Origin of the sequence: Siculibacillus lacustris (assembly GCF_004328075.1) — a bacterium.
GTDB classification, from domain to species: domain Bacteria; phylum Pseudomonadota; class Alphaproteobacteria; order Rhizobiales; family Ancalomicrobiaceae; genus Siculibacillus; species Siculibacillus lacustris.
In genome coordinates, this window is record NZ_SJFN01000004.1 from 1 (window position 1) to 213,760 (window position 213,760).

General features: G+C 69.7%; 205 protein-coding genes, 1 tRNA gene and 4 pseudogenes. 108 read left to right on the plus strand and 102 right to left on the minus strand.

Annotated features, from left to right (window positions below; genetic code table 11):
* A partial coding sequence (locus tag EYW49_RS03545) for an integrase core domain-containing protein (RefSeq protein WP_165498115.1) occupies positions 1 to 229 on the plus strand: 229 nt, incomplete at its 5' end.
* A 20-nt stretch (positions 230 to 249) separates the two neighbouring features.
* On the plus strand, positions 250 to 627 hold the full coding sequence (locus tag EYW49_RS03550; RefSeq protein ID WP_131306262.1) for an acyl-CoA thioesterase: 378 nt from the start codon (positions 250 to 252) through the stop codon (positions 625 to 627).
* 38 nt (positions 628 to 665) lie between these two features.
* Here the strand turns inward: EYW49_RS03550 and EYW49_RS03555 are convergent, their stop codons facing one another.
* The 9 genes from EYW49_RS03555 to EYW49_RS03595 form a co-directional block, all read right to left on the minus strand.
* Positions 666 to 1,673, minus strand: a complete 1,008-nt coding sequence (locus EYW49_RS03555; protein ID WP_131306265.1) for a 5-oxoprolinase subunit C family protein — start codon at positions 1,671 to 1,673, stop codon at positions 666 to 668.
* Positions 1,670 to 2,392, minus strand: a complete 723-nt coding sequence (locus EYW49_RS03560; protein WP_131306268.1) for a 5-oxoprolinase subunit B family protein — start codon at positions 2,390 to 2,392, stop codon at positions 1,670 to 1,672. Before EYW49_RS03560 ends, EYW49_RS03555 begins: the two co-directional genes overlap by 4 nt.
* A gap of 4 nt (positions 2,393 to 2,396) precedes the next feature.
* Complete coding sequence (locus tag EYW49_RS03565) at positions 2,397 to 3,161, minus strand: LamB/YcsF family protein (RefSeq protein ID WP_131306271.1); 765 nt, start codon at positions 3,159 to 3,161, stop codon at positions 2,397 to 2,399.
* A 38-nt stretch (positions 3,162 to 3,199) separates the two neighbouring features.
* Positions 3,200 to 3,907: an ABC transporter ATP-binding protein gene (locus EYW49_RS03570; protein ID WP_131306274.1), complete on the minus strand. Its 708-nt coding sequence runs from the start codon at positions 3,905 to 3,907 to the stop codon at positions 3,200 to 3,202.
* Positions 3,897 to 4,631 (minus strand): ABC transporter ATP-binding protein, encoded by a 735-nt coding sequence (locus tag EYW49_RS03575; protein ID WP_131306277.1) that lies wholly within the window; start codon positions 4,629 to 4,631, stop codon positions 3,897 to 3,899. Before EYW49_RS03575 ends, EYW49_RS03570 begins: the two co-directional genes overlap by 11 nt.
* A 10-nt stretch (positions 4,632 to 4,641) precedes the next feature.
* On the minus strand, positions 4,642 to 5,637 hold the full coding sequence (locus tag EYW49_RS03580; RefSeq protein WP_131306280.1) for a branched-chain amino acid ABC transporter permease: 996 nt from the start codon (positions 5,635 to 5,637) through the stop codon (positions 4,642 to 4,644).
* Positions 5,637 to 6,515 (minus strand): branched-chain amino acid ABC transporter permease, encoded by an 879-nt coding sequence (locus EYW49_RS03585; RefSeq protein WP_131306283.1) that lies wholly within the window; start codon positions 6,513 to 6,515, stop codon positions 5,637 to 5,639. The genes EYW49_RS03580 and EYW49_RS03585 overlap by 1 nt, the downstream gene beginning before the upstream one ends.
* 104 nt (positions 6,516 to 6,619) lie before the next feature.
* Positions 6,620 to 7,864 carry an ABC transporter substrate-binding protein gene (locus EYW49_RS03590; RefSeq protein ID WP_131306286.1) on the minus strand — a complete coding sequence of 415 codons (1,245 nt, stop codon included), beginning with the start codon at positions 7,862 to 7,864 and terminating at the stop codon, positions 6,620 to 6,622.
* A 79-nt stretch (positions 7,865 to 7,943) separates the two neighbouring features.
* Positions 7,944 to 8,759 (minus strand): putative hydro-lyase, encoded by an 816-nt coding sequence (locus tag EYW49_RS03595; RefSeq protein WP_131306288.1) that lies wholly within the window; start codon positions 8,757 to 8,759, stop codon positions 7,944 to 7,946.
* A gap of 134 nt (positions 8,760 to 8,893) precedes the next feature.
* Here EYW49_RS03595 and EYW49_RS03600 point away from each other — a divergent pair, with 134 nt between their 5' ends.
* The 8 genes from EYW49_RS03600 (at position 8,894) to EYW49_RS03635 (ending at position 19,461) form a co-directional block, all read left to right on the plus strand.
* On the plus strand, positions 8,894 to 9,832 hold the full coding sequence (locus tag EYW49_RS03600; RefSeq protein ID WP_131306290.1) for a LysR family transcriptional regulator: 939 nt from the start codon (positions 8,894 to 8,896) through the stop codon (positions 9,830 to 9,832).
* A gap of 258 nt (positions 9,833 to 10,090) precedes the next feature.
* Entirely contained in the window at positions 10,091 to 10,504 is a 414-nt protein-coding gene (locus tag EYW49_RS03605; RefSeq protein WP_131306292.1) for a DUF1236 domain-containing protein, read from the plus strand.
* A 194-nt stretch (positions 10,505 to 10,698) separates the two neighbouring features.
* Positions 10,699 to 11,292: a DUF4337 domain-containing protein gene (locus EYW49_RS03610; protein WP_131306294.1), complete on the plus strand. Its 594-nt coding sequence runs from the start codon at positions 10,699 to 10,701 to the stop codon at positions 11,290 to 11,292.
* A gap of 278 nt (positions 11,293 to 11,570) precedes the next feature.
* Entirely contained in the window at positions 11,571 to 12,779 is a 1,209-nt protein-coding gene (locus EYW49_RS03615) for an efflux RND transporter periplasmic adaptor subunit (protein WP_407695459.1), read from the plus strand.
* A gap of 9 nt (positions 12,780 to 12,788) precedes the next feature.
* Entirely contained in the window at positions 12,789 to 15,920 is a 3,132-nt protein-coding gene (locus EYW49_RS03620) for an efflux RND transporter permease subunit (RefSeq protein WP_131306298.1), read from the plus strand.
* Positions 15,921 to 15,924: 4 nt separating this feature from the next.
* A complete protein-coding gene (locus EYW49_RS03625) occupies positions 15,925 to 17,415 on the plus strand; it encodes an efflux transporter outer membrane subunit (RefSeq protein WP_131306300.1) in 1,491 nt (496 codons plus the stop codon).
* Positions 17,416 to 17,499: 84 nt separating this feature from the next.
* A complete protein-coding gene (locus EYW49_RS03630; RefSeq protein WP_131306302.1) occupies positions 17,500 to 18,723 on the plus strand; it encodes an anion transporter in 1,224 nt (407 codons plus the stop codon).
* A gap of 180 nt (positions 18,724 to 18,903) precedes the next feature.
* Positions 18,904 to 19,461 (plus strand): general stress protein, encoded by a 558-nt coding sequence (locus EYW49_RS03635; RefSeq protein ID WP_131306304.1) that lies wholly within the window; start codon positions 18,904 to 18,906, stop codon positions 19,459 to 19,461.
* A 148-nt stretch (positions 19,462 to 19,609) separates the two neighbouring features.
* Here the strand turns inward: EYW49_RS03635 and EYW49_RS03640 are convergent, their stop codons facing one another.
* The 3 genes from EYW49_RS03640 to EYW49_RS03650 form a co-directional block, all read right to left on the minus strand.
* A complete protein-coding gene (locus tag EYW49_RS03640; RefSeq protein ID WP_131306306.1) occupies positions 19,610 to 19,768 on the minus strand; it encodes a DUF3309 family protein in 159 nt (52 codons plus the stop codon).
* A gap of 78 nt (positions 19,769 to 19,846) precedes the next feature.
* Complete coding sequence (locus EYW49_RS03645; protein ID WP_131306308.1) at positions 19,847 to 20,236, minus strand: PRC-barrel domain-containing protein; 390 nt, start codon at positions 20,234 to 20,236, stop codon at positions 19,847 to 19,849.
* A gap of 247 nt (positions 20,237 to 20,483) precedes the next feature.
* Positions 20,484 to 24,812 carry a chemotaxis protein CheB gene (locus EYW49_RS03650; RefSeq protein WP_228259458.1) on the minus strand — a complete coding sequence of 1,443 codons (4,329 nt, stop codon included), beginning with the start codon at positions 24,810 to 24,812 and terminating at the stop codon, positions 20,484 to 20,486.
* A 571-nt stretch (positions 24,813 to 25,383) separates the two neighbouring features.
* Here EYW49_RS03650 and dps point away from each other — a divergent pair.
* The 5 genes from dps (at position 25,384) to mgtA (ending at position 29,432) form a co-directional block, all read left to right on the plus strand.
* Positions 25,384 to 25,863, plus strand: a complete 480-nt coding sequence (gene dps, locus EYW49_RS03655; RefSeq protein ID WP_131306312.1) for a DNA starvation/stationary phase protection protein Dps — start codon at positions 25,384 to 25,386, stop codon at positions 25,861 to 25,863.
* A gap of 77 nt (positions 25,864 to 25,940) precedes the next feature.
* Positions 25,941 to 26,216 carry a glycine zipper domain-containing protein gene (locus EYW49_RS03660; RefSeq protein ID WP_131306315.1) on the plus strand — a complete coding sequence of 92 codons (276 nt, stop codon included), beginning with the start codon at positions 25,941 to 25,943 and terminating at the stop codon, positions 26,214 to 26,216.
* 149 nt (positions 26,217 to 26,365) lie between these two features.
* Positions 26,366 to 26,512: a hypothetical protein gene (locus EYW49_RS22925; protein ID WP_165498116.1), complete on the plus strand. Its 147-nt coding sequence runs from the start codon at positions 26,366 to 26,368 to the stop codon at positions 26,510 to 26,512.
* A gap of 77 nt (positions 26,513 to 26,589) precedes the next feature.
* Positions 26,590 to 26,805 (plus strand): hypothetical protein, encoded by a 216-nt coding sequence (locus EYW49_RS03665; protein ID WP_131306317.1) that lies wholly within the window; start codon positions 26,590 to 26,592, stop codon positions 26,803 to 26,805.
* Between the two features lie 68 nt (positions 26,806 to 26,873).
* A complete protein-coding gene (gene mgtA, locus EYW49_RS03670) occupies positions 26,874 to 29,432 on the plus strand; it encodes a magnesium-translocating P-type ATPase (protein WP_228259460.1) in 2,559 nt (852 codons plus the stop codon).
* A gap of 37 nt (positions 29,433 to 29,469) precedes the next feature.
* Here the strand turns inward: mgtA and EYW49_RS03675 are convergent, their stop codons facing one another.
* The gene (locus EYW49_RS03675) at positions 29,470 to 30,156 is read right to left on the minus strand and encodes a hypothetical protein (RefSeq protein WP_131306319.1); all 687 of its coding nucleotides are present in this window, start codon (positions 30,154 to 30,156) and stop codon (positions 29,470 to 29,472) included.
* Positions 30,146 to 31,408 carry a hypothetical protein gene (locus EYW49_RS03680; RefSeq protein ID WP_131306321.1) on the minus strand — a complete coding sequence of 421 codons (1,263 nt, stop codon included), beginning with the start codon at positions 31,406 to 31,408 and terminating at the stop codon, positions 30,146 to 30,148. The genes EYW49_RS03675 and EYW49_RS03680 overlap by 11 nt, the downstream gene beginning before the upstream one ends.
* Before the next feature lie 455 nt (positions 31,409 to 31,863).
* On the opposite strand from EYW49_RS03680, the gene EYW49_RS03685 reads away from it, so the two are divergent.
* The gene (locus tag EYW49_RS03685; RefSeq protein ID WP_131306323.1) at positions 31,864 to 32,889 is read left to right on the plus strand and encodes an SDR family oxidoreductase; all 1,026 of its coding nucleotides are present in this window, start codon (positions 31,864 to 31,866) and stop codon (positions 32,887 to 32,889) included.
* Positions 32,890 to 32,945: 56 nt separating this feature from the next.
* Here the strand turns inward: EYW49_RS03685 and hcp are convergent, their stop codons facing one another.
* Positions 32,946 to 34,529 carry a hydroxylamine reductase gene (gene hcp, locus EYW49_RS03690; protein ID WP_131306325.1) on the minus strand — a complete coding sequence of 528 codons (1,584 nt, stop codon included), beginning with the start codon at positions 34,527 to 34,529 and terminating at the stop codon, positions 32,946 to 32,948.
* Positions 34,530 to 34,821: 292 nt separating this feature from the next.
* Between hcp and napF the strand changes: the two genes are divergently transcribed.
* From napF to EYW49_RS03735, 9 genes are all read left to right on the plus strand, one after another.
* On the plus strand, positions 34,822 to 35,337 hold the full coding sequence (napF, locus tag EYW49_RS03695) for a ferredoxin-type protein NapF (RefSeq protein WP_206365374.1): 516 nt from the start codon (positions 34,822 to 34,824) through the stop codon (positions 35,335 to 35,337).
* Positions 35,334 to 35,594: a chaperone NapD gene (locus tag EYW49_RS03700; protein WP_165498117.1), complete on the plus strand. Its 261-nt coding sequence runs from the start codon at positions 35,334 to 35,336 to the stop codon at positions 35,592 to 35,594. Before napF ends, EYW49_RS03700 begins: the two co-directional genes overlap by 4 nt.
* A gap of 46 nt (positions 35,595 to 35,640) precedes the next feature.
* On the plus strand, positions 35,641 to 38,139 hold the full coding sequence (gene napA, locus EYW49_RS03705; RefSeq protein ID WP_131306329.1) for a nitrate reductase catalytic subunit NapA: 2,499 nt from the start codon (positions 35,641 to 35,643) through the stop codon (positions 38,137 to 38,139).
* Between the two features lie 268 nt (positions 38,140 to 38,407).
* Complete coding sequence (gene napG, locus EYW49_RS03710) at positions 38,408 to 39,229, plus strand: ferredoxin-type protein NapG (protein WP_131306331.1); 822 nt, start codon at positions 38,408 to 38,410, stop codon at positions 39,227 to 39,229.
* Positions 39,226 to 40,167, plus strand: coding sequence for a quinol dehydrogenase ferredoxin subunit NapH (napH, locus tag EYW49_RS03715; protein ID WP_131306333.1), 942 nt, complete (start codon positions 39,226 to 39,228; stop codon positions 40,165 to 40,167). Before napG ends, napH begins: the two co-directional genes overlap by 4 nt.
* Positions 40,164 to 40,610 (plus strand): nitrate reductase cytochrome c-type subunit, encoded by a 447-nt coding sequence (locus EYW49_RS03720; protein ID WP_131306335.1) that lies wholly within the window; start codon positions 40,164 to 40,166, stop codon positions 40,608 to 40,610. The genes napH and EYW49_RS03720 overlap by 4 nt, the downstream gene beginning before the upstream one ends.
* 55 nt (positions 40,611 to 40,665) lie before the next feature.
* Positions 40,666 to 41,334 carry a NapC/NirT family cytochrome c gene (locus tag EYW49_RS03725; protein ID WP_131306337.1) on the plus strand — a complete coding sequence of 223 codons (669 nt, stop codon included), beginning with the start codon at positions 40,666 to 40,668 and terminating at the stop codon, positions 41,332 to 41,334.
* A 140-nt stretch (positions 41,335 to 41,474) separates the two neighbouring features.
* On the plus strand, positions 41,475 to 42,206 hold the full coding sequence (locus EYW49_RS03730) for a Crp/Fnr family transcriptional regulator (protein ID WP_131306339.1): 732 nt from the start codon (positions 41,475 to 41,477) through the stop codon (positions 42,204 to 42,206).
* A 23-nt stretch (positions 42,207 to 42,229) separates the two neighbouring features.
* A complete protein-coding gene (locus tag EYW49_RS03735; RefSeq protein ID WP_131306341.1) occupies positions 42,230 to 42,925 on the plus strand; it encodes a Crp/Fnr family transcriptional regulator in 696 nt (231 codons plus the stop codon).
* A gap of 34 nt (positions 42,926 to 42,959) precedes the next feature.
* Here EYW49_RS03735 and EYW49_RS03740 read toward each other — a convergent pair whose 3' ends face one another.
* Positions 42,960 to 43,778: a transporter substrate-binding domain-containing protein gene (locus EYW49_RS03740; RefSeq protein ID WP_131306343.1), complete on the minus strand. Its 819-nt coding sequence runs from the start codon at positions 43,776 to 43,778 to the stop codon at positions 42,960 to 42,962.
* A 442-nt stretch (positions 43,779 to 44,220) separates the two neighbouring features.
* On the opposite strand from EYW49_RS03740, the gene EYW49_RS03745 reads away from it, so the two are divergent.
* From EYW49_RS03745 to EYW49_RS03780, 8 genes are all read left to right on the plus strand, one after another.
* Positions 44,221 to 45,777, plus strand: coding sequence for a sugar ABC transporter ATP-binding protein (locus tag EYW49_RS03745; RefSeq protein ID WP_131306345.1), 1,557 nt, complete (start codon positions 44,221 to 44,223; stop codon positions 45,775 to 45,777).
* 1 nt (position 45,778) lies between these two features.
* Positions 45,779 to 46,765, plus strand: a complete 987-nt coding sequence (locus EYW49_RS03750) for an ABC transporter permease (protein ID WP_228259462.1) — start codon at positions 45,779 to 45,781, stop codon at positions 46,763 to 46,765.
* 101 nt (positions 46,766 to 46,866) lie between these two features.
* Complete coding sequence (locus EYW49_RS03755) at positions 46,867 to 47,808, plus strand: ABC transporter substrate-binding protein (protein WP_131306349.1); 942 nt, start codon at positions 46,867 to 46,869, stop codon at positions 47,806 to 47,808.
* A 168-nt stretch (positions 47,809 to 47,976) separates the two neighbouring features.
* The gene (locus EYW49_RS03760) at positions 47,977 to 48,759 is read left to right on the plus strand and encodes a TOBE domain-containing protein (protein ID WP_131306351.1); all 783 of its coding nucleotides are present in this window, start codon (positions 47,977 to 47,979) and stop codon (positions 48,757 to 48,759) included.
* 257 nt (positions 48,760 to 49,016) lie between these two features.
* Positions 49,017 to 50,009 carry an ABC transporter substrate-binding protein gene (locus tag EYW49_RS03765; protein WP_131306353.1) on the plus strand — a complete coding sequence of 331 codons (993 nt, stop codon included), beginning with the start codon at positions 49,017 to 49,019 and terminating at the stop codon, positions 50,007 to 50,009.
* Between the two features lies 1 nt (position 50,010).
* Positions 50,011 to 50,802 carry an ABC transporter permease gene (locus tag EYW49_RS03770; protein WP_131306355.1) on the plus strand — a complete coding sequence of 264 codons (792 nt, stop codon included), beginning with the start codon at positions 50,011 to 50,013 and terminating at the stop codon, positions 50,800 to 50,802.
* The gene (locus EYW49_RS03775) at positions 50,799 to 51,545 is read left to right on the plus strand and encodes an ABC transporter ATP-binding protein (protein ID WP_131306357.1); all 747 of its coding nucleotides are present in this window, start codon (positions 50,799 to 50,801) and stop codon (positions 51,543 to 51,545) included. Before EYW49_RS03770 ends, EYW49_RS03775 begins: the two co-directional genes overlap by 4 nt.
* An 11-nt stretch (positions 51,546 to 51,556) precedes the next feature.
* Positions 51,557 to 52,354, plus strand: a complete 798-nt coding sequence (locus tag EYW49_RS03780) for a molybdate ABC transporter substrate-binding protein (protein WP_131306359.1) — start codon at positions 51,557 to 51,559, stop codon at positions 52,352 to 52,354.
* A gap of 62 nt (positions 52,355 to 52,416) precedes the next feature.
* Here EYW49_RS03780 and modD read toward each other — a convergent pair whose 3' ends face one another.
* The 6 genes from modD to EYW49_RS03810 all read right to left on the minus strand — a co-directional run bounded on the left by modD (position 52,417) and on the right by EYW49_RS03810 (position 56,730).
* On the minus strand, positions 52,417 to 53,268 hold the full coding sequence (gene modD / locus EYW49_RS03785; RefSeq protein WP_131306361.1) for a ModD protein: 852 nt from the start codon (positions 53,266 to 53,268) through the stop codon (positions 52,417 to 52,419).
* Positions 53,269 to 53,278: 10 nt separating this feature from the next.
* On the minus strand, positions 53,279 to 54,382 hold the full coding sequence (gene modC / locus EYW49_RS03790; RefSeq protein WP_131306363.1) for a molybdenum ABC transporter ATP-binding protein: 1,104 nt from the start codon (positions 54,380 to 54,382) through the stop codon (positions 53,279 to 53,281).
* On the minus strand, positions 54,379 to 55,068 hold the full coding sequence (gene modB / locus EYW49_RS03795; RefSeq protein ID WP_131306365.1) for a molybdate ABC transporter permease subunit: 690 nt from the start codon (positions 55,066 to 55,068) through the stop codon (positions 54,379 to 54,381). The genes modC and modB overlap by 4 nt, the downstream gene beginning before the upstream one ends.
* An 18-nt stretch (positions 55,069 to 55,086) precedes the next feature.
* A complete protein-coding gene (gene modA, locus EYW49_RS03800; RefSeq protein WP_131306366.1) occupies positions 55,087 to 55,881 on the minus strand; it encodes a molybdate ABC transporter substrate-binding protein in 795 nt (264 codons plus the stop codon).
* Positions 55,882 to 55,940: 59 nt separating this feature from the next.
* Complete coding sequence (locus EYW49_RS03805) at positions 55,941 to 56,150, minus strand: TOBE domain-containing protein (RefSeq protein ID WP_131306368.1); 210 nt, start codon at positions 56,148 to 56,150, stop codon at positions 55,941 to 55,943.
* Between the two features lie 373 nt (positions 56,151 to 56,523).
* Positions 56,524 to 56,730, minus strand: coding sequence for a TOBE domain-containing protein (locus tag EYW49_RS03810; protein WP_131306370.1), 207 nt, complete (start codon positions 56,728 to 56,730; stop codon positions 56,524 to 56,526).
* 386 nt (positions 56,731 to 57,116) lie between these two features.
* Here EYW49_RS03810 and fdhD point away from each other — a divergent pair, with 386 nt between their 5' ends.
* Positions 57,117 to 57,968, plus strand: a complete 852-nt coding sequence (fdhD, locus tag EYW49_RS03815; RefSeq protein ID WP_131306373.1) for a formate dehydrogenase accessory sulfurtransferase FdhD — start codon at positions 57,117 to 57,119, stop codon at positions 57,966 to 57,968.
* Positions 57,969 to 58,065: 97 nt separating this feature from the next.
* Here fdhD and moaA read toward each other — a convergent pair whose 3' ends face one another.
* The 13 genes from moaA to EYW49_RS03880 form a co-directional block, all read right to left on the minus strand.
* The gene (gene moaA / locus EYW49_RS03820) at positions 58,066 to 59,085 is read right to left on the minus strand and encodes a GTP 3',8-cyclase MoaA (RefSeq protein WP_131306375.1); all 1,020 of its coding nucleotides are present in this window, start codon (positions 59,083 to 59,085) and stop codon (positions 58,066 to 58,068) included.
* Between the two features lie 116 nt (positions 59,086 to 59,201).
* The gene (locus EYW49_RS03825; RefSeq protein WP_131306377.1) at positions 59,202 to 60,107 is read right to left on the minus strand and encodes a formate/nitrite transporter family protein; all 906 of its coding nucleotides are present in this window, start codon (positions 60,105 to 60,107) and stop codon (positions 59,202 to 59,204) included.
* Between the two features lie 102 nt (positions 60,108 to 60,209).
* The gene (gene hycI / locus EYW49_RS03830; protein WP_131306379.1) at positions 60,210 to 60,668 is read right to left on the minus strand and encodes a hydrogenase maturation peptidase HycI; all 459 of its coding nucleotides are present in this window, start codon (positions 60,666 to 60,668) and stop codon (positions 60,210 to 60,212) included.
* Positions 60,665 to 61,066, minus strand: a complete 402-nt coding sequence (locus EYW49_RS03835; RefSeq protein WP_131306381.1) for a formate hydrogenlyase maturation HycH family protein — start codon at positions 61,064 to 61,066, stop codon at positions 60,665 to 60,667. The genes hycI and EYW49_RS03835 overlap by 4 nt, the downstream gene beginning before the upstream one ends.
* Positions 61,063 to 61,860, minus strand: coding sequence for an NADH-quinone oxidoreductase subunit B family protein (locus EYW49_RS03840; RefSeq protein WP_131306383.1), 798 nt, complete (start codon positions 61,858 to 61,860; stop codon positions 61,063 to 61,065). Before EYW49_RS03840 ends, EYW49_RS03835 begins: the two co-directional genes overlap by 4 nt.
* On the minus strand, positions 61,860 to 62,408 hold the full coding sequence (locus EYW49_RS03845; RefSeq protein WP_131306384.1) for a formate hydrogenlyase complex iron-sulfur subunit: 549 nt from the start codon (positions 62,406 to 62,408) through the stop codon (positions 61,860 to 61,862). Before EYW49_RS03845 ends, EYW49_RS03840 begins: the two co-directional genes overlap by 1 nt.
* Positions 62,409 to 62,418: 10 nt before the next feature.
* A complete protein-coding gene (locus tag EYW49_RS03850) occupies positions 62,419 to 64,134 on the minus strand; it encodes a hydrogenase large subunit (RefSeq protein ID WP_131306386.1) in 1,716 nt (571 codons plus the stop codon).
* Positions 64,135 to 64,162: 28 nt separating this feature from the next.
* Positions 64,163 to 65,740 (minus strand): hydrogenase 4 subunit F, encoded by a 1,578-nt coding sequence (locus tag EYW49_RS03855; RefSeq protein WP_131306388.1) that lies wholly within the window; start codon positions 65,738 to 65,740, stop codon positions 64,163 to 64,165.
* Between the two features lie 5 nt (positions 65,741 to 65,745).
* Complete coding sequence (gene hyfE / locus EYW49_RS03860; protein WP_131306390.1) at positions 65,746 to 66,399, minus strand: hydrogenase 4 membrane subunit; 654 nt, start codon at positions 66,397 to 66,399, stop codon at positions 65,746 to 65,748.
* Positions 66,400 to 66,410: 11 nt separating this feature from the next.
* Entirely contained in the window at positions 66,411 to 67,850 is a 1,440-nt protein-coding gene (locus EYW49_RS03865; RefSeq protein ID WP_131306392.1) for a hydrogenase 4 subunit D, read from the minus strand.
* A 19-nt stretch (positions 67,851 to 67,869) separates the two neighbouring features.
* The gene (locus tag EYW49_RS03870; RefSeq protein WP_131306394.1) at positions 67,870 to 68,808 is read right to left on the minus strand and encodes a respiratory chain complex I subunit 1 family protein; all 939 of its coding nucleotides are present in this window, start codon (positions 68,806 to 68,808) and stop codon (positions 67,870 to 67,872) included.
* Between the two features lie 11 nt (positions 68,809 to 68,819).
* Positions 68,820 to 70,835 carry a hydrogenase 4 subunit B gene (gene hyfB, locus EYW49_RS03875; protein ID WP_131306396.1) on the minus strand — a complete coding sequence of 672 codons (2,016 nt, stop codon included), beginning with the start codon at positions 70,833 to 70,835 and terminating at the stop codon, positions 68,820 to 68,822.
* Entirely contained in the window at positions 70,832 to 71,371 is a 540-nt protein-coding gene (locus tag EYW49_RS03880; RefSeq protein WP_323052977.1) for a 4Fe-4S dicluster domain-containing protein, read from the minus strand. Before EYW49_RS03880 ends, hyfB begins: the two co-directional genes overlap by 4 nt.
* Positions 71,372 to 72,050: 679 nt before the next feature.
* On the opposite strand from EYW49_RS03880, the gene EYW49_RS03885 reads away from it, so the two are divergent.
* From EYW49_RS03885 to EYW49_RS03920, 8 genes are all read left to right on the plus strand, one after another.
* Positions 72,051 to 72,635, plus strand: coding sequence for a 4Fe-4S dicluster domain-containing protein (locus EYW49_RS03885; RefSeq protein WP_131306400.1), 585 nt, complete (start codon positions 72,051 to 72,053; stop codon positions 72,633 to 72,635).
* A 37-nt stretch (positions 72,636 to 72,672) separates the two neighbouring features.
* On the plus strand, positions 72,673 to 74,844 hold the full coding sequence (gene fdhF, locus EYW49_RS03890; protein WP_131306402.1) for a formate dehydrogenase subunit alpha: 2,172 nt from the start codon (positions 72,673 to 72,675) through the stop codon (positions 74,842 to 74,844).
* Between the two features lie 268 nt (positions 74,845 to 75,112).
* A complete protein-coding gene (hypA, locus tag EYW49_RS03895) occupies positions 75,113 to 75,454 on the plus strand; it encodes a hydrogenase maturation nickel metallochaperone HypA (protein WP_131306404.1) in 342 nt (113 codons plus the stop codon).
* On the plus strand, positions 75,454 to 76,224 hold the full coding sequence (hypB, locus tag EYW49_RS03900; protein ID WP_131306406.1) for a hydrogenase nickel incorporation protein HypB: 771 nt from the start codon (positions 75,454 to 75,456) through the stop codon (positions 76,222 to 76,224). The genes hypA and hypB overlap by 1 nt, the downstream gene beginning before the upstream one ends.
* Before the next feature lie 11 nt (positions 76,225 to 76,235).
* Positions 76,236 to 76,562: a HypC/HybG/HupF family hydrogenase formation chaperone gene (locus tag EYW49_RS03905; protein WP_131306408.1), complete on the plus strand. Its 327-nt coding sequence runs from the start codon at positions 76,236 to 76,238 to the stop codon at positions 76,560 to 76,562.
* A 151-nt stretch (positions 76,563 to 76,713) separates the two neighbouring features.
* The gene (locus tag EYW49_RS03910) at positions 76,714 to 77,613 is read left to right on the plus strand and encodes a LysR family transcriptional regulator (RefSeq protein ID WP_131306410.1); all 900 of its coding nucleotides are present in this window, start codon (positions 76,714 to 76,716) and stop codon (positions 77,611 to 77,613) included.
* 607 nt (positions 77,614 to 78,220) lie between these two features.
* Positions 78,221 to 78,454: a hypothetical protein gene (locus EYW49_RS03915; RefSeq protein WP_131306412.1), complete on the plus strand. Its 234-nt coding sequence runs from the start codon at positions 78,221 to 78,223 to the stop codon at positions 78,452 to 78,454.
* A gap of 156 nt (positions 78,455 to 78,610) precedes the next feature.
* Positions 78,611 to 79,612, plus strand: a complete 1,002-nt coding sequence (locus EYW49_RS03920) for a GvpL/GvpF family gas vesicle protein (RefSeq protein ID WP_131306414.1) — start codon at positions 78,611 to 78,613, stop codon at positions 79,610 to 79,612.
* A 22-nt stretch (positions 79,613 to 79,634) separates the two neighbouring features.
* On the opposite strand, the gene EYW49_RS03925 is transcribed toward EYW49_RS03920, so the two are convergent.
* The 5 genes from EYW49_RS03925 to EYW49_RS03945 all read right to left on the minus strand — a co-directional run bounded on the left by EYW49_RS03925 (position 79,635) and on the right by EYW49_RS03945 (position 84,515).
* A complete protein-coding gene (locus tag EYW49_RS03925; protein ID WP_407695458.1) occupies positions 79,635 to 80,879 on the minus strand; it encodes a DUF1501 domain-containing protein in 1,245 nt (414 codons plus the stop codon).
* Positions 80,876 to 82,399: a DUF1800 domain-containing protein gene (locus EYW49_RS03930; protein WP_131306418.1), complete on the minus strand. Its 1,524-nt coding sequence runs from the start codon at positions 82,397 to 82,399 to the stop codon at positions 80,876 to 80,878. The genes EYW49_RS03925 and EYW49_RS03930 overlap by 4 nt, the downstream gene beginning before the upstream one ends.
* A gap of 151 nt (positions 82,400 to 82,550) precedes the next feature.
* Positions 82,551 to 83,387: an EamA family transporter gene (locus tag EYW49_RS03935; RefSeq protein ID WP_131306420.1), complete on the minus strand. Its 837-nt coding sequence runs from the start codon at positions 83,385 to 83,387 to the stop codon at positions 82,551 to 82,553.
* Positions 83,384 to 83,920, minus strand: a complete 537-nt coding sequence (locus tag EYW49_RS03940) for a GNAT family N-acetyltransferase (protein ID WP_131306422.1) — start codon at positions 83,918 to 83,920, stop codon at positions 83,384 to 83,386. The genes EYW49_RS03935 and EYW49_RS03940 overlap by 4 nt, the downstream gene beginning before the upstream one ends.
* Positions 83,907 to 84,515, minus strand: coding sequence for a helix-turn-helix domain-containing protein (locus EYW49_RS03945; RefSeq protein WP_206365375.1), 609 nt, complete (start codon positions 84,513 to 84,515; stop codon positions 83,907 to 83,909). The genes EYW49_RS03940 and EYW49_RS03945 overlap by 14 nt, the downstream gene beginning before the upstream one ends.
* A 116-nt stretch (positions 84,516 to 84,631) precedes the next feature.
* On the opposite strand from EYW49_RS03945, the gene EYW49_RS03950 reads away from it, so the two are divergent.
* Positions 84,632 to 85,222 carry a GNAT family N-acetyltransferase gene (locus EYW49_RS03950; protein WP_131306426.1) on the plus strand — a complete coding sequence of 197 codons (591 nt, stop codon included), beginning with the start codon at positions 84,632 to 84,634 and terminating at the stop codon, positions 85,220 to 85,222.
* Positions 85,223 to 85,347: 125 nt separating this feature from the next.
* Here the strand turns inward: EYW49_RS03950 and EYW49_RS03955 are convergent, their stop codons facing one another.
* The 5 genes from EYW49_RS03955 to EYW49_RS03975 all read right to left on the minus strand — a co-directional run bounded on the left by EYW49_RS03955 (position 85,348) and on the right by EYW49_RS03975 (position 89,258).
* The gene (locus tag EYW49_RS03955; protein ID WP_131306428.1) at positions 85,348 to 85,851 is read right to left on the minus strand and encodes a YciE/YciF ferroxidase family protein; all 504 of its coding nucleotides are present in this window, start codon (positions 85,849 to 85,851) and stop codon (positions 85,348 to 85,350) included.
* A gap of 171 nt (positions 85,852 to 86,022) precedes the next feature.
* Positions 86,023 to 86,352: a con-10 family general stress protein gene (locus EYW49_RS23700; protein WP_131306429.1), complete on the minus strand. Its 330-nt coding sequence runs from the start codon at positions 86,350 to 86,352 to the stop codon at positions 86,023 to 86,025.
* Between the two features lie 335 nt (positions 86,353 to 86,687).
* Positions 86,688 to 87,509, minus strand: a complete 822-nt coding sequence (locus tag EYW49_RS03965) for a MetQ/NlpA family ABC transporter substrate-binding protein (RefSeq protein ID WP_131306431.1) — start codon at positions 87,507 to 87,509, stop codon at positions 86,688 to 86,690.
* 53 nt (positions 87,510 to 87,562) lie between these two features.
* A complete protein-coding gene (locus EYW49_RS03970; protein WP_131306433.1) occupies positions 87,563 to 88,228 on the minus strand; it encodes a methionine ABC transporter permease in 666 nt (221 codons plus the stop codon).
* Positions 88,218 to 89,258, minus strand: a complete 1,041-nt coding sequence (locus EYW49_RS03975; RefSeq protein WP_131306435.1) for a methionine ABC transporter ATP-binding protein — start codon at positions 89,256 to 89,258, stop codon at positions 88,218 to 88,220. The genes EYW49_RS03970 and EYW49_RS03975 overlap by 11 nt, the downstream gene beginning before the upstream one ends.
* Positions 89,259 to 90,010: 752 nt before the next feature.
* Here EYW49_RS03975 and EYW49_RS03980 point away from each other — a divergent pair.
* A complete protein-coding gene (locus tag EYW49_RS03980) occupies positions 90,011 to 90,301 on the plus strand; it encodes a hypothetical protein (protein ID WP_131306437.1) in 291 nt (96 codons plus the stop codon).
* 182 nt (positions 90,302 to 90,483) lie between these two features.
* Here the strand turns inward: EYW49_RS03980 and EYW49_RS03985 are convergent, their stop codons facing one another.
* Both EYW49_RS03985 and EYW49_RS03990 read right to left on the minus strand, forming a co-directional pair.
* Positions 90,484 to 90,921: a CHRD domain-containing protein gene (locus tag EYW49_RS03985; RefSeq protein ID WP_323052978.1), complete on the minus strand. Its 438-nt coding sequence runs from the start codon at positions 90,919 to 90,921 to the stop codon at positions 90,484 to 90,486.
* Positions 90,922 to 91,013: 92 nt separating this feature from the next.
* A complete protein-coding gene (locus tag EYW49_RS03990) occupies positions 91,014 to 91,244 on the minus strand; it encodes a hypothetical protein (RefSeq protein ID WP_131306439.1) in 231 nt (76 codons plus the stop codon).
* A 204-nt stretch (positions 91,245 to 91,448) separates the two neighbouring features.
* Here EYW49_RS03990 and EYW49_RS03995 point away from each other — a divergent pair, with 204 nt between their 5' ends.
* The 5 genes from EYW49_RS03995 (at position 91,449) to EYW49_RS04015 (ending at position 93,480) form a co-directional block, all read left to right on the plus strand.
* Entirely contained in the window at positions 91,449 to 91,787 is a 339-nt protein-coding gene (locus tag EYW49_RS03995) for a hypothetical protein (RefSeq protein WP_131306441.1), read from the plus strand.
* Positions 91,788 to 91,828: 41 nt separating this feature from the next.
* Positions 91,829 to 92,407 (plus strand): hypothetical protein, encoded by a 579-nt coding sequence (locus EYW49_RS04000; RefSeq protein WP_131306443.1) that lies wholly within the window; start codon positions 91,829 to 91,831, stop codon positions 92,405 to 92,407.
* Between the two features lie 117 nt (positions 92,408 to 92,524).
* Positions 92,525 to 92,716 carry a CsbD family protein gene (locus EYW49_RS04005; protein ID WP_131306445.1) on the plus strand — a complete coding sequence of 64 codons (192 nt, stop codon included), beginning with the start codon at positions 92,525 to 92,527 and terminating at the stop codon, positions 92,714 to 92,716.
* Between the two features lie 243 nt (positions 92,717 to 92,959).
* Positions 92,960 to 93,190 (plus strand): hypothetical protein, encoded by a 231-nt coding sequence (locus EYW49_RS04010; protein WP_131306447.1) that lies wholly within the window; start codon positions 92,960 to 92,962, stop codon positions 93,188 to 93,190.
* Between the two features lie 35 nt (positions 93,191 to 93,225).
* Entirely contained in the window at positions 93,226 to 93,480 is a 255-nt protein-coding gene (locus tag EYW49_RS04015) for a hypothetical protein (RefSeq protein ID WP_131306448.1), read from the plus strand.
* A 79-nt stretch (positions 93,481 to 93,559) separates the two neighbouring features.
* Here EYW49_RS04015 and EYW49_RS04020 read toward each other — a convergent pair whose 3' ends face one another.
* The 6 genes from EYW49_RS04020 to EYW49_RS04045 all read right to left on the minus strand — a co-directional run bounded on the left by EYW49_RS04020 (position 93,560) and on the right by EYW49_RS04045 (position 100,518).
* Entirely contained in the window at positions 93,560 to 95,785 is a 2,226-nt protein-coding gene (locus tag EYW49_RS04020) for an amylo-alpha-1,6-glucosidase (RefSeq protein WP_131306450.1), read from the minus strand.
* Between the two features lie 15 nt (positions 95,786 to 95,800).
* Positions 95,801 to 96,889, minus strand: a complete 1,089-nt coding sequence (locus EYW49_RS04025; RefSeq protein ID WP_131306452.1) for a glycosyltransferase family 4 protein — start codon at positions 96,887 to 96,889, stop codon at positions 95,801 to 95,803.
* A 223-nt stretch (positions 96,890 to 97,112) separates the two neighbouring features.
* Positions 97,113 to 97,607 (minus strand): YciE/YciF ferroxidase family protein, encoded by a 495-nt coding sequence (locus EYW49_RS04030; protein ID WP_131306454.1) that lies wholly within the window; start codon positions 97,605 to 97,607, stop codon positions 97,113 to 97,115.
* A gap of 98 nt (positions 97,608 to 97,705) precedes the next feature.
* Positions 97,706 to 99,811 carry a catalase gene (locus EYW49_RS04035; protein WP_131306456.1) on the minus strand — a complete coding sequence of 702 codons (2,106 nt, stop codon included), beginning with the start codon at positions 99,809 to 99,811 and terminating at the stop codon, positions 97,706 to 97,708.
* 87 nt (positions 99,812 to 99,898) lie between these two features.
* Positions 99,899 to 100,132 (minus strand): hypothetical protein, encoded by a 234-nt coding sequence (locus EYW49_RS04040; RefSeq protein ID WP_131306458.1) that lies wholly within the window; start codon positions 100,130 to 100,132, stop codon positions 99,899 to 99,901.
* A gap of 92 nt (positions 100,133 to 100,224) precedes the next feature.
* Positions 100,225 to 100,518, minus strand: a complete 294-nt coding sequence (locus tag EYW49_RS04045) for a plasmid stabilization protein (protein ID WP_131306460.1) — start codon at positions 100,516 to 100,518, stop codon at positions 100,225 to 100,227.
* A 208-nt stretch (positions 100,519 to 100,726) separates the two neighbouring features.
* Here EYW49_RS04045 and EYW49_RS04050 point away from each other — a divergent pair, with 208 nt between their 5' ends.
* Both EYW49_RS04050 and EYW49_RS04055 read left to right on the plus strand, forming a co-directional pair.
* The gene (locus EYW49_RS04050) at positions 100,727 to 101,119 is read left to right on the plus strand and encodes a PRC-barrel domain-containing protein (RefSeq protein WP_131306462.1); all 393 of its coding nucleotides are present in this window, start codon (positions 100,727 to 100,729) and stop codon (positions 101,117 to 101,119) included.
* Between the two features lie 59 nt (positions 101,120 to 101,178).
* The gene (locus EYW49_RS04055; protein ID WP_131306464.1) at positions 101,179 to 101,337 is read left to right on the plus strand and encodes a DUF3309 family protein; all 159 of its coding nucleotides are present in this window, start codon (positions 101,179 to 101,181) and stop codon (positions 101,335 to 101,337) included.
* A 209-nt stretch (positions 101,338 to 101,546) separates the two neighbouring features.
* Here the strand turns inward: EYW49_RS04055 and EYW49_RS04060 are convergent, their stop codons facing one another.
* Entirely contained in the window at positions 101,547 to 102,533 is a 987-nt protein-coding gene (locus EYW49_RS04060) for an HWE histidine kinase domain-containing protein (protein WP_165498118.1), read from the minus strand.
* Positions 102,534 to 102,768: 235 nt separating this feature from the next.
* On the opposite strand from EYW49_RS04060, the gene EYW49_RS04065 reads away from it, so the two are divergent.
* Positions 102,769 to 105,252, plus strand: coding sequence for a membrane-bound PQQ-dependent dehydrogenase, glucose/quinate/shikimate family (locus EYW49_RS04065; RefSeq protein ID WP_131306468.1), 2,484 nt, complete (start codon positions 102,769 to 102,771; stop codon positions 105,250 to 105,252).
* A 43-nt stretch (positions 105,253 to 105,295) separates the two neighbouring features.
* Positions 105,296 to 106,282: a YihY/virulence factor BrkB family protein gene (locus EYW49_RS04070; protein WP_165498119.1), complete on the plus strand. Its 987-nt coding sequence runs from the start codon at positions 105,296 to 105,298 to the stop codon at positions 106,280 to 106,282.
* A 13-nt stretch (positions 106,283 to 106,295) separates the two neighbouring features.
* Here EYW49_RS04070 and EYW49_RS04075 read toward each other — a convergent pair whose 3' ends face one another.
* A complete protein-coding gene (locus tag EYW49_RS04075; protein WP_131306472.1) occupies positions 106,296 to 106,790 on the minus strand; it encodes a TspO/MBR family protein in 495 nt (164 codons plus the stop codon).
* A 172-nt stretch (positions 106,791 to 106,962) separates the two neighbouring features.
* On the opposite strand from EYW49_RS04075, the gene EYW49_RS04080 reads away from it, so the two are divergent.
* Positions 106,963 to 107,190, plus strand: coding sequence for a hypothetical protein (locus tag EYW49_RS04080; RefSeq protein ID WP_131306474.1), 228 nt, complete (start codon positions 106,963 to 106,965; stop codon positions 107,188 to 107,190).
* Positions 107,191 to 107,282: 92 nt separating this feature from the next.
* Here EYW49_RS04080 and EYW49_RS04085 read toward each other — a convergent pair.
* From EYW49_RS04085 to EYW49_RS04110, 6 genes and pseudogenes are all read right to left on the minus strand, one after another.
* A pseudogene (locus tag EYW49_RS04085) lies at positions 107,283 to 108,797 on the minus strand (alpha,alpha-trehalose-phosphate synthase (UDP-forming)); the annotation flags it as partial.
* 146 nt (positions 108,798 to 108,943) lie between these two features.
* A complete protein-coding gene (locus tag EYW49_RS04090; RefSeq protein WP_131306478.1) occupies positions 108,944 to 110,728 on the minus strand; it encodes a glycoside hydrolase family 15 protein in 1,785 nt (594 codons plus the stop codon).
* Positions 110,725 to 111,501, minus strand: coding sequence for a trehalose-phosphatase (otsB, locus tag EYW49_RS04095; protein WP_165498120.1), 777 nt, complete (start codon positions 111,499 to 111,501; stop codon positions 110,725 to 110,727). The genes EYW49_RS04090 and otsB overlap by 4 nt, the downstream gene beginning before the upstream one ends.
* A gap of 100 nt (positions 111,502 to 111,601) precedes the next feature.
* A complete protein-coding gene (locus EYW49_RS04100) occupies positions 111,602 to 111,877 on the minus strand; it encodes a bacteriocin (RefSeq protein WP_131306482.1) in 276 nt (91 codons plus the stop codon).
* Positions 111,878 to 111,915: 38 nt separating this feature from the next.
* Entirely contained in the window at positions 111,916 to 112,743 is an 828-nt protein-coding gene (locus EYW49_RS04105; RefSeq protein WP_131306484.1) for an SH3 domain-containing protein, read from the minus strand.
* A gap of 177 nt (positions 112,744 to 112,920) precedes the next feature.
* Positions 112,921 to 113,664 carry a Crp/Fnr family transcriptional regulator gene (locus EYW49_RS04110; protein ID WP_131306486.1) on the minus strand — a complete coding sequence of 248 codons (744 nt, stop codon included), beginning with the start codon at positions 113,662 to 113,664 and terminating at the stop codon, positions 112,921 to 112,923.
* A gap of 191 nt (positions 113,665 to 113,855) precedes the next feature.
* On the opposite strand from EYW49_RS04110, the gene EYW49_RS04115 reads away from it, so the two are divergent.
* The 7 genes from EYW49_RS04115 (at position 113,856) to EYW49_RS04145 (ending at position 118,846) form a co-directional block, all read left to right on the plus strand.
* Positions 113,856 to 114,275 (plus strand): response regulator, encoded by a 420-nt coding sequence (locus EYW49_RS04115; protein WP_131306488.1) that lies wholly within the window; start codon positions 113,856 to 113,858, stop codon positions 114,273 to 114,275.
* 306 nt (positions 114,276 to 114,581) lie between these two features.
* A complete protein-coding gene (locus EYW49_RS04120; protein ID WP_131306490.1) occupies positions 114,582 to 114,746 on the plus strand; it encodes a DUF1328 domain-containing protein in 165 nt (54 codons plus the stop codon).
* 118 nt (positions 114,747 to 114,864) lie between these two features.
* Positions 114,865 to 115,383, plus strand: coding sequence for a DUF1269 domain-containing protein (locus EYW49_RS04125; RefSeq protein WP_131306492.1), 519 nt, complete (start codon positions 114,865 to 114,867; stop codon positions 115,381 to 115,383).
* Positions 115,380 to 115,835 carry a low affinity iron permease family protein gene (locus tag EYW49_RS04130; protein ID WP_131306494.1) on the plus strand — a complete coding sequence of 152 codons (456 nt, stop codon included), beginning with the start codon at positions 115,380 to 115,382 and terminating at the stop codon, positions 115,833 to 115,835. Before EYW49_RS04125 ends, EYW49_RS04130 begins: the two co-directional genes overlap by 4 nt.
* A complete protein-coding gene (locus tag EYW49_RS04135) occupies positions 115,819 to 117,345 on the plus strand; it encodes a sensor histidine kinase (RefSeq protein ID WP_165498122.1) in 1,527 nt (508 codons plus the stop codon). Before EYW49_RS04130 ends, EYW49_RS04135 begins: the two co-directional genes overlap by 17 nt.
* Positions 117,345 to 117,788, plus strand: a complete 444-nt coding sequence (locus EYW49_RS04140) for a response regulator (protein WP_131306499.1) — start codon at positions 117,345 to 117,347, stop codon at positions 117,786 to 117,788. Before EYW49_RS04135 ends, EYW49_RS04140 begins: the two co-directional genes overlap by 1 nt.
* Positions 117,789 to 117,790: 2 nt before the next feature.
* Complete coding sequence (locus tag EYW49_RS04145; protein ID WP_228259463.1) at positions 117,791 to 118,846, plus strand: sensor histidine kinase; 1,056 nt, start codon at positions 117,791 to 117,793, stop codon at positions 118,844 to 118,846.
* 136 nt (positions 118,847 to 118,982) lie between these two features.
* Here the strand turns inward: EYW49_RS04145 and EYW49_RS04150 are convergent, their stop codons facing one another.
* From EYW49_RS04150 to EYW49_RS04160, 3 genes are all read right to left on the minus strand, one after another.
* The gene (locus EYW49_RS04150) at positions 118,983 to 119,210 is read right to left on the minus strand and encodes a hypothetical protein (RefSeq protein WP_131306501.1); all 228 of its coding nucleotides are present in this window, start codon (positions 119,208 to 119,210) and stop codon (positions 118,983 to 118,985) included.
* Positions 119,211 to 119,354: 144 nt separating this feature from the next.
* The gene (locus EYW49_RS04155; RefSeq protein WP_131306503.1) at positions 119,355 to 119,747 is read right to left on the minus strand and encodes a hypothetical protein; all 393 of its coding nucleotides are present in this window, start codon (positions 119,745 to 119,747) and stop codon (positions 119,355 to 119,357) included.
* Positions 119,744 to 120,268 (minus strand): hypothetical protein, encoded by a 525-nt coding sequence (locus tag EYW49_RS04160; protein WP_131306505.1) that lies wholly within the window; start codon positions 120,266 to 120,268, stop codon positions 119,744 to 119,746. Before EYW49_RS04160 ends, EYW49_RS04155 begins: the two co-directional genes overlap by 4 nt.
* 192 nt (positions 120,269 to 120,460) lie before the next feature.
* On the opposite strand from EYW49_RS04160, the gene EYW49_RS04165 reads away from it, so the two are divergent.
* A complete protein-coding gene (locus tag EYW49_RS04165) occupies positions 120,461 to 121,582 on the plus strand; it encodes an AI-2E family transporter (protein WP_131306507.1) in 1,122 nt (373 codons plus the stop codon).
* A 66-nt stretch (positions 121,583 to 121,648) separates the two neighbouring features.
* On the opposite strand, the gene EYW49_RS04170 is transcribed toward EYW49_RS04165, so the two are convergent.
* Positions 121,649 to 122,209 (minus strand): sigma-70 family RNA polymerase sigma factor, encoded by a 561-nt coding sequence (locus EYW49_RS04170; RefSeq protein WP_131306509.1) that lies wholly within the window; start codon positions 122,207 to 122,209, stop codon positions 121,649 to 121,651.
* Positions 122,206 to 122,439, minus strand: coding sequence for a NepR family anti-sigma factor (locus tag EYW49_RS04175; protein WP_131306511.1), 234 nt, complete (start codon positions 122,437 to 122,439; stop codon positions 122,206 to 122,208). Before EYW49_RS04175 ends, EYW49_RS04170 begins: the two co-directional genes overlap by 4 nt.
* A 226-nt stretch (positions 122,440 to 122,665) precedes the next feature.
* Here EYW49_RS04175 and EYW49_RS04180 point away from each other — a divergent pair, with 226 nt between their 5' ends.
* The 4 genes from EYW49_RS04180 (at position 122,666) to EYW49_RS04195 (ending at position 126,757) form a co-directional block, all read left to right on the plus strand.
* Positions 122,666 to 123,466 (plus strand): response regulator, encoded by an 801-nt coding sequence (locus EYW49_RS04180; RefSeq protein ID WP_131306513.1) that lies wholly within the window; start codon positions 122,666 to 122,668, stop codon positions 123,464 to 123,466.
* Between the two features lie 80 nt (positions 123,467 to 123,546).
* The gene (locus tag EYW49_RS04185; RefSeq protein WP_131306515.1) at positions 123,547 to 125,016 is read left to right on the plus strand and encodes a sensor histidine kinase; all 1,470 of its coding nucleotides are present in this window, start codon (positions 123,547 to 123,549) and stop codon (positions 125,014 to 125,016) included.
* Positions 125,017 to 125,194: 178 nt separating this feature from the next.
* A complete protein-coding gene (locus EYW49_RS04190; RefSeq protein WP_131306517.1) occupies positions 125,195 to 125,386 on the plus strand; it encodes a hypothetical protein in 192 nt (63 codons plus the stop codon).
* A 78-nt stretch (positions 125,387 to 125,464) separates the two neighbouring features.
* Positions 125,465 to 126,757: a mechanosensitive ion channel domain-containing protein gene (locus EYW49_RS04195; RefSeq protein ID WP_131306519.1), complete on the plus strand. Its 1,293-nt coding sequence runs from the start codon at positions 125,465 to 125,467 to the stop codon at positions 126,755 to 126,757.
* A gap of 12 nt (positions 126,758 to 126,769) precedes the next feature.
* Here the strand turns inward: EYW49_RS04195 and EYW49_RS04200 are convergent, their stop codons facing one another.
* From EYW49_RS04200 to EYW49_RS04215, 4 genes are all read right to left on the minus strand, one after another.
* Positions 126,770 to 127,843, minus strand: coding sequence for a zinc-binding metallopeptidase family protein (locus tag EYW49_RS04200; protein WP_131306521.1), 1,074 nt, complete (start codon positions 127,841 to 127,843; stop codon positions 126,770 to 126,772).
* A 150-nt stretch (positions 127,844 to 127,993) separates the two neighbouring features.
* Positions 127,994 to 128,566, minus strand: a complete 573-nt coding sequence (locus EYW49_RS04205) for a hypothetical protein (RefSeq protein WP_131306523.1) — start codon at positions 128,564 to 128,566, stop codon at positions 127,994 to 127,996.
* Entirely contained in the window at positions 128,563 to 129,603 is a 1,041-nt protein-coding gene (locus tag EYW49_RS04210; RefSeq protein WP_131306525.1) for an SAM-dependent methyltransferase, read from the minus strand. Before EYW49_RS04210 ends, EYW49_RS04205 begins: the two co-directional genes overlap by 4 nt.
* Before the next feature lie 224 nt (positions 129,604 to 129,827).
* Entirely contained in the window at positions 129,828 to 131,003 is a 1,176-nt protein-coding gene (locus tag EYW49_RS04215; protein WP_131306527.1) for a flagellin, read from the minus strand.
* 432 nt (positions 131,004 to 131,435) lie between these two features.
* Here EYW49_RS04215 and EYW49_RS04220 point away from each other — a divergent pair.
* Positions 131,436 to 131,804 (plus strand): annotated as a pseudogene (locus tag EYW49_RS04220) (IS3 family transposase); the annotation flags it as partial.
* A 433-nt stretch (positions 131,805 to 132,237) separates the two neighbouring features.
* Here EYW49_RS04220 and EYW49_RS04225 read toward each other — a convergent pair.
* Positions 132,238 to 134,220, minus strand: a complete 1,983-nt coding sequence (locus EYW49_RS04225) for a hypothetical protein (protein ID WP_131306529.1) — start codon at positions 134,218 to 134,220, stop codon at positions 132,238 to 132,240.
* Positions 134,221 to 134,687: 467 nt separating this feature from the next.
* Between EYW49_RS04225 and EYW49_RS04230 the strand changes: the two genes are divergently transcribed.
* The 3 genes from EYW49_RS04230 to EYW49_RS23380 all read left to right on the plus strand — a co-directional run bounded on the left by EYW49_RS04230 (position 134,688) and on the right by EYW49_RS23380 (position 140,211).
* Positions 134,688 to 136,217: an SUMF1/EgtB/PvdO family nonheme iron enzyme gene (locus EYW49_RS04230; protein WP_165498123.1), complete on the plus strand. Its 1,530-nt coding sequence runs from the start codon at positions 134,688 to 134,690 to the stop codon at positions 136,215 to 136,217.
* Between the two features lie 22 nt (positions 136,218 to 136,239).
* Positions 136,240 to 138,948 (plus strand): caspase family protein, encoded by a 2,709-nt coding sequence (locus tag EYW49_RS04235; RefSeq protein ID WP_131306533.1) that lies wholly within the window; start codon positions 136,240 to 136,242, stop codon positions 138,946 to 138,948.
* Positions 138,949 to 139,116: 168 nt separating this feature from the next.
* A complete protein-coding gene (locus tag EYW49_RS23380) occupies positions 139,117 to 140,211 on the plus strand; it encodes a hypothetical protein (protein ID WP_228259466.1) in 1,095 nt (364 codons plus the stop codon).
* 291 nt (positions 140,212 to 140,502) lie between these two features.
* On the opposite strand, the pseudogene EYW49_RS23705 reads toward EYW49_RS23380, so the two are convergent.
* The 3 genes and pseudogenes from EYW49_RS23705 to EYW49_RS04250 form a co-directional block, all read right to left on the minus strand.
* A pseudogene (locus EYW49_RS23705) lies at positions 140,503 to 140,793 on the minus strand (DEAD/DEAH box helicase family protein); the annotation flags it as partial.
* On the minus strand, positions 140,766 to 141,188 hold the full coding sequence (locus EYW49_RS04245) for a restriction endonuclease (protein ID WP_131306535.1): 423 nt from the start codon (positions 141,186 to 141,188) through the stop codon (positions 140,766 to 140,768). The pseudogene EYW49_RS23705 and the gene EYW49_RS04245, both read right to left, overlap by 28 nt.
* A gap of 563 nt (positions 141,189 to 141,751) precedes the next feature.
* A tRNA-Arg gene (locus tag EYW49_RS04250) sits at positions 141,752 to 141,828 on the minus strand.
* A gap of 310 nt (positions 141,829 to 142,138) precedes the next feature.
* Between EYW49_RS04250 and EYW49_RS04255 the strand changes: the two genes are divergently transcribed.
* A complete protein-coding gene (locus EYW49_RS04255) occupies positions 142,139 to 142,879 on the plus strand; it encodes a thermonuclease family protein (protein ID WP_131306537.1) in 741 nt (246 codons plus the stop codon).
* A gap of 59 nt (positions 142,880 to 142,938) precedes the next feature.
* Positions 142,939 to 144,369, plus strand: coding sequence for a M48 family metalloprotease (locus EYW49_RS04260; protein WP_131306539.1), 1,431 nt, complete (start codon positions 142,939 to 142,941; stop codon positions 144,367 to 144,369).
* Here the strand turns inward: EYW49_RS04260 and EYW49_RS04265 are convergent.
* Positions 144,347 to 144,760: a MerR family transcriptional regulator gene (locus EYW49_RS04265; RefSeq protein WP_131306541.1), complete on the minus strand. Its 414-nt coding sequence runs from the start codon at positions 144,758 to 144,760 to the stop codon at positions 144,347 to 144,349. The genes EYW49_RS04260 and EYW49_RS04265 overlap by 23 nt on opposite strands.
* Before the next feature lie 71 nt (positions 144,761 to 144,831).
* Here EYW49_RS04265 and EYW49_RS04270 point away from each other — a divergent pair, with 71 nt between their 5' ends.
* Positions 144,832 to 145,236, plus strand: a complete 405-nt coding sequence (locus EYW49_RS04270) for an EthD domain-containing protein (RefSeq protein ID WP_131306543.1) — start codon at positions 144,832 to 144,834, stop codon at positions 145,234 to 145,236.
* Here the strand turns inward: EYW49_RS04270 and EYW49_RS04275 are convergent.
* The 6 genes and pseudogenes from EYW49_RS04275 to EYW49_RS04300 form a co-directional block, all read right to left on the minus strand.
* Positions 145,227 to 146,087, minus strand: a complete 861-nt coding sequence (locus EYW49_RS04275; RefSeq protein WP_131306545.1) for an RNA polymerase factor sigma-32 — start codon at positions 146,085 to 146,087, stop codon at positions 145,227 to 145,229. The two genes, EYW49_RS04270 and EYW49_RS04275, sit on opposite strands and share 10 nt — an antisense overlap.
* A 288-nt stretch (positions 146,088 to 146,375) precedes the next feature.
* Entirely contained in the window at positions 146,376 to 146,993 is a 618-nt protein-coding gene (locus EYW49_RS04280; RefSeq protein WP_131306547.1) for a CarD family transcriptional regulator, read from the minus strand.
* A 507-nt stretch (positions 146,994 to 147,500) separates the two neighbouring features.
* Entirely contained in the window at positions 147,501 to 147,839 is a 339-nt protein-coding gene (gene fdxA / locus EYW49_RS04285) for a ferredoxin FdxA (RefSeq protein ID WP_131306549.1), read from the minus strand.
* A 194-nt stretch (positions 147,840 to 148,033) separates the two neighbouring features.
* Positions 148,034 to 148,330, minus strand: a pseudogene (locus tag EYW49_RS04290) (S4 domain-containing protein); the annotation flags it as partial.
* Between the two features lie 118 nt (positions 148,331 to 148,448).
* Positions 148,449 to 151,760, minus strand: coding sequence for a helicase-related protein (locus EYW49_RS04295; protein WP_228259468.1), 3,312 nt, complete (start codon positions 151,758 to 151,760; stop codon positions 148,449 to 148,451).
* Between the two features lie 912 nt (positions 151,761 to 152,672).
* Positions 152,673 to 153,512 (minus strand): DUF3108 domain-containing protein, encoded by an 840-nt coding sequence (locus tag EYW49_RS04300; protein WP_165498125.1) that lies wholly within the window; start codon positions 153,510 to 153,512, stop codon positions 152,673 to 152,675.
* A 256-nt stretch (positions 153,513 to 153,768) separates the two neighbouring features.
* Between EYW49_RS04300 and rpmB the strand changes: the two genes are divergently transcribed.
* Both rpmB and EYW49_RS04310 read left to right on the plus strand, forming a co-directional pair.
* The gene (rpmB, locus tag EYW49_RS04305; protein WP_131306555.1) at positions 153,769 to 154,068 is read left to right on the plus strand and encodes a 50S ribosomal protein L28; all 300 of its coding nucleotides are present in this window, start codon (positions 153,769 to 153,771) and stop codon (positions 154,066 to 154,068) included.
* A 98-nt stretch (positions 154,069 to 154,166) separates the two neighbouring features.
* A complete protein-coding gene (locus EYW49_RS04310; RefSeq protein ID WP_131306669.1) occupies positions 154,167 to 154,769 on the plus strand; it encodes a VUT family protein in 603 nt (200 codons plus the stop codon).
* A 62-nt stretch (positions 154,770 to 154,831) separates the two neighbouring features.
* Here the strand turns inward: EYW49_RS04310 and EYW49_RS04315 are convergent, their stop codons facing one another.
* From EYW49_RS04315 to EYW49_RS04330, 4 genes are all read right to left on the minus strand, one after another.
* Positions 154,832 to 155,719: a DUF3108 domain-containing protein gene (locus EYW49_RS04315; protein WP_131306557.1), complete on the minus strand. Its 888-nt coding sequence runs from the start codon at positions 155,717 to 155,719 to the stop codon at positions 154,832 to 154,834.
* A 161-nt stretch (positions 155,720 to 155,880) separates the two neighbouring features.
* A complete protein-coding gene (gene cobT / locus EYW49_RS04320) occupies positions 155,881 to 157,773 on the minus strand; it encodes a cobaltochelatase subunit CobT (protein WP_131306559.1) in 1,893 nt (630 codons plus the stop codon).
* Between the two features lie 133 nt (positions 157,774 to 157,906).
* Complete coding sequence (cobS, locus tag EYW49_RS04325; protein ID WP_131306561.1) at positions 157,907 to 158,923, minus strand: cobaltochelatase subunit CobS; 1,017 nt, start codon at positions 158,921 to 158,923, stop codon at positions 157,907 to 157,909.
* 191 nt (positions 158,924 to 159,114) lie between these two features.
* Positions 159,115 to 159,750 (minus strand): J domain-containing protein, encoded by a 636-nt coding sequence (locus EYW49_RS04330; protein WP_131306563.1) that lies wholly within the window; start codon positions 159,748 to 159,750, stop codon positions 159,115 to 159,117.
* Positions 159,751 to 159,916: 166 nt separating this feature from the next.
* Here EYW49_RS04330 and EYW49_RS04335 point away from each other — a divergent pair, with 166 nt between their 5' ends.
* The 4 genes from EYW49_RS04335 to cysN all read left to right on the plus strand — a co-directional run bounded on the left by EYW49_RS04335 (position 159,917) and on the right by cysN (position 164,162).
* Positions 159,917 to 160,177: a BolA family protein gene (locus tag EYW49_RS04335; RefSeq protein ID WP_131306565.1), complete on the plus strand. Its 261-nt coding sequence runs from the start codon at positions 159,917 to 159,919 to the stop codon at positions 160,175 to 160,177.
* A gap of 92 nt (positions 160,178 to 160,269) precedes the next feature.
* Positions 160,270 to 161,118, plus strand: a complete 849-nt coding sequence (cysQ, locus tag EYW49_RS04340) for a 3'(2'),5'-bisphosphate nucleotidase CysQ (protein WP_131306567.1) — start codon at positions 160,270 to 160,272, stop codon at positions 161,116 to 161,118.
* A gap of 225 nt (positions 161,119 to 161,343) precedes the next feature.
* The gene (cysD, locus tag EYW49_RS04345; protein WP_131306569.1) at positions 161,344 to 162,252 is read left to right on the plus strand and encodes a sulfate adenylyltransferase subunit CysD; all 909 of its coding nucleotides are present in this window, start codon (positions 161,344 to 161,346) and stop codon (positions 162,250 to 162,252) included.
* Positions 162,252 to 164,162 (plus strand): sulfate adenylyltransferase subunit CysN, encoded by a 1,911-nt coding sequence (gene cysN, locus EYW49_RS04350; protein ID WP_131306571.1) that lies wholly within the window; start codon positions 162,252 to 162,254, stop codon positions 164,160 to 164,162. The genes cysD and cysN overlap by 1 nt, the downstream gene beginning before the upstream one ends.
* Here the strand turns inward: cysN and EYW49_RS04355 are convergent.
* Positions 164,126 to 164,776, minus strand: coding sequence for a TetR/AcrR family transcriptional regulator (locus tag EYW49_RS04355; RefSeq protein ID WP_206365377.1), 651 nt, complete (start codon positions 164,774 to 164,776; stop codon positions 164,126 to 164,128). The two genes, cysN and EYW49_RS04355, sit on opposite strands and share 37 nt — an antisense overlap.
* A gap of 84 nt (positions 164,777 to 164,860) precedes the next feature.
* On the opposite strand from EYW49_RS04355, the gene EYW49_RS04360 reads away from it, so the two are divergent.
* Positions 164,861 to 165,625 (plus strand): SDR family oxidoreductase, encoded by a 765-nt coding sequence (locus tag EYW49_RS04360; protein WP_131306575.1) that lies wholly within the window; start codon positions 164,861 to 164,863, stop codon positions 165,623 to 165,625.
* 34 nt (positions 165,626 to 165,659) lie between these two features.
* Here EYW49_RS04360 and aroB read toward each other — a convergent pair whose 3' ends face one another.
* Both aroB and EYW49_RS04370 read right to left on the minus strand, forming a co-directional pair.
* Positions 165,660 to 166,784, minus strand: coding sequence for a 3-dehydroquinate synthase (gene aroB / locus EYW49_RS04365; RefSeq protein WP_131306577.1), 1,125 nt, complete (start codon positions 166,782 to 166,784; stop codon positions 165,660 to 165,662).
* On the minus strand, positions 166,781 to 167,413 hold the full coding sequence (locus tag EYW49_RS04370) for a shikimate kinase (protein ID WP_131306671.1): 633 nt from the start codon (positions 167,411 to 167,413) through the stop codon (positions 166,781 to 166,783). The genes aroB and EYW49_RS04370 overlap by 4 nt, the downstream gene beginning before the upstream one ends.
* A 179-nt stretch (positions 167,414 to 167,592) precedes the next feature.
* On the opposite strand from EYW49_RS04370, the gene EYW49_RS04375 reads away from it, so the two are divergent.
* The 4 genes from EYW49_RS04375 (at position 167,593) to EYW49_RS04390 (ending at position 171,507) form a co-directional block, all read left to right on the plus strand.
* The gene (locus EYW49_RS04375; RefSeq protein WP_131306579.1) at positions 167,593 to 167,739 is read left to right on the plus strand and encodes a histidine kinase; all 147 of its coding nucleotides are present in this window, start codon (positions 167,593 to 167,595) and stop codon (positions 167,737 to 167,739) included.
* A 1-nt stretch (position 167,740) separates the two neighbouring features.
* Complete coding sequence (locus EYW49_RS04380) at positions 167,741 to 168,685, plus strand: site-specific tyrosine recombinase XerD (protein ID WP_131306581.1); 945 nt, start codon at positions 167,741 to 167,743, stop codon at positions 168,683 to 168,685.
* Positions 168,686 to 168,940: 255 nt separating this feature from the next.
* Positions 168,941 to 169,894: an acetyl-CoA carboxylase carboxyltransferase subunit alpha gene (locus EYW49_RS04385; RefSeq protein WP_131306582.1), complete on the plus strand. Its 954-nt coding sequence runs from the start codon at positions 168,941 to 168,943 to the stop codon at positions 169,892 to 169,894.
* Between the two features lie 287 nt (positions 169,895 to 170,181).
* Positions 170,182 to 171,507 (plus strand): L,D-transpeptidase family protein, encoded by a 1,326-nt coding sequence (locus EYW49_RS04390; protein ID WP_131306584.1) that lies wholly within the window; start codon positions 170,182 to 170,184, stop codon positions 171,505 to 171,507.
* A 218-nt stretch (positions 171,508 to 171,725) separates the two neighbouring features.
* Here EYW49_RS04390 and secA read toward each other — a convergent pair whose 3' ends face one another.
* Positions 171,726 to 174,479, minus strand: coding sequence for a preprotein translocase subunit SecA (secA, locus tag EYW49_RS04395; protein WP_131306586.1), 2,754 nt, complete (start codon positions 174,477 to 174,479; stop codon positions 171,726 to 171,728).
* A gap of 466 nt (positions 174,480 to 174,945) precedes the next feature.
* Here secA and EYW49_RS04400 point away from each other — a divergent pair, with 466 nt between their 5' ends.
* Complete coding sequence (locus EYW49_RS04400; protein ID WP_165498126.1) at positions 174,946 to 175,773, plus strand: peptidylprolyl isomerase; 828 nt, start codon at positions 174,946 to 174,948, stop codon at positions 175,771 to 175,773.
* 76 nt (positions 175,774 to 175,849) lie between these two features.
* Here EYW49_RS04400 and EYW49_RS04405 read toward each other — a convergent pair whose 3' ends face one another.
* Complete coding sequence (locus tag EYW49_RS04405) at positions 175,850 to 176,461, minus strand: TetR/AcrR family transcriptional regulator (RefSeq protein ID WP_131306590.1); 612 nt, start codon at positions 176,459 to 176,461, stop codon at positions 175,850 to 175,852.
* A gap of 483 nt (positions 176,462 to 176,944) precedes the next feature.
* Between EYW49_RS04405 and EYW49_RS23385 the strand changes: the two genes are divergently transcribed.
* From EYW49_RS23385 to EYW49_RS04425, 4 genes are all read left to right on the plus strand, one after another.
* A complete protein-coding gene (locus EYW49_RS23385; protein WP_228259469.1) occupies positions 176,945 to 177,241 on the plus strand; it encodes a hypothetical protein in 297 nt (98 codons plus the stop codon).
* A gap of 98 nt (positions 177,242 to 177,339) precedes the next feature.
* Positions 177,340 to 178,581 (plus strand): bifunctional glutamate N-acetyltransferase/amino-acid acetyltransferase ArgJ, encoded by a 1,242-nt coding sequence (argJ, locus tag EYW49_RS04415; RefSeq protein WP_131306593.1) that lies wholly within the window; start codon positions 177,340 to 177,342, stop codon positions 178,579 to 178,581.
* 5 nt (positions 178,582 to 178,586) lie between these two features.
* Positions 178,587 to 178,985 carry an 8-oxo-dGTP diphosphatase MutT gene (gene mutT, locus EYW49_RS04420; protein WP_131306595.1) on the plus strand — a complete coding sequence of 133 codons (399 nt, stop codon included), beginning with the start codon at positions 178,587 to 178,589 and terminating at the stop codon, positions 178,983 to 178,985.
* 18 nt (positions 178,986 to 179,003) lie between these two features.
* The gene (locus EYW49_RS04425) at positions 179,004 to 179,213 is read left to right on the plus strand and encodes a Flp family type IVb pilin (protein ID WP_131306597.1); all 210 of its coding nucleotides are present in this window, start codon (positions 179,004 to 179,006) and stop codon (positions 179,211 to 179,213) included.
* 19 nt (positions 179,214 to 179,232) lie between these two features.
* On the opposite strand, the gene EYW49_RS04430 is transcribed toward EYW49_RS04425, so the two are convergent.
* On the minus strand, positions 179,233 to 180,135 hold the full coding sequence (locus EYW49_RS04430; protein ID WP_131306599.1) for a class I SAM-dependent methyltransferase: 903 nt from the start codon (positions 180,133 to 180,135) through the stop codon (positions 179,233 to 179,235).
* Between the two features lie 89 nt (positions 180,136 to 180,224).
* On the opposite strand from EYW49_RS04430, the gene EYW49_RS04435 reads away from it, so the two are divergent.
* The 5 genes from EYW49_RS04435 (at position 180,225) to queG (ending at position 183,976) form a co-directional block, all read left to right on the plus strand.
* The gene (locus EYW49_RS04435) at positions 180,225 to 181,070 is read left to right on the plus strand and encodes a ComF family protein (protein ID WP_228259470.1); all 846 of its coding nucleotides are present in this window, start codon (positions 180,225 to 180,227) and stop codon (positions 181,068 to 181,070) included.
* Positions 181,071 to 181,112: 42 nt separating this feature from the next.
* Positions 181,113 to 181,388: a glutaredoxin 3 gene (gene grxC / locus EYW49_RS04440; protein ID WP_131306601.1), complete on the plus strand. Its 276-nt coding sequence runs from the start codon at positions 181,113 to 181,115 to the stop codon at positions 181,386 to 181,388.
* 50 nt (positions 181,389 to 181,438) lie between these two features.
* The gene (locus EYW49_RS04445; protein WP_131306603.1) at positions 181,439 to 182,287 is read left to right on the plus strand and encodes a carbon-nitrogen hydrolase family protein; all 849 of its coding nucleotides are present in this window, start codon (positions 181,439 to 181,441) and stop codon (positions 182,285 to 182,287) included.
* Positions 182,284 to 182,733: a DUF1178 family protein gene (locus EYW49_RS04450; protein WP_131306605.1), complete on the plus strand. Its 450-nt coding sequence runs from the start codon at positions 182,284 to 182,286 to the stop codon at positions 182,731 to 182,733. Before EYW49_RS04445 ends, EYW49_RS04450 begins: the two co-directional genes overlap by 4 nt.
* Before the next feature lie 67 nt (positions 182,734 to 182,800).
* A complete protein-coding gene (gene queG / locus EYW49_RS04455; RefSeq protein ID WP_131306607.1) occupies positions 182,801 to 183,976 on the plus strand; it encodes a tRNA epoxyqueuosine(34) reductase QueG in 1,176 nt (391 codons plus the stop codon).
* Between the two features lie 71 nt (positions 183,977 to 184,047).
* Here the strand turns inward: queG and EYW49_RS04460 are convergent, their stop codons facing one another.
* From EYW49_RS04460 to EYW49_RS04480, 5 genes are all read right to left on the minus strand, one after another.
* Positions 184,048 to 185,529: a methyl-accepting chemotaxis protein gene (locus EYW49_RS04460; RefSeq protein WP_131306609.1), complete on the minus strand. Its 1,482-nt coding sequence runs from the start codon at positions 185,527 to 185,529 to the stop codon at positions 184,048 to 184,050.
* 311 nt (positions 185,530 to 185,840) lie between these two features.
* Positions 185,841 to 187,217: an MATE family efflux transporter gene (locus tag EYW49_RS04465; RefSeq protein WP_131306611.1), complete on the minus strand. Its 1,377-nt coding sequence runs from the start codon at positions 187,215 to 187,217 to the stop codon at positions 185,841 to 185,843.
* A 158-nt stretch (positions 187,218 to 187,375) separates the two neighbouring features.
* Entirely contained in the window at positions 187,376 to 187,936 is a 561-nt protein-coding gene (locus EYW49_RS04470; protein ID WP_131306613.1) for a hypothetical protein, read from the minus strand.
* 70 nt (positions 187,937 to 188,006) lie between these two features.
* Positions 188,007 to 190,445 carry a DNA topoisomerase (ATP-hydrolyzing) subunit B gene (gene gyrB, locus EYW49_RS04475; RefSeq protein WP_131306615.1) on the minus strand — a complete coding sequence of 813 codons (2,439 nt, stop codon included), beginning with the start codon at positions 190,443 to 190,445 and terminating at the stop codon, positions 188,007 to 188,009.
* A gap of 182 nt (positions 190,446 to 190,627) precedes the next feature.
* Positions 190,628 to 191,245, minus strand: coding sequence for a LysE family translocator (locus tag EYW49_RS04480; protein WP_131306617.1), 618 nt, complete (start codon positions 191,243 to 191,245; stop codon positions 190,628 to 190,630).
* A gap of 297 nt (positions 191,246 to 191,542) precedes the next feature.
* Between EYW49_RS04480 and EYW49_RS04485 the strand changes: the two genes are divergently transcribed.
* Together EYW49_RS04485 and EYW49_RS04490 are read left to right on the plus strand one after the other, a co-directional pair.
* Positions 191,543 to 191,998, plus strand: a complete 456-nt coding sequence (locus tag EYW49_RS04485) for a hypothetical protein (protein WP_131306619.1) — start codon at positions 191,543 to 191,545, stop codon at positions 191,996 to 191,998.
* 132 nt (positions 191,999 to 192,130) lie between these two features.
* Positions 192,131 to 192,562 (plus strand): DUF1036 domain-containing protein, encoded by a 432-nt coding sequence (locus tag EYW49_RS04490; RefSeq protein WP_131306621.1) that lies wholly within the window; start codon positions 192,131 to 192,133, stop codon positions 192,560 to 192,562.
* A 24-nt stretch (positions 192,563 to 192,586) separates the two neighbouring features.
* Here the strand turns inward: EYW49_RS04490 and recF are convergent, their stop codons facing one another.
* Both recF and EYW49_RS23390 read right to left on the minus strand, forming a co-directional pair.
* The gene (gene recF, locus EYW49_RS04495) at positions 192,587 to 193,780 is read right to left on the minus strand and encodes a DNA replication/repair protein RecF (protein ID WP_131306677.1); all 1,194 of its coding nucleotides are present in this window, start codon (positions 193,778 to 193,780) and stop codon (positions 192,587 to 192,589) included.
* 11 nt (positions 193,781 to 193,791) lie between these two features.
* Complete coding sequence (locus EYW49_RS23390; RefSeq protein ID WP_131306623.1) at positions 193,792 to 193,983, minus strand: DUF1192 domain-containing protein; 192 nt, start codon at positions 193,981 to 193,983, stop codon at positions 193,792 to 193,794.
* A gap of 118 nt (positions 193,984 to 194,101) precedes the next feature.
* Here EYW49_RS23390 and EYW49_RS04505 point away from each other — a divergent pair, with 118 nt between their 5' ends.
* The 5 genes from EYW49_RS04505 to EYW49_RS04525 all read left to right on the plus strand — a co-directional run bounded on the left by EYW49_RS04505 (position 194,102) and on the right by EYW49_RS04525 (position 197,658).
* Complete coding sequence (locus EYW49_RS04505) at positions 194,102 to 194,662, plus strand: dihydrofolate reductase family protein (RefSeq protein WP_165498128.1); 561 nt, start codon at positions 194,102 to 194,104, stop codon at positions 194,660 to 194,662.
* A 51-nt stretch (positions 194,663 to 194,713) separates the two neighbouring features.
* Positions 194,714 to 195,184, plus strand: coding sequence for a cupin domain-containing protein (locus EYW49_RS04510; RefSeq protein ID WP_131306627.1), 471 nt, complete (start codon positions 194,714 to 194,716; stop codon positions 195,182 to 195,184).
* 55 nt (positions 195,185 to 195,239) lie between these two features.
* Positions 195,240 to 196,238, plus strand: a complete 999-nt coding sequence (locus EYW49_RS04515; RefSeq protein WP_131306629.1) for an NAD(P)H-quinone oxidoreductase — start codon at positions 195,240 to 195,242, stop codon at positions 196,236 to 196,238.
* A gap of 152 nt (positions 196,239 to 196,390) precedes the next feature.
* Entirely contained in the window at positions 196,391 to 197,122 is a 732-nt protein-coding gene (locus EYW49_RS04520) for a DUF1013 domain-containing protein (protein WP_131306631.1), read from the plus strand.
* A gap of 233 nt (positions 197,123 to 197,355) precedes the next feature.
* On the plus strand, positions 197,356 to 197,658 hold the full coding sequence (locus EYW49_RS04525) for a hypothetical protein (protein WP_131306633.1): 303 nt from the start codon (positions 197,356 to 197,358) through the stop codon (positions 197,656 to 197,658).
* Positions 197,659 to 197,722: 64 nt separating this feature from the next.
* Here the strand turns inward: EYW49_RS04525 and ubiG are convergent, their stop codons facing one another.
* Positions 197,723 to 198,481 carry a bifunctional 2-polyprenyl-6-hydroxyphenol methylase/3-demethylubiquinol 3-O-methyltransferase UbiG gene (gene ubiG, locus EYW49_RS04530; RefSeq protein WP_131306635.1) on the minus strand — a complete coding sequence of 253 codons (759 nt, stop codon included), beginning with the start codon at positions 198,479 to 198,481 and terminating at the stop codon, positions 197,723 to 197,725.
* Positions 198,482 to 198,734: 253 nt separating this feature from the next.
* On the opposite strand from ubiG, the gene EYW49_RS04535 reads away from it, so the two are divergent.
* The 6 genes from EYW49_RS04535 (at position 198,735) to clpB (ending at position 208,903) form a co-directional block, all read left to right on the plus strand.
* Positions 198,735 to 200,009, plus strand: a complete 1,275-nt coding sequence (locus tag EYW49_RS04535) for an aspartate kinase (RefSeq protein ID WP_131306637.1) — start codon at positions 198,735 to 198,737, stop codon at positions 200,007 to 200,009.
* A 112-nt stretch (positions 200,010 to 200,121) separates the two neighbouring features.
* Positions 200,122 to 202,398 (plus strand): phosphoenolpyruvate--protein phosphotransferase, encoded by a 2,277-nt coding sequence (ptsP, locus tag EYW49_RS04540; protein ID WP_131306639.1) that lies wholly within the window; start codon positions 200,122 to 200,124, stop codon positions 202,396 to 202,398.
* Between the two features lie 72 nt (positions 202,399 to 202,470).
* On the plus strand, positions 202,471 to 203,547 hold the full coding sequence (gene prfA, locus EYW49_RS04545) for a peptide chain release factor 1 (RefSeq protein ID WP_131306641.1): 1,077 nt from the start codon (positions 202,471 to 202,473) through the stop codon (positions 203,545 to 203,547).
* Complete coding sequence (gene prmC / locus EYW49_RS04550) at positions 203,544 to 204,452, plus strand: peptide chain release factor N(5)-glutamine methyltransferase (protein WP_131306643.1); 909 nt, start codon at positions 203,544 to 203,546, stop codon at positions 204,450 to 204,452. Before prfA ends, prmC begins: the two co-directional genes overlap by 4 nt.
* 459 nt (positions 204,453 to 204,911) lie before the next feature.
* A complete protein-coding gene (locus tag EYW49_RS04555) occupies positions 204,912 to 206,018 on the plus strand; it encodes a DUF4167 domain-containing protein (RefSeq protein WP_131306645.1) in 1,107 nt (368 codons plus the stop codon).
* A gap of 287 nt (positions 206,019 to 206,305) precedes the next feature.
* A complete protein-coding gene (gene clpB / locus EYW49_RS04560) occupies positions 206,306 to 208,903 on the plus strand; it encodes an ATP-dependent chaperone ClpB (protein WP_131306647.1) in 2,598 nt (865 codons plus the stop codon).
* 79 nt (positions 208,904 to 208,982) lie between these two features.
* Here the strand turns inward: clpB and EYW49_RS04565 are convergent, their stop codons facing one another.
* A complete protein-coding gene (locus EYW49_RS04565; RefSeq protein WP_131306649.1) occupies positions 208,983 to 210,167 on the minus strand; it encodes an E22 family MetX-like putative esterase in 1,185 nt (394 codons plus the stop codon).
* A gap of 236 nt (positions 210,168 to 210,403) precedes the next feature.
* Between EYW49_RS04565 and EYW49_RS04570 the strand changes: the two genes are divergently transcribed.
* On the plus strand, positions 210,404 to 211,012 hold the full coding sequence (locus EYW49_RS04570) for a YitT family protein (RefSeq protein WP_131306651.1): 609 nt from the start codon (positions 210,404 to 210,406) through the stop codon (positions 211,010 to 211,012).
* 34 nt (positions 211,013 to 211,046) lie between these two features.
* Here the strand turns inward: EYW49_RS04570 and EYW49_RS04575 are convergent, their stop codons facing one another.
* Both EYW49_RS04575 and EYW49_RS23240 read right to left on the minus strand, forming a co-directional pair.
* Positions 211,047 to 213,053, minus strand: a complete 2,007-nt coding sequence (locus tag EYW49_RS04575) for a M23 family metallopeptidase (RefSeq protein WP_131306653.1) — start codon at positions 213,051 to 213,053, stop codon at positions 211,047 to 211,049.
* A gap of 441 nt (positions 213,054 to 213,494) precedes the next feature.
* Positions 213,495 to 213,760 (minus strand): hypothetical protein (locus EYW49_RS23240; protein WP_206365378.1); only part of this gene is annotated, 266 nt, incomplete at its 5' end.

Sequence of the window (213,760 nt, forward strand, 5' to 3'; positions counted from 1 at the left end):
GTTCACCACGCTCGCCCAGGTCCGTGCGCTGCTCGGTCGCTGGCGTGCCGACTACAACGAAGCCCGACCGCATTCTCGGCTCGGCTGGCAGACCCCGGTCGAGTTCGCCCGCACCTTCCCGCGTCGTGAGACGGCGCTGCGCAACCCGACCAGCTCCGCGCCGTCTCCCGCCGCTCACCCCGCCCCGAAGGACAATCCCAACCGTCAGAGCGAACTCCGAATTGGATAAAACTTGGGGGCAACGTCAGCATGACCCATCCCTGGATGTGCGACGCCATGGGGCACGTCAACACGCGCCACATCGTCGGGTTGTTCGACGACGCCAGCTATCGGCTGCTGATCGATCTGGCCGGGCCGACGCCGCCGGCCGACCTCGGCTGGGCCGACGTGCGCTGCCAGATCGACTATCGCGACGAGATCCGCGCCGGCACCGCCGTCGACGTGATCTCGACGATCACCGCGATCGGCACCAAGTCGCTGACCTATGCCCATGTGATGGTCGATGCGCTGACGCAAGGGGTCAAGGCCGAGGCGACGGTCGTCAGCGTCCGCTTCGATCTGGCGGCCCGCAAGGCGGTGCCGCTCGAAGCCGACTTGCGCCGGCGCGCCGAGACCTTCGGGGCCTGATCCCGGCCTCGGCGGCGGGAAGCCGCCCGGCGCGCCGATCACTCGCTCCAGGTCGAAATCAGATTACACGAGAGCAGGAATTCGGAGGTGAAGACCGTGCGGACGATCGCTTCGCGGGCGGGTCCGCCGGTGAGGCGTTCGGCGAGGGCGCGGCGGGCGGCGACCGCCTGCGTCAGGCTCACCGCCTGGAAGCGCAGGCTCGCGCCGGGGCGCAGCTGCGCCAGTCGTCCGAGATCGGCACCGATCACGTTGGCGATCTTGGGATAGCCGCCGGTCGGCTGGCGATCGGCCATCAGCACGAAGGGCAGACCGGCACCGGGCACCTGGATCGCGCCATGGGCGACGCCGTCGGAGACGATGTCGTGGCCGGCGGCATGACGCAGCGGCGTGCCGTCGAGTGCATAGGCCATGCGGTCCGAGCGCGGCGAGACGGTCCAGTCACGGGCGAGGAAGGCGGCGATCTGGTCGGCGGCGAAATGGTCGTCCTGCGGTCCGAGAAGCACGCGGATCGGCGCCGGCGACGGGTCGAGCCAGGGGGCGACGAGGCGGGCCGCGGCGGGCTCGCGCGGGCGGAGGTCGACGAGCGGCAGGACGTCGCCGGCCTCGAGGGCGCGACCGTCGAGGCCGCCGAGGCCGGAGCGAGTGTGGGTGGCCAGCGATCCGAGCACCGGAGGCAGGGCGATCCGCCCGGCGATCGCCACATAGGCCCAGGCGCCGACCGATCCCGGGCGCAGCGAGATATGGCCGCCGGCCTCGAGCCGCACGGTGGCGAGCGAGGGCAGCAACGTGCCGTCGTGACGGACGTCGAAGCCCGGGGCGATCACCGCGAGGTCGACCGCGCCGTCGCGGGCCGCGAGATCGAGACCGCCGAGCGAGACCTCGATCGCCGCCGCACCGGGCGGATTGCCGACTGCGGCATGGACGGTGGCGAAGGCGGCGGGGTCCATCGGTCCGGCGACGGTGACGCCGTGGCGCAGATGGCCGTGGCGGCCGCCGTCCTGGATCGTCACGCCGGGGCCGGCGCGTTCGACCACCAGCGCGGTCATGGCGTCGCCTCCGACCGCGCCACGACCTCGCCGGCGGCGACCCGGGCCTCGAGCGCCGCGAAGGTCGCCGCGTCGACCGCTTCGAAGCGCAGGGTGTCGCCGGCGGCGACCAGGAAGGCGGGCTCGCGGCCGAGCGCGAACATGCGTTCGGCCGAGCGGCCGATCACCCACCAACCGGTCGGCATCGGCACGCTGGCCACCGCCGCCATGCCGCCGGCGATCATGATCGCATTGGCAGGGTGGGGCGCGCGCGGCCGATCGCGGCGCGGCAGGCCGAGTTCGTCGGGCAGGCCGCCGAGATAGGCGAAGCCGGGGGCGAAGCCGTACATGTGGACACGGAAGCGCGCGGCGACGTGCAACGCGACCAGCCGCGCCGGGGTCAGTGCCAGACGGTCGGCGGCCTCGGCGAGATCCTCGGCGTGCGGCGCCTCGTAACAGGCGGGGAGGACCCAGGTCCGCAACGGCCGCGGGGTGACCTCGGCGCGGGTCTCGAGGTCGAGGATGCGGGCGACGAGGGTGTCGCGCGGGATCTCAAGCGGTTCGTAATGGACGGCGAGGGAACGGAAGGTCGGCACGCTCTCGATCACCCCGGGGACGGCCGCCGCCTGCAGGGCGACGTCGAGGGCCTGGACGCGTTCGTTGAGACCCGCGTCGATGGTGTCGCCGAATTCGACGACGAGCATCGCCTCGCCGCCGTCGAGAAACCGCAAGGGCACCATCGCCTCAGCCTCGCACGAAGGGGGCGATGGCGACCCCGGCGGCGGCGAGTTGGGCGCGGATCCGGCGGGCGGCATCGACCGCATGGGGGCCGTCGCCGTGGACGCAGATCGACTCGACCGGGGTCGGGAGGCGCCGGCCGCCGACGGTGACCACCGCCTGATCTTCGACCATGCGCAGGGCGCGCAGCGCCGCCGCGTCCGGGTCGTCGATCATCGCGCCGGGCAGGCCGCGGCGCACCAACTGGCCGTCTTCGGCATAGCCGCGGTCGGCGAAGACCTCGGCCACCACCCGCAGGCCGGCGCGCTCGCCGGCGGCCATCTGTTCGGTGAGCGCGATCGCCAGATGGACCAGGTCGCGATCGACGGCGCGGATGGCGCGGGCCACGGCGTCGGCGACGCCGCGCTCGGCAGAGGCGACGTTGGCCAGCGCCCCGTGGGCCTTGACATGGGTGATGCGATGGCCGGCGAGTGCGGCCACCGCCTGGGCGGCGCCGATCTGATAGGCGACGAGGCGCTCGATCTCGCGCTCGCTCATCGGGATGCGCCGCCGGCCGAAACCCTGGAGGTCGGCGTAGCCCGGGTGGGCGCCGACCGCGACGCCGCTGTCGCGGGCGAGCGCGAAAGTGTCGGCCATGACGTCGGGATCGCCGGCATGGAAGCCGCAGGCGACGTTGGCGGAGGTGACGATACCGAGCAGCGCGGAATCGTCGCCGCAGGTCCAGGCGCCGAAGGCCTCGCCGAGGTCGGAGTTGATGTCGACCGTGGTCATGGGGCTGTTCCTTCTCGTCTCGTCGGTGCTTCGGCCGATCACATGCCCAGATAGACGCGCCGCACCTCGGGGTCGTCCATGATCTGGCGCGCCGGCCCGTCGAGGACCACCCGCCCGGTCTGCAGGACATAGGCGCGATCGGCGATCTCCAGGCTCTCCATCAGCCGCTGCTCGACCAGGAGGACGGTCACGCCGGAATCGCGGATGACCTTGACCGCCGCGAAGATCTCGTCGACCAGTTTGGGCATGATGCCCTGGGACGGTTCGTCGAGCATCAGCAGGCGCGGCCGGCTCATCAGGGCACGGCCGATCGCCAACATCTGCTGTTCGCCGCCCGACAGGGTCGCGGCGCGCTGATCGAGCCGTTCGGCGAGCCGCGGGAACAGGCGGAACACCGTCTCGAGCGGGGCCTCGCGATCGGGCTCGCGGCGGTGCAGCCAACTGCCGAGGCGGAGGTTGTCGCGCACCGTCAGGCGCGGGAACAGGCGCTTGTTCTCCGGCACATAGGCGAGCCCGCGGCTGGTGATCAGGTGGCCGGCCAAGCGGTCGATGCGTTCGCCGGCGAAGGTGATCGTGCCCCCGCGCGGCCGCTCGAGGCCGGAGATCGACTTCAGCAGCGTCGACTTGCCGGCGCCGTTGGCCCCGGCGACGACGACGATCTCGCCTTCCGCGACGCCGATCGACACGTCGGCGACGGCGACGAGGCCGCCATAGGCGGTGGTCAGGTGGTCGACCTCAAGCAGCACGGTGGCGATCTCCCAGATAGGCGGCGATCACCCGCGGGTCGGCGACGATCTCCTTCGGTGTGCCCTCGGCCAGCACCCGGCCGAGTTCGAGCACCACGGCGCGGTCGATCAGCGGCATGACGATCTCCATCACGTGCTCGACCATGATCACGGTGATGCCCTGATCGCGCACCCGACGGATGAGTTCGACGCCCTCGCGGGCTTCCGATGGGGTCAGTCCGGTCATCACCTCGTCGAGCAGCATCAGTTTCGGCTCGGTGGCCAGCGCCCGGGCCATCTCCAGGCGGCGCTTCTCCGGCGGCGTCAACTCGCCGGCCGAGGCTTCGGCGCGCGAACCGAGACCGACGAAGTCGAGCACCTCGTGGGCGGCGTGGCGGGCGGCGCGGGTCTTGGGCCGCCGGGTCAGCGCTCCGACCAGGACGTTCTCGACCACGCTCATCGAATCGAAGCTGCGCGGCACCTGGAAGGTGCGGGCGATGCCCAGCGCGCAGCGCGCCGGGCAGGGGAGTGAGGTGATGTCGTGGCCGTCGAAGCGGATCGATCCGGCGTCGATCGGAAACGCCCCGGCGATGGCGTTGAACAGCGTCGACTTGCCGGCGCCGTTGGGGCCGATCAGTCCGAGGATCTCGCCGCGGGCGACGGTCAGGGACACGTCGGCATTGGCAGTGAGGCCGCCGAAGCGCTTGGTGACGTTGGAGACTTCGAGAAGGGGCGTTTCGGTCATGGGGTCACCTTCACCGCGAGCGTCGGGGCAGGAGGCTGAGCAGCCCCTCGGGTCGGGCCAGCGCCACCACCATGATCAGTCCGCCGTAGATGACCAGATCGAGGCCGGAGCCCGATCCGCCCATGTAGCTGCGGGTGATCTCGGTCAGCGGCACCAGCACCAGGGCGCCGACCAGCGGACCCCACAGGGTGCCGATGCCGCCGAGCACCGCCGGCAGGGCGAACAGCAGGGAGAAGCGGAAGGTCATCACGCTCTCCGGATCGATGTAGGCGACATAGGCCGCGTAGAAGCCGCCGCCGACCGCGGTGAAGGCGGCGGAGACCGCGGCGGCCGACATCTTGGAGGCGAAGACTTCGACCCCCAGGCTCTCGGCGGCCTGGACGTCGTCCTTGACCGCCCGCCACCAGTAACCCCAGGGGCTGTCCTCGATCACCCAGGTGACCAGCCAGGTGGCGGCGAACAGGCCGAGGGCGACCCAGACATAGGGCGCCTTGGCGCGGCCGAACTGCAGCGACCACCAGCCGTCGCCGGCGATCGGCCATTGGACGCCGAGGGCGCCGCCGGTGAATTCGGCGTTGTGGACGATCAGCAGGCCGATCTCGGCGATGACGATGGTGGCGATCGAGAAATAGTGGCCCTTGAGGCGGAAACACAACCGGCCGACCGCCAGTGCGGTCACCGCCGACAGTGCCGCGCCGACCACCATGCCGCCCCAGGGGGTGATGCCGTGGTTCACCCACAGGAGCGTGGTGGCATAGGCGCCGATGCCGAAATAGAGCGCGTGGCCGAGGGAGATCTGGCCGCAGTAGCCGCCGAGGATGTTCCAGCTCTGGGCCATCGCGGCATAGAGCAGGGTCAGGATCAGGACGTTGAGGAGATAGACGTCGTGGAGGGCGAAGGGCAGGGCGGCGAGCGCCGCCACGACCGGCACAGCGAGATGGAGCTGGCGGCGATGCCGGGCGGCGAAACGGCTCGGCGGCGAGGCGAGGAACGAGGTGAGGGACATCAGAGCCTCCCGAACAGGCCGCTCGGCCGGAAGAAGACGACGCCGAGATAGAGCACGTAGACGCCCATCGACTTCATCGCGGAGGGGAGCACCAGGGTGGTCGCGGCTTCGACCAGCCCGACGATCAGCCCGGCGGCGAGCGCCCCGAAGACGCTGCCGAAGCCGCCGAGCGCCACGGTGACATAAGCCACCAGCGCGAAGCCGCTGCCGACCTGGGGGTGGACGTAATAGAAGATCGCCATCACCGCACCGGCCAGTCCGACCAGACCGGCGCCGAGCGCCCAGCCGAGCGCGAAGATCTTGTTGCGGTCGATGCCGACCAGCGCCACCGCGCCCTGATCCTCGCGGGTCGCCTCCAGCGCCTTGCCGAAGTCGGTGCGGGTCATCAGAAGCCACAGCCCGGCGAAGGCGGCGAGCGAGACGACGCCGCCGAACACCTGCGGCGCCGGCAGGAACACGCCGAGGAGGTTCACCGTCTTGCCGGCGAGGAAGCTGCCGTTGATCGAGCGGTAGTCGGGCGAGAACAGGAACTGGGCGAGGCCCTGGATCAGTACCGCCAATCCGAAGGTGGCGAAGATCTGGACCATGCCGGCATTGGATTTCGCCCGCATCGCATATCGCACGATCCCGAGATAGACCAGCGCCCCGAATATCGCCATCGCCGCCACCACCAGCGGCATCAGCAGCACCGGGTCGATACCCGAGATCGCCCACAGGCCGAAGGCGGCATACATCGCCAGCATCAGCATCTCGCCATGGGCGAAGTTGACCACGTCCATCAGGCCGAAGATCAGCGACAGGCCGACTGCGATCAGGGCATAGATCAGCCCCATCAACAGTCCGCTCGCCAGGACCTGGAAGATTCCCTGCGCCGTCATGCCTCGCTCCTCGTCGCCGTCGGTCCGTCGCGGGCTCGCCGGGGCGAGCGCGAGGGCAAGGGCGGTGGCGGCCCGGCCGGAGCCGAGACGCCGCCGCCGCAAGATCAGCCGTTCATCGGCCACTTGGCGGCCTGAAGGGCGACGCCGGTCGGGTAGACGGTGACGAACTTGCCGCCGAGGTACTGGATCAGCACCGGGTCGCAGAGTTCGTTCTGGCCGTCGGCACCGAAGCGGATCGCCCGCCAGGGCATGATGGTCTGTTCGCCGGGGATGTCGGTGGCGGCGAGGGCGTCGCGGATCTTGGCGCCGTCGAGGGAGCCGGCGCGATCGATCGCATCGGCGAGAACCAACAGCGCATTGAACTGGCGCGAGGTGTTGTCGTTGAGGTCGCGGGCGGCGCGCGCCTTGAACATGTCGTTGACCACGGCGATCGACTTGCGCTTGGCGGCGAGATCGAGGGCGAAGGAGGCGCGGCTGACCAGGCCCTCGAGCCGATCGCCGACCGCGTCGAACACCGCCTTCTCGGAGAAGCCGGCGGCCTGGGCCATCATGTTCTTGGGCTTGTAGCCGAGCTCGCCCATGGTCTTGACCAGCAGCAGCGCGTCGGTGGTGTAGCTCGACGGCATCACCACGTCGGCGTCGGCGCTCTTCAGCTGCTGCACTTCCGAGGTCAACGACGGCGAATTGGCGCGATACTTGACGTCGGCGACGACCTTGTAACCGCGCTCGCCGGCGAGCTTGCGCTGGACGTTGGAGGAATCGGTGCCGAAGATGGTGTCCTCGAAGAACAGCGCGACGGTTTCGATCTTCTTGCCGGCCTTCTTCTGCTCGTCGAGGAAATCGAACATCGCCGCCGAGAACATCTCGTCGTGGGCGGCGGGGCGGAAGAAGAACTTGAGGCCGCGGCGGTGCAGGCTCGGCGACGAGCTGTCGGCGGCGACGTAGGGCAGAGCGTAGCGCTCGCAGGTCGCGCTGACGGTCGCCGAGACCGACGAATGGAAGGCGCCGACGATCGCCGTGACCTTCTCCTGGGTGATCAGGCGTTCGGCCTCGGCGCGGCCCTTCTGCGGGTCGCCCTGGTGATCGGCGAAGATCAGGCGGATCTTGGCGCCGCCGAGTTTGGGCAGCCCGGCCGTGCGGGCGGTGGGCAGATCGAGGTCGTGGACGCCGTTGACGATCTCGGCGGCGGTCTCGAGGGCATGGCGGGCGTCGACGCCGATCTGGGCATTGGCGCCCGACATCGGATAGATCGCGCCGATCACCACCTCGTCGGCGGCGGATGCGGCGCGGGCGCCGGCCATCAGCGTCAGGGCGGCGGCGCCACCGAACAGCACTTCTCTCCGATTCATCGTCTGCGATCCCTCTGTTCGAACGGTCGGCTGTGCGACGGGTTGGATTATTGCCACTCCCCTAACCGGGAGGGGCTCGTCAGATCACCGCGTAGTCGGAATTGCGCCGATCGGTCACCAGCATGGTGCCGGGCTTGTGGGTGATGGCGAAGGACGGGCGCGCCGAGGCGATCACCGATTGGGGCGTCACGCCGCAGGCCCAGAACACCGGGATCTCGTCGTCCTTCACGGTGACCGGGTCGCCGTAGTCGGGGCGGGCGAGATCGGCGATGCCGATCAGGTGCGGCAGGCCGAGATGGACCGGGGCGCCGTGCACCGCCGGGTAGCGCGAGGAGATCTGCACCGCGCGGATGGCGTGGGGCGGCCGCAGGGGGCGCATCGACACCACCATCCGGCCGGAGAACACCCCCGCCGGGGTACAGTCGATCGAGGTGCGGTACATCGGCACGCGCACGTCCTCCTCGATGTGGCGGATCGGGATGTCTTCGGCGATCAGGCCTTCTTCGAAGGAATAGGAGCAGCCGATGGCGAAGGCGACGAGATCGTCGCGCCAGAACGCGCTCGCGTCGTCGACTTCCGCCACCAGTTCGCCGTCGCGCCAGATGCGGTAGCCGGGGATGTCGCTGCGCAGGTCGAGATCGTCGCCGAGCGACGGAATCGTCCAGGCGCCGACCTCGGAGACCCCGAGCAGCGGGCAGGGCTTGGGGTTGGCCTGGCAGAAGCGCAGGAAGTCGGCCGCATAGACCGCGGGCAGCACCGCGAGATTGGCCTGGGCATGGCCGAGTGCCAGACCGGCGGTCGATCCGGTCAGCGCGCCCGAGCGGGCGGCGAGTCGTGCCGCCAGACTCGGGCGGATCGCCGGCGGGGCCGAGAGGTCGGCGAGAGGCGGGGACATGGCAATCTCCAGGGGCGGGCGCCGGTTGGGAGCCTCATTTTCGAGCATGCTCAGTTCATCACCCATCTCGATCAGGCACAAATCGTTTGTCATAATGTTTTCGATAAGGTGAGCTTATCGGCGAGGTTCCCGCGATGGCCGTCGACATCAAGTCGCTCGAGACGTTTCTGATGGTTGCGCAGCTGGCGAGCTTTCGCGGCGCGGCCGAACGCCTGCACACGACGCAGCCGGCGATCTCCCAGCGTATCGCCCAGTTGGAGGCCGATCTCGGCGTGCGCCTGCTGGTGCGCGAGAACCGCACGGTGACGCCGACGCCGAAAGGGCGGGAGCTGCTGATCTATGCCGAGAAGCTCTTGGCGCTGCGCGCCGAGATGATCGCTTCGGTCGCCGATCCGTCGGTGCATCAGGGCGTGCTGCGGCTCGGGGTGGCCGAGACGATCGTGCATACATGGCTGCCGGCGCTGGTCGAGCGGGTCGCCCGGGTGTTTCCGCGTCTGGCGCTGGAGATCGAGGTCGACATCTCGCCGAACCTGCGCGAGCGCCTGCAGACCCGCGAGATCGATCTGGCCTTCCTGATGGATACCTTCGCCGGCGAACCATTCGTGTCGCGACCGCTGTGCCGCCATGCGCTGGCCTTCGTCGCCAGCCCCAAACTGGTCGGCGAGGGCGCCACCATGACCCTCGAGGAACTGGCGCGGCATCCGATCATGACCTTCTCGCGCCGGACCAAGCCCTACGAGGCGGTCTATCAGGCGTTCAGCCGGCCCGATCTGCCGCGGGTGCGCCTGCATGCCAGCGCCTCGCTCGCCACTCTGGTGCGGATGGCCGAGGAAGGGCTCGGCATCGCGGCGATCCCGCCGGCGATCGTGCGCGACCACCTCGCCTCCGGCCGGCTGGTGCGCATCGTCACGCGGATCGGCTTTCCCGATCTGCAGTTCCGCGCCGCCTGGCTCGCCGGCAGCGACTCGCGGTCGGTCGAAGCGATCGCCGACATCGCCGCGGAAGAGGCGATCGCCGCGCAGCCGATGCTCGACGGCGACGCCGGGCGAGTGGGTGCCGACGGCGGCGCGTGAGCGCCGCGGCCGGCGCGGCACCTCGGCGCGGCCCGTCCGCCGGAGGTTGCCCCCCGGTGTGAGTAGATGCCGAGCCCATGATCCCCGACGACGTCTGTCAGTCATTGAGACGACGCCGATCCGACGGCGTTCATTCAGCGTGATTCCCGTGTCCGGGGAAGAAGACGAATTCGATTTTCTCGCCCTCGGGAGGAACCATCTGTGCTCCCGGGCGTAGATACGGTGAGATCAACCGATCGAAAACCCAGGAGTTTCCAAATGCGCACGAAGATCTTGGCCCTCACGGCCTCTCTGATGCTCGCCCTGCCCAGCGTCGCTCTCGCTCAGGGCATCGTCGGTGGCGCGGCCGAGGGCGCGGCCCAGGGCAACGACGCCGCCGGTCCGGTCGGCGGTGTCGTCGGCGGTGCGGTCGGTGCGGTGGTCGGCGGCGTCGCCGGTCTGCTCGGCGTCGAGCAGCGCCCGCGCTTCCGCGAATACGTGGTCCGCGAGCACCGCACGTCCTACGTCTACGATCAGCCGATGGCGGTCGGCGTGGTGCTGCCGGAACAGGGCATCACCTATTACGACGTCCCCAGCGAATACGGCGTGAAGGGCTATCGCTACACGGTGATCAACGATCGCCCGGTGCTGGTCGAGCCGCAGACCCGTCGGATCGTCGAAATCATCGAGTGAGCTCCGACGTCCGAACGTTCGCCGAAGGCCGCCCCGATAGGGCGGCCTTTTCGTCGTCGGCAGGGGCGTCGTTCAGGGCATCCGCCGGCGCGCGGTGATGCGCCTTGCATCGCGGCGACCGGCATGCCCGCATGGCGGCGCAGCAGCGGGGTCGAATCTCCCGCCGCGATCCCTCGCAGGACGGAGACGACCGCATGAGCGAAGCCCACGCCAGCCTGGAACATTCCGAACACGCCGGCCACGCCGCCGGCCACAACAAGCAGATCGCCCTGGTGATCGCCGTGCTGGCGCTGTTCCTGGCGTTCTCCGAGACGCTCGGCAAGAGCGCGCAGACCTCCGCTCTGAGCAGCAACGTCGAGGCCTCGAACCTGTGGGCCTTCTTCCAGGCCAAGACCATCCGCATGACGACGCTGCGCACGGCGGCGGAGAACCGCGCCCTCGACAAGATCGCCACGCCGGACGCCACGGTCCAGGCGGCGATGGCGGCGCAGATCGACGGCTGGCAGAAGACCGCGGCGCGGTACGACGACGAGCCGGCGACCGGCGAGGGACGCAAGCAGCTTGCCGCCCGCGCCACCGAGGCCGAGCACCGCCACGATCTGGCGCTGGAGCGCTATCACCATTACGAGATCGCCTCGGCGGCCTTCCAGATCGGCATCGTCCTGTGCTCGGCGACGGTGATCACCGGCATGGTGTTCCTGACCTTCCTCGCCGGCGGGCTCGGCCTGGTCGGCGTGGCCTTCACGGCGATCGGCCTGTTCGCGCCGCAAATGGTGCATCTGTTCTGAGGCCGTTGTGACCGTGGCGCCGCCGCACCAGTCGACCGATTACCGAAATTTAAGAAATTTTACCGAGCCTCGGACGAACTTCGGAAACAATTGGGGCGCATGGATCCGCAGGGCCGCCGCATCGCGGCCGGGCTTGTCGTGTGGAGTTGCCGATGTTCGTTCCCGAGTTCCTCGAATCTGTCGTGAAGACGAGCCGATGCGATCGGCCTGGGCACGATGCGGATCGGGGGGCGCCGCCGCTGCGCCGCGGTCGCGTGGTGCTCGGCGGAGTCTTCGGACTGGTGCTCGCGCTGTCCGGGCCCGTCCAGGCACAACCCGGGCCGGTGCCGCAAGGGGCGCCGCGGGTCGAGGTCGGGGTGGTGCGGCTGCATCCCCAGTCGGTGGCGATCACCGCCGAGTTGCCGGGGCGCACCACCGCGTCGCTGACCGCCGAAGTGCGTCCGCAGGTCAGCGGCATCGTACGCGAACGGCTGTTCAAGGAAGGCGGCGAAGTCGCCGCCGGCGACCTGCTCTATCAGATCGATCCCGCCTCCTATAAGGCGGCCTTCGACAGTGCGGTGGCGACGCTGCAGAAGGCGCGGGCCGCGGTGCCGAGCGCCGAGACCAAGGTCGAGCGCTACCAGACGCTGATCCGCCAGAACGCCGTCGCCAAGCAGGATCTCGACGATGCCGCGGCGACGCTGGCCCAGGCCCAGGCGGCGGTCGCGGTGGCCGAGGCCGATCTCGCCACCGCCCGCATCAATCTCGACTACACCTCGGTCCGCGCGCCGATCGGCGGCCGCATCGACAAGTCGAGCCTGACGCCCGGGGCCCTGGTGACCGCCGGCCAGACCACGGTGCTGACCACCATCCGCACCATCGATCCGATCAACGTCGACATCATCCAATCGAGCCGGCGCCTGCTCGATCTCACCACGGCGATCGCCGCCGGCAAGGTGCGCATCGCCGGCGACAACGTCCGGGTCAAACTCAAGCTCGAGAACGGCGCGATCTATGCCCAGACCGGCACGCTCGCCTTCGCCGAGGCCAACGTCAACCAGACGACCGGCACCTATACGCTGCGCGCCCAGTTCCCCAATCCCGAGCGGCTGCTGCTGCCCGGCACCTATGTCCGGGCGATCGTCGAGGAAGGCATCGCCGAGAACAGCTTCCTGGTGCCGCAGCGGGCGGTCGGGCACAATTCCAAGGGCCAGGCGACGGCGCTGTTCGTCGACAAGGACGACAAGGTCCAGGAACGGGTGCTGCAGGTCGCCGATGCGATCGGCAACAGCTGGCGCGTCCAGGAGGGCATCGCCGACGACGATCGGGTGATCGTCGAAGGGTCGCAGCGCGCCCGTCCGGGCAGCGTCGTGCGGACCGTCGAGGTGGTGATCGACGACCGCACCGGCGAAGTCGTGCAGCGCAAGGAAGGGGCGTCGACCGGTCAGTCGACGACCGACGTCGCGACCTCCGACGGCCGCCCGCGTCCCACCGCCGGCGCCAACTGAGGTCACGACATGTCCCGTTTCTTCATCGACCGGCCGATCTTCGCCTGGGTTCTGGCGATCGTGGTGATGCTCGCCGGTCTCCTGGCGGTCAACACGCTGTCGGTCTCGCAATATCCGCAGATCGCCCCGACCACCGTCCGGATCACCGCCAACTATCCCGGGGCGGACGCCCAGACGGTCGAGAATTCGGTGACCAAGGTCATCGAACAGGGCATGACCGGCATCGACAATCTCGATTTCATGACCTCGACCTCGACCTCGACCGGTCAGGCGACGATCACCCTGACCTTCACCAGCGCCGCCAATCCCGACGTGGCGCAGATGCAGGTACAGAACAAGCTGCAGCTCGTGACCTCGCAGCTGCCGCAGATCGTCCAGTCGACCGGCATGACCGTCAACAAGACGTCGAGCGGCTTCCTGATGGTCGCGAGCTTCGTCTCGACCGACGGCAAGATGAACACCAGCGATCTGTCGGACTTCATCGACGCCACCCTCAACGACACGCTGAAGCGGGTCGACGGCGTCGGCGAGACCCAGATCTTCGGCTCGAGCTACGCCATGCGCATCTGGCTCGATCCCGACAAGCTGTCGAAATACGCCCTGATGCCGGGGGACGTCGCCGCGGCCCTCCAGGCTCAGAACACCCAGATCTCGGCCGGTCAGCTCGGCGGCCTGCCGGCGGTTCCGGGCCAGCAGCTCAACGCCACGATCACCGCGCGCTCGCGCCTGCAGACGCCGGAGCAGTTCCGCTCGATCATCCTGAAGAGCAACACCGACGGCTCGGTGATTCGCGTCGACGACGTCGCGACCGTCGAACTCGGCGCCCGCAACTACACCAACACCAGCATCTACAACGGTCTGCCGGCCTCGGGTCTGGCGATCAGCCTGGCCACCGGCGCCAACGCGATCAAGACCGCGCAGGCGGTGCAGGCGGCGATCGACCGGCTGAAGAGCACGTTCCCGCAGAACGTCGAGGTGGTCTACCCCTACGACACCACGCCCTTCGTGCGGCTGTCGATCCAGGAGGTGGTGAAGACCCTGATCGAGGCGATCGTCCTGGTGTTCGTGGTGATGCTGGTGTTCCTGCAGAACATCCGCGCCACGCTGATCCCGACCCTGGCGGTGCCGGTGGTGCTGCTCGGCACCTTCGGGGTGCTGGCGGCGGCGGGCTATTCGATCAACACGCTGACCATGTTCGCGATGGTGCTGGCGATCGGCCTGCTCGTCGACGACGCCATCGTGGTGGTCGAGAACGTCGAACGGGTGATGACCGAGAAGGGTCTCAGTCCCCGCGAAGCGACGATCGAATCGATGTCGGAGATCACCGGCGCGCTGGTCGGCATCGCCACGGTGCTGTCGGCGGTGTTCGTGCCGATGGCCTTCTTCGGCGGCTCGGTCGGGGTGATCTATCGCCAGTTCGCGGTGACCATCGTCTCGGCGATGGTGCTGTCGGTGCTGGTGGCGCTGATCCTGTCGCCGGCGCTGTGCGCCTCGATCCTCAAGCGCCCGGCCGATCATGCCTCCGGGCGCGGGCTGTTCGGGATGTTCAACCGCGGCTTCGAGCGCACCACCACGGCCTATCACGCCGGCGCCGGCCGGGTGGTCAAGCGCTCGGTGCTGTTCCTGCTGGTCTATGCGGCGATCGTCGGCGCCGTCGCGGTGCTGTTCGTGCGCCTGCCCAGTTCGTTCCTGCCGGAAGAGGATCAGGGCATCCTGATCACCTCGGTGCAGTTGCCGGTCGGGGCGACCCAGGACCGGACGATCCGCGCCGTCGACGAGGTCTCGGCGTGGTATCGCAAGGACGAGGGCAAGGCGGTCCAGGGCGTGCTGGCGGTGGTCGGCTTCGGCTTCGGCGGGCAGGGCCAGAACGTCGGCATCGTGTTCGTGCGGCTGCGCGACTTCGAGGAGCGCAAGACGCCGGAACTGTCGGCGGCCGCGGTGGCGCGCCGGGCGATGGGGCATTTCGCCACGACCCGCGACGCGCAGATCTTCGCCATGGCGCCACCGGCGATCCAGGGCATGGGCAACAGCAACGGCTTCGATTTCTATCTGAAGGACGTCGCCGGGGCCGGCCACGATCGCCTTATGCAGGTGCGCAACCAGTTCCTCGCCGCCGCGGCCGGCGACCGCTCGCTGGTCGGCACGCGCCCCAATGGTCAGGAGGACACGCCGCAGTTCTCGGTCGACATCGACCAGGACAAGGCCAGCGCCTTCGGCCTGTCGCTGGCCGACGTCAACACCACGCTGTCGACCGCCTGGGGTTCGGACTACGTCAACGACTTCATCGACCGCGGCCGGGTCAAGCCGGTCTATCTCCAGGCCGCCGCGCCGTTCCGCCGCCAGCCCGAGGACCTCGACCGCTGGCACGTGCGCAACGGCTCGGGCGAGATGGTGCCGTTGTCGGCCTTCGTCTCCAACCACTGGACCTACGGCTCGCCGCGGCTCGAACGCTACAACGGCTCGGCCGCCGTCGAGATCCTCGGCGCGGCCGCGCCGGGCGTGTCCTCGGGCACGGCGATGACCGCGATCGACGCGCTCGCCGCCGCGCTGCCGGGCGACTTCTCCCACGAATGGACCGGCCTGTCGGCGCAGGAGCGCCTGTCGGGCAATCAGGCGACCTCGCTCTATGCGATCTCGGTGCTGGTGGTGTTCCTGTGCCTGGCCGCGCTCTACGAGAGCTGGTCGATCCCCTTCGCGGTGATGCTGTCGGTGCCGATCGGCATCTTCGGGGCGCTCGGGGCGGCGATGCTGTTCGGCCAGACCAACGACGTCTATTTCAAGGTCGGCCTGCTCACCACCATCGGGCTGGCGGCCAAGAACGCCATCCTGATCGTCGAGTTCGCGCTGGAACGCCAAGCCGCCGGGCAGCCGCTGATCGAGGCGACGCTCGCCGCGGCGCGGCAACGGCTGCGGCCGATCCTGATGACCTCGCTCGCCTTCGCCCTCGGTGTGATGCCGCTGGCGCTGGCCTCGGGGGCGGGATCGGGGGCGCAGAATTCCATCGGCATCGGCGTGCTCGGGGGTATGATCGCCGCGACGGTGATCGGCGTGTTCTTCGTGCCGCTGCTGTTCGTCACCGTGCGCCGGCTCTTTCCGGGCAAGCTTCCTCCGAACGGAACGGTCGCCGACCATGACATCTGACCCCATGACGTCGCCCGCCAGCCGCCGCTCGACCCGGACCGGGGCGGCCGCCGCCTTCCTCGCCCTGCTGCTCTCCGGCTGTGCGGTCGGTCCCGACGCGACCTCCACCGACATCGCCCTGCCGGCCCATTGGCAGCGCGGCGGCGACGGGCGGTCGGTGACCCCCGAGGCGCTCGGCGAATGGTGGCGCGACTTCCGCGACCCGCAGCTCGACTCGCTGGTGGCGCGGGCGGTCGAGGGCAATCTCGACGTCGCCAGCGCCAAGGCGAAGATCCGCGAAGCCCGCGCCCTGCGGCGCGAGGCGGTCGGCGGGTTGCTGCCGAGCCTCGATGCGTCCGCCACGGCGCTGCGCCGGCAGACCGCCGGCAAGCCGACGGTCGTCTCCGATCTGTTCCAGGGCGGCCTCGACGCCTCCTGGGAGATCGACCTGTTCGGGGCCAATGCCCGCGGCGTCGAAGCCGCGACCGCCAACACGGCTGCGACCCGCGACGATCTCGACGCCGTGCTGCTGACCCTGGTCGGCGACGTCACGGCGACCTATGTCGAGGTCCGCGGTACCCAGGCGCGGATCGGGCTCGCCGAGCGCACCGCCCGGTCGCAGCGCCAGACGGCGGCGTTGACCCGCAGCAAGTTCGAAGCCGGGTCGGCCTCGGCGGTCGACACCGCCAAGGCGGAAGCGACCGCGGCGACCACCGAGGCGGGGATTCCGTCGCTGCAGACCACGCTGGCGCAGTCGGTCCATCGCCTGTCGATCCTGACCGGTCAGGCGCCGGGGGCGCTGGCCGGGGAACTGCGCCGCGACGGGGCGATTCCGTCGCCGCGTCGTGCCCTGCCCAAGGGCATTCCCGCCGACGTGCTGCACAACCGACCCGACGTGCGCGCCGCCGAGCGGCGGCTGGCGGCCTATACCGCCAAGCTCGGGGTGGCCGAAGCGGCGCTCTATCCGAGCATTTCGCTGACCGGGGCGATCTCGACCTCGGCGACCCGGCTCGGCGATCTCGGGCGGGCCTCGACGATCGCCTGGTCGTGGGGGCCGAGCATCACTCTGCCGATCTTCCGGGGCGGAACGCTGGTCGCCGCCCGCGACGCCGCCGCGGCGGTGCGCGACGAGTTCCTGCTGGCCTGGCGCTCGGCGGTGCTGACCTCGCTCGAGGACGTCGAGAACGCCCTGGTGGCGCTCGCCGACGAGCGGGTGCGGGCGCGGCGTCTGGGCAGCGCGACCGACAATTCGCGCCGCGCCGCGACGCTGTCGCGGGCTCTCTATCAGTCGGGCTCGGCGAGTTTCCTCGACGTGCTCGACGCCGAGCGCTCGCTCTACACCGCCGAAGACGCCCTGCTGCTCAGCCGGATGACGATCGCCACCGATCACATCGCGCTGGCCAAGGCGCTCGGCGGCGGCTGGCGCCGACCGGTCGACACGGTGACGCCGGCGGTGGTCGACGTCGACACCGGTCCCCATCTCGCCGCCCCGGTCGTCGCCCCGACGGAGCTCTGAGGGCAAGCGTTCGTGCCGCCGGAACTTTGGCCGACGGGCCGACGTTCCGTCCTGCGGGGATTCTCTCCGACCGAAGGGCCGCCGATGATCGCCGCCATCCTGATCTTTGCCGTGACCTATCTGGTGATGGCCGTCGGCAAGCTGCCGGGCTGGCGGCTCGACCGCGCCGGCGCGGCGCTGCTCGGGGCGGCACTGATGGTCGGCTGCGGCGTGCTGACCCTCGACGAGGCCTATCGGGCGATCGACATGGAGACGATCACCCTGCTGCTCGGCATGATGATCGTCGTCGCCAATCTGCGCCTGTCGGGCTTCTTCCGGCTGGTCAACGGCTTCGTGGTGGCCCGCGCCGGGCGGCCGATCGTCCTGCTGATCGCGGTCGTGCTGGTCACCGGCATCCTCTCGGCGTTCCTGGTCAACGACACCATCTGCCTGGTCATGACGCCTCTGGTGATCGACGTGGTCCGCCGGCTCGACCGCGATCCGGTGCCCTATCTGCTCGCCGTGGCGCTCGCCTCCAACGCCGGCAGCGTCGCGACGGTGACCGGCAATCCACAGAACATGATCATCGGTTCGCTGTCGCACATTCCCTACGGCACCTTCGTCGGGACGCTGGCGCCGGTCGCGGCGGTCGGGCTGATCCTCACCGTGGTCCTGATCGCGGTGGTCTACCGCGCGGAGTTCCTGACGCGGCAGCGGTTGGTGGCCGTCGCGCCGCAACCGAGCCGTCACCACAGCTCCCTGGTGTGGCGCTCGGTGCTCACCGTGGTGGCGATGATCGGGCTGTTCTTCTTCGGCTGGCCGATCGCCGAGGTGGCGATCCTCGGCGGCGCGCTGCTCCTGGTGACCCGCCGGGTCAAGCCGGAGAAGGTCTATTTCGACATCGACTGGCCGCTGCTGGTGATGTTCATCGGCCTGTTCGTGGTGGTCGCCGGCGTCGAGAAGACGGTGCTGACGCCGCAGGCGATCGCCGCGGTCGGGCAGCTCGACCTCGCCCGCGTGCCGATCCTCGCGGGGGTGACCGCGGTGCTGTCGAACATCGTCAGCAACGTCCCGGCGGTGCTGGTGCTCAAACCCTTCGTCGTCGACCTCGCCGATCCGATCCGGGCCTGGCTCACCATCGCCATGGCCTCGACGCTCGCCGGCAACTTCACGCTGATCGGCTCGGTGGCCAATCTGATCGTCGCCCAGCGGGCCCGCCGCGACGGCATCGTGCTCGGTTTCTGGACCTATTTCGGGGTCGGGGCGCCGCTGACGGTGCTGTCGATCGCCTTCGGGATGGCGTGGATGGCGGCGCCCGGAGTGCCTTGAGGGAGGGCGCGGCGCGCGTCCCTCTCGAGTACATTCCGAGCCTGCCCCGCCACCGCCGACTGCGCTTAGGGTCGGACGCTTCGGGTGGCGCGGCGAGTGGCCGATCTCCCCCGGGTCCCGAACCGCCGCGGCGCAGACGGGGCCAGGATCGGTGACGGCGCCTCTCGCGAGGAGGACTCAATGGACAACACCAATTCCGTCGTCGCGGTCTTCGACGAACATGCCGCCGCCGAAGCTGCGGTCCTGAAGCTGACCGCCGCCGGCATCGACATGAAGAACCTCAGCGTCGTGGGCAAGGGCTACCACAGCGAAGAAAAAGTGGTCGGTTTCTACAACGTCGGCGACCGGATCAAATTCTGGGGGGTCCGGGGGGCCTTCTGGGGTGGGCTGTGGGGTCTGTTCTTCGGCGGCCTGTTCCTCACCTTGCCCTTCGTCGGGCATGTGGTGGTGCTCGGCTATCTCGCCGCCAGCCTGATCGCCGCGCTGGAGAATGCCGCCGTGGTCGGCGGGCTCAGTGCGCTCGGCGCCGGCCTCTACGGGCTCGGCATCCCCAAGGACAGCGTGATCGAATACGAGGCGGCGGTGCGCGCCGACGGCTTCCTGGTGATGGCCCACGGCAGCGCCGACGACATCGCCCGCGCCAAGGCGATCCTGGGGAGCGAGGCGCCGAGCCGGCTCGACGTGCATGCCAACGACAAGGGTTCGACCGGACACTCCGCCTTCGCCGCGGCGGTGTGAGGCCGGCATCGCCGGGCGCGCGCCGGCGCCGGTCCACGCCGGCAACCGGGAGGAACACGAGACCCCGGGCGGAGCCGTCGGCTTCTCCCGGGGTCTCGTTCCGTCGGACGGTCGGTGGCTTCGGCGGCGCGGCGAGGCGCGCGCCGGATCACAGACGTCCGAGCAGCAGCAGGACGATGACGACCACGATGATCAGGCCGAGGCCGGAGCTGGGGTAGTAGCCCCAGTTGGCGCTGTGCGGCCAGGTCGGCAGGGCGCCGACCAGGAACAGGACGAGGACGACGAGAAGGATGGTGCCGATGTTCATGGGGAGACTCCTCGGGCGGGACGGAGGGAGGTCGGGGCGAGGGCGTCGGCGGATCCGACGCGCCCGGCGACCGGGCGATCACTCGGCGTAGAGATAGCCGGGCAGGAGACGCAGCGACTCGCGGGTGGCGCCGGGCAGGCGCAGATCGCGGTTCTTCACTTCGAGGGCGGAGGCGAGCACCACCACGTAATGGGTGCCGACGCCGAGGAAGCCGCCGACCGAGAGGACCGCATAGGGCACCTTGCCGTCGGCGGTGACGATCAGGTCGTCGACGGTGCCGATCTTCTCGCCGGTCTCGCCGACCACCGCGGCGCCGACGATCTTGGTGGTGCGCCAGCCGGTGGCGAGGGTCGCCGGGTCGATCTTGGTCAGCGCCAGGGTCTGCGGCACGCCCTGGGCCTGGACCGGGGTGGCGAGAGCGGCGGCGACGGCGGCGGCGCAGGCGGCGAGAACGAACGTGCGGGTCATGACTCTGCCTTCGGTGGTGTCGACGGACGTCCGCGTCGGGGAGACCGGCGGTCGCGTCGGGGCCGGCGGGGCGCCGGCGGCCGTGGATCGAGGCCTTCCGCCGGAGCGGCGGCGAGCCTCGATCACGGCCGCGACGGGCGGCCCAGCGTCATCATGGGCCGACGGCGACGGTGGCGGCAGGATCGGAATGTACTCGAGGGGGCGCGGCGATCCCGGCGGATTACGGCGGGCGCCGGGCGGCCGCGCTTCAGTCGGCCTCGCCGTCGCCGGCGGCGAGGGCCAGACGGGCCAGCGCCGGCAGCGACTTGGTGCCGGTCTTGCGCATGATCGAGGCGCGGTGGTTCTCGACGGTGCGCTGGCTGATGCCGAGGTCGGCGGCGATGTTCTTGCTCGGGTGGCCGGCCAGGACGAGGTTCATGATCTGATGCTGGCGCGGCGTCAGCACCGCGACATGGTCGGCGGCGAAACTGCGCCAGGCGGCGAGCTTGCCGATGTCGCGGGCCTGATCGAGGGCGCGCTCGACGCTGGCCAGCAACTCGCCGCGGCCGATCGGCTTCTCGATGAAGTCGGAGGCGCCGGCCTTCATCGCCGCGACCGCCATCGGCACGTCGGAGTTGCCGGTGATCATGATCGACGGCAGGTTGCGGCCGTCCTCGCGCAGCCGCGCCAGGAGCTCCAGCCCGCTCATGCCGGGCAGGTAGGCGTCGATCAGCAGGCAGGATTCCGCGCTCGGTCGATGGGCGGCGAGGAAGGCCTCGCAGGAGGCGAAGTCGCGGACGGTGACGCCCTCGGCCTCCAGCACGTCGCGCAGGGCGGTGCGGACGCCGTCGTCGTCGTCGACCACCCAGACGGTCGGGGCGGGGCGCCCGGAGGCGGCGGTGATCGCCGGACGCGGGACGACGGCGGCGTGCGAGGCCGCGGCGGCGCCGAGCACGCGGTCGACGATCGCCAGCAGTTCGGGGAGCCGCACCGGCTTGTCGATGTGGATGCAGTCGTGGAGGGCGATGTCGCGCAAGGTGGCGGTCGAGATGTCGCCGGTCAGGACGATCACCGGCAGGCGGCGGCCGAGCATCTCGCGCAGCGCCGCGGCGACCTGGAGGCCGTTCATGCCGCGCGGCAGGTTGAAGTCGGCGAGCAACAGGTCGGGGTGGATGGTGCCGCCGGCGACCAGCGCCAGGGCGGTCGGCCCGTCGGCGCCGGCGGCGACGTGATGGCCGCGACCCTCGAACAGCTGCACCAAGAGTTCGCGCACCTCCGGATCGTCCTCGACGATAAGCACGCCGCCGGCCCGCGGCGGGGCGGCGGCGGTGTCGACGAGGCTCGGATGGCGCGCCGGCGGGCGCATCACTGCGACGTCGTGGGGCGACCGGGCGATCGACAGGGCGAAGGTCGAGCCGCGGCCGGGGTGCGAGTGCACGGTGACGGCGTGGCCGAGCAGTTCGCCCAGCCGCCGGACGATCGACAGGCCGAGCCCGAGGCCGCGGCTGTGTTCGCGCGCGGTGTTGTCGACCTGATGGTATTCCTCGAAGATCGCCTCGATCTGGTCGTCGGCGATGCCGATGCCGGAGTCGTGGACTTCGATCACCAGGCCGTCGCGGCGGTGGCGGCAGCCGACCAGCACCTTGCCCTTGGGCGTGTATTTGATCGCGTTGGCGATCAGGTTGCGCAGCATCTGTTCGAGCAGGCGCGGATCGCTGGCGATCACCCGCCGGCAGCCGACCACCTTCAACACCAGGCCCTTGGCCTGGGCATGATAGGTGAATTCGTCGCGCAGGCGGTCGAGCAGGCGGTCGATCGGGAAGGCCACGACCTCGGCCTGGACGGTTCCCGCCTCGATCTGGTTCATGTCGAGGAGGGTGTTGATCATCCCGGTCATGGCGGCCAGCGTCTCGTCGAGACGGGTCACCAGCCGCACCGCCTTCTCGCCCTCGACGGTCTGGGCGAGCAGCCCCTGCAACAGGCACAGCGTCTGCAGCGGCTGTCGCAGGTCGTGGCTGGCGGCGGCGAGGAAGCGCGACTTGGCGACGTTGGCGAGGTCGGCCTGGCGTTTGGCCGCCTCCAGCGCTTCGGCGTTGTGCTTGCGCTGGGTGATGTCGACGAAGGTGATGACCACGCCGGCGACCTGGTCGTCGAGGGTGCGATAGGGCAGGACGCGGCGCAGGAACCACACGCCGCTGCGGGTCTCGATCTCGCGCTCGATCGGGGTCAGGGCCCTGAGCACCCGCGCGGCGTCGCTGGCCAGAGCGGCATCGGCAGACAGCGAATGGAGGTCGGCGAGCGGCCGGCCGACGTCGCCGGGGATCACCGCGAACAGCGACTTGGTGGCCGGCGTGAAGAAGCGGATGGCGAGATCGAGATCGAGAAAGATGGTCGCGACGTCGGTCGAATAGAGCACGTTCTGGAGATCGTTGGAGGTGGTCCGCTGGCGCTCCAGCGTCTCCTGCAATTGACTGTTGAGGGCGGTCAGCTCCTCGTTGAGCGACTGCAGCTCCTCCTTGGAGGTCAGCAGTTCCTCGTTGGAGGACTGGTACTCCTCGTTGATCGACAGGGCCTCTTCGTTGATCGCCTTCTGCTCCTCGCTGGAAAGCTCGAGGTTGCGGACCGCATCGCCGAGGTCCTTGCGCGTCGCCTCGAGGTCGCGTTCCAGCTCGGCGACTCGCGGCAGATCCTCGGCGGGGATCGCGCTCGCCGGGCGGGCGGCGTCCCGCAGGGCGTCGAGGAAACAGACCAGCAGCAACGTCTCGCCTTCGTAGGCGAGCGGCTGCAGTTCGATGGAGAAGGTGCGCTCGACGCCGGCCTCGTCCCGGCGACCACCGCCGACCACCACCGGTGCGGCCTCGCGCAGCGCCTGCACCACCGCCGCCTCGAACCGCGACCTGAGGTTCTGCGGCATCATCGCGACGAGATCATGGGACGGGTAGCCGGGTGGGACGCGCAGGTAGCGATCGGTGGGGCCGAGCGAATAGAGGCATTCGTGCTTGCGGTTGATCAACACCGCGGCCGGGGCGTAGGTCTCCATCACCTGTCGGCGGCAGAGATCGGCGAGGGCCATGCGGCGACCCTGGAGCTGGTCGGGTTCGCGCCGCGGCGGGCCGCGACCGGAGTCCGGCGGGGGCAGGGCGAAGGCGACGCCACCGGCGCGACTGCGGCCGGTGCGGCGATAGAGGCGCTCGGCCTTGGACGTCACCTCGAAGGATCCGTCGCCGGCGGCGATGGTCTCGGCGTTGCCGAGCAACAGGATGCCGCCGTCGCGCAGCGCGAAGTGGAACAGCGCGACGACCTTGGTCTGCGCTTCGGGGCCGAGATAGATCAGCAGGTTGCGGCAGGAGATCATGTCGAGGCGGGAGAACGGCGGATCGATCAGCACGTCCTGGACGGTGAAGACCACGGCGGCGCGCAGTTCCGGCGACACGCGATAGCCGTGGGCGACCTTGACGAAGAAGCGGGTGAGGCGCTCCGGCGACACGTCGGCGACGATGGTTTCGGGATAGAAGCCCTCGCGGGCGGTCGCCACCGCATCGGCGTCGACGTCGGAGGCGAAGACCTGGAGCTCGAGCTTGTGCAGGGTGGCGCCGTCCTGTTCGAGGAACAGCATCGCCAGGGAATAGGCCTCTTCGCCGGTGCTGCAGCCGGCGATCCAGATCCGCAGCGGGTGTCCCGCCACCCGGTCGCGCACCAGGGCGGGGACGACCCGCTCGGCGACCGCCGCGAACACCTCGGGGTCGCGGAAGAAGCGGGTGACGTTGATCAGCAGATCCTTGGCGAGCAGATCGAGTTCGCCGTCGTCGCTGCGCAGGCGTTCGAGATAACGGTAGACGTCGCCGCTGCGCAGCCCGCCGACGCCCATGCGGCGCTCGATCCTCCGGCGCAGCGTGCCCGTCTTGTAGAGCGTGAAATCGTGGGCGGTGCGGGTGCGCAGGAGAGCGACGATCTCGGGCAGGCGCGCCTGGACGCTCGGGGGCAGCACGACCGGCTCGCGAGCTGCGCCGCTGCCGTGGATGTGGTCGGCGAGCGCCGCGGGGATGGCGGCGAGTCCGGCGATCTGATCGACCAGGCCGGTGGCGATGGCGGCGCGCGGCATGCCGTCCCAGCCCGCCTCGGCGGGGTCCTGGACCAGCACCAGGCCGCCGGCCTCGTGGATCGAGACGAGCCCGAGGCTGCCGTCGCTGCCGCTGCCCGACAGGACGATGCAGGCGGCGCGCGATCCGCAGGCACTCGCGAGCGAATGCAGCAGGAAGTCGAAGGGCAGGCGGGCGCCGTGGCGCTCCAGCGGTTCGGAGAGGTGGAGACAGCCGCCGGCGACCGCGAGATGGCGGCCGGGCGCGATCACATAGAGATGTTCGGCGGCGATCGGCATGCCTTCGGTCGCCTGAACCACGGTCATCGAGGTGTGGCCGCCGAGCAGGTCGACCATCAGGCTGGCGTGATTGGGCTCGAGATGGAGGACCAGCACGAAGGCGGCGCCGGTCTTGGCCGGCAGCACCCGCAACAGGTTGCGGACCGCCTCGAGGCCGCCCGCCGAGGCGCCGATTCCGACGATCGCGAGATCGCCGTCGGGCCGCGCCGCGGCGTCCACGGGCGGGCTTCCGCCGGCGGGCGTCCGCCGGGGCGTCGCGGCCGGACGAGGGGGAGTTCGGGGCATGGGACGATCTCGGGGCGCCTTCGGGACGGTGGGTGCCGGACGCAATCATAGCATGAATACCAGCACCTCGCCCGAAATTCGGAGCCGATTCCGCGGTGGCATATCCAAAGTGTCATAGAACAATTCGGCCCGACGTTGCGTCATGCCTCGGTTTCGGTACGATCGTCGCCCGCCGGAGACCGGCAATGATTTCAGTCCGACATTCCACCGTCGAAGGTTCGTCTGATCGGGCGGCGGGTTCGATTTTCCGAGACGAGCGATGACGGAGCGAAGACGATCCGCGCGAGGATCGCAGGTCGGCCCGCCGCGGCCCGGCGAGGGGCGGTCCGGCGCGGGCGGGGGCGTCGAAAACCGATTGAGTAGTTTCCGATCCTGCCGGCTCGCTCGGGCCCTGCGCTAAGATCTCCTCCGAAATCTTCTCGATCCGCACCGCTGGTCGCGTCGGTCGCCGTCGGCGATCGCCGCACGATCCTGCTCGGATCGACCACCTCTCGGAGGTCCAACCATGCATCCGACCCACAACACGCTGTCAGAGAACATCCGCACCCAGTCGGTCGAACTGTTGAACAAGCATCTGGCCGCGGCGATCGACCTGCAGGCCCAGGTCAAGCAGGCCCATTGGAACGTGCGCGGACCGACCTTCATCGCGGTGCACGAACTGTTCGATCGGGTCGCCGGAGAAGTCGGGGCCTATTCCGACCAGCTCGCCGAACGGGCCGGCGGATTGGGCGGCACGGCGCACGGCACCGTCCAGGTCGCCGCCGAGCGGTCGTTCCTGATCCCCTACGACCTCGGGGTCGCCGACGAGAACAGCCATCTGTTCGCCGTGTCGGTGGCGCTCGCCGCCTTCGGTCAGTCGGCCCGCGAGGCGATCGGCCTGTCGGCCGGCTTCGGCGACGTCGATACGTCCGACCTGTTCACCGAAGTGTCCCGCGGCATCGATCGGCAACTGTGGTTCGTCGAATCCCAGACCGCCCCGAAGTGATCCCGCTCTCGCGAATCGGGGACGGCCGTCGGCGGTTCCCGGGATTCCCGCCTCTCTCTCCTCAAAGGACGTCCCCCATGAAGATCGTCATCCTCCTGAGCGCCGTGGCGCTGATTCTCGGCGGCTGTGCCAACGCCCGTGACACCCGCATGGCCGAAGGTGCCGGCATCGGCGGCGTCGGCGGCGCGATCATCGGCGGCGTCGCCTCCAATTCGGTCGGCGGTGCCCTGGTCGGCGGTGTCGCCGGGGCGGCGGTCGGCGCAGTGGTCGCCGATGCGACCCGTCCGCGCCACGCCCAGCGCTACTGCTACCACAGCGACACGCTCGATCGCCGCGTCTGCCGCTACCGCTGACCCCGGTCGACGACCGACGACCCCACTGATCCCCGGCGCGTCCATCCCCCGCGCGCCGGGGGGCCTACTGCTCCCGTCCCCTCCGGGGGCGGGGGTCGGCCGTCGCGCCCTCACCGGGTGCCGCCGCAGCCTGCCGGAGCTCTTCGATGATGTCCCGCAATCTCGTCTCGGCGGTCGCCGCGATCCTGGTGATCGCCGTCGCCGTTCTCGGCTACCAGCTCTATCGTGAACGCCACCGTCCCGAAGGGGTGGAGATCCGAGTCGACGACCACGGATTGACGATCGAGAAGCGCTGACGCCACTCCGTGTGACGACGACGCGACGATGCCGTCGCGGTAGAATGCCGATACGGCCCCAGACAGGAACCACAGCCATGGACCCGTTGTTCGCGATCGGCGACTCCGTCAGCTACGGCGACCGTCATGAAGGCCGGTCGCTCCACTTCACGGTGGTCAAGGTCATGCCGGTCGAGCATGCCGTGCAGACCTATCGGATCCGCGACGACGGCGAGGCCTTCGAGCGGGCGGTGCCGGAATCGGCGCTGACCCGCATCGAAGCCTCGCCCGAGGCGAAGCTGTTCGATCACTGACCGCGCCGGGCGCGCCGCCGCCGCGCCCCTCGCCTTCGCGGTATCCCCGGGCGGCGCGAGGGCCTGTCTTGGAACCGAACCCGCTCGCCGCCGAGATCTCCGGCCCGCCGATCGCCACCGTCCTCGACGGGCTCGCCACCACGGCCGCCGGCCTCGGGGCCGGCGAAGTCGCGATCCGGCAACGACGCCACGGCCCCAATCGGCTGCAGGTCCATCGGCGCAAGCCGCTGATTCTGCAGTTCCTCGGCCGTTTCGCCAATCCTCTGGTGCTGATCCTGTTGTTCGCCAGCGGCATGTCGGCGGCGACCGGCAACGTCGCGAGCTTCGTCATCGTCACGGTGATGGTGGTGCTGTCGATCACCCTCGACTTCGTGCAGGGGCTCCGGGCCGACAACGCCGTCGACGCCCTGCGCATGACCGTGGCCCTGCGCGCCCAGGTCCTTCGCGACGGCGGCGAGATCGCCCTGCCGGTCGACCAGCTGGTGCCCGGCGACGTGGTACGGCTGGCCGCCGGCGATCTGGTGCCGGCCGACTGCCGGCTGATCGAGGCGCGCGATCTCTATGTCGATCAGGCGATGCTGACCGGCGAATCCTATCCGGCCGAGAAGGCCGTGGCGGTGGGCGCCGCCGGCACCGGCGAGGCGGTCGACACGGTGTTCATGGGTACCTCGGTGATCTCCGGCAGCGCGCTGGTGGTGGTGTGCCGGATCGGCGACGACACCGCCTTCGGCCGGCTCGGCGCCAGCCTGACGTCGTTGCCGCCGCCGACCGCCTTCGAGATCGGCATCCGCCATTTCGGCTATCTGATCCTGCAGTTGACGGTGTTCCTGGTGCTGTTCGTGGTGGTGGTGAACGTCGCCTTCGCCCGGCCGTGGCTGGAATCGCTGATGTTCGCCCTGGCGCTGGCGGTCGGCCTGACGCCGGAGTTGCTGCCGATGATCGTCACGGTGACGCTGTCGCGCGGGGCGGTGCGCCTCGCCGCCCGGCGGGTGATCGTCAAACGGGTGGCGGCGATGCACAATCTCGGCGCCATGGACGTGTTGTGCACGGACAAGACCGGGACCCTGACCGAAGCGCGGATCGCGCTGGTGCGCCATCTCGACTTCACGGGTGCGGAGAGCGAGCGGGTGTTCCGCCTGGCCTTCCTCAACAGCCGCTTCGAGAGCGGATTGAAGAGCCCGCTCGACGACGCGATCCTCGGGTACCGCGATCTCGACGTGTCGGGCTGGACCAAGATCGACGAAGTGCCGTTCGATTTCGAACGCCGCCGTGTCTCGGTGCTGGTCGCCGATGCCGAGGAGCGGCTGCTGGTGGTCAAGGGCGCGCCCGAGGACGTGTTGCGCCAGTCGACCACTTACGAAGGCGCCGACGGGGCGATCCTGCCGCTCGACGCGGCGGCGCGGGCGACCCTCGACGCACAGTTCGCGGCGCTCGGCGAAGACGGCTTCCGGGTGTTGGCGATCGCCTCGCGGGCGATGGGCCCCGAACACGTCTCGGCGGCGCTGAGCGACGAGAGCGCCCTGGTGTTCACCGGCTGGGCGGTGTTCCTCGATCCGCCCAAGGCCAGCGCCACCGCGGCGCTGAAGGCGCTCCACGACGTCGGCGTGGCGGTCAAGATCCTGACCGGCGACAACGAGCGGGTGACCCGCCACGTGTGCGGCGAGCTCGGATTGCCGATCCGCGATCTGGTCACCGGCGACGAGTTGCAGGCAATGAGCGAGGCCGGTCTCAGGGCCCGGGTCGGCAAGGTCGACGTGTTCTGCCGGGTGACGCCGCAGCAGAAGGAGCGGGTGTTGCTGGCCTGCAAGGCGTCGGGCCGGGTGGTCGGTTATCTCGGCGACGGCATCAACGACGCCTCGGCGATCCACGCCTCGGACGTCGGCATCTCGGTCGACAGCGGCGCCGACGTCGCCAAGGAGGCGGCCGATCTGGTGCTGCTCGACCACGACCTGTCGGTGATCCACGAGGCGGTGATCGAAGGGCGGCGCACCGTCCACAACGTCACCAAATACATCCTGATGGGGTCGAGTTCGAACTTCGGCAACATGTTCTCGATGGCCGGGGCGGCACTGTTCCTGCCGTTCCTGCCGATGCTGCCGACCCAGGTGCTGCTCAACAACCTGCTCTACGACGCCTCGGAAGCCGGCGTGCCCTTCGACGACGTCGAGGACGAGGCGCTGCGCGCACCGGTGCACTGGGATCTGACCCTGATCCGCCGCTTCATGCTGGTGCTCGGGCCGGTCAGTTCGGTGTTCGACTTCCTGACCTTCTACGCCCTGATCCATCTGTTCGGCGCCGACGAGGCGCTGTTCCAGACCGGCTGGTTCATCGAGAGCCTGGCCACCCAGGTGCTGGTGGTGTTCGTGATCCGCACCCGCAAACGGCCGTGGGCGAGCCGGCCCGCAGCGATCCTCGCGGTTCTGTCGATCGGTGCGGCGGTGATCGGCGCGGTGCTGCCGTCGACGCCGCTCGGGCCGTTCTTCGGCTTCGTGGCGCCGCCGGCCGGGTTCTATCTGTTCCTGGGCGTGGCGGTGGTGAGCTATCTGACCCTGGTCGAAGTGGTCAAACAGGCCTTCTATCGCTGGCTCGCGCCGAAGGTGACGCGGTCCTGGGTCCGCCGCCGCTGAGGCGCGGCGGGAGCCCGGCCGGGGCCTCCGGGTGCGGTCAATCGGTGGTCTTCGGCGCGCTCTCGAGGGCGATCGGCGCGCCGCCCTCGACGTCGATGCCGAACCAGTCGAGCGCGACGGCGTCGTGGCGGAAATCGAGGCCGGTGAGGATGCGATCGCCGAAGCCGCTCGAGCGCCGGGTGAGGGTGATCTCGTCGTAGCGCCGGGCGCCCAGGAGCCCGCGGGGTAGGGGCAGGTCGGCGGTGACCGGGCCGCGACTGCAGGCGACGGTGCCGACCGGGCGGCCGTCGACGGCGACGTCGAGGGTCGCCACTTCGCCTTCGGGCATGGCGCAGGTGACGCCGAAGTGCAGCCGGTGCGCGCTGGCGCCGCCGGCGATCGCCGGGGGGAGATGCAGGAACAGCCGTCCGGAGAAGGCGTCGAGGGTCGGCGCCGGCTGGACGTCGCGGCGCCAGTCGAAACGCGCGAGATGTTTGCGGCCCTCGTCGGCGCGCAGGGACACGCGGCGGCCGGGGCGATAGGCGAGGCCGTCGTCGGTGCCGAGCGAATCGGCGTCGGGCAGGATCGAGAATTCGCCGGTGAGATAGGTGCGGCGATAGGCCTCGCCGATCTCCGGCGTCAGAACCATCGACAGTACCACCCCGTAGAGGCCGGCGAGGCCGGCGACGGCGGCCAGCGCCAAACGGCCGGCGGCAGTGCGGCGCGGGGCCGGATCACATGACATAGAACCACTCCCGTGCCCAACCGACCGCGAAGGCGGCCTGCAACACCCCGCAGACGGCGACCACCGCGACCCGCCGGCCCGGCCGATCGGCGACCAGGGCGAGCGCCAGCGTCACCGGAAACAGGGAGCCGACGAAACGCGGCATGCTCATGACCGAACCGGCGTGCAGCGCGACGATCAGCGGCGCCGCCACGAACACCGCCTCGGCACGCAGCTCGCGCCGCCACAGCCCCACCGCCGCGGCCGCGCCGAGGGCGAGGGTGACGAGACAGGCGAGGGCGCCGAGAATGTCGCCGAGCGGGCGGGTGAGCGGATTGATCTCGCCGAGGATCATCGTCCACGGCCACAGGAAGCGCCGGTTCCAGGCGGTCTGATCATGGGAGAAGGCGAGGGCGTCGCCGACCTGATCGTGGAGATGGATCATGTAGAGGCTGAGCCCGAGGCCGCAGAGCGCCAGGGCGAGCAGCGCGCGCTCGGTGCCGGGGCGCAAGCCGACGAGGCGGGCGATGCCGTGTTGGCGCAGCGCCAGGATCATGAGCGGCAGCACCGCCAGCACCCCGACCGCACGGGTGGCGCTCAGCACCGCCGCGGCGAGGCCGGCGAGGAGCCATCGGTCGCGCCGCGCCGCCAACAGGGTGGCGAGCGACAGCGGTACGTAGACCGCCTCCGACATCGGCACCGAGGTATGGATGGCGAAGGGCCAGGCGACCCAGATCACCGCGGCGAAACGGGCGAAGGCGGGGCCGGCGAGATCGCGGGCATAGAGGAAGGCCAGGACCAGACCGGCGGGAAACAGCAGGTTGGCGATGACCACCCCGACCAGGGTGGTCTCGGCGCCGGTGACCGCCGCGCCGATATGCATCAACAGCGGCAGGACGGGGAAGAACGCCCAGTTGGCGGCGCCGTTGACGTCGACGTCGGTGGCGTCGGAATAGCCGCCCTCGGCGAGATCGACGTACCAGCTGCAGTCCCAGGCGCACAGCGACTGGGCGAAGGTGGCGTCGATCGCGACCGGCGAGCCGATCGAGCCGATCGCGGCGCTGCCGAACAGCAGGATCCGCCCGGCGAGGAAGATCGCCAGCAGGAAGAGGAGATCGGCGCGGGAGACGGCCGGGGACTGGGAGGTGACGACGGTGGCGGGGCCGTGGCCGGGGAAGGCGAGGTCGAGCCGCTGCGCCAGGCCGCGGACGAGGCGTCGCGCCGCACCGGGCGACGGATCTCGTGAGCGGGTGTCGGCGGGGGTCGGCGTCATCGAGTCTCGCATCTCCTGGGGGGGGCGGCGCGCGCCGGCCCTCCCGATCTCGTCGTCGCGGCGCCTCGAGGGCGCCGCGGGTTTGTCGGTTCTGCGGCGCGCGCTGGCGCACCGGAGGGATCGTGCACCCTAGTCGCCGCTGCGTTGCGGCGACGAGAGTCGGAATCTACTCGAGCCGTCGCGACGAGCGCCGCATCGGAAATGCGCCGCGTCGGGTTCGTTGCGGAGCTCGACCGAGGCCGTGAGGGAAACAGCTTAGACTTCGAAAGGTTCCAAGGAAACACACGCCGATCTCGCGGATACGTGAGGTCCAGCGCGGCAGGGCGCTCCGGCACCGAAAAGTGCCGCGACCGGTGCGATCATCGGCGGAATTCGCTCGACCCGGCCGGCCCCACACCCCATCTCTGTCACCTGACCGTCGGCTTCCTCGTCGGCGGCGAGCGAAGGACGGCGACATGGCGTTGATCTTGGTGACCGGCGGAGCCGGATTCGTCGGCGGCCACGTGGCGTTGCGGCTGTTGGCCGACGGCCACCGCCTGCGCTGCACGGTGCGCGATCCGGCGCGTGCGCCGGCGTTGGCGGCGCGGCTGGCGGCGGCCGGGGCGAGCGGTCTCGCCGAGCGGCTGTCGGTGGTCGCCGCCGATCTGACCCGCGACGACGGCTGGGGTGCCGCGGTCGCCGGCTGCGACGCGGTGATGCACGTCGCCTCGCCGTTCCCGGCCGGACTGCCGGCGCACGAAGACGATCTGATCGTCCCGGCCCGCGACGGCACGCTCCGGGTGTTGCGGGCGGCGCGCGACGCCGGGGTGCGGCGGGTGGTGGTGACCTCGTCCTTCGCGGCGATCGGCTACGGCCACGGCGACCGCTCCGGCCCCTTCGACGAGCGCGACTGGACCGACCCGGACGGCGCCGACGTCCAGCCCTACATGAAGTCGAAGACGCTGGCCGAACGCGCCGCCTGGGACTTCGTCGCCCGCGAGGGGCGCGGGCTCGAGCTCGCGGTGGTGGCGCCGGTCGGCATCTTCGGGCCGCTGCTCGGGCCTGACGTCTCGGCGTCGATCGAACTGGTTCGCCGCTTCATGACCGGCGCGATTCCGATCTGTCCGCGGATCCATTTCGGCATCGTCGACGTGCGCGACGTCGCCGATCTCCACGTCCGGGCGATGGACGACCCGGCGGCGGCGGGCGAGCGGTTCCTCGCCACCGCCGGCGACTGCCCGTCGCTCCACGAGGTGGCGCAGATGCTGCGCCGGCGGCTGGGGCCGGCGGCGTCCGCGGTGCCGCGATTCCAGGCGCCGGACTTCGTGGTGCGCCTCGCCGCCCTGGTCAGCCCGACGGCGCGGGCGGCGCTGCCCCATCTCGGGCGGATCCGCACGGCCCGCGCCACCAAGGCGCGGGAGGTGCTCGGCTGGACGCCGCGGACCAGCGAAGAGGCGATCGTCGCCACCGCCGAGAGCCTGATCCGCCTCGGTCTGCTCTGATCGGGCGGCGGCGCGATCCCCGCGACGCGCGCGCCGCGGGGCCGTCGTCGGTCGGATCAGGCGGCGGTGGCCATCGCCCGGATGTCGTCCTCGACGGTGCCGATCGGCTTCAGACCGAAGGTCTCGACCAGCACGCCGAGCACCGTCGGGGTCAGGAAGGCCGGCAGTTTCGGTCCGATGCGGATGTTCTTCACGCCGAGGTGGAGCAGGGCGAGCAGGACGCAGACCGCCTTCTGCTCGAACCACGACAGGGTCAGCGACAAGGGCAGGTCGTTGATCCCGCAATCGAAGGCGCCGGCCAGCGCCTGAGCGACCTTGACCGCCGAGAAGGCGTCGTTGCACTGGCCCATGTCGAGGAGCCGCGGCAGGCCGGCGACGGTGCCATAGTCATGGCCGAGCAGGCGGAACTTGCCGCAACCGAGCGTCAGGATCATCCAGTCGGCCGGCATCGCCGTGGCGAGATCGGTGTAGTAGGAGCGTTCGCCCTCCGAGCCGTCGCAGCCGCCGATCAGCGCGAAGTGCTTGATCGCCCCCGACTTCACCGCGTCGACGACGGTGCCGGCGACGCCGAGCACGGCGTCGTGGCCGAAGCCGACGAGATGGGTGGCGTGGGTGACCTCGTCGGCGAAGCCCGGGGCGGCGAGCGCCGCCGCGACGACGGCGGAGAAGTCGCTGCCGTCGAGATGGGCGATGCCCGGCCAGCCGACCACGTCGCGGGTGAACAGCCGGTCGGCGTAGGACGAATCGGGGTCCTGCAGACAGTTGGTGGTCATCACGATCGGCCCGGGGAAGGTCGCGAACTCCTTCTGCTGCCGCATCCAGGCGCCGCCGAAATGACCGGCGAGATGGGCGTGCTTCTTCAGTTCGGGATAACCGTGGGCCGGCAGCATCTCGCCGTGGGTGTAGACCCGGATGCCGGTGCCTTCGGTCTGTTCGAGCAGGGCCTTCAGATCGACGAGATCGTGGCCGGAGACCAGGATCGCCTTGCCGGGGACGTGGCCGATTCGCACGGGGGTCGGGGTCGGCTTGCCGAAGGTGTCGCCGTGGGCGGCGTCGAGCAGGGCCAGGACCTTCACCGAGGCCTCGCCACAGGCGAGGTTGAGTCCGAGGAGGGCGGCGATCTCGGATTCGCCGGCGTCGAGCCGGGCGAGTGCCTCGACCGTGAAGGCATCGACGGCGGGGTCGGCGCGGTCCATGCGGCGGGCGTGGTGGGCATAGGCGGCGACGCCCTTCAGCCCATAGAGCAGCAGCTCCTGCAGGCCGACGACGTCGGCGCCGAAGCGGGCGGTGCGGGCCTCGATGCCGGACTGGGCCGCGAAGGCGAGCAGAGCTGAGCGGTCGGCGTCGGCGGCGACGCCGGCCTCGGGGCCGATCGCCGCGATCACCCGGCGGATCAGCGCGAGGATCGCCGCGTCGTCGAAGTTGACGTTGGTCAGGGTGGCGAAGAGCGCGGTCTCGAGCAGCGGCGCGATCTCGGCCGGGCGGTCGGCGGCGGCCAGCGGCGCCACCCGGGTCGCCAGGCGCTTGGTCGCATGGACCAGCACGTCCTGAAGGTCGGCGGTTTCGGCGGTCTTGCCGCAGACCCCGAACTTCACGCAGCCGGTGCCGCGGGTGGTCTGTTCACACTGGTAGCAGAACATCGTCGTCTCTCTCCTGGGAAGATCCTGCGCGGGATCGGCGGTCCGACCGGTGGCGGTCGGGGCGGTGCCGTCGCCGTCGCGGCGTCGCGACTGTGGAAGGACCTCGCCCGACGTCACTTGTCGAAAATCAAGCGCGTGTGCCGCGGAGCGTGATTGCGGCGCCGCATCGGCCGCGCGGACCGGAACCAAGGTCCGGATCGTGGGCGGGACCCCGGACTTATCATTCGTCAAGCGGCGCACCGCGTCTTCGAGCCACTCTGCGGGCAATGAAGAAGACGGGGGGAGGGGAGTCGTGGTCGCGAATCTGGCGCGTCGGGATCTGTTCCGGGGACGGTTGACCCGCCCACGGCGGCCGACCGTGCCACGCCCCCCGACGGCGATCCCCGAAGCGGACTTTCTCGCCGCCTGCGACGGCTGCCTCGCCTGCGTCACGGCCTGTCCCGAAGGCGTCGTCCGCCTCGACGCCGATCGCCGGCCGGTCCTGCAGTTCGTCCACGGCACCTGCACCTTCTGCGACCTCTGCGCCGCGGCCTGCCCGACCGGCGCGCTGGCGACCGAAGGGGCGCGCCCCTGGGACGCCAGAGCCGAGATCGCCGGCAACTGTCTGGCGATCGGCGGGGTGCACTGCCGCAGCTGCGGCGATGCCTGCGACGAACGCGCCGTGAGCTTCGTCCCGCGCCCCGACGGGCGTTTTCTGCCGATCATCGACGTCGACCGCTGCACCGGCTGCGGTGCCTGCGTCGGGGTATGTCCGGTCACGGCCGTGGCGGTGCGCCCGGCCGGCGCCCTGCGAGAGGTGAGAGCATGAACGTCATCGGCGTGTTGGTCCACGTGGCGCCCCAGGGCCTCGACACGGCCCGGGCGGCGCTCGCGGCGATGGACGGGGTCGAGGTCCATGCCGCCTCGGCCGACGGACGGCTGGTGGTCACCGCCACCGACGTCGCCGGACGTTTCGCCGCCGACAGCCTGATGGCCATGAACCACGTGCCGCACGTGATCGGCACGGCGCTCGTCTACCACGCCTGCGAACCGGATGCCGACGAACCGGCGCCGCGGGCCGCCTGAACCCCTTTCGAAGACCCGAGACTGTCGATCCTGGAGGTCGCGACCGATGAACATGGAAACTTCCCGCCGCGATGTGCTGAAGGCCTCCGCCGCCGCCGCCACCGCGGCCGTCGCCGGGGTCGCGCTGCCCGCGTCCGCCGTCCCGGTCGGCGACGCCGGCATCCGCTGGGACAAGGCGCCGTGCCGCTTCTGCGGCACCGGCTGTTCGGTGCTGGTCGGCACCCGTGAGGGTCGCGTCGTCGCCACCCAGGGCGACCCGGAGGCGCCGGTCAACCGCGGCCTCAACTGCATCAAGGGCTATTTCCTGTCCAAGATCATGTACGGCCAGGACCGCCTGACCACGCCTCTGTTGCGGATGAAGAACGGCAAGTTCGACAAGGACGGCGAATTCGTGGCCGTCTCGTGGGACCAGGCCTTCGACGTCATGGCGGAGAAGTGGAAGGCGGCGCTGAAGGCCAAGGGGCCGACGTCGGTCGGCATGTTCGGCTCGGGTCAGTGGACGATCTGGGAGGGCTATGCCGCGGTCAAGCTGATGAAGGCCGGCTTCCGCTCCAACAACCTCGACCCCAACGCCCGCCACTGCATGGCCTCCGCGGTGGTCGGCTTCATGCGCACCTTCGGCATCGACGAGCCGATGGGCTGCTACGACGACCTCGAGCACGCCGACGCCTTCGTGCTGTGGGGCTCCAACATGGCCGAGATGCACCCGATCCTGTGGTCGCGGCTGACCAACACCCGTCTGACCAAGCCGGGCGCGGAGGTCCACGTGCTGTCGACCTTCGAGCACCGCTCGTTCGAACTCGCCGACAACGGCATGATCTTCGAGCCGCAGACCGATCTGGCGATCCTCAACTACATCGCCAACCACATCATCCAGTCGGGCGCGGTCAACAAGGACTTCGTCGCCAGGAACGTGGTGTTCACCAAGACCGCGACCGACATCGGCTACGGCCTGCGCCCGACCCATGCGCTGGAAGTCAAGGCGGTCAACGCCTCGCACAAGGTCGACGCCGGCAAGATGGATCCGATCACCTTCGAGGACTATGCCGAACTGGTGAAGCCCTACACCCTGGACTACGCCGCGAAGCTGTCCGGCGTGCCGGCCGAGAAGCTGAAGCGGCTGGCCGAGCTCTATGCCGATCCCAAGAAGAAGGTGATGTCGCTCTGGACCATGGGCTTCAACCAGCATTCGCGCGGCGGCTGGGTCAACTCGCTGATGTACAACGTGCATCTGCTGGTCGGTAAGATCTCGGAGCCGGGCAATTCGCCGTTCTCGCTGACCGGCCAGCCCTCGGCCTGCGGCACCGCCCGCGAGGTCGGGACCTTCTCGCACCGCCTGCCGGCCGATCTGGTGGTGACCAATCCGGAGCATCGCAAGATCGCCGAGGGCATCTGGAAACTGCCGGAGGGGACGATCCCCGACAAGCCGGGGTTCCATGCCGTGCAGCAGCATCGCATGCTCAAGGACGGGGTGCTCAACGCCTATTGGGTGCAGTGCACCAACAACATGCAGGCCGCCCCCAACATGAACGAGGAGGGGCTGCCGGGCTATCGCAACCCGGCCAACTTCATCGTCGTCTCCGACCCCTATCCGACGGTGACCGCGATGGCCGCCGACCTGATCCTGCCGACGGCGATGTGGGTCGAGAAGGAAGGCGCCTACGGCAACGCCGAGCGGCGCACCCAGTTCTGGCGCCAGCAGGTCTCGGCGCCGGGCGAGGCGCGCTCCGACATCTGGCAGGTGGTGGAATTCTCCAAGCGCTTCAAGGTCGAAGAGGTGTGGCCGGCGGAACTGATCGCCAAGAAGCCGGAACTCGCCGGCAAGACCCTCTACGAGGTGCTGTTCAAGAACGGCAACGTCGACAAGTACCCGCTCGCGGAAACGGCGCAAGGCTTCGAGAACCAGGAATCGAAGGACTTCGGCTTCTATCTGCAGAAGGGTCTGTTCGAGGAATATGCCGCCTTCGGGCGCGGCCACGGGCACGATCTGGCGGCTTTCGACCAGTATCACAAGGCGCGCGGCCTGAAGTGGCCGGCGGTCGACGGCAAGGAGACCAACTGGCGCTTCCGCGAGGGCTACGACCCCTACGTGAAGCCCGGCGAGGGCGTGAAGTTCTACGGCTACAAGGACGGCCGCGCGCGGATCATCTTCGCCCCCTACGAGCCGCCGGCCGAGAGTCCGGACAAGGACTTCCCGCTGTGGCTGGTCACCGGCCGGGTGCTCGAGCACTGGCATTCGGGATCGATGACCCGGCGGGTGCCGGAGTTGCACAAGGCGTTCCCGGCGGCGGTGGTGTTCATGCATCCGGAAGATGCGGCCGCGCTCGGCGTGCGGCGCGGGCAGGAGATCAAGGTCTCGACCCGTCGCGGCGAAGTCACCAGCCGCGTCGAGACGCGCGGTCGCAACAAACCGCCGCAGGGCGTGGTGTTCTTCCCGTGGTTCGACGAAGGCCAATTGGTCAACAAGTTGACGCTGGACGCGACCTGCCCGTTGTCCAAGGAGACCGACTACAAGAAATGCGCCTGCAAGATCGTGCGGGCGTGAGGGGAGGGGCTCCGGTTCGGCGACAACGATCGGCGCCGTGCCCCCCCCCCCCCCTGTCCCTCCCCCTCCAGGGGGGAGGGGACGAGGTGGCGATCCCCTTCGGACATCGAGCGCTCCGCGCGACGGCTGCCTCCGTGGTGCGACGGCCCTCTCCCCAGCCTCCTCTCCCCCCCTGGAGGGGGAGAGACAGAGAGGGGGGGCACGGCGCCGATCGTCGAACGCCGAAGACGTCACACAAACTCGATCCCAACCGCCAACCGAGTCCCCCATGCCCATCACCCCCACGCCCACCGAAGGGCTCCTCAGCCCGCAGCGCCGAAAGGTCCTCGAGACCGTCGCGCGCTCGGTCGTCGGCGTCGGGGTGGTCGGGGCGCTGCTCGGGGCGCACGAGCGCTCGGCGGAGGCGATGCCGACCCAGGCGCTGCGGCCGCCCGGGGCGCTCGCCGACGAACGGGCCTTCCTGGCGGCCTGCGTGCGCTGCGGTCTGTGCGTGCGCGCCTGTCCCTACCAGACGCTGCGCCTCGCCGATCTCGGCGATCGGGTCGCCGCGGGCACGCCCTTCTTCACGGCGCGCAAGATCCCTTGCGAGATGTGCGAGGACATTCCCTGCGTCAAGGCCTGTCCGACCGGGGCTCTCGACCACGGGCTGGTCGACATCGACCGGGCCAAGATGGGCACGGCGGTGCTGGTCGACGAGGAGCACTGCCTGAACTTCCTGGGGCTGCGCTGCGACGTCTGCTATCGCGACTGCCCGGTGATCGACAAGGCGATCACCCTCGAGATCGAATCGAACCCGCGCACCCGCAAACACGCGATCTTCCGCCCGACCGTGCATGCCACCGACTGCACCGGTTGCGGCAAATGCGAGAAGTCCTGCGTGCTGGAGGAATCGGCGATCAAGGTCCTGCCGCTGCGGGTGGCGCGCGGCGTGCCCGGCGCCCACTACCGCCTCGGCTGGGAAGAGTACCAGAAGCACAACGGCCCGCTGCTCGACGGCGTCGTCGATCTGCCCGACCGGGCGCCCGGCGACGTCACGCCGCCCTCGGGCGTGCCCGATGCGCCGCCGATCCTGAAAGGACCACGGCCATGACCGGGCTCGCCGCCGTCGCGCGCCGCGACCACGCCACCCGCCGGGCCGATCGGGCCGGGCGGCCGAGCCGTGGATTCTGGGCGCGCCACCGCTTCCTCATTCTGCGCCGCCTGTCGCAGGCGACGGCGCTGGCGCTGTTCCTCACCGGTCCACTGTTCGGCGTGTGGATCGCCAAGGGCACGCTCGCCGCCTCGATGACCTTCGGCGTGGTGCCGCTCACCGATCCGCTGATGCTCGCCCAGAGCCTGGTCGCCGGCCATCGGCCGGAGACTCTGGCGCTGACCGGCGGGGCGATCGTGCTGGCTTTCTATGCGCTGGTGTCGGGGCGGGCCTATTGCGCCTGGGTCTGTCCGATCGATCCGGTCACCGATCTCGCCCATTGGTGCCGCGAACGCCTCGGGCTCCAGGCCAAGGGCTGGCAGCCGCGGCCGCAGACCCGGCTGTGGGTGCTGGCGATGATCCTCGCCGTGTCGGCGGTGACCGGCACGATCGCCTGGGAACTGGTCAATCCGATCAGCTTCGCCTTCCGCGCCGTGGTGTTCGGCTCGACCGGGGCGCTGACCCTGGTGGCGGCGGTGTTCCTGTTCGACCTCGTCGTCGCCCGGCGAGGCTGGTGCTCGCACCTCTGCCCGGTCGGCGCCTTCTACGGGCTGATCGGGGCTCGCTCGCTGGTCCGGGTGTCGGCGGCGGGGCGCGCCGACTGCGATCACTGCATGGATTGTTACGCCGCCTGCCCCGAGCCGCAGGTGATCGCGCCGGCGCTCGAGGGCGCGGCCAAGGGCGCGAGCCCGGTGATCCTCGGGCGCGACTGCAGCTCGTGCGGGCGCTGCGTCGACGTCTGTCCGGCCGGGGTCTTCCGCTTCACCCATCGTTTCGACGCCTCCACGACCCCGGCGGGATCCGCCGCCCGGTCACACAGTTCGGGAGAGACACCATGAGGTTCCTCATGTTCGCCGCGGCGCTCGGGGTCGCCGTGCTGACCTTCGCGATCGGTTCGACCGCCGGTCCCACGGCGGCCGAGGTGCGGTCGCTGCGCAACGCCGACCCCCAGGTCGATCTGACGCCCCCCGACCCGGCCCGCCAGGACGTGCACGGCCGCTTCGATCGGGCCTATCGGCTGCAGCCGCCGCTGATCCCGCACCAGATCGATCGCTACCAGATCGACCTCAAGGCCAATCAGTGCCTGGGCTGCCACGACTGGTCGAACGCCGCCAAGAACGGCGCGCCGACCCTGTCGATGACCCATTATCTCGATCGCGACGGACGCCAGACCGACACGGTCGCCGGCACGCGGTGGTTCTGCAACGCCTGCCACGTGCCGCAGGCGGAGGCCAAGGACCTGGTCGAGAACACCTTCAAGCCGTCGCAATCCGTCAGGTGAGGGGGCGCCGCGGGGGTCGACCCCCCGCGCGGCCTCGACGTCCGGAGCTCCCGTCATGACCGAATCTCTCGCGCCTCCCTCCGTCCGGCCCGGCCTCCTCAGGCGGCTCTGGCGCTTCGTCTGGTCGCCGTCCGGCAGCATCGCCCTCGGCGTGCTGGTGGCCGCCGGCTTCTTCGTCGGCATCGTCTTCTGGGGCGGGTTCCACTGGGCCCTTGAGATGACCAACAACGAACAGTTCTGCATCAGCTGCCACGAGATGAAGGACAACGTGTATGCGGAATACACGTCGTCGCCGCATTTCCAGAATCATTCGGGGGTGCGGGCGACCTGTCCGGACTGCCACGTGCCCAAGGAGTGGCAGTACAAGCTGGTGCGCAAGATCCAGGCGAGCCAGGAACTGTGGGGCCATTTCGTCACCGGCTCGATCTGGACCCGCGAGAAGTTCGTCGACCGCCGCATCGAACTGGCCAGCCACGAATGGCGGCGGATGAAGACCACCGACAGTCGCGAATGCCGCAACTGCCACGCCTTCGATTCGATGGACTTCACCAAACAGGAGACGCGGGCAGCCAAGCAGCACCAGCTCGCCGTGGACACCGGCAAGACCTGCATCGACTGTCACCAGGGCATCGCCCATCGCCTGCCCCAGGGCGGCCGCGACGCCTACGAGGCGATGCTGAAGACCCTGGCGAGCGAGACCGCGGCGGCCGCTCCGGCCAAGTGATCCGCCGCCGGCGGTCCGCGGGCGGGCGGCGCGATCCGAGCCGATGGCATCGGCGCGGCGCTGGGCTATAAGGAGGACCGACGGGGCCGATCGCGATCGGCGCCCGGCCTCCCGTGGTCCTCGCAGACGGAGCCGCCCTGGTGAATTCGCCGTCCCGCGACCGGCCGGATCTCGATCCGGCGGATCTGGCGCGCCTGCGCGAAGTGGCGCTGTTCCGCCACGTCGATGCCGACGTCTGTGCGGCGATCCTCGGCGGGGCACGGCCGCTGCCGCTGCCGCGCGGGTCGACGATCATGACCCAGGGCGCGCCGGCCGACGCGTTCCACGTGATCCTCGAGGGCTGGGTCAAGCTCTACCGCCGCCAACCGGACGGCGGCGAGGCGGTGGTGGCGGTGATGACCGCCGGCGAGAGCTTCGCCGAAGCGGTGATGTTCATGGGCGGGCGCTATCCGGTCACCGGCGAGGCGGTCAGCGACGTGCGGCTGTTGCGGATCGAAGCCGCGACGCTGCGCACGGCGATCCGCGCCGACGGGCGGGTGGCGATCGCGCTCCTCGCCTCGATCGCCCATCACACCGAAGTGCTCAGCGAGCACGTGGAGGCGATCAAGGCGCTGTCGGCGCCGCAGCGGGTCGCCGACTTCGTGGTCGATCTGGCGCGGCGGACCTTCGGGCGCGACGTCGCCGGGCGGCTCGCCCTCAAGCTGCCCTACGACAAGGCGCTGATCGCCCGCCGTCTCGGCATGACCCCGGAGAGCTTCTCGCGGGCGCTGGTCACCTTGCGCGAGGCCGGCGTCAAGGTCAGTCGCGACGCGGTGACCATCGCCGATCTCGACCGGCTCGACGGCTATGCCCGCAGCGGCGAGGGGGCCTGAGCGGTGGCGCGGGAGGGATCGACATGACCGAACGGACGGCGACGACGGCGGCGGATCTCGACGTCGTGTCGCGCAACCCGCTGTTCCGCAAGCTCGATCCGGCGACGGTGGCGCAACTCGTCGGCGACCGCCGGCCGCGCGTCCATGCCAAGGGTCAGGTGCTGTTTCTCCAGGGCGACCCGCTCGACCGGATCCATCTGGTGGTGTCGGGCTGGGTGCGGCTCTACCGGGCCAGCGAGGACGGCGTCGACACGGTGGTGGCGGTGGCCGGGCCCGGCGAGAGCTTCGGCGAGGCGGCGGCGCTGCTCGGCCGGCCGGCCCATGCCAGCGCCGAGGCGGCCTCGGACGCGCGCATCCTCGCCCTCGATGCCGATCGGCTGCGGGCCCGGCTGTTCGCCGATCCGGACCTCGCCTTCCGCATGCTGGCCTCGGCCTCGGCGCATCTCCGGGTGATGGTCGGCGAACTCGAGGCGCTGAAGAGCCGCCCGGCGACCCGCCGCGTCGCCGGATTCCTGGCGGATCTCGCGACGGTCGGCGAGGGGCCGGCGGAGGTGGTGTTTCCCTACGAGAAGACCTTGATCGCCGGCCGCCTCGGGATGACGCCCGAGAGCTTCTCGCGCGGCCTCGCCAAGTTGCGCGAGATCGGCGTCGAGGTCGAGCGCGAGAAGGTGTCGATCGCCCGGGTCGAGGAGCTCCGCCGTTTCGCCGAGACGGCGTGAGCGGCGCCCGCGACGGCGCCGCCGGTCGGCCGGATCAGTCGAAATATTTGGCGGCGATCGCCCGGGTGCGGCCGGTCTCGGCGGAGATGTGCAGGAACTGATCGACGAAGGCCTTGAGGGCGACGTCGCGCTGCAGCCAATAGGCCTTCTCGGCGAAGTCGAAGGGCTTGTCGGGATGGACCGAGCACAGCACGCCGGGATGCAGCTTCTGCTGATAGAGCGTCTCGGAGGTATCGGTGACCATCACGTCGGCGCGGCCGGCGGCGACTTCCTCGAAGATCGTGGTGTTGTCGGGGTGCACCCGCAGATCGGCGTGCGGCAGGTTGGCCTTGGCGAAGGCTTCGTTGGTGCCGCCGGGATTGACCACCACGTGGGTGGTCGGCTTGTCGAGGTCGGCGATGGTCTGGAACTTGGCGACCTCGCCGCAGCGGGCGATCGGCGTCTTGCCCTCGCGCATGATCGGGATCGAGAAGAAGCCCTTCTTCTGGCGCGGCAAGGTGATCGACACACCGCCCATGGCGATGTCGAAGCGGTCGGCGACGAAGTCGTCCATCAGCTTCGGCCAGGAGGTCGCCACGAACTCGACCTTGACCCCGAGGGCGGCGCCGAGTGCCTCGGCGACGTCGATGTCGTAGCCCTCGAACCGCCCGGTGGCCTTGTCGAGCGAGGTGAAGGGGCGGTAGTCGCCGGTGGTGCCGACCTTGAGCACGCCGCGGGCGAGGATCTCGTCGAGGCGGGTCGGCCGGGCCGCCGGCGCCTCCTGGGCCAGGACCGGTCCCGGCCCGCCGGCCCCCGGAACGGCGACGACGACGGCGGCGGCCAGCGCGAAGGCGAAGCGGGCGAAGGCGGACATGGGGAGCTCCTGGGGGCGGGGGGGCGTGCGGGCATCGGCCGAGCGGGCGCGGCGGTCGTGGGGCACGACCTCCCGTCCGGCGGCGCGACGCGAAAACGCCCCGGCACCGACGGCGCCGCGAGGCTCGCTCCGGGCCGCGCCCGGCGCTCGCAAGCTGGCACCAAGTCCCGCCGCCGGCAAGGAAAATCGCGGGCTCGCCGAGGTGTCCGGGCGCCGGTGCCGGCGCCCGGACCGGGGCGACGGCCGGGCGGAAGACTTTCGTCGATAGGGTCGATCGCGAGCGAAGATCGGCGCCGGGGCGTCTCGCCGCTTCTCACGAAGATTGCTATAGAGGACGTGCGGAATCCCGCGTAGGCGTCTCACCGGATGACCGGTCGATCCGGTCGATCCGGTCGGACGGCCTCGAGACGCGACGCGGACCCCGGAACCGACGAGGCGTCGCATGACCGCGCTGATCGAAGTTCGCAACCTCGACAAGAGCTTTCCCGGCGTCAAGGCGCTGCGGTCTGCGAGCTTCACGCTGGAGGCCGGCGAGGTCCACGCCCTGATGGGCGAGAACGGGGCCGGCAAGTCGACGCTGATGAAGATGCTGGCGGGCATCTATTCCTGGGATTCCGGCGAGGTCCTGGTCGATGGCGCGCCGGTGACCATCGCCGGGCCGAAGGCGGCGCAGGCGCTGGGGATCGGCATCATCCATCAGGAACTCAACCTGATGAACCATCTGACCGCGGCGCAGAACATCTTCATCGGCCGCGAACCGCGCCGGCGCTTCGGCTTCCTCGACGAGGGCAAGCTCAACTTCGACGCGGCGGCGCTGTTCCGCCGGATGAACGTGACGATCGATCCCAAGACCCTGGTCGGCGACCTCACCGTCGCCAAGCAGCAGATCGTCGAGATCGCCAAGGCGCTGTCGTTCCATTCGCGCGTGCTGATCATGGACGAGCCGACCGCGGCGCTGAACACCGCCGAGATCGACGACCTGTTCGTGATCATCCGCGATCTCAAGGCGCACGGCGTCGGCATCGTCTACATTTCGCACAAGATGGACGAGCTGAAGCGGATCGCCGACCGGGTGACGGTGATGCGCGACGGCGAGACCATCGCCACCCTGCCGGCCCAGTCGACCCCGGTCGAGACGATCATCTCGCTGATGGTCGGGCGCGAGTTGGCCCATGCCGAGCCGCCGAAAGTCCCCGAGATCCAGGGCGACGAGGCGCTGCGGGTGGTCGGCCTGTCGCGCGGCCGGGCGCTGCGGGACATCTCCTTCTCGGTGCGGCGCGGCGAGATCCTCGGCTTCGCCGGGCTGATGGGGGCGGGGCGGACGGAAGTGGCGCGGGCGGTGTTCGGCGCCGATCCGATCGACACCGGCGAGATCTGGGTGCGCGGGGCGAAACTCAAGATCCATTCGCCGGCGGACGCGGTCAGGGCCGGCATCGCCTATCTCTCGGAGGACCGCAAACGTTTCGGGCTGGTCACCGCGATGGACGTCGAGGCCAACATCTCGCTGGCCAGCGTGATGCGTCATCGCCGCGCCTGGGGGTTCCTCGACTTCCCGTCGCTCAAGGCGCTGGCGGCGCGTTACGTCAAGTCGCTGACCATCAAGACGCCGTCGACCGCCCAGGTCGCCAAACTGCTGTCGGGCGGCAACCAGCAGAAGCTGGTGATCGCCAAATGGCTGGCCCGCGACAGCGACATCCTGTTCTTCGACGAGCCGACCCGCGGCATCGACGTGGGCGCCAAGGCGGAGATCTACAAATTGTTGCAGAGTCTCGCCGATCAGGGCCGGGCGATCATCATGATCTCCTCGGAACTGCCGGAGATCCTGCGCATGAGCCATCGCATCCTGGTGATGTGCGAGGGCCGCATTTCCGGCGAACTGACCGCCGCCGAAGCCACCCAAGAAACGATCATGAAGCTGGCGACACGGACACACGTGGCGACCGGCACGGCCCGAGGAGGGGCGCACGGGGATGAGCACGGACCTGTCGCAAACGAATGACGTGAGCCTCCGCAGCCTGCGCGCCGCGCTGTTCGATTCGGCCGCAGGCCAGTTGTTGCTCGCCTTCGCCAGCCTGATCGTGCTGGTCGCCGGCTTCGGCATCGCCTCACCGAACTTCCTGCAGACCGACAACCTGATCGGTATCCTGCAGGCCACCGCGGTCAACGGCGTCCTCGCCGTCGCCTCGACCTATGTGATCATCACCGGCGGCATCGACCTGTCGGTCGGCACGCTGATGACCTTCTGCGCGGTCATCGCCGGGGTGTTCCTGACCTATTGGGGCTATCCGATCGGCGTCGGCGTCGCCGCGGCGCTGATCTGCGGGGCGCTGTGCGGCGCCACCTCGGGCTTCCTGATCGCCAAGATGGAAGTGCCGCCGTTCATCGCGACGCTCGGCATGATGATGCTGCTCAAGGGCCTGTCGCTGGTGATCTCCGGCACCAAGCCGATCTATTTCAACGACACGCCGGACTTCCCGGTGATCGCCCAGGATTCGCTGATCGGCTATCTCGTGCCGTCGCTGCCGATCCCCAATGCGGTGCTGATCCTGTTCGTGGTGGCGGTGGCGGCGTCGGTGGTGCTGCGCTCGACGGTGCTCGGGCGCTACATCTTCGCGCTCGGCAGCAACGAAGAGGCGGTGCGGCTGTCCGGCGTCGACACCGACTTCTGGAAGATCGTGATCTATGCGGTGAGCGGCGCGATCTGCGGCATCGCCGGGCTGCTGATCGCCTCGCGGCTCAATTCGGCGCAACCGGCGCTCGGCCAGGGCTACGAACTCGACGCCATCGCCGCGGTGGTGATCGGCGGTACCTCGCTCAGCGGCGGTCGCGGCACGGTACTCGGCACGATCATCGGCTCGTTCATCATCAGCGTCCTGACCAACGGTCTGCGCATCCTGTCGGTGGCGCAGGAGTGGCAGACGGTGGTGACCGGCGTCATCATCATCCTCGCGGTCTACGCCGACATCATGCGGCGGCGGAAGACCTGAGCGATCGCGTCCATCGACCACGAGAGGGAGGACCTCGTCCGACGACCACAATCCGTTCGACAGAAGCGGTTTCCAACAATTTCAAGAATGAGGAACGTCCGATGTTCAAGCTCAGGCATCTCGCCGCCGTCGTCGCGCTCGGCACGGCGGTCGGTCTCTCGGCGCCGGTGTTCGCCGCCGACACCTACATCCCGCTGATCTCCAAGGGCTTCCAGCATCAGTTCTGGCAGGCGGTGAAGTCCGGCGCCGAACAGGCGGCCAAGGACCTCAACGTCAAGGTGACGTTCGAAGGCCCCGAGACCGAAGCCATGGTCGACAAGCAGATCGACATGCTCGCCGCGGCGCTGGCCAAGAACCCGGCGGCGATCGGCTTCGCGGCGCTCGACAGCCAGGCGGCGATCCCGCTCCTGAAGAAGGCCCAGGCGGCCAAGATCCCGGTGATCGCCTTCGACTCCGGCGTCGACAGCGACATCCCGCTGGCCACCGCCGCCACCAACAATGCGCTCGCCGCGGGGCTGGCGGCCGACAAGATGGCCTCGCTGATCGGCGGCGAAGGCGACGTGGCCCTGGTCGTCCACGACCAGACCAGCCGCACCGGCATCGATCGCCGTGACGGTTTCGTCAACCAGATCAAGGCCAAGTACCCCAAGATCAAGATCGTTTCGATCCAGTACGGTGCCGGCGACCAGCTCAAGTCGACCGAGATCACCAAGTCGATCCTTCAGGCCAATCCCAACCTCAAGGGCATCTTCGGAGCCAACGAGGGTTCGGCGATCGGCGTGCTCAACGGCGCCAAGGAACTCAAGCGCAAGATCGTGGTGATCGGCTACGATTCCGGCAAGCAGCAGAAGGCGGCGATCCGCTCCGGCGAAATGGCCGGCGCGATCACCCAGAACCCGGTCGGCATCGGCTACAAGACGGTCGAAGCCGCGGTCAAGGCGATCAAGGGCGAGAAGTTCGACAAGGTCATCGACACCGGCTTCTACTGGTTCGACAAGTCCAACATCGACGACCCGAAGATCGCGGCGCTGCTCTACGACTGATCGTCTCGGACGATCGTGGGAGGCGCCTCGCCTCCCGCCCCGCCGCCGCGCGTCTGGCGAAGACGGGCGGCGGTGCCGTATCGGGGGGGCGATCGGCAAGGCCCGACCCTTTCGACGGCGGCTCGGCTGTTCTAGTGTCGACCGGCAACGGCGACGGATGCCCTTTCCATGACCGACAAGATCGATGCCTTCCTGGCGCTGCGCAGCGGCGGCCGCCTGCTGGCGGGGCGGGAGCGTATCCGCCTGCTCGAGGCGGTGGCCGAACACGGCAGCATCACCAAGGCCGCCAAGGCCACCGGCTTCAGTTACAAGACCGCCTGGGAGGCGGTCGACGCGATCAACAATCTCCTGCCGACCCCGGCCTTCGTGACCAAGGCCGGCGGCCGGGTCGGCGGCGGCGCCGAGGTGACGCCCGAGGGGCGGCGGCTGATCGCCACCTTCCACCGGCTGGAGGCGCGTCTCACCGAGATCTCGGCGACGATCGCCGAGGACGGGCTCGACGGGCTCGAGGATGCGCTGACGGTCGGGATCAAGATCTCGGCGCGCAACGTGTTCCAGACCGAAGTGGTCGCGGTCCGCCGCTGGCCGGTCGACGTCGAAGTAACGCTGAAGGTCTCCGACCACGCGGCGATCCTGGCGATCGTCACCAATGCCGCGGCCGAGGACCTCGGCCTGGTGCCGGGACGGCGGGTGCTGGCGCTGGTCAAGTCGTCCTTCGTCCATCTGGTGCCGCTCGCCGCGGCCGAACGCCATCGGCGCAACCTGTTCCGCGGCCTCGTCAAACGGCGGGTCGACGCGGAGTTGAACAGCGAGATCCATCTCGACATCGGCGCCGGCAAGACGATGATCGCGGTGGTGCCGCGCCACGACGCCGAGGATCTCGGCCTCGCCGAGGGTGGCGAGATCGCCGCGACCTTCGATGCCGATCACGTCATTCTCGCGGTCGACTGAGGTCGAAGGCCGCCGTCGGACGTCGGGTTCGCGACAGGGTTTCGTCGTGGGAACGCGCGCCTGCGACGAAGACGTCGTCTATCCTTCGTTCGGAAGGTCGTCTATCACCGGAAGGGCGTCGAAACGGATCGATCGGATCGCCATCGACGAACGGACAGCGGCACGGTACTTTCTTCGCCGATCGATGTGTAAACCGAATGCCGAACGTTCGATGATTCGTCGTCGCGCCGTCCGGCCGGAAGCTCGGAGGGTCTGCCATGCCGTCACGTCTCGATCGTCGCGCCTTTCTCCTCGGTTCCGGCGCACTGGCGCTCGGCGGTCCAGTCGCCGGCGTCGCCCGGGCCGCGCCGATGCCGGGCCTCGAGATCCTCGGCGCGCCCAACGGCTCGACCATCGTGCTGGTCGATCTGATCGAATCGGGGGCGCTCGCCGCCGCCGCCCCGGGCGCCACCTTCCGGCTGTGGCGGACCACCGACGATCTGCGCGCCGGAATCGTCTCCGGCCGGACCAAGCTGTTCTCGACGCCGACCCACGTCCCGGCCAATCTGGCGGCGCGGGGGATGCCGCTGAAGCTCTTGTGTCTGCTCGGCATGGGCCATCTGTCGGTGGTCACCGCCGACGAGACCATCCGCAGCTTCGCCGATCTCGCCGGCAAGCCGGTGCTCGGTTTCTTCCGCAACGACATGCCCGATCTGATCTTCCGCGCCATCGCCAAGATGGAGGGGATGAACCCCGACACCGACATGACCCTGACCTACGTCCAGACGCCGATGGAAGGGGCGCAGCTCTTGGCCGCGGGGCGGGCCTCGACGGCGATCCTGTCCGAACCGCCGGCGACCGCGGCGATCGTGATGGCCGGGACACAAGGACGGATCTTGCGCCGGGCCTTCGATCTGACCGAGGTCTGGGGTCGCCACAAGGCCCAGCCGCGCATTCCGATGGTCGGGCTGGCGCTGCACGCTGGCCTCCTCGACGAGGCGCCGGAACTGATCGCGGCGCTGCGGGCCGGGCTCGGCCCGGCCAAGGACCGGGTGCTGGCCGATCCGGCGGCGGCGGCGCGGCGCGCCGAGCGCAGCCTCGAGATGCGACCGATGGTGTTCGAGAAGGCGCTGCCGAAGTTCAAGATCGACGTCGTCTCGGCGCGGGCGGCCAAGGACGAGCTGATCGACTTCTACACCACCCTGCTGGAGCTCGACCCGGCGGCGCTCAGCGGACGCCTGCCGCCCGACGACTTCTACCTGGACCTGTGAGATGGCCGAGCGGACCGGCGGCGATCGGCTGTGGGGGACCTTGGGCTTGGCGGGCCTGGCGGCCGGCTGGAGCCTGATCCACACCACCGCCGGTCCCTTCGTGCTGCCGTCGCTCGCCGACACCGGGACGGCGCTGATCCGGGTGATCGCCGACGGCTCGGCGCTCGCGGGGCTGGCGCTGACCTGCCTGCATGCGGTCGGCGGGGCGGTCGCCGGGGCGGCGGTCGGGTTGGCGCTGGGGCTCGCCGGCGGGGCGGTGCGGCCGCTCGGGGCGGCGCTTGCGCCGGCCGTCACGGCGATCCTCGGGGTGCCGCCGGTCGCCTGGATCGTGCTGGCCTTCCTGTGGTTCGGCACCGGACCGGCGGCGCCGCTGTTCACGGTGGCGATCGCCACGGCGCCGCTGCTCTTCGCCGCGACGCTCGCCGGCGTGCGGGCCCGCGATCCGGCGCTGATCGAAATGGCCACGGTGTTCCGCCTGCCGCGGGCGACGCGGTTCTTCCGCCTGACGCTGCCGGAACTGGCGGTGCAGGTGGCGCCGGCGCTGTCGAGCGCCTTCGCCATGGCCTGGAAAGTGGCGCTGACCGCGGAAGTGCTCGGCGACGGCAGCGGCGTCGGCGGCCGCTTCGCGACGGCGCGGGCCCATCTCGACCTCGCCGAGGCGATGGCCTGGATCGTCCTGGTGGTGGCGGTGCTGCTGACCATCGACGCCGTGCTGTTCGGGCCGCTGCGGCGGCGGATCGATCCGGCGACGCCGGCGACGCGCGACGGCACCGACGACGGAGAGCGGCGATGAGGCTGAGCTTCGACGGGGTGACCTGGGGGGCCGAGGGCGAACCGGTGTTGGGCGGCGTCGATCTCGCGGTCGCGGCCGGCGAGTTGGTGGTGCTGGTCGGCCGTTCGGGGGTCGGCAAGTCGACGGTGTTGCGGCTCGCCGGGGGATTGACGGCGCCGAGCGGCGGACGGGTGAGGCGCGAGGCGCGGCGGGTGGCGATGGTGTTCCAGGAGCCGCGGCTGCTGCCCTGGGCGAGCGCGCTCGACAACGTCGCGCTGTCGCTGTCGGCGCTGGGGCTCGGCCGGGCGGCGGCGCGTGCGCGGGCGGCGCCGTGGCTGGCGCGGCTGGGGCTGTCTCCGCGCGATCTCGCCAAGCGCCCGGCGGCGCTCTCCGGCGGCATGCGGGCGCGGGTGGCGGTGGCCCGGGCCTTCGTGATCGAGCCCGACTTGGTGTTGCTCGACGAGCCCTTCGCGGCGCTCGATCTCGCCCTGCGCCGCGATCTCCAGGCGATCACCCGCGGGCTGGTCACCGAGACCGGCGTCGCGGCGCTGTTCGTCACCCACGATCTGCCCGAAGCGGTGCGGCTCGCCGACCGGCTGATGGTCCTCGACGGCCGCCCGGCGCGGGTGGTGGCGACGCTGGTGCAACGGCCCTGCGAGACGCTCGCCGACGTCTGGGAAGCCGCCGCGGCCCTGTCGCGCCGGCCCGAACTGGCGGCGATCGCCGGCGACGCCGCCGCCCCCCCTCGTGTTTCCCCCCGATGAGGACCCTCTCCATGAAACGTCTGTTCGCCACCCTGGCACTCGCCGCCGTGTTCGCCGCTCCGGCCCGGGCCGAAGACGTGGTGCTCTATGCCGCCGGCAGTCTCAGCGGCGCCTTCGGCGAGGTGGCCGCGACCTTCACCGCGGCGACCGGGGTCGCGGTGAAGGCCGCCTTCGGGCCGTCCGGCCTGATGCGCGAGCGGATCGAGGCGGGCGAGGGCGCCCATCTCCTGGCCTCGGCCGACATGGGGCATCCGCGCCGGTTGGTCGCCGAGGGCCGCGCCGAGGGGGTGATCCGCTTCACCGGCAATCGGCTCTGCGCGATGGCGCCGCCGGCGGTCGGCCTGACCGCCGACAATCTCCTCGACAAGGCGCTCGATCCGCAGCTGCGGCTCGGCACGTCGACGCCCAAGGCCGATCCGGCCGGCGACTACGCCTGGGCGATGTTCGAGCGGGCCGAGAGCCTGCGGCCGGGCGCGGAAGCGGCGCTGAAGGCCAAGGCGCGGCAACTGGTCGGCGGGCCGACTTCGGAGAAGATCCCGGCCGGCAAGAGCGCCGTACCCTACATGTTCGAGACCGGCCGGGCCGATCTGTTCGTGGCCTATTGCACCACCGGCAAGGCGGCGGCCGATGCCGGTGTGGCGCTGACCCTGGTCGAGTTGCCGCCGGCGCTGGCCCAGACCGCCGACTATGGGCTGGTGGTGCTGAAGGGCGCGCCGCGCGACGCCGATCGTTTCGCGCTGTTCCTGCTGTCGGAGTCCGGCCAGGCGGTGCTCGGCAAGTGGGGCTTCGCGGTGACCACGGCGCGCTGAGGCGTCGCCGCCCGGGCGCCGGACCGACATCGATCGCGGGTCCGGCGCGAGCCGGGCCTCGATCAATCGTCCGGCGTCAGCCGCACCTGGACGTCGCGGGGACGGGCGCCGTAGGGCCACGACGTGACGATCATGTCGGCGCCGGCGGCGACGTGGGCGGCGGCGTTGTCGGGACCGATGCCGCCGGCCGCGGCGAGAACCGGGCGGGGATGGCGATCGGCGAGGAGCGCCACCGTGCGGGCGATCTCGGCCGGGGCGAACTTTTCCAGTTGGATCACGTCGAACCCGGCGGCCGCGGCGCTCGCCGCCTCTTCCGGGCTCGCCACTTCGATCACCAGCTTCTTCTCCGGCGCGACCCGGCGCAATCGCGCGGCCATCTCGGCGAGCGGTACGTCGGGCAGGAAGCGGCGGTGTTCCTCGAACACCAGCACCGTCTCCGACAGGCCGAGGCGATGGGGGATGCAGCCGCCGGCGACGATCGCCCCGATCTGCAGGCGGCGGGCGCCGGCGAGCGTCTTGCGGGTACAGGCGACCGGCACGACGCGGCCGCCGCGGGCCGCCGCTTCGACCAGCGCATGGGCCGCCGAGGCGATGCCGGAGAGGATCTCGAGGGTCGTCTGGGCCTGTTTCCAGGCGCGATGCAGCGCGCCGGCGGGGCCGCGGGCGGACAGCAGCGGCGTGCCGCGCGGCACCGGATCGCCGTCGGCGACCAGGACCTCGGCGTCGCCACCGGCGACCTCGACGAGGCCGCGGGCGATGCGGATGCCGGCGACCACCAGGTCGGCGCGGGCGAAGAAGTCGATGCGGGCCGGGCGGTGGCCGAGCCCCAGGCCGGCGGTGGTGAGGTCGCCCCAAGGGGCGTCCTCGGCGAGCAGAGCCTCGAGTTCGCTGCGGTTCAGGTCGAGATCGACCATGGCGGTTCCTTCACGCGCGGGGGACGCCGGCGACGCCGCGTTCGTCGATCGACACCGCCTTGACCAGGGCGGTGACCGATTGGCCGACCGCCAATTGCATCGCGTCGACGGCGAGGCGGGTCAAGTAGGCGTAGAGCCGCTCGCCGCCGGCGAGGTCGAGGGCGACCAGGGCGAAGGGGCCGTCGACGTCGCTGGTGATCGCGGCGATGCGGCCGGCGAGCGTGGTGCGCACACTGGTCGCGCCGTCGGGGAGGCGGCCGAGCGCCACGTCGGTGGCGTGGACGACGACGCGCACGGTCATGCCGACCGAGGCCATCAGCCGCGGCACGACGATCGAGCCGGCGGCATGCGCGATGGTCGAGACGCCATGGGCAGGATCGAGCGCGGCGACCTTGCCCGACAGCACCGAGACGGCGCCGAAGCGATCGCCGGCATGGGCCAGGGTGGTCGGGGCGAGCACCTCGGCGGCGCCGCCGATCGCCGCGACGTGGCCGGCGTCGAGGCGCACCACGGTCGAGGCGAGGCGGACGACCTCTTCGACGGCATGGCTGACGTAGAGGATCGGAATCGCGAATTCGTCGCGCAGGCGCTCGACGAAGGGCAGGATCTCGCGCTTGCGCTCCTCGTCGAGGGAGGCCAGCGGCTCGTCCATCAGCAGCAGGTCGGGCGACATCAGGAGCGCCCGGCCGATCGCCACCCGCTGTTTCTCGCCGCCCGACAGGGTCGCCGGGAAACGGCCGAGCAGGTGGTCGATGCCGAGCACCTGGACCACGGCGTCGCGCGATACGGCGCGGTCGGCCGGTCTCGTGAAGAAGCGGCCGTAGGCGAGGTTGGTGGCGACGCGGAGATGGGGGAACAGCTGCGCGTCCTGGAAGACGAGCCCGATGCGGCGGCGGTGGGGCGGCACGAAGACACCGCGCTCGGTGTCGACCAGCACCCGGTCGCCGAGGACGATGCGGCCGCGGTCCGGGCGCTCGAGCCCGGCGACGAGGCGGATCACCGTGGTCTTGCCGCAGCCCGAGGGCCCGAACAGGGCGGTGACGCCGCCGTCGCCGGCGAAGGCCACGTCGAGGCGGAAGGCGTTGCGCGCCAGCTCGACCCGCACGTCGATCATCGCCGGCCTCCGTCGCGCCCGGCCCGGCGCACCGACAATTCCGACAGGATCAGCGCGGCGAAGGCGATGGCGGCGGCGACCAGCGACAGTTTGAGCGCGCCGAGATCGCCGCCGGGGGTCTGGGTGTAGCTGTAGATCGCCGCGGGGATGGTCTGGGTCTGGCCGGGGATGTTGGAGACGAAGGTGATGGTCGCGCCGAATTCGCCGAGCGCCTTGGCGAAGGCCAGCACCGCGCCGGCGACGATGCCGCGCGCGGCGAGCGGCAGGGAGACGGTGGCGAAGACCCACAGGGGCGGCGCGCCGAGGGTGGCGGCGGCCTGTTCGATGCGGTCGTCGATCGCCTCGAAGGACAGACGGATCGCCCGGACCATCAGCGGGAAGCCCATGACCCCGGCGGCCAGCGCCGCGCCGGTCCAGCGGAAGGAGAAGACGATGCCGAAATGTTCGGCGAGCGCCGCGCCGAACACGCCGCGCCGGCCGAACAGGATCAGCAGGGCATAGCCGGTGACCACCGGCGGCAGCACCAGCGGCAGATGCACCAAGCCGTCGATCAGCGCCTTGCCGGGGAAACGGCCGCGCGCCAGGAGCCAGGCGACGGCGACGGCGAGGGGCAGCGCACCGAGGGTGGCGATCGTGCCGACCTTCAGCGACAGACCGATCGCCGTCCATTCTTCGGGAGAAAACACGCCGAATTCGCCTCCGCCTCACGGCTTCAGAATCGTGAAGCCTTGGTCGACGAAGATCTTGGCGGCTTCCGGCCCTTTGAGGAAGGCGAGATAAGCGGCGGCGTCGGGGCTGGTCGAGTCCTTGGTGATCGCCACCGGATAGACGATCGGCGGATGGCTGTCCGTCGGGAAGGTGCCGACCACCGTGACCTTGGGCTCGGACTTGGCGTCGGTCGCATAGACGATGCCGTAGCGGGCCTCGCCGCGGGCGACCAGCGACAGGGCGGCGCGGACGTTGTCGGTGCCGGCGATCTTCGGCTGGACTTCGGCCCACAATCCGAGCTTCTCCAGCGCCGCCTTGGCGTATTTGCCGACCGGTACCGAGGCGATGTCGCCGGTGGCGAGCTTGCCGTCGCCGATCTTGGCGGCGAGCGGTGCGCCGGGGGCGAGGGTGAGGGTCTCGGGCTGCGACAGGGGGGCGATCAGCACCAGGGCGTTGCCGAGCAGATCGACGCGGGTCTCCGGCCGGATCAGACCCTTCGCCGCGACATAGTCCATCCACGGGATGTCGGCGGAGACGAACAGGTCGGCGGGCGCGCCCTGCTCGATCTGCTTGGCGAGCGCCGACGACGCGGCATAGGACACGGTGACCGACTTGCCGGTCGCTTTGGTGTAGAGGGCGTCGATCTCGTCGAGGGCGGTCTTCATGCTGGCTGCGGCGAAGACGGTCGGGCCGGCGGTCTCGGCGGCGACCGGGGCGGTCGGGACGGCCAGGGCGAGGCCGGTGGCGAGCGCCAGGGCGGCGAGACGGCGGAGCGGAGCGGCGGCGAACATCAGAGCACTCTCCTCGGTGGGATCGCGGGGCGCGCGCACGGCGCCCCGGGGGACGGCGGTCAGTCGATGGCGATCATCACGTCGGAGGCCTTGATCACCGCGGCGACCGCCATGCCGACCCGCAGGTCGAGATCGTCGACGGCCTCGGTGGTGATCGACGCGGTGAGGATCCGCCCGGGGGCGACCTCGACCACGACATGGGCGGTGGTGGCGCCGCGGGTGACTTTCAGGATCGTGCCGGACAGAATGTTGCGTGCGGAAAATCTCATGCCCGGCCCTTTCTGGTCGCCACAGACGGGGACCCGAAGATCACCGCAGCCGCTGCGTGTCCACGTGACGAAGGTCGCGTCGATACGACCCGTCGCGACGAAATCTCGGGGTCACTCTAGCCGAAGGACAGAGCATCCTGTAGCGCAAATATACAGCGCTCGGGCAAAAACGAAGCGCCGTCGCTCGGCGTGACCTGGAAACGGTATCAGGGTTGCTTGGCGGTCGCTGCACGACGGAGGGGCGGGGGAGGTGCGGCTTCGCGCCATCGGCGCGGTCGGGCCGCGGCGCGCGCCGGGGGGCGGCGCGGGGCTCGGCCGTCGATGCGCCGGCCGGGTGACGGCGGGCCCGCGACGCGCGCGAGCCCGCGGCCGATCAGGCGACGGCGATCAGCACGTCGGAGGCCTTGACGATGGCGGTGGCGGTGCCGCCGACCACTAGGCCGAGGTCGTCGACCGCTTCGTTGGTGATCGAAGCGGTGATCTTGATGCCGGCGACGTCGAGGGTGACGTGGGCGGTGGTGGCGCCCTTCTTGATGGCGACGATGGTGCCGGGCAGCGCGTTGCGGGCGGAGATCTTCATGGGTGCGATCCTTCTTGCGGGAGGGGAGGTCAGGGTGTTCGGTGCGGGACGGCGTCGAATTCCCGAGCGGCCGGACCCTCGATTCGTACGATAGGAGCGGGCGTCCGGCAACACGTGTCGTCTTCGCCGTCGTTGCGGCCGCTCCGGACCGTACGACGGGACCTGCGCGACACGGTTCACGGCATCGCGACGGCGGGTTGCCGGCCGAGACGGGCCGGCGGCTCGGGTGATAATCAAAATCGATCGGTCGATACGATAATACTATTATAGAAGCGGTCGATAAATACGCTCTGATTTTGGTTGGTCCGGCGTTTATACTGATTGCATCTTTCGGCAAATCTCGGCATGGATGAGCCGGCGGATCGCCCGCCCCTCGGAGAACCGCCGTGACCGAACCCTCGTCCTCGCCGTCCGTTCCGCTGCCGACCCCGGAGGCGATCCGTTCGCTCGGGGCTCGGCGGATCACCGCGGGCGGGGTGGCGCAGCGCGCCGAAGCGATCGCCGCGGAAGTGCCGGTGGCGCTGATCTACAACGGCCAATCCTTCGCGGTGATGCTGGCGACCCCCGCCGATCTCGAGGATTTCGCCCGCGGCTTCTCGGTGACCGAGGCGGTGGTCGGCGCGGCCGCCGACATACGGGCGATCGAGGTGCGGGCGGTCGACCGCGGCATCGAACTGCGCGTGACCATCGACGACTATTGGGCGCTGGCGCTCGCCGCCCGGCGACGCAGTCTCGCCGGGCGCAGCGGCTGCGGCCTGTGCGGCGTCGACACCTTCGCCGAGGCCCTGCGGCCGGTGGCGCGGGTCGCGTCGCGCTTCACCGTCGGCCCCGCGGCGCTGCGGAAGGCGATCGCCGACATGCCGGCGCATCAGACGATCAACGCCCAGGTCGGGGCGGTGCACGGCGCCGCCTTCGTCGGGGCCGACGGATCGATCCGCGCGCTGCGCGAGGACATCGGCCGGCACAATGCGCTCGACAAGCTGATCGGCGCGGTGATCGACGACGACGTGGGGCGCGGCGACGGCTTCGTCCTGGTGTCGAGCCGCTGTTCCTACGAAATGGTCCACAAGACCGCAGTCGCCGGGATCCCGCTGATCGCCGCGGTGTCGGCGCCGACCTCGCTGGCGATCGAGCTCGCCGAGAAGGTCGGCGTGACCCTGGTCGGCTTCGCCCGCGAAGGCCGCTTCACGGTCTATGCCGGCGGCGAGCGCATCGCTCCCGAGACGCCGGCGGCCTGACGCCGCTCGGCCCGCACGACCATCGCTCCCGAATCCGAACGGCGCCCGAGCTTCCGCTCCGGCGCCGTCTTCGTGTCCCGTCGTGGGGAGCGGCGGCTCAGCCGCCGGTGAGGTTCATGCCGCGGGCGACCGCGGCGAAGGGCGCATGGGCGAAGTCGTGGCCCTGGGGCTTGCGGGCGATCGCCGCGTCGATCGCCGCGGAAAGCGCCGCGTCGCCTTCGCTTCCCCGCAACACGGCGCGCAGGTCGACCGCGGATTCGCGGCCGAGGCACAGCGTCAGGCGGCCGTCGCAGGTGATGCGGACGCGGTTGCACTCGCCGCAGAAGCCGTGGCTGAGCGGGGTGATGAAGGCGATGCGGCCGCCGGTCTCGCGGACCCGGACGTAGCGCGCCGGGCCGCCGCTGCGCTCCGGCAGGTCGATCAGCGTGAAGCGCCGCTCGAGGTCGGCGCGGACCCGATCGAGGGTCAGGTGGCGGGCGGCGCGGTCGCCACCGATGCGGCCGATCGGCATGGTCTCGATCAGCGCGAGGTCCATGCCGCCGTCGTGGGCGAAGGCGAGGAGATCGTCGATGGCGCCGTCGTTGACGCCGGTCTGGACCACGGCGTTGATCTTGACCGCGAGCCCGGCGGCGCGCGCCGCGGCGATGCCGGCGAGCACCTCGGCGAGGTCGCCGCGGCGGGTGACGTCGGCGAATCGGGCGGGATCGAGGGTGTCGAGCGAGACGTTGACCCGGCGCAGGCCGGCGGCGGCGAGATCGCCGGCGAAGCGGTCGAGCAGCGAGCCGTTGGTGGTCATGGTGATCTCGTCGAGGCCGCCGCCGTCGAGATGGCGGGCGAGGCCTGCGACCAGACCGACGATGCCGCGGCGGGCGAGCGGTTCGCCGCCGGTCAGCCGCACCCGGCGGATGCCGCGGCGCACGAAGGCGGAGATCAGGCGGTCGAGTTCGTCGAGATCGAGCACCTCGGCCTTGGGCAGAAAGGTCGGATGGTCGCCCATGCAATAGGTGCAGCGATAGTTGCAGCGATCGGTCACCGAGACCCGGAGATAGTCGATGTGGCGCCCGAAGGGATCGACCAGGGCGGGGCGGTCGGCGACGACGGCACGATGATGCGACATGGGCACTCGCAGGACTGGAGGAGGTCGCGGACGCGGAGATGGGGGCCCGCGAACCGGCGCGTCGGGGCGTCGGTTCGCGGGATCGCGAGCGGCCGGGCGGACCCGGCCGCCGGCGGTCACTCGGCGGGGGCGCGCCGGCCGACCTCGCCCTGCGGGTTCGGCAGCGGATGCAGGCCGCCCAGAGCCTTGCGGTAGATGATCCAGTAGACGAGGCCGACCCCGCCGGCGCCGCCGACGATGTTGCCGAGCGTCGCCGGGATCAGGTTGTGGACGATGCCGGAGAGGGTGATCGCCGAGACGTCGAGGCCGGCCGGGACATGGCCGGTTTCGACCAGGACGTAGGCGAGCGGCAGGAAATACATGTTGGCGACGCAGTGTTCGAAGCCGGCGGCGACGAAGGCGGCGACCGGCAGGACCATGCCTGCCATCTTGTCGGCGACCGAGCGGCCGGCGTAGGCGAGCCACACGCCGAGGCAGACCAGGATGTTGCAGAGAATGCCCTTGAAGAAGATCGTCACCGTGTCGGGGGTGATCTTGCTGATCGCCAGCTTCAGCACCGCCGCGCCGACGGCACCGCCGTTCATCTCGGTGTGATGGGCCATGAACACCATGACCACCATCGCCAGGGCGCCGACCAGGTTGCCCAGCCAGATCACCGTCCAGTTCCGCAGCACTTCGCCGGTGCGGATCTGGCGGTTGATCCAGGCCATGACGATCAGGCAGTTGCCGGTGAACAGCTCGGCGCCGCCGATCATCACCAGGGCGAGGCCGAGGGCGAAGACGATGCCGCCGAACAGGCGCTGGAAGGCGAAGCCGAGGGTGGCATCGGCGAGGATGATCACGAAGAACATGCCGCCGAGCGCGATCGAGCCGCCGGCGACCACCGCCAGCATGAAGCTGGCGAGGAACGGCATGCGCGCCTTCTTGACGCCGAGCTTCTCGACCTTCTCCTGAATTTCTGCGGGCGAATAGGCGTCCGATCCGAACATTTCGGACTTTTGCGACGCATCCTTCTCAGCCATGGGACGTCTCCTGATGAAGCGGATTCCGGATCGGGTTCTGGTGGGGCTCCATCCCGGGAATCCGGCCGGGTGGGGCCTCGGTAAGGTCGTGGGCGCCGCGCGTCAGGCGACGGCGGCGATGCCGGCGAGGCCGCGGCCGTCGACGAAGCGACGGTGGAGGTCGTCGACCGCGGCGCGGACCGGCGGCGTCATGGTCTCCCAGAAGGCGACCCGGGCCGGCTGGATGCCGACGAAGATCACTTCCGGAATGGTCTCGCGCAGCGAGGCGACCAGCACGTCGAGCGGGATCGCGTGGGTGGTGATCAGGAACTGCGCGGCGACGAGGGTCTCGTCGATGATGCGGATCTCGCCGGGGGCGAGCCCCATGTCGGCGGCGTCGACCAGCACCACCCGGTCGGGGGCGGCGCGGCGCACCGCGTGGACGACGTTCTCGGGGGCCGAACCGCCGTCGATCGCCTCCCAATCGAGAGCCGGCTCGCTCTCCAGGCGCTCGGCCAGCAGCGGCCCGGCGCCGTCGTCGCCCATCAGGGCATTGCCGACGGTGAACACCACGCCGCTCATGACAGCCTCCGCGCCATCAGATAGATCGCCGGCTCGCGATCGATCGCCGCCAGCGACTGCGACAACTCGCCGAGCCAGGTCGCCGTCTCGTCGTCGAGGTCGTCGCGGACGGTATCGATCGCCCGGCCGATCATCTCGGTGTGGCTGCGGTCGATGGTGATCTCGCCGAAGCGGTGGAGCCCTTCGAACTTGCGGCGGGCCTCGCCCTCGGGCAGCACGGCGATCAGCCGGTCGTAGAAGTCCGCGGAGCAGCGCAGCACCGGCTTGAAACAGTCGAACACGCCGACGTGGTGGCCGATCGCCAGGGAGTAATAGACCACCTCGCGGGCGTCCTCGGGCACGTCGGTGGCGCGCTCGAGGAACTTGGCGTTGAGGCGGTAGAACACCACGCCGGTCATGAGGCCGCCCCCGCCATCGCCGCGGTCACCACGCCCTTCAGGCGCTCGAGGATCTCGAGGGTGCGCGGATCGTTCTCCAGGCCGGCATGGCGAGCCATCCGCTCGGACAGCGTGCCGGTGCCGGCAGTGCCGAGCAGGGTCAGGAAAAGTTCGGCGATGTCGCCGCCCTGGCGATAGCCGGCCATGCGGCGGGCCTCGCGTTCGATCAGGACGCGCAGATTGTAGGGGACGTTCGGGTGGGCGATCGCCACCCGCTCGTCGGCGCCCTCGACATGGGTCTCGGCCTTGAGCTTCTGGCCGAGCAGGCCGAGGGCCACGGCGAAGCCGTAGATCGTCGCCGCCGGGGTCGGCGGGCAGCCCGGGATGTAGACGTCGACCGGCACGATCTTGTCGGTGCCGCCCCACACGCAATAGAGGTCGTGGAAGATGCCGCCGGAGCAACCGCAGGCGCCGTAGGAGACGACGATCTTGGGGTCGGGGGCGGCTTCGTAGGCGCGCACCGCCGGCATCCGCATCGCCCGGGTGACCGCGCCGGTGAACAGCAGAATGTCGGCGTGGCGCGGCGAGGCGACGACCTTGATGCCGAAGCGTTCGGCGTCGAAGATCGGGGTGATGGCGGCGAAGATCTCGATCTCGCAACCGTTGCAGCCGCCGCAATCGACCCGGTAGACGTAGGCCGAGCGTTGGATGTCCTTGAGCAGCGCCCCCTTCATGCTGGCGATGTCGGCGGGGGTGTCGATCCGGGTGATGCCGGAGGTCGGCCGGAAGGCGTCGGTGGTCGGCGTGCGGGACATCAGCGGGTCTCCTCCGGCTGGCGGTCGAAGCGGAGCGCGGCGACGGTGGCGACGTCCCGGGCCCGTTTACAGGCCGGGCAGGTCGCGACGCTGCGGCGGCGGCGGGCGGCTTCGTTCGCCGACGGTGCCGTCTTGTCGATCAGATCCTGGACGTAGGCGACCTCTTTGGCGGCGGCGAAGGGTTCGTCGCAGGCCTCGCACCGGGCGAGGCGGAACACCGCCTGACGGGTCAGGTCGGCCTTGGTGGTCACGGCGAGTTCGAAGTCGGTCGACAGACGGATCGCGTCGGTCGGGCAGACCTCCTCGCAGCGGGCGCAAAAGATGCAGCGCCCGTAGTCGATCGACCAGGTGCGGGTGCCGGCGTCGGTGTCGGTGGCCATGGCGATGGCGTTGGGCGGACAGGCGACGGTGCAGGCGGCGCAGGCGATGCACTGTTCCGGGTCGTGTTCCGGCTTGCCGCGGAAGTCCTTCTCCACGTGCAGTGGAGCGAAAGGATACTTCACCGTGGCTTCGCCGGTGCGGAAGATTTCCTTCAGGAGCTTGAACATTCGCGCATCCTCACTTCAGCGGCGAGTCGGTACGGTCGCGGCAATAGCGTTCCATCTCCTTGTAGGGGACGGTCTTCTGTGTCGCCTTCTTGACGTCGACGACGGTCACGCGATCGGTGCAGGAGTAACAGGGGTCGATCGAGGCGACGATCAGCGGCGCGTCGGAGACCGTGTTGCCGCGCAGCATGTAGCGCAGCACCGGCCAGTTGGCGTAGGTCGAGGCGCGGCAGCGCCAGCGCCAGAGCTTCTGGTTGTCGCCGGTCATCGACCAGTGGATGTCCTCGCCGCGCGGCGCCTCCGTGAAGCCGAGGGCGAACTTGTAGGGCTGGTAGGTGAAGTCCTCGGTGAGGATCGGCCCGGCCGGGGTGTTCTCCAGCGCCTGCTCGATGATCGACAGGCTGTCGAAGAACTCGGCGACGCGCACCAGGGTGCGCGAGAGGACGTCACAGCCCTCACCGACGTTGATGCCGAGATCGACCAGTCCGTAGCCGGCGAAGGGATGCAGCACCCGGGTGTCGCGCTTGTGGCCCGAGCCGCGGACCAGCGGGCCGACCGGCGAATAGTCGCGGGCGATCTGCGGATCGAGGATGCCGACGCCCTTGACGCGGCCGTCGACGTTGGCGGTCGACAGCAGCATCTCGACGAGCCGGCCGACCTCGACGCGCAGCTCGCCGATGAGCTGGAGCGTGCGGGTCCGCTGTTCGCCGAGGATGTCGCGCCGCACGCCGCCGATCAGGTTGATCGCATAGGTCTTGCGGCTGCCGGTGAGCATTTCGGCGAGCGTCATCGACTTCTCGCGGACCCGGAAGAACTGCATGAAGCCGGTATCGAAGCCGACGAAGTGGCAGGCCAGCCCGAGGTTGAGGAGATGGCTGTGCAGCCGCTCGGTCTCGAGCAGGATGGTGCGGATCGCCTGGGCGCGTTGCGGTACGACGATGCCCAGCGCGTTCTCGACCGAGTTGGTGTAGGCGACCGAATGGGCGTAGCCGCAGATGCCGCAGACGCGGTCGGCGAGGAAGGTGACCTCGTCGTAGCCCATGCGGGTCTCGGCGATCTTCTCCATGCCGCGGTGGACGTAGAACATCCGGTAGTCGGCGTCGATGATGTCCTCACCGTCGACGAACAGGCGGAAATGGCCGGGTTCGTCGGAGGTGATGTGCAGCGGCCCGAGCGGGATGACCGTGGTCTCCTGCTTGGAATCGTTGACGAAGGTGTAGGTCTCGTCGTCGCCGACCGGGTCCGGGCGCAGCCGGTAGTCCATGGCGTCCTTGCGCAGCGGATGGAGATCGGCCGGCCAGTCGTCGGGCAGCACCAAGCGGCGCTCGTCGGGCAGGCCGATCGGCTTCAGGCCGAACATGTCGCGGACTTCGCGCTCGCCCCAGACGCAGGCCGGGACCTTCGGCGTGACCGACGGGAACTCCTCCTTGCCTTCCGGCACGGCGGCGTGGACGACGACGTAGCCCTTCTCCTCGCCCTCCATCGACAGGACGTAGTAGAGGCCGAAGCTGCCGTTGAGCTTGCGCTCGTCGTTGCCGACCACCACCGACAGCCAGCCTTCGCGCTGGTAGTAGAGATAGGCGACGGCTTCCGGCAGTTGGTTCAGTTTGACCGTGATGGTCAGCTGGGTGTCGGTCTGCCAGGCTTCGTCGAGCACGGCGTGGGGCAGGGCCGCCTTGAGGGCCGCGAGGTGCGTGGCGCCGACCCGGATCTTGGACATGACGTTCATGGAAGTTGTCTCCGTGGGAGGTCGGCGATCACGACCGGGGCTCGGCGCGGGCGGGCGCGACGATCTCGGCGACCGGCGCAGGGTGTTGCCAGGGCGCGGCGAGGGGCACGGTGCGATCGCCGCCGATCACCACCGCGGTGGCCTGCTGGATCAGCCGCGACACCGGTTGCGGCACGGCGACGCCCATCACCAGGACCAGGACCAACAGCCCGGCCATCGGCACCAGCATCGACGGGCCGACGTCGCCCTTGACCATGGTGTCCGGGGCCTTGCCGAGCACCGAACCCGAGACGATGTGGATCAGCGCCGCGACGGTGATGGTGAACAGCAGGGCGGTGACGATCATCAGTCCCCAGTGGCCTTCCTGGACACCGGCCGAGAAGATCAGGAACTCGCTGACGAAGATGTTGAACGGCGGGAAGCCGGCCAACGCCAGGGCGCCGGCCATCATCAAGAGCCCGCTGACCGGGGCGACGCGCAGCAGACCCTTGACCGACTTCAGATCGCGGGTGCCGTACTTGATCAGCACATTGCCCGAGCCGCAGAACAGCAGAGCCTTGCAGAAGGAGTGGTTGATCGCATGGAGCAGCGCCGCACCGATGCCGAGCGGACCGCCGATGCCGAGGCCGAGGACGATCAGGCCGAGATGCTCGACGCTGTGATAGGCGAGCTTCCGCTTCAGGTCGTGCTGGACATAGACCAGGAAGGCCGAGACCGCGACCGACAGGAAGCCGAGGGTGAGCAGCAGCGACTGGGAAAACTCCGGGCCGACCGCCTGCATGGTGATGACGTGATAGCGGATGATCACGAACAGCGCGCATTTGAGCAGCACGCCGGAGAGCAGCGCCGAGACCGGGCTCGGGGCTTCGGAATGGGCGTCGGGCAGCCAGGCGTGCATCGGGAACAGGCCGGCCTTGGTGCCGAAGCCGATCAGCACGAAGACGAAGGCGATCTTGACCAGGGTCGGATCGAGCAGCTTGGCGTTGGCGGCGAGCGTGGTCCAGTAGATCGCGCCGCCCGGCGCGGCCAGCACTTCGGCGCCGTTGGAGAAGGTCAGAATCGTGCCGTAGAGGCCGAAGGCGACGCCGACGGTGCAGATGATGACGTATTTCCACGCCGCCTCGAGGCTCGAGCGCTTGCCGTAGAGCCCGACCAGGAAGGCCGAACCGAGGGTCGTCGCCTCGACCGCCACCCACATCATGACGATGTTGTTGGAGGTCACGGCGAGCAGCATGGTGAACACGAACAGATTGAAGAAGCCGTAGAAGATCTTGTGCTTTGCCGGCGTCAGTTCGCCGTGGGCGACCTCGTGGCGGACGTAGCCGAGGGCGTAGAGGCCGGTGAGGAAGCCGACGATGCCGATCAGGCTGACGAAGATCGCCGCCAGCGGGTCGACGTAGAGCCAGTTGCCGAGCGCCGTGACATCGTCGCCGGCCATGGTGCGGCCGACCACCAGGAGGGCGAGGACGCCCACCGCGGAGATCGAGGCGACATGGACGATCTCGACGAATTTCGAGGAGGTCGGACCCGAGGGAGCGACCGCCACCGCGACCGCGGCCGCCAGCGGCACGGCGAGGAGGAGGAGAGGCAGGATCGAGGACACCATGGCGGTCATCCCTTCAGGGTGGTGAGCTGGTCGGCGTCGAGCGTGCCGAAGGTGCGGTGGATCTGCGTGGCGAGCACGGCCATGATCACCACGGCGAAGACGGCGTCGGTGGCGATCCCGACCTCGACCAGCTCGGGGGCTTTTGCCGCGAGCAGGGCGAGGGTGAGGTGCGAGCCGTTCTCCATCAGGCAGTAGCCGAAGACCTGCTTGAGGATGTTGCGCTGGGTGACGATCGCCGCGAGCCCGAGGAAGAAGTGGGCGAGCGAGACGGCGAGCGCCGGCTTGATCGCCGCCACCGCCGGCAGGGCGACGCCGGAGACCACGGCGAAGCACAGCACCACCACCACCGCGGCGAGCAGCACCGACACCGCCGGCGAGATCCGTTCACCCGAGCCGAGCTTGGGATCGTCGAGCCTGCCGAACATGCGGACCATCATCACCGGCACCAGGACGACCTTGGTGACGAAGGAGGTGGCGGCCCAGGCGTAGAGTTCGTGGGAGCCGACGGTGCCGGCCAGGGTCACGAAGACCCCGACCAGAACCAGCGACTGGAGCGCGTAGAACATCGCCGAACGGGTCGGACGACGGGCGATGATCACCAGCAGCGAGGTGACGATCAGCAGGCCGGCGAGGCCGTTGACGATCTGAAATCCGGACATCGTCTCTCTCCTCAACCGAGCCAGGCGGTGGCGACGAAGCTCGAGCAGACCGCCATGACGATCAGCACGATCAACACGAGGCGCATCGAGGCGGGCAGCGGCGCGGCGGCCGCCATGGTCTCCGACGGCTTGCCGGGAACCGACCAGCCGACCCACTTCAGGAACCAGGCGAAGGACCCGACCGACTCGAGCAGGGCCACCACCACCAGGATCATCAGCGCCGGGTGGGCGTCGGCGACCCGGAAGCCGCCGGCGAAGATTGCGAATTTGGAGAAGAAGCCGGAGAAGGGCGGCACGCCGGTGATCGCCAGCGCGGCGACCGTGAAGCCGATGCCGATCACCGGGCTCTTGGCGAGGATGCCGCGCAGCACCGGCAGCATGCGGGTGCCGGCGGTGTAGCTGAGCGAACCGGCGATCAGGAAGAACAGGGTCTTGGCGAAGGCGTGGTTGAAGATGTGGGCGATCGCACCCTTGAAGGCGAGGTCCGAGCCGAACACCGACAGCGACAGGCCGAGGAAGATGTAGGCGAGCTGGGTGATGGTCGAATAGGCGAGGAGCCGCTTCAGATCGGCCTGCGGCAGGTACATGACGAAGCCGTAGACCAGCGTCACCACCGCCATGATCGTGCCGACCCAGCCGACGATCTCCGGCGTGCCGCCGGACGACATCAGGGCACGGGCGAAGATGTAGACGCCGACCTTGACCATCGAAGCAGCATGGAGATAGGCGGAGACCGGGGTCGGCGCCTCCATGGCGTCGGGCAGCCACATGTGGAACGGCAGTTGCGCCGACTTGCCCCAGGCGGCGACCAGGATCGCCAGCATCACCACCGTCTTGGCGCCGGTGGGCAGCTGGGCGATCGCCGACAGCGAGAAGGTGCCGGTGTCGAGGAACAGCACGCTGGCCGCGACGTAGAGGCCGATCGAGGCGATGTGGGTGATGATCAGCGCCTTCAGCGCCGAGGCCAGCGCCTTGGGCTTCTCGTAGTAGCCGATCAGGGCCCAGGAACAGGCGCCGGTGATCTCGAAGAACACCAACTGGCCGACCAGGGTCGAGGTGAACACCAGACCGGCCATTGCGCCGATGAACACCAGGAGGAAGGCCCAGAAGCGGCGACGGCCGATGTCGGCGTGTTCGCGGTTGCCGACGTCGAAGTAGCCGCCGGAATAGATCGCGACGAGGAAGCCGATGGCGACCACCGCCACGGCGACCAGCACCGAGACGGTGTCGACGGCGAAGCCGACGATCTCGACGTCGCCGAGAGTGATGAAGGCACGTTCGGTGGCGACCTTGCCGCCGGCGGCGAAGCCGTAGGCGAGGTAGAGCACCGAAAGCAGGGCCAGGCCGGCGAAGAAACGGCAGATGCTCTTGGCCGCGGGCTGCGGCGCGAGGGCGATCAGCACCGCCCCGAGCACGGGTAGAAGGATGGTCGCGAGTGCGAGGTCGATCATGGGTCTCTCCCGTCGCGGCTCACAGGCCGGCCAGATAGAAGACGAAGGCGAGGGAGGCGACGCCGACGCCGAGCCAGCTGTGGCGCGGAGTCAGGCGGAACCGGGCCCGGGCGACGCTGTTTTCGACGATGCCGACCGCGAAGAAGATCGCGACGACCTTGACGACGAAGACCACGAAGGCGAGGGCGAGGGCGGGCAGGCTGGTGTCGGCGGCGTTGCCGAAGGGCAGGAACACGCCGATGAACCACGCCACCACGAGCAGCTGCTTCAGCGACATCGACCACTTGATCAGCGCCAGCGACGGCCCGGAGTATTCGGTGAGCGGGCCTTCCTGGAGTTCCTGTTCGGCCTCGGCCATGTCGTAGGGCAGCTTGCCCAGTTCGACGTAGCAGGCGAAGGCGAAGGCGCAGCCCGCCAGCAGCGTCGCGGCGGCGGAGTGCATCCGTCCGTCGGCGACCGCCGCACCGATCTCACCGAGATTGGTCGAGCCGGCCAGCAGCGCCGCGACGAACAGCGACAGGAGCATCACCGGTTCGACCAGGACGCCGAGGGTCAGTTCGCGGCTGGCGCCGACCCCGGCGAAGGACGAACCGCTGTCGATGCCCGAGAGGGCGAAGAAGAAGCGGGCGAGGGCGAACAGATAGATCGTGGTGATCAGGTCGCCGATCGCCGGGATCGGGGTGGCGCGGGTCAGGATCGGCGTCCCCATGGCCACCACCATCAGGGCGGCGGGCATGACGATCGGCATGATCTTGAACACGAAACCCGAGGCCGGCGGCCGGAGGTCCTGGCGTTTCATCAGTTTGAACAGGTCGCGGTAGTCCTGGAGCGGACCGGGACCGTGACGGGTGTGCATCTTGGCGCGCAGGACGCGCATGAAGCCGGAGACGAGGGGGGCCGCGGCGACGAGGACGAGAACCTGGACGACGGCGACGAGGAGCTGGGCGAAGCTGGGCATGGGCGGGGCTCCTATCGAAGGGTCACGAGCAGGAGAGCGACCAGCGCCGCGACGATGTAGAGGCAGTAGATGCGGAAGTCGCCGCCCTGGATGATCTGGCTGCGGCGGCCGAAGCGCGCGACGGCGTCCTCGACCGGGGCGACCAGGGAGCGGTCGAACAGGGATTCGGACCGACGCGCCCGGCAGACGAAGCCGTCGAAGCCGTGGCCGAGGTCGGCCGCGGCGCCGTCGGCGCTGCGGCGGATGGCGTAGAGAGGCGCGAAGAACATGCGGATCGGTTGGGCGAAGGATCCGGCCGAGACGGTCATGTGACCGTCGGGCAGGTAGCCGCAGGCCCAGGGCGCCGCGGTGGTGCGCGGGATGCGGCGACCGACGGCGAAGACCGCGGCGAGCAGCATCGGCAGAGCGGCGAGGCCGAGGAGCAGGAGGGCGATCAGCGGCGTCGAGAGGACGGCGCGGCCGGCATCGCCGGGCAGGAGGATCGCGCCGTCGGCGAAGGTGACGGCGGGCAGATGCAGGGTCGCCGCGGCGACCGAGCCGAGCACCGGCGCGACCAGCGGGGCGGCGAGGCCGAGGGCGACGCAGGCCGCGGCGAGGAGCAGCATGGCGGCGACCATGGTCGCCGGCACTTCGCGGGCCTCGGCCGCATGATGGCTGCGGGGCGCGCCGGAGAAGATCACGCCATAGGCCTTGACGAAGCACATCACCGCCAGGGCGCCGGTCAGCGCCAGCAGGGTGGCGGCGATCGGGGTCGAGAAGCGGACCAGGAAGGTGCCGTCGAAGGCCGCCGCGAACAGCGCCTGGTAGGTGTACCACTCGGAGACGAAGCCGTTGAGCGGCGGGATCGCCGAGATCGCCAGAGCGCCGACGAGGAAGCTCAGCGAGGTCCAGGGCATGGTCTTCGCGAGACCGCCCATCTCCTCCATGTCCTTGGTGTGCATCCGGTAGATCACCGAACCGGCACCGAGGAACAGGAGGCCCTTGAACACCGCGTGATTGACGAGGTGATAGAGGCCGGCCATCAGGCCGAGGACCGCGACCAGCGGCTGGCCGGAGGCCAGCCCGATCATGCCGGTGCCGACGCCGAGCAGGATGATCCCGACGTTCTCGACCGAGTGATAGGCGAGGAGCTTCTTGATGTCGTGTTCGGCGAGCGCATAGACGACGCCGAGCACCGAGGAGATCGCTCCGAGGGCGAGAACCAGCAGGCCCCACCAGACGACGCCGCCACCGAGCAGGTCGATCGCGACCTTGACGATGCCGAACACGCCGATCTTGATCATCACGCCGGACATCAGCGCCGAGGCGTGCGACGGGGCGGCGGGATGAGCGCGCGGCAGCCAGATGTGCAGCGGGATCATGCCGGCCTTGGCGCCGAAGCCGACCAGGCCGAGCAGGAAGGCGACCGAAGCGGCGGTGCCCTGCAGCGGATGAGCGCGGAAGGCGGCGAAGTCGAAGGATCCGGCGGCATCGGCCATCAGGTAGAAGGCGGCCATGATCGCCACCGACCCGGCATGGGCCACCAGGAAGTAGAGGAAGCCCGCCGAGACCGCCTCGTCGTCCTGGTCGAAGATCACCAGGAAGTAGGAGGCGAGCGACATCATCTCGAAGAAGACGAGGAACCAGAAGGCGTTGTCGGCGACCACGACCAGGATCATCGAGGCGATGAACAGGTTCATGAAGAAGCCCATCGGGCCGACGCCGCGACCGGCGTATTCGCGGACATAGGCCAGCGAATAGAGCGAGGCGACCAGCGCGAGGCCCGAGATCACCGCGACCATCAGGCCGGACAGCGGGTCGAGACGGAGCACGAAGCGGGCGAAGGGCATCGGTCCGACGACGTCGAGAACCGCGACCGGACCGGTGAGCGCGGCGAGACCGGCGGCGAGGCCGGCGGCCCCGGCGAGGCCGCCGGCGAGGCCGGCGAGCCGGATCGCGGTGGCTTCATGGCGCGCGGCGAGCAGCGAGGCGAAGGCGCCGACCACCGAAATCGCCAGCGAGGTCAGGAGTAGAGCGAAGGGGTTCATGGATTTTCGTGCTCCCCGGTGGAGACGAGAGGCAGGGACGGGCCCACCGCGACCGCGGCGAGCTGCCGCCGCAGGTCGGCGGAGCGGTCGAGATCGTCGCCGCCGACGAGATGCAGGGCGTCGGTCGGACAGGCGCGGATGCAGGCGGGGCCTTCGGGAAGGAAGTCGCAGAGGTCGCACTTGACCGCGACCGAGCGCACCCCGAGGTCCCAGGCGAGGATCGGGTCGAGCGCCGCCGAGTGGGTCGGCATCGGCACTTTCAGGCCGCCGACCCCGGAGATCGCCGTGCCCGAGGGCGTGATCGCCCCGAAGGGGCAGGCCAGCGCACACATCTTGCAGCCGATGCAGCGCTTCTCGTCGAGGCGGACCGAGCCGGCCTCGATGCGGATCGCCTCGACCGGGCAGACCCGGGCGCAGGGCGCATCCTCGCAGTGGTGGCAGGCGATCGGCGCCGAACTCTCGAAGGTGCGCGTCACCGTGAGGCGGGGCGCCGTCTGCGAGCCGTGGCGCTCGTGCACCGCGCTGCAGGCGGCCATGCAGGTATTGCAGCCGATACACCGTCTGGGTTCCGCAATCACGAAGCGGTTCATGTCGTCACCTCCGTTCGCGCGCCGGTCCGGCCCCCCTCCGGAGAAGGGCGATAACCAAAACCAATGACGTGATAGAAATCATCTAATAAGCGATGCCTATCGACGTATTTGCCTTCGTTATCCGTCCGTTTCACGCGCTGATGGAGTCATCGAATAGATATGTCCGGTACTCGTTTCCAGTCAAAAATCGCCATATAAGGGTTGATACCATCTTTTGACGTCGCTTGGATTGGTGTGTAGCAATCTCCTCGTGATCAACCCCGACCAATAAAGAGGTATAACCTTTTTCTATTGGCCGATAACAAAAACCGATCGACAGCTCGGCCGCCTCACGAGAGGCTTCGGGCGGTTCGGTTCGAGGTGCGCTTGAATTGCCGGCAACGCTCGACCGCGTCTGCATCGAGACTTCCCGTTCCCCTCCTGTGATCCCGACCGGACGGCCCTCGCGGCCTTCGGCCCCGCCCGCCGCCGTGCCGCCGTCCTGCGGCGCGCCGCGTCGTGATCGCCCGGTGCCGCCCGTTTCGGCGCCTTCCGACCCGCGCCGTCGCGCCGGGTCCCGTCCCTGCCAGAGGATCCCGCTCGCCGCGGCGGGATCGCGACGTCGCCTTCCCAAGGAGAGATCGTGATGAATCGGTTCATCGTCGCCGAGCCCGCCAAGTGCATCGGCTGCCGTACCTGTGAAATCGCCTGTGCCCTGGCGCACGGCGCCAGCGCCGCTCCGGCGGATGCCGGGGCCGGCTACCTCGCGACCGGCGTCGCCGGTCTGACCGGCAAGGCCTTCGAGCCGCGCCTCAAGGTGATCAAGACGCTGAACGTGTCGACGCCGGTGACCTGCCGTCACTGCGAAGACGCGCCCTGCGCCAACGCCTGCCCGAACGGGGCGATCTCGACCCGTGACCACACCATCCAGGTCGATCAGAGCCGCTGCATCGGCTGCAAGACCTGCATGATCGCCTGTCCGTTCGGCGCGATGGACGTCGTGTCCTACCCGCAGATCCGCGAATTCGCCGGCGTCGCCATCGCCGACGGGGTCAAGGCGGCGGCCCACAAGTGCGACCTGTGCCTCGGAAAGTCCGGCGGCCCGGCCTGCATTTCCGTCTGCCCGACCGATGCCCTGCACGTCATGACCGAAGCTTCGGCCGCCGAAACCCGGGCACTGCGTCAGCTGCGCGCCGCCCTCGACACCCCGCGCGTCGAAGCCGTCGCCTGACGACCCGCATCACCTCCTGACCGAGAGGCCAAACACCATGGAAAAGCACATTTCCGTCTGTCCGTATTGCGGGTCCGGCTGCAAGCTCGCCCTCCTCGTCGAAAACGACAAGGTGGTCGGCGCCGAAGCCCTCGACGGCGTCACCAACCAGGGCGAACTCTGCCTGAAGGGTTGGTACGGCTGGGACTTCATCAACGACACCAAGATCCTGACCCCGCGCCTGAAGAAGCCGATGATCCGCCGCACCCGCGACGCCGACTTCGAAGCGGTGTCCTGGGACGAGGCGATCGCCTTCGCCGCCGGCCGGCTGTCCGAGATCAAGAAGAAGCACGGCCCCGATTCGATCATGCTGACCGGCTCGTCGCGCGGCACCGGCAACGAATCCAACTACGTCGCCCAGAAGTTCGCCCGCGCGGTGATCGGCACCAACAACATCGACTGCTGCGCCCGCGTCTGCCACGGCCCGTCGGTCGCCGGTCTGATGGTGACGCTCGGCAACGGTGCGATGTCGAACTCGATCTGCGAGATCGAGGACACCGACTGCATCCTGTGCTTCGGCTACAACGCCGCCGACAGCCATCCGATCGTCGCCCGCCGCATCCTCAAGGCCAAGGAGAAGGGCGCCAAGGTCATCACCTGTGATCCGCGCTTCATCGAGACGGCGCGCATCTCCGACCAGTGGCTGCAGCTGAACAACGGCTCCAACATGGCGCTGGTCAACGCCTTCGCCAACGTGCTGATCACCGAAGGCCTCTACGACGCCGAATACGTGGCGAACAACACCGAGGGCTTCGAGGAATACAAGAAGACCGTCGCCAAATACACGCCGGAATACGTCGAGGAGATCACCGGTCTGAAGGCCGAGGAAATCCGCCGGGCGATGCGGACCTATGCCTCCGCCAAGACCGCGACGATCCTGTGGGGCATGGGCGTGACCCAGTGGGGCCAGGCCGTCGACGTGGTCAAGGGCCTCTCGGGCCTGGCGCTGCTGACCGGCAACCTCGGCAAGCCCAACGTCGGCGTCGGCCCGGTGCGCGGCCAGAACAACGTCCAGGGCGCCTGCGACATGGGTGCGCTGCCCAACGTGTTCCCCGGCTACTACTACGTCACCGACCCGGAGGCGCGCGCCAAGTTCGCCAAGGCCTGGGGTGTCGCGAGCCTGCCCGACAAGGTCGGCATGTCGATCACCGACGTGCCGCATGCGGCGGAAGAGGGCAAGCTCAAGGCGATGTACATCTTCGGTGAGGATCCGGCTCAGACCGAGCCCGATCTCGCTGCGGTGCGCAAGGGCTTCGAGGCGCTCGAACTGATCATCGTGCAGGACATCTTCATGACCAAGACGGCGATGTTTGCCGACGTCATCCTGCCGGCGACCTCGTGGGGCGAGCACGACGGCATCTTCTCCTCTGCCGACCGTGGTTTCCAGCGCTTCTACAAGGCGGTCAACGCCAAGGGCGACGTCAAGCACGACTGGGAGATCTACGGCCTGATGGCCAAGGCCATGGGCTACGACGGCATCGACTATCATTCGACGGAAGAGATCTGGAACGAGCTGATCTCGCTCTGCCACCTCTACACCGGCGCGACCTTCGAGAAGCTCGCCGGCCTCGGCTACATCCAGTGGCCGTGCCCCGACGAGTCCCACCCGGGCACGCCGTGGCTCTATGCCGGCGACAAGTTCCAGACCCAGAGCGGCAAGGGTCTGCTGTTCGCCTCGGAATGGCGGCCGCCCCTGGAGAAGGTCGATGCGGAGTATCCGCTCGGCCTGTGCACCGTCCGCGAGGTCGGTCACTACTCCTGCCGCTCGATGACCGGCAACTGTGCGGCGCTGACCACGCTCGCCGACGAACCCGGCTACGTCACGATGAACCCGATCGACGCCGACAAGCTGGGAATCAAGGACCAGCAGCTGGTGTGGGTGGCGTCGCGCCGCGGCAAGGTCATCGCCCGGGCGATGGTCACCGAGCGCACCAACGTCGGTGTGGTCTACATGACCTACCAGTGGTGGATCGGGGCGTGCAACGAACTCACCGTCCATCACGTCGATCCGATCTCCAAGACCCCGGAATACAAGTATTCCGCGGTCAAGGTCGAAAAGATCGCCGACCAGATGTGGGCCGAGAACCACGTCGTCAAGGAATATTCCAAGCTGAAGAAGGGGCTGGCCGACGCCGCCAATTCTCCGGCGCGGGTGTCCGAGCCGGCCTGACCGGCGGGCCGGTCCGCCGGCCCGCAAGACGATCGGAGCGACGTCGACCGCCCTCGGCGTCGCTCCTCGACCTCGCGCCGCCCCGCGCGAGGCGACCGGACGAGATCTCGGATCGCACGCGCTCCCGTCGATCCGGGATCTCGGCCGCCCCAGTCGGGTTTTCGAACCGACTACATCGGCGCGAAGGCCATCCGGGAAGCATTTGCGCCGGTTTTCGTCGATCGGACCGATTCGGTCCGACCGGAACCGGCTCTGGAGGAGACGGGCGATGCATGAATTGACGCTCTGCGACAGTCTGATCGAAATCCTCGCCCAGGAACGCGCGACGCGCCGATTCGCATCGGTGCGTCGTCTGCGTCTGGAGATCGGCCGCTTCGGCTGCATCGATCCCGAGGCGCTGGCCTATGCCTTCGACGTGTCGACCCGCGGCACCTTCCTCGACGGGGCGCTCCTCGAGATCGAGCGGCCGGCGGGACGGGCGCATTGCCTCGACTGCGGCGCCGACGTCGAGGTCGAGACCCGGCTCGACGCCTGCCCGGCCTGCGGCGGCGAGCGGTTGTCGCCGACCGGCGGCGACGAGATGCGGCTGATCGAAATGGAGGTGGCGTGATGTGCACGACCTGCGGCTGCGGCCCCGACACGCCCCATGGCCATGATCACGAACACGGCCATGGCCACGACCACGACCACGATGCGACCCCGGGCGGGCGCCTGATCCGCCTCGAACGCGACATCCTGGCCGACAACGACCGGCTGGCGGCGGCCAATCGGGCGCGGCTGCGCGACGGCGACGTGCTGGCGCTCAATCTCCTGTCCAGCCCCGGTTCGGGCAAGACGACGCTGCTCGAGCGCACCGTCGCGCGTCTCGCCGGGCGCCTGCCGATCGCGGTGATCGAGGGCGACCAGCAGACCGACGCCGACGCGGCGCGGATCCGGGCGGCCGGCGCGCCGGCGGTGCAGATCAATACCGGCAAGGGCTGTCATCTCGACGCCCGCATGGTCGGCCTCGCCCTCGACGGGCTCGCCCTGCCCGAAGGCGGGATCCTGTTCGTCGAAAACGTCGGCAATCTGGTCTGCCCGGCGGCCTTCGATCTCGGCGAAGCGGCCAAGGTGGTGATCGTCTCGGTCACCGAGGGCGACGACAAGCCGCTGAAATATCCCGACATGTTCGCCGCCGCGCGGCTGGTGGTGATCAACAAGCTCGATCTCGTGGCCCATGTCGACTGCGACCTCGACCGCCTGACCGCCAACATCCGGCGGGTCAATCCGGCGGTCGAGGTGATCGCCCTGTCGGCGCGCAGCGACGCCGGGCTCGACGCCTGGATCGATTGGCTCGCCCGCCGCCGGCCGCGGCTCGCCGCGCCGCCGCTCGCCGCCTGAGGAGGAAGCCGATGTGCATCGCTCTGCCGATGAGGATCGCCGAAGTGGTCGATCCGGTCGCCCGTCTGGTCGCCGTGGTCGACGGCCGGGACGGCAGCGGCCGCGAAGTGGTGTCGACGACGCTGGCGGTGGCGATCACCCGCCCGCTCGACGAGTTGATCGGCGGCTGGGCGCTGGTCCATGCCGGCTTCCTGCTGGAGCTGATCGACGCGGTCGAGGCGCGCTCGCGGCTGCAGATGTTCGCGGCGATGGCCGGCGACGGCGCCGACCTCGATCTCGCGGCGATGCGGGCCGAACGCGACGCCGAAGGGCCGGCGGCGGATCGGGGGACGCACTAGCCCCGATGTGTCCCGATGTCCTCGGCGATGGTAGTGTCCGGCGATTCCGGCCTCGGCGCCGAACTCACCCCCCGGTCCGGACCCACTCGCCCGCCTTCCTTGTGGAACTGTCCCCGAACATACCTGCAACGAAAGCTTTCGGACGACAGATATGCACGAGAAACTAGAATTTCTACTGGCCCTGGCGCGCGAGAAGCATTTCGGGCGGGCGGCGCAGGTGTGCGGTGTGTCGCAGCCGAACCTTTCGGCGGCGATCAAACAACTGGAATCGCTGCTCGGCGTGCCGTTGGTCGACCGCAGCGCCCGGTTCCTCGGCTTCACGCCCGAGGGCGAGCGGGTGCTGGAATGGGCGCGGCGGATCGTCGGCGACACCCGGGCGATGCGCGCCGACATCGAGACGATGAAACAGGGGCTGACCGGCCATCTGCGGTTGGCGGTGATCCCCACCGCCCTGCCGGTGGTGTCGCGCCTGACCGCCGCCTTCTGGAAGAGCCACCCCGGCATCAAGCTGACGATCTCGTCGCACACCTCGACCGAGGTGCTGTCGCTGCTCGACAATCTCGAGGCGGATGCCGGCCTGACCTATCTCGACAGCGAGCCGCTCGGCCGGGTGACCGAGGTTTCGCTCTACCGCGAGCGCTTCCATCTGGTGACCACCGTCGACGGGGTCTTCGCCGGCCGTGCCACGGTGACCTGGGAGGAGGTGGCGACCTTGCCGTTGTGCCTCCTGACCCCGGACATGCAGAACCGACGGATCATCGATCGGATCTTCAAGGATGCCGGAGTGCCGGTCGAACCGATCCTCGAATCGAGTTCGATCGTGGTGCTGGCCAGTCACGTGCGGACCGGCAGCTGGTCGACGGTGATGCCGAAGATCATGGCCGAGGAACTGGCGCTGCCGCCCCATGTCGTGGCGATCCCGATCGTCGCGCCGGAGATGAGCAACCTGATCGGCCTGGTGGTGGCGCGGCGCGATCCGCAGCCGCCCTTGACCACGGCGCTGATCGCCGAGGCTCGGGCGCTGGCGCCGGCGCTGGCGGCGATCGCCTGAGGCGAACGCGCGACCGCGGCGTCGGATCGGGGAAATCGCGGGCGAGACGACCTCAGACTTAAGTCTCGATCTTCCCCAGAGGCAGCCTATTCTCCGGCGGCGTCGGCGGTGCGTGCCGTGTTGCGGTGGCGCGATGACGCGGCAGTCTCCACGGCGGCTCCGGCGCCGGTTTCGGCGGTTTTCGCCGGCTGCCAGCGGAATTGCCGGTCTTCGAAACGAGCGACTCAGATCGGGCGTGCGGGCTCCGAGGCACTTTTCTGGCTTCGATCTCTGCCGTTCGGCAGAAATGCCTGGGCGACGACACGTCAAGCAGAGTTCGGAGTGTAACGCGAACGATGCCGGAAGCAAAACGTTCTTGAGATGCTGTCGTCTCCGGAGATTCGTCGAATTAACGAATTGTTATTCATATCTATCCACTCTCTATTGTGCCGCGTCGCGTGATTGCTACGGTTCGGGTTCTCGTGCGTCGCCGGGCTCCGGCCGGGTGTCGCGCCGGCACCGGTGGCGGGTGATCGCCCGCGTCGCCGATGGCCACCGACCGCTCAGAACGACCGCCGTGTCGCGGGACTGCCACACCCTTTGCCCAAATGGAGATCTGCCGATGCCGTTGCACCTCGCCGAAACGCCGAAGACCTCGCCCCGTGAGACGCTCGGCCGGATCGCCGCGCTGGCCGCGGCGCAATGCCATGAGACGGCGACGATCGGCGACGATCTGGCTTCGATGACCATCGATCTGGCGGCCGGGATTGCAACCCCCATCGCCCTCGATGACCTCGAGATGATGCTGATCCGGCACCTCGACGCGACCGCGCGCCGCTTGCAGGCGGCCGCCATCGCCTGATCCCGTATTCGCCCGCGCCGAGGTCGATGCCATGACGCAGTCGCCGCCGCTCCGCCGCCCTCCGGTCGTCGCCCCCGGCGACGAAGGCCGCGGTGCCATCGCGGCGCCGGCGATCGGGCGAAGCCGATCCGGGGACGGCGACGGAGGACCGACGCCATGAGTCTGCGGTTGATCGGCATCACCCGGCGCGACGTCGCCGATTCGCTCGAACGCCAGGCCGCGGCAGGGGCCGGCGAGCCGTTCACCGTGGTCGAGGCCTATGGCCTGTGCGCGATCCTGGCGCCGGCGGGGGCAAGGCGTTTCACCCTGTTCCGCCGCCGTCGCGAAGCCCGGGAGGCGGCGGAGGCGGCGTGTCGGCTCGCCCACGTCGCGGCGATCGGGGCGGTGCTGCCGGCCCGGCCGGGGACGGTGATCGACGACCCGATGCAGGCGCTCGAACTGCTGACCGGCGATTCCGCGGCCCTGGCCCAAGCGCTCGATCGTTTCGGTGCGATGCGTCAAGTCCGGATCGGCGTCGCCTGGGACGAAGCGGCGATGATCGCTGGCCTGCGGTCTCGGCCGGATTTCGCCGGATTGCTCGCCGACAGCGTGGGGACCATCCGGTCGCAGGCGGCGCGGCGTATCCGCGCCTTCCTGGGCGAAGAACGGATGCGACTCGCGACCATCCTCGCCGAGGCGCTGGCGGCGGTGGTGCAGGATCGCCTCGCCCTGCCGCCGGAGGGCGAGGACGGGGTCGCCGATCTGGTGGTGTTGATCGACGGCGACCGGCAGACGGCGCTCGCCGCAGCGCTCGCGGGCTTCGAGGCGCGGCTGGTGGGCGGAGGCCGCATCACCTGCACCGCGCCGGCGGCGGTCACCTCCTTCGCGGCGGTGACGATCGATCGGACCGACCCGGCGCGGATCGAACGGGCACGCCGATTGATCCGGGTCGATCCGATCGAGAGCCCGGCGCGGCTGCGCGCCGCCTGGCGTGCCTATGTCCAACGTCGCCTCCCGGAGAGCATCGCCGAGACCGGCGACGACCTCGATTTCGACGGCGCCGGAGAAGCCTATCGCCTGTTGTCGCGGATCGCCGGCCAGCGCCGGGTGCTCGGCCACGACCCGAGCCTCGTCGCCGACATCCGCCGCGACGGCGCGGGCGAGCGCCGCAGCGCCTGAGCGCCCTGGACGACCGCCGCGCTCACACGATCAGACCGGCCATCGGTTTGAGCAGCCCGCCGTCGGGGAAGACCTCGTCGGCGATCGCCGTCGGCGAGACCCCGAGATGGTCGACCAGCAGGCCGGCGAACACCGCGCGCAGGTCGGTGGTCGGTTTCAGGTCGCGGTTCTGGTAGAGCCGATCGTCGGCGAGCCCCGGCCAATCGGCGATCACCCGACGGCCGCGGATCGCTCCGCCGACCAGGAAGGCCACCGTGCCGGTGCCGTGGTCCGTGCCGGTGGTGCCGTTGATCCGCACGGTGCGGCCGAATTCGGTGACGACGGCGATGGCGGTGTCGGCCCAGGCGGGCCCCAACTCGCTTTCGAAGGCGGCGAGCGCGCCGTCGAGGCCGCCCAGCCGATTGGCGAGCTGGCCGCCCAGCGCCCCTTCCGAGGCGTGGGTGTCCCAGCCGTCGAAGGCGAGGGCGGCGACCCGCGGGCCTTCGGCGGCGGCGAGCAGGCGGGCGGTGCCGAGCGCCGCCTGACGCATGCCGGTCGGCTGGTCCATGCCGCCACGGGCCTTGCCCATGTCGCCGGAGAGTCCGCCGCGCTTGGCCATGGCGTCGGTGTCGAGGCCGTCGCGCAGCGCCCGGCCGAGTTCGGGATCGCGGTGGTCGTAGAGCGCCAGGATGCGCTTGGCGAGATCGTCGCCGGCCGAGGCCAGGATCTGCGGCGTCCAGCCGAGCACCGGCGCCGGCCCGCGCAAGATCAGCGGCGTGGTCGGGCCGACACCGAGGCCGCGCAGCGGGCTCGCCCGGCCGGCGGTGTCGAGGCGCGACAGGGCGCGGTTGAGCCAGCCCGACTGGGTGCGGCCGGGACCCGGCTGGCCGCTCTCCAGCACGTCCTGACCGTCGAAATGCGAGCGTTCGCGATAGTTGGTGGCGACCGCGTGGACGATCGCCGCCTGACCGGCGCGCCACATCCGGGCGAGCTCGGGCATCGCCGGATTGAGGCCGAAGAAGCCGTCGAGGGCGAGCGCCGGGCGGATGCCGTCGGCGGCGAGCGCCAGATCGCCATGCAGGCGGGCATAGTCGGGATCGCCGAGCGGGCCGACCGCGGCGAGGCCGTCGAGCGCGCCGCGCAGGACGATCACCACCAGTCGCGGGTCGCGGGTACCGGCGGCGGAGGCGAGGCGCGGACGCGCCGCCCAGGCGGCGAAGGAGACGCCTGCGGCGAGCAGGGCGCGGCGGGACGGCACCGAAAGGTCGCAGGAACCGGTCATCGTCATCTCCTCTGGAACTCCGGCGACATGAACAGGATGGCCAGCGCCTGCGGCCGCGATTCGGCCCGCGCCATGGTCTCGCGGGTGTCGCGCGAGGCGGCGAGGCCGGCGACGGTGTCGAGCACGCCGAGCGGCGGGCCGTAGTCGGCGGCGCGTTGGGCGACCGCCCAGGCGAGATCGAGGCGCAGCTTCATCGCCTCGGGCGAGGCCCAGACCGCGGTGCCGTCGGCAAAGCCGTTGGGCCCGGCCGGCTGCCACAGCGGTTGGCCGAGGGCTTCGAGCTGACCGAGCAGGCGGCCGGGATCGGGGGGGCCGAGCCCGGTGGCGCGGGCCATGGCGACCAGGAATTCGATCGGCGAGCGGATCTTGGTGGTCGGTGCCTCCCAGGCGGCGTCGGACTCGATCAGGGCGCGGGCGACCCGGGCGAGGTCGCCGTCGCCGTCGCGGAAGGTCGCGGCGATGGTGTCGACCAGGGCCGGGGGTGGTGCGTCGGCGACGAAGTGGCGGACCAGCTTGACCGCCAGATGATGGGCGGTGGCCGGATGGCGGGCGAGATCGGCGAGGGCCGCCAGCCCCTGCTCGACGCCGCCTTCCGGGTAGGTCGTGCCGAGCAGGGCATGGGCGCCGGGCTCGTGCCATTCGGGGCGGAACAGGAAGGTGCCGGGCGGTCCCGCCTTGCCGTCGCGCGGCGTGTGGGTCCAGCCGGTGATGATCCGCGCCAGCGCGGTGACGTCGTCCTGGCGATAGGGGGCGTCGACCCCGAGGGTGTGCAGCTCGAGGATCTCGCGGGCGAGATTCTCGTTGAGCCCCCGGTGGTTGGAGCGCCCGGCCTTGGAATTCGGGCCGGTCGACTGCTGATTGTCGAGGAACACCAGCATGGCCGGGTGGCGTTCGACCGCGGCGAGCATGTCGGCGAAGCGGCCGAGCACATGGGGGCGGATCGCCTCGCGCTCGAAGGGACCGGCGCCGACCCGCACGAACTGATCCTTGGACACCGACACCGCGAAATGGTTCGACCAGAAGGCGACCAGCCGCTCGACGAAGCCGGCCGGGGCCTCGATCGCCTTGGCGAAGCGGGCCTGGGCCTCGGCGCGATAGAGGCGGGTCTCGAGCGAGGGGCCGGGCGGCGGCTTGGGCTTGGCGTCGGCCATCGCCGGCGGCGTGGCGCCGGCGGTGGGCGGGGCGGCCATCGCCGGTGCCATGGCGCCCGCTTGCGGGGCGGCGGCCATGCCGGCGGCGACCGGTGCGCCGGCAGGGGGCGCGCCGGCGGGGGGCGCGGCGACGGCCGGGCGGGCCGCGGCTTCGCGCTCCAGGCGGACGCGGTCCTGGTCTTCGAACAGACTGGCGAGCGCCGCGGCGCTGCCGGGCAGATCGGCGTCGATCCGGGCGATGCCGGGGCGGGCCAGTTCCTCGGCGAGAAAGCCGCGCGGATCGGAGGCCGCGGCGGCGAGGTCGCCGGGACGGGCGCCATAGCCGAACCGATTGAGAGCGATCAGTGCAGCGCGGGCGTCGGGGGATGCGGCCATGCTCGAAAAGCCCTCGTTGGGGAACCGACTGACATGGCACCCTGGCTCGAGACCGCGGCGGCGCGATGGCCGGATGGTCACGACCGCGCGAGGTGACGTCGGGTCGAGGGCCTCCTTCGTGGCGCTTCCGTGGCGGCGGCGCCGGCTCGCCTCAGGCGAGGCGCAGCAAGGGCACCGCGGCTGCTGCCAGAACGACGGCGACGAGGCGGGTGCGGCCGAAGGGTTCCTTCAGCCAGACCACGGCGATCAGCACCGCGAAGACGGCGCTGGTGTCGCGCAAGGCCGAGGTCGGGGCGACCGGCGCATGGCCCCACACCCACAGCACCAGACCGTAGGAGGTCAGCGCCGCGACCGCGGTCGGCACGGCGGCGGGCAGGGCGGCGGCGAGGCGGCGCAGCCGATCGACCCCGCGATGGCGCAGCGGCACCATCACCAGGGCGTTGACCCCGGTGATCGCGAAGGCATAGGCCCAGGGCGAGCCGGCATGGCGCACGCCATAGGCGTCGCACAGCACGTAAGCGGCGGTGGTCAAGCCGGCGAGCGCCGTCCAGGCGAGGGCGCGGCGGGACAGCGCATGGGGGCCGGCGCGATCGAAGGCGAGCAGGCCGAGGGCGACGACGATCGCGCCGACGCCGAGGAACCCGGCGAGGCCGAGGCGATCGCCGCCGATCAGGGTCGAGATCGGCACCACCAACAGCACCGAGATCGCCCGCGACACCGGATAGACCACGCCGAAACCGCCGAGTTCCCAAGCCCGCAGCAAGGTCGCGACGGTCGCCAGACTCATCACGGTGGAGGCCGCCATCCACGGCCAGGCGGCACGGTCGGGCAGGCCGATCACCGCCAGGATCGGCAGGACCAGGACGGCGCCGACCACCATCTGGGCGGTCATCGCCTCGATCGGCGCGGCGCTGGCCTTGACCCGGGCGTTCCAGCCGGCGTGGAGCAGGGCGCTGGTGAGGGCGGCGGCAACGTCGAGCGGGGTCATCGCGCCGACAGCGCGCGGTAATAGAAGGTGGTGTCGCAGAGCCCGCCTTCGGGCCACAGGGCATAGCCCGGCACGGTGCCGACCAGGGTCCAGCCGAGGCGGCGATAGAGGCGTTCGGCGTCGCCGCTGGCGGTGTCGAGGACCAGCAGGGTGCGGCCGGCGTCGCGGGCGGCGTCTTCCGCGGCGGCCATCAGCGCCGCTCCGAGGCCGCGGCGGCGACCGCGGCGATGGACCAGCATCTTGGCGATGTCGGCGCGGTGGGGCTGGTTCGGCGGTTGGTCGAGGATCAGTTGAACGGTGCCGACGATGCCTTCGGCGTCTTCGACGACCAGCAGACGGCGGGCGCCGCGCTCGACGTCGGCGGCGACGCGGCGCCAGAAGGCCAGGGCCTCGGCGTGGGAGAACGGCGCCATGAAGCTGACCGAGGCGCCGCCTTCGACGCAATCGACCAGGACCTCGGCCAATTGCCGGAGGTGCCGCTCGTCGACGCGGTCGAGGACGCGGACTGTGGGGGCGCGGTCAGAGTCGGGCATCGGGGCGTCTCCAGGGGTCGGGCCGTTCGACGATCACCACGGCGTAACGGGCCGGGCGGTCGCTGCGGTTTGCGAAGGCGGTCGGGCGATCGAGGACGAAGGCGAGGCAGTCGCCGGTTTCGAGCGCATGGACGTCGTCGCCGACGGTGATCTCGATCGTCCCGTCGAGCACCCAGACCTGCTGGTGGATCGGTCCTTCGAGGCCGCCGGTCGGATAGGCGATGCGCGAGCCGGGCGGGAATTCGACCTCGACGATGCGGATCGGCGAGGGAAAGCCGGCGGGCGAGACATTGCGGCGGACATAGCCGGACTGGGGGTCGCGCCAGCGCGGCTGATCGGCGGCCCGGGCGATCGGATCGGGCGGCGGTTCGGGGCGATCGAACAGCGAGGCGAGCATCACCCCGAGGCCGGCGGCGACCCGGTCGAGCAGCACGGCGGTGGGGCTGCTCTCGGCGCGCTCGATGGTCGAGAGCATCGAGCGGCTGACGCCGCTGCGTTCGGCCAGCGCCTCGAGCGTCAGGCCGCGCGCGGTCCTGAGCGCCCGGACCCGGGCGGCGATGTGGGCATTGAGATCGTGATCGCTGTCGTCCGACATGTCGGAGAGATTATCCGGCATGTCGGACAAGGGTCAAGGGGCGATCTAATGCGATCCCGTGGTGCGCCGCCGCCGCCGATCCTATCCTGTCGCACGACGGGGCGCAGGAGGCGGCGATGGGCGGGAGCGACGGGGGGAGGGCGACGGCGCCGCTGCGCTTCGCGGAACTGACGCCGGCGACCTGGCCGGCGTTCGAGGCGCTGTTTCGCGCGCCCGGGGGTCCGTCGTTCTGCTGGTGCATGGTGTGGCGGGCGAGCCCGAAGGAGCTCGGCGGCGCAGACGGGGCGACGCGGCGGGAAGCGATGGCGGCGCGGGTCGCGGCCGGCGAGACGGTGGGGATCCTCGGGTTCGACGGCGAGGAACCGGTGGTGTGGTGCTCGATCGCGCCGCGCGAGAGCCTGCCGCGGCTGGCGGCGGCCCGGTCGGCCGACCGGGGCGTATGGACGATCGCCTGTCTCCATGTCCGGCGCAGCCATCGCGGGCGCGGCCTGACGGCAGCGGCGAACGCCGCTGCGGTGGATTTCGCGCGCGAGCGGGGTGCGGCTCACGTCGAGGCCCATCCGGTCGAGTGGGACGCGCGCAGCCATCGCTTCCTCGGCTTCGTCTCGACCTTCGAGCGCGCCGGATTCACCCGGATCGAGCGCGCCGGTACGCGGCGCAGCGTCTATCGCCTCGTCCTCGAGGGCGACGGGGCAGGCGCGGAGTGAGGCTTCCCGCCGGGGATACGAAGAAACGGGGGCGCGAGGCCCCCGTTCTCCGTCTGCGAATCCCGCGAGGCCGCACGGCGCGCTCTCCCGAAGCGCGCCGGGGCCGCCGCCGGACCCTTCGGACCTCACGCCGCCAAGCGGTTGATGCGGCTCTCGGCCAGCTTGGTCAGCTTGGCGTCGGTCGCCTTCTCCTCGTCGAGGGTCTGCTGCAACACGGCGGCGCAGTCGGCGCGGCCGAGTTCCTTGGCCCATGCCACCAGCGTGCCGTAGCGGTTGATCTCGTAGTGCTCGACCGCCTGGGCGGCGGCGATCAGGGCGGCGTCGAGGACCTTCTTGTCCTCGATCTCGCCGGCGACCTCGTCGGCCTCTTCGATGATGCCGTCGATCGCCGGGCAAGTGACGCTCTCGGGAGCGATGCCGTGCATCTGGAACACCTGCTCGAGACGCTGGACGTGGGTGCGGGTCTCACGCAGATGGGTCTCGAAGCCCATGCGCAGTTCCGGCGCCGTGGCCTTGTCGATCATGTCGGGGAGAGCGGCGAGGATCCGCTTCTCGGCGTAGAAGATGTCCTTCAACTGATGAACGAACAGATCGTTCATCGTGACGATGTCCTTGCTGAAGAATCCCATGGTGTGGCTCCGTTGTCGTCGTGAGGAAGAAGAGATGCGGCGTTCCTGCCGCCCGCCGGTGGCGAACGACGGCAACGCCGTCGGCCGCGATCCGTTCCCGGTGGGCGACGGATCGGACCGGCGCGCAGATCGGGGCCGGTCGCCCGGCCCCGTCCGCAATGGGGGCGTTGGTCAGCGACGCCCGCCGTGCGAGTTCTGGCCGCCCTTGCGGCCGGCTTCGGCGGCACGCTCGGGGTCGGCGGCGAAGTTGCCGCCCGAGGCCTGACCGCCCTTGCGGCCGGCTTCGGAGGCGAGATCCTTGTCGCGCGAGAAGCTGCGCTTCTCGTCCGGCACGCTGCCGCCGCCCTTGCGGCCGGCTTCGGCGGCGAGCTCGTGATCGCGGGAGAAGCTGCGCTTCTCGTCGGGCACGCTCTGGCCGCCCTTGGAGGCGATCTCGCGCTGGCGGTCGTCGTCCATCGACGCGAATCCGCGACCCGACTTCTCGGTGTGTTTCTCGGCCATGTTGACCTCCATGGGGCTGGGCTCGGTAGGAGACGGCGTCGGTGTGGGCACCGCAGCCGACCGAACAACCGGCGGCAGGGAGATCGGTTCCAAAAAGAAGCGAAATAAACCGCGAAATATCGACGGACGAGGCGAAGCTTCGGTTGCCGAATTGTCCGGTTTGAAAAGTTTAGCTCGCGCCTTCGGAAGTATGCTTCGCCCCTCCGATCTGGCCGATCGGGTGTCGCCCCCAATGGCGGCACCATCGTCGGCTCGTGAGGGCACCGCCCGAAACGGCAGAGGGCCGCGATTCCCATCGCGGCCCTCTGCGCATCGGATCGATCAGGCGCGGGTGATCACCACGCAGTCAGGACGGCGCCCTTGAACTGCTTGTCGATGAAGGCCTTGACTTCGTCGGACTGGTAGGCGGCGACGAAGTCCTTGACCCAGGGCTTGTCCTTGTCGACGGCGCGCACGGCGATCAAATTGGCGTAGGGGCCCTTGGGATCCTCCTTGAGGATCGGATCCTTGACCGGATCGAGGCCGGCCTGGGTGGCGTAGTTGGTGTTGATCGAGGCGGCGGCGACGTCGTCGAGCGAGCGCGGGGTCTGCGCGGCGTCGATCTCGATGAACTGCAGCTTCTTGGGGTTCTCGACGATGTCGAGGACGGTCGGCTTGTAGCCGACGCCGGGCTTCAGCTTGATGATGCCCTTCTCCTGGAACAGCAGCAGGGCGCGGCCGCCGTTGGTCGGGTCGTTCTGAATGGCGATCTTCGATCCGTCGGGCACCTCGGCCCAGCTCTTGACCTTCTTGGAATAGATGCCGAGCGGGAAGTTCACGGTGAAGCCGGCGTTGACCAGCTTGTAACCACGGTCCTTCACCTGGTTTTCGAGATAGGGCAGGTGCTGGAACGAGTTCAATTCGAGCTCGCCGGTATCGAGCGCCTGGTTGGGCACCACGTAGTCGGAGAATTCGACGATCTGGACGTCGAGGCCCTTCTTGGCGGCGACGGTCTTGACCACTTCGAGGATCTGGCCGTGCGGGCCGGGGGTGACGCCGACGCGCAGCTTGATCGGCGCCTGGGCGGCGGCGGTGCCGAGGCCGGCGAGGGAGACGGCGAGGGCGGCGGCGAGGGCGATGCGACGAGTCGGAAGATGGGGGGTGGGATGGCGGGACATGGCGGGCTCCGGGTTCGAACGATGGGGCGCGGCTGGCGAGCCGGCGCGGGACGTCAAGGACGGCGCAGGCGTCGGTTGACGCGCTTGGCCAGGGTTTCGCCGAGGGACTGGACGCCCTGGACGAGGACCACGAGGACGAGGACGACCATCGCCATGACCTCGGGCATGAATCGCTGGTAGCCGTAGCGGATGCCGAGATCGCCGAGGCCGCCGCCGCCGACCGCCCCGACCATCGCCGAATTGGCGAGCAGGCTGACGACGGTGAGGGTCAGGCCGAGGGTGATGCCGGGCAGGGCTTCGGGCACCAGAACCTTGCGGACGATCTGGAACGGCGTCGCGCCCATCGCCTGGGAGGCTTCGATCAGGCCCTGATCGACTTCGCGGATCGCCGCCTCGACGATGCGGGCGATGAACGGCGCGGCGGCGATGGTCAGCGGCACGATCGCCGCGGTGGTGCCGATCGAGGTGCCGGCGATCAGCCGGGTGAACGGAATGATCGCCACCACCAGGATGATGAAGGGCGTCGAGCGGGTGGCGTTGACCACCACGCCGAGGACGCGGTTGGTGGTCGGCGCGGCGAACAGTTCGCCGCGGCCGCTGGTCGCCAGGAAGACGCCGAGCGGACCGCCGACCAGCGTGCCGATCAGGCCGGAGACGGCGACCATGTAGAGCGTATCGAGGGTGGCGGCGAGGATCAGGCGGAGGAGTTCAGGCGACATGGCCGAGCCTCTCGGTGGCGACGTCGTAATGGGCGAGGAAGCGCTCGGCCGAGCCGTCGGCGAGGGCGGCGTTGGGCAGCGAGACGATCAGCGTGCCGAAGGGGCGGCCGCCGATCTCGTCGACCTGGCCCTGGAGCACCGCGACGTCGAGGCCGAGCTCGCGCGACAGGCGCGAGATCACCGGCTCGGTCGAGCGCGAACCGGTGAAGCCGAGGCGGATCAGGGCGGTGGTGGTGCCCTCGGGCGAGGGCCGCAGGCGGGCGGCGAGGCCGGGCGGGATCTCGCGGCCGGCGAGCGTCCCGAGGAACGAGCGGGCGGTGTCGGTGCGCGGGCGGGTGACGACGTCGTAGACGTCGCCCTCCTCGATCAGCAGGCCGTCCTCCATCACCCCCACGCGGGTGGCGACGTCCTTGACCACCGCCATTTCGTGGGTGATCAGCATGATGGTCACGCCGAGGGTGCGGTTGATCTCGGCGAGCAGCGCCAGAATCGAGCGGGTGGTTTCGGGATCGAGCGCCGAAGTGGCTTCGTCGGAGAGCAGCACCTTGGGTTCGGTGGCCAGCGCCCGGGCGATGCCGACGCGCTGCTTCTGGCCGCCGGAGAGTTCGACCGGATAGCGGTCGCGCTTGTCGGAGAGGCCGACCAGATCGAGCAGAGCCTCGACCCGCGGCCGGATCACCGCGCGATCGACGCCGGCGAATTCGAGCGGCAGGGCGACGTTGTCATAGGCCGTGCGCGACGACAGCAGATTGAAGTGCTGGAAGATCATGCCGATCTTGCGGCGCTCGGCGCGCAGGTCGGAATCGGTGAGGGCGCCGATGTCGACGCCGTCGACCAGCACCCGGCCCGAAGTCGGGCGTTCCAGGCCGTTGACGGCGCGCAGCAGCGTCGACTTGCCGGCGCCCGAGCGGCCGATCACGCCGTAGATCTCGCCGCGCCGCACCGCGATGTCGACGTCCTTCAGGGCGGTGACGGCGACGCTCTTGGCGGTGGCGGGATAGATGCGCGACAGGGACTCGACGCGGATCATCGCGGGATCCCCGTCGGCCGCGCCGTCTGTGGAATGAAGTTCGATTTTCTGGTTCATCGGACCGGTCTATTGAGAACGTCATTCCACAATCGACCAAAACGCGCGGCTTTTCAATGGACTCCGCGCGAGCCCCGGCAGAACGCGGCGTCCGTACCGGTGGCCGTGCCGATCGTGGAACGCGGCTTCGGCGATCACCGTCGTCGGGAGATCGATTTTCCACGGCGATCGCCGCGGAGAGAACGCCGGCCCGGCGCTCGGCGACGCTCGAGGTCCGCCGGCGGCGCATGGCTCGCTTGCGGGCCGGCGATCGCCGTCGCTCGCGCGCTCGCGCGAAGACCCACGGCGGGCGACGGTGGTCTTGCCGAAGGCGGCGGCAGGTTCGGCTCCCGGCCCGATCGTCTCGGCGGGTCCCGAGGGATCGAAGGGCTGCATCGAGGATGCGGCAGAACAATCTACGCGATCGATAGACTTTGAAATGAACGACCTCGCCGGAACGGGGTCTCTCGTGTCCAATGATCCCGACGCCAATGACCGGCGCCGCATCGCGATTTTCGCCGGGGAAGCGTCCCGGCACGCGCAACTCGGATCGACGGAGGACGCCATGACGACGGTCGAACCGAGACGGCGTCCCCGCATGCGGGGACGCAGGACCCTCTTCTCCGAGCGCTGTCGACCATGACCGCGCGGCCCGGCGACGGGCGACGAGGAAACGGCGAAGCGGGCGCGACGACGGCCCGGCAGGAGAAGCGACGATGAGTTTCAATTATCTGATCGAAATCGACGAGATCGACACGGGCATCTTGGTGCGCGAGGGCGGCGCCTATGCCTTCCATGCGGTCGACGCGCGGGTTCAGGCGCTGGACGGGGCGGTGTTCCCGTCGGCGCCGGCCGCGGAACGCGCGGTGCGGCGGTTCCTGCGCGAGCGGGCGGGGCCGCGGCCGGTGCGCTGGGCGGGCACGCCGCGGCGCGAGATCGGCGATTGGGCCGGCTCGATGCTGTCGGGCGCGACTCCCGGTCTGGTGGCCGCGCCGCACGGTCGTTGAACAGTTCCGGCGGATGCCGTCCTCGACGGCCCGCCGTTCCAGTCCCCTCGATCGCCTCCCGCGCTGCCGGTTCGCCGGATGGGGGTGATCGACCGGACGGCCCGGGGTGACGGCCGGACTTCGACCCGGGAGGGCTCCTCCCGGGTCGCTTTTTGTCGTCCGATAGTGTCAGCGCCCGCCGGTCATTCGGCCTTGCCGAGCTGGCCGCGGATTTCGCCGGCGGGATGCGCGGCGGTGTGGACGTTGACGTAGAGGCGTCCGGCGACGAGGTCGGCGGCCTGGGCTTCGGTCAGGGTCGCGGTGCCCTCGAACGGGCTGGCGGTCGCCGCGAGCGGCACCAGGACGCCGGCGTTGGCGCCCTTTTCCGCGGGTCCGTGGATGTGGGCGGCGGTGGCCGGGCCGGTCAGACCGGCATAGCGGCCCTTGTAGGCGATCGTCCGGGTGGTCGCGTCCCAAACGACTTCGAACGCGCCGGTCGCCGCCGAGGGGTTGGGCGGCACCTCCTGCGCGGCCGACAGGGTCGCGCGGAAGGCGGTCATGTCGGCGAAGGCAGAGCCGCCGGCGGTCAGGGCGGCGGTGGCGATCGCCGCGGCGAGCAGAGTGCGAAACATCTTGGTCATCGGCACGGGTCCTCGTTGCGGCGCCCGAGCGGCCCCGCGTCAGGACAGAACGCCGCGCGGGCAGGGATCGTTCCGGATCGCCGGCTGCCCGGTCACGCGGCGCGGCCGCGCATCGGCTGCGGCTCGTCGGACGGCGACGACGGCAGATCGACGGTCGGCTCGCGCGGCGGCTCGACGGTGGGTTCGACCACGTCGGGGCCGACGCCCGGCAGGTCCTCAGGCACGGGGCCGGGCGTGATCTCGGGCGGGGGCACGCGCGGCGCAGGATCGGGCTGCGGCGTCGCGAGGGTGGCGACGGTGGCGAGGTTCGGCGATCGGGTCATGGCTGTCTCCTTCTCGGGAGGACAATCGCCGAGATCGGACGAGGTTCCCGGACGCGACCACGATCGCCGCGAGCGGAGGACGGAACCGATCGGCGGCGGAGGCGTTGTCTGGACGATCGACCGATGTAGATCGACTTCGAACAGCACAGCTCAAGTCGAACCGGTCGGCACCCGAGAAAAAACCCACTCAGAGGGAGATATCCGATGAAATTCATGAGCCTCTTCGCTGCGACCCTGCTCGCCGGCTCGAGCGTCGCCATGGCCCAGTCGACCGCTCCGGCGACCGGCGGCACCACCACGACCCCGCCCGCCGTCACCACCGCGCCCCCGGCCGGCAGCAGCACCACCAAGACCGACGCGATGGTCCCCGGTGCCAACAGCTTCACCGAAGCCCAGGCGCGCGAGCGGATCGAAAAGGCCGGCTACGCCAGCGTCAGCTCGCTGGTCAAGGGCCCGGACGGCATCTGGCGCGGCAAGGCCTCGAAGGCCGGCGCGATGGTCGACGTCTCGATCGACTTCAAGGGCAACGTCGCGTCGATGTGACGGACGCAATCGGTCCGACGACCGACGAAAGGACAGCTGAGATGACCACCCACACCCGACTCTACGACACCCATGATCAGGCGATGGCGGCGATCGAACGGCTGCACGTCGCCGGCATCGAAGACGATGCGATCGGCCTCGTCTCGCCGCAGACCGAAGACCGGCTCGGCAGCGAGGAAGACACGATCGGCGCAGCGACCACCGGCTCCGGTATCGGAGCGGTGCTCGGCGGCGGTGCCGGCGTGCTCGCCGGCGTCGGCCTGATGGCGATCCCCGGGCTCGGCCCGGTGGTGGCGGCGGGCTGGCTCGCCGCGACCCTGACCGGCGTGCTCGCCGGCGCGGTGGCCGGCGGCGTCACCGGCGGCATCGTCGATGCCCTGACCACGGCCGGCGTGGCGCCGGTCGATGCCGAAGTCTACGCCGAGGGCATCCGCCGCGGCGGGACCCTGGTGACCGTGCGCGTCCCCGATGCCGACGACGGCCGGGTGATCCGCGTGCTCGACGAGGCGCCGACCCTCGACGTCGGCGAGCGCGGTCGCCTCTACCGCGAGGAAGGGTGGACCGGTTTCGATCCGGTCGCCCGTCAGGTCGCGGAAGCCGAGCGTCAGCGCTCCGCCTGATCGACGGCGTGAGCCGTCGCCCCGATGCCGCGGGTCCGCCCGCGGCATCCCTCCCGATCTCCGTTTCACGGGCGACGTCGCGAGTGACGTCTCCCGCTCGACCCGAAAGGACATGCCATGAGCAGCACCGGTGACAAGATCAAGGGCTACACCAACGAAGCGGTCGGCAAGGCCAAGCGCGCGGTCGGCGATGCCACCGACGATCCGAAGCTGAAGGCCGAAGGCGACGCCCAGGAGGCGCGCGGCGACGTTCAGAAGACCGTCGGCAAGGCCAAGGACGCCGTCAAGGACGTGGTCGACAAGCTCTGACGTCGGCTCCCGCGACGGCCTTCCCCCTGGGGCGGGCGCGGGACGCGTGCCGCCCGGTCCGCTCCGGACCGGGCGGCCCGAGACGTGGGTCCCCCGAGGACCCCGGCCCCCATCGACCCGACGGTCGGTGGGGGTTTCGTCGTGAGCGGGCGACGGCGGCGACGCGATTCCCGGCGCCGGCGGAACGATGCCGGCGATCCGGCGTTGACCTCCTGGAAATCGCCGCCGTCGGAGACGCCCGCCATGTCGCCCCCCGCCCTCTACGGAACCTTCGCCTGTGTCCTGCGCCTGTCGGCGGTGGGACTGTTCGCCACGCTGGCGGCGCTGGTCGTGCTGTCCAGTGCGCCGGCCCGCGCCGCGCTGCCGTGGCTCACCGGGCCGTCGGTGGCCGCGGCTCTGGTGGCGCTGGCGATCGCCGCGGCGGTCGCGATCGGCGGCGGCCGCGAGGGAGCGCCCTCCCGGCATACCCGATGAACCCACGGGGCGCACGCCCCAGGACGGAGGACTCCATGCGCGGAAACGTCACCGATCTCTTCTGCACCAGCCTGCATCGCCGGTCCGCCGCCGGCCCCGATCCGACCGCGCCGGCGCCGGTCACCCCGCGGCCCGAGCCGGTCGCGCCGCATGCGCCGGAGATCGACGACCCGGCGCTCGATCCCGATCGCGATCCCGACATCACCCCGGGCATCGACGAGCCGGCCGACTCCCCGTTCCCGCCGTCGATCGATCTGCCGCCGGCGGCGCCGGAGCCGATCCCGATCTGATCGGACGATCGTCGTCCCGCACAGCAAGAAGCCCCCGATCGCTGCCGCGCTCGGGGGCTCTGTCGTTTCGGGCGGAGCGTCAGCTGGTGACCTGGATGCCGATCGGGCCGTCGCGGCGGGTGACCGACACCGCGGCCTCGTCGCCGACCCGGCGGATCGCCACGTCGATCGATTCGTCGCCGACCGCGAGGCCGGCGATCGAGACCTCGTCGAGCCAGGGCGGCAGGTGCGGCCGGTCGAAACAGATCCGCCGGTTGCGCAGGTCGAAGCCGAGGCCGAGAGTCGCCTGGAGCAGGGCGAGCGGGGCCGCCGCCGCCCAGGCCTGGGGGGCGCAGGCCACGGGATAGGCGGTCGGCCCTTGCGAGCGTTGCCGGGCCAGGCCGCAGAACAGCTCCGGCAGACGCCGCAGATCGAAATAGACCGAGGCGGTGAACAGGCCCTCGAAGATCCGGGAGGCCTCACGGCGGAAGCCGTAGGCCGACAGGCCGAGGGCGATCAGCGCATTGTCGTGGGGCCACACCGATCCGTCGTGATAGCTCATCGGATTGAACCGCGGTTCGCCGGCCGCGACGGTGCGGACGCCCCAGCCGGAGAATCCGGCGACGCCCATCAGTGAGGCGACCACGGCGGGCGCGCGTTCGGGATAGGCGATGCCGGCGAACAGGGCGTGGCCGGCGTTGGAGGTGCGCACCCGGCAGGGCCGCTTGTCGCCGTCGAGCGCCAGGACATAGGTGCCGAGGTCTTCGTCGAAGAAGGCCTCGTCGAAGCGTCGGCGCAGATCCTCGGCGCGGCGCTGCAGGTCGAGCGCCAGTTCGGGCCGGGCGAGCCGGGCGGCGATCTGGGCGGCGCCGAGCCAGCCGGCATAGACATAGGCCTGGACCTCGACCAGGGCGATCGGCCCGGTGGCGAGGCGGCCGTCGGCGTGGAAGATCGAATCGGCGCTGTCCTTCCAGCCCTGATTGATCAGGCCCTCGCTGTTGTGGCGGCCGTATTCGACGAAACCGTCGCCGTCGCGATCGCCGTAGCGGTCGATCCAGGCGATCGCCGCCTCGATGTTCGGCCACAGGGCCGCGAGGGTGGCGAGATCGTCGGTGCGCTCGAGGTAGGCGCCGGCCAACATCAGGAACAGGGGCGTCGAATCGATGCTGCCGTAGTAGCGGCGGAACGGCACCTCGCCGAGCTCGGCCATCTCACCGTAGCGGACCTCGTGCAGGATCTTGCCCGGCTCGGCGTCGGCGGCGGCGTCGAAGTCGACGGCCTGTTCGGCGGCGAGGTGGCAGAGCACGCCGCGGGCGATCGCCGGATCGAACCACAGGGTCTCGTAGGCGGTGATCAGCGCGTCGCGGCCGAACACCGTCGAGAACCACGGGATTCCGGCGTAGGGGTAGGGACCCTGTGGCGTGTCGGTGATCAGCACGTGGAGATCGGAGACGGCGCGGCGCAGGCCCTCGTCGAACAGCTGGTTGGAGGTCGCGACCTTGGCGCCACGGGCGGCGTGGCGGCGCAGCGCCTGGCGCGAGGCGCGCAGCGCCACGGCGAAGGCGCGTTCGACGTCGGGTTCGCGCGCCGCGGCCGCTGCGGCGTCGCCGGCCCCGACGCCGCAGCGGATCTCGACGTGGAGGATGTGGGCGATGCCCGGCGCGAGTTCGAGCACGAAGTGGGCCCGATCGGCGGTGAGGCTGTTCGGCACCGGAGCGAAGCGCAACAGCGTCTCGCGGACCCGGAAGTCGAGGCCGGTATAGGACAGGCCGACCGTGTTCTCGGTCACCTGGGGCGGATGGCTGGAGCCGCGCCGCTCGCGGCGGGTGCCGCGGACCTCGAACAGGTCGGCGAAGTCGGCGCCGAACGACAGGTCGAGGCCGACCCGCCGCGGTACCACGTCGTAGTTGCGTACCACCAGCCGCTCGTAACAGGCGCCGTCGTGCAGGAAGCGCGAACGGCGGATGTGGATCATGTCGTGGTCGAGGTACTGACGGCCGTCGCGATCGTGGAAGTCGGGATTGGTCAGGTCGCAGGTCAGCGTGGCGTTGTCGTCGCGGATGGTCGAGGACAGCAGGATCGGCCGCGCCCCGTCGATGGTCAGCAGCAGATGGGAGAGATGGCGGGTGTCGCGGCGAAACAGGCCCTCGACACTGCCGGCGGCGGAGAAGGCGTCGCCATAGTGATCGAACACGGCGAAGGTATCGTCGTGCTTCAGGGTGCGCGGCCGCTTCTCCTGATAGGAGGCGTTGGCGGGGACCACGAACTGCGGCCCCGCCTGTTCCACATCGGCGCCGCTGTCGAGCGCCGCTCCGGTCCTGTGCATGGACTTCCCTTTTCTTCAGACGCCGAGTGCGAGACGAGGGGCGACCCGGCGATGGCCGGTGGCGCCGCGGTCGAGGCTGCGGGCATGGCGGCGGTAGAGCTCGACATAGTCGTCGGCCATGCGGGTCGCCGAGAAGCGGGTCTCGAAGGTCTCGCGGATCCGCGCCCGGTCGAGGCCGAGCAGGCCCGGCATCGCCGCGACCGCCTGGTCGAGGTCGTGGACGACGGCGCCGGTGACGCCGGGCTCGATGATCTCGGGAACCGAGCCGCAGCCGAAGGCCAGCACCGGCGTGCCGCAGGCCATCGCCTCGATCATCACCAGACCGAAGGGCTCGGGCCAGTCGATCGGGAACACCAGGGCGAGAGCATCGCCGAGGAACCGGGCCTTTTCGCGTTCGTCGATCTCGCCGATGAATTCGACCCGCGGGCTGGCGCGGACCATCGGTTCGATAACTTCTTCCCAATAGGCGGCGTCGGCCTTGTCGATCTTGGCGGCCATCTTGAGCGGCAGGCCGCAGGCCTCGGCGATGCGGATCGCCCGGTCGGGGCGCTTCTCCGGCGAGATGCGGCCGAGGAAGGCGAGATAGCCGGAGGTGTTCAGGGGTGAGAAGCCGAGGACGTCGAGCGGCAGGCCGTGATGGACGGTGCCGGCCCAGGTGACGGGCGGCATCGGCCGGCGCTGGTGATCGGAGATCGAGACCAGCGGGAACTCGGTGAAGGCCGCGTAGAGCGGATGGGAATCCTTCAGGTCGAGGCGGCCGTGCAGGGTGGTCAGGGTGTGGCGGGCGTGTTCGCCCATCATCGGGTAGTGCAGCAGGTCGACGTGGAAGTGCACGAGGTCGAAGTCGGCGGCGCGGCGGCGCACTTCGTCCAGCATCAGGAGATGATGGGGCAAGGGATCGATCACCGTCGGATCGAGCCGCAGGGCCTTTTCGGCGCAAGGGACGAGTTCGGCGGACGTGACCGAATCACCGCTGGCGAACAGCGTCACGTCGTGACCCTGGCGCACCAGCTCTTCGGTCAAATAGGAGACGATGCGTTCGGTGCCACCGTAGAGTTTCGGCGGGACACTCTCCGCGAGGGGGGCGATCTGCGCGATCCGCATGGCGTTCCTCTCTGTTGTCGAGCGGCGCCGCTGCGGTGCCGTCTCGCCGTCAACGCCGCTGGCGCCGATCGGGTTCCCGATCGGGCGGCGGCGGGCGGCGCGGCGCGGCGGCGGCGACCGACGCAAAGGAACGGGGCGGGCGAAGCCGATGGCCTCCGCCCACCCCTTCCGAGGTTCGGTCGCGAACGCGGTCACGAGCCCGCGACGGCTCGCGCCCGGAGCCTCACTCGGCGGCCATCGCCGTGTGATTGATGCGCGCGCCGGCGAGCTCGGTCAGGCGCTCGTCGGTGGCGACCTCTTCCTTCAGGGTCTCGGCGAGCAGCGCGGCGGCCTCGGGCATGCCGAGCTCGTCGGCCCAGGCCTTCAGCGTGCCGTAGCGGGCGATCTCGTAGTGCTCGACCGCCTGAGCGGCGGAAACCAGGCCGGCGTCGAGGGCGGGCGTGCCCTTGAAGCTCTCCATCACCTCGTCGCCCTCGGCGAGGATGCCTTCGATGGCGTCGCAGGTCTTGCCCTGGGCGCGCTTGCCGAGGAGCTCGAAGATCTTCTGCAGACGTTCGATCTGGCCTTCGGTCTCGTCCTTGTGGGCGCCGAAGGCCGCCTTGAGGTCCGGGCTCGACGCGCCGCGCGCCATCTTCGGCAGGGCCTTCAGGATCTTGCGTTCGGCGTAGTAGATGTCCTTGAGCGTGTCGTGAAACAGCGTCTCGAGCGTCTTTTCCATGGGTCGTTCTCCGAGGGTGGGGGGAAACGGGGCCGGGCGCGCCTTTCGCATCGCCGGCCGGGGCGGACGCGGACGGAGCCGCGTCCGAAAGCCTCGCCTCAGGCGAGGGTTCTGAGGGTCGCTTCGCGCGCCCAGTGGCGCCGGGCGGCGGCGGCGACGAAACCGGCGGCGTCGTCGAGGGCGATCACCCCGTCGTCGACCTTGGCGCCGGCCTTGCGCAGCAAGGGGGCGGCGGCGGCGGTGTGGCCGATGGTCTTGAGATGGCCATAGGCGTCCATCACCCACTGCACCGCCGCGGCTTCCAGGGTCAGGATCTTGGTCGCGTCGTCCGAGAGCAGGACGGCGATGGCGTCGAACAGTACCGACGGCGAACCGAGGAGCTGGCCGTCGACGGCCGCCGTGGTGCCGTCGGAGAGGGTCACGCCGTGGACGCGCGGGGCCACCACGAAGGCCACGCCGCCGGCGTCCTCGATCGCGTCGATCAACACATCGAGCGTCGCCGCGTCGCTGCCGTCGGCGATCAGCAGGCCGACCTTGCGACCTTTGAGGGTCTCGACGGCGTTGGCCTGGATGCTCAGGGCCGGCGACGGCTCGAGGTCGATCGGCGCGCGGGCCGGCGGGTTGGCGGCCGGCAGCGGGATGCCGAGGCCGGCGGCGACGCGGGCGGCGAGATCGGCGTCGACGTTGAGCAGGTTGCCGACCATGCGGGCCGGAACCCGGGCCAGATTGACCTTGGACAGTTCGAATACGAAGGCCGAGGCGACGTGGGCCTGTTCGGAGGCGGTCAGCGAATGGAAGAACATCGCCGCCTGGCTGTAGTGATCGGCGAAGGTCTCGGGGCGGACGCGCAGCTTGTCGCCCTGTTCGTCGCGGGCGGCGCGACCGGCGGCGGTGTGGAAGCCGGTCGCCGGCGCTTCGCGCGGGCCGCCCGGCTCGCCGTGGTCGGCGAGGCTGTTGGGCTCGTAGTTGGCGCGGCCCTTGGGCACCTGCATCTGCATCTGACCGTCGCGCTGGAAGTTGGCCATCGGGCACTTCGGCGCATTGATCGGAATCTGGTGGAAATTGGCGGTGCCGAGGCGCGACTTCTGGGTGTCGAGGTAGCTGAACAGGCGGCCCTGCAGCAGCGGATCGTCGCTGAAGTCGATGCCGGGGACGATGTTGGCCGGGCAGAAGGCGGACTGCTCGGTCTCGGCAAAGAAGTTGTCGGGGTTGCGGTCGAGCACCATCCGCCCGACCATCCTGAGCGGCAGCAGTTCCTCGGGGATAAGCTTGGTCGAATCGAGCACGTCATACGGGAGAGAATCGGCGAACTCCTGATCGAAGATCTGCAGGCCGAGCTCCCATTCCGGGAAGTCGCCGGCGTCGATCGCCTCCCACAGGTCGCGGCGATGGAAGTCGTTGTCGGCGGCCTGGAGCTTCAGCGCCTCGTCCCACAGGGTCGACTGGGTGCCGAGCTTGGGGCGCCAGTGGAACTTGACGAAGGTCGAGGCGCCCGCCGCATCGACGAGGCGGAAGGTGTGGATGCCGAAGCCCTGCATCATGCGCAGCGAGCGCGGCAAGGTGCGGTCGGACATCGCCCACATCAACATGTGGGTGGTCTCCGGGCTCAGCGAGGCGAAGTCCCAGAAAGTGTCGTGGGCGCTGCCGGCCTGGGGGAAGGCGCGGTCGGATTCCATCTTCACGGCGTGGATCAGGTCGGGGAACTTGATCGCGTCCTGGATGAAGAACACCGGGATGTTGTTGCCGACCAGATCCCAGTTGCCCTGCCGGGTATAGAACTTGACCGCGAAGCCGCGGACGTCGCGCGGGGTGTCGACCGAGCCGGCGCCGCCGGCCACCGTCGAGAAGCGCGCGAGCACCGGCGTGCGTTCGCCCGGCCGCTGGAACAGATCGGCGATGGTGAGGTCGGCGAGCCTCTCGTAGACCTCGAAGAAGCCGTGGGCGGCCGAGCCGCGGGCATGGACGATGCGCTCGGGAATGCGCTCGTGGTCGAAGTGGAAGATCTTCTCGCGCAGCACGAAGTCTTCGAGCAGCGTCGGGCCGCGGGCGCCGGCCTTGAGGCTGTTCTGATTGTCGGAGATCGGGATCCCCTGGTCGGTGGTCAGGCGGGCCACCGCGGCCTTCGCCTTCGGGTCGGAGGACTCGTGCTGATGGGTCTCGCCGCCGGTGCCGAGGTCGGTATCGAAGGAGGAATCGTCGATCATCGGGTTCAGTCTCCGAAAAATGAGCAAGGAAGAGCCGCACCGGTTCCGGGGGGGAACGGCTGCCGTGGGGTCGCAATCGGGTCGTGGTCAGAGGGCCGTGGTCCGCCGGCAGGTCCGGGGGAGCGGGCAGCGGCACAGGCGCTGATGGATCGCCAGCGACACCGGCATGGCGACGGACAGCGACAACAGCGCCAATCCGGAGATCCACACCACCGGGCCTTCGGCCGGGGCGGCGGCCAGTACCGAGGTGGTCGACAGGAGCATCAAGGCGCCGGCGACGCCGCCGTAGACCAGCAACCCTCGCAACATCTCTCTGCTCATGATCGCCTCCCCGTGTCGTTCAGCGAGGCAACGCCGCGATCGCGCCGAAGTTCCGGGGGGTCGCGCAATTCTGCGGCCGATCGCCGTCGCGATCACGCGTCGCGGGCGCGGCGGGTCGCGGCCGCCTTCTTCGCGGAAGCCGAGCGTTCCGCCGCCGGTCGGGACGCCGCCGCCGCACCGCCGGCGTGCGCCGCGGGATGGCCGGTCACGACGCCGCGGCCCGAGCCGCCCGGCTTCTTGCCGCCGCCGTCGTCCTTGTTGACGGTCGCCCAGGCGATCGCCTCGGCCTCGTCCGGCGGGGTGCCGCGGGCCTCGTAGCCGTCGGCGATGTGGGCGGCCTTGCGCTTCTGGCGGTCGGTGTACTTGGACTTGTCACCCTGGGGCATCGGGGCCTCCTGCCTTCGATTCCGACGCGAATGCATCCTGCGCAAACGCCCGAGGCGCGCGCCGGTTCCCCGCCGTCGCGTGCCGCCGGTGGGCATCTGCCGTGCTGCGGTGCGGTGTAGCCGCGGCGGAACCCGATCCGTCGTTGCGGCGTTCTCACCGCAAGCCGGACCGTGAGCCCGGCTGTGCAACCTTCGAAAGGACTTCGTCATGAAGCGGATCTTCACTCTCCTCGGCGCCACCGCCGTCCTCGCCACGCTCGCCACCGCGCCGGTGTTCGCTCAGGGTGCGGCTCAGACCGTGGCGCTGATCAAGGTCGACACGCAGACGCTGGCGACCGGCTGGCGCACCTCGAAGATCGTCGGCGCGGCGGTCACCAACGAAGCCGGCGACAAGGTCGGCTCGATCGACGACCTGATCGTCACCCCCAACGAGAAGGTGCCCTTCGCGGTCCTGTCGGTCGGCGGCTTCCTCGGCGTCGGCAACAAGCTGGTGGTGGTGCCCTATTCGTCGCTGAACGTGGTCGACAAGAAGCTGGTTCTGCCGGGCGCCACCAAGGACTCGCTGAAGACCCTGCCCGAGTACACCTACGCCACCAACTGACGATCCACGCCCGGTTCCCGCTCTGCCCGGGAACCGTCGACCGACGGAGGGAATGAGCCATGACCTTGGGAACCATCCTGCTGATCGTCCTCGTCCTGCTGCTGCTCGGCGCTCTGCCGACCTGGCCGCACAGCGCCGGCTGGGGCTACTACCCGAGCGGCGGGCTCGGCCTGGTGGTGCTGATCCTGGTCGTCCTGTTGGCGACCGGACGGATCTGACCACCGCCGACACGACCCTCTCCCGATCCCGACGGCCGGCGCTCCGCGAGGAGCGCCGGCCGCTCGCGTTCGTGGGGGCGGTCCCGCGCTGCGACCGACATGCGTGCGGACTGCATATCTGTGATCCCGGAAGCGACTCTTCGGGTGCACGCGGCGGGCCGCACCGCCGCCGCGAAGGTGCGGCCCAGCGGGGATCGGCCGCGGGGCGATCAGTCGAGCGGCGGCGGGGCGAGCCGGTCGGCGGGGATGCGGATCACGCAATCGAGCCCGTCGGGCAGGAAGCGGCGCTCGACCCGGGCGGCGAGTTCGAGCGGCATCACCTTCTCGATGATGGTCGAGCCGAAGCCTCGGGCGGTGGGGGGCGCGAGGTCGCGCAGGCCGGTTTCGCGCCAGACGATCTCCAGATCCCCGGCGCCGGCATCGAGCGTCCAGCTGACCGCGAGCCGGGTGTCGGGACGGGCGAGCGCACCGTATTTGGCGGCGTTGGTGGCGAGTTCGTGGATCGCCAGACCGAGCGCCTGGGCTCCGGTACCGTGGATCCGCACCTCCGGTCCCGACAGCGAGACGCGGTGGTCGCGGGCGTCGTAGAGGGACAGTTCGCCCTTCAGCAGTTCGCCCAGATTCATCCCGTCCCAGCCGTTGCGGACCAGCAGCTGGTGGGTGCGGCCGAGCGCCATCAGGCGTTCGTCGAAGCCGTCGAGGAAGCTCTCGAGCGAGGCGGCATTGCGCGCGGTGCGCCGCGCGATGGCCATGATCGTCGCGAGCATGTTCTTGATGCGATGATCGAATTCCCGCGCCACCACGCCCTGGAGGCGTTCTGCGGCGACCAGTCCGGTGACGTCCTCGGCCTTCTGCAGGAGACCGCACGGCCGGCCTTCGCCATCGAACACCGGGATGTGGTGACAGGTCCACCACACGTCCCTGAGGCCGCCCCGGCCATCGGGAATCCGGAACAGGCGGCGGACGACGGTGTTGGCCTCGCCGGCGGCGGCCCGCTCGAAGGCGCTGCGGAACAGCGCGAGCGCTTCGCCCTCCTCGGGGAAGGCCTCGAACACGTGGCGCCCGATCAGGTCTTCGCGGCTGCGGCCGGTCACCGCGAGATAGGTGGCGTTCATGTCGACGAACCGCAGCTCGCGGTCGAGCAGCATGTAGGGGCTCGGCAAGGCGTGGAACAGGCGTTCGAAGTCGATGTTCATGCCAGTTCTCCGGCGGGCCCTCGGGCGGGGCGACGGTCGGCCACTCATACCACGCGCGTACGGACTCGAACCGTTCAGATAAAGCGCAGCGCGAACCTGACTGTGATGAAGGAACTCCCGAGCGCGCCGAGCGTTTCATCGAGTGACTCGACCATCCGCACGGGACGGTCGCCGCCGGTCGCGATGCGGTCACACCGGCGGCCGTCGCCTCGGCCGCGTCTGCGAAGGTTCGTGCATGACCCGGGATCGTTTCTTCACCGCCCTCGGCCGGGGGATCGGTATCGTGTTGTTTCTGATCGGCGCGGCCCTCGGTGCGGCCGGCCTGTGGCTCGTCCAGCTCGACGGCTCCTGGTACTACGCGGCGGCCGGGGCGGCGCTGATCGTCACGGCGATCCCGGCCACGGTCGGACATGTCGCGGCCCCCTGGCTCTACGGCCTGTTCCTGCTGCTGACCACCGGCTGGGCGGTCACCGAGGTCGGATTCGACGGCTGGCGCCTGCTGCCGCGGCTCGATCTGTGGATCGGCCTCGGGCTGGTCCTGGCGCTGCCGTGGCTGTTCGGACGGGCGATCCGCGGACGCGGCGATGCCCTGTCGCCGATCGTCGCCTCGGTGGTGGTCGCCGGCGGGGTGCTGGCGGCGGGGTTCCTGCAGCCGGCGCCCGGACTCTCCGGCCGGATCGATCGACCGCCGCACGCGCCCGTCGGGGCGCCGGCGACGGTCGCCGACGGCGACTGGACCGCCTACGGCCGCTCGGGCCGCGGCGACCGCTTCGCGCCGGCCGCCCAGATCACCCCGGACAACGTGTCGGGTCTGTCCGTCGCCTGGACCTATCACACCCGCGATCTGAAGGGCCCGGGCGACCCCAAGGAGATCGCCAACGAGGCGACCCCGCTCGCCGCCAACGGCCTGCTCTATCTGTGCACGCCGCACAACATCGTCGTCGCCCTCGATCCCGACAGCGGCCGCGAGGTGTGGCGCCACGATCCCGGCATCGACCGCGACGCGGCGGCCTATCAGCACATGATCTGTCGCGGCGTGTCCTATTGGGACGGCGTCGGCCATGTGCCGGCGCCGGTGGTGCCGGCGGCAGTCGAGGCTCCGAGCGATCCCGCGGCGCCCACTGCCCCGGCGATTCCCGCTCCGGCCCCGTCGGCGGGACCGGCGTCGTCGGTCGCCCCGGTGGCGACCCCGAGCGCCGCCTGCGCCCGCCGGATCTTCGCGCCGACCGCCGACGCGACGATCATCGCGCTCGACGCCGACACCGGCGCGCCGTGTCGGGCGTTCGGGCGCGACGGCGTGGTCGATCTGAAGGCCGGCCACGGGGCGATCCAGCGCGGTCGCCTCAATCCGACCTCGCCGCCGACCGCCACCCGCGACATCCTGATCGCCGCGGCGAGCGTCACCGACAACGAATCGACCGACGAACCGTCGGGCGTGGTGATGGGCTTCGACGTCGACAGCGGCCGGCTGGTGTGGAACTGGGATTCGGGCAACCCGGACGAGACCGAACCCTTGCCGCTGGGCCGCAGCTACGTCCACAACTCGCCCAATTCGTGGAGCGTCGCCAGCGTCGACGAGAGCCTCGGTCTGGTCTATCTGCCGATGGGCAACCAGACCCCCGACATCTGGGGCGGCAACCGCACGGTCGAGGGCGAACGCTTCAATTCGTCGATCGTCGCTCTGGAACTCGCCACCGGCCGGCTGCGCTGGGTCCAGCAGACGGTGCACCACGATCTGTGGGACATGGACATCGGCGGCCAGCCGAGCCTGGTCGATCTGCGCCGTCCGAGCGGTGAAGTGGTTCCGGCGATCGTCGCCTCGACCAAGCGTGGCGACCTCTGGGTGATGGACCGCCGCGACGGGCAGCTGTTGGTGCCGGCGCCGGAGAAACCGGTGCCGCAGGGCGCGGCCGAAGGCGACCGCGTCGCGCCGACCCAACCCTTCTCGCAGCTGACCTTCACGCCCGCGCCGCTGCGCGAGGTCGACATGTGGGGGGCGACCCCCTTCGATCATCTCGCTTGCCGCATCCTATTCAAGGGTCTGCGCTACGACGGCATCTTCACGCCGCCGTCGGAACAGGGCTCGCTGGTTTATCCCGGCAATTACGGCGTGTTCGACTGGGGCGGCATCACCATCGATCCGACCCGCCAGATCCTGGTCGGCAATCCCAACTACGTCGCCTTCGTGTCGCGCCTGCATCGGCGCAGCGCGGAGACGGCCGCGGGCGCGACGGGCAGCGAACAGGGCCTGCAGCCGATGACCGGCACGCCTTTCGCGGTCGATCTGCATCCGCTGCTGTCGCCGATCGGCGTGCCCTGTCAGGCGCCGCCGTGGGGCTTCGTCGCGAGCGTCGACCTCACCACCATGACCCGGGTGTGGATGCATCCCAACGGCACCACCGAAGATCAGGCGCCGTTCGGGATGCGCCTGCCGGTCGGGGTGCCGAGCCTCGGCGGCGCGATCACCACCGGCGGCGGCGTGGTGTTCATGGCGGCGAGCCTCGATTCCTATCTCAGGGCCTACGATATCCGCAGCGGCGAGACCCTGTGGCAGGCGCGGCTGCCGGCCGGCGGTCAGGCGACGCCGATGAGTTTCGTCGCGCCGAAGAGCGGCCGCCAATACGTGGTGGTGATGGCCGGCGGTCACGGCTCGCTCGGAACGAAGATGGGCGATTCGTTGATCGCCTATGCCCTGCCGACCGGCGCCACGCGGCCGTGAGGTTGCGGCGTCGCGTCTTTTCTACTCTCGGAGATCTCGGTCGATGGCGCGTCTCACTCGTGGGTTCTTCACCATTCTCGCCGCGGTGGCGGCCGGCAGCGGTGTCGCCTGGCTCGCCGAGCGGGCGGAGGCGCGCCGGGCCGCGGCGGTCGGTGGGCACGCCGCGCGGTCGCCGGCCGAGATGACGGTCGAAGGCTGGCGATCGATCGTGGCGCGCGCCGCGCGCGGGTTCCTCGACGACCGGGTGACTTCGGAAGCCGCGTCGATCGCCTTCTACGCGCTGTTGTCGCTGGTGCCGGCGCTGTCGGTGCTGGTGTCGATCTATGGTCTGTTCACGCCGCCGTCGAGCATCCCGGCGCAGCTCGCGGTGTTCACCTCGCTGTTGCCGGAGGCGGCGCGGACGCTGGTCGAAGAGCAGGCGATCCGGCTGACCAGTCAGTCGAACGGGGCGCTATCGATCACCCTGGTGATTTCCTTCGGCCTCGCCGCCTGGAGCGCCAATGCCGCGGTCAAGGCGCTGTTCGAGGCGATGAACGTGATCTGGGGGCGGCGCGACACCCGTTCCTTCGTCGAGATCAATCTGGAATCGCTGCTGTTCACCTTCACCGGGATCCTGGTGGCGACGATCATGCTGATCACCCTGGGGGTGATCCCGAGCGTGATGGCGCTGTTGTCGGTGCCGCCGGAGACCGAATTGCTGCTCGCCCTGGTGCGCTGGCCGCTGTTCTATCTGACCGGGCTGGCGGCGATCGTCATGCTCTATCGCCGCGGGCCGTGCCGGCCGGCGCCGGGCTGGCGCTGGGTGTTGCCGGGGGCGATCGCCGCGGCCACCACCTGGGTGATCGCCTCGGCGAGTTTCTCCTGGTACGTCTCGACGCTCGCCACCTACCCGGCGACCTATGGGTCGCTGGCTACGGTTGTGGTGGTGCTGACCTGGCTGTGGCTGTCGGCGATGATCCTGCTGGCCGGCGGCGAGATCGTCGCCGAAATCGAGCGCCAGATCGGCTGGCCGCCGGCGGTCGATGCCTGAAGGCGGGCTCGCGTCAGCGGTTCAACCACCACACCCCGAGGTTCAGCGCGGTGGCGAAACAGGTCCACGCCAGATAGGGGACGAGCAGGAGGCCGGCCGGCCGGTCGACGCGGGCGAATCCGACGATGGTCATGACGATCGCCGGCAGGAGCAGGGCCAGCACCACGAGGCCCGCGGGCGGCGAATGCAGGCCGAAGAAGGCGATCGACCACAGGGCGTTGAGGCTGATCTGCACCAGGAACCAGCGGATCGCCGCGCCGCGTCCGGGGGCGTCGGCGTCGCTGCGCAAGATGCGCCAGAAGGCCACGATCATCGTCAGATAGAGGAACGTCCAGGCCGGCGCGAACAGGCCGTTGGGCGGTACGAACCACGGCTTGGCGAGGCCGGCGTACCAGGGGACCAGGGCCGGCAGGGTGACGACGTTGCCGAGCGCGCCGGCGATCGCCACCGGCAGGACGGCCAGTCCGACCGCGACGAGCGGACCGGGGCGGAAGCGGATCGGGGTCATGGAGAGCCTCACGAGGGAGAGGGGATTGCGAGGGGCCGGGCGTCGAGCGGGACGGGACGGGCGTCGACGGCAACGCTCGAGCTCGGTCCTCGGTTCCCTCTACGGGCGCGGCGGCGGAACGGTTCGGCGATCGATGCGTTGTTCCTCCAGTTCCCAACAAAGGAGGTGACCCATGTCCATCGACATTCTCATCGCCGTCCTGATCTACATGATGGTTCAGGCGGTGCTCTTCGGGATCGGCGCGATCGCCATCCTCGCCACCCCGCTCGCGGCTCAGGCGATGGTCCTGATGCCGTGGTTCATCGGCCTGTCGTTCCTGGCCTCGATCCCGATCGCCTGGGCGGTGGCGCCGCGTCTGCGGGCGCGGTTCGAATTGCGCCGTCCCGCGCCGGGCGAGTGAGCTCGACGGGCACCGGTGGATCGGGGTGAACCGTGCTTTCGCGAAGCCGCCGCCACCTTCGGGTCGCGGCGGATTCGCTACATCGAACGGGCTCATTCGTCGGCGGTCAGCGCCTGGATGGTCTCGCGGCGGCGGATGCGGGCCGCGTCGATCAGCATCTGCGCGGCCCAGCGGTGGACGTTGCGCTGGCGCACCACGTCGCGCATCAGCCGCATGCGGTCGCGTTGTTCGGATTCGGGCATGCGCAGGGCCACGGCGAAGGCGTCGGCCATGGCGCGCGTGTCATAAGGATTGACGATCAGCGCCTCCGACAATTCGCGCGAGGCCCCGGCGAAGCTCGACAGCACCAGCACACCCTGTTCGTCGTCGCGGGCGGCGACGAATTCCTTGGCGACCAGATTCATGCCGTCGTGCAGGCTCGACACCACGCAGACGTCGGCGGCGCGGAACAGCTCGTAGACCTCGCGCTGGTCGTGGTGGCGGATGACCAGATGGATCGGCTTCCAGCCGGCGGTGCCGTGGGCGGCGTTGATCGCGTCGGCGAGACGGACGGCGTCGGACTGGAGCTTGTCGTAGGCGCCGAGTTTCGAGCGGGTCGGCGCGGCGGCCTGGACGAAGGCGATCTTCTCCTTCCATTCCGGATGCTGGGTGAGCAGGTCGTGGACCGCCGCCATGCGGTCGAGGATGCCCTTGGTGTAGTCGAAGCGCTCGATGCCGACGGCGATGCGGACGTCGTCGGCGAGGCCGAGACGGGCGTGCACGGCGCGGCGGCACTCGGCGATCGAGCCTTGCGTGGCCAGCGCCGCCGGCGGCCACTCGATCGAGATCGGATAGGGCCGGATCAGCGTGTCGCGGCCGCGCAGGATGACCGAGCCCTGCTCGCGATCGATGCGGCTCTCCATGAAGCGGTCGGTGGCATCGAGGAAGTTGTTGCAGTGCTGGCGGGTGTGGAACCCGAGCACGGTCGAGCCGAGCAGGCCGTCGATGATCTCCTCGCGCCACGGGCAGATGCCGAAGGTCTCGCCGTTGGGCCAGGGGATGTGCCAGAAGGTGATGATCGTCGCCTTGGGCAGGGCGTTGCGGATCATCCGCGGCAACAGAGCGAAGTGATAGTCCTGGACCAGGACGATCGGATCCTCGCGGCCGGCCTCGGCGACCACCACGTCGGCGAACTTCTGGTTGACCGCCCGATAGGCCTCCCAGTCCTCGGCGCGGAACAAGGGCCGGACGAAGGCGGTGTGGCACAGCGGCCAGAGGCCTTCGTTGGAGAAGCCGTAATAGTGGCCGTCGATCTCCTCGTCGGACAGCCAGACGCGGCGCAGGGTGTATTCGGGATGGGCCGGGGGCACCCGCAGGCGATCGTGCTCGTCGACGGTGTCGTGATCGGCGGAGCCGCTGCCATGGGCGATCCAGGTGCCGCCGCAGGTGCGCATCACCGGTTCGAGCGCCGAGACCAGGCCGCTCGCCGGCAGCTGCAGGCTGATCTCGCCCTCGGGAGTGCGGTTGTGGATGTAGGGCTCGCGGTTGGAGACCACCATGATCTCGACGTCCGGCAGTTCCTCGTGCAGCAGCTGGGTCAAGGTCTTGGGCGACCATTCGACATAGATGCCGTCGGTGAAGCGGCGGTCGCGCTGGCGATCGCGGGCATTGGTGCGGTAGCCGACCCGGGTCGGCACCGGGCTGGCGACGGCGGGGTCGTCGGGTCCGGTCCAACGACGCCACAGGGTGGAGAGGAAGGTGGCGGTCGCGTTGTTCATCGGGGCTGCTCCCATCCTTTCGACAGCCGCATCGCGGCGACGATCATTCCGGCCATCGAATAGGTCTGGGGGAAGTTCCCCCACAGCTCGCCGGTCTGGGGATCGAGATCCTCCGACAGCAGCCCGACGTGATTGCGCAGGCGCAGCAGCTCTTCGAAGATCCGGCGCGCCTCGTCGGTGCGGCCGATGGCGGCGAGCGCGTCGACGTACCAGAAGGTGCAGATGGTGAAGGCGACGGTCGGGACGCCGAAATCGTCGGGCACGACGTAGCGCATCAGATGGCCGTGGTGGCCGAGGTTCGCGGCGATGGCGTCGACGGTGGCGACGAACCGCGGATCGGCGGCCTCGACGATGCCGAGCTCGTGGAGCAGCAGCAGACTGGCGTCGAGTTCGTCGCCGTCGAGACTGCCGGCGAAGTAACCGGCCTCGTTCCAGGCGCGGTCGAGGATGGTGCCGCGCAGATCGTCGGCGGCGGCGCGCCAGCGGGCGCCGTTCTCGCCGAGGCCGAGCTTCGCGGCGATGCGGGCGAGCCGGTCGCAGGCCACCCAGCACATCACCGCCGAATGGGTGTGGACCTTTGTGCGGCTGCGATATTCCCAGATGCCTGCGTCGGGGGTCAGCGCCCGGGCGAGCGCGCGCGTGCCGAGCGGTTCGAGCAGCGCGAACAGGCCGGGCCCGCCCATTTCCGGCAGGCGCTCGTCGAAGAACATCTGCCAGGCGGCGAGGATGACGCTGCCGTAGACGTCGTGCTGGACCTGCTCGCGGGCCGCGTTGCCGATCCGCACCGGGCCGTTGCCGCGATAGCCGGCGAGCGTCGGGGCGACGTATTCGTCGATCGGCCGCTCGGGGACGACGGCATAGACCGGCTTCAGATCGGGTCCGCGCTCCAGCGCGATGACGTCGGTGACGTAGGCGATGAAGCGTTCCATGGTCGGGGTCGCGCCGACCCGGTTGAGGGCATGGACGGTGAAATAGGCGTCGCGGATCCAGCAGTAGCGATAGTCCCAGTTGCGCTCGGTGCCGGAGGATTCCGGGATCGAGGTGGTAAGCGCCGCGACGATCGCGCCGGTGTCCTCGAAGCTGCACAGCTGCAGGGTGATCGCCGCGCGGATCACCGCCTCCTGCCACTCGAAGGGCACGTTGAGGGTGCGGACCCAGTCGAGCCAGTGGCCACGGGTGCGTTCGAGGAAGTCGTGACCGATGCGGTCGGTCGAATCCGGCAGGGTCTCGTCGGAGTGGACGATGAGGGTCATGCGCCGCGTCAGCACGAAGGCGGTCTCTTCGGCGATGTGGGTGATCGGCGCATCGGTGGTCAGGCGGACGGTGCCGGCGGCGGTGACGTAGCGGACGTGGCTCGATCCGACGATCGCCGGGGCGGCGGCGTCGGCCGGCCCACGCGGCCGCATGCGGATGCGGATGCGCGGCAGGCCGGCGATCGGCTCGATCACCCGGACGATGTTGAGCGGCCGATAGGTCCGCCCGTGCTGGCGGAAGCGCGGCACGAAGTCGAGGATGCGGAAGCTGGCGCCGTCGCGGTCGGTGAGGATGGTCTCGACGATGGCGGTGTTGCGCACATAGCGCTGGTCGGTGCTGGCCTCGTCGTCGAAGCCGATCGAGAAGAAGCCCTTCTGGGGATCGTCGCCGTCGATCAGCGCCGAGAAGATCGGTTCGCCGTCGAGGCGCGGCCAGCAGCCCCAGACGATGGCGCCGTGACGATCGATGAGGGCGGCGATGGAGCTGTTGCCGATGACGGCGAGGTCGAGCGACGGCCGGGCGATCATGGAGTGGTCCTTTCGACGAGGGCGGCGAGCCAGGCGCGGACCTGGGCGGGGCCTCGGAAGTCGGCGATCTCGTCGGTGAAGTGTTCGCCGGCGACGCGCAGGGCGATGCCGCCGAGGTGCTCGGCCGCCTCGAAGGCACTTTCGTCGGAGACGTCGTCGCCGATCATGATCGGGCGACGGCCGTGGAAGGCCGGCAGTTCGGCGATGGCGGCGATCGCCGCCCCCTTGGAGACCCGGCGCGGCACGATCTCGAACACCCGACGTCCGCGGGTGAGGATCAGATCGGCCTCGGCTTGGACTTCGGCGAGGGCATGGCGCAACTCGGCCTCGAGATAGGCGGAGGCGGTGGGGACGGCGCGCCAGTGGACGGCGATCGAGGTGCCCTTGTGCTCGACGAGCACGCCGGGCACGGCGCGCACGACGCGGGTCACCCGCTCGAACACGTTGTCGGCGATCGGTTCGGCCAGCCGGGTCACGGCGTCGTCGGCGCCGAGGCGCAGGGCACCGCCGTGGACGCCGGCGACCACCATCTTCAAGGGCGCGAGAAACCCGTCGATGTCGGCGACGGTGCGGCCGGTGACGATCGCCACGGCGCCGTCGAAGGCCACCTGGAGGCGGCCGAGCAGGGCGACCAGGGTCGCCGGGACGGCGGTGCCGTCGGGCGTCTCGGCGATCTCGACCAGCGTGCCGTCGAAATCGAGGAACAGCGCCTCGGTGCGGGCTTCGGCGACGACGGCGGGGCCGCCGGCCTGGGACGCGGTGGCTGCGGACATCTGCAAGAGGGCACCTCTTCCCGGGGGGATTCGTCGGAAATCCTCCCGCGGCGCGCCGAGGGGGGCAGCGCGACGCGAGAGGATCTCGGTTCGACGGCGATCAGCGATAGCGACAGACGCGGCGGTCGAGGCCGGCGTCCCAGTAGCAGGAGCGCGCGGCGTGGCGCGGCCGGGTGGCGTCGGCGACGACCGCGCCGACCGCGGCCCCGGCGACGCCGCCGACCAGGGCGCCGCCGACCGAGTTGGAGGCGACGCCGCCGATGATCGCGCCGCCGACCCCGCCGATACCGGCGCCTTCGGCCATGCGGGTGTCACGGGCATTGGCGCAGGCGCCGAGGGTGAGGGCGACGGCGATGAGGGCGATGGTGGTCTTCATGTCAGGTCCTCGCGGGGTTGGGGAACGGTGGTCTTGGTTCAACGGCAACGGCCGGCATCGGTGCAGGGGGGATTGGCGGCCGGTGCGGCCGGCTGCTGCCTTGCCGGAGGCGCGGCCCGCGGCGGCTGGGCGCGCGGTTCGGTGCGCTGGGGCTGAGCGCGTGGCGGGGCCGCTTCCTGGCGCTGTACCGGCGCCCGCATCTGCGGGGGTGCCGCCCGGGGCGTCGTCTCGCTGCGCGCCGGTCGACCCGATGCGCTCGCCGCGGCGGGATCGGCGGGAATCACGTCACGACGGCCGTGGTCGCGGGGTGTGCGTACGCCGGGGTCGGCGGGACGCCGTCCGACGAAATTCTGGTCGGACGGGGGGACCCGCTGCGGCCGCACGAAGGCATCGCCAGCGGGCTGCCGATCGGGGCGGGACGTGCCCATGGCCGGGCGCTCCGAATTCGGCGGTCGCCCACCGTGACCGCGCCAGTAGCGGTCGTTGCGGTAGAAGGAGCGATCCTCGTAGTGGCTGCCCCAGTAATCGGCCATGCCGAAGGAGAGGATCGACAGGCCGAACATCGCCGCAGCCGGGTCGGAGATGCGAATGCGGCGACCCTCGCCGGCCAGTTCGATGCGGCTGCCGGGGAACCAGCCGCGATCGCCGTCGATCGAGACGTCGCACCAGGTGCGGCCGCGCAGACAGCCGTAGACGTCGAGGCTGTCGCCGCGGGCGACCCGGGCGATCGCCGGATAGTCGGACTGCGGCCCGGCCCGGAGCGTGCCGGAGGAGCGCGCCCAGCCTTCGGCGGCGGACGCGGCGGCGGGTAGCGCCAGGGTGGCGAGGATCAGGGTGATCGCCGAGATCGTACTGCGATGGGTCATGGAGGTTTCCTCTCGTGCGCTCGGCGGCCGGTACGTCGGGGTGCCGGCGCGAGGTTCTCGGAACCCGCGGAGCGTCACCACGACGAGGGGGAGCGAAGCGTCGACTTCGTGGTTCTCGTCTGCCGGAGAGAACGCGCCGGCCGCGCTTTGGTTCCCGCGCCGCGCCGAAAAGACGGTTCAGATCAGCGGGCGACGCTCCGGTGGTCGGGCGTCGGCGGCGGCCAGGGTGGCCATCGCGCCTTCGTCGTGGATCTCCAGGCGGCGATCGGCGAGGGTGAAGACCCCGGTGGTGCGCAGCCGCTGCAGGGTCTTGTTGAAGGTCACCAGCGACATGCCGAGGGTGTCGGCGAGATGCTGCTGGGTCATCGGCAGGGTCAGGGCACCGCCCTCCAGGACGCCGCTCTCGCGCGCCCGGCGCCACAGGTGCCACAACAGGAAGGCGACGCGTTCGCGCGCGTGCCGCCGGCCGACGGCCAACAGCTGGTCGTCGAGCAGACGCTCCTCGCGGGCGGCGAGCCAGGTCAGGTTGCGGGCGAGCGGCGGGTGATTGCGGAACAGTTCGTCGAGGCGATCGCGCGAGAAGACGCACAGGCGGACGTCGGTCAGCGCCTCGATGCCGTGTTCCAGCGCCTGGGCGAGGGTCGCCTGGAGGCCGATGAAGTCGCCGGGCAGGACGTAGTTGAGAATCTGGCGCCGACCGTCGGGCAGCGACTTGTAGCGGAAGGCCCAACCCGACAGCACCGTGAAGAGATGGGGCGAGGTAGCACCTTCCAGGTAGATCGCGCCGCCGGGGCGGGCGTGGAGCTCGCCCATCTTGAAGCTCGACACGAAATCGAGCTCGGCGCCGACCGCCTCGATGAAGATCGCGCGCTTGCGCAGGGGACAGGCGGGACAGGCGATCTGGCGACCGGAGTCGGTCATGCGATCCTTTCTCGAACGATCCGCGGCGAAAGGCGCCGGATGTGTCGTTCTTAAATGCGCCGCCCCGACGGGGCGGTCCAAAGTGTCGGTCCGAACCGCCGCCGGCCGCCTCCGCCGCCCGCGAGGTCCCTCACCGACCGGGCCGCGACGCTCGACGGTCTCACGAGAGTTTCGTCCCGATGAATTCCCGATTGCCCAGGATCGACGATGTCGCGCCGTGGACCGCCCTGCTCGTCGAAGACGAGGCGCTGATCGCCGCGTCGACCGAAGCGCTCCTGTTCGAACTCGGCGCCACCGAGGTGCGTTGGGCGACCACCGTCGAAGAGGCCGAACGCCAGATCGAGACCGAGGCGCCGACCATCGCCGTGGTCGACTGGTTCGTCGGCCGGCGAACCGCCGAGCCGTTGGTCAACCGCCTCGCGGACCAGGGCGTCGGCATTCTGCTGCTGACCGGGGCGTCACCCGAAGACATCGTGCGGCCGGCCGACGCCGAGATCCTGGTGCTCGGAAAGCCGGCCCGCGACGCCGCGGTCGCCGAGGCGATCCGAAGGTTGTTGCGTCGCGGGCCGGAAGACTTCGCCGTCACCGATAGAAGATGGCGAGCAGAATGATGATCGGAATCGGCACGCCGACCAGCCAGAGAAGAATTCCGCGTCCCATGATCGGGTCCTTTCGGTGAGAGATGGGCGGGCTCGTCGACTCGGTTCGACCGACCCGACGAGGTGGCGCCGAGGTGCCGCCGAGGCGCCGGCCGGCGATGCGCGAGCCGAACGATGCTCGCAGGGCACAACGTCGATGCCGGCCGATCGGTTCCGCCGACCCGGGCGTTCGTCCCTGGCGATCAAATCGGCGGGGCGGGGGAACGAGATCGAAGCTGCGGCGTTACACCTCGCGAAAAGGTTCGTGGGGAGTCCGTCATGTTGCAGTGGTCTCTGATCTTTCTGGTGGTCGCGCTGATCGCGGCGGTGTTCGGCTTCGGCGGCGTCGCCGCCACCTCGGCGGGCATCGCGCGCATTCTGTTCGGCGTGTTCCTGCTGCTGTTCCTGGTGTCCTTCGTGATGCAGATGCTCGGACGCGCATGAGAGGCGCGGCGGCGGACGCGGGTGCGATGGAACCCAGCCCTCGCCTCGGACGTTGTCGTGCCCAGTGACGGTGACCCGCGTGCATCGAGCGCAACCGCGACCCAGGGAGGAAACCCGCATGAGCCAGTTGTTCGCGATCGTCTATGACGACCCCGACCTCGCGCGCCGCGCGGCGGACCAGATCCGCGAGCTGGCGCGTGGCCGTCTCCTGTCGTTGCGTGACATGGTGGTGGTGACGCGGGCCGACGACGGTACGGTGAAGCGCGACCCGTCGGTCGATTTGGTGACCGGCGGTGCGCTCGGCGGCGCCTTCTGGGGCGGTCTGATCGGTCTGATCTTCATGGCGCCCCTGGCCGGCGCCGCGGGTGGGGCGGCCGGCGGGGCGCTGAGCGGATGGCTCACCGACTACGGCGTCGACGACGACTTCATCCGCGAGGCCGCCCTGCGGGTGAAGTCCGGCCGGGCCGCGGTGTTCGTCCTCGCCGACGACATGATCGTCGACGAGGTGGCGTCGGCGCTCGGCGAGGTGCGGGGCGAGCTGATCTATTCCTCGCTCACCGCCAACGTCGACGCGGTGATCTCGGCGGCGCTCGCCGGAGCCCTCCACGACGGCAAGATAGGGATTCTCCAGCCATGAGCGATCTGTCGATCCCGCAGTCTCTGCGCGCCGCGGTGACGCCGCCGCCGGAAGTGCCGCGCGACACGTCGCGGCCGTCGCTGTTCGTGCGGTTCTCGACCCGCGTCGCGCTGCTCGCCGGACGGCCGGCGACCTTCATCTTCGCGTTGGCGGTGGTGATCGTGTGGGCGGCGTCGGGGCCGCTGTTCCATTTCTCCGACACCTGGCAGTTGGTCATCAACACCGGCACCACCGTCGTGACGTTTCTGATGGTGTTCGTGATCCAGAACGCCCAGAATCGCGACGGCGAGGCGATCCAGGTCAAGCTCGACGAGTTGATCCGCGCCACCAAGGACGCCCGCAACACGATGATCGGCATCGAGAAGCTCGACGATGCCCATGTGCGCGCCCTGGAGGCCGAGCTCGAAGAACATTGCGCAGGGAGCGCGGAGACGGGTGTCGCAGGCAAATGAACCGGGACTGTTGAAGTTCGTCGACCGGCGGTTCCTCGGTTACAACGTCCTGATGGCTCTGGTGGCGGCGGCGATCCTTCTGACGATCGCCGTCGGCTCCTTCGTGTTCGGGGAGCGGACGCAGGAGCAATCGGCCGAAGCCCTGCGCGCCGCGGCGACCGATCGCGCCGCGCTCGCCGTGTTGGCCAGTCTGGTCGATGCCGAGACCGGGCAACGCGGCTGGTTGCTGACCGGCGACGACGATTATCTCAAGCCCTACACCGATGCGCGGACACACTTTCCCGGGCAGCTCGAGCAGTTCCGCCTCCAGGTCGAACGGCTGTCGAACGACGTGACGATTCCCGATCCGGCGCGGCTCGAGGACGTGGCGCGACGCAAGTTCGACGAACTGGCCCAGACCCTCGCGCTGGCGCGCACCGGCGATCGCGACGGCGCCTTCGCGCTGGTGCGCAGCGATGTCGGCATCACCTTGATGGACGAGGCACGGGCCTATGTCGCACAGGTTCTGGCGCTCACCGACGGTCTGCGGCTGCGGCGCATCGAGCAGATGCGGGCGAGCGCCCGACTGCTGACGGTGCTGACCAGCCTCGGGGTGGTGACCATCCTGGTGCTGTCGGTCCTGGCGATCCTGCTGATCACCCACCACACCCGCGAATTGGAGGTTGCCCGCCGCGATCTGGCGCGCTCCAACGAGGCGCTCGAGCACCGGGTGCGCGATCGCACCCGCGAGTTGTTGGGGGTTAATGCCGAGGTCCAACGCTACGCCTATATCGTCAGCCACGACCTCAGGGCGCCCCTGGTCAACATCATGGGCTTCACCAGCGAGCTGGAGACGGCGACCTCGCGGTTTTCGACCTTCCTGCACCGCGGCGGCTTCGATCGGACCGATCCGATCGTCGCCGACGTCCACGAGGCGGTGGACGTCGACATCCCCGAGGCGCTCGGTTTCATCCGCACCTCGACCACCCGCATGGATGCGCTGATCAACGAAATCCTCAAGCTGTCGCGGCTCGGGCGGGTGCCGCTGGTGCCCGAGGCGATCGTCATGGAGACGCTGCTGCGCGACTGCATCGCCACCGTTCAGCATCGGCTCGATGCCGGCGGAGCGACGGCGATGGTGATCTCGCCCTTGCCGCGGATCGTCTCCGACGCCAACTCCCTGAATCAGATCTTCACGAATCTTCTGGACAATGCCGCGAAATATTTCGACCCTGCACGACCGGGACGCATCGTCATCCGCGGCCGGACCGAGGGGGCGAACGCGATCTTCTCGGTCGAGGACAACGGGCGCGGCATCGCCGCGGGCGACCACGAGAGGATCTTCGAACTGTTCCGACGCTCCGGCGCCCAGGATCGCCCCGGAGAGGGCATCGGGCTCGCCCATGTGCGTTCGCTGGTGCGGCGCCTCGGCGGCGACATCGGCGTCGTCTCCGACGGGAGCACCGGAACGATCTTCCGCCTGATCCTGCCGATCGATCTGCGTCCCCGCCTGAAGAAAGACACTGCGTGATGCCTCAACCGCGAACCGTGACCATCGTGATGATCGAAGACGACGAGGGTCACGCGCGCCTGATCGAAAAGAACATCCGCCGCGCCGGGGTGACCAACGAGATCCTGGGATTTCGCGACGGAACCACGGCGCTCGCCCGTCTGCTCGGACCTGACGGCAGCGGCGTGCTCCCCCTCGGCCATGCCTGGCTGGTGCTGCTCGACCTCAATCTGCCGGACATGACCGGCATCGACATTCTCGCGCGGCTGAAGAGCAACGAGCACACCCGGCGATCGCCGGTGATCGTGCTGACCACCACCGACGACCAGCGCGAGATTCAGCGCTGCTACGACCTCGGAGCCAACGTCTACATCACCAAGCCTTTGAACTACGAGAGCTTCGCCAATGCGATCCGCCAACTGGGGCTGTTCCTGTCGGTGATGCAGGTGCCGGAGGCCGATTGATCGTGCCCTATGGAACCGACGTGCGCGGCCCGATCCGCGTCCTCTACATCGACGACGATCCGGGCCTCGGGGTGCTGGTCCAGAAGGCCTTCGCCCGGCGTGGGCATTCCGTGGTCCACGTCACCGACGGCGCGGCGGGTTTCGCGCGTCTGGCGGCCGGCGACATCGACGTCATCGCGCTCGATCATTCGCTGCCCGGCGAGACCGGCCTCGACGTTTTGGCGCGGCTCGGCCCGCGCAGCGAGCGGCCGCCGGTGGTCTACGTCACCGGTTCGGCCGACGCGCGCATCGCCGTCCAGGCGATCAAGGCCGGGGCCGACGAATACGTCATCAAGGACGTGTCCGGGGAATTCTACGAGCTGCTGATCGCCGGGGTCGAGCACGTGCTGGAGCGCTGGCGGCTGCGCCGTCAGAAGGCGGAGGACGAGAAGGCGGTGCGGCACGCCCGCGACCGCGCCGAGATGCTGCTGCAGGAGGTCAATCACCGCATCGCCAACAGCCTCGGGCTGGTGGCGGCGATGGTGCGGATGCAGGCGACGGTGTTGTCCGATCCGGCGGCGGTGCAGGCCCTGCAGGAGACCCAGGCGCGGATCACCGCGATCGCCGGTGTCCATCGCCGCCTCTACACCTCCGATCGCATCGGCTTGGTCGAGATCGACGACTATCTCGGCCATCTGTGCGGCGAGCTGCAGGATTCGCTGGCCGACGACGACCACCCCTACGAGGTGGTGCTCGAAGCCGAGCGAATCGAAGTCTCGACCGACAAGGCGGTGTCGCTCGGGGTGATCATCGGCGAGCTGGTCACCAACGCCTTCAAATATGCCTACCAGAAGGGACGTCTGGGCACGATCCGGGTCGTCGTCGCGACACGCGAAGACGGTATCGTGCGCCTGACCGTCGAGGACGACGGCGCCGGCTACGATCCGAGCGGGCCGGTGCGCGGCACCGGGCTCGGCTCGAAGATCCTGGCGGCGATGGCAACCAATCTGGCGGCGGTGGTGACGCAGGACCGCGAGGCCCCCGGCACGCGCATCCAGGTCGATTTTCCGTTGAAGTGACCGAGCGACCGGCGGGTTTGAAGTCAGGGGGGCGGGCGTCTCACCCGCCGATCGCTCTCGGCCGCCGCCTCGGCTCCGATCCAGGGGGGATGGAGGGAAGTCGGGATGCGGCCATTTCGGTGGTCTGCGGACGGTGTCAGCGCACGTCGATGCGGGCGCTCGGCGGTCCGCCACGTTCGGTCTTGAACACGATGGTGCAGGCCTGCGGCGGGCAGATCGCGTCGGCGTCGTCGACGACGGCGATCGGCGGCAGCAGTTGGGCGACGACCGTCGGGCGCTGCGGCTCGGCGGCGAAGGCGTAGGCCGAGAGTCCGACGACGATCGCCATCGACACTCCGCTCACCAGTTTTCCCTGCGTCTTCATTCGGCACCTCCCTCGAGGCGGGCGGGCCGCGACATCTGTCCGGCCACATCGGAACAACGCGGGAAGGTGTGGAAAAGTTTCGGGTGTTCCGACGTATTCGTTAATTTTTCGTTGACGCCCGAGATCGCGACGACGCTGCGGCGCTCAGCGCCGTCGCGCCGCGAGAAAGGCCGCCGCGGCGATCGCCACCACCGCGGTGACGCCGACGTGGCGCAGGGCCAGCGACACAGCCGGCGGGGCCAGCGTCGCGAAGGCGCTGGCGCGCACCGCGGTGCCGACGGCGGTCCGGGCGCGGTTCATCGCCGCCGCGGTGAGCGCCGCGACGACGATCGCGGCGACCGCACCGATTCCGGCGACCACGAGCGCCGCCTGGACCGGGCCGAAGCGGTCGATCAGCGACGCATGCAGCGCCAGGGCGAGGAACACCGTGGTGACGGTGACCAGCACCCCGACGAACGCCGCACCGGCGGCGATCAGGCCCGCCCGACGGCGGAGATCACCGCCGTCGAGCCCGATCAACCGAGAGACGAGACTCATCGACGCGCGTCCGAACGCGTCATCCAGCCGAGCAGCAGGCCGGCACCGGCGGCGATCGCCAGGGCGGCGACCGGGTTGCGGGCGACCGAACGGCCGATCGCGTCGATGCCGTTCTCGGTCAGGGCGCGGGCGTCGCCGGCGACCGCACCGATGCCGTCGATGGTGGCGGTACCGGCGGCCCGGGCCGCGGCGACGGCTTCGTCGCTCTTGACGCCGGCCTGGGCGGCGAAGGCGTCGGCGGCCTGACGGATCGCCTCGACGGCCTGACGAGCGAGAGCGGCGACGTCGTCACCGACGGCGGCGGTGTCGGACTGGAGGCGCGAGGTATCGAGGCGTTCGGGGCGGGCCATGGAGGCGATCCTTCCGTTGATGGCGTTGGCGGCAGAGGCTTCGGCCCGGCGGACGGACCGTTCGGCGCTGGACTCGACGGCCGGTTCGTCGGTATCGGCGACGATCGGCAGGTCGGTCGGGTGCTCGCCCTTCGGCGAGGACGTGTCGTGGTGGTCGTCGGCTTTCGCCATGGGACTCCCTTTCGCTGTTCGGTGGGGCCGGGCGAGGTCTTCGCAAGGGCCGGATGGCGCCGCGCCGGCACCGGTTCGACGGGTCAACGCACCGATGGGTGGGAAGTTCCCGTGCGACGACGCGGGAGGCGAGGGAACCTTCGGCGCCGCCGCGCGTAGCCCTGGGCGCTCGCGTCCCCAGGAGAAGCCAGAATGAATCGTCCCGTTTCCGATCCCGCCGTCGTCGCCCGAGCGGGCCTGCCGGATCCGACCCTCCTGCCGCCGCCGTCGCCGGCCGCGTCGTCGCTCCTCGACCCGACCCGCAGCCTCGCCGAATGGGCGGTGATCGGCCTGTTCGTGATCGCCGCCTTCGCGGTGATGCGCTCCACCGCCGGCCTGCTGGTGCCGATGGTGGCGGCGGTGGTGGTCGGCAGCGTACTGGCGCGGATCGGCGACCGGGCGGCCCGCCTCGGCATCGCGCCGCTGGTGGCCGGGCTCGGCCTGGTCGGGATGACCGGGCTCGGCGGCTTCCTGCTGGTCGACGCCCTGCTCGAACCCTTCGCGGCGATGGTCGCCCGCGCGCCGCAGATGCTGGCGTCGCTGACCGAGGCGGCGGCGCCGCTGATGGCGCCCCTGTCGTCGCTGAAGAAGGCCTTGATGCACGTCGCCGGCGATCAGGCCGCGGCGCCGGTGGCGATGGGCAGCGAAATGAGTTGGCTCGGCGACTTCGTCTCGGGACTGACGCCGGCGCTGGGCGAGTTCTTCGTGTTCTTCGCGACGCTCGCCTTCTTCGTCGCCGGCCGGGTGGCGCTGCGGCGGCGGATGATCCTGGTGTGGACCGAGCGCGAGCGTCGTCTGGCGGCGATCCGCATCCTCAACGCCATCGAGGAAGCGCTGGCGCTCTATTTCGCCACCACCGCGACGATCTATGCCGGGGTCGGCGTGGCGACCGCGGTGATCGCTGCGGCGAGCGGTCTGGCCAATCCGATCCTGTGGGGCATGCTGGCCTTCACCGCCAGCTTCATTCCCTATCTCGGGGCCGGCCTGATCGCCCTGGCCCTGGCGGCGGGCGGGCTGGTCGGCCATCCCGGCTCGGTCTGGGCGATGGTCCCGGCCGGGGCCTTCCTGATCGTCCACCTGGTCAGCGAGAACGCGGTGATCCCGGCCTTCCTCGGCCGGCGCCTGGAGATCAACCCCTTCGTGGTGTTCGTGGCGATCGTGTTCTGGAGCTGGATGTGGGGACCGGTCGGGGCGATGCTGGCGGTGCCGCTGCTCCTGGTCGCCGACACCATCCACGACGAGCTGCGCCCCAGCCGCGGCGCGCTGCCGGCGTGAGGCGAAACGAAACCGGCGGCGGATCGCTCCGCCGCCGGTTCAGCCGGGATACCGAGGATGAGGGCTTCAGGCGACGTCGGCGGGCGACGCGGCGCCGGCGGAGACGACGCCGATCTCCGGTCCGAAGTCGTCGGCCGAGGTGACCGCCATCTGCTGCATCAGGCGCTGGCGGGCGCGGTTGACCCGGCTCTTGACCGTGCCGATGGCGCAGCCGCAGATCTCCGCGGCCTCTTCGTAGGAGAAGCCCGAGGCGCCGATCAGGATCAGCGCTTCGCGCTGGTCGGGCGGCAGGCGGCCGAGGGCCTCGCGGAAGTCGGCGAGGTCGAGATGGCCGTGCTGGGCCGGCGGCGAGACCATCCGCGCGGCGGCTTCGCCGTCGACGTCCTGGACTTCGCGGCGACGCTTGCGGTGCAGGCTGTAGAAGGTGTTGCGCATGATGGTGAACATCCAGGCGCGCAGGCTGGTGCCTTCGGTGAACCCGTCGGACGACGCCCAGGCCTTCATCAGGGTCTCCTGGACCAGGTCGTCGGCGCGGTCGATGCTGCCCGACAGCGAGATCGCAAAGGCGCGCAACGAGGGAATCTCGGCGAGCAGGGCGTCCTTGAGGCGCGGTGCCGACAGATTCATCGCGGGACCTGCGACGGTTCTGACGTCGTGTCGGCCGGAGCCGACGCATCGGTCTCGGCCGCAGACGGCGTCTCGCGGGATTCGAGCTGTTCGAGCAACGACTTGAAGCGATCGGGGACCGGTTCGGAGACCATCTGGTCATAGAGTTGGCGCAGCTGCCGCCCGATGTGGGCCTGGAGCTTGGGTTCGAGCGTCGGAGTGGGACGATCGTCGTCGCGGGAGGCATTCATCTTCGGATCGGCTTTCTACGATGGATCGGAATCTCGAGCCGCGACGAGGGATCTCCGGAGGTCGGGTGCGGCGTTGGTCGAGACCAGAACGCCGGTTCGACGCAGAAGTTCCGAGGGGCATGAAAAAAATTCGAAGGCCTGGAACCGATCACGACGATCGGCGTTTACCCCCCGGATCCATACCCCCGACCGTTCCGTACGGGGCTCGAGCGAGGTCGTTTCGAACATGTCCATCACAGCACTCGTCGCTCCGCAACTGCCGCTCCTGCGGCGCTACGCCCGCGCCTTGTCGGGAAGTCAGACCAGCGGAGATTCCTATGTTCTGGCGATGTTGGAAGCCCTGGTGGCCGATCCTTCGGTGCTCGACCGGAGCGTCGAGCCGCGCCTGGCGATCTACAAGTTGTTCTCCCGGATCTGGAATTCGATGCCCCTCAACGGCCGCGCCGAAGCGATCGGCGAGGTTACTCCGGCCGAGCGCCACATCGAGGCGATCACGCCGCTGCCGCGCCAGGCCTTCCTCCTGACCGCGGTGGAAGGCTTCGATTCCCTGCAGGCCGCCGACATTCTGGCGGTGACCCCGGCCGAGGTTTCGATGCTGATCGACGTGGCCGGCCGCGAGATCGGGGCGCAGGTGTCGTCGACGGTTCTGGTGATCGAGGACGAGCCGATCATCGCCATGGACCTCGAGGCGCTGGTCGCCGGGCTCGGGCATCGGGTGGTCGGCAATGCCCGCACCCACACCGAAGCGGTGGCGATGGCCAAGGCGGAACGGCCGGGTCTGGTGCTCGCCGACATCCGCCTCGCCGACGGCAGTTCGGGCCTCGCCGCGGTCAACGAGATCCTCGAGACCTTCGAGGTGCCGGTGATCTTCATCACCGCCTATCCGGAATCCCTGCTCACCGGCCAGCGCCCCGAGCCGACCTTCCTGATCGCCAAGCCGTTCCGCGAGGACACCGTCAAGGCGGTGGTCAGTCAGGCGTTGTTCTTCGGCGATTCCGCGACGTTGCGCCAGCGTCGCACGGCATGAGCGATCGTGCGTCGCCGGTCCTCCCGGTTCGGCAGGGGCGGCTTCTTCCGCTCGCGCCGGACCGTTCCGGCCATACGTGAATGCAGCAGGGCGCGATGGATCTGTTCGGTTATGCGTCGGTGATGGCGATGGGCATGGGACGGGCGACCGACGGGTCGGTCGCCGCTCTGCACGTCATTTCCGAACTGGTGACCGCCGTCGCCTGTTTCGCGGCGGCGCTCGGCATCGCCTGGTACGCCCGCCACCGACAGAGCATGGCCGACGAATATCGGCGCGTGGCGGTCCTGCTGGTCACCTTCGCGGTAGCCTGCGGCGTCACGCGGATCGTCGATCTGACCCTGGTGTGGTTTCCTTTCTTCTGGCTGGTCGGCCTGCTCGAGGCCTTCACCGCGGCGACCACCCTGGTGGCGGCGGTGGCGCTGTGGCCGAAGCTGCCGGGCCTGATCGCCCTGCCGTCGTCCCACGATCTGCTCGAAGCCAACCGGCGGCTGGCGACCGAGGAGACGGCACGCAGCGATCTGGTGGTTCGCCTGCAGAAGCTCAACGACGAGCTGGAGCACCGCGTCGCCGAACGGACCGCCGAGCTCGCCGAGGCCAAGCAGCGCTTCGAGATGGCGCTGCTCGGCTCGAACATCGCCATGGCCCAGCAGGACCGCGATCTGCGCTACGTCTGGGTGCACAATCCGCCGGAAGGGCTGAGCTCCGAGATGATCGTCGGACGCAAGGCCCTCGACTTCATGCCCAAGGTCACCGAGCAGATCCCCGACGGCGCCAAGACGCGGGTGCTTGACACCGGCCTGCCGGAACGGGTCGAAGTGTCGATGCATCTCGAGCGCGGCACCCGCTGGTACGACGAGCGAATCGAGCCGGTGGTGCGCGACGGCGACGTGGTCGGCGTGGTCTCGGTGGCGATCGACATCACCTCGCACAAACGCTACGAGCAGCATCTGCGCAGCCTGCTGCGGGAACTGACCCACCGGTCGAAGAACCTGCTCGCGGTGGTCCAGGGGCTCGCGCGCCAGACCGCCGAATCGGTCGATACCATGCCGGAATTCACGCAGCGCTTCGGCGCCCGGCTGCAGGCCCTGTCGGGGGCGCACGAGCTCCTGGTGCGGCGGTCGTGGCAAGGGGTCGAGTTGCAGGATCTGGTGCTGCTGGAGATCGAATCCGATCTGCCGCCCGTCGCCGATCGGGTGGGGATCAGCGGCGTCCGCGAGATTCTCGGACCGGAGGCGGCCCAGAACATCGCCCTCGGATTGCACGAGTTGATGACCAATGCCCTGACCTACGGCGCCCTGTCGACGTCCGGTGGACGCGTCGACATCTCCTGGGACCGGATCCGCATCGGCGACGTCGACCTGTTGGAGCTGCGCTGGTGGGAATCGGGCGGCCCGACGGTGACCGAGCCCAATCGTCGGGGATTCGGCCGGATGCTGATCGAACGTCTGGTGCCGCGGGCCATCGAGGGCACCTCGGAGCTCGTCTTCGCGCCGGAAGGCCTGCGCTGGACACTGCGCTTTCCGATCGACCGGCTGGTCGTCGACGCCTGAGGCGGGCGAACGCCCGCCGTCCCCGCCGATCCCGCGACGGAACCCGAACGCGCGCCCGGCGTTGGTCTCCGAGGGGCCGGGCGGCGTGGTCGAGCGACCGCGCGCCCATCCCCGACGACCACCCGAGCCGGCCGGCGCAGCCCTTCCGGCGAACGGCGGGCCAGCCAGAGGACGCGGCATGAGCAACCCCTTCGACCCGATGGACGGCGAGCGCGACGGCGGTCCGGACGAGGAGCGTCCGGTCGCGCCCGTGCCGACGGGTGAGCCCGGAACCCTCGTCGAGGGCGCCGCGGAAGCCGCCGAGGACGACGCCGCAGAGGCGGTCGAAGCGGCCAAGGACGCCATCGAGAAGGCCGGCGCCGTTCTGTGAAACCGACGAACGGAGCGGCGCGGTCGATGTCTCGGCACCGGCCGGCGTCGTTCGTCGCGTCCGCGAGAGGAGACGCCCATGGCGTTCACGCCCCCTTCGACCTTGCGGTCCCGGCTGCGGGACTTCGCCGTCGCCGCCGTCCTGGTGATCGCGGCCGCGGTCGGCCCGACCTTCGCCCAGGACGCGCCGGCCGAACCGCCGGCCAAGATCGCGGTGGAGAACCGCGGTCCCGGCGATGCGGCGATCGCCGCGCGGATCCGCGAAGTTCTGACGGCGATCGGCGAGCACGAGCGCATCGGCGTGCGGGTCGACGGCGGCGTGGTGACCCTGACCGGCCGGGTGGTCGACAAGGGCAACGCCGCCGAGGCCGAGAAGATCGCGGCGCGCACCGAGGGCGTGGTCACGGTGCGATCGGAGATCGCGGTGGACACCTCGGTCTCGCGGCGGCTGCAGCCGGTGGTCGATCGGATGATCCAGCGCTTCTGGGCCTATGTCGAACAGGCGCCGCTGTTCCTGGTGGCGGTGGCGGTGCTCGCCGCCTTCGTGGCGGCGGGCAACTGGCTGGCGGGGCGGGCCGCGCTGTGGCAGCGCCTGCCGCTCAATCCCTTCGTCACCGATCTGCTGTTGCAGGTGGTGCGGCTGGTGTTCGCCGGGATGGGGCTGGTCACCGCCCTCGACATTCTCGGGGCCACGGCGCTGCTCGGCACGATCGTCGGCGCCGCCGGCATCTTCGGTCTGGCGGTCGGCTTCGCGGTCAAGGACACGGTGGAGAACTACGTCGCCAGCATCATGCTGAGCCTGCGTCAGCCGTTCCGCCCCAACGACCACGTGCTGATCGGCGACAAGGAGGGGCGGGTCCTCAAGCTCACGTCGCGGGCGACGATGATGCTGACCGCCGACGGCAACCATCTGCGCATTCCCAACGCCGAAGTGTTCAAGGCGACGATCCTCAACTATTCGACCAATCCGCAGCGGCGCTTCGAGTTCGACCTGACGATCGAATCGACCGGCGATCCGACCGCCCGCCTGCAGGAGGCGGTGCGTCTGCTCGGCGAGATCTCCGGCACGCTCGCCGATCCGGGGCCGTCCCTGGAGATCCGCGAGATCGGCAAGGCGACGATCACCATCCGCTTCTATGCCTGGGTCGATACCCGCCGGCAGTCGCTCGAGGGCGCGCGCAGCGCGGCGATCGTCGCGGTGCGGCGGCTGTTCTTCCCCGAGGGCCCGCGGGCGGCGGTGCCGACCCCGGCCGACGCCGACGGGATCGCGGCGATCGCCGAAGATCCCGCGCGGCAGCGCGAGCGGGTGGAAAAGGCGCGCGCCAAGGACGGCACGCGCGATCTCCTGACCCCGAAGGCCCGCGAGGCGTGATCACCGGCGCCGTCAGGCGCCGGCGGCGGCGCCGCGCACCAGGCGATGGACGAAGGCGAGCTTGGCGGTGACCGCCTCGGGCAGGACGAAGGGATAGAGATCCGCCTGACCGAGGCTGCGGTTGAGGGCGTTGACCGCCACCGTCACCGGCACCCAGGCGGCGATCAGGTCGGGGACCTCGCCCTGGCGGTAGGGATCGAAATCGACCTCCGTCGCCAGCGCCTCGCCGGCCGGGCCCTTGGGCCGCAGCACCAGTCCGAAGGCCTGGGCGGTTTCGAGGGCGTCGACCATGTGGGTGTAGTGGGCCCAGGTCTCGGCGAAGTCTTCCCACGGGTGGGTGCTGGCATAGGCGCTGATGAACCGGTTGCGCCAATCGGCGGGGGCGCCCTCGGCATAATGCACCCGCAGCGCCTCTTCGTAATCGGCGCGTTCGTCGCCGAAGATCGCCCGACAGTCGTCGATCGGGCCGCCGTCGCGCACCAGTCGATCCCAGTAGTAATGGCCGATCTCGTGGCGGAAATGACCGAGCAGGGTGCGATAGGGCTCGCCCATCGCCTGACGGCGGGTCTCGCGCTGGACGTCGTCGGCCTCGGCGACGGCCAGCGTGATCACGCCGGAGTCGTGGCCGGTCAGCACCGGCTCGGTACGACCGTCGGGACCGGGCAGATCGGCCAGCGAATCGAACACCAGTCCATTCTCGGGGTCGGCCGTGCGGTCGGGCATCGGCAGACGCCAGCGGGTCAGGGAATAGAACAGCTGGCGCTTGGCCGCCTCGAGGCGACGCCAGGCGGCGGCGAGATCGGGGTCGGAGAGGTCCGGCACCAGCCGATTGTGGCGGCAGCACAGGCACAGGCCGGGACCGTCCGCCGCCGGAATCAGCCAGTTGCAGCCGGCGGCTTCGGCATTGTCGCAGAACAGGAAGGTCTCCGACGGACCGCCGACGGGCCGCCAGCCGTCGCCGACCGGCTCGACGGCGCTCATCGTCCAGCGATCCGGCCGATAGCCGAGCCGATGGCCGCAAGCGACGCAGGTGGTGTTGTCGAAATGCACGGCATTGCCGCAGGAGCGGCATTGGAACAGTTTCATGGGCTTCGTCTCCGCCGAAGCGTCGGATGGGGGGCGGGGTCGCCCGCTTCCCGCATGCGGTCGGAGTGCCGTCGATCGGCCATGCGACCCTCGCTCGCTGCGCGACCCGTCGTCGCGTGTCGGCAACGAGCCGAGCGGCGAAAAGTTCCCTCACGCTCGAGGTTCGTCTGCGCCGATCGTGCGGCCGCGCAAGGCGGCGAAGCGCAGACCGAGGTAGGCCGAGAGCGACGCGACGGCGAAGGCGTTGAGCTCGGCGAGGCGCGCCACGGCGTCGCCCGACCAGTCCTGCAGCGGCGGGCCGAAGCGGCCGTGACCGGCGACGAAGGCGAGAAACAGCGTCGCGACCAGGATCCGCGAGGTCCAGGGCTCGTCGGCGGGAATCGCCAGCACCGCCAGCAAGAGACAGGGGACCAGGAACAACTCGGTGCCGGCGGCGGCGCCGAACAGGCGGGTGGCTATCACCGTGTCGAGGAGGCCGAGCAGCGGCAGGGCGATCCGCACCAGCCGCGGCGCCCGTCCAGCCCCCCAGGCCAGCGCCGCCCACAGCGGGGCGGTGATCAGGGTCGCCGCCGAGGCGAGGACGCCGTCGCCGACCCACCACCACACCGACAGCGGGTAGAGCGGCTTGTCGACGAGGATCAGCCAGGCGACGCCGGCGGTCGCCGCGGTGAGCGGGTCGCGCGCGGCGGGACCCTTGTGGGCGGGGGCGGGCGCTTGCGTCACGGGCGGGCCGCGGCGGTGGGCGCGAGGCGATAGTGGCCGACGCCCCATTCGTCGCCGCCGGCATGGCCGAACAGACCGGCGGTGGCGAGGAAGAACAGCCGCCAGCGGCGGTGCCACAGGCCGGCGTCGCGGCCGTAGACCTCGGCGAGGATCGGCGCGATGCGGTCGGCGGCGGCGTCGAAATTGGCCAGCCAGTCGAGGGCGGTTCGGCGATAGTCGAGCCCCGACCAGCGCCATTCGGCCTCGACCGTGAACAGGTCGGCGAAGCGATGGGGCAGATCGTGGGCGGGCATCAGGCCGCCGGTGAAGAAGTGGCGGGCGATCCAGTCGGCCGGGTCGGCATGGTCGAAGCGATAGGAGCGCGAGCGATGGGTGAAGACGTGGAGGAACAGCCGACCGTCGTCGGCGAGCCAGCCGCGCGCCCGCTCGAGCAAGGTCCGCCAGTTGGCCATGTGCTCGAACATTTCGACCGAGACGATGCGATCGAAGCGACCTTCCGGCGCGAAGTCGTTCATGTCGGCGGTGACCACGGTCAGATTGGAGAGGCCCCGCCGCGTCGCCTCGGCCTCGATGAAGGCGCGCTGGGACTGGGAATTGGACACGGAGAGGATGGTCGCGCGGGGGCAGGCGGCGGCGAGATGGAGCGACAGCGAACCCCAGCCGCAGCCGAGTTCGAGGATGCGGTCGCCGTCGCGGATCCCGGCATGGGCGACGGTCTCGGCGAGCGCGATGCGCTCGGCCTCCTCGAGGGTGGTGGCGGCGGTCGGGTAGCGGCAGCAGGAATATTTGCGCTGCGGCCCGAGCACCAGAGCGAAGAACGCGGCGGGCACTTCGTAGTGCTGGGCATTGGCGGCGTCGGTATGGACGGCGACCGGGAAGGCGGCCATGTCGGCGACGAAGCCGCGCTCGGTCGCCTCCGGTGTCGCGGCGAGGCGACGCCGGGTCTGCCCGACCAGCCAGTCGATGCCGGCGAGGGTCAGGGAATCGGGGAGCGGGACGCGCTCGGCGGCGTCGATGGCACGGGTGACGAGGCTCATGGGGATCTCCTGCGGCGGATCCGACGGACGTCGCGACGGACCCGCGTCTGTTACGCGGGCCGGTGCTGAGCGGACCTCGCAGGACAAACGAATTCGCCCGTCCCGGAGTTGCGTCGGGCGACGAATTGTTCGGCTCGCGCTGCGCCGGGGGCGCCGGACGCGAAAAGGCGGCGGAGCCGAGGCCCCGCCGCCTTCCTTCGTTCGATGATCGTCGGACCGTCGGCTCAGAACAGGCTGAGCACGCTCTGGTCGGCCTGGTTGGCCAGCGACAGCGCCTTGGTGGACAGCTGTTGACGGGTCTGCAGGGCGAGCAGGTTGGCCGATTCCGCGTTGGTGTCGGCGGAGACGAGGTTGTCCGAGCCGGTCTGCAACGTGGTGATCATGTTGTTGGTGAAGTCCTGACGGGCCTGGACGACCGAGAGGTTCGAACCGAAGTTCGACGACTGGGTGCGCAGGGTGGTCAGAGCCGTGGTCAGCTTGTCGAGGACCTTGTTGACCTGCTTGTTGGTCTGGAAGCCGCCGTTCTCGACCTTGTCCAGGTTGAGGCCCTGGCTGTCGTAGCTCACGCCGTTGATGTTCATGTAGTTCTGATTGGTCCCGGTCTTCTCGTTGAAGACGGTCTTCAGATCATTGCCCATCAACAGGTTGATGCCGTTGTAACCCGAGTCCTTGGCCATCTGGTCGATCTGGTCGAGGATGCCGTTGAACTGGGTCGCATAGGACTGGCGCGCCGAGCTGGTGGTGGCCGCCTTGGTCGCGGTCGTGAAGCCGAGGCCGGCGGCGCCGGAGAGCGCGGTGGCGGTGGCGGTGTCGGAGGTGATCGCCACGTCTTCGCCGGCGGTGTCTTCGATCTGCAACTGGCCGGAGCTGTTCAGCGTCGCGTTGAGGCCGAGGTTGGAGCCGTTCAGCGTGGTCATCAGGTCGCCGACGGTCGAACCGGCGGTCAGCGTCAGGGTGATCGCGGCGGTGCCGGTGGTGGCGTTGCCGGTGGTCACGGTGATCTTTTCGCCGGAGGCGAAGCCGAGGCCGGTGAGCGAGGTCGAGCGGGTGTAGGTCGAGGTGTTGGCGCCGGTCAGGATGGCGTCGGAGGCGGCGTCGGTGGTCTGCAGCGCCTGCTTGGCGGCCGACTGGGCGTTCTTCACCAGGCTGGTGATCGAGGTGATGCCGGCGGTGGCGGCCTGCAGGGTCTGGACCGAATTGGAAATGCCGTCGAGCAGGTTCGACAGGTCGCCGGCGCGATCGGACAGGCCGGCCGAGGTGAAGTAGTTCACCGGGTTGTCGAGGGCGGTGTTGACACGCTTGCCGGTGGCGAGCTTGCCCTGCGCGACGGTTTCGTTCGCCTTGATCCCCTGGAGGGCCTGGAGATTCTGACGAACGCCGGTGGAGAGAATCGTGCTCATGGTACTCGTCCCTTCTGGGAGTTACTGTTACGCGTCCTCATTCAGAGGGCCGAGTCATCCAATCAATGAACTCTTTCGAGAACATGAATCACACGATGTAACCGGGCTTTTGTCGAGATGACTGCATTCTGATAGTTAACGAGCTTCACGGCGTATAGTTAATGTCGGCTGTGGAAGACTCTGTCTTCTCTCTCGCTTGTTGGTTCTCGCGAGATGGAGACTCCACGCCGACTCGGGGTGGCGCCGCCGCCGGGCCCCGCGCCGTTTCGCGAGACGAGGGTGGTCGACGGAGCGATGGCGCGGCGGAAAAGTCGGCGACGACGAGGGAACCGTCGGTGTCCCGGACGGGCACCAAACAAACGTTCCTAGGCAGTTCTAGGTATCCACAAATTCCGCTGTAATCCGCCAGTTTTGGCGCCTGAGTGTTTATCGTTGACCGCTCAACTCGTCACAGATGCCCTCGTCATGGCGATCTGGCGGCGAGGGAAGCCGGACGCGTTGCTGCATCATTCCGACCGCGGCAGCCAATACGTGAGCGAGCAGTTCCAACGCCTGCTCGCCGACGCCGGCGTCTCCTGCTCGATGAGCCGAGCGGGGAACGTCTGGGACAACTCGGCGATGGAGAGCTTCTTCTCGTCGTTGAAAACCGAGCGGGTCCGCAGGAAGGTCTACCGGACCCGCGATCAGGCGAGAGCCGACGTGTTCGATTACCTCGAACGCTTCTACAACCCGAAACGGCGGCACTCGACGATCGGCTACGTCAGCCCGGCAGAGTTCGAGCGGATGGCCGAATTGGCTTAAGGTCGTGTCCACGGAACCGGCAGCAGGCCGCTCTCGCCCATTCAGTCGGAAATGCGGTTGAGCAAGCTTATCGGCGCAGGGACGCGTTGGAAAAGCGCCGAAGCCTCATGGATGCTTGGGCGACGTTCGGTGCACCCGGTTGCAATTTGGGCGCTGTGGTGCTCCGAGAGACACCGCTCTCGATGTCTCGTGGAAAGATTGACGGTGGCAGTGTATATTACTTTGGGTTGTGCATTTGGAGATGGACCCGCGTCGAAGGAAGCCGGATGCCCTGCCCCGAGTGGGAGCGGATCGGCCCCGCCGTGCGCCCTCGATGGAGGGCACGTCATCGCGCCGAAGAGCGAGCCGGTTCGGAAACGCCACGTCGAGCGGCACCTCGGCACTTCGCCCCTATCCGGCGCGCCTGCACCGAGCGTGTCGCGCGGATTTCGACTCAAGCCGGCAGGCTCAGGCGCTTTCGCGCATAGAGAGCCCGCCAGCCGGACAGGTCCTCGCTCATGGCATTCGCCGTCTCACGGAGAATTTCGCTGGTCTGGTCGAATTCCAGGCGGTCTTCCGCGCGAGCGTAGCGGCGGTGCAGGTCTCGCAGACGCTCCGATGTCTCGCGCGATCGCTCTGCGAAACCCTCGAAATCACCGGTGAAGCGGATACCGGTGAGCGCCGCGCCGAACGCCGGGAGGAGGGCCGCAAAAAACACCAACCAATCTTTGGAGTGATAGAGAACGCAACACAACTGCTCGGCCACGGCACGGGCGCGTTCCTGCCAAGCGGCATGGAAGTTGGCGCCGGTCCAGTGCAGAACCTCGTAGACCACCCACGCGCCGAGATAGGCAACGAGAACGAAGGCGACCGCAAAGAACAGGCGATCGCCCCAGAGGTGGAGGCGATGATTCAGGTGCTCCAGCGTGGCCTGGTTCGCGTCGTTGAAGGCGAGTTGCTCGGCCACCTCGGTCTCGCGTGTGGCGATCAGGATCTTGCGCTGGCAAGTGGGATCGAGACTGCCGAAGGGGAGCCCCAATTCCCGGATCGTCGCGCGCAGGTACCAGCCGATCCAACTCTCGCCAACCGCCGACGGTGCATCGGGACGAGGCGACAGGCGCAGTTCGCCGACCAGGGACAGAAAGCGGGCGTGGCGCAGCTGCTCGGCCAGCGCTCGGGCGTCGAGCCACCGTTGGTGCCAGTGGCGTCGGCGGCCGGCGACGACGATCCAGATCACCCCGATGATGACCGCCGTTTCGAGGGTGACGAAGGCGGCCTTCCACCGTAGACCTCCCAAGCCGTGGTGCGGGACGAAGGGCAGCGTGCTGAAGAGCGTCACCGCCACCGCGAAGGTCGCCAGCATATAGGCCAGCACATAGGCGCTGCGATAGGCATGCGCGTGGCGGGTGGCGATCTGGTCGGCGGCGTGGAAGCGCGGGAGAAGAACCGTCTCGAGCCGGCGGGCGAAGCCCGCGCCGCGGGGCGCCCTGTCGAGGAACGGTCGCCATCTGTCTCTGGTGGCGTCGAGATCGTGGAAGCGAATACCGGACCACCGCCACCGCCAGAACGCCCAGCCTCGCCTCAGGCAGTCATAGGCGACCCAGGCGCAGCGCCGATGCGGCCGCTCGCGCAGGAAGGCGTCGAGGCGGTCACGGGGACCGAAGTCGATCGTCTCGGCCGACGAAGGTGCCGGTGGTCGGACGAGCGATGCGATCACGTCCTGGAGTGGTCCGTCCAAGGCGTCGGCCGGTTCGGTTTCGCGATCGAGATCCTCCGGGGCGAGCAGCAGTCGGGCTGCGCGGTCTTCGGTCGCCGACAGCCACAACACCGGTACGCCGTTCTCGAGCGCTTCGGCGACGACATAGCCGGTTCCGCCGAGGCGGATCGATTTCGCGCCGTCCCATACGGCGATCAACAGGTCGATCTGGCGCAGCATGAAGACGCCCTGGCGGGCATAGCCGGCCTCGGCGGAGGCTCCGACGGCCTCCTCGTCGTCGGGGTCGGCGGGATCGGAGGGCAGTTCGACGACCCGGTCGCCGGCGCGCTGCAGGGCGACGCGGAATTCTTCGCGCCGATCGATTCCGTCCGAGGACTCGTCGGCTGCGAAGGTGGCCTCGTAGGTCGAACGCGCGGCGGGCAGGATCGCCTCGACCTCCCAATGTCTGGGCGCGAGACGAACCGCCGACTGATCCGTACCTTCGGCGAAGCCCGTCAACAGGCGGATCCGGTACGGGCGGCCCCCCTCTCCGGCTTCCGGGCCGGGGCTGAAGACTTCGCTCGCATGGCCGTATTCGGCCGCACAAGACCCGTCGATGACCTCAAAGGCCTGCGCCATCCGCGCCTCGACGACGGAGCGAAAGCTGGCGGACAGGCGTGGTGGGCGATGGCCGGTGACACCGGTGACGAAGGTCAGCGTCGGTCGCGGAACGAAATTCATGGTGCGGCAATCCTCGCGTTGCCCCCGAAGTCTACAACTCCTCCGTGACGATGCGAGTCCGTGAAGCCCACGAGGCATCGCCGATTTCGGCCGCCACGCGCACGCCCCCGGCGCACCGGCGATGCCGCACCGAGGGGGCGACGGGGATCTCGGCGCACTCTTCCGTAGAGCGGGGGTATGGTTGTCCCGTGACCCCGGGGAGATGTTCAATCGCGCGGGGAAGCTCCCGTTCATGCGGCGTGAGCGTGGCCGAAGGGCTCCTCCCCAGGGAAGCGGCGATCACGAAGCGAGACCGAGGCGGGACGCGAGCGGGTGTCGAACCGGGCGCACCGCACACTCGGCGATCGTCACCCGCACGGCTGACTTTACGTGAGAACACCGAACACTCGCGCCGGCCGCCGTTTCCGATTGCCATGGCCTCATCTGGAATTTATCGTCCCGTGGTTGTGGGCGGGGACGTCTTTCCGATGCACGATGTCTTCATCAGCTTTTCATCGAAGGACATTCGTCTTGCGGAAATAATACGCGAGAAGATCGAGACGAGCGGCCCGCGCTGCTGGATCTCGAGCCGCGACGTCGCGCCCGGCGACAACTATCAGGCGGCGATCGTCGAGGCGATTCGCCGCGCGCGGGTGATGGTCCTGGTGTTTTCCTCCAATGCCAATGCCTCGCATGAAATCAGCAAGGAACTGGCGCTCGCCAGCCAGAATGAACTGACGGTCATTCCGGCGCGGGTGGAGGACGTGGTGCCGTCGGACGCCTTTCGGTTCGAACTCGCCACACGCCAGTACATCGACCTGTTTCGTGATTGGGACGCGGCGCTCGACCGGCTCGTGAAACGTGTCGGCGACGTGATTCCGAGCGACGGTATCGATCCGCGGCCGTCCTCACGCGATCGACCGCGAAAGCGGGGGCGGTGGACGGCGGCGATCATCGGCGCCGTCGGCATCGGGGTGGCGATTGCCGCGTCGGTGGGGTGGCCCGCCCTGCGGGAGCGCTTCGCTGCATCGGCGCCGAGCGCCAGTGTCGTCCCGCAACCGGCAACCGTCGCGCCGCCGCTCGCGGCGATCGCCGCCTCGCCCGCTGTCGTCGCGCCACCGCCGACGGCTCCGGCGGTGGCGCCCACCGCCGATCTCGTCGTTCCGCCGCCGGTGCGCCGCATCGACAGCGATCCGACACCCGTCGAGATCATGGCTGCCCCTTCGGCGTCCGAACCCGGTGTCGTCGGGCGGGCCTTCAAGGAATGCGCGAACTGTCCGGAGATGGTAGTGATCCCCGCAGGGCTGACGATGATCGGATCGCCCGATGGCGAATCGGGCCATGAGGCGAGCGAGGCGCCGCGCACCTTCGTCCGCATCGATCGGCCGCTGGCGGTGGGCCGTGATGCGGTGACCTTCGCCGAATGGGATGCCTGTGTCGCCGACGGCGCTTGTGGCAATCACTTGCCGGGCGACATGGGGTGGGGACGCGGGTCGCGCCCGGTGATCTTCGTCTCCTGGCACGATGGGCAGGCCTACACGGGTTGGCTGTCGCGCAAGACCGGCGCCGTCTATCGCCTCCTCTCCGAGACCGAATGGGAACACGCCGCCCGCGCCTGCCGCGACGCCGAGTGTCGCGATCTGCCCTTCGGCTTCGGCCAGACGATCAGGCCCGACCAGGCCAATTACGATACCCGACAGTCCTACGGCGGAGGCAACAAGGCGCAGGCGATGCGCCGGACGGTGCCGACGCGGGCGTTCCGGCCGAACGGTTTCGGGCTGTTCGACATCGTGGGCAACGTCGCGACGTGGGTGGCGGACTGCTGGAACCCGACCCTCGCCGGGCTCCCGCCGAACGGATCCCCGCGCACCACGGGTGACTGTTCCGGCCGTGTCCTGCGGGGTGGAAGCTGGAACGATCCGCCGATTGCCCTGCGCAGCGCCGCCCGTGCCTGGGACGTCGCGACCACCCGTCAACCCCACATCGGCTTGCGGGTAGCTCGCGACCTGACCCCGTGAAGCGAAGGTCGAGGAGAAAGCCATGAGATGCCTGTTCTTCGCCTGCCTCTTGGTACTTCTCTGGCCGTCGAACGCCTCTGCGGCGGACGCGCCGGTCCGGCGCGCCTTCGTCGTGGGGATCGAGCGCTACGCCGACGGGGATGTCCAGAGTCTGGCCCGCGCGAATACCGATGCCCGTGATTTCGGACATGATCTCGAACAGATCGGGTTCGACTCCAAGAACATCACGGTCATCACAGATCTCCCCAACAAGACCGAATTTCAGAAGAAATTCGACCCGTTTTTGAAATCCATCAAGCCAGGAGACCTCGTCGTCTTCTTTTATTCAGGCCACGGATTGGGCGTCGAAGCGACTAATACGAATTATATTTTGCCGGGTAATCTGAAGAGCGCGCTGACCTATACGAAGAACAAACTGTCACCGGCGGAACGCAAGGACGATTCGGTGGTCCGCGCAAAGATCCCGGCCTTCCTCGACCCGTACAATGCCGAAGAGATTCCGGCGGTCGGGATCTCGGTGCGTGACATCGAACGGCAACTGGCGGAGCGCCAGCCCGGCGCGGCCCTGCTCCTTCTCGATGCATGCCGCACCATCCTCCGGGCGGATCCCAACGAGATCGGCAAGGCACGGCGGGCCGGCGAGGGTGGCAGCCGACTGGTGCCCAACGGCGAGACGCCGGACCGGTTCCTCGTCCTTTATTCCGCCGCGAACGGCGAACAGGCGGTGGAGAGCTTCGGCGAACTCGATCGGCGGCGAAATTCGCTGTTCACCGAAGTGTTGCGCGACGAACTGATGCGGCCGGGTCAGTCGCTGGTGGCCCTTGCCGAGCGGGTCGCCCTGGCGGTGCGGTCGATCGCCGCCGAACACGGGCGGCAACAGGTTCCCGAGTTCTTCACCACCCCGGACCGCGCGCCGGACGATGTCTATCTGGTCGACACGATCGGGGAACGGCGGTTCCGGATCGTCAACTCCGGCTGCGAGGGCGCCAAGGGCGACTGGGCCAATATCGTGCTGCAGCCTCGCCGGTCGCAGATCGAGCGGCATATTCGCCGCTTCGCGACCTGCGGCACGGCCGAGGCGGCTCGCGCCGCACTGATCGGTCTGGTCGACAGTCCCGAAGAGACGGTGGCTCAACCTCCGGCTTCGCGGAGGGCGATCGAGCCTTGCGATTTGTTGGCGGCGTCCGAATCCGATCGGGCCCGGCCGCCGGAGGTGGTCGGCGTGTCGCTCGCCGCCATCGTTGATCCGGACGCCGCGGTCGCCGCCTGCCGCGCGGCCTCGGAGAACAACCCGCGGGTCGTGCGCTTCCTCTTCAACCTGTCGCGGGCGCAGCTGGCACGGGCCAATCGGCTCGACCCGCGCAGTCAGAAGACCGAGCGGGACGAAGCCTTCCGCTATGCCCGCCTGGCGCTCGAAGACGCACAGAAGCGGGGCTATGTCGCGGCGATCCACAATTTGGCAGTGTTATGGGACCTGGGACTCGGCGTCCCCGCCGATGTCGAAAAGGCCAACGGCCTGTATAAGCAGGCCGCCGCCCAAGGCTTTCCGCTGGCCATGTATGCCCTCGCCCGACGTTACGAGACCGGCGACCGCGGTTCCATCCTGCGCAACAACGAACAGGCCTACGAATGGTACGCCAAGGCCTCCGACGCGGGCCTCGTCGACGCCACCGTGAAGACCGGCGCCTTCCTGTGGCGAGGGACCGGCGTACCGACCGGTACCAACCCGCGTCGGGCGGTGGAGATGCTGCAACGCGCCGCCGATGCCGGCTCACTGGAGGCCAAATTTCAATTGGGCCTCTACTACTACAACGGAAGCCGCCCTAATCAGCAGCAGGAGGCGAACGCGGTCCGGCGTGACCCGACCCTCGCCCTGCTGTGGTTCGGTCGCGCCGCCGAGATGAACGATGTCCGAGCCCAGTATTTCCTCGCTTGGCTGATGGCCTTGGGGGAGGGGCTCGCCAATCCACAGCCGGAAATGGCAGAGAAATACTGGCGGTTGGCGGCCTATGGCGGCAACGTCGACGCCGAGATCGAACTCGCGCGGCGCCTTCGCGCGGGAACCGTCCTGGCCAAACCGGAGAACGGCGCCGAAGAGGCCGAACGGCTGCTTGAACGCGCCTTCAGCCAGGGATCATCGCGGGCGGCCCTGGAGCTCGCGCGCATCGCGCGCGACCGATCGGGCGACGACCGCGATCCGGTCGTCGCGATGCGCTACGCCTATGAAGCGATCCGCCTGACGACGCTGGGCGATCCGCTTCTCCCCGACGGCTCGTTCTACAACGAGGTCGCGGCCGGCCATCTCCTGGCGGAAATGGCCAGGAACAACGAGACCGTGGTCGGAGGTACCTCGCTGCTCTCCAAGGACGAAATCGATCGCGTCGAGAAATTCTACGGGCAGGTCGACGAGGCGAGCGGGAGAGTCAAGGTTCGTTGGCTCAGAACCAGACTCAACTGCTTCATCCTGAAGGACAGGAAGGGCGTCGAGACCAATTACCCGACGTCACGGCTCTACGATCTGTGGGTGTGGGACTGGGGTCGGGAGGAAGCGCCGACCGAGCCCCAGATGCGGCGGCTGGAGCACGAGACGAACTGCATGTACAATCAGGACCTGCGTGGGACGCTGGTCGCCAGTTTCCGTCAGGCCCAGAAGAGTCACATCCCATTCGCGGATCTCATCGACGAGCAGATCCGCATCGCCTCGGGGGGAACCCCGCGCAAGCGCCGCTGAACTTTCCGGGGTGACGCGATCGCACCACTGCGAATACATCGAGACGTCCGGTCGTGCCGGACCCGTGGAGGGAACAGTTCCATGGCCAGTGCAGAGAGAGTTTCGTTCAAGGCGATCGCCGTCGGCTCGGCCTTCCTGGCCGCCGGATTGACCTTCGAGCCGGCCCCGGTGGCGGCCGGCAACAAGGTCGGTGCCGCCGTCGGTGGCTTCCTGCTGGGCGTGTTGGTCGCCGCCGGCGTGCATGGCGCCTCGCGCGAGCACCCCACGGGCAACCATGGGCGGTCCGGGAAGTCGGGCGACGGCAACTCCACGACGTCATCGGACGACGCGCGCAACCGCTCGCTCGCCGCCCTCGCTCCGGCGTCGGCGCGCCAGACCGCGGTGCTGAAATCGATCACCCCGGCCGCCGACCTCGGCTCGGTCGGGTCGACCGACGATCGCGATCAGATCGGCGAGACCCGGTCCAAGGACGCCGATCGCGACGACGCCACTCTCGTCGCCTCGATCATCGAGGCCCTCAAGGCCGGTGAGAAGAAGGAGAAGGCGAGCGGCGAAGGCGACATCTCACAACACGCGATCGCCCTCGCCGTCGACGATGCCTACAAGCGCGCACGGCTCGATCGCTTCGCCTCCTTCGTCGGCGAAAACTGGACGCCGGAACGGCTTCGTGTGATGATCCTCGAGCGGGTCGACGTGGCGATCAAGGCACTGCAGAACGGCACCAACAAAGGGCGCGTGTCGATGAGCGATCTGCGTCTCGTGATCGATCGTGCGGCCGACGATGTCTATGAAAGACTGTTCGAGACTTCCGAGTTGCTTGGAAAGAACCGCAGCTCCACGCTGTTCGTCCAGTCGCTCTACCAGGCTCACGGCAACGAGGCGATCCTCAAGGTGCGCGAGCGCATCGAATGGATGCTGCTGCGCGGGGCGGTCGCCTCCGGTGGCGAGTTCGATGCGCTGATCCGACGCGACGCGCGCGTCAATGTGCTGAGCTACCGGAAACAGCGCATCGTCTTCGATTGTTTGGCCGAGAACATCGTCCGGGTGGGCGCGGCGATCCAGGGGGTGGCCGACGAAGCGGAGATCGAGACGCGGATCAACGATCTGGCGAAGGGCGAGTGCCGCGATTGGCTGACGAATCAGCTGACGACACCGGATCGTCGGTTGGCCCCGCAACAGCCGATGCCATTGCGTACGGTGTGGATGAAGGAGGGGCCGGTCGAAGACCCCTCGATGTATTCGAGCCAGACATCGATCCGCTGATCGACGCGGGGCTCCGGCAGACCGTCGACACCCCTGGACGTCGGGACCGATCGCCGCAGCCGGTGACGGGCAGCGCCGGTCGGCCGTCACCTCACCGAACTCGATCCGGCGCGCGTGCGACCGGGTCAGCTCTTCGTCGTCTCGCCGTGTCACGGTCCTTTCGCCGGTGTCTCTCGTCCGAGTTTCCGTCATGGCCATCGCTCTCGCGAAGCCTCGTCGGGGAATCGGGCGGTCGCGCCGCGCCACACCGTCGGCGCCGACGCCTCTGACGATCGACCGTTCGCGGATCGTCTGCGACATGAGCGAAAGCGAGGGCACGAGGTAGAGCATGCGCCCGCCCTTGCCAGCCAATGCTTCCGATACGATGAGGCCGGTATAGGTTTTGCCCCTACCGCAGGCCATGACCATCTTGCCGCGATCCGCGGTCGCGAGCCCGGCCTTAACGGCCGCCAGTGCTTCGATCTGGTGCGGGCGCGGCTTTTTCTTGTCGAGAAGTGCGACCTTGTCGATATCGGCAAAGGTCAGCCAATCGATGCCGCTGTCTTTGAGGTCACTCAGGCCGACCCTCGTCGTTTCGACGATCTGGTCTCACAGTGCTTCGTCTGCGTGTTCGCTTCATTGACACTGGTCGTATCGATGATCAACCGGCGAACGAAGGGGCGCTTGCCCGAAGCAGTGAAGAAGCTGTCGATGTCGGCATTCTGGATACGGTAACCTTCTCGGTAGAACTTGCATTGGACCGCACACCGGTCTTCGGGGCTGTCGGCGAGTTGCGCAACGAGGTCACTCCCCGTGTCGCGTTGGTCGGCGCGGTTTTCCTTCGTCCCATCGGCGAAGGTGAGGACTCGGCTGAACTGTGACTTCTGGGTCGGCGCGTTCTCGAGCCAAACTTCGACCAGTCGCTCGAAATAGGTGCCCTTCTCACGCTCCGAGGCAGAGTTCAGGCGGTACTTTTCGAGGAGTGTACGCAGGTTCACGAGAAGGCCTCCCGATTAAGGCCTCCCGATTCAGTGTTCGGGGTGATGATATCCGACTGAAACAGCACCGTGAGGGACAGCGCGGCGCAAGGGCGCAACTATCGGGGGAAAGCTTTGAATTGGGAACGAATGAGTCGGGATTCTTGTTCCGCGGCGATAGCTGCTGCACCAGCAGAGAAAGGGATTTCACCACCACCAAGCGCACGTTCTACATAGTCGAACGGGTGACCGAGGTGGGGTCCCCCTTTGGGTCCCCTGGGGGGCGGGAGACCTGGCCCGGCGCAGCGCCGCAATCTGTTCGCCATCCAATCCGGCAGCATCAAACGCATCGATGGCTTCCGCAGTTTTCTGCAACGCTCGAATTAGTCTCGCTTCGCGGCAAGCGGGACTGGTCGATCCCGTCGTGGAATCGGGGTAGGTGCGCGCGGAATATTTCCGGGCTCCGGCCTGCTCAGTCCGCCATTGTTCGCCCCAACCCAATACAGGGTGGTGGGTGATTTGGTGGGTGAGGAAAATATAAAAATAGGAAAAGGGCTGGAAACCGCCAAAAATTGAACGCGCGATGGTGTCCCGGACGGGATTCGAACCCATGACCTACGGTTTAGGAAACCGTTGCTCTATCCTGCTGAGCTACCGGGACATCGTCGATTCCGGCGTCGCCGCGCAGTGGTCGCGGCGACGCCGGCTCGCATAGCATGTTTTCCGGCGGCGTGCAGCAGGCGGCGAGCGACGACGGTCGACGGGCGAAGCCCTGCAGTCGTGGCGGGACGGGGACAATGGCGGAACCCGGTGGCAGACGATGGTGGAGGGGAGGTGGCGGCGGAGCGGCGGGCCCGGGGCTCGCGGCCCCACCGGCATCGGTGGCGCGCCTGTGCCGCGGGGCGACGGCCCTGGCGATCGCCGCGGCCGCGGCCGTTGCGATGGCCCCGGCGGCCCGGGCCGAGCCCTGCGTGGTCGGGACCATCGAGCCGGTGTGGGTCGATCACACGCCGAGCGGCGACGAGGTGGTGCTGGTCGACGGACGGCGGGTACGGCTCGCCTCGGTCGAGGCGCCGCGACCGCCCCTGACGCCGCCCGGGGCAGGGGGCGCGGCCGGTCCGTCGGTGGCGGCGATCGCCGCGGCGGTGACGGGGGCGCGGGCGGCGCTGGCCGAGGCGGTGGAGGGCCGCGAGATCGGCCTGATCGATCTCGGCGAGGATCGCCACGGCCGCCGCCGCGGCCATCTCCTCGACGAAGCCGAGGGGCGGTGGATCGAGGCCGATCTGGTCGCCGCCGGTTGGCTCCGGGTGGTGCCGGGGCGCGACGACCGACCTTGCGCGGCAGCCCTGCTCGGCCCCGAGGGCGAGGCGATCGCGGCGCGGCGCGGCGCCTGGGGCGCGGCGTTCTTCGCGGTGCGGGCGGCCGACGATACCGATCTCGCCGCAATCGTCGGATCCTATGCGGTCGTCGAGGGACGCGTGGTTTCGATCGGCCATTCGGGCGGGCGGACGTTTCTCAATTTCGGGCCGGACTTCCGACGTGACTTCGCCGTGGTGTTGAACGATAAGGACCTCGAAAGGCTGAAGGTGCGCGGTTTCGACGCGGCTTCGGCGCGGGGTCGGCGGGTGCGGGTGCGCGGCGTCGTCGACGGGCGCGGCGCACCGCGGATCACCGTCGAAGTCCCCGAAGAGATCGAACTGGTGACGAGGTAGGTGTGAGGTCTTCGACGATCGGCGGCAGGACGAGGCGGCGGGCCCGGGCGGGCGCGGCGATGCGCGCGCTGGCGACGGCGGCGGCGGTGGCGATGCTCGCCGGCTGCGGCTCGATCGGCCAGTCGGATCCGCTGGTGTCGCGTGGCTCCGGATCGATCCAGAGCAGCCTGACCTCGCCGTCGGCCGATCCCGAGCACGATCGCATCGTCGCCGGCTACGGCGGCGTCTACGACGATCCGCGGGCGGCGCAGGCGGTGGCGCGGGCGGTGGGGCGGATCGTCGCGGCCTCCGACGATCCCTCGCAGGCCTATCGCATCACCATTCTCAATTCGCCGGCGGTCAACGCCTTCGCGCTGCCCTCGGGCAATCTCTACGTGACCCGCGGCCTCCTGGCGCTCGCCGACGACACGTCGGAAGTGGCGGCGGTGATCGCCCACGAGATGGCCCATGTCACGGCGCGCCACGCGGTGGCGCGGGCGCGGCGGGCGGAAGCCGCCTCGGAAGTGACCCGGGTGGTGGCCAACGTCATGCAGGATCAGGACGCCCAGCGTCTGGCGCTGGTGTCGACGCAGCTGTCGCTGGCGCGCTTCAGTCAGGTCCAGGAGCTCGAGGCCGACGCGATCGGGGTCAGGACCCTGGCGCGGGCCGGGTTCGATCCCTTCGCGGCGTCGCGCTTCCTGTCGTCGATGGCGCGCTTCGCCGACTATCGCAGTTCGCGCGGCGGCGTCGCCAAGAACCCCGACTTCCTGTCGTCGCATCCCTCGACGCCGGAGCGGATCTCCTTCGCGGTGCGGGCGGCGCGCGAGATCGGCGCGCCGGGCATCGGCGAGCAGGAGAAGGACCAGTATCTCTCCGGCCTCGACGGCATGGTGTTCGGCGACGATCCGTCCGAAGGCTTCGTGCGCGGCCGGTCGTTCCTGCACAAGGGGCTGGGCATCCAGTTCACCGTGCCGGCCGGCTATGCCCTGGAGAACACCACCAAGGCGGTGTTGGCGACCGACACGCTCGGCACGGCGATGCGCTTCGACGGCGTCGCGGTGCCCTCCGACACGGCGCTCGCCGACTATCTGTCGTCGGGCTGGGTCAACGGACTGATCGCCGAATCGGTGCGGGCCACCACCCTCGGCGATCTGCCGGCCGCCACCGCGACGGCGCGGGCCGACGGCTGGACCTTCCAGATCGGCGTGGTGCGCAAGGCCAACACGGTGTTCCGCTTCATCTTCGCGGCGCAGGATCCGGCCGGATCGCTCGACGCGACTTTGGCCGAGACGATGCAGAGCTTCCATCGCCTGGCGCCCGAGGATTCGGCGCGGCTCCGGCCGCTGCACCTGCGCATCGTGCGGGTCAAGCCCGGCGACACGGCCGAGAAACTGGCCGAGCAGATGTCGGGAATCGACCGCAAGGTCGACCTGTTCCGGGTGCTCAACGGGCTCGGGGCCAGCGATCCGGTCGAGGTCGGCAAAGCCGTCAAGATCGTCTCGGAGAACTGAGCGCCCCTCGGCCCGCCGCTCGCGCCGACGGCGCGACCTCGGGCGTGGCGGGTTCGGGGCCGTCGAGGACGGCGCGCAACCTCCGGCGACTGGCGGCGAGGGCGCCGATCCGTCGCTCGATTTCGGCGAGGCGGTCACGAATCTCGGCACGGAGCTGCGGGCAGGGCGCCGCGTCCTTCGCGGCGGTGCAGGGCAGGATCCGGCGGATGGTGGCGAGCGTCAGCCCGGCGGCGTTGAGTTCGACGACGTGGGCGACGGTCTCGAGGTCGTCCGGCCGGTAGATCCGGTAGCCGGTCGACGTGCGGTGCGGCGCCAGCAGGCCGCAACGCTCGTACCAGCGCAGCATCCGGACGCTGACGCCGCTCAGACGCGACAGTTCCCCGATCCGCACGACTCGGCCCCTTGACCCTGACACGAGTGTCAGAGGGTATCGTCGCGGCGGTTCACGGGAAAGGAACCGTCATGCTGAAACTCACGATGTTGGCGACGCGTCTACCAGATCTCACCGCCGCGGCGTTCGACCGCCACTGGCGGGAGGTCCACGGCCCCCTGGTCCGTTCCCATGCGGCGGCACTGCGGATCGTCCGCTACGTCCAGACCGCGCCGCTCGTCGACGCGGCGGTCCAGGAGACGCTGCAGACCACGCGCGGCTGCCTGCCCTTCACCTTCGACGGGATGGGGGAGCTGTGGTGGACGAGCCTCGACGACTACCGTTCGGTCCGCGAAACGGCCGCGGGGCGCACCGCCCTGGCCGAGGTGATGGCGGACGAGCGCCGCTTCGTCGATCTGTCGCGGTCACTGCTGTGGTTCGGCGCGGAGCGGCCGATGATCGATCCCGCCGCGATGCCGGAGCGCGATCAGACGTAGGCGGTGCGGTCGTTGCGGGCGAGCAGGGCCGAGCGCAGCTTCTCCAGCGCCCGCGCCTCGATCTGGCGGACGCGTTCCTTGGAGATGCCGAGGCGGGCGCCGATCGCCTCGAGGGTCTCGCTCTCGTCCTCGAGCCGGCGCTCGCGGACGATCCGCAATTCGCGGTCGTCGAGGACGCGCAGGGCTTCGACGAGCCAGTTGTGGCGGCGTTCGCCGTCGATGAAGCCGGTCACCGTGTCGTCGATCGCCGGGGCGTCGCTGACCAGCACGTCCTGGCGCTCGCCGCTGCCGTCCTCCTCGTGGAGGGGGGCGTTGAGCGACGAATCGGGGCCGGACAGGCGGGCGGTCATCAGCTGGACGTCGGCGACCGACACGTGGAGGGTCTCAGCGATCTCGGCGAGCACCGTCTGCTCGTCCTCGGCGCCGTGCTCCTGGAGCAGGCGGGCGCGCAGGCGGCGGAGGTTGAAGAACAGCGCCTTCTGGGCCGACGAGGTGCCGCCGCGGACGATCGACCAGTTGCGCAGCACGTAGTCCTGGATCGCCGCGCGGATCCACCATGCGGCATAGGTCGAGAACCGCACCTCGCGCTCCGGCTCGAAGCGGGCGGCAGCCTCGAGCAGGCCGACGTGGCCCTCCTGGATCAGGTCGGCGGGCGACAGGCCGAAGCGGCGGAACTTGGCGGCGATGGCGATCACCAGACGCATGTGCGAGGCGGTCAGGCGATGCAGCGCGACCTCGTCGTGGTGCTGACGCCAACGCTCGGCGAGATCACGTTCCTCGTCCCGCTCGAGATAGGGAGCGGCCATCGCAGCCCGAACCAGGCGGCGACGTTCACTGGGCTCGTTGGCCATGGTGTCGTCTCTCAGCCGGCGACCGCGGTGCGACGGGGCGGCTCCGCGAGCCTCGCCCACATCAACGACGCAACCCCGGTTCGGGTTCCCGACCGGCGTCACGCCGCGGGCTCGGCGCCGTCCGACCGTCGCCCGTCCCCCAGAGTTAAGCCAAGACGCGGGAGACGTCCAGTCTCTTGCGAATCGAAATCACTCGCAGCTGGAGTCGTCCGAACCCGATGAGCGGACGAAAAAAGAGCCCGGAACGGGGTTCCGGGCTCTCGGCAACTGGGGCAGCGAAGCCTGCGATCAGGCGGCTTCTTCGCGGTCTTCCTCGACGAATTCCGCCTCCGCCGGGACATCGGCATCGACGTCCGTCTCGCCGGGCTTGACGATCCGGCGCGGGTTCTTGAGGAGGTTGGACTCCACCAGACGCACCGCTTCGGTCTCGGAAACGTGATCGACCGCGGCGACTTCCCGCGCCATCCGGTCGAGCGCCGCCTCGTAGAGCTGGCGCTCGGAATAGGACTGCTCGGGCTGGGTGTCGGCGCGGTAGAGGTCGCGGACCACTTCGGCGATGGCGACGAGATCGCCGGAATTGATCTTGGCCTCGTACTCCTGGGCGCGGCGCGACCACATGGTGCGCTTGACCCGGGCCCGTCCCTTGACGGTCTCCAGCGCCTTCTTGACCACGGTCGGCTCGGACAGCTTGCGCATGCCGACGACGGCGATCTTGGAGACGGGGACACGCAGCGTCATTTTATCCTTCTCGAAGGAGATGACGAAGAGCTCGAGCTTGTAGCCGGCGATTTCCTGATCTTCGATACCGGTGATCTGGCCGACACCATGCGCAGGGTAGACGATATATTCGCCGGACTTGAAGCCGTGGCGGCTCTGGGTCGTCTTCTTGAGGGGGGTGTTGGCCATACGCCCGATACTCCTGATCGATATGCCCTTCGTCACGGGGCTTCGAAGAAACGACGTCTCGTCATTCGGTCGCCGAGCAGATCACGCCGGCGTCCGTGGTCGAACGACGCGCCACCCCCCGATCCGAGCCAGCTCGGTGGGAAAAGGCGCGGTCCCGAGAATGTTCAGTCGGTCCGGAAGGTGCTTTCCCAACTGGAGAACGCCGTCATCGCATCGTGGTCCTTCGGCCCGGGAGAGTGCGACGGAGATGTCGACACGAGCCGGGAGGCTGCGATGATCGAGGCGATCATTCGGAAACTCCACATGGGAGAAAGCGGGGGGGAATTCGACTGCGACGATCTACATACCACGAAATACGAGGATTTCAAAGCTCCAAGGCGGTAGACCACGGCACGCGCGGCGTCCTCGCCGGGAGGATCCCGTCGATCGGTCCGCAGGTCGCGGAAGGTGACGCGCAGCGCGCCGCGGCGGCAGGCCCGCGCCGGGCGCGTTGCTGCGGCGGGCGGATCAGTCGCCCTGACCGGGCTTCGGCGAGAAGAACTTGGTGAGCTTGTCGGTCTGGCCGTCGAAGTCCTTGGCCTCGGGCAGCGGATCGCGCTTGGCGGTCAGGTTGGGCCAGGTCTGGGCGTATTCCGCGTTCAACTTCAACCACTTGTCGAGGCCGTCCTCGGTGTCGGGACGGATCGCCTCGGCCGGGCACTCCGGTTCGCAGACGCCGCAGTCGATGCATTCGTCGGGATGAATGACGAGCATGTTCTCGCCTTCATAGAAGCAGTCGACCGGACAGACTTCGACGCAATCGGTATACTTGCACTTGATGCAGTTGTCGGTGACCACATAGGTCATGTCGTAGTCCTCTCGTCTTGCGACCGGCCTGCCGGGGTCGGTGCGGGCGTCCCCCGGGGCGGGGACGGCGAAGATCGCTCCGGTTCCGGTTATCCGAGGTCGGCAGCGAGCGCAAGCGCGGCGACTCGACCACTTCGACGGAGGGCCGCGGTGGGCGCCTGCGTCTCACACACGGCTGCACTGCAACATGAACATCAGCCGGCGTCGGTCCCGTCGGGCGGAGCGTCGCGCACCGACGACGGGCGCGGCGGCGACGGGCTCAGGTCCTCGAACAGGGCGGCGGCGCGTTCGGCCGATCCGCGCTTTTCGACGAAGCCGAGCACCCGCAGGACGCGGACGCGGTCGTTCAGGGTGATGGTCAGGGTCTCGCCGCGGCGCAGGACGGCGCCGGGCCGGGTCTCACGGCGGCGATCGACCCGCACCCGACCGGCCTCGACCAGGGCCTTGGCGAGGGGCCGGGTCTTGACCACCCGGGCGTGCCACAGCCAGCGGTCGAGGCGCTGGCGATCGGAATCGTCGTCCGCGGTCGTGCGAGCCTCCCGTCGCGACGGAGGGACCGGTCACCCCGAGCGCCGGAGCGCGACCCATGGGCCGCGCCCCGGCGGGGCGTCACTTCTTCTTGTCGGGGCGACCCTTCGATTCCAGCTCGGCCTTGAGAGCGAGCAGGGCGGCGAAGGGCGAGTTCGGGTCGATCGGCTTCTCGCTGCGCTTGGCGCGGTCGTCGGCGCGGGGCCGATCGTCGCGGTCGTCGCGGCGCGGCGGCCGGTCGCCGGGACCGGCGCGCTCGGGACGGCCGCGGCCGCCTTCGGCGAAGCGCGGACGTCCGCCCTCGGGCCGGGCCTCGCCGCCGCCTTCGGGGCGGCCGGGCATGGTGGCGTCGCGGGCACGACGACTGGCGGCGTTGGGGGTCGAGACCGGGGCGGCGTCGCGACGCTCTCCGCCGGGACGGCGTTCGCCGCCGGCCTCGCCGGAGCGATGACGATCGCCGCCGTGATGGCCGCCGCGATGGCCGTGGGGGCGGTCGCCGCGTTCGAAGCGGCCGGGCCGCCACACGTCGATCTCCAGGAAGTCCGGCTCGGCGACGGCGGCCGGAGCGGCCTCGTCGGAAGCGGTCTCGGTGGCCGCCTCGGCTTCGACGGTCGCGTCCGCGGTTTCGGCCGAGGTCGCGGCGCCCTCGGGGGCTTCGACGACCTCGGCGGGGGCTTCGGTCGATTCGGCGACGTCGGGCGCGGCCGGCTCGGCTTCCACCGGAGCAGCTTCGGCCGACGCGGCTTCGGCGGCCACCGGCTCGGCTTCGGCCGGGGCCGATTCGGGCGCCGCTTCCGCGGCGACGGTCTCGGCCGGCGCCTCGGTCTCGGTGGTTGCGACGGGCTCGCTCGCCACGATCTCGGTCGCCTCCGCCGGAGCGGGGGTCGCTTCGGCCGAGACTTCGGCTGCCGCGCTCGCGGCGGCTTCCGCGACTTCGACCGGCACGATCACCGCGGCCGGCGGGACACGCGGCGCCGGCTTGGGCACCTTGCGCTTCTCGACGCGGTAGCCGAGCGACTTCAGCACCGAGGCGAAGTCCTCGCCGGAGCAGCCGAGCAGCGAGGTCATGGCGACGGTGACGGTGAAGGCACCGCCGCCGGCGATGGCGCCGTCGGGGGGCGAGACGCTCGGATCGAGCGGCTTCCAGGCGATCAGCGGCCGGATGATGTCGGCGAGACGCTCCAGGATGTCGATGCGCACCGCGCGCTCGCCACAGACGCGGAAACCGGCGATGCGGTAGAGCGCCTTGGGGATGGTCTTGTCGAGCGGGATCGAGGTGCGGCCGGAGGCCGAGAGATGATTGAGGTCGGCGGCGGCATGGGCGTCGACGTCGGCGTGGGCCAGCGCCCACAGACGGGCGATCAGGCCGCTCGGCGCCGGCTTGAGCAGGACCGGCAGGAACACGTGGTAGGCGCCGAAGCGGACGCCGTACTTGCGCAGGCTGGCGCGCATGGTCTGGTCGAGGGCCTTGACCTCCTCGGCGACCTGGGAGCGTTCGAGCACGCCGAGCCCTTCGACCAGTTGGAAGGCGAGGCCGCGGCCGAGCCCTTCGAGGTCGGCGGCGTCGCGCAGGTCGACCAGGGGCTTGAGCAACACGGCGATCTGGGTGGCGATCCACAGATCGAGCCGGGCCTGGACCTTGTCGCGGGCCGGACCGGTCAGTTGCTCGTCGGCGAGCAGCAGGACCGCGGGGCGCAGCGGGTCGGGGCCGGTGGCGAGGCGGGCGACGGTGTCGCCGAGCCAGCGCAACGAGCCGTCGGCAGCGAGCACGACGTCGCCGTCGGGCGCGCGCCCCAGGCGATCGGCCCGGGCCTCGATCTCGCCGGCGAGCGACTTGGCGGCGGCGGTTCGCACCGCCTTGCCGTCTTCGCCCTCGGCCGTGGGATCGGCGACGAACCGGAACCCCTGCAGGTGGCCGACCCGATGTCCCTCTACGAGGACGTCGCCGCCGGTGGTGATCTCCGCTTCGATCATCGCGTTCTCTCTCAGACGTCTCATGAGGACGGAAGTGCGCCGGTCCACGAAGCGCCGTGTCAGGCTCTCGTGCAGGGCATCGGACAGACGATCCTCGATCGCGCGTGTCTTGTCGCGCCAGTGGACGGGGTCCGTCAACCAGTCTGGTCGATTGGCGACGAAGGTCCACGTCCTGACATGGGCGATCCGCGCCGACAAGGTGTCGATGTCGCCGTCGACCCGATCGGATTCGGCGACCCGGGCGGCGATGAAGTCGTCGGGGATCGTGCCTCTTTCGACGAGGAAGCGAAAGAGGGTCGCGACGAGATCGGCATGATTGGCCGGCGCTATCTTGCGATAATCCGGCAATTGGCACACGTCCCAGAGCATCGCGACGTGTTTCTCGCCCTGGGCGAGGCGGGCGAGCTCGGGGTCGCGGGCGGCGTGTTCGAGCGCGCTCTGGTCGTCGGCGAGCGGCGCACGGGTCAGGCCTTCCTCGGTCGGAGGGGCATCGAGGGTGCGACGCAGCGCCGCGAGGCTCGTGAACTCCAGACGCGGATTTCGCCACTGCAGACGCGGCAGCGGCTGGAAACGATGGGTCTCGAGCTGCTCGACGAGATCGTCGGGGAAGGGATCGACGCGGCCGGTGACCCCGAAAGTGCCGTCCTTGAGATGGCGCCCGGCGCGGCCGGCGATCTGGCCGAGCTCGGCGGCCGAGAGATTGCGGTATTGATAGCCGTCGTATTTGCGGCTGCCGGCGAAGGCGACGTGGTCGACCTCGAGGTTGAGCCCCATGCCGATGGCATCGGTGGCGACCAGATGGTCGACGTCGCCGGACTGGAACAGCTCGACCTGGGCGTTGCGGGTGCGGGGGCTGAGTGCCCCCATCACCACCGCGGCGCCGCCGCGCTGGCGGCGGATCAACTCGGCGATGCCGTAGACCTCTTCCGCCGAGAAGGCGACGATCGCCGAACGGGGCGGCAGGCGCAGCAGCTTCTTCGACCCGGCATAGGTGAGTTGCGACATCCGCGGACGCGTGACGATGCCGATCCCGGGAATCAGTTTCTCGAGCAGGTCGCGGACGGTCGCCGCACCGAGCAGCAGGGTCTCGTGGCGGCCGCGCAGGTTGAGGATGCGGTCGGTGAAGACATGGCCGCGCTCCAGATCGCCGGCCAGTTGCACCTCGTCGATGGCGACGAAGTCGACCTCGGTGCGGCGCGGCATGGCTTCGACGGTCGAGACCCAATAGCGCGGATCGGGCGGGATGATCTTCTCTTCGCCGGTGATCAGCGCGACGGCGTCGGCGCCGGCGCGGGCGACGACGCGGCCATAGACCTCGCGGGCGAGCAGGCGCAGCGGCAGGCCGATCAGCCCGGACGGCTGGGCGAGCATGCGCTCGATGGCGTGGTGGGTCTTGCCGGTGTTGGTCGGGCCGAGCACGGCCGTGACCGTCCGCGCGCGGATCTGCGGCGGCAGAACGGGCAGGGCGGCAGCGGCGGATGGTGGGGGCGTCCGAGGCGTCACTCGATGGTCCCGAACGAGCCGCAGGCCCCGAGGGCCGCGGAACAGGGAACGCGAGGTCTATCACAGAGCCATCCCGAATGCGCGTCGAAATGCTGGGCGGGCCGCGGCAGCGGCGGATCGTTCATAAATCGCCGGCAACCGGAACGAGTCCCGAACGAAAGGCGTCCGAATCGCTGTCGTTGCGTGAGTCCGATTCCGTTCCCCACCGCATGTGGGGGGTCGGCGGGCGCGGCGGGCGAATTCGCGAGTCCTTTCCGCGATCGAGCCGGGGCCCGGCCGTTTCGCCGCAACGATCTCGTGTCGATCCGGGACGGCGTCCGGCGGGGAAGATCGGCACAATTTTAGGTGGTGGCGTTCGCCGGCGCGCGGTCGGCGCGTTCACTCTTCCGCGAAACCGGGAACACAGCGGCGACGAATCGGCACGCGGCCGATGATCTGGGTTCGTTCTCTCGAGATGCGGGGGGCTCCGGGACCGGATCCACCAAGGGCGGCGCGCGGAGAAGAGCGGCGGCGGCCGTCGCGATCCACCTGGGCGCTTCCATCGCAAGGGTCTCGTGTCGGAACGGGACGCCCGACGCTGCGGCGCGAACGCGGCAAGGGCCGGGCGTCGGTGGGGGCGGCTCGGGCCGGCGGCACGGACGTTCACCGCGAGGCGACAGCGGGAACAGGACGGCGACGAATCGGCGATCCTCGTCGATTCCCGTTTCGTTCTTACCGAATACGGTAGGGTTCGGGCGCCGCGCATCCAAATGTGGATCGCCGTCGCGACGCCATGGGCCGCATCGACCCTGAAACGTCAAGACCTGCGTGCCGGAACGGGACGCGGGGTCAGTCGCGGCGCTCGCCGCGGCGGCTGCGGGCGGGAGTGGCCGGTGCGGCGGGGCTTGTGGTCAGGCTGTCGAGGGTCAATACGGCGGTGCCGAAGGGCGTGGCGGCCGAGGCCTGGACGGGAATCGACAGATCGACCCGGTCGAGGCGGCCGAGGGTCAGCTCGATGTCGCGATTGTCGGCCATGCGGCGGACATTGGGCAGGTCGGTGCGGTGGCCGGCGATCGGGATCCAGCGCACGGCGCAGGTGGCGGTCGCGCCGGCGAAGCCGTCGGGGCGGGTCGCCGGGCCCGGCTTGGCGGTCAGGGTGACGTCGTAGCGGGTCCAGCCGTCGAAGATCGGCAAGGTGCGGGCGCAGGCGCCGGCGCCGTCGGTGGGCACCAGGGCGGCGCCGAGGGGGTCGACGACGCCGCGACGATGGGCCTCGGTCAGCGGCACCACCTCGGGCCGCGGCCGGATCGGCGGTTCGACCTCGGCGGTGACGACGCGGCCGTCGGCGAGCGTCAGCGTGACGGCGGCGGGCTTGCGCCCGCCCGCCACGGTCAGGCCGTAGCGCCGCGGCACCGGTCGGCCGGCGGCGAGGCGGCCTTCGGCGGTGACCTCGCCGTGGGTCGAGGCGACCAGGCGGGCGAGGCCGACGGTGCGCCAGTCGATGCGGGCGCGATAGGCGCCGCCCTCGACCACCAGCACCAGATCGGCGCGGGCGAGCGGCAGGCCGAGCAGGGTCACCGAATAGGCCGCGCGGGTCTCGATCGGCGCGGCGGCGGCCGGCGCGACGCAGCCGGCGCAAGCGGCGAGAACGAACGCGGCGCGGCGCGCGGCGGGGAAGGTGTGCGACAATCGGGCTCTCCGGCGGGCGCCGCGCCGTCGCACGGGGCCGGAGACGACGGTCGGCGGCGATCCCGGCGTTTTCACGGCGCCGAATGGGCGAATGCGGGGGTGCTGCGCGGTCGGGCCTTCGGGAAACACCGGTCGGATCGCGGAACGGCTTGACGCCCCCGCCCCCGATCACTATAGGAGAGCGACTTTTCCGACACCTCGTGAGACGTGGACACCCGGCGTCCCTTCGGACCCGGAAGACAGAAGGATGTTTCCCATGGCTCGGCGCTGCGAACTGACCGGCAAGGCAGTTCTGTCCGGCAACAACGTCAGCCACGCCAACAACAGGACTCGGCGTCGCTTCCTGCCCAACCTCGTCGCCGTGACGCTGATCTCGGACGCTCTCGCCCAGAACGTGCGCCTGCGCGTCTCGGCGCATGCGCTGCGCTCGGTGGAACACCGTGGCGGCCTCGACGCGTTCCTGACCAAGGCGTCGGAGGTCGAGCTGTCGCCGCGTGCGCGTCTGCTCAAGCGTCAGATCGCCCAGAAGCTCGTCGCCACCGCCGCGGCGGCCTGAGCGACGTGGCGACCTCTGGTTCGATGAACACCGGTCCCGTCCGCGATTCGTTCGCGGGCGGCGCTCCGCGTTCGGCACTCGCCGCGGCGATCACCGCCATGGTGGTGGTGGTGGTGGCCTCCAACGTGCTCGTCCAGTATCCGGTCGAGGCGCGGATCGGCTCGCTCGATCTCGCCGATCTCCTGACCTGGGGCGCCTTCTCCTATCCGGCGGCGTTCCTGGTCACCGACCTGACCAACCGGCGTTTCGGCGTCGGCGTGGCGCGGCGGGTGGTGGTGGCCGGTTTCGCGGTGGCGATCGTGCTGTCGATGGCGCTGGCCGGCCCGCGCATCGCGGTGGCCTCGGCCTCGGCCTTCCTGATCGGCCAGCTCCTCGACGTGACGGTGTTCGACCGTCTGCGGCGGGCGGTCGGGTGGTGGAAGGCGCCGTTCGTCGGCTCGCTGCTCGGCTCGGCGACCGATACGGCGGTGTTCTTCTCGCTGGCCTTCGCGAGCCTGTTCCAGGTGCTCGGGGCGGCGGACGCCTTCGCCGGCGAGACCGCGCCGCTGTTCGGCCTGATGGCCGCGGAGGCGCCGCGCTGGATCAGCTGGGCGATCGCCGACTTCACCGTCAAGCTCGGCTTCGCCGCGCTGTTCCTGGTGCCCTATCGGCTCTTGATGAACGTGTTGTGGCCGATCGCCGACCGCTCCGCGGCGGCCTGAACGACCGTCCCGACTGCGACGACCCTCGCGCCGCGAGCCCCCGGGCCCGCGGCGTCTTCGTATCAGGGCGTCGGGGCGGGGATCGAGCCGGTGGTCTCGGTCGCGGCGGTGCCGCCGTCGGCGCTGCGGCTGCCCTTGGCCTCGAAGCGATAGGCATAGACCTGGAGCAGGCCGAAGGGCGTGCCGACCACGATCTTGTAGGGCACCAGCATCTGGGTACCGGCGAGCGGCACGAACCAGATCGAGAATTCGAGATTGCGCTCGAACTTCTCTTCCTCCGGCGACAGCGGCCGGTAGCCGGCGATCGCCTTGTAGTTGACCGCGCAGACCAGCGCCGGGCCGGCGTAGCCCTCCTTGCCCTGGACCTCCATGCGGGCGCCGTAGACCATCCGCAGGTCGTAGCGGACGCGGCCGTCGAAGACCCGGGCGGTGTGGTCGCAGTTGGCGGTGGCCATCGGGTCACGGCCGGGCGGCACGGCGACGACGAAGGCGGCGAGGGGATCGATGACGTTGCGCTTGTGCTCGGGCAGCAGCGGTACGCGGCGATCCCAGCCGGGAAAGTGCAACTCGGTGGCGGAGAGCTGGGCGACCGCGCCGCCGGCGAAGCTCATCTCGACGTGATTGGACTGGGGCCCGCCTTCGATCGCCACCGAATAGCCCTTGGAGGCGATCTGGGTGCCGGAGGCGCGACCGGAGGCGGTGGCCAGCGCCGAGCGATTGGCGATGATCGCCGCGAGGCCGCGGATCTGGGCGTCGACGGTGGCGCGATACTCACCGTTCGGCGCGACCGCGAAGGCCAGGGTGCCGGAGGCGATCGGGAAGCCGCCGAGGGTCGCGGCATAGGTCGCGTCCAGGGTGGTCTCGGCGGCGGACGACGGCGCGAGGCCGGCGATCTGCGCCGCCAGGCCGAGGACGGCCAGGCCGCCGAGGGTCGTGCGTTGCACCGGCATCGGGAGTTCCTCCGTTCAGTCGCCACTTCGACGGGCCAGGGCGGTCGCCCGTCCGCGCCGGGAGCCAGTGCTCCCCGGCCTCCTTTGTGGATCGGGTAACCTTATCGAAGCGTTAATCGCCGACGCTTTTCCCCCCGCGGCCAGCCGCACCGAGCGACGGCTCAGGCGCGGCGGGGGCGGCCGGCGGCGGCCTTGGCGGCGGCGCGGGGGTCGATCCGGGCGTTCTCGTCGAACAGCGCGGCGAGCTGGTCGGTCATGGCACCGGCCAGTTCCTCGGCGTCGACGATGGTCACGGCGCGCTTGTAGTAGCGGGTGACGTCGTGGCCGATGCCGATGGCGATCAGCTCGACCGGCGAACGGGTCTCGATGTCCTCGATCACCCGGCGCAGGTGGCGTTCGAGATAGTTGCCGGGATTGACCGACAGGGTGGAATCGTCGACCGGGGCGCCGTCGGAGATCATCATCAGGATGCGTCGGCTCTCGGAGCGGGCGAGCAGGCGCATGTGGGCCCAGTCGAGGGCCTCGCCGTCGATGTTCTCCTTGAGCAGGCCCTCGCGCATCATCAGGCCGAGGTTGCGCCGCGACCGCCGCCAGGGCGCGTCGGCCGCCTTGTAGACGATGTGGCGCAGGTCGTTGAGGCGGCCGGGGGTCGGCGGCTTGCCGGCCTGGAGCCAGGCCTCGCGCGACTGCCCGCCCTTCCAGGCGCGGGTGGTGAAGCCGAGGATCTCGACCTTGACGCCGCAGCGCTCGAGCGTGCGGGCGAGGATGTCGACGCAGGTCGCCGCGACGGTGATCGGGCGGCCGCGCATCGAGCCGGAATTGTCGATCAGCAGCGTGACGATGGTGTCGCGGAAATCGATGTCGCGCTCGCGCTTGAACGACAGGGGCGCCATCGGATCGATCACAACCCGGGTCAGCCGGGCGGTGTCGAGCACGCCCTCCTCGAGATCGAACATCCACGAGCGGTTCTGCTGGGCCATCAGCTTGCGCTGCAGGCGGTTGGCGAGCCGCGCCACGGCGCCCTGGAGCGGCGCCAGTTGCTTGTCGAGATAGGCGCGCAGGCGGTCGAGCTCGGCCACGTCGCACAGGCCCTCGGCGTGGACGACCTCGTCGAAACGGGTGGTCCAGACCTTGTAGTCGTCGATCGGCGGGCGGTTGGACAGCGGCCGGTCGGGGCGGCGGGCATCGGCCGCGGCCTCGGCTTCCGCCGCGTCCTCGGCGACCTCGTCGGCATAGCCTTCGGAGCTCTCGACGTCGCCCTTCTCGTCGTCCTCGCCGGCGGTCTCGGAGGCCGAGGCTTCGGCGCGATCGGAGCCGTCCTGGGTGTCGGGCTCGCCGGGGGCGTCCTGGTCTTCGCCCTTGGCGTCGTCGCCGTCCTGATCGGCGTTCTCGTCCTCGGGCTCCTCGCCGTATTCGTCGGCCATGTCGAGGGAAGCGAGGATGTCGCGCACCAGATGGGAGAAGGCGCGCTGATCGCCGATCGCCCCCTCCAGGCGCTCCAGACGGCCGGCGGTCTTCTCCTCGATGTGGTCGCGCCAGGCGTCGGCGATGCGGGCGGCGGCGGGGGGCGGGGCCATGCCGGTCAGGCGCTCGCGGACGATCAGGGCGAGGGCGTCGGCGATCGGCGCGTCGCCGCGGTCGGCGACCTCGGCCGAGATCTGGGTGCGGCGATAGCGGTCCTCGAGCATCGAGGCGAGATTGGCGCGGACCCCGTCCATGCGGCGGGCGCCGATCGATTCGCAGCGGGCCTGTTCGACCGCCTCGTAGACGGCGCGGGCCTCCTGGCCCTCGGGGCGATAGGTGCGATGGACCGCTTCGTCGTGGGCGGCGAGGCGCAGCGCCATCGAATCGGCCTGGCCGCGCAGGATCGACGCCTCTTCGCGGGTCATCTTGCGGCTGGGCTCGGGCAGACGGGCGGTGTGGCCGGTCAGCGCGGCGCGGTCGATGCCGAAGGCGACCTCGAGATCGGGGACCCGCGCGATCGCCCGGATGCAGGCGGCGAGCGCCTGCTTGAACGGTTCGTTGGGCGGGGGGGTCTTGTCCTTGGGAGCCACGGCGGATCGATCTTCCCTTCGGCGCCGCTCTTCGGCGTGCCCGTCGAATCGGCGGATGGTCCGGGCCGCGACGACGCCGTCGCAACCGGGGGGACGCCGACGGGCCGTGAGGCTCCGCCGGCGGCGCGCGCCTTCAGCTCAGGACGACGTTCAGCGCGCTCTCCGGCAATTCCTTGCCGAAGCAGCGCTGGTAGAACTCGGCGACCTTCGGCCGCTCGGTCTCGTCGCACTTGTTGAGGAAGGTCACGCGGAGCGCGAAGCCGAGATCGCCGAAGATCTCGGCATTCTCCGCCCAGGTGATCACGGTGCGCGGGCTCATCACCGTCGACAGTTCGCCCGCCACGAAGGCGTTGCGGGTCATGTCGGCGATGCGGACCATGCGGCCGACCGTCTCGCGGCCTTCCGGGTTCTCGAAGTGCTTGGCCTTGGCCAGCACGATGCCGACCTCCTCGTCGTGCGGCAGGTAGTTGAGCGAGGTGACCACCGACCAACGGTCCATCTGGGCCTGATTGATCTGCTGGGTGCCGTGGTAGAGGCCCGAGGTATCGCCCAGCCCGATCGTATTGGCGGTGGCGAACAGGCGGAAGGCGGGGTGCGGACGGATGACCCGGTTCTGGTCGAGCAGGGTCAGGCGGCCGGAGCTCTCCAACACGCGCTGGATCACGAACATCACGTCGGGGCGGCCGGCGTCGTATTCGTCGAAAACCAGGGCGACGTTGTTCTGATAGGCCCAGGGCAGGATGCCGTCTCGGAACTCGGTGACCTGCATGCCGTCACGGACGACGATGGCGTCCTTGCCGATCAGGTCGATGCGCGAGATGTGGCTGTCGAGATTGACGCGCACGCAGGGCCAGTTGAGGCGGGCGGCGACCTGCTCGATGTGGGTCGACTTGCCGGTGCCGTGGTAGCCGGTGATCATCACCCGACGATTGCGGGCGAAGCCCGACAGGATGGCCAGCGTGGTGTCGCGATCGAACAGGTAGTCGTGGTCGATCTCCGGGACGTGCTCGTCGGGCGTCGAATAGGCCGGCACCCGGAGGGTGCTCTCGAAGCCGAAGGTGTCCTTGACGGAGATCGTGGTGTCGGGCAGTCCGGCGCGGATCACGTCTTCGACGGGTCGCCCGTCCAGAGTCTTCTCGATGTCCGTCATCTCGCCTCCGTCCCCGTCCGTCCGCACCCAGCGGGTCGCCGTCGGTTTCATCGACGAACGGGGAGTGTTGGTTTCAATCGCGCGACTTTAGCCAACGCAGAGCCGGTGCACCAGCCGTGCCGTCACCCGTCGTGCGACGGGAGGGGTCCGCTCATGGCTTCCATGCGTCGACGCCATGGGTGGGGGCGGGATCAGCACACGCCGGCCTGGCGCAGCAGCTTGTAGGCCTGGATGATTTCCTGGAGCAGCGCTTCCGACGAACGGTCGCCGCCGTTGGCGTCGGGGTGGTGGCGCTTGACCAGTTCCTTGTAGCGGGCGCGGATCTCTTCCGGCGAGGCGCGCTCGTCGAGATCGAGGGCGGTGAGGGCGCGCTTCTCCAAGGGCTTGGCCTTGCGCACCGGTTCGGTGCGCGGCCCGCCCTGGACGCGTCCGCGCATCCGTCCGAACACCACGCGCGGATCGCCGGAGCGGCGGGTCCAGTCGTGCGGCATCTCGAAATCTTCGGCCGGCCGGGCGCGGACGGCCTCGGTGTCGGGGTTGACGCCCATGGTCCAGGTCGGGCGATGACCGGTGACCGCGTCCTTCTGCCAGGCGGCGACCGCGGAGTCCGGCATGCCGGAGAAATAATCGTACGACTTGTTGTAGAGGCGGACGTGATCGATGCAGAAATGGTGGTACTGGCCCTCGCGACCTCTGCCCTTCGGCGCAGGATGCGAGCCGGCGGCGTCGCAGCCACCCCATTCGCACACGGGAAAGCGACGCCGAGCGACCGATTCGGGGTCCGGTTTGACACGTATGCGGTCGAAGAAGTCGGGTTCGAAAGTCATCCGCCGATTATGGGGTTTCGGCGCCTCCGTCACAAGACGGCGCGCGCGGGGGTGAGAAGGACGTGATCGAACGAAAGGGCGGGGTCACCGACGCGGCGACCGAGGTTTCGGATTCGACGCGAGGAGCGTTAACATATCGCCAATGAGTTTCGACCGGGATCGCTCCATGACCTATCGCCAGCGCATGATCGACAAGCTCACCGCCGCCTTCGCGCCGACCCTGCTCGAGGTCGAGGACGAATCGGCGCGCCATCACGGCCATGGCGGGGCGCTGCCGGAGGGCGAGACCCATTTCGCGATCCGCATCGTCGCGCCGGCGTTCCAGGGCGTGTCGCGGCTCGCCCGACACCGCATGATCCACGAGGTGGTGGCGGCGGAGCTGGCCGAGCGGGTCCACGCCCTGTCGATCGAGGCCGATCCGAGCTGAGGCGCGGCGCGGCGACGATCGGCCGGCTTTCGCGCCGCCGCCGGGCGTGATACCGGCACGCCCTGTCGTTCCCACGAGGTCGCCCCGCGCCGATGTCCACCGATTCCGCCCTGGTCACCGCCCTGACCGACGCCGCGCTCGAGGCCGGGGCGGCGATCCTCGCGGTCTATGGATGCGACTTCGCGGTGATCGCCAAGGCTGATCGCAGCCCGGTCACCGACGCCGACGTCGCCGCGGAAGCGATCATCGTCGCGGCGCTCGGGCGGTGTCTTACCGGCGTGCCGGTGGTCGCCGAGGAGGCCTGCGCGGCGGGCCACGCGCCGGGCTCCCTCGGGCGGCGCTTCGTGCTGGTCGATCCGCTCGACGGCACCCGCGAATTCGTCTCGCGCAACGGCGAGTTCACCGTCAACATCGCGCTGGTCGAGGACGGGCGGCCGGTGGTCGGGGTGGTGCTGGCGCCGGTGCTCGGGCTGATCTGGGTCGGCGAGGTCGGGGTCGGGGCGCGGCGCGGCCGGGTCGAGGCGGACGGCGGCGTCGCCTGGACGCCGATCGCGGTCACGGCGGCGCCGGTCGAGGGCTTCCGGGTGATGGCCAGCCGGTCGCATGCCGGGGCCGAGACCGAGGCGCTGCTCGCCCGGTTGCCGGTGGTGGCGCGGGTGGCGGTCGGCTCGTCGCTCAAGTTCTGCCGCCTCGCCGAGGGCGCGGCCGATTTCTATCCCCGCCTCGGGCGGACCATGGAATGGGACACCGCAGCGGGCGAAGCGGTGCTGCGGGCGGCGGGCGGCACGGTGGTGCGGTTCGACGGCACGCCGCTGGTCTACGGCAAGACCGCGGACGCGCCCGACGGGGCCTTCGCCAACCCGGCCTTCCTGGCCTTCGGCGATCCGGCCTGCGAACGGGCGGTGCTCGCCCGGCTGGGCGGCCGGGCGCCGGCCAAATAAGCAAGGGGTTGCGTCCGGTGTCGGCGACGGCGAACATCATGCCGCCATTCGGCCCGACGACGCAAAGCCGAGGGCTTTCGCGGGGCAATCGCGGGTACGTCGATCCGGCGGCGGCCGGCGCCGGCCGGGCGGGCGGCCTTGTCGCCGGGGACCCCGCCCCCTAAACCCCGTCGTCGCCGGACGCGGGGAGCGCCTAAGGGCCGAAGTCAGTTTCGAGGAGTGCCGATGCCGATCGCCCGAGACTCGCATCTGAAACGCCTGGAAGCGGAATCGATCCGCATCCTGCGCGAGGTGGCGGCGGAATTCCGCAATCCGGTGATGCTCTATTCGATCGGCAAGGACTCGTCGGTGATGCTCCACCTGGCGATGAAGGCCTTCTACCCGGCCAAACCGCCGTTCCCGCTGCTCCATGTCGACACGACCTGGAAGTTCCGAGAGATGATCGCCTTCCGCGACGCGACGGTGAAGCGGCTGGGGCTCGAGCTGATCGTCCACGTCAATCAGGACGGCGTGCGTGCCGGGGTGACGCCGTTCAGTCACGGCTCGTCGACCTACACCCACGTGATGAAGACCGAGGGTCTGAAGCAGGCGCTCGACGCCCACGGTTTCGACGCGGCCTTCGGGGGCGCGCGGCGCGACGAGGAGAAGAGCCGGGCCAAGGAGCGGATCTTCTCGTTCCGCACCGCGAACCACACCTGGGACCCCAAGAACCAGCGGCCGGAACTGTGGAACGTGTGGAACGCCCGGGTCGCGCCGGGGGAATCGATCCGCGCCTTCCCGCTGTCCAACTGGACCGAGCTCGACGTCTGGCAATACATCCTGGCCGAAGAGATCCCGATCGTGCCGCTCTATTTCGCGGCGATGCGGCCGGTGGTCGAGCGCGGCGGCATGTTTATCCTGGCCGACGACGATCGCCTGCCGCTCGCCCCCGGCGAGACGCCGGAGATGCGGCTGGTGCGCTTCCGCACCCTCGGCTGCTATCCGCTGACCGGGGCGATCGACAGCGACGCCACCACGCTTCCCGACATCGTTCGCGAGATGCTGGTCGCCCGCACCTCCGAGCGTCAGGGCCGGCTGATCGACCACGACGAATCCGGGTCGATGGAGAAGAAGAAGCGCGAGGGCTATTTCTGATGAACGCCGTGCCGCTGGTCGACGATCCGAAGGCCTTCGCCGCCTATCTCGCGGCGCAGGAGCGAAAAGGGCTGCTGCGCTTCCTCACCTGCGGTTCGGTCGACGACGGCAAGTCGACGCTGATCGGGCGGCTGTTGATGGACACCAAGCTGGTGTTCGAGGACCACCTGACCTCGCTCGCCCGCGACAGCCGCAAGTTCGGCACCACCGGCGAGGACGTCGATCCGGCGTTGCTGCTCGACGGGCTCGAGGCGGAGCGCGAACAGGGCATCACCATCGACGTCGCCTATCGCTTCTTCACCACCGAGAAGCGCAAGTTCATCGTCGCCGACACCCCCGGCCACGAGCAATATACCCGCAACATGGCGACCGGCGCCTCGACCTCCGACCTCGCGGTGCTCTTGGTCGACGCCCGCACCGGACTGGTCGCCCAGACCCGGCGCCACGCCTTCCTGGTGTCGTTGCTGGGCATCCGCCACGTGGTGCTGGCGGTCAACAAGATCGATCTGGTCGACTTCTCTCGAGACGTCTTCGAGCGGATCCGCGACGACTTCGCGACCTTCGCCCAGGACCTCGGCTTCGAGAGCCTGGTCGCAGTGCCCTTGTCGGCGCGCTGGGGGGACAACGTCACGACCCGTTCGCCGCGCATGCCCTGGTACGACGGCCCGAGCCTGCTCGACCATCTCGAGACCGTCGAAGTCGCCGAGCGGGCGCTGCGCGGGCCGTTCCGCATGGCGGTGCAGTGGGTCAATCGCCCGGATCTCGACTTCCGCGGCTTCGCCGGGACGATCGCCTCGGGCGTGGTGCGGCCCGGCGACCGGGTGGTGGTGGCCAAGTCGGGCAAGATCGGCACGGTGGCGCGGATCGTCACCGCCGACGGCGACCTCGACGAGGGACGCGCCGGGGAAGCGGTGACCCTGACGCTGGCCGAAGAGATCGACATCTCGCGCGGCGATCTCCTCGCCGCGGTCGAGGCGCGGCCGACGGTCGCCGACCAGTTCGCCGCCCATCTGGTGTGGATGGCCGAGGAGCCGATGCTGCCCGGCCGCTCCTACCTCCTGAAGTGCGGCACCCGCACGGTGCCGGCGACGATCACCGACATCCGGCATAAGATCGACGTCGGCAGTTTCGAGCACCTGGCCGCCAAAGACCTGAAGCTCAACGAGATCGCGGTGGTCAACGTCGGGCTCGCCGAGGCGATCGCCTTCGACCCCTATGCCGAAAACCGCGAAACCGGCGCCTTCGTGCTGATCGATCGCTTCAGCAACGCCACGGTCGGGGCCGGCATGATCGACTTCGGCCTGCGGCGGGCGACCAACGTCCATTGGCAGGCGATCGACGTGACGCCGGCGGCGCGCGCCGGCCAGAAGAGCCAGACCCCGGCGGTGCTGTGGTTCACCGGCCTGTCGGGCTCGGGCAAGTCGACGATCGCCAACATCGTCGAGAAGAAGCTGTTCGCGCTCGGCCGCCATTCCTTCCTGCTCGACGGCGACAACGTCCGCCACGGGCTGAACCGCGACCTCGGCTTCACCGATGCCGATCGGGTCGAGAACATCCGCCGGGTCGGCGAGGTCGCCAAGCTGATGGTCGACGCCGGGCTGATCGTGCTGGTGTCGTTCATCTCGCCGTTCCGCGCCGAACGGCAGATGGTGCGCGAGCTGATCGGCGGCGAGGCCTTCGTCGAGATCTTCGTCGACACGCCGCTCGCCACCTGCGAGGCGCGCGACACCAAGGGCCTCTATGCCAAGGCGCGGGCCGGCACCCTGAAGCACTTCACCGGCATCGACAGCCCCTACGAGGCGCCGGTCGATCCGGAGATCCGCATCGACACCGCGACCGAGACCTCGGAAGAGGCCGCCGACCGAGTGATCCGTCAGATCCTCGGCGATGCCGTCGACTGGGTGATCTGAGCCGGCCAAGCGGTCATCGCCAGCGTCGCGACCGCCTCCAGCGCGGCGCGATCGGCGCCGTCGCCGGCCTGGATCGACATGCCTTCGAGCACCGTCATGTAGAATCGGGCGAGACCCGCGGCATCAGTGCCGGCGGGCAGGAGCCCGTCGGCGACGTCGCGTTCGATGCGGCGGGTCCAGTCGGCCTGGGTGCCGTCGGTCCGCAGGGTGCGCAGCCACGCCGCGAGGTCGTCGGCCCCGGGGCCGTGGTTGGTGGTGGAGAGAATCACCATGCAGCCCGGCGGATGCTCGCCGTCGGTGAAGGCATGGGCGGCGGCCCGCAGGCTCGCGGCGATCACCTCGCGCGCCGGGCCGCCGTCTTCCGCGGCGCGCCGGGCGAAGGCGCCGGGACCGGCCTGATAGGCGGCGATGGCTTCGCGGAACAGCGTCTTCTTGTCGCCGAAGGCGGCATAGAGGCTGGGCGGGGCAAGACCCATGGCGTCGGCGAGATCCTGGATGCCGGTCGCTTCGAAGCCGCGGCGCCAGAACATCCGCACGGCGATCTGGAGTGCGGCCTCGCGATCGAACTTGCGGGGGCGGCCCCTCGGCCGCGGGGCGGTGGGATCTTTTTTCATAGTGACCACTAAATATACCATTGACGGCGGACGGCAACAGGTTCATTTGTTTAGTTATCGCTAAACAAACAACGGAGCCATCCCATGCCTCGCCTTCACGACAAGATCGCCCTGGTCACCGGCGCCAGTTCCGGGATCGGCCGGGAAACCGCCCGGCTGTTCGCAGCCGAAGGCGCGCGGGTGGTGGTCGGCGCCCGCCGCGCCGCCGAACTGGAGAGCCTGGTGGCGGAGATCGTCGCGGCCGGCGGCGAGGCCGCGGCGTTGCCCGGCGACGTCGGCGACGAAGACTATCAGCGCGCCCTGGTGGCGCTGGCGGTCGACCGCTTCGGCGGGCTCGACGTCGCCTTCAACAACGCCGGCACCCTCGGTCCGGCCGGGCCGACCTCCGAGATCGAGCTCGCCGGCTGGAACGAGGCGCTGCGGACCAATCTGACCAGTGCCTTCCTCGGCGCCAAGCATCAGCTGCCGGCCCTGGTGGCGCGCGGCGGCGGCAGTCTGCTGTTCACCTCGACCTTCGTCGGGCACACCGTCGGCTTCCCGGGAATCGCCGCCTATGCCGCGAGCAAGTCGGGGCTGATCGGCCTGACCCAGGCGCTGGCGACCGAATACGGAGCGCGCAAGGTGCGGGTCAACGCCGTGTTGCCGGGGGCGGTCGACACGCCGATGTTCCGGACCTTCAACGCCTCGCCGGAGGCCGTCGGCCATCTCGCGGCGCTGCATGCCCTGGGGCGGGTCGCCGAGGTCGACGAGCTGGCGCGCGCGGCGTTGTTCCTCGCCTCCGACGACGCCTCGTTCGTCACCGGCACGGCGATGCTGGTCGACGGCGGCCTGTCGATCCATCGGGCCTGACGCGACCGCGCGGCGCCCCGGCGACGGGGCGCCGTCAGCCGACGAGCTTGTCGGCGAGGAAGTCGCGGACGAGCTCGGGCACCACGTCGTCGGCGACGAAGGCCTTGCCGATGCCGCGGGTCAGCACGAAGGTCAGGCGGCCGCGCTTGACCTTCTTGTCCTGGAAGATCGCCTGCATCAGGCCGTCGACCGTGCCGACCCCGCCGGGCACCTCGGCCAGCGTCGTCGGCAGGCCGGCGGCGGCGAGGTGGCGGGCGGCGCGGACCGCGTCGTCGGGCGACGCGAGGTTCAGGCGCGCCGAGAATTCGTGGGCCAGCACCATGCCGATGGCCACGCCCTCGCCGTGGACCAGCCGTTCGGCGTCGTAGTCGGTGGCGGTCTCCAGCGCATGGCCGAAGGTGTGGCCGAGATTGAGCAGGGCCCGCGGCCCGGTCTCCTTCTCGTCGATGCGCACCACCTCAGCCTTGGCGCGGCAGGCACGGGCCACCGCCTCGGCGCGGGCCGGACCGCCGGCGAAGATCTCGCCGCGGTGGATCTCCAGCCAGTCGAAGAAGGCGGGATCGTCGATCAGCCCATATTTGACCACTTCGGCGTAGCCGGCGCGCAGATGGCGCTCCGACAGCGTGTCGAGTGCCGCGGTGTCGGCGAGCACCAGCGAGGGCTGATGGAACAGGCCGACCAGATTCTTGCCGTGGCGGGTGTTGATGCCGGTCTTGCCGCCGACCGAACTGTCGACCTGGGCGAGCAGGGTGGTCGGCACCTGGACGAAGCGCATACCGCGCCGGACGATGCCGGCGGCGAAGCCGACCAGATCGCCGATCACCCCGCCGCCCAGCGCGATCAGCAGGTCGCCGCGTTCGAGCCGTGCCGACAGCACGCCGTCGACCACGCTGGCGAGGGTCTCGAAGCTCTTGGAGCTCTCGCCCGGCTGCACCACGATGGTCGAATAGCCGAGATCGGCGTCGGCGAGGCCGGCGGTGAAGCGGTCGAGATGATGCTCGGCGACGGTCTCGTCGGTGATCACCGCGTAGCGGGCGCCAGGGAAGCGGCGGGCGAGCTCGGCGCCGGCGGCGGCGATCAGGTCGGCGCCGATGACGATCTCGTAGGCCCGCGACCCGAGGGCGACGGGGACGACGGTCGCGCGGGCAGGATCGGTCATGGACAGTCTCCGGCGGGGGGCGCGCTCGGCGCCGCCGCGACGGCGGCGGGCGGGCGGGCGAAGAAGCGGTCGAGCGCCGCGACGATCTCGTCGGCGACGACGTCCTTGGAGACGTCGCGCGACGGCACGGTGAGGTCGGCCAGAGCATAGACCGGGTAACGCTCCTCGACGAGGCGGCGGATCGCGCCCTCCGGGTCGGGGCCGGCGAGCAGCGGCCGATTGGTCTTGTGGCGCAGGCGCTGGAACAGCACTTCGGGCGCGGCCTCGATCCACACCGAGACGCCACAGCGGGCGATCGCCGCGCGGGTCTCGGCGTTCATGAAGGCGCCGCCGCCGGTCGCCAGCACCTGCGGCCCCTCGCCGAGCAGGCGGCCGATCACCCGGCGCTCGCCGTCGCGGAAATAGGCCTCGCCGTATTCGGCGAAGATTTCGGGGATGGTCTGGGCGGCGGCGCGCTCGATCTCGACGTCGACGTCGGCGAAGGGCAGGTCGAGCCGCGCGGCGACCCGGCGCCCGACGGTGGTCTTGCCCGCGCCCATCATGCCGACGAAGACGATCGACCGCACGCCGAGGCCGGCGAGGATGCGCCGCGCGCGTTGAACGTCCGTCCGCTTGCCGTCGTTGCCCATCCGTGGTCCGTCCGCCGCCGACGCCGCCGTCGGATGGGCGAGCTTTCGCCCGGCGAGCGGCTCCCCGTCAAGCGTCACCTGCGCGCCGGCCCCTTGCGCCGGCCTGCCGCATCGGGGATTCTGGCGGCGGGCTATACTTCGGCCGGGCGATCGATTCGCCGATACAAGGACTGATCCCGATGCCGAGCCTCGTTCGGTTTCTCGTCGGCGTCGCCGTGGTCACCGGGCTCGGCGCCGCCGCCGTGGTGGTGCTGGCGACGTTCGTCGATCCGCATCCTCGCGAAATGACCATCCGTGTGCCTCAGGACCGCTTCGAGGCGCGCTGACATGGCCGGGCGGTTCCGCGTCGAGACCTTCCTGGAGATGCTCTCGGCCGAACGCGGCGTGGCGCTCGCCACGCTCGAGGCCTATGGCCGCGATCTCGACGACTTCGCGAGCTTCCTCGCCGCGCGCGGCCTGGCGGTCGACGCGGCCGGCGCGGTCGACGTCGCCGACCACATGGCCGATCTGGCGGCGCGCGGCATGGCCGCCTCGACCCAGGCGCGGCACTTGTCGACGCTGCGCCGGTTCCACCGCTTCCTCTATGCCGAGGGCTTCCGCAGCGACGATCCGACCGGCACCGTCGACGCGCCGAAGAAGCGCCGGCCGCTGCCCAAGGTGCTGAGCGTCGAGGCGGTCGGGCGGCTGATCGCCGCCACCGAGGCCGATGCGGCGCGCGAGGTCGGTGCCGACGGCGCGCCGCTCGGGGCGGCCGAGCGCGGGCGGGCGCTGCGCCTCCACGCCATGCTGGAGACGATCTATGCCTCGGGCCTGCGGGTCTCGGAGATGGTGTCGTTGCCGGCTTCGGCGGCGCGCGGCGGCGAAGCCTTCCTGACGGTGCGCGGCAAGGGCGCCAAGGAGCGGCTGGTGCCCCTGTCGGCGCGGGCCCGCGCCGCCATGGCCGCGCATCTGGCGCATCTGAAGGTGACCGGCAAGGGCGTGTCGCGCTGGCTGTTCCCGTCGTGGAGCGAGAGCGGCCACGTCACCCGTCAGGCCTTCGCGCGCGATCTCAAGGAGCTCGCGGTGCGGATCGGGCTGCCGGGCGCGGCGGTGTCGCCGCACGTGCTGCGCCACGCCTTCGCCTCGCACATCCTCGCCAACGGCGCCGATCTCCGGGTGGTGCAGCAGCTGCTCGGCCACGCCGACATCTCGACCACCCAGATCTACACCCATGTGCTCGACGAACGGCTGCGGGAACTGGTGGAAAGCCGCCATCCGCTGGCCGGCGATTGACCGCAGGGGGCCGGCGCGCCCTGCGCGCGGGGCGGAGCGGCGGCCCGGTCGCTTGACTTTCGGGGGCGGGCGTGGCGATTTGCGGGCCGACGGTGCCGGCGCGGCCCCCGCGATCGGGGTCGCGCGCAGGGTTGCGCCCGTCCCTCGCGGGCGGGCCGAACAGGTGCCGTGCAGGGGGCGGACCCGTCCCGATCCGACACCTCCGACGGGAGGGTGCTCGGGTCCCTCTCATCCCCGAGTGGACGAATCGCGGACATGCGCAGCTATCTCGAATTCGAAAAGCCGGTCGCCGATCTGGAAGGCCAGATCCAGGAACTGCGCGCGCTGGTCGACAAGGGCGAGGCGGTCGACGTCAAGGACGAGATCGAGAAGCTCGAGGCCAAGGCCGGTCAGGCGCTGACCGACCTCTACCTCAAGCTCACCGCCTGGCAGAAGACCCAGGTGGCGCGCCATCCCGACCGGCCGCATTTCGTCGACTACGTCGAGGCGCTGATCGACGACTTCACCGAAATGGCGGGCGACCGCAGCTTCGGCGAGGATGCGGCGATCGTCGGCGGCTTCGGGCGTTTCCGCGGCCAGCCGGTGGCGGTGATCGGCCACGAGAAGGGCGCCGACACGGCGTCGCGGCTGACCCACAATTTCGGCATGGCCCGGCCCGAGGGCTACCGCAAGGCGGTGCGCCTGATGCAGACCGCCGAACGATTCGGCCTGCCGGTGATCACCCTGGTCGACACCGCCGGGGCCTATCCGGGCATCGGCGCGGAAGAGCGCGGCCAGGCCGAGGCGATCGCCCGGTCGACCGACTGCTGCCTCGGGCTCGGGGTGCCCAACGTCGCGGTGATCATCGGCGAGGGCGGTTCCGGCGGGGCGATCGCCATCGCCGCCACCAATCGCGTCCTGATGCTCGAACACGCGATCTATTCGGTGATCTCCCCGGAAGGTGCGGCGTCGATCCTGTGGCGCGACAGCGCGCGCGCTCAGGACGCCGCGACGGGGATGAAGATCACCGCGCAGGACCTGTTGAAATTCAAGGTGATCGACGCGATCGTGCCCGAGCCGGTGGGGGGCGCCCATCGCGCCCCGGCGCAGGTGATTGCCGCGACCGGCGCGGCGCTGGACAAGGCGCTCGGCGATCTCGCCGGCCTCGGCCCGGACGAACTGCGGCGGGTGCGGTGGGACAAGTTCCTGGCGATCGGACGCTCGCTGTGAGGCGGCACACGCCGTCCCGATTCGGGACGTCGKTTTACCCGCCGTTCACCACGTCGGGCGATCTCGAGACCGCCACACCGTGTTTTGCCCCGATCGAGGATTTGGGTTAGTCTCGGTTCCGCGGATCGAGATCCGTGGGCCACTGCGATCGTCGCCATTCGGTAACCATCGCGCAAGGGACCGGGGGCTAGGGTGATCCCGAGACCCCGCGTGCCGAGAGCGGTGCCGGGTGCTCGGTGCAACGTCCGGATCGGTTCGCCGACCGGAAGTTCAGGACGGATGGGTTCATGTTGAAGTCGGTGTTGCGTGTCGCGGCGATCGCCTCGGTGGGGCTCACGGTCGCCTCCTGTCAGGACGAGATGCAGTCGACCCTCGGGGGCGCCAAGGCGATCCGGCCGCTCAAGGCCGAGACGGTCGCCCTGATGGACTCCAAGGGCATGCGCAAGGAGGATCCGATCCTGGTGCGCGCCTTCAAGCAGGAAGCGACGCTGGAGATCTGGAAGCGCGACAAGACCGGCACCTACGCCTTCCTGAAGAGCTATCCGATGTGCTCGTGGGGCGGCACCGTCGGCCCGAAGATCAAGGAAGGCGACAAGCAGTCGCCGGAGGGCTTCTACACGGTGACGCCGTGGCGGATGAACCCCAACTCGCAGTTCCATCTGGCCTATGACATCGGCTATCCCAACGCTTTCGACCGAGCGCTGGGGCGCACCGGCGCGGCGGTGATGGTGCACGGCAACTGCACCGGCTCGGCCGGCTGTTTCGTGATGACCGACGAGCAGGTCGAAGAGATCTACGGGCTGGCCCGCGAGGCGCTGGCCGGCGGCCAGAAGTCGTTCCAGGTCCAGGCCTTCCCGTTCCGGATGACCGCCGAGAACCTCGCGCGCCATCGCCGCAACCCCAACATGGCCTTCTGGAAGAACATCAAGAAGGGCTACGACCACTTCGAGGTCACCCATCTCGAGCCCAAGGTCGACGTCTGCGATCGGCACTACGTGTTCGACGCGAAGCCGAAGGATCCGCTGGCCACCACCTTCAATCCGACCGGGGCCTGCCCGACCTACGAGGTCGCGCCGGAGATCGCCACCGCGGTGGCGGCCAAGGAGACGCAGGACGATCAGGCCTTCCGCGTGGCGGTGGCCGAGATCGAGGACGCCGACCGCAAGGAAACCGAGCGGATGGTGGCCGAGAAGTTCGAGAAGTCCAAGCCTCAGGGCGGGACGGCGATCGCCGCCTGGTTCGGCGCACCGGCGCCGGACACCACCGGGTCCGTGGGCCTCACGCCCATCGACGTGCCGCTGCCCAAGGCCTCGCCGTCGGTGTTCGCCGGCGTGCAGATGGCCGCTGCGGCGACCGAACCCGCTCCGGCCGCCCCGACGTCGGGGGGCCTGACAACCCACCTGTTCGGCTTCGGCGCGACGTCGACGCCGGACGCCGCGTCTTCGGCGATCGATGCCTCCGCCGTCCGGCCGATCGACGTGCCGGTTCCGGCGGCCCGGCCCGGGGCGGTGCGCACCGCGGCGATGCAGTCGGCGGTGCCGGCCCCCGTGCCGGTCGAAGCGCCGGCCGAAGACCGGCCGCTGTGGAAGCGGATCAATCCTTTCGGCGGCTGACCGGCTCCCGCTGCGGCGGGCGCCGTCCCGACCCCAATGTGCGAGGCCGCCGAGGGCAACCCGGCGGCCTCGCACATTGGGGTCGGGGGCGGACGGCGAGTTGTGCCGGAGCCGTGGCGGGCGACCGCTCGGAGGCCCCACGGTCGGTCCGACAGACGCGAGAGGCCGCCCGTCGGGTGCCGGGCGGCCTCGGTCTCGTTCGGATCGCTTCGGCGGCCTCAGACGAAGGCGCCGTGGCAGTGCTTGTACTTCTTGCCGGAGCCGCAGGGGCAGGGGGCGTTGCGCGCCACGGGACCCCAGGTCGAGGGATCGTTGGGATCGACGGCGCGGCCGAGCGGGGCCTGACCGGTGAACTCGTCGCGGCCGGTGCCGGCGTCGAGATGGCGGGTCTCCAGGCCGGTGGTCTCCGGGGTCGGCTCGGGCTGGACCAGTTCGATGCGCATCATCTGGGTGGTGACGGCGCGGCGCAGGCCGGACAGCAGAGCCTCGAACAGCGTGAAGGCCTCGGTCTTGTACTCGTTCAGCGGATCGCGCTGGGCGTAGCCGCGGAAGCCGATCACCTGACGCAGGTGGTCGAGGGTGACGAGGTGTTCGCGCCACAGGTGGTCGAGGGTCTGCAGCAGCACCGCCTTCTCGACATAGGCCATGGTCTCGGCACCGAAGCGTTCGAGCTTGTCGGCCATGATCGCGTCGGCGGCTTCCGTCACGCGGTGGATCACCTCTTCCTCGGCGATGCCCTCTTCCTTGGCCCAGGCGTCGACGGCGAGTTCGACCGAGAGAATCTCGACGAGTTCCTCGTGGAGGCCGGCGACGTCCCACTGCTCGGGATAGGCGTTCTCGGGAATGTGCTTCTTGACCAGATCGTGGACGACGTCGTGCCGCATGCCGGTGATGGTCTCGCCGACGTCCTCGCCGGTCATCAGTTCGACGCGCTGCTCGAACACCACCTTGCGCTGGTCGTTCATGACGTTGTCGAACTTCAGGATGTTCTTGCGCAGGTCGAAGTTGCGGGCCTCGACCTTCTGCTGCGCCTTCTCCAACGCCTTGTTGATCCAGGGATGGACGATCGCCTCGTCCTCCTGGAGGCCGAGCTTCTGCAGCATGCCGTCCATGCGGTCGGTGCCGAAGATGCGCATCAGGTCGTCCTGCAGCGACAGGAAGAACTTGGAGTGACCGGGGTCGCCCTGACGGCCGGAGCGGCCGCGCAGCTGGTTGTCGATGCGCCGGCTCTCGTGGCGCTCGGTGCCGAGGACGAACAGGCCGCCGGCGGCGATCGACTTGTCCTTCAACACGGTGACCGCGGCGCGGATCGCCTGGGCGGCGGCCTCGCGCTCTGGGCCTTCGGGCATGTCGGCGAGCTCGTAGCGGATACGCATGTCGGCGTTGCCGCCGAGCTGGATGTCGGTGCCGCGGCCGGCCATGTTGGTGGCGATGGTGATCGCTCCGGGCAGGCCGGCCTGGGAGACGATCACCGCCTCCTGCTCGTGGTAGCGGGCGTTCAGCACCGTGAACACCTTCTCGCCCTCGGCGCCCTTGTAGAGCTGGGCGATGGCGCCCGGCGCGGTCAGGTCGATCTGGGCGAAGCCTTCCTTGATCAGTTCCTCGGCGAGCAGTTCGGACTTCTCGATCGAGGTGGTGCCGACCAGGATCGGCTGACCGCGGCTGTGGCAGTCCTTCACCAAGCGGATGATCGCCCGGTATTTCTCGGCGGCGGTGCGATAGACCTCGTCGTCGTCGTCGGCGCGGCTGACCGGCATGTTGGTCGGAATGTCGATGACTTCGAGATTGTAGATGTCGAGGAACTCGTCGGCCTCGGTCAGCGCCGTGCCGGTCATGCCGGCGAGCTTCTCGTACATGCGGAAATAGTTCTGGAAGGTGATCGAAGCGAGCGTCTGGTTCTCGGGCTGGACGGTGACCCGTTCCTTGGCCTCGAGCGCCTGATGCAGGCCTTCCGAATAGCGGCGGCCGGGCATCATGCGGCCGGTGAACTCGTCGATGATGACGACCTCGTCGTTCTTGACGATGTAGTCCTTGTCGCGCTGGAACAGCGTATGGGCCCTGAGCGCCTGATTGACGTGGTGGACCACGGTGACGTTCTCGACGTCGTAGAGGCCGTCGCCCTTGAGCAGGCCGGCACCGGCCAGCGCGCGCTCGATCTTCTCCATGCCGACTTCGGTGAAGGAGGTGGTGCGCTGCTTCTCGTCGATCTCGTAATCGACCTTGGGCGTCATGCCCGGGATGAACTTGTCGATGGTGTTGTAGAGGTCGGAGCGGTCGTCGAGCGGACCGGAGATGATCAGCGGGGTGCGCGCCTCGTCGATCAGGATACTGTCGACCTCGTCGACGATCGCATAGGGGTGGCCGCGCTGGACCATCTGCACGAACTCGTACTTCATGTTGTCGCGCAGGTAGTCGAAGCCGAGCTCGTTGTTGGTGCCGTAGGTGACGTCGCAGGCGTAGGCGACCTTGCGCTCGTCGTCGTTCATGCCGTGGACGATGACGCCGGTGGTCAGCCCGAGGAAGCGGTAGATCTGGCCCATCCACTCCGAGTCGCGCTTGGCGAGATAGTCGTTGACGGTGACCACGTGGACGCCCTTGGCGGGAAGGGCGTTCAGGTAGACCGCCAGGGTGGCGACCAGGGTCTTGCCTTCGCCGGTCTTCATCTCGGCGATCTTGCCCTCGTGGAGGACCATGCCGCCGATCATCTGGACGTCGTAGTGGCGCTGGCCGATCACCCGCTTGGCGGCCTCGCGCACCGTGGCGAAGGCGGGCACCAAGAGGTCGTCGAGGGGCGTGCCTGCGGCGAGCTGTTCGCGGAAGGCGGCGGTCCGGGCGCGCAGGGCGTCGTCGGAGAGCGCGGCGATCTCGGGCTCGAGGGCGGCGATGGCATCGACGCGCGGGCGGTAGGCCTTGACCTTGCGGTCGTTGGCGGAGCCGAAGAGCTTCTTGGCGAGCGTTCCGAGGCCGATCATCGTGGCCCTTCCTCAATTGCGTGGCACAGGCGGCGTGTCGTCCGTCCCCGCTGGAGGCGCGGGGGGCCGTCGAGAGGCGAGTCGTCGTCGCGAACCGTCGCCGCCCGACTTCGGCGGCTGCGACCCTGATGGATCCGATCCGACGACGAAGAGATGACGCCGATCCGGCGCGACCCGGACCCACCTCGGTCGGACGACGCTCGAGACCGCGCACGACCGGCCGCTCCCGCGCCCTTCGGGCACGCGTAACGGCTCGGTTCAGATAAGAGTGGGTCGGATGGTTGTCAACGGCGCCGCTTCGGGCCAATCTCCGCGGCGAATCCGATCCCGGTTGCGGCACGCGGCGTCATATCTTCGCCATGACCGACGCCGAAGTCTGCCCCAGGGGCGCCGCACCCCGCCCGTCCCCGGGCCGACGCGGCTCACGGCGCCCGAGCCTTCCCGCGCAACGAGGACATTCCATCCCATGACTGGACACCGCACATTCGCCGCTCTCGCCTTCGCCGCCGTCGTCGGTGCGGCGATCGTCGGCCCCGCCCGGGCCGAAGACAAGGTCTATGCCAAGGTCGACGGGCAGCCGATCACCGAGAGCGAAGTCGCGACGATGACCGCCAGCCTCGCCCAGCAGCTCGCGTCGCTGCCGGAAGACGCCCGCCGGCGGGCCGTGGTCGACCGTCTGGTCGACCTGCGGCTGATCGTCGGGGCGGCGAACAAGGCCGGCCTCGACAAGAGCGACAGCTTCAAGGCGCGCATGGACCAGATCCGTTCCCAGCTGCTGGTCGGCGAGTTCGTCAAGGTCAAGGTCGAAGCGGCGGTGACGCCGGAGATGATCAAGGCGCGTTACGACAAGGACGCCGCCGCCTACACCCCGCCGGAAGAACTGCACGCCCGTCACATCCTGGTGAAGACCAAGGAAGAGGCTCAGGCGATCATCGTCGACCTCGACAAGGGCGGCGACTTCGCCAAGATCGCCGAGGAGAAGAGCCAGGATCCGGGTTCGGCCAAGCAGGGCGGCGACCTCGGGTTCTTCGGCCCGGGCGACATGGTGCCGGAATTCGACAAGGCGGCCGGCGCGCTGGCGGTCGGGGCGATCACCAAGGAGCCGGTGCAGACCCAGTTCGGCTTCCACGTCATCAAGCTCGAGGAAAAGCGCAAACAGCCGCTGCCGGCGCTCGATCAGGTCCAGGACCAGGTGCGTCAGGCGGTGGTCGGCGAATTGTTCACCAGCAAGCTCGACGAGCTGAAGAAGGCCTCCAAGATCGAGATCGACGAGGCGGCGATCAAGGCGAAGTGATCGACCGCGCTGCGATTCGCGTCGGGCGGCCGGGTCCTCGGGAACGAGGGTCCGGCCGTCGTCGTCTGCGGGCGGCTCAGCCACGGCGCGCCGTACGGCCGGCGATCAGGGTGGCAACCAGCCCGGGCAGGTCGGCGGGATCGAGGCGGCCGGTCAGCAGGCGGAACCAGTTCATCGCCGCGACGTATTCGCGCAAGGTCAGCGCCTCGCCGGCGTCGGTGAGGTCGCCGCGGGCGAGCGCCCGGTCGAAGATCGGGGTCAGCGAAAAATTCGGCGCGGTCCACTGCCCGGCGATCACCGCGCGGGCGGCGTCGTCCTGTTGGGCTTCGGCGATGATCCCGGCATAGGCCCGGCCCGCGGGGGTCTCGCGCCAGAAGCGCCAGAGATCGGCGAGCACGGCGAGGAGATCGCCGGCGAGGTCGCCGGTGTCGTGGTCGGGCAGTTCGCGGTGCTTGCGCCGGTCGTAGACCTCGAGCAGCAGTGCGGTGCGGTTCGGCCACCAGCGATAGAGGGTCGGTTTGCCGGCGCCGGCCCGGCGCGCCACCGCCTCGAAGGTGAGTCCGCCCGAGCCGCGCTCGGCGAGAATCGCCTCGGCCGCATCGAGGATCGCCGCATGGCTCGCTTCGGAGCGGCGCGGGCCGGCGGAATGGCGAGTCGGGGCGGTGAGGGGCGGGACGGGGTCGGACATGCGCTCACCTTAATGCGGAATTGGCTCGGATTGAATCGGCTCGCGAGCGGGTTCGGGTTTCGTCGGCGGGGCCGTGCCGATCGCCGGGGCCGGGGTGCAGAGCACAGTGGGGGCCCGAGCGGCAGCAATCGAGACGGCCGGGCCGGGTGGCGTCGAGCCGACGAGCGCCGCTGCGATCGGGCGAACCCGTGCCGCGGGTGTGAAGACCGGTGCGCGCCGGTACGAAGGTGGGCGGGCGCCGCGCGGAGGGGCTGGGCGATCTCTGCGGGGCGAGGCCGGGCGACCGCCGCGAGGCGGGGCTGGGCGAGCACCGCTCGGAGTGGCTGGGCAATCTCCTCAACGGGCGACTGCCGCGAGGCCGGACGGAGCGAGCTTCTGGACGAGGGCTTCACGAGAACCTTCACGAGGAGTTGGACGAGGGACTGGACAGGCGCGCTCGAACGGTTTATACGAAACGGAACGTAACGTATAGAGAAAACGTCGATGCCCCATCTCGCCTCACTGCTCCGTCCTTCCTTCGGCTTCGGCGCGGCACTGCGTCCGCGCCGCCCGCTGCTGCCGTCGCGGTTGCGATTCGCCCTCTTGGTGATGCTCGGCGCCTATCCGCTGGTGGCGGTGTTGCAACTGATCATCGGCCCCTGGGTCTCCACGTGGCCGGGGGTGATGCGGCCCTTGCCGATCGTTCCGTTCATGGTGTTCGGCATGGTCTACGGCGTGATCCCGTCGATCCATCGCTTCGCCGGCGGTTGGATCGCGCGGGGGTCGCACGAGGCTTCGTGAGCGGCGCGCTCCGCCCGGCGCTTGAGTGCGACGCTCCCGGCGGCTAAACCCCTGGGAGCCGCACGCCGACGCTCCTTCCCGAACAGGGTCTCCCGCTCATGTCCCATGCCGTCTCGCCGCTCGCCCCCAAGGATCTCCCCGTCGCGCCGGCCGTGCCCGGCGTGCGCTTCGCCACGACCGCGGCGGCGATCAAATACGCCGGCCGCACCGACGTGCTGCTGGCGGTGTTCGACGAGGGCACGCAGGTCGGCGGGGTGTTCACCACCTCGAAGTGCCCGTCGGCGCCGGTCGACTGGTGCCGCGCGCGGCTCGGCGGCGGGCGGGCCCGCGCCCTGGTGGTCAATTCCGGCAATGCCAATGCGTTCACCGGCCGCAAGGGCGTGGCGACCGTCGAGCACACCGCGGCGATCGCTGCGGCGGCGGTCGGCTGTTCGCCGGACGAGGTGTTCCTCGCCTCGACCGGGGTGATCGGCGAGCCGCTCGATGCGGCGAAGTTCGAGCCGGTGCTGGCCGAGACCGCGCGCCGGGTGGCCGAGGGGCCGTGGCTCGACGCGGCGCGGGCGATCATGACCACCGACACCTTCCCGAAGGTCGCGACCCGCACGGTCGCCATCGGCGGCGTCGCGGTGGTGCTCGCCGGCATCGCCAAGGGCGCCGGCATGATCGCCCCCGACATGGCGACGATGCTGTCCTTCCTGTTCACCGATGCGGCGATCGCCGCGCCGGTGCTGCAGAGCCTGATTGCGCAAGCCGCCGGCGACAGTTTCAACGCGGTGACCGTCGACGGCGACACCTCGACCTCCGACACGCTGCTGCTGTTCGCCACCGGGCGAGCGGCGGCGCGCGGCCAGGTCGAGATCACCGATGCGGCCGACCCGCGCCTCGCCGGCTTCCGGGCGGCGCTCGACGAGCTGGCGCTGGAGTTGGCGCAGTTTGTGGCGCGCGACGGTGAAGGGGCGCGCAAGTTCATCGAGGTCCGGGTCGAGGGCGCGGTGTCGAAGGCCTCGGCGCGGCGGATCGCCCGGTCGATCGCCAATTCGCCGCTGGTCAAGACCGCGGCGGCCGGCGAGGACGCCAATTGGGGGCGGGTGGTGATGGCGGTCGGCAAGGCCGGCGAGCCGGCCGAACGCGACCGGCTGGCGATCTGGTTCGGCGACATCCGCGTGGCGGTCGACGGCGAACGCGACCCGGCCTATTCGGAGGCCGCGGCCTCGGCCCACATGAAGCAGGACCACGTGGTGATCCGCGTCGAGCTCGGTCTGGGGACGGGGTCCGACACCGTCTACACCTGCGACCTGACCAAGGAATACGTGGCGATCAACGGCGACTACCGGAGTTGACGTCGATGCGCAGCGTACTCGTCGCCGCCGTGGCGCTGATCGACGCCGACGGACGGGTGTTGATCGCCCAGCGCCCGGAAGGCAAGCCGATGGCCGGCCTGTGGGAATTTCCCGGCGGCAAGGTCGAGGCGGGGGAAACGCCCGAGGATGCTCTGATCCGCGAGCTCGACGAGGAACTCGGCATACACGTCAAGGCGGCGTGTCTGGCACCGCTCAATTTCGTCAGCCACCGTTATGACGATTTTCACCTTCTGATGCTACTTCATGTCTGTCGGCGTTGGGACGGGAGCGTCACGGGACGCGAAGGGCAAGCCCTCAAATGGGTCAAGCCTCTGAAGCTGCGTGAATTTCCCATGCCGGCGGCGGATCTGCCGCTGATCCCCGATTTGATCGAATTGTTCTGAAGAGGCCCTGGGTCAGAGATGAAGAATTCTCTCTCGCACATGCGCCGGAGCCTCACGTTTCGGTTCCGCTCGATGACGACCGACCCGACCGGGTCGGTGTCGATGGAATATGGTCTGGTCGGCACCCTGATCTCGATCGCCATCGTCGGGGCGCTGTCCTCGACCGGCGGCGGCGTCGCCGACAAGTGGAACAACTTCTCCAACACGATCATCAGCTACCTGCGCTGACGAAGTCCCGAACCGGGCGTCACTCTCCGCGCGTCGAGTCGTCGGCATAGCCCGGCGACTTCAGCACGTCGGCGAGGCGGGCGGTCGCCGAGCCGGGCTTCAGCGGCTTCTGCTGGCCCTCGTGGGGCGCCCAACCCGATGCCGAAACGATCTCGAAGGTGGCGCGCAGGCGCCCGTCGGGATCGGCGTGGCGTTCGGCGTAGATCTCGGCGGCGCGCAGGAACAGCGCCCGCGGCGTCGGGCGGCGGGCGCGGTCGTGCAGCGGGTTGGTCGCCCCCATGGCGCGCAGGTCGGCGAACAGGTCGAGCAGCGAGCCGTAGCGCACCACCACCCGGTCGACGTCGGTGACCGGCAGGGCGAAGCCGGCGCGGTGGAGCAGGCCGCCGAGGTCGCGCACCCCGAGGAACGGCGCCACCCGCGGTCCGGCGCCGCCGGTGATCTCGATCTCGGCGCTCATCAGCGCGTCGCGCAGCTCGAACAGCGTCGCGCCGCCGAACAGCGACGCCAGGAACAGGCCGTCGGGGCGCAGCGCCCGGCGGATCTGCACCAGCGTGCCGGGCAGATCGTCGACGAACTGCAGCGACAGCATCGACAGCACCAGATCGAGGCTCTCGGGAGCGAAGGGCAGGGCCTCCTCGTCGGCGATCAGGTCGCCGCCGGGGTGGCCGGGGTCGATCGCCGCGACCAGGACGCGCTCGGCCTTGTCGAGGGCGCGGACCAGATCGGCGGCGGGCCCGGCGGCGAGGCCGAGGTCGACGGCGGTGGCGAAACGCCGCAGCACGGGGGCGAGGCGATCGCCGAGATCGTCGATCACCCGGGCGAGCAGGAAGTCGGCACCGGGGCGCGGCGCGGCGCGGGCGCGGGTCCGCCGGCGGCGCAACAGCGCGCGGTCGAACAGGCGCGGGGCGGTGGTCTCGGTCATCGGCGCTCCTCGGCGACGCCTCCCCATCGCACGCGGCCGCGGGTCCGTCAAAGGGGCGGGCGGCGTGTCGCGGGCGGACGGATCGCGCTATGCTGGCGATCTCGGCGGGGGCGGAGGCGATGGGCGAGACCGAGGACGAGGCGGACGGCGGTCGGGACCCGCGGTGGCGACGCTTGGCTCGGGCGGTGGTCGCGGGCGGTCGGTCGGCGGTCGGTGGGCTGGTCGACCTGATCGTGCCGCCGGTGTGCCTCGCCTGCCGCCGGCCGGTGGCGCGGGCGCACGGGCTGTGCGGCGCCTGCTGGGCGCGGCTGACGCCGATCGAGCGGCCCTATTGCGAGCGCCTGGGCATTCCCTTCGGCTACGACATCGGCCCCGGCGCCCTGTCGGCGGAGGCGATCGCCTCGCCGCCGGTGTTCGACCGGGCCCGCGCCGCGGTGATCTTCGACGACGTCGCCCGCGATCTGGTGCACGGGCTGAAGTATCACGACCGCACCGAGGCGGCGCCGCTGATCGGCCGGATGACGGCGCGGGCCGGGCGCGATCTGCTGATCGACGCCGAGGTGATCGTGCCCTTGCCGCTGCACCGGCGTCGGCTGTGGACGCGCAAGTTCAATCAGGCGGCGCTGATCGCTCTCGAAGTCGGGCGCGCCTCGGGGGTGGCGGTCGACGTCGGAGCGCTGATCCGCATCCGCGCCACCCGGCCGCAGGTCGGGCTCGGTGAGGCCGAACGGATCGCCAACGTGCGCGGCGCCTTCCGGGTGCCGGCCTCGCATCGGGCGGCGATCGAGGGGCGACGGGTGGTGCTGGTCGACGACGTGCTGACCACCGGCGCGACGGTGTCGGCGGCGACGCGGGCGCTGCGACGGGCCGGCGCCCTGCGCATCGACGTCCTGACGTTCGCGCGGGTTGCTCCCGGGGGGGCGATCACGATATGAACGGGGCGTGACCGCGGTGCACACCGACGCAGAGGATACCGCATGGCTCGACCCCAGGTTCTGATCTACACCCGCGACGGTTGCGGCTACTGCGTGGCGGCCAAACGGCTCCTCGGCGCCAAGGGCGTCGCCTTCGAGGAGCGCAACGCCACGGCCACACCCGCTTGGCGTCAGGAGATGATCGGCCGCTCGGGGCGGACGACCTTCCCGCAGATCTTCGTCGGCGACACCCATGTCGGCGGCTGTGACGATCTTCATGCCCTGGACGCCCGTGGCGGGCTCGATCCGCTGCTGGCCGGGGGCGCCGACCCGTCGTGAACGGGCGATCGGCCGCGCATCCCGCGAGGGGGCGTGGCGAGAGAGGAAGCATGACGACGTTCCGTGCCGCACTCGTCCAGATGAGATCCTCGCGCTCGGTCGCCGAGAACGTCGCGAGCCTCGAAGGCTACGTGCGCGAGGCGGCGGCCGGCGGCGCGGTCTATGTCCAGACGCCGGAGACCACCGGCATCATGGACGAGGACCCGGCGCGGCTGTTCGCGACGCTGACCGACGAAGCGGGGGACGCGACGCTCGCCGCGGCGCGACGTCTGGCCGCGGAACTGTCGATCCATCTCCACATCGGATCCCTGGCGATCAAGGTCGGCGACGGCACCAAGGCCGCCAACCGCGCCTTCGTGATCGGCCCCGACGGGGCGATCGTCGCGCGCTACGACAAGATCCATCTGTTCGACGTGCAGCTCGCCGACGGTCAGGTCTATCGCGAGAGCGCGCGCTACGTCGCCGGCGACAAAGCGGTGATGGTCGATCTGCCGTGGGGGCGGCTCGGTGTGACGATCTGCTACGACGTGCGCTTTCCCCATCTCTATCGGGCGCTGGCCGGAGCCGGCGCGGGACTCCTGGCGGTGCCGGCGGCCTTCACGCGACCGACCGGCGAGGCCCATTGGCACGTGCTGCTGCGCGCCCGGGCGATCGAGACCGGCGCCTGGGTGCTCGCCGCGGCCCAGGGCGGCGTCCACGAGAACGGCCGCGAGACCTACGGCCACAGTCTGGTGATCGATCCCTGGGGCCGGGTGGTCGCGGAAGCGGGCACCGAGCCGGGGGTGATCTTCGCCGACATCGACATGACCGAACCGGACGTGGTGCGGGCGCGGGTGCCCTCGCTGCGCCACGATCGGCCGTTCACGGCACCGGCGTCGGACGGGAGGACGGCGACATGATCCATTATTCGCTGCTCTGCGACTCCGACCACGCCTTCGAAGGCTGGTTCCGCTCGTCGGAAGACTTCGACGCCCAGGCCGCCAAGGGCCTGATCTCCTGCCCGGTGTGCGGCTCGACGGTGGTCAACCGGGCGATGATGGCGCCGAGCGTGCGCACCGCCCGCGGCCGCGAGGAGCGCGAGGAGGCGCCGCGCCGCCAGGCGGTGATGATGCCGGACCCGGCCCAGAAGATGATGCTCGAGGCGCTGCGCGAGATCCGCAAGAAGGTCACCGAGAACGCCACCTATGTCGGCGACCGGTTCGCCGAGGAGGCGCGGCGGATGCACTTCGGCGAGGTCGAGCACCAGGGCATCTACGGCGAGGCAACGGCGGACGAGGTCCACGCCCTGGCCGAGGACGGCGTCGAGTTCCAGCCGCTGCCGACCCTGCCGGAAGAGCGCAACTGAGCCGCACCGTCGCTCGGCGCGGCGGATGCGATCCGCGCCTGCCGATCGGCCCGGGTCGAGGCCGCCGATGACCGCCACCGCCCCCGCCGATCGCGCCCAGCTCAGGCGCTTCCTCGACGCCGAGGCGCGGCGCCTGGGCTTTTCCGGCGTCGGGGTGACCGGCCCGGATGCGATCGATCACGCGGCGGTCGATCTCGCCGGCTTCCTCGCCGCCGGCCACCACGCCACCATGACCTGGATGGCCGAGACCGCGGCGCGACGGGCGCGCCCGCGGGCGCTGTGGGACGAGGTGCGGTCGGTGATCGTGCTGGCCTTCGACTACGGGCCGACGAGCGATCCGCTCGAGGGGCGGGGGGATCGAACCCGTGGCGAGATCTCGGTCTATGCCCGCAACCGCGACTATCACGACGTGATCAAGGGGCGGCTGAAGGAACTCGCCGATCGCCTCGCCGGGGAAGCCCGCCGCCGCGGCCTCGGGTCGCGCGCCAAGGTCTTCGTCGACACCGCACCGGTGATGGAGAAGCCGCTCGCCGCCGCCGCCGGCCTCGCCTGGCAGGGCAAGAACACCCTGGCGGTGTCGCGGACGATCGGCGGCTGGTTCTTCCTCGGGGTGATCTACACCACGCTGGAGCTCGACGCCGATGCCCCGGCCGCCGACCATTGCGGCTCGTGCCGGCGCTGCCTCGACGTCTGCCCGACCGACGCCTTCCCGGCGCCGCATCGGCTCGATGCCCGCCGCTGCCTGTCCTATCTGACCATCGAACACGACGGGCCGATCCCCACGGAATTCCGCGCGGCGATGGGCGACCGCATCTACGGCTGCGACGACTGTCTGGCGGTGTGTCCGTGGAACAAGTTCGCGGCTGTCGCGCGCGAGGCCAAGCTGGTGGCGCGCCCGGATCTGGTGCGGCCGGCGCTGGCCGATCTGGTCGGGCTCGACGACGCGGGCTTCCGGGCGCATTTCGCGGGCTCGCCGATCAAGCGCATCGGGCGGGCGCGCTTCGTCCGCAACGTGCTGATCGCGATCGGCAATTCGGGAGCGGCGGAGCTCGCGGCGACGATTTCCCCCCGGCTCGGCGACCAGTCGGCGATGGTGCGGGGGGCGGCGGTGTGGGCGGCGGGGCGTCTGATGTCCGGGTCGGCGCTCGCCGCCGCGTTCCGCGGCAAGGGCGCCGCCGAGCGCGACCCGGCGGTCGCGGCGGAATGGCGGGCGCTCGGATTCACGCCCCCGGCGGAGGCCTGAAGGCCGGCGGCGACGCGAGGGAAAACCCACCCGCGTCGCCGGTCGCCGATCGCCGGTCGTCGATCGAAGCCTCACGCCAGGGCGCGCGAGGCTTCCTTGACTTTGCGGGTGGCGTCGTCGACCGCGTGGGTCGAGCGGGCGATCTCGCTGATGCCGGTGTCGATGGTCGCGACGCCGGTCGCCGCGGTCTGCATGTTGGCCGACATGTCGCGGGTCACCGCCTCCTGCTCCTCGACCGCGGTGGCGATGTTGGTGGAGATCTCGTTCATCCGGCCGATGGTCGCCGAGATGCCGGCGATGGCGTCGACCGCCATGCGGGTATCGTTCTGGACCGCGGCGATCTGGGCGCCGATCTCTTCGGTCGCTTTGGAGGTCTGGGTGGCCAAGCTCTTGACCTCGGAGGCGACGACCGCGAAGCCACGGCCGCTCTCGCCGGCGCGCGCCGCCTCGATGGTGGCGTTCAGCGCGAGCAGGTTGGTCTGAGCGGCGATCGAATTGATCAGACTGACCACTTCCCCGATCTTCTGGGTCGCGGCCACCAGGGTCACGATGGTGGTGTTGGTGTCGTCGGCCTGACGCACCGCCTCGTTGGTAATCTCCAGGGCATGGGAGACTTGGCGGCTGATTTCGGAGACCGACTGGGCCAGTTCCTCGGCGCCGGCGGCGACCGCCTGGACGTTGGACGAGGTCTGGGTCGAGGCGGCGGCGGCGGCGGCGGCCTGCTGGTTGGCGCGGTCGATGGCGTCGCCGATGGCGCCGAGATCGGCATCGATGCCGCGCTGCAGATCGTGGCGTCGCAGACGGTCGGCGACCGAAGCCGTGACGTCGGTGGCGAACTTGACCACTTTGAACGGCCGACCGGCCATGTCGAAGACCGGGTTGTAGGAGGCCTGGATCCAGACTTCCTTGCCGCCCTTGGCGATACGCTTGTATTCGGCGGTCTGGAACTCGCCGCGGCGCAGCGCTTCCCAGAAGGCGCGATAAGCGGGACTGGACCGCTCGGCGGGATCGACGAAGATCGAATGATGCTGACCGACCACCTCGTCGAGCCGGTAGCCGAGCGCGCCGAGGAAATTCTCGTTGGCGTGGAGGATCTTGCCGTCGAGGTCGAAGGAGATCACCGCCTGCGACCGGTCGATGGCGTCGAGTTGGCCTTTGACCTCGGCGGTCTTCAGCTTCTCGGCGGTGACGTCGGTGGCGTATTTGACGACCCGGAAGGGGCGGCCCTTCGCATCGAGCAGCGCATTGTAGGAGCCCTGGATCCACACCGGCTTGCCGCCCTTGGCGATGCGCTTGAATTCGGCGACCTGAGATTCGCCGCGGCGCAGGGCGTCCCAGAAGGCGCGGTACTCGGCGCCGTCACGTGCGGTTTCGTCGACGAACATCGAATGATGACGTCCGCGGATCTCGTCCAGAGAATAACCCATCAGCCCGAGAAAATTGGCGTTGGCGTCGACGATGGTACCGTCGAGCTCGAATGAGATCGTCGCCTGAGACTTGTCGAGGGCCCGCAGTCGGGCGCGGGCTTCGCGGGCGGCTGAGAAAAATTTCATGGAGCATGCCTCGAGTGAGTGATCAGGGGTTAATGTTCTTTTCTATTTTTTCGATCTCAGGTAGCAACGGATGGGGTCAATCGCATATGACGCGAGTCTTTGCAATTGGTTCGTAAATACTCTGTGTTAAACTGCTTAATATAAAGTGAAACGTCAGTGTACAACTTTACTGGTTGTTGAATTCTGCGATCAGAGACCGCTGATTTCAGCGTTGATCGTCGATTTTTACCGGTCTTACGTCGGAGATGGCTGGTTGGATCTCCTCGCCGATCATTTGGATCGGCTCCGTTTCCGCTCGGTGTCGGCCGAAATCAGGCCGCGCGGTCGGCCGCGGTCAGACGCACCCAGCGCACCACCAGCGCCACGGCGACGACCCCGAGGCCGGAGGCCAGACCCATCCAGATGCCGCGGCCGCCGAAGCCGAGGGGGAAGGCCAGGACCACCGAGGCGGTCAGGCCGATGCCCCAATAGCCGATGCCGGCGAGGATCATCGGCACGCGGGTGTCGTGGCGGCCGCGCAGCATGCCGGCGGTGACCACCTGAATGCCGTCGGCGAGCTGGAAGATCGCGGCGAGTGCCAGGAACGAGCGGGCGAGCGCGAAGGTCGCGGCGACCGCCGGATCGGCGGCGTCGAGGAAGGCGCCGATCAGGGCGGTCGGGGCCAGTGTCATGGTCGAGGCGGTGACGGCCATCACCACCACCACCAGGGCCATCGCGGTCCAGCCGGCGACGGCGATGCCGGCCGCGTCGCGGCGGCCATAGGCGAGGCCGACCCGCACGGTCGCCGCCTGGGACAGGCCGAGCGGGATCATGAAGGCGGTGCCGGCGATCTGCAGGGTGATGGCATGGGCGGCGAGCGTGGCCGTACCGAGCAGGCCGGCGAGGAAGGCGGCGGCATTGAAGATCGTCGTCTCGAAGGCGATCATCGCGCCGATCGGCGCGCCGAGCTTGAAGAACGCCACGAATCGCTGCGGATCGGCGCGCCAGAAGCGGCCGAACAGGTGATAGCGGCGGAAACGGCGGTCGGTCGACAGCACCACCGCCATCGCCGCGACGGTCGCGGCATTGGTCAGGAAGGTCGCCCAGCCGACGCCGATCAGCCCGAGTTCGGGTGCGCCGAGCCGGCCGAAGATCAGCGCCCAGCCGATCACCGCATTGACCGGCACCGCGGCGACGCCGATCGCCAGCACCCACATCGGCCGCTCCAGCGCCGCGACGAAGGCGCGCAGGGCGATGAACACGAAGAACGGCAGCAGGCCCCACATCAGCACGTGCAGGATCCGCGCGGCGTCGTGACCGAGGGCGGGATCCTGGCCGAGCAGGGCGAAGATCGGCTCGGCGTTCCACAGCACGGCCCAACTCGGCACGGCCAGCGCCACCGCCGCCCACATCGACTGGCCGACGGTGCGGCGGACGTCGCGCACCGAATGGCGCATGCGGCCGCGCTCGCGCGCCACCATCGGCATGGTCGCCGACATCACGCCGACGCCGAACAGCATGAAGACGTTGTAGAGATTAACCGCCAGCGCGCCCGAGGCGACGGCTTCCGCCGACAGGCGGGAGAGCAGCAGCACGTCGGTGGTGTTGAGCGCCATCTGGGCGAGCTGGCCGAGGATCATCGGCCAGGCCAGCGCCAGCGTGGCGACGGCCTCGGCGCGCCAGGGGGCGAGGCGGGCGGGGAGGGGCATGGGCGTCGCGGGCTTCCGGTTCGCCGGGCGGCGGGGCCGTCCCGGACGGGATTTCGAGCCCGCACTCTTCCGCCATCGCGCCCCGATCCGCAATCGCCGATCGCTGATGGAATCGATCAGCAGGGGTGATGGGAGGGGGTGGGCGGAGCGTTTCTCGTTCACGCGCCCACGAGATGCAGACCTTTGGCGACGCCGATCGCCGCGCCGACGGCGATCAACGCGAGGCCGACGCGACGACTCGCCTTCGGTCGGCCATCGGCTTTGAAGTACAGGCGGGCACAACTGAAGAGCGAAACGACGGACTGCGCCCCGAGTGCGATGAGGTAGTTATCGAGTGTGAGTCCGTACCGGTCGCCGGGTATGAGGTAATCGTACGAATACCAAGTAACGACGGCAGCGAAAGGGAGAGAGAGCAAGACACGAAGGAGCCACCGACGCTTCGGCGCACTCCAGACAACAGCGGAAAGCAGCAACTGCGACGGTCCGAGCACGAGGAGGACGCCGAACACCGCGACGATCGTCTCGATCGGCGCAAATATGAAGGGGAGGGATGCCGCGTGGCGCTGAGATCGGTTCGGATTGATCCCGATAAAATCAGTCTGAACGATATCCGTCACCGAAGAGAGAAACGCAAAGCAGGCTAGTGCTGCGGCAATCCAAAAGAGGCTCGCGAGAAAACTCGTCACGACCTGTCGACGAGCGACGCCGCAATCCTGCATGACGCCAACTCCACTGTGCCGACATCGCTATCGCGGGACCGACGAAGGTCAAGCGCCGCTCCGCGACCCCTCACGCGTCGAGATTGGCCGTCAGGGCGTTCTCGATGATGAAGTCGCGGCGGGGTTCGACCTCGTCGCCCATCAGGCGGGTGAAGATCTCGCCGGCGTCGTCGGCCTCGCGGACGCGGACCTGCAACAGCGAGCGCATGTTGGGGTCGAGGGTGGTCTCCCACAGCTGCTCGGGGTTCATCTCGCCGAGACCCTTGTAGCGCTGCATGGTGATGCCCTTGCGGCCCTGCGCGAAGATCGCGGTGAGCAGCTCGATCGGCCCGTGCACGGCGATGGTGCTCTCCTTGCGGCGCAGGCTGGTCGGGGTGCTGAACACTTCCGACAGGCGGGCGGCGTGGGCGTCGAGGCGGCGGGCGTCGAGCGAGCCGATCAGGCCGGCGTCGAGGATGCGGGTCTCGGCGACGCCGCGCAGGGTGCGGGTCACGACGATGCCGCCGTCTTCGCCGACGTGGCCGCTCCAGCCCTTCTCGTAGCTGTCGGCGAGGGTGTCGAGACGGGTGGCGAGCGCCGCCGCGGCGGTCGCGGCGCGTTCGGGATCGTCCAGCACGCGCTTGTCGAGGGCGCCGCAGATCGTCGCCTGTTCGACGATCGCGCCGGAATAGCGGTGGTGCAGGTTGTCGACGACGTGGCGCACCTGGCGGCATTCGTCGGCCAGCGCCGCGAGATCCATGCCGGCGATCTCCTCGCCGGTGCCGAGCACCAGACGGGTGTCGTCGAGACCCTGGTGGATCAGATAATCCTCGAAGGTCTTCTGATCCTTGAGGTATTGCTCGGACTTGCCGCGCGTCACCTTGTACAGCGGCGGCTGGGCGATGTAGAGATAGCCGCGATCGATCAGCTCGGGCATCTGACGGTAGAAGAAGGTCAGCAGCAACGTGCGGATATGGGCGCCGTCGACGTCGGCGTCGGTCATGATGATGATCTTGTGGTAGCGGATCTTCTCGATGTTGAACTCGTCGGCGCCGATCGAGGTGCCGAGCGCGGTGATCAGCGTGCCGATCATCTCCGACGACAGCATCTTGTCGAAGCGCGCGCGTTCGACGTTGAGGATCTTGCCGCGCAGCGGCAGCACCGCCTGATTCTCACGATTGCGGCCCTGCTTGGCGGAGCCGCCGGCGGAGTCGCCCTCGACGATGAACAGTTCCGACTTGGCCGGATCCTTCTCCGAGCAGTCGGCGAGCTTGCCGGGCAGCGAGGCGACGTCGAGCACGCCCTTGCGGCGGGTCAGTTCGCGGGCGCGGCGGGCGGCCTCGCGGGCCGCGGCGGCCTCGACCACCTTGCCGACGACGACGCGGGCCTCGGCCGGATGTTCCTCGAACCACGTCGACAGCGCGGCGTTGAGCAGGTTCTCGACCACCGGGCGGACCTCGGAAGAGACCAGCTTGTCCTTGGTCTGGGACGAGAACTTGGGGTCCGGCACCTTGACCGAGAGGACGCAGGTCAGGCCTTCGCGGCAGTCTTCGCCGGTCAGCGAGACCTTCTCCTTCTTCATCAGGCCGGAGGAATCGGCATAGCCGGTGACCTGACGGGTCAGCGAGGCGCGGAAGCCGGCGAGATGGGTGCCGCCGTCGCGCTGTGGGATGTTGTTGGTGAAGCACAACATCTGCTCGTGGTAGCTGTCGTTCCACCACAGCGCGCATTCCACCGTGATGCCGTCGCGCTCGGACTTGGTGTAGAGCGGCGACGACAGGGCCGGCTTCTTGGCGCGGTCGAGCCAGCGCACGAATTCGACCAATCCGCCCTCGTAGTGGAGGTTGACGGTGCGGGCTTCGGCGCCGCGGTGGTCTTCGAAGATGATGTTGACGCCGGAGTTCAGGAACGCGAGCTCGCGCAGGCGATGCTCCAGCGTGGCGAAATCGAAGTCGACATGGGTGAAGGTGTCGGTCGAGGGGGTGAAGGTCACCTCGGTGCCGCGCCGGCCGGGGGCGGAGCCGACCACCTTGAGGTCCTCTTCCGGCACTCCGTGGCGGAAGCGCATGAAGTGGCGCTTGTCGTCGCGCCAGATCGTCAGATCGAGGACCACCGACAGGGCGTTGACCACCGAGACGCCGACGCCGTGCAGGCCGCCGGACACCTTGTAGGAGTTCTGGTCGAACTTCCCGCCGGCGTGGAGCTGGGTCATGATGACCTGCGCCGCCGAGACGCCTTCCTCGGTGTGGATGTCGGTGGGGATGCCGCGGCCGTCGTCGCGCACGGTGACCGAGCCGTCGGCGTTGAGCGAGACGTAGACCTCGGTGGCCCAGCCGGCCAGGGTCTCGTCGATGGCGTTGTCGACCACCTCGTAGACCATGTGGTGGAGGCCCGAGCCGTCGTCGGTGTCGCCGATGTACATGCCGGGGCGTTTGCGAACGGCGTCGAGACCCTTCAGCACCTTGATGGAGTCGGCGCCGTAGTCGTCTGCACCGGTCTTCGATGCGCCGTCTTGGGTCTGGTCGGTCATGGGGTCTGGGGTCACTCTCGTCGGCTGTCGCGAGACCGTTTCATAGAGGGTTGGGAGGGGATGCGCAAAGGTTGCCGCACGCCCGCGAAAAGACGTGTCGGTTCAAGGCCCTGCCCGGTGGATTTCCGGCGTTCCGGCGCGGCGCCTGCGACCGATTCGCGCGCGCTTCGCCCAAGTCGGGCTCAACGGGTCGCCACCGCCACCGCGGCGCCGGCCATCATCGCCCCGGCGGTGCGGTCGAGGATGCGGCGGGCGCGGGCGTCGCGGAAGAAGTCCCGCGCCCGCGCGGCGAGCCACGCATAGACCGCGCCGACCACCAGCAGATCGATCAGCACGATGGCGCTCATCTCGACGAAGCCGACGGTGGTCAGCTTCGCCAGATCGACCACGGTCGGCAGCAGCGCCATGTAGAAGATGATGGTCTTGGGGTTGCCGAGGGTCAGCGTCAGGCCGGCGAGCCAGACGCGGGCCGGCGAGCGTTCGGGACGCGCGGCGGCGCCGACCTCGGTGGCGTGCGGCGCGGTGGTCCACAGCTGCCAGGCGAGCCACAAGAGATAGGCGGCGCCGGCGAACTTCACCAGCGTGAACACCGTGGCGAAGGTCTGGGCGATCGCCGACAGGCCGAGGGCGGCGCAGGTCAGGAAGACCAGATCGCCGCAGATCAGGCCGACCACCATCGGCATGGTGCCCCAGAAGCCGACCGCCAGGGCGCGGGCGACCAGCGCCGTCATGCCGGGCCCGGGAATGGCCGCGGCGATGGTCAGCGCGAGGGTGAAGGCGACAAGGGTGGTCGGGTCCATGAGCGGGCACTCGGCGTGTCGGTCGTCTCACCGCGGCCGGTGCCGATGATCCGAGAAGAAGCGATAGCCGAACCAAGCCGCCGCCGCCAGGGCGACGATGAGCCAAGGAACGCGATCCGGCGTCCAGCGCCAGAGCAGGAGGACGACGCAGAGGGCGAGCGCAACGGTGGAGGAGAGATTGTTCAGGGTGGTCTCCCTTGCGTCTGCAGTTTTACGGAGGGGGCGACTCACTTGACAATCTACCATTGCATGCTGTTGTTCGTTCTGCAACCGTACAGCGCAGGGGTTACGAGAACGATGAACGATTCCAGAGACAACGGGCCGCAGGACCGCGAAGATCCGCGCCGGAACAAACTCCTGCGGCGGCTGAAGCGCTACGCCCGTGATCGCGGCTCCCTGATCAGAGCTTACGCAGATCTGGTCGCCGGGTCGGTGCGCCGGTCGCCGTTATGGCGGGCGATCACGGCAGGTAATCTCGGCGAGATCTGGGCGAGTTTTTCCGATTGGCTCAATCGGCGACTCACGCCGGAACAACGGACCCTTCTCTTCGACGTCGTCTGCGTTCGCGGTCGCTACTGCGAACGGAAGAAGGGCTACAAATTGCTCGCGGAAGCCGCTGCGGTCATTTGGGACATCTGGGGTGACGAACGCAGCGGCACGCTGATTCATATCGCCATCGGGATCGCATTCGGCTTCTTCGACAAGTTCTGCGGCTGCGATTCGATGGCTGCTGCCGGCGCCCTGGTGGCGTGACCTTCTCGGCGGTCGGGACACTCGCCATTCGCGCAATTCTCTCCGCAAGCCCCTGGACGGACTTCCTAAATCGATTAGTGTCGGCAGTTCCGACGCCCCGCAGGGAGGCGGGCGTCGGCAGGGGGGAAAGTCATGCGGAAATTCGTGGTGTCGTGGGGACTGGCGATCGGGGCGCTGGCCGCGGTCGGGGGAGCCCCGAGCCGGGCGCAGGATTCGGGGCTGTTCGACTTCAGCGTCTGCAACGAGACGCGGTCCAAGGCGTCGGTGGCGATCTCGTCGCGCTATGCGCCGGGCTCGTCGGACTTCGTGGTGGCCGGCTGGTGGGTGGTCGAACCGGGCAGCTGCCGGCGCATCGGCGCCTATCCGCGCGGCCATTTCTACACCTTCGCCAAGGCCCCGAACGGCAATTTCTGGGGGCGCGGCGATCTCCATCTGTGCACCGAGCAGCCCGGTCCGTTCAAGCGGATCAACCTCAAGACCTACAAGTGTTCGAACGATCTCCTGAAGCCGTTCAACCACGTCGAGGTGGTCAAGAGCAGCTACGAATGGACGCTCAATCCGTGACGGAGCGCCGTCCGGGGGGACGGCTCAGGACCATGACGGGCGCCGGCGCAGGCCGGCGACCCCGACGTCCCACACCACCGCGCGGTCGCCGAGTGCCGCAAAGGCCTCGGCGTCGGTGCCGGTCATCCAGCATTGCGAGCCGATCGCTTCGACCGCGTCGAACAACTCGCCGCGCCGGCGCGGGTCGAGGTGGGCGGCGACCTCGTCGAGCAGCAGCAGCGGCGCGCGGCCGCAGGTCTCGCCGACCAGCCGGGCGTGGGCCAGCACCAGACCGAGCAGCAGTGCCTTCTGCTCGCCGGTCGAGGACAGCGCCGCCGGCATCGCCTTGGGGCCGTGGTGGACCACCAGATCGGCGCGGTGCGGCCCGTCGAGGGTGCGCCCGGCGGCCTTGTCGCGGCGTCGGCCTTCGGTCAGGCGGGCGCGGTAGAGATCTTCGGCCTCCGCCGCCGGACCGCCGCCGGCCACCGCCGCCTCGATCTCGCCTTCCAGCGCCAGATCGGCATGGGGGAACGGGCTGTCGAGGCGCGAAGCGGCGATCAGTCGGGCGAGGCAGGCGACCGTCTCGACCCGCGCCGACGCGACCGCGATGCCGAGCTCGGCCATCTGGGTCTCGATGGCGGAGAGCCAATCGTGGTCGAGGCGGTCGTCCTCGAGCAGGCGGTTGCGGCCGCGCATCGCCTTCTCGAAGGCGGCGACGCGGCTGCCGTGGCCGGGATCGAGGGCCAGCACCAGCCGGTCGAGGAAGCGCCGGCGGTCGCCGGCCGGGCCGGTGAACAGGCCGTCCATCGCCGGGGTCAGCCACGACACCCGCAGAAAAGCCAGGAACTCGTCGGCCGAGCGGGCCGGTTCGCCGTCGATGCGGACGCGGCGGGCGCGGGCTTCGTCGTCGCCGACCCCGTCGGAGCCGGTGCCGAGCCGAACCCGGCCGTCGGGGCCGTCGATCTCGGCGAAGATCGTCCAGGCGCCGGGGCCGCCGCGCCGCGCCATCTCGTCGAGTCGGGCGCGCCGGAGGCCGCGGCCGGGGGTCAGCAGCGACAGGGCCTCGAGGACGTTGGTCTTGCCGGTGCCGTTGTCGCCGGCCAGCACCACGTGGCGGGCGTCGCCGTCGAGGGCGAGGGCGGCGTGGTTACGGAAGTCGCCGAGCCGCAGCGTGGTCACCGCGACGCGGGCGACGCTCGCGCGGGCGGGCGTCGCATCGGCGTCGTCGGCGCAGGCCACGGCGGGTGCGATCACAGGCGGAACACCGCATCGGCCGCCGAGCGCGAGGCGCGCCGCGCCGCCACTTCGCGTTCCAGCCGTTCGATCTCGCCGCGCAACAGGGCGATGCGCTCCTCGAGTTCGCCGACCGAGACCAGCGACACGTCCTGGCCGATCTCGTGCGGGGGCTTCTTGGGAACGCGGTCGTCTTCGATCAGGGCCATGGGCGGCGTCCGAGGTTGCCGCGACGGGTTCGATCCCGGCGCGCCGGTGGAGTATAGGACGGGGAGCGCCGGGCCAAAAGGGTTCGACGCGCCGAGGACCGATCGGAGGGGCGCGGGGATGGTCGAGGTCGTGGTCTACATCGCCCATTCGGTCGACGGATTGATCGCCGACCGGGCCGGCAGTCTCGACTGGCTGAAGCCGTGGGAAGCCGGCGACTACGGTTACGACGCCTTCTACGCCCGAATCGACGCGGTGGTGATGGGGTCGACGACCTATCGCGAATGCCGGCGCTTTCCCGAATGGCCCTATCGCGGCAAGGCGGCGATGGTGATGACCAAGGGGCCGCGCATCGACGAGGACGGGCTCGCGGTGTTCGACGACCGCACCGCGGTGGAGATCGCCATCGATCTCGAACGCGCCGGGCTCGGGCGGATCTGGGTGGTCGGCGGCGGCGGGCCGATTCGCGCCTTCCTCGACGCCGGGCTGGTGCGGCGGATGCATCTGTTCCAGATTCCGGTGCTGCTCGGCGGCGGCACGCCGCTGTGGCCGCCGGGGCGCAAGGCCTGGTCGGCCACGGTCGACCGGGTGACCGCGCACCGCGACGGGGTGATCGAGACGGTTCTGGAAATCTCGAGCCCCGACGGCGGCGGGCGTGACAGGGGGCGGAGCGGGTTGTAGCGTCCGGGAACCGGCGCCGACGCACGCCGTGCCCCGCCGGAGGTCCGTCCGATGCCGACACCGCCCGCCTTCGATCCCCGCGACGTCCCCGAATCGAACGCTTCGGCCCTGCCGGAGCCGTTCCGTACGCGCAACAGCCATCGCTGGTATCGCCGCCTCGGCGCGCATGCCGGATTGACCAACTTCGGCGTCAACCTGACCCGGATCGAGCCGGGCGGGCAATCCTCGGTGCGCCACGCCCATTCGGCCCAGGACGAATTCGTCTGGGTGGTGGCCGGCGAAGTGGTGCTGGAGACCGACGCCGGCACCCAGACGCTGGTCGCCGGGCAGTGCGCGGGCTTTCCCGCCGGCACCGGCGACGCTCATCGCTTCGTCAACCGCTCGGCCTCGGATGCGACGATCCTGGTGATCGGCGACCGCACCGCCGGCGATCGGCTGACCTACCCCGACGACGACATCTCCGGCTATTTCGATTCCGACGGCAATTACCACTTCACTCGCAAGGACGGCTCGCGACCGTGAGCCGCCGTCCGGCGGTCCCGTCCGGGGTCGCCACCGTTCGAAGGATCTCCTCCCCATGACCGACCTGCCCGAGACCCAGACCGTGATCGCCGTGCCGTCGCCGGGCGGACCCGAGGCGCTGGTCGCCGAGACGCGTCCGGTGCCGCAGCCGGGGCCGGGCGAGATTCTGGTCAAGATCGTCGCGGCCGGGGTCAACCGACCCGACGTGCTGCAGCGCGAGGGCGGTTATCCGCCGCCCAAGGGTGCCTCGGACATCCCCGGCCTGGAATTCTCCGGCCATGTCGTGGCCTGTGGCGACGGCGCGACGCGCTTCGCCTATGGCGATGCGGTGGTGGCGCTGGTGGCCGGCGGCGGCTACGCCGAATATGCCGTGGTGACCGAGACCAACGCCCTGCCGGTGCCGACCGGGCTCGGTCTGGTCGAGGCGGCGGGCCTGCCGGAGACGGTGTTCACGGTGTGGTCGAACGTCTTCGACCGCGGCGGCCTGAAGGCCGGCGAGGTGTTCCTGGTGCACGGCGGCACCTCGGGGATCGGCGTCACCGCGATCCAGCTCGCCAAGGCCTTCGGCGCCACGGTGATCGCCACCGCCGGCGGAGCGGACAAGTGCGCGCGCTGCCGCGAGCTCGGCGCGGATCTGGCGATCGACTATCGCGCCCAGGACTTCGTCAAGGAGGTCAAGGACTTCACCCAAGGCCACGGCGCCGATCTGATCCTCGACATGGTCGGCGGCGACTATATCGAGCGCAATCACGAGGCCGCCGCGGTGGAAGGCCGGATCGTCCAGATCGCCTTCCTGCGCGGCTCCAAGGCGACGGTCAACTTCATGCGGATCATGCTCAAGCGGCTGACCCACACCGGCTCGACGTTGCGCGCCCGCGACACGGGGTTCAAGGCGGCGATCGCCCGGGCCGTCGAAGAGCGGGTGTGGCCGCTGGTGGTCGCCGGGGAGATGCGGCCGATCATCGATTCGACCTTCCCGCTGGCCCGGGCCGCCGACGCCCATCGGCGGATGGAGACCAACGCCCATGTCGGCAAGATCATCCTGACCGTGTGAAAGGCACAGGCTTCACGCCCGCGTGTCCCCCCTATTGCGCAATTGCACGGGGAAGAGGCAGGGGCTATAAGGCGGTCATCTCCGATCATTCGACGTGAAGTCCGCTTCCCCCCGCCGGCCGGCCGGGGAAAGCCTCGAGGAAGGTACATCCGATGGCGACCCCGCTGAATACGCCGTTGATGCCCAAGGCGACCGCCGTGTGGCTGGTCGAGAACACCGCGCTGTCGTTCGACCAGATCGCCGCCTTCTGTCGGCTGCATCCGCTCGAGGTCAAGGCGATCGCCGACGGCGAGGCGGCCCAGGGCATCAAGGGTCTCGATCCGATCATGACCGGGCAATTGACCCGCGAGGAGATCGACAAGGCGGTGCGCCAGCCCGAACACCGGCTGAAGCTCGCCGACCCCAAGGTGCGGGTGCCGGAAGCCAAGCGCCGCGGCCCGCGCTACACCCCGGTGTCGCGCCGCCACGACCGGCCCAACGCCATCCTGTGGCTGTTGCGCAATCATCCCGAGCTGAAGGACGCGGCGATCATGCGTCTGGTCGGCACGACCAAGACGACGATCCAGCAGATCCGCGACCGCTCGCACTGGAACGCCGCCAATCTGGCGCCGTCGGATCCGGTGACGCTGGGCCTGTGCTCGCAGATCGAACTCGACTTCGAAGTCGAGAAGGCGGCGAAGTCGCTGCCGGCGCGCGAAGCGGGCGACCCGGGCGCGGCGACGCTGATGCCGATCGAGGAGTCGATCCCCGCCGAGCCGGCGTTCGGCGGCGACTACGGGTCCGGCGGCCGCGACCGCAGCGAGGAGATCGACGCCGACAAGGTGTTCGCCAAGCTGAAGTCGCTGAAGGGCCCCGAGCCCGACGACGACGACGCGGTGTTCTGAGCGGTCCACGACATTCGACGATCACGGGCGGGAGCGATCCCGCCCGTTCGCGTTTCGGGGGCCCGGGCCTCGCCCTTGGTCCGATTGCCAGCCGCGGGCGCGAGGATTACAATCGATTAGAAGGTCGGAGAGCCGACCTTCACGATCTCGGGCGACACCCGAGGCGGGGCGGCCCGCCTCCGCCGATCCGGCCGGGACTGCGGCCGCTTCCCGTGACACGGGAGGACGGACACATGTTCGACGCCAGTGACAGAACCCTGAAACGCGCCCTCGACGAGTTGGGGCGGCGCATCCGGGCGCGGACGGACGACTTCCGCGAACGCGGAGAGTTCTCCGACGTCCATGCCGGGGTCTTCGAGGATCTCGAAGACCGGCGCGAAGCGCTGCGCGCCGCGGTCGACGCGGCGGTCGACGAAGGCCACACCGGCACGGCGCTGCTGCGCGAATCGCGCGCCGATCTCGACGCCCTGGTCGCCGACTTCGAAGGCATGCTGTTCCACACCGCGGCGGCGGAGATGCGGGCGCATCGCGCCTGAGGTGGTCGCGGGATGACGGCGCGGCGGGGCGGGAGGAGCCTCGGCGCGTCGGCCTCGGCGACGCTCAGGCTGCGGCGGGGCGTTCGGCGACCATCAGATAATTGACGTCGAGATCGCCGGCCTTCAGCGACCAGGTGCCGGCGAGCGGATCGAACACCATGCCGCAAGCGTCGAGCACGGCGAGGCCGGTCGCCTCGACGGCGCGGTTCAGTTCCTTCGGTGTGACGAATTTCGACCAGGTGTGGGTGCCGGGCGGCAGCCAGCGCAGCACGTATTCGGCCCCGACGATCGCCAGGGCGAAGCTCTTGAGCGTGCGGTTGAGGGTGGCCAGCACCAGGAGCCCGCCGGGCCGCACCATCTTGGCGATCTCGCGCAGGAACAGCGGCAGATCGGCGACGTGTTCGACGATCTCCATCGCCACCACCACGTCGAAGGTCTCGTGCGCCGCGGCCAGGGCTTCGGCGGTATCGGCGCGCCAATCGGCGGTGACGCCCATCCGCTCGGCCTGGGCGCGGGCGGCGGCGATGTTGGCGGCGCCGGCGTCGACGCCGACCATGTCGGCCCCGAGGCGGGCGAGCGGCAGTGTGACCAGTCCGCCGCCGCAGCCGATGTCGAGGATGCGCAGGCCGGCGAGCGCGAGGCTGTCGTCGACGTCGCGGCCGAAGGCGCGGCAGATCTCCCGCTTCAGATAGGCGAGCCGGGTCGGATTGAGCCGATGCAGGGGTGCCATGCGACCGGCGGGATCCCACCAGTCGTCGGCCATGGCCTCGAAGTTGCGGATCTCGGCCGCGTCGACGGTGCCTCGGGCGTGGGGATCTGACATGGGATCGGCTCCTGCAGGCGGGATCGGCCCGCCTCTCGACGTCGCCCGCAAGGTCCACGTCGGGGCGCTCCGGGTCAAGGGGCGATCGCCTGCGCCGGGGCCGCCCCTCGGTACCCGAGTTGATCGAGCGGCGCGAAGCGGTTATGAAGCGCCGTTTCCCCGGGGTCGCTCCCCGACGCCTCCCGCGTCGGTCGCGGACCCGTTCCCGTCGGGATCTCCCGGCAGTCCGCCCCACCCGAGAGGCCCGGCACCGATGGCCCGACTGGTCCTGAAGTTCGGCGGCACGTCCGTCGCCACTGTCGAACGCATCCGCAACGTCGCCCGCCACGTCGCCCGCGAGGTCAAGGCCGGCCACCAGGTGGCGGTGGTGGTCTCGGCGATGTCGGGGGTCACCAACACCCTGGTCGGCTACGTCAACGACGCCGCGACGAGCGGCATGGCGATGGACGGATTCTACGATCAGATGGAATACGACGCCGTCGTCGCCTCGGGCGAGCAGGTGACGTCGGGCCTCCTGGCGATCGTGCTGCAGGCGATGGGCCTTCCCGCGCGCTCCTTCCAGGGCTGGCAGATTCCGCTCATCACCGACGACGCTCACGGCGCGGCGCGGATCCTCGATCTCGACGGCAAGGCGCTGATCGACACCATGGCTTCCGGCACGGTGGCGGTGATCGCCGGCTTCCAGGGCATCGGCCCGACGGGGCGCATCGCCACGCTGGGGCGCGGCGGGTCCGACACCAGCGCGGTGGCGGTCGCCGCGGCGATCGGCGCGGACCGCTGCGACATCTACACCGACGTCGACGGCGTCTACACCACCGATCCGCGCATCGTGCCCAAGGCCCGCCGGCTCGAGAAGATCGCCTTCGAAGAGATGTTGGAGATGGCCTCGCTCGGCGCCAAGGTGCTGCAGGTGCGCTCGGTCGAACTGGCGATGGTCAAGAAGGTGCGCACCTTCGTGCGTTCGAGCTTCGACGATCCCGAGACCGTCGGGGTCGACGCCCACGGCAATCCGCCGGGAACTCTCATTTGCGACGAGGACGAGATCGTGGAAACTCAGGTCGTCACCGGGATCGCCTATTCCAAGGACGAGGCCCAGATCTCGCTGCGGCGGGTCGCCGACAAGCCCGGCGTCGCCGCGGCGGTGTTCGGCGCGCTGGCCGAAGCCAACATCAACGTCGACATGATCGTGCAGAACACGACCGCCGACGGCTCGACCACCGACATCACCTTCACGGTGCCGGCGGTCGACGAGGGCCGCGCCCGCTCGGTGCTGGAAGGCGCCCAGACGGTGATCGGACCGACGCTGATCGAGAGCTCGGCCGACGTGGTCAAGGTGTCGGTGATCGGCATCGGCATGCGCAGCCACGCCGGCGTCGCCGCCGAGGCGTTCAAGGCGCTGGCCGGCAAGGGCATCAACATCCGCGCCATCACCACCTCGGAGATCAAGATCTCGGTGCTGATCGACGCCGCCTACACCGAACTGGCGGTTCGGACTTTGCATTCCGTCTACGGTCTCGATAAGCATTGACGGTGCGGCGTCGCGCTTCGGTGCGGGACGCCGAAACCATTTCCGCGTGCGCGATCCGGCGGCGCGGCGAAGCCGACGGGCGAGTGCGATGCGAGAGCCAGGAGGAGCGGAGATGCGGGGATCTCTGGGCGCACCACGCCTGCTGCTCCGACGCCTGCGCGAGCTCATGGCGGAGCCGATCAACGCCCAGGATCGGCTCGACAAGATCGTCGAACAGATCGCCACCAACGTGGTGGCCGAGGTCTGCTCGGTCTACGTGCTGCGCGCCGACAACGTCCTCGAACTGACCGCCACCGTCGGTCTGAAGCGCGAGGCGGTGCACCAGGCCAGCCTCAAGGTCGGTGAAGGTCTGGTCGGTCTGATCGCCGACGAGGCGCGCTGCCTCAACCTGCCCAACGCCCAGTCGCACCCGGCCTTCGCCTACAAGCCGGAGACCGGCGAAGAGATCTTCAACGCCTTCCTCGGCGTGCCGATCCTGCGCGCCGGCCGGACCCTCGGCGTTCTGGTGGTCCAGAACAAGGCGCACCGCACCTATCAGGAAGAAGAGGTCGAGGTCCTCCAGACCACGGCGATGATCATCGCCGAGATGATCGCCGCCGGCGGTCTCGAACCGCTGCTGACCCCCGGTTCGTCGCTCGACCTCAAGCGGGCGATGCAGATGCAGGGCGTCGGCTTCGGCGAAGGCGTCGGCCTCGGCCACGTCGTGCTGCACGAGCCGCGCGTGGTGGTCTCCAATCTGATCGCCGACGACGCGCGGCGCGAGGCCAACCGCCTGGAAGCGGCGATCGAAAAGCTCCGGATCTCGGTCGACGACCTGTTGCAGCGCTCCGACGTCGATCAGATCGGCGAGCATCGCGACGTGCTCGAAGCCTATCGGATGTTCGCCTACGACCGCGGCTGGGTGCGCAAGATGGAGGAGGCGGTCAAGAACGGCCTCACCGCCGAAGCCGCCGTCGAGAAGGTCCAGTCCGACACCCGGGCGCGGATGCTGCGCCAGACCGACCCTTACCTGCGCGAGCGGTTGCACGATTTCGACGCGCTCGCCAACCGGCTGCTGCGCGAGCTGATGGGGCGGCCGCACGGACCGGTGTCGGGCGTGCTGCCCAAGGACGCGGTGATCGTCGCCCGCAACATGGGCGCCGCCGACCTGTTCGACTACGACCGCGACCGGGTCAAAGGGCTGGTGCTCGAAGAGGGCTCGTCGGCGAGCCACATCTCGATCGTCGCGCGCTCGATGGGCATCGCCATCGTCGGCCAGGTGCCCGGCGTGGTGTCGCTGGTGGAATCCGGCGATTCGATCATCATCGACGGTGAGCTCGGGGTGGTGCATCTGCGCCCGGCCTCGGACGTCGAGGCGGCCTTCGCCGAGAAGGTGCGGTTCCGGGCGCGCAAGCAGGCGCAGTACCGGCGGCTGAAGTCGCGGCCGTCGATCAGCAAGGACGGCCAGCACGTCCAGCTGCTGCTCAACTCCGGCCTTTTTCTCGATCTGCCGCATCTCGAGGACAGCGGCGCCTCGGGCATCGGCCTGTTCCGCACCGAGCTGCAGTTCATGGTGGCGCCGGCCTTCCCGCGCATCGGCGAGCAGGAACAGCTCTATCGCAAGGTGCTCGAATCGGCCGGTGGCAAGCCGGTGACCTTCCGCTCGCTCGACATCGGCGGCGACAAGGTGCTGCCCTATGCCCAGAGCTTCGAGGAGGAAGAGAATCCGGCGATGGGCTGGCGGGCGATCCGCATCGGCCTCGATCGGCCGGGGCTCTTGCGCATCCAGGTGCGCGCCCTGCTCAAGGCGGCGGCCGGTCGCGAATTGCGGCTGATGTTCCCGATGATCACCGACGTCTCGGAGTTCGAGCGCGCCCAGGCGCTGGTCGAGCGCGAGAAGGCCTTCCTGAAGCGGGTCGGCTACGAGATGCCCGAGACGATCAAGCTCGGGGTGATGATCGAGGTGCCGTCGCTGCTGTTCCAGCTCGACGAGCTGTTCGGCAAGGTGCATTTCGCCTCGGTCGGCTCCAACGACCTGTTCGCCTTCGCCTTCGCTTCCGACCGCGGCAATTCGCGGATGGCCGGGCGCTACGACACCCTGTCGCGGCCGTTCCTCCGGATGCTCAAGTTGATCCAGGACAAGGCGATCGAGCATCACGTGCCGCTGACCCTGTGCGGCGAGATCTCGGGCAAGCCGATCGAAGCGATGGCGCTGATCGGGCTCGGCTATCGCTCGATCTCGATGTCGTCGTCGTCGGTCGGGCCGGTCAAGTCGATGCTGCTCGAGCTCGACGTCGCCAAGCTGCGCACCCGCCTGCTGCCGCGCCTGGAGCCGGGCCGCACCCAGGACGACATCCGCAAGATGCTCAAGGCCTTCGCCGAGGAGCAGGGGATCCCGGTGCAGCCCTAGCGGCGCCGCGTCCGATCCGTCGTGACGCCGGACCCGCCGGCCGCCCCTCGTCCTCGCGCATCGAATTCACCCATGGCCCTGTCCGACAAACTCGATTCCGTCCTCGACCGTTTCGCGGTGATCGAAGCGCGCATGGCGGCCGGCGCCGAGGGCGGCGACTATGTGCGGCTGGCCCGCGACCATGCCGAGCTGGCGCCGCTGGTGGCGCGCATCCGGGCGCTGCGGGCGGCGGAAGCCGAGCTCGCCGGGCTCGACGACCTGCTCGGCGATGGCACGACCGACGCGGAGATGCGCGGGCTGGCGGCGGCGGAGCGCGGGCCGACGGCGGCCCGGGTCGCCGACCTCGCCCACGAGGTGGCGCTGGCGCTGTTGCCCAAGGACACCGCCGACGAACGCTCGGTGATCCTCGAGGTCCGGGCCGGGACCGGCGGCGACGAGGCGGCACTGTTCGCCGGCGATCTCTTCCGCATGTACGAGCGCCACGCCGCGCTACACGGCTGGACCACCCAGGTGATCTCGATGAGCGAGGGCGATCTCGGCGGCTTCAAGGAGATCATCGCCGAGATCGCCGGGCCCGGCGCCTATGGGCGGCTGAAGTTCGAATCGGGGGGGCACCGGGTGCAGCGGGTGCCGGCGACCGAATCGAGCGGCCGCATCCACACCTCCGCCGCGACGGTGGCGGTGTTGCCGGAGGCCGAGGAGGTCGACGTCGAGATCGCCGATTCCGATCTGCGCTTCGACACCTTCCGCGCCTCCGGCGCCGGCGGCCAGCACGTCAACAAGACCGACAGCGCGGTGCGGGTGACCCATCTGCCGACCGGTCTGGCGGTGGCGGTGCAGGAGGAGCGGTCGCAGCACCAGAATCGCGCCAAGGCCTTGATGCTGCTGCGCACCCGGATGTTCGATCTCGAGCGCGAGCGCCTCGCCTCCGCACGCGCCGCCGACCGGCGCTCGCAGGTCGGCTCGGGCGATCGCTCGGAACGGATCCGCACCTACAACTTCGGCCAGGGCCGGGTCACCGATCACCGCATCGATCTGACGCTGCACAAGCTCGATCAGATCCTGGAAGGCACCGGCCTGGACGAGATTCTCGACGCGCTGATCGCCGATCACCGCGCCGGCCTGCTCGCCGCGGACGCCGAGCGATGAGCGGCGACGAGCCCCTGGTCGCGCCGGGCACGCCCGCGACGGTCGGCGGCGTGACGCGGCGCCTGCGCGCGGCGCTGGCGGCGGCGGGAATCGACGGCGCCGAGATCGAGGCGCGGCGGATGGTCGGCGCGGTCACCGGGCTCGACCTGACGGGCTTGGTCACCGGCGCCGACCGGCCGCTCGACGCGACGGCGCTGGCGCGGCTGGAGGGCTGGCGCATCCGGCGCCTCGCCGGCGAACCGGTCGAGCGGCTGATCGGCGCGGCCGATTTCTTCGGCCTGGCCTTCGCCCTGTCGGCCGAGACCCTGGTGCCGCGGAGCGACACCGAGACGCTGGTGGTGGCGGTGCTCGAGGCGCTCACCGAGGCGCGTTGTACGGCGCCGGTGATCGCCGATCTCGGGGTCGGTTCGGGGGCGATCCTGGTGACGCTGCTCCACGAAGTACCGGGGGCGATCGGCATCGGCACCGATCTCTCGGCCGATGCGCTCGCCACCGCGCGCGCCAATGCGGGAACCCACGGGGTGGCGGCGCGGGCGCTGATGCTGCGCGGGTCCTGGGCCGAATCACTGGCGCTCGGCGCCTTCGACGTGGTGGTGTCCAATCCGCCCTACATCGAAACCGCGACGATCGCCGGGCTCGACCGGGAAGTGCGGGTGCACGATCCGATTCGCGCGCTCGACGGCGGCGCCGACGGGCTCGACGCCTATCGGGCGATTCTCGCCACCGCACCGCAGCGATTGCGACCGGGCGGGCTCCTGGCGGTGGAAATCGGCGCCGGGCAGGGCACGGCGGTCACGGCGCTGTTCGCGAGCGCCGGTCTCGGGGCGATCGCGCTCGTCCGCGACCTCGCGGGACGCGATCGGGTGGTGCTCGGACGCCGCTCGACGGCGGGATCTTCACCGTGAAAACACGAGTCGAGGCCGGCATCGGAAATTAGGCCTTGGAAAAACCCCGAGAAATCGATAGTTTCCGAGCACCGAAGCAGAACGTCGACGGACGGTGACCCAAGGCGCGAGGTATGCGCCGGCCCGCAGAGGGTTCCTCTCGGGTCACAGACCCCGTCGAGCGTCGGCGGTTTCGCGCAGTCTCGTGCGAATCGCTCCGCCTTCGGCCCGTCCAGCGACCCGGGGACCCGTGCGGCCCAACTCGAAAGTTCCGTTCCATCCCGGTCCACGACCGGGGTCCCGCTCCGACCGGATCGACGTCCGGTCCGCTCGGTGGGTTTCGCCGGAGCGGGGGTTTCCGAGGGGATCGACGGAGGTCGAGCCTCGACGAGGCGCGGTCGACCGCGAAGGCGGCGACACGACGTCGGCTCTGGACGAAGTCAGCAACGACCAACATTCCTCGGACGAGATCGCATCAGGATGAGACAGGGAAATTCCAAACAGCGGATGCGCGGGCGCAGCGGCAATGGCGGCCCGAGCGGCGGCGGTACCGGGCGCAAGGGCCCCAATCCCTTGAGCAGGTCCTACGAATCCACCGGGCCGGACGTCAAGATCCGCGGAACCGCTCTGCACATCGCGGAGAAGTACGTGTCTCTGGCCCGCGATGCCCATTCCAGCGGCGATCCGGTGCTGGCGGAGAGCTATCTCCAGCACGCCGAGCACTATTACCGGATCATCGCCGCGGCCCAGGCCCAGTCGCCGCAGTCGATGTCGATCATCCGCTCCGACCTTCAGAACGACGACGACGACGACGATGCCGAGGGCTACCAGGAGACCCGCTTCGACACGCGGACCTTCGAGCCGCGGGTCCCGGAAGTGCGGGCGCCCGAGCCGCGGTCGCCCGACGCCCGGGTCAGCGAGACCCGGATCGCCGAGCCGCGCGAGCCGCGGGAACATCGCGAGCCGCGCGAAGCCCGGGAACCCCGCGAGATCCGCGAGGTTCGTGAACCCCGCGAACCGCGCGAGGCCCGCGAGCCGCGCATCGAGGCGCGCAGCGAGTTGCGGATCGGCGACGAGGGCTACATGCCGATCGACGCGCCGCAGCCCTTCGTCGACGAGTTGCCGGGCGAGCGTCCGCGCAACGACCAGCGTCCGGCCGGCGATCGGGTGCGGGGCCGTGGCTTCCGCAACGGTCCGCGCAGCGACGGTCGTCCCGGCGATGCGCCGCGTCCGGAGGGCGGCCGTTTCGAGGGTCGTCCGCCGCGCGAACGTTACAATCGCGCCGAGCCCCGCTCCGACGATGCCGCACCGCGCGAGTCCGATCTCGAGCAACTGCCGGCCTTCCTGATGACCCCGACCCCGCGTCCGGCGGCCGCTGCCGCCGCTGCGGCGCCGACCCCGGCTCCGGTGCCGGTCGCGGCCCCGGTCGTCGCCGCGGCGCCGATCGCCGCTCCGGTCGAGGCCACCGAAGTCGGCGAGGACGGGGAGACCCCGCGTCGTCGCACCCGTGGCGGTCGCGGTCGCGGTCGTCGCCCCGAGTTCGAGGGTGGCGAGCCGACCGAGACCAAGGTCGTCGTCGAAGAATGAGTTTTGAGGCTCGGTGCCGCGCACCGAGCCCGCCCGACCTGCCGATGAGAGCCCGGAACGCCCGTCGTTCCGGGCTCTTTCGTATTTGCGGCATGGGGTCGGGGCTGCGGCCGGTGGTGATCGTCGGCGGTCGTGGGTGCTGCCTCTTCTCCGGCGCGCTGCGGCTTCCTATATGGGTTTCGGAGGGTCGGGGGTGCCCACGCGGGGCCCGCGATCCCGGACACGAAATCCCGAGACGCAGCGGACCGGGCCATCGGACGGCGACGCGGCGGGCCAGGAGGGACACCATGAACATCGAGAAATACACCGAACGTGCCCGCGGCTTCCTGCAGTCGGCGCAGACCCAGGCGCTGTCGCGCGGCCACCAGCAGTTCACCCCCGAACATCTCCTCAAGGTTCTGCTCGAAGACGAACAGGGCCTGTGCGCCGGTCTGATCGACCGGGCGGGCGGACGCTCGCGCGAGGCGCTCGCCGCCACCGATCGGGCGCTCGACAAACTGCCCAAGGTCAGCGGTGGCGCCGGCCAGCTGTACATGGCGCCGGGCACCGCGCGGGTGCTCGAATCGGCCGAGAAGATCGCCGACAAGGCCGGCGACAGTTTCGTCACGGTCGAACGCTTGCTGGTGGCGATCGCGCTCGACAAGGAGTCCGAATCCGGGCGGATCCTGGCGCTCTGTGGCGTCACGCCGGCGGGGCTCAACACGGCGATCGAGACGATCCGCAAGGGTCGCACCGCCGATACCGCCTCGGCCGAGAACCAGTACGACGCGCTGAAGAAATATGCCCGCGACCTCACCCAGGCGGCGCGCGACGGCAAGCTCGATCCGGTGATCGGCCGCGATGAGGAGATCCGCCGGACCATCCAGGTCCTGTCGCGGCGCACCAAGAACAATCCGGTGCTGATCGGCGAGCCCGGCGTCGGCAAGACGGCGATCGTCGAAGGTCTGGCGCTCCGTATCATCAACGGCGACGTGCCGGAGAGCCTCAAGGACAAGAAACTGATGGCCCTCGACATGGGCTCGCTGATCGCCGGGGCGAAGTATCGCGGCGAATTCGAAGAGCGTCTGAAGGGCGTGTTGACCGAGGTCCAGGCGGCCGAGGGCGGCATCATCCTGTTCATCGACGAGATGCACACGCTGGTCGGCGCGGGCAAGAGCGAGGGGGCGATGGACGCCTCCAATTTGTTGAAGCCGGCGCTGGCGCGCGGCGATCTGCACTGCGTCGGGGCGACCACGCTCGAGGAGTACCGCAAGCACGTCGAGAAGGACGCGGCGCTGGCGCGGCGCTTCCAGCCGGTGTTCGTCTCCGAGCCGACGGTCGAGGACACGATCTCGATCCTGCGCGGGCTGAAGGAAAAATACGAGCTGCACCACGGCGTGCGCATCGCCGATTCGGCGATCGTCGCGGCGGCGACCCTGTCGAACCGCTACATCGCCGACCGTTTCCTGCCCGACAAGGCGATCGATCTGGTCGACGAGGCCTCGGCGCGGCTGCGCATGGAGGTCGATTCCAAGCCCGAAGCCCTCGACGAACTCGATCGCCGGGTGATCCAGCTCAAGATCGAGCGCGAGGCGCTGAAGCGCGAGACCGATCAGTCATCGCGCGACCGCTTGGTGCGGCTCGAGAAGGACCTGTCGGAGCTCGAGCAGGAATCCGCCGAGCTGACCTCGAAGTGGCAGGCCGAGAAGGACAAGCTGGCCTCGGCCAACAAGGTCAAGGAGAGCCTCGATCAGGCCCGTCTCGAACTCGAGCAGGCGCAGCGCGCCGGCCGCTTCGACCGCGCGGGCGAGCTCGCCTATGGGGTGATCCCCGGGCTCGAGACGCGATTGAAGGAGATCGAGGCCAAGGGCGGCGACGATCAGCCGGTGCAGGAAGCGGTGACCGCCGACATGATCGCCCAGGTCGTGTCGCGGTGGACCGGCGTGCCGGTCGATCGGATGCTGGAGGGCGAGCGCGACAAGCTCTTGCGCATGGAGGACGAACTCGCCAAGCGGGTGGTCGGCCAGGCCGAAGCGGTGCATTCGGTGTCGACCGCGGTGCGCCGGGCGCGCGCCGGGCTGCAGGATCCCAACCGGCCGATCGGCTCGTTCATGTTCCTGGGGCCGACGGGCGTCGGCAAGACCGAACTGACCAAGGCGCTGGCGGCGTTCCTGTTCGACGACGATCAGGCGATGGTGCGCATCGACATGTCGGAATACATGGAGAAGCACTCGGTCGCCCGGTTGATCGGCGCGCCGCCGGGCTATGTCGGCTACGAGGAGGGCGGGGCGCTGACCGAAGCCGTGCGGCGGCGGCCCTATCAGGTGATCCTGTTCGACGAGGTCGAAAAGGCCCATTCGGACGTGTTCAACGTGCTGCTGCAGGTGCTCGACGACGGCCGGCTGACCGACGGCCAGGGCCGCACCGTCGACTTCCGCAACACGATCATCGTACTGACCTCGAACATCGGCGCCGAATTCCTGGTCGAACTGGCCGAGGGCGAGGACGTCGACCGGGCCCGCGACGCGGTGATGGGCATGGTCAAGGCGCATTTCCGGCCGGAGTTCCTCAACCGGCTCGACGACATCCTGCTGTTCCACCGCCTGCAGCGGTCGGACATGGGGCGGATCGTCGACATCCAGTTCGCGCGTCTGCATGCGCTGGTCGCCGATCGGCGGCTGGAGCTGGTGCTCGAACCGTCGGCCCGCGACTGGCTGGCGGCGCGCGGCTACGATCCGATCTACGGCGCGCGGCCGTTGAAGCGGGTCATCCAGCGCGAGGTCCAGGATCCGCTGGCCGAGAAGATCCTGATGGGTCAGATCGCCGACGGTTCGCGCGTGGTGATCTCGGGCGGCGGCGATCGGCTGATCTTCGCCGTCGCCGCCGAGGAGGCGGTCGCGGCCTGAGCCGCCCCGAACCTTTTCGCGTGAAAGATCACGAAGGCCGCCCTCGGGCGGCCTTCGCCGTATCGGGATCGGCTCGGCCTCACTTGGCCAGGAAGGCGCGGATCGTGTCGGCGGCCTGGGTCATCGACACCACGCCGTCGAGATGGCCGCGCTTGCCCTGGAGCTGGAAGGTCTCGACCGGGGTGCCGGCCTTCTTCAGGGCGGCGATGGTCGCCTCGACCGCCGGGCCGGGGAACACCAGATCCTTGGGCTGATAGATCACCAGGGTCGGCGCCTTGATCTTGGCCGCCGCTTCGTCGAGCGTCGCGGCACCGCCCGGCGCGTAGAGCTGGTTGGCCTTGACCAGATAGAGCAGGTGGTTGGCGTCGGAGACCTTGGCGCGCGCCGTGCCGCCGGCGCCGAGCGCGGCGACGACGCGGAATTCGTTGCCGATCGCCTTGGCCGGGTCGCGCGCCGGATCGGCCCATTGGCGGCCGTTCTGCTCGTCGGTGATCTCCCAATGGGAGGCCTGCTGTGAGACGATCTTCAGCGAAGCGGCGAGGCCGGCGAGCGGCGGCTCCTTGCCGTAATAGTCGCCGCCGGCCCAATTGGGATCGACGCGGATCGGGTCGGCCCACAGGTCGAGCCAGGCGATCAGGAAGGCGTCGGCCTCGGCCGCGCCGATCACCGGGATGATGCGGTCGACCATGCCCGGATTGGCCGCGGCCCATTCGTAGGTCTGCAGCGCGCCCATCGACGCGCCGGTGACGGCGTGGAGCTTCTTGATGCCGAGGCTCTCGACCAGGGCCTTCTCGACGCGGACGAAGTCGGCGATCGACACCACGGGGAAGCGCAGTCCGTAGGGCTTGCCGGTGTCGGGGTCGATGGTCGCCGGGCCGGTGGTGACGGTCTTGGGACTGCCGGTGTTGAGATTGACCAGGGTGTCGCTGGCGATCACGTAATATTTGTCGGTGTCGATCGCCTTGCCGGGGCCGATGATCGCATCCCAGTAGCCGGGGAATTTGTCGTCGGCGGCATATTTGCCGGCGGCGTGCGAGGTGCCGGAGAAGAAGTGATTGACCAGAATCGCGTTGGACTTGTCGGCGTTGAGCGTGCCGTAGGCCTCCCAGCCGACCCGCACGTCCTTGATGATCGCGCCGGCGGCGGTGGTGTAGGTCGGCAGGACGAAGGTTTTCTTCTCGACGATCAGGTCGTCGGACCAGGCGGCACCGGCGGTGGCGGCGAGAATCAGAGCGGCGGCGGCGAATTTGGCGAACAGCTGCATGGGGCGTCTCCTCGGGATCGTGGGGATCGTGTCCTCGAAGGGCCGTTCGGCGGCGGGTTTCGTCTCGGCCCTCTCCGCGCGGAGAGTGCGACAGCTTCCGTTAGGGTACAACCGGGGCCGACAGCGCTTTTGGTCGGGGTCGACGCGGGGTCCGGGTCTCGCTTTCGCGCTCGAATCCGGCGAGGATCGCGGCGACGGCGACGGTGCGCGCCGGTGGCGCGCAACGGAGTGATGCAATGAACCAGGCGGCCGATCTCCGGCACACCTCCGCGGAGGATCTCTCGGCGCTTCTGACCGGAACGATGTTCGTGGCGGTGGGGCTCGAGATGTTCCGCCATGTCGGGCTCGGCACCGGCGGCGCGGCGGGGCTGGGCTTCCTCCTCCACTACGGCACCGGGCTGGCCCTGCCGTGGTCGTTGGCGGTGGTCAACCTGCCGTTCTACGTCTTCTCCTATCTCCGGATGGGCTGGCGCTTCACCCTCAAGACGGTGGCGGCGGTGACGCTGCTCTCGGCCGAGACCTGGGCGGTGCCGCATTGGCTGGTGTTCACGCGGATCGATCCGATCTTCGGAGCGATCTTCGGCGGGGCGGCGATCGGCGTCGGCCTGTTGATCCTGGTGCGCCACAAGGCGAGCCTCGGCGGCATCGGCATCCTGGCGCTCTATCTCCAGGATCACCACGGCTGGCGGGCCGGCAAGGTGCAGATGGTGCTCGACGCGGTGATCCTGGTCGGCACGGTGGCCTTCCTGTCGCCGTTCGCGGTCGCCCTGTCGGTGCTCGGCGCGGTGATCCTGAACCTGATCCTGGCGCTCAACCATCGCAACGGCCGCTACACCGGCTTCTGACCGGTCCGCCGGTCCGGTGTGCGTCGCGATCGGCTCAGTTGAAACCGGCGAGGCGGGCGGTGCCCTGCTGCTTCGACATCAAGCCGTCGATGCGTTCGCGTTCCTTGCCGAATTCGGCGAGCATCGGGCCGCCGAGTTCGCGCCCACGCGGCAGTTTGACGCGCATCGGATCGACGAAGGCCTGGTTGATCAGCACTTCGTAATGGCAGTGCGGGCCGGTCGAAGCGCCGGTCGAGCCGACATAGCCGATCACCTGGCCCTGGCGGACGCGGGTGCCCTTCTCGACGCCGCGGGCGAAGCCCGACATATGGCCGTAGCCGGTTTCGTAGCCGTTGTTGTGCTGGAGGCGGATGTAGCGGCCGTAACCGCCCTTCCAGCCTTCTTCGGTGACCACGCCGTTGCCGGAAGCGAAGATCGGGGTGCCCATCGGCGCGGCCCAGTCGACGCCGGTGTGCATGCGGTAGTAGCCGTAGATCGGGTGGCGACGGCCGCCGAAGCCGGAGCGGAACACGCCGCCGTCCATCGGCTTGCGCATCAGGAACTTCTTGGCGCTCTTCCCGGCCTCGTCGTAGTAGTCGATCGTCCCGTCGTCGGGGGAGCGATAGCGGTAGTAGCGCTTCGGCTGACCGGCGATCGAAATCGAGGCGTAGAGGATCTCCTGGGTCGCCTTGGCGTCGTTCTGGTCGTCGGCGGCGTAGAGGACTTCGAACTGGTCGCCCTGGCGGACCCGCTGGTTGAAGTCGACGTCGTAGGAATAGATGTCGACCAGCTGCTTGATCAGCTTGGTCGGGATCTGGTTGTCGAGCGCCGTCTGATAGAGGCTGTAATAGATCGAGGGCACGCCGCTCGCCGCGGCGAGGGTCTCGTCCTCGTCTTCCGGCGCGACCATGGCGTCGCCGATGCCCGGTTCTTCCGCCGCGACGAAGCCGCCGTTGTCGTCGAGGGCGACGGTGGCGAGGTGGCCGCCGTCCTTGCCATAGATCGAGACGCGGACCGGCTTGAGCTTTTCGGTCTGATCGATCTTGGCCAGACCGATGCGGACCCGCTGGCCGACCTCGAGCGGACGGGCCTCGGCGCCCTTGGTCAGGCCGCGGATGATCTCGACGATGGTCTTCTCGTCGGCATTGGCATCCTTGAGGAGGCCGCGCAACGTATCGGTCTTCTCGACGGTGACGACCTTCTCGTCGAGGCCGTTGCCGGCCTGGGCGCCGGTGTGGGCGGCGTCGCTCTTGGCGAAGAACGAGACGTTCTCCGGGACGATGCGCATGGCCAGCGCCGAAGTCAGGCCGGGGAAGCCGGGAATGGTGCCGAAGCTGGAGCCGTCGGAGACGGGGAGAGCGGCGACCTGGATCGAGCCGTCGGAGAGGAAGCGCGCCTGGTCGCCGACGATGCGTTCGACCTCGGCCGAGGACATCACCGTGTCGGCGTCGAAGCCGGCGAGATCGGTCGGCAGGTCGCGGGTGCGCAGCGAGATCTCGCCTTCGACGTCGGCATCGTAGAAGGCCGGGTTCTTGGAGGTCGAGCTGCGGCCCGACAGGAGGTCGGTGTCGGCGAAGACCTTCAGCGGGTTGAACGCCGGAATGTCGGCGCGGGCTTCGGGGGCGCGCAGGCTGAGGCCGGCGGCGACCCGCACGAAGGGGCGGACGCGGACCATGTCCTTGTCGCCGACCCGGGTCATGGTCGAGAGATTGAGCACCTGCCGGGTGGCGGCGCGCTCGGCGGCGATCTTCAGGCGATCGGCCTTGGCGAGGATGCCGGCGCCGACGGCGATCGGGCGATCGAGCGCGCGGGCGGCGATGCGATCGGTGACGCCGGAGATCTCCGCCGGGGTGGCGGCGAGGGTATGACGGCCGTCGAGGGCGACATAGAGCGCGCCGCCCATCAGGAAGGTCGAGGTGAAGGCGGTCAGGACCGTGCCGGCCATCCAGCGCAGGCTGACGGCGCGGCGATCGAGCGCACCGACGCCGCCGTCGACCCGCAACGGCAGTTCGCTGCCGAGGTCGATCCCTTCCGGACGGTCGTCGTGAAGACGGTGGCGCATGTCTCTCGTTCGTTGCGGCGGGCCGGCCCGGGCGGGCGCGGCTCTGGCGATTGGATCGGCAATGCGGCGCGAGCGAGGCGACGGTTTCCGCCGAAGGCTCCGGCGCGCCGCGGTCGCCCGCGAAGCGGTCGCCGATCGTCCGACGTGCGCGAGGGTGCACGCAGCGCCGGGCGGCGTCAATCGTCGCGCCCTCACGCACGCGAGAGCGCGCACGTGAAGCTCCTCATCGGTCGGTTTTCGCGTCGGCGGACGGTCGCCGGGCGCGGGCGACGAGAAAACAGGGGAGGGTGGTATCGGGTTCCTTCCACCCCTGGGCGGTCGGCCGCGTGGCGGGCCGGCGGGCCGGCGCCGACGGACGCCGACCGACGGCGCCAGGGTCCCTCGAGAGGTGCGCCGGCGCACCCAACATCTCCTTGAAAACACGTAGTAAATTGAAATTTTTCAGAGGAAACGACGGAATCTGCATTTCGGGTGTTGACGGGTGTTGGGTCGATGGCTATAAACCGCATCAACGACGGCGGCGCTGCCGCTGGCGACGAAATCCTTCGCTCTCCGGTCTGGAAGGGCGGGTCCTGAAAGGGACTTGCCAAACGGTTCTGGAAGGTGTTGAAGGTCACTGAATTCGGGCAACCGAAGGGATGTGCCAAATCGTTCCTCTCGAGAGAGGGTGAGCGTACGAAGTCGGTTCGGCTTCGGGTTCTTTGACA

Bases quoted from the DNA above. Each gene is read 5' to 3' on its own strand.
- hyfB (WP_131306396.1), bottom strand. From the start codon at position 70,835: ATGAACCCCTTCGCTCTACTCCTGACCTCGCTGGCGATTTCGGTGGTC.
- fdxA (WP_131306549.1), bottom strand. From the start codon at position 147,839: ATGACCTATGTGGTCACCGACAACTGCATCAAGTGCAAGTATACCGAT.
- EYW49_RS04450 (WP_131306605.1), top strand. From the start codon at position 182,284: ATGATCCATTATTCGCTGCTCTGCGACTCCGACCACGCCTTCGAAGGC.
- EYW49_RS03885 (WP_131306400.1), top strand. From the start codon at position 72,051: ATGAATCGGTTCATCGTCGCCGAGCCCGCCAAGTGCATCGGCTGCCGT.
- EYW49_RS03555 (WP_131306265.1), bottom strand. From the start codon at position 1,673: ATGACCGCGCTGGTGGTCGAACGCGCCGGCCCCGGCGTGACGATCCAG.
- napH (WP_131306333.1), top strand. From the start codon at position 39,226: ATGACCGGGCTCGCCGCCGTCGCGCGCCGCGACCACGCCACCCGCCGG.
- EYW49_RS23390 (WP_131306623.1), bottom strand. From the start codon at position 193,983: ATGGCCCTGATCGAAGACGACCGCGTTCCCAAGAAGCCCCCGCACGAG.
- EYW49_RS03550 (WP_131306262.1), top strand. From the start codon at position 250: ATGACCCATCCCTGGATGTGCGACGCCATGGGGCACGTCAACACGCGC.
- EYW49_RS04180 (WP_131306513.1), top strand. From the start codon at position 122,666: ATGTCCATCACAGCACTCGTCGCTCCGCAACTGCCGCTCCTGCGGCGC.
- EYW49_RS04260 (WP_131306539.1), top strand. From the start codon at position 142,939: ATGCGCGCGCTGGCGACGGCGGCGGCGGTGGCGATGCTCGCCGGCTGC.
- EYW49_RS04020 (WP_131306450.1), bottom strand. From the start codon at position 95,785: ATGCACAGGACCGGAGCGGCGCTCGACAGCGGCGCCGATGTGGAACAG.
- EYW49_RS04080 (WP_131306474.1), top strand. From the start codon at position 106,963: ATGTCCATCGACATTCTCATCGCCGTCCTGATCTACATGATGGTTCAG.
- EYW49_RS04175 (WP_131306511.1), bottom strand. From the start codon at position 122,439: ATGAATGCCTCCCGCGACGACGATCGTCCCACTCCGACGCTCGAACCC.
- EYW49_RS04025 (WP_131306452.1), bottom strand. From the start codon at position 96,889: ATGCGGATCGCGCAGATCGCCCCCCTCGCGGAGAGTGTCCCGCCGAAA.
- EYW49_RS03685 (WP_131306323.1), top strand. From the start codon at position 31,864: ATGGCGTTGATCTTGGTGACCGGCGGAGCCGGATTCGTCGGCGGCCAC.
- EYW49_RS04005 (WP_131306445.1), top strand. From the start codon at position 92,525: ATGAGCAGCACCGGTGACAAGATCAAGGGCTACACCAACGAAGCGGTC.
- EYW49_RS03945 (WP_206365375.1), bottom strand. From the start codon at position 84,515: ATGTCGGACGACAGCGATCACGATCTCAATGCCCACATCGCCGCCCGG.
- EYW49_RS03855 (WP_131306388.1), bottom strand. From the start codon at position 65,740: ATGGTGTCCTCGATCCTGCCTCTCCTCCTCCTCGCCGTGCCGCTGGCG.
- EYW49_RS04230 (WP_165498123.1), top strand. From the start codon at position 134,688: ATGCACGATGTCTTCATCAGCTTTTCATCGAAGGACATTCGTCTTGCG.
- EYW49_RS03975 (WP_131306435.1), bottom strand. From the start codon at position 89,258: ATGATCCGCGTCGAGTCCCTGTCGCGCATCTATCCCGCCACCGCCAAG.
- EYW49_RS03560 (WP_131306268.1), bottom strand. From the start codon at position 2,392: ATGGTGCCCTTGCGGTTTCTCGACGGCGGCGAGGCGATGCTCGTCGTC.
- EYW49_RS03930 (WP_131306418.1), bottom strand. From the start codon at position 82,399: ATGGCCGCATCCCCCGACGCCCGCGCTGCACTGATCGCTCTCAATCGG.
- EYW49_RS04050 (WP_131306462.1), top strand. From the start codon at position 100,727: ATGAAGCGGATCTTCACTCTCCTCGGCGCCACCGCCGTCCTCGCCACG.
- EYW49_RS03825 (WP_131306377.1), bottom strand. From the start codon at position 60,107: ATGGCTGAGAAGGATGCGTCGCAAAAGTCCGAAATGTTCGGATCGGAC.
- cysD (WP_131306569.1), top strand. From the start codon at position 161,344: ATGCCGATCGCCCGAGACTCGCATCTGAAACGCCTGGAAGCGGAATCG.
- EYW49_RS03840 (WP_131306383.1), bottom strand. From the start codon at position 61,860: ATGTCCCGCACGCCGACCACCGACGCCTTCCGGCCGACCTCCGGCATC.
- EYW49_RS04390 (WP_131306584.1), top strand. From the start codon at position 170,182: ATGTTGAAGTCGGTGTTGCGTGTCGCGGCGATCGCCTCGGTGGGGCTC.
- hycI (WP_131306379.1), bottom strand. From the start codon at position 60,668: ATGAGCGGCGTGGTGTTCACCGTCGGCAATGCCCTGATGGGCGACGAC.
- EYW49_RS04000 (WP_131306443.1), top strand. From the start codon at position 91,829: ATGACCACCCACACCCGACTCTACGACACCCATGATCAGGCGATGGCG.
- EYW49_RS04565 (WP_131306649.1), bottom strand. From the start codon at position 210,167: ATGCAGCTGTTCGCCAAATTCGCCGCCGCCGCTCTGATTCTCGCCGCC.
- EYW49_RS04030 (WP_131306454.1), bottom strand. From the start codon at position 97,607: ATGGAAAAGACGCTCGAGACGCTGTTTCACGACACGCTCAAGGACATC.
- EYW49_RS03985 (WP_323052978.1), bottom strand. From the start codon at position 90,921: ATGACCAAGATGTTTCGCACTCTGCTCGCCGCGGCGATCGCCACCGCC.
- EYW49_RS04465 (WP_131306611.1), bottom strand. From the start codon at position 187,217: ATGCCCCTCCCCGCCCGCCTCGCCCCCTGGCGCGCCGAGGCCGTCGCC.
- dps (WP_131306312.1), top strand. From the start codon at position 25,384: ATGCATCCGACCCACAACACGCTGTCAGAGAACATCCGCACCCAGTCG.
- clpB (WP_131306647.1), top strand. From the start codon at position 206,306: ATGAACATCGAGAAATACACCGAACGTGCCCGCGGCTTCCTGCAGTCG.
- napA (WP_131306329.1), top strand. From the start codon at position 35,641: ATGAACATGGAAACTTCCCGCCGCGATGTGCTGAAGGCCTCCGCCGCC.
- secA (WP_131306586.1), bottom strand. From the start codon at position 174,479: ATGATCGGCCTCGGAACGCTCGCCAAGAAGCTCTTCGGCTCCGCCAAC.
- EYW49_RS04235 (WP_131306533.1), top strand. From the start codon at position 136,240: ATGAGATGCCTGTTCTTCGCCTGCCTCTTGGTACTTCTCTGGCCGTCG.
- EYW49_RS04065 (WP_131306468.1), top strand. From the start codon at position 102,769: ATGACCCGGGATCGTTTCTTCACCGCCCTCGGCCGGGGGATCGGTATC.
- moaA (WP_131306375.1), bottom strand. From the start codon at position 59,085: ATGTCGCATCATCGTGCCGTCGTCGCCGACCGCCCCGCCCTGGTCGAT.
- EYW49_RS04510 (WP_131306627.1), top strand. From the start codon at position 194,714: ATGCCGACACCGCCCGCCTTCGATCCCCGCGACGTCCCCGAATCGAAC.
- EYW49_RS04405 (WP_131306590.1), bottom strand. From the start codon at position 176,461: ATGTCCGACCCCGTCCCGCCCCTCACCGCCCCGACTCGCCATTCCGCC.
- EYW49_RS03980 (WP_131306437.1), top strand. From the start codon at position 90,011: ATGAGTTTCAATTATCTGATCGAAATCGACGAGATCGACACGGGCATC.
- EYW49_RS03935 (WP_131306420.1), bottom strand. From the start codon at position 83,387: ATGACCCCGCTCGACGTTGCCGCCGCCCTCACCAGCGCCCTGCTCCAC.
- EYW49_RS03720 (WP_131306335.1), top strand. From the start codon at position 40,164: ATGAGGTTCCTCATGTTCGCCGCGGCGCTCGGGGTCGCCGTGCTGACC.
- EYW49_RS03870 (WP_131306394.1), bottom strand. From the start codon at position 68,808: ATGCCCAGCTTCGCCCAGCTCCTCGTCGCCGTCGTCCAGGTTCTCGTC.
- modD (WP_131306361.1), bottom strand. From the start codon at position 53,268: ATGGTCGATCTCGACCTGAACCGCAGCGAACTCGAGGCTCTGCTCGCC.
- hcp (WP_131306325.1), bottom strand. From the start codon at position 34,529: ATGTTCTGCTACCAGTGTGAACAGACCACCCGCGGCACCGGCTGCGTG.
- EYW49_RS04310 (WP_131306669.1), top strand. From the start codon at position 154,167: ATGGTGGTGGTGGTGGTGGCCTCCAACGTGCTCGTCCAGTATCCGGTC.
- EYW49_RS03680 (WP_131306321.1), bottom strand. From the start codon at position 31,408: ATGACGCCGACCCCCGCCGACACCCGCTCACGAGATCCGTCGCCCGGT.
- EYW49_RS04280 (WP_131306547.1), bottom strand. From the start codon at position 146,993: ATGGCCAACACCCCCCTCAAGAAGACGACCCAGAGCCGCCACGGCTTC.
- EYW49_RS03735 (WP_131306341.1), top strand. From the start codon at position 42,230: ATGACCGAACGGACGGCGACGACGGCGGCGGATCTCGACGTCGTGTCG.
- EYW49_RS04150 (WP_131306501.1), bottom strand. From the start codon at position 119,210: ATGAAGACGCAGGGAAAACTGGTGAGCGGAGTGTCGATGGCGATCGTC.
- EYW49_RS04380 (WP_131306581.1), top strand. From the start codon at position 167,741: ATGGCCGGGCGGTTCCGCGTCGAGACCTTCCTGGAGATGCTCTCGGCC.
- EYW49_RS23385 (WP_228259469.1), top strand. From the start codon at position 176,945: ATGCCCCATCTCGCCTCACTGCTCCGTCCTTCCTTCGGCTTCGGCGCG.
- EYW49_RS04315 (WP_131306557.1), bottom strand. From the start codon at position 155,719: ATGCCGGTGCAACGCACGACCCTCGGCGGCCTGGCCGTCCTCGGCCTG.
- grxC (WP_131306601.1), top strand. From the start codon at position 181,113: ATGGCTCGACCCCAGGTTCTGATCTACACCCGCGACGGTTGCGGCTAC.
- EYW49_RS04480 (WP_131306617.1), bottom strand. From the start codon at position 191,245: ATGGACCCGACCACCCTTGTCGCCTTCACCCTCGCGCTGACCATCGCC.
- EYW49_RS04120 (WP_131306490.1), top strand. From the start codon at position 114,582: ATGTTGCAGTGGTCTCTGATCTTTCTGGTGGTCGCGCTGATCGCGGCG.
- EYW49_RS04070 (WP_165498119.1), top strand. From the start codon at position 105,296: ATGGCGCGTCTCACTCGTGGGTTCTTCACCATTCTCGCCGCGGTGGCG.
- EYW49_RS04075 (WP_131306472.1), bottom strand. From the start codon at position 106,790: ATGACCCCGATCCGCTTCCGCCCCGGTCCGCTCGTCGCGGTCGGACTG.
- EYW49_RS03740 (WP_131306343.1), bottom strand. From the start codon at position 43,778: ATGTCCGCCTTCGCCCGCTTCGCCTTCGCGCTGGCCGCCGCCGTCGTC.
- napG (WP_131306331.1), top strand. From the start codon at position 38,408: ATGCCCATCACCCCCACGCCCACCGAAGGGCTCCTCAGCCCGCAGCGC.
- cysN (WP_131306571.1), top strand. From the start codon at position 162,252: ATGAACGCCGTGCCGCTGGTCGACGATCCGAAGGCCTTCGCCGCCTAT.
- EYW49_RS04100 (WP_131306482.1), bottom strand. From the start codon at position 111,877: ATGAAGACCACCATCGCCCTCATCGCCGTCGCCCTCACCCTCGGCGCC.
- EYW49_RS03880 (WP_323052977.1), bottom strand. From the start codon at position 71,371: ATGGCCGCCTGCAGCGCGGTGCACGAGCGCCACGGCTCGCAGACGGCG.
- EYW49_RS23700 (WP_131306429.1), bottom strand. From the start codon at position 86,352: ATGGCCGAGAAACACACCGAGAAGTCGGGTCGCGGATTCGCGTCGATG.
- EYW49_RS03660 (WP_131306315.1), top strand. From the start codon at position 25,941: ATGAAGATCGTCATCCTCCTGAGCGCCGTGGCGCTGATTCTCGGCGGC.
- EYW49_RS04575 (WP_131306653.1), bottom strand. From the start codon at position 213,053: ATGCGCCACCGTCTTCACGACGACCGTCCGGAAGGGATCGACCTCGGC.
- EYW49_RS04520 (WP_131306631.1), top strand. From the start codon at position 196,391: ATGGCGACCCCGCTGAATACGCCGTTGATGCCCAAGGCGACCGCCGTG.
- EYW49_RS04055 (WP_131306464.1), top strand. From the start codon at position 101,179: ATGACCTTGGGAACCATCCTGCTGATCGTCCTCGTCCTGCTGCTGCTC.
- EYW49_RS04130 (WP_131306494.1), top strand. From the start codon at position 115,380: ATGAGCGATCTGTCGATCCCGCAGTCTCTGCGCGCCGCGGTGACGCCG.
- EYW49_RS04195 (WP_131306519.1), top strand. From the start codon at position 125,465: ATGGCGTTCACGCCCCCTTCGACCTTGCGGTCCCGGCTGCGGGACTTC.
- EYW49_RS03725 (WP_131306337.1), top strand. From the start codon at position 40,666: ATGACCGAATCTCTCGCGCCTCCCTCCGTCCGGCCCGGCCTCCTCAGG.
- queG (WP_131306607.1), top strand. From the start codon at position 182,801: ATGACCGCCACCGCCCCCGCCGATCGCGCCCAGCTCAGGCGCTTCCTC.
- EYW49_RS04555 (WP_131306645.1), top strand. From the start codon at position 204,912: ATGAGACAGGGAAATTCCAAACAGCGGATGCGCGGGCGCAGCGGCAAT.
- EYW49_RS03765 (WP_131306353.1), top strand. From the start codon at position 49,017: ATGCCGTCACGTCTCGATCGTCGCGCCTTTCTCCTCGGTTCCGGCGCA.
- EYW49_RS04225 (WP_131306529.1), bottom strand. From the start codon at position 134,220: ATGAATTTCGTTCCGCGACCGACGCTGACCTTCGTCACCGGTGTCACC.
- EYW49_RS03675 (WP_131306319.1), bottom strand. From the start codon at position 30,156: ATGTCATGTGATCCGGCCCCGCGCCGCACTGCCGCCGGCCGTTTGGCG.
- EYW49_RS03585 (WP_131306283.1), bottom strand. From the start codon at position 6,515: ATGACGGCGCAGGGAATCTTCCAGGTCCTGGCGAGCGGACTGTTGATG.
- EYW49_RS04330 (WP_131306563.1), bottom strand. From the start codon at position 159,750: ATGACTTTCGAACCCGACTTCTTCGACCGCATACGTGTCAAACCGGAC.
- rpmB (WP_131306555.1), top strand. From the start codon at position 153,769: ATGGCTCGGCGCTGCGAACTGACCGGCAAGGCAGTTCTGTCCGGCAAC.
- EYW49_RS03910 (WP_131306410.1), top strand. From the start codon at position 76,714: ATGCACGAGAAACTAGAATTTCTACTGGCCCTGGCGCGCGAGAAGCAT.
- ptsP (WP_131306639.1), top strand. From the start codon at position 200,122: ATGCGGGGATCTCTGGGCGCACCACGCCTGCTGCTCCGACGCCTGCGC.
- modC (WP_131306363.1), bottom strand. From the start codon at position 54,382: ATGATCGACGTGCGGGTCGAGCTGGCGCGCAACGCCTTCCGCCTCGAC.
- EYW49_RS04270 (WP_131306543.1), top strand. From the start codon at position 144,832: ATGCTGAAACTCACGATGTTGGCGACGCGTCTACCAGATCTCACCGCC.
- EYW49_RS03970 (WP_131306433.1), bottom strand. From the start codon at position 88,228: ATGTCGCCTGAACTCCTCCGCCTGATCCTCGCCGCCACCCTCGATACG.
- cobS (WP_131306561.1), bottom strand. From the start codon at position 158,923: ATGACGGACATCGAGAAGACTCTGGACGGGCGACCCGTCGAAGACGTG.
- EYW49_RS04355 (WP_206365377.1), bottom strand. From the start codon at position 164,776: ATGAAAAAAGATCCCACCGCCCCGCGGCCGAGGGGCCGCCCCCGCAAG.
- EYW49_RS04385 (WP_131306582.1), top strand. From the start codon at position 168,941: ATGCGCAGCTATCTCGAATTCGAAAAGCCGGTCGCCGATCTGGAAGGC.
- EYW49_RS03775 (WP_131306357.1), top strand. From the start codon at position 50,799: ATGAGGCTGAGCTTCGACGGGGTGACCTGGGGGGCCGAGGGCGAACCG.
- aroB (WP_131306577.1), bottom strand. From the start codon at position 166,784: ATGACCGATCCTGCCCGCGCGACCGTCGTCCCCGTCGCCCTCGGGTCG.
- EYW49_RS04485 (WP_131306619.1), top strand. From the start codon at position 191,543: ATGAACGATTCCAGAGACAACGGGCCGCAGGACCGCGAAGATCCGCGC.
- EYW49_RS04370 (WP_131306671.1), bottom strand. From the start codon at position 167,413: ATGGGCAACGACGGCAAGCGGACGGACGTTCAACGCGCGCGGCGCATC.
- EYW49_RS04140 (WP_131306499.1), top strand. From the start codon at position 117,345: ATGCCTCAACCGCGAACCGTGACCATCGTGATGATCGAAGACGACGAG.
- EYW49_RS04165 (WP_131306507.1), top strand. From the start codon at position 120,461: ATGAATCGTCCCGTTTCCGATCCCGCCGTCGTCGCCCGAGCGGGCCTG.
- EYW49_RS03580 (WP_131306280.1), bottom strand. From the start codon at position 5,637: ATGTCCCTCACCTCGTTCCTCGCCTCGCCGCCGAGCCGTTTCGCCGCC.
- EYW49_RS03950 (WP_131306426.1), top strand. From the start codon at position 84,632: ATGGGCGGGAGCGACGGGGGGAGGGCGACGGCGCCGCTGCGCTTCGCG.
- EYW49_RS03835 (WP_131306381.1), bottom strand. From the start codon at position 61,066: ATGACCGGCGTGGTGTTCTACCGCCTCAACGCCAAGTTCCTCGAGCGC.
- EYW49_RS04185 (WP_131306515.1), top strand. From the start codon at position 123,547: ATGCAGCAGGGCGCGATGGATCTGTTCGGTTATGCGTCGGTGATGGCG.
- EYW49_RS04425 (WP_131306597.1), top strand. From the start codon at position 179,004: ATGAAGAATTCTCTCTCGCACATGCGCCGGAGCCTCACGTTTCGGTTC.
- EYW49_RS04525 (WP_131306633.1), top strand. From the start codon at position 197,356: ATGTTCGACGCCAGTGACAGAACCCTGAAACGCGCCCTCGACGAGTTG.
- EYW49_RS04060 (WP_165498118.1), bottom strand. From the start codon at position 102,533: ATGAACATCGACTTCGAACGCCTGTTCCACGCCTTGCCGAGCCCCTAC.
- EYW49_RS03755 (WP_131306349.1), top strand. From the start codon at position 46,867: ATGTTCAAGCTCAGGCATCTCGCCGCCGTCGTCGCGCTCGGCACGGCG.
- EYW49_RS04170 (WP_131306509.1), bottom strand. From the start codon at position 122,209: ATGAATCTGTCGGCACCGCGCCTCAAGGACGCCCTGCTCGCCGAGATT.
- EYW49_RS04105 (WP_131306484.1), bottom strand. From the start codon at position 112,743: ATGACCCATCGCAGTACGATCTCGGCGATCACCCTGATCCTCGCCACC.
- prmC (WP_131306643.1), top strand. From the start codon at position 203,544: ATGAGCGGCGACGAGCCCCTGGTCGCGCCGGGCACGCCCGCGACGGTC.
- EYW49_RS22925 (WP_165498116.1), top strand. From the start codon at position 26,366: ATGTCCCGCAATCTCGTCTCGGCGGTCGCCGCGATCCTGGTGATCGCC.
- EYW49_RS04275 (WP_131306545.1), bottom strand. From the start codon at position 146,087: ATGGCCAACGAGCCCAGTGAACGTCGCCGCCTGGTTCGGGCTGCGATG.
- EYW49_RS03625 (WP_131306300.1), top strand. From the start codon at position 15,925: ATGACGTCGCCCGCCAGCCGCCGCTCGACCCGGACCGGGGCGGCCGCC.
- EYW49_RS03630 (WP_131306302.1), top strand. From the start codon at position 17,500: ATGATCGCCGCCATCCTGATCTTTGCCGTGACCTATCTGGTGATGGCC.
- EYW49_RS04160 (WP_131306505.1), bottom strand. From the start codon at position 120,268: ATGGCGAAAGCCGACGACCACCACGACACGTCCTCGCCGAAGGGCGAG.
- EYW49_RS04200 (WP_131306521.1), bottom strand. From the start codon at position 127,843: ATGAAACTGTTCCAATGCCGCTCCTGCGGCAATGCCGTGCATTTCGAC.
- EYW49_RS04040 (WP_131306458.1), bottom strand. From the start codon at position 100,132: ATGAGCAGAGAGATGTTGCGAGGGTTGCTGGTCTACGGCGGCGTCGCC.
- EYW49_RS03995 (WP_131306441.1), top strand. From the start codon at position 91,449: ATGAAATTCATGAGCCTCTTCGCTGCGACCCTGCTCGCCGGCTCGAGC.
- EYW49_RS03990 (WP_131306439.1), bottom strand. From the start codon at position 91,244: ATGACCCGATCGCCGAACCTCGCCACCGTCGCCACCCTCGCGACGCCG.
- EYW49_RS04045 (WP_131306460.1), bottom strand. From the start codon at position 100,518: ATGCCCCAGGGTGACAAGTCCAAGTACACCGACCGCCAGAAGCGCAAG.
- EYW49_RS03805 (WP_131306368.1), bottom strand. From the start codon at position 56,150: ATGAGATTTTCCGCACGCAACATTCTGTCCGGCACGATCCTGAAAGTC.
- EYW49_RS04470 (WP_131306613.1), bottom strand. From the start codon at position 187,936: ATGCAGGATTGCGGCGTCGCTCGTCGACAGGTCGTGACGAGTTTTCTC.
- gyrB (WP_131306615.1), bottom strand. From the start codon at position 190,445: ATGACCGACCAGACCCAAGACGGCGCATCGAAGACCGGTGCAGACGAC.
- EYW49_RS03665 (WP_131306317.1), top strand. From the start codon at position 26,590: ATGGACCCGTTGTTCGCGATCGGCGACTCCGTCAGCTACGGCGACCGT.
- hyfE (WP_131306390.1), bottom strand. From the start codon at position 66,399: ATGTCCGGATTTCAGATCGTCAACGGCCTCGCCGGCCTGCTGATCGTC.
- EYW49_RS04490 (WP_131306621.1), top strand. From the start codon at position 192,131: ATGCGGAAATTCGTGGTGTCGTGGGGACTGGCGATCGGGGCGCTGGCC.
- EYW49_RS04090 (WP_131306478.1), bottom strand. From the start codon at position 110,728: ATGATCGCCCGGCCGTCGCTCGACCTCGCCGTCATCGGCAACAGCTCC.
- EYW49_RS03780 (WP_131306359.1), top strand. From the start codon at position 51,557: ATGAAACGTCTGTTCGCCACCCTGGCACTCGCCGCCGTGTTCGCCGCT.
- EYW49_RS03640 (WP_131306306.1), bottom strand. From the start codon at position 19,768: ATGAACATCGGCACCATCCTTCTCGTCGTCCTCGTCCTGTTCCTGGTC.
- EYW49_RS04430 (WP_131306599.1), bottom strand. From the start codon at position 180,135: ATGACCGAGACCACCGCCCCGCGCCTGTTCGACCGCGCGCTGTTGCGC.
- EYW49_RS03850 (WP_131306386.1), bottom strand. From the start codon at position 64,134: ATGAACGTCATGTCCAAGATCCGGGTCGGCGCCACGCACCTCGCGGCC.
- EYW49_RS03610 (WP_131306294.1), top strand. From the start codon at position 10,699: ATGAGCGAAGCCCACGCCAGCCTGGAACATTCCGAACACGCCGGCCAC.
- EYW49_RS04215 (WP_131306527.1), bottom strand. From the start codon at position 131,003: ATGAGCACGATTCTCTCCACCGGCGTTCGTCAGAATCTCCAGGCCCTC.
- EYW49_RS04515 (WP_131306629.1), top strand. From the start codon at position 195,240: ATGACCGACCTGCCCGAGACCCAGACCGTGATCGCCGTGCCGTCGCCG.
- EYW49_RS04535 (WP_131306637.1), top strand. From the start codon at position 198,735: ATGGCCCGACTGGTCCTGAAGTTCGGCGGCACGTCCGTCGCCACTGTC.
- EYW49_RS03920 (WP_131306414.1), top strand. From the start codon at position 78,611: ATGAGTCTGCGGTTGATCGGCATCACCCGGCGCGACGTCGCCGATTCG.
- EYW49_RS04125 (WP_131306492.1), top strand. From the start codon at position 114,865: ATGAGCCAGTTGTTCGCGATCGTCTATGACGACCCCGACCTCGCGCGC.
- EYW49_RS04375 (WP_131306579.1), top strand. From the start codon at position 167,593: ATGCCGAGCCTCGTTCGGTTTCTCGTCGGCGTCGCCGTGGTCACCGGG.
- EYW49_RS04190 (WP_131306517.1), top strand. From the start codon at position 125,195: ATGAGCAACCCCTTCGACCCGATGGACGGCGAGCGCGACGGCGGTCCG.
- EYW49_RS03645 (WP_131306308.1), bottom strand. From the start codon at position 20,236: ATGACCCGCACGTTCGTTCTCGCCGCCTGCGCCGCCGCCGTCGCCGCC.
- EYW49_RS04015 (WP_131306448.1), top strand. From the start codon at position 93,226: ATGCGCGGAAACGTCACCGATCTCTTCTGCACCAGCCTGCATCGCCGG.
- EYW49_RS04110 (WP_131306486.1), bottom strand. From the start codon at position 113,664: ATGACCGACTCCGGTCGCCAGATCGCCTGTCCCGCCTGTCCCCTGCGC.
- prfA (WP_131306641.1), top strand. From the start codon at position 202,471: ATGGCCCTGTCCGACAAACTCGATTCCGTCCTCGACCGTTTCGCGGTG.
- EYW49_RS03810 (WP_131306370.1), bottom strand. From the start codon at position 56,730: ATGAAGATCTCCGCCCGCAACGCGCTGCCCGGCACCATCGTCGCCATC.
- EYW49_RS04400 (WP_165498126.1), top strand. From the start codon at position 174,946: ATGACTGGACACCGCACATTCGCCGCTCTCGCCTTCGCCGCCGTCGTC.
- EYW49_RS04460 (WP_131306609.1), bottom strand. From the start codon at position 185,529: ATGAAATTTTTCTCAGCCGCCCGCGAAGCCCGCGCCCGACTGCGGGCC.
- EYW49_RS03845 (WP_131306384.1), bottom strand. From the start codon at position 62,408: ATGTTCAAGCTCCTGAAGGAAATCTTCCGCACCGGCGAAGCCACGGTG.
- EYW49_RS03575 (WP_131306277.1), bottom strand. From the start codon at position 4,631: ATGACCGAAACGCCCCTTCTCGAAGTCTCCAACGTCACCAAGCGCTTC.
- EYW49_RS03620 (WP_131306298.1), top strand. From the start codon at position 12,789: ATGTCCCGTTTCTTCATCGACCGGCCGATCTTCGCCTGGGTTCTGGCG.
- EYW49_RS03905 (WP_131306408.1), top strand. From the start codon at position 76,236: ATGTGCATCGCTCTGCCGATGAGGATCGCCGAAGTGGTCGATCCGGTC.
- EYW49_RS04435 (WP_228259470.1), top strand. From the start codon at position 180,225: ATGCTGGCGATCTCGGCGGGGGCGGAGGCGATGGGCGAGACCGAGGAC.
- modA (WP_131306366.1), bottom strand. From the start codon at position 55,881: ATGTTCGCCGCCGCTCCGCTCCGCCGTCTCGCCGCCCTGGCGCTCGCC.
- cysQ (WP_131306567.1), top strand. From the start codon at position 160,270: ATGTCCACCGATTCCGCCCTGGTCACCGCCCTGACCGACGCCGCGCTC.
- EYW49_RS03595 (WP_131306288.1), bottom strand. From the start codon at position 8,759: ATGTCCCCGCCTCTCGCCGACCTCTCGGCCCCGCCGGCGATCCGCCCG.
- EYW49_RS03700 (WP_165498117.1), top strand. From the start codon at position 35,334: ATGAACGTCATCGGCGTGTTGGTCCACGTGGCGCCCCAGGGCCTCGAC.
- EYW49_RS04570 (WP_131306651.1), top strand. From the start codon at position 210,404: ATGAACCAGGCGGCCGATCTCCGGCACACCTCCGCGGAGGATCTCTCG.
- mutT (WP_131306595.1), top strand. From the start codon at position 178,587: ATGCGCAGCGTACTCGTCGCCGCCGTGGCGCTGATCGACGCCGACGGA.
- EYW49_RS03605 (WP_131306292.1), top strand. From the start codon at position 10,091: ATGCGCACGAAGATCTTGGCCCTCACGGCCTCTCTGATGCTCGCCCTG.
- hypB (WP_131306406.1), top strand. From the start codon at position 75,454: ATGTGCACGACCTGCGGCTGCGGCCCCGACACGCCCCATGGCCATGAT.
- EYW49_RS03965 (WP_131306431.1), bottom strand. From the start codon at position 87,509: ATGTCCCGCCATCCCACCCCCCATCTTCCGACTCGTCGCATCGCCCTC.
- EYW49_RS03565 (WP_131306271.1), bottom strand. From the start codon at position 3,161: ATGACCACGGTCGACATCAACTCCGACCTCGGCGAGGCCTTCGGCGCC.
- EYW49_RS03865 (WP_131306392.1), bottom strand. From the start codon at position 67,850: ATGATCGACCTCGCACTCGCGACCATCCTTCTACCCGTGCTCGGGGCG.
- EYW49_RS04505 (WP_165498128.1), top strand. From the start codon at position 194,102: ATGGTCGAGGTCGTGGTCTACATCGCCCATTCGGTCGACGGATTGATC.
- EYW49_RS04155 (WP_131306503.1), bottom strand. From the start codon at position 119,747: ATGAGTCTCGTCTCTCGGTTGATCGGGCTCGACGGCGGTGATCTCCGC.
- otsB (WP_165498120.1), bottom strand. From the start codon at position 111,501: ATGTCCGCAGCCACCGCGTCCCAGGCCGGCGGCCCCGCCGTCGTCGCC.
- EYW49_RS04335 (WP_131306565.1), top strand. From the start codon at position 159,917: ATGACCTATCGCCAGCGCATGATCGACAAGCTCACCGCCGCCTTCGCG.
- EYW49_RS03635 (WP_131306304.1), top strand. From the start codon at position 18,904: ATGGACAACACCAATTCCGTCGTCGCGGTCTTCGACGAACATGCCGCC.
- fdhF (WP_131306402.1), top strand. From the start codon at position 72,673: ATGGAAAAGCACATTTCCGTCTGTCCGTATTGCGGGTCCGGCTGCAAG.
- EYW49_RS04445 (WP_131306603.1), top strand. From the start codon at position 181,439: ATGACGACGTTCCGTGCCGCACTCGTCCAGATGAGATCCTCGCGCTCG.
- argJ (WP_131306593.1), top strand. From the start codon at position 177,340: ATGTCCCATGCCGTCTCGCCGCTCGCCCCCAAGGATCTCCCCGTCGCG.
- EYW49_RS03940 (WP_131306422.1), bottom strand. From the start codon at position 83,920: ATGCCCGACTCTGACCGCGCCCCCACAGTCCGCGTCCTCGACCGCGTC.
- EYW49_RS03760 (WP_131306351.1), top strand. From the start codon at position 47,977: ATGACCGACAAGATCGATGCCTTCCTGGCGCTGCGCAGCGGCGGCCGC.
- EYW49_RS03590 (WP_131306286.1), bottom strand. From the start codon at position 7,864: ATGAATCGGAGAGAAGTGCTGTTCGGTGGCGCCGCCGCCCTGACGCTG.
- EYW49_RS03745 (WP_131306345.1), top strand. From the start codon at position 44,221: ATGACCGCGCTGATCGAAGTTCGCAACCTCGACAAGAGCTTTCCCGGC.
- EYW49_RS03770 (WP_131306355.1), top strand. From the start codon at position 50,011: ATGGCCGAGCGGACCGGCGGCGATCGGCTGTGGGGGACCTTGGGCTTG.
- ubiG (WP_131306635.1), bottom strand. From the start codon at position 198,481: ATGTCAGATCCCCACGCCCGAGGCACCGTCGACGCGGCCGAGATCCGC.
- EYW49_RS04035 (WP_131306456.1), bottom strand. From the start codon at position 99,811: ATGATCGACGATTCCTCCTTCGATACCGACCTCGGCACCGGCGGCGAG.
- EYW49_RS04210 (WP_131306525.1), bottom strand. From the start codon at position 129,603: ATGAGCCTCGTCACCCGTGCCATCGACGCCGCCGAGCGCGTCCCGCTC.
- EYW49_RS04010 (WP_131306447.1), top strand. From the start codon at position 92,960: ATGTCGCCCCCCGCCCTCTACGGAACCTTCGCCTGTGTCCTGCGCCTG.
- EYW49_RS04360 (WP_131306575.1), top strand. From the start codon at position 164,861: ATGCCTCGCCTTCACGACAAGATCGCCCTGGTCACCGGCGCCAGTTCC.
- hypA (WP_131306404.1), top strand. From the start codon at position 75,113: ATGCATGAATTGACGCTCTGCGACAGTCTGATCGAAATCCTCGCCCAG.
- EYW49_RS03955 (WP_131306428.1), bottom strand. From the start codon at position 85,851: ATGGGATTCTTCAGCAAGGACATCGTCACGATGAACGATCTGTTCGTT.
- EYW49_RS03600 (WP_131306290.1), top strand. From the start codon at position 8,894: ATGGCCGTCGACATCAAGTCGCTCGAGACGTTTCTGATGGTTGCGCAG.
- EYW49_RS03925 (WP_407695458.1), bottom strand. From the start codon at position 80,879: ATGACGATGACCGGTTCCTGCGACCTTTCGGTGCCGTCCCGCCGCGCC.